This window comes from Streptomyces chromofuscus, assembly GCF_015160875.1.
Classification (GTDB): domain Bacteria; phylum Actinomycetota; class Actinomycetes; order Streptomycetales; family Streptomycetaceae; genus Streptomyces; species Streptomyces chromofuscus.
The window spans coordinates 4,303,057-4,533,742 of sequence record NZ_CP063374.1 but is presented as its reverse complement, the minus strand read 5'-3'; the positions used below and the strand labels follow the sequence as shown (position 1 = coordinate 4,533,742).

Annotated in this window: 192 protein-coding genes, 2 tRNA genes and 9 pseudogenes (1 of these 203 cut by a window edge); 66 read left to right on the top strand and 137 right to left on the bottom strand. The window is 71.8% G+C overall.

Features of this window, described 5'->3' with window-relative positions; all coding sequences use genetic code 11:
- Positions 1-270 precede the first annotated feature (270 nt).
- Entirely contained in the window at positions 271-3,375 is a 3,105-nt protein-coding gene (locus IPT68_RS20435; RefSeq protein WP_189695655.1) for an NACHT domain-containing protein, read from the top strand.
- 127 nt (positions 3,376-3,502) lie between these two features.
- The gene (locus IPT68_RS20430; protein ID WP_189695656.1) at positions 3,503-4,135 is read left to right on the top strand and encodes an HAD family acid phosphatase; all 633 of its coding nucleotides are present in this window, start codon (positions 3,503-3,505) and stop codon (positions 4,133-4,135) included.
- 74 nt (positions 4,136-4,209) lie between these two features.
- On the opposite strand, the gene IPT68_RS20425 is transcribed toward IPT68_RS20430, so the two are convergent.
- On the bottom strand, positions 4,210-6,735 hold the full coding sequence (locus IPT68_RS20425) for an ATP-dependent Clp protease ATP-binding subunit (RefSeq protein WP_189695657.1): 2,526 nt from the start codon (positions 6,733-6,735) through the stop codon (positions 4,210-4,212).
- Positions 6,736-7,177: 442 nt separating this feature from the next.
- Here IPT68_RS20425 and IPT68_RS20420 point away from each other — a divergent pair, with 442 nt between their 5' ends.
- A complete protein-coding gene (locus tag IPT68_RS20420; protein ID WP_189695658.1) occupies positions 7,178-7,792 on the top strand; it encodes an SCO3374 family protein in 615 nt (204 codons plus the stop codon).
- On the opposite strand, the gene IPT68_RS20415 is transcribed toward IPT68_RS20420, so the two are convergent.
- The 10 genes from IPT68_RS20415 to IPT68_RS20370 all read right to left on the bottom strand — a co-directional run bounded on the left by IPT68_RS20415 (position 7,771) and on the right by IPT68_RS20370 (position 16,835).
- On the bottom strand, positions 7,771-8,106 hold the full coding sequence (locus IPT68_RS20415) for a histone-like nucleoid-structuring protein Lsr2 (RefSeq protein ID WP_189695659.1): 336 nt from the start codon (positions 8,104-8,106) through the stop codon (positions 7,771-7,773). The two genes, IPT68_RS20420 and IPT68_RS20415, sit on opposite strands and share 22 nt — an antisense overlap.
- Positions 8,107-8,402: 296 nt before the next feature.
- Complete coding sequence (locus IPT68_RS20410; RefSeq protein ID WP_189695660.1) at positions 8,403-8,951, bottom strand: amino-acid N-acetyltransferase; 549 nt, start codon at positions 8,949-8,951, stop codon at positions 8,403-8,405.
- Between the two features lie 24 nt (positions 8,952-8,975).
- On the bottom strand, positions 8,976-9,467 hold the full coding sequence (locus IPT68_RS20405; protein WP_229818329.1) for a BlaI/MecI/CopY family transcriptional regulator: 492 nt from the start codon (positions 9,465-9,467) through the stop codon (positions 8,976-8,978).
- Between the two features lie 194 nt (positions 9,468-9,661).
- Positions 9,662-9,844, bottom strand: a complete 183-nt coding sequence (locus tag IPT68_RS20400) for a hypothetical protein (RefSeq protein WP_189695662.1) — start codon at positions 9,842-9,844, stop codon at positions 9,662-9,664.
- Positions 9,845-9,923: 79 nt separating this feature from the next.
- Complete coding sequence (locus tag IPT68_RS20395) at positions 9,924-10,598, bottom strand: hypothetical protein (protein WP_189696155.1); 675 nt, start codon at positions 10,596-10,598, stop codon at positions 9,924-9,926.
- Positions 10,599-11,338: 740 nt separating this feature from the next.
- The gene (locus IPT68_RS20390) at positions 11,339-12,136 is read right to left on the bottom strand and encodes a type III pantothenate kinase (protein WP_189695663.1); all 798 of its coding nucleotides are present in this window, start codon (positions 12,134-12,136) and stop codon (positions 11,339-11,341) included.
- Between the two features lie 13 nt (positions 12,137-12,149).
- Positions 12,150-13,121 (bottom strand): carboxylating nicotinate-nucleotide diphosphorylase, encoded by a 972-nt coding sequence (gene nadC, locus IPT68_RS20385; protein WP_189695664.1) that lies wholly within the window; start codon positions 13,119-13,121, stop codon positions 12,150-12,152.
- A gap of 5 nt (positions 13,122-13,126) precedes the next feature.
- Entirely contained in the window at positions 13,127-14,896 is a 1,770-nt protein-coding gene (locus IPT68_RS20380) for an L-aspartate oxidase (protein ID WP_189695665.1), read from the bottom strand.
- The gene (panC, locus tag IPT68_RS20375; protein ID WP_189695666.1) at positions 14,893-15,906 is read right to left on the bottom strand and encodes a pantoate--beta-alanine ligase; all 1,014 of its coding nucleotides are present in this window, start codon (positions 15,904-15,906) and stop codon (positions 14,893-14,895) included. The genes IPT68_RS20380 and panC overlap by 4 nt, the downstream gene beginning before the upstream one ends.
- Positions 15,903-16,835 (bottom strand): Rossmann-like and DUF2520 domain-containing protein, encoded by a 933-nt coding sequence (locus tag IPT68_RS20370; RefSeq protein ID WP_189695667.1) that lies wholly within the window; start codon positions 16,833-16,835, stop codon positions 15,903-15,905. The genes panC and IPT68_RS20370 overlap by 4 nt, the downstream gene beginning before the upstream one ends.
- A 169-nt stretch (positions 16,836-17,004) precedes the next feature.
- Here IPT68_RS20370 and IPT68_RS20365 point away from each other — a divergent pair, with 169 nt between their 5' ends.
- Entirely contained in the window at positions 17,005-18,177 is a 1,173-nt protein-coding gene (locus tag IPT68_RS20365; protein WP_189695668.1) for a threonine aldolase family protein, read from the top strand.
- Positions 18,178-18,336: 159 nt separating this feature from the next.
- Positions 18,337-19,443, top strand: a complete 1,107-nt coding sequence (locus IPT68_RS20360) for a DUF5937 family protein (protein ID WP_189695669.1) — start codon at positions 18,337-18,339, stop codon at positions 19,441-19,443.
- Between the two features lie 3 nt (positions 19,444-19,446).
- Here the strand turns inward: IPT68_RS20360 and IPT68_RS20355 are convergent, their stop codons facing one another.
- The 3 genes from IPT68_RS20355 to IPT68_RS20345 form a co-directional block, all read right to left on the bottom strand.
- Entirely contained in the window at positions 19,447-20,079 is a 633-nt protein-coding gene (locus IPT68_RS20355; protein ID WP_189695670.1) for an AAA family ATPase, read from the bottom strand.
- 49 nt (positions 20,080-20,128) lie between these two features.
- Positions 20,129-20,800 (bottom strand): response regulator transcription factor, encoded by a 672-nt coding sequence (locus IPT68_RS20350; RefSeq protein ID WP_189695671.1) that lies wholly within the window; start codon positions 20,798-20,800, stop codon positions 20,129-20,131.
- A 101-nt stretch (positions 20,801-20,901) separates the two neighbouring features.
- Positions 20,902-22,104 (bottom strand): sensor histidine kinase, encoded by a 1,203-nt coding sequence (locus IPT68_RS20345; RefSeq protein ID WP_189695672.1) that lies wholly within the window; start codon positions 22,102-22,104, stop codon positions 20,902-20,904.
- A 197-nt stretch (positions 22,105-22,301) separates the two neighbouring features.
- Here IPT68_RS20345 and IPT68_RS20340 point away from each other — a divergent pair, with 197 nt between their 5' ends.
- The gene (locus IPT68_RS20340) at positions 22,302-23,264 is read left to right on the top strand and encodes an SAM-dependent methyltransferase (RefSeq protein ID WP_189696156.1); all 963 of its coding nucleotides are present in this window, start codon (positions 22,302-22,304) and stop codon (positions 23,262-23,264) included.
- A gap of 153 nt (positions 23,265-23,417) precedes the next feature.
- On the opposite strand, the gene IPT68_RS20335 is transcribed toward IPT68_RS20340, so the two are convergent.
- Positions 23,418-24,569, bottom strand: a complete 1,152-nt coding sequence (locus IPT68_RS20335; protein WP_189695673.1) for an NADH-quinone oxidoreductase subunit D — start codon at positions 24,567-24,569, stop codon at positions 23,418-23,420.
- A gap of 223 nt (positions 24,570-24,792) precedes the next feature.
- Between IPT68_RS20335 and IPT68_RS20330 the strand changes: the two genes are divergently transcribed.
- Both IPT68_RS20330 and IPT68_RS20325 read left to right on the top strand, forming a co-directional pair.
- Positions 24,793-25,272: a PH domain-containing protein gene (locus IPT68_RS20330; RefSeq protein WP_228039784.1), complete on the top strand. Its 480-nt coding sequence runs from the start codon at positions 24,793-24,795 to the stop codon at positions 25,270-25,272.
- Positions 25,269-26,603 (top strand): PH domain-containing protein, encoded by a 1,335-nt coding sequence (locus tag IPT68_RS20325; protein WP_189695674.1) that lies wholly within the window; start codon positions 25,269-25,271, stop codon positions 26,601-26,603. Before IPT68_RS20330 ends, IPT68_RS20325 begins: the two co-directional genes overlap by 4 nt.
- Before the next feature lie 19 nt (positions 26,604-26,622).
- Here IPT68_RS20325 and IPT68_RS20320 read toward each other — a convergent pair whose 3' ends face one another.
- Positions 26,623-27,813: a hypothetical protein gene (locus tag IPT68_RS20320; RefSeq protein ID WP_189695675.1), complete on the bottom strand. Its 1,191-nt coding sequence runs from the start codon at positions 27,811-27,813 to the stop codon at positions 26,623-26,625.
- Positions 27,814-28,077: 264 nt separating this feature from the next.
- Between IPT68_RS20320 and IPT68_RS20315 the strand changes: the two are divergent.
- The 6 genes and pseudogenes from IPT68_RS20315 to IPT68_RS20290 form a co-directional block, all read left to right on the top strand.
- Positions 28,078-29,319 (top strand): annotated as a pseudogene (locus IPT68_RS20315) (phosphatidylglycerol lysyltransferase domain-containing protein); the annotation flags it as partial.
- 320 nt (positions 29,320-29,639) lie between these two features.
- Positions 29,640-30,524 carry a dihydropteroate synthase gene (gene folP, locus IPT68_RS20310; RefSeq protein ID WP_189695677.1) on the top strand — a complete coding sequence of 295 codons (885 nt, stop codon included), beginning with the start codon at positions 29,640-29,642 and terminating at the stop codon, positions 30,522-30,524.
- Positions 30,521-31,024: a nuclear transport factor 2 family protein gene (locus tag IPT68_RS20305; RefSeq protein ID WP_189695678.1), complete on the top strand. Its 504-nt coding sequence runs from the start codon at positions 30,521-30,523 to the stop codon at positions 31,022-31,024. The genes folP and IPT68_RS20305 overlap by 4 nt, the downstream gene beginning before the upstream one ends.
- A gap of 274 nt (positions 31,025-31,298) precedes the next feature.
- Positions 31,299-31,658, top strand: a complete 360-nt coding sequence (gene folB / locus IPT68_RS20300) for a dihydroneopterin aldolase (protein ID WP_189695679.1) — start codon at positions 31,299-31,301, stop codon at positions 31,656-31,658.
- A complete protein-coding gene (gene folK / locus IPT68_RS20295) occupies positions 31,655-32,266 on the top strand; it encodes a 2-amino-4-hydroxy-6-hydroxymethyldihydropteridine diphosphokinase (protein WP_189695680.1) in 612 nt (203 codons plus the stop codon). The genes folB and folK overlap by 4 nt, the downstream gene beginning before the upstream one ends.
- A 55-nt stretch (positions 32,267-32,321) precedes the next feature.
- Positions 32,322-32,810 carry a DUF3180 domain-containing protein gene (locus IPT68_RS20290; protein WP_189695681.1) on the top strand — a complete coding sequence of 163 codons (489 nt, stop codon included), beginning with the start codon at positions 32,322-32,324 and terminating at the stop codon, positions 32,808-32,810.
- Between the two features lie 58 nt (positions 32,811-32,868).
- On the opposite strand, the gene folE is transcribed toward IPT68_RS20290, so the two are convergent.
- The 6 genes from folE to dacB form a co-directional block, all read right to left on the bottom strand.
- Complete coding sequence (folE, locus tag IPT68_RS20285) at positions 32,869-33,474, bottom strand: GTP cyclohydrolase I FolE (protein ID WP_189695682.1); 606 nt, start codon at positions 33,472-33,474, stop codon at positions 32,869-32,871.
- A gap of 141 nt (positions 33,475-33,615) precedes the next feature.
- Positions 33,616-35,655, bottom strand: a complete 2,040-nt coding sequence (ftsH, locus tag IPT68_RS20280) for an ATP-dependent zinc metalloprotease FtsH (RefSeq protein ID WP_189696158.1) — start codon at positions 35,653-35,655, stop codon at positions 33,616-33,618.
- A gap of 183 nt (positions 35,656-35,838) precedes the next feature.
- Entirely contained in the window at positions 35,839-36,399 is a 561-nt protein-coding gene (hpt, locus tag IPT68_RS20275; protein WP_020270244.1) for a hypoxanthine phosphoribosyltransferase, read from the bottom strand.
- Between the two features lie 97 nt (positions 36,400-36,496).
- Positions 36,497-37,525, bottom strand: coding sequence for a tRNA lysidine(34) synthetase TilS (gene tilS, locus IPT68_RS20270; RefSeq protein WP_189695683.1), 1,029 nt, complete (start codon positions 37,523-37,525; stop codon positions 36,497-36,499).
- 196 nt (positions 37,526-37,721) lie between these two features.
- Positions 37,722-38,849 carry a zinc-dependent metalloprotease gene (locus IPT68_RS20265; RefSeq protein ID WP_189695684.1) on the bottom strand — a complete coding sequence of 376 codons (1,128 nt, stop codon included), beginning with the start codon at positions 38,847-38,849 and terminating at the stop codon, positions 37,722-37,724.
- Between the two features lie 93 nt (positions 38,850-38,942).
- Positions 38,943-40,364: a D-alanyl-D-alanine carboxypeptidase/D-alanyl-D-alanine endopeptidase gene (dacB, locus tag IPT68_RS20260; protein ID WP_228039783.1), complete on the bottom strand. Its 1,422-nt coding sequence runs from the start codon at positions 40,362-40,364 to the stop codon at positions 38,943-38,945.
- A gap of 235 nt (positions 40,365-40,599) precedes the next feature.
- Here dacB and IPT68_RS20255 point away from each other — a divergent pair, with 235 nt between their 5' ends.
- Positions 40,600-41,091, top strand: coding sequence for an inorganic diphosphatase (locus IPT68_RS20255; RefSeq protein ID WP_053756473.1), 492 nt, complete (start codon positions 40,600-40,602; stop codon positions 41,089-41,091).
- A 107-nt stretch (positions 41,092-41,198) separates the two neighbouring features.
- Positions 41,199-42,869, top strand: coding sequence for a threonine/serine exporter family protein (locus IPT68_RS20250; protein WP_189695686.1), 1,671 nt, complete (start codon positions 41,199-41,201; stop codon positions 42,867-42,869).
- A gap of 59 nt (positions 42,870-42,928) precedes the next feature.
- On the opposite strand, the gene IPT68_RS20245 is transcribed toward IPT68_RS20250, so the two are convergent.
- From IPT68_RS20245 to IPT68_RS20205, 9 genes are all read right to left on the bottom strand, one after another.
- Positions 42,929-43,915 (bottom strand): DedA family protein, encoded by a 987-nt coding sequence (locus tag IPT68_RS20245; protein ID WP_189695687.1) that lies wholly within the window; start codon positions 43,913-43,915, stop codon positions 42,929-42,931.
- A gap of 153 nt (positions 43,916-44,068) precedes the next feature.
- Positions 44,069-44,833, bottom strand: coding sequence for a MerR family transcriptional regulator (locus tag IPT68_RS20240; protein WP_189695688.1), 765 nt, complete (start codon positions 44,831-44,833; stop codon positions 44,069-44,071).
- A 74-nt stretch (positions 44,834-44,907) separates the two neighbouring features.
- Complete coding sequence (locus IPT68_RS20235) at positions 44,908-45,684, bottom strand: ABC transporter permease (protein WP_189695689.1); 777 nt, start codon at positions 45,682-45,684, stop codon at positions 44,908-44,910.
- On the bottom strand, positions 45,681-46,643 hold the full coding sequence (locus IPT68_RS20230; RefSeq protein ID WP_189695690.1) for an ATP-binding cassette domain-containing protein: 963 nt from the start codon (positions 46,641-46,643) through the stop codon (positions 45,681-45,683). The genes IPT68_RS20235 and IPT68_RS20230 overlap by 4 nt, the downstream gene beginning before the upstream one ends.
- A gap of 87 nt (positions 46,644-46,730) precedes the next feature.
- Complete coding sequence (locus IPT68_RS20225; protein WP_189695691.1) at positions 46,731-47,372, bottom strand: PadR family transcriptional regulator; 642 nt, start codon at positions 47,370-47,372, stop codon at positions 46,731-46,733.
- 67 nt (positions 47,373-47,439) lie between these two features.
- Positions 47,440-47,691 carry a type II toxin-antitoxin system RelE family toxin gene (locus tag IPT68_RS20220; RefSeq protein WP_189695692.1) on the bottom strand — a complete coding sequence of 84 codons (252 nt, stop codon included), beginning with the start codon at positions 47,689-47,691 and terminating at the stop codon, positions 47,440-47,442.
- Positions 47,688-47,951 (bottom strand): type II toxin-antitoxin system prevent-host-death family antitoxin, encoded by a 264-nt coding sequence (locus IPT68_RS20215; RefSeq protein ID WP_189695693.1) that lies wholly within the window; start codon positions 47,949-47,951, stop codon positions 47,688-47,690. The genes IPT68_RS20220 and IPT68_RS20215 overlap by 4 nt, the downstream gene beginning before the upstream one ends.
- Positions 47,952-48,006: 55 nt before the next feature.
- Complete coding sequence (locus IPT68_RS20210; RefSeq protein ID WP_189695694.1) at positions 48,007-49,467, bottom strand: aldehyde dehydrogenase family protein; 1,461 nt, start codon at positions 49,465-49,467, stop codon at positions 48,007-48,009.
- Between the two features lie 93 nt (positions 49,468-49,560).
- On the bottom strand, positions 49,561-50,385 hold the full coding sequence (locus tag IPT68_RS20205; RefSeq protein ID WP_189696159.1) for a helix-turn-helix domain-containing protein: 825 nt from the start codon (positions 50,383-50,385) through the stop codon (positions 49,561-49,563).
- Positions 50,386-50,750: 365 nt separating this feature from the next.
- On the opposite strand from IPT68_RS20205, the gene IPT68_RS20200 reads away from it, so the two are divergent.
- A complete protein-coding gene (locus tag IPT68_RS20200) occupies positions 50,751-51,239 on the top strand; it encodes an ATP-binding protein (RefSeq protein ID WP_228039782.1) in 489 nt (162 codons plus the stop codon).
- A gap of 94 nt (positions 51,240-51,333) precedes the next feature.
- On the opposite strand, the gene IPT68_RS20195 is transcribed toward IPT68_RS20200, so the two are convergent.
- The 6 genes and pseudogenes from IPT68_RS20195 to IPT68_RS20170 all read right to left on the bottom strand — a co-directional run.
- Entirely contained in the window at positions 51,334-51,633 is a 300-nt protein-coding gene (locus IPT68_RS20195; protein WP_373300471.1) for a DUF397 domain-containing protein, read from the bottom strand.
- Between the two features lie 146 nt (positions 51,634-51,779).
- Positions 51,780-52,256 (bottom strand): SRPBCC family protein, encoded by a 477-nt coding sequence (locus IPT68_RS20190; protein WP_189695696.1) that lies wholly within the window; start codon positions 52,254-52,256, stop codon positions 51,780-51,782.
- On the bottom strand, positions 52,253-52,618 hold the full coding sequence (locus IPT68_RS20185) for an ArsR/SmtB family transcription factor (protein WP_189695697.1): 366 nt from the start codon (positions 52,616-52,618) through the stop codon (positions 52,253-52,255). The genes IPT68_RS20190 and IPT68_RS20185 overlap by 4 nt, the downstream gene beginning before the upstream one ends.
- Positions 52,619-52,625: 7 nt before the next feature.
- Positions 52,626-53,012 (bottom strand): VOC family protein, encoded by a 387-nt coding sequence (locus IPT68_RS20180; RefSeq protein ID WP_228040582.1) that lies wholly within the window; start codon positions 53,010-53,012, stop codon positions 52,626-52,628.
- Positions 53,013-53,177: 165 nt separating this feature from the next.
- Positions 53,178-53,411 carry a 30S ribosomal protein S18 gene (rpsR, locus tag IPT68_RS20175; RefSeq protein WP_189695698.1) on the bottom strand — a complete coding sequence of 78 codons (234 nt, stop codon included), beginning with the start codon at positions 53,409-53,411 and terminating at the stop codon, positions 53,178-53,180.
- A gap of 6 nt (positions 53,412-53,417) precedes the next feature.
- Positions 53,418-54,307: pseudogene (locus IPT68_RS20170) on the bottom strand (GTP-binding protein); the annotation flags it as partial.
- Between IPT68_RS20170 and rpsN the strand changes: the two are divergent.
- The 3 genes and pseudogenes from rpsN to IPT68_RS20155 all read left to right on the top strand — a co-directional run.
- A pseudogene (gene rpsN / locus IPT68_RS20165) lies at positions 54,302-54,514 on the top strand (30S ribosomal protein S14); the annotation flags it as partial. The pseudogenes IPT68_RS20170 and rpsN overlap by 6 nt on opposite strands.
- A 438-nt stretch (positions 54,515-54,952) precedes the next feature.
- Positions 54,953-55,507, top strand: coding sequence for a hypothetical protein (locus IPT68_RS20160; RefSeq protein ID WP_228039781.1), 555 nt, complete (start codon positions 54,953-54,955; stop codon positions 55,505-55,507).
- Between the two features lie 96 nt (positions 55,508-55,603).
- Positions 55,604-56,143, top strand: a complete 540-nt coding sequence (locus IPT68_RS20155) for a DUF4232 domain-containing protein (RefSeq protein ID WP_189695700.1) — start codon at positions 55,604-55,606, stop codon at positions 56,141-56,143.
- 65 nt (positions 56,144-56,208) lie between these two features.
- On the opposite strand, the gene IPT68_RS20150 is transcribed toward IPT68_RS20155, so the two are convergent.
- Positions 56,209-57,408 (bottom strand): DUF2786 domain-containing protein, encoded by a 1,200-nt coding sequence (locus tag IPT68_RS20150; protein ID WP_189695701.1) that lies wholly within the window; start codon positions 57,406-57,408, stop codon positions 56,209-56,211.
- 96 nt (positions 57,409-57,504) lie between these two features.
- On the opposite strand from IPT68_RS20150, the gene IPT68_RS20145 reads away from it, so the two are divergent.
- Positions 57,505-58,245, top strand: coding sequence for a Clp protease N-terminal domain-containing protein (locus IPT68_RS20145; protein ID WP_189695702.1), 741 nt, complete (start codon positions 57,505-57,507; stop codon positions 58,243-58,245).
- Between the two features lie 213 nt (positions 58,246-58,458).
- Positions 58,459-60,150 carry a bifunctional 3'-5' exonuclease/DNA polymerase gene (locus IPT68_RS20140; RefSeq protein ID WP_189695703.1) on the top strand — a complete coding sequence of 564 codons (1,692 nt, stop codon included), beginning with the start codon at positions 58,459-58,461 and terminating at the stop codon, positions 60,148-60,150.
- Here the strand turns inward: IPT68_RS20140 and IPT68_RS20135 are convergent, their stop codons facing one another.
- Complete coding sequence (locus IPT68_RS20135) at positions 60,151-63,732, bottom strand: AfsR/SARP family transcriptional regulator (RefSeq protein ID WP_189695704.1); 3,582 nt, start codon at positions 63,730-63,732, stop codon at positions 60,151-60,153.
- Positions 63,733-64,439: 707 nt separating this feature from the next.
- Here IPT68_RS20135 and IPT68_RS20130 point away from each other — a divergent pair.
- Positions 64,440-65,399, top strand: a complete 960-nt coding sequence (locus IPT68_RS20130) for a D-2-hydroxyacid dehydrogenase family protein (RefSeq protein WP_189695705.1) — start codon at positions 64,440-64,442, stop codon at positions 65,397-65,399.
- 25 nt (positions 65,400-65,424) lie between these two features.
- Here IPT68_RS20130 and IPT68_RS20125 read toward each other — a convergent pair whose 3' ends face one another.
- The 11 genes from IPT68_RS20125 to IPT68_RS20075 all read right to left on the bottom strand — a co-directional run bounded on the left by IPT68_RS20125 (position 65,425) and on the right by IPT68_RS20075 (position 78,240).
- A complete protein-coding gene (locus IPT68_RS20125; protein ID WP_189695706.1) occupies positions 65,425-66,132 on the bottom strand; it encodes a histone deacetylase in 708 nt (235 codons plus the stop codon).
- Between the two features lie 246 nt (positions 66,133-66,378).
- Positions 66,379-67,539, bottom strand: coding sequence for a hypothetical protein (locus IPT68_RS20120; protein ID WP_189695707.1), 1,161 nt, complete (start codon positions 67,537-67,539; stop codon positions 66,379-66,381).
- Between the two features lie 115 nt (positions 67,540-67,654).
- Entirely contained in the window at positions 67,655-69,307 is a 1,653-nt protein-coding gene (locus tag IPT68_RS20115) for an amidohydrolase (RefSeq protein ID WP_189695708.1), read from the bottom strand.
- A gap of 4 nt (positions 69,308-69,311) precedes the next feature.
- Positions 69,312-70,325, bottom strand: coding sequence for an acetylserotonin O-methyltransferase (locus IPT68_RS20110; RefSeq protein WP_228039780.1), 1,014 nt, complete (start codon positions 70,323-70,325; stop codon positions 69,312-69,314).
- Positions 70,322-71,611: a tryptophan 2,3-dioxygenase gene (locus tag IPT68_RS20105; protein ID WP_189695709.1), complete on the bottom strand. Its 1,290-nt coding sequence runs from the start codon at positions 71,609-71,611 to the stop codon at positions 70,322-70,324. The genes IPT68_RS20110 and IPT68_RS20105 overlap by 4 nt, the downstream gene beginning before the upstream one ends.
- Complete coding sequence (gene speD, locus IPT68_RS20100; RefSeq protein WP_189695710.1) at positions 71,608-71,997, bottom strand: adenosylmethionine decarboxylase; 390 nt, start codon at positions 71,995-71,997, stop codon at positions 71,608-71,610. Before speD ends, IPT68_RS20105 begins: the two co-directional genes overlap by 4 nt.
- Positions 71,994-73,208: an ATP-grasp domain-containing protein gene (locus IPT68_RS20095; RefSeq protein ID WP_189695711.1), complete on the bottom strand. Its 1,215-nt coding sequence runs from the start codon at positions 73,206-73,208 to the stop codon at positions 71,994-71,996. Before IPT68_RS20095 ends, speD begins: the two co-directional genes overlap by 4 nt.
- Complete coding sequence (locus IPT68_RS20090; RefSeq protein ID WP_189695712.1) at positions 73,195-74,418, bottom strand: MFS transporter; 1,224 nt, start codon at positions 74,416-74,418, stop codon at positions 73,195-73,197. The genes IPT68_RS20095 and IPT68_RS20090 overlap by 14 nt, the downstream gene beginning before the upstream one ends.
- The gene (locus tag IPT68_RS20085) at positions 74,415-75,848 is read right to left on the bottom strand and encodes a coproporphyrinogen-III oxidase family protein (RefSeq protein WP_189695713.1); all 1,434 of its coding nucleotides are present in this window, start codon (positions 75,846-75,848) and stop codon (positions 74,415-74,417) included. The genes IPT68_RS20090 and IPT68_RS20085 overlap by 4 nt, the downstream gene beginning before the upstream one ends.
- Positions 75,845-77,068 (bottom strand): ATP-grasp domain-containing protein, encoded by a 1,224-nt coding sequence (locus IPT68_RS20080; RefSeq protein ID WP_189695714.1) that lies wholly within the window; start codon positions 77,066-77,068, stop codon positions 75,845-75,847. Before IPT68_RS20080 ends, IPT68_RS20085 begins: the two co-directional genes overlap by 4 nt.
- A complete protein-coding gene (locus tag IPT68_RS20075; RefSeq protein ID WP_189695715.1) occupies positions 77,065-78,240 on the bottom strand; it encodes an ATP-grasp domain-containing protein in 1,176 nt (391 codons plus the stop codon). The genes IPT68_RS20080 and IPT68_RS20075 overlap by 4 nt, the downstream gene beginning before the upstream one ends.
- A 212-nt stretch (positions 78,241-78,452) precedes the next feature.
- Here IPT68_RS20075 and IPT68_RS20070 point away from each other — a divergent pair, with 212 nt between their 5' ends.
- The gene (locus IPT68_RS20070; protein ID WP_189695716.1) at positions 78,453-79,175 is read left to right on the top strand and encodes an AlkZ-related protein; all 723 of its coding nucleotides are present in this window, start codon (positions 78,453-78,455) and stop codon (positions 79,173-79,175) included.
- Between the two features lie 427 nt (positions 79,176-79,602).
- On the opposite strand, the gene IPT68_RS20065 is transcribed toward IPT68_RS20070, so the two are convergent.
- The 11 genes from IPT68_RS20065 to bldG all read right to left on the bottom strand — a co-directional run bounded on the left by IPT68_RS20065 (position 79,603) and on the right by bldG (position 96,212).
- Positions 79,603-79,676: transfer RNA gene (locus tag IPT68_RS20065), tRNA-Thr, on the bottom strand.
- Positions 79,677-79,783: 107 nt separating this feature from the next.
- Positions 79,784-81,394, bottom strand: coding sequence for an alpha/beta hydrolase (locus IPT68_RS20060; RefSeq protein WP_189695717.1), 1,611 nt, complete (start codon positions 81,392-81,394; stop codon positions 79,784-79,786).
- A 317-nt stretch (positions 81,395-81,711) separates the two neighbouring features.
- Positions 81,712-82,917, bottom strand: coding sequence for a DNA polymerase III subunit delta' (locus IPT68_RS20055; RefSeq protein WP_189695718.1), 1,206 nt, complete (start codon positions 82,915-82,917; stop codon positions 81,712-81,714).
- A 266-nt stretch (positions 82,918-83,183) separates the two neighbouring features.
- A complete protein-coding gene (gene tmk / locus IPT68_RS20050) occupies positions 83,184-86,435 on the bottom strand; it encodes a dTMP kinase (protein WP_189695719.1) in 3,252 nt (1,083 codons plus the stop codon).
- A 165-nt stretch (positions 86,436-86,600) separates the two neighbouring features.
- Positions 86,601-89,453 (bottom strand): type I DNA topoisomerase, encoded by a 2,853-nt coding sequence (topA, locus tag IPT68_RS20045; RefSeq protein ID WP_189695720.1) that lies wholly within the window; start codon positions 89,451-89,453, stop codon positions 86,601-86,603.
- 265 nt (positions 89,454-89,718) lie between these two features.
- Positions 89,719-89,916 (bottom strand): hypothetical protein, encoded by a 198-nt coding sequence (locus IPT68_RS20040; RefSeq protein ID WP_189695721.1) that lies wholly within the window; start codon positions 89,914-89,916, stop codon positions 89,719-89,721.
- A 338-nt stretch (positions 89,917-90,254) separates the two neighbouring features.
- Positions 90,255-91,775 (bottom strand): DUF7059 domain-containing protein, encoded by a 1,521-nt coding sequence (locus IPT68_RS20035; RefSeq protein WP_189695722.1) that lies wholly within the window; start codon positions 91,773-91,775, stop codon positions 90,255-90,257.
- Positions 91,776-91,813: 38 nt separating this feature from the next.
- Entirely contained in the window at positions 91,814-92,404 is a 591-nt protein-coding gene (locus IPT68_RS20030; RefSeq protein ID WP_189695723.1) for a small secreted protein, read from the bottom strand.
- Positions 92,405-92,597: 193 nt separating this feature from the next.
- Positions 92,598-95,009 carry a sodium-translocating pyrophosphatase gene (locus IPT68_RS20025; RefSeq protein ID WP_189695724.1) on the bottom strand — a complete coding sequence of 804 codons (2,412 nt, stop codon included), beginning with the start codon at positions 95,007-95,009 and terminating at the stop codon, positions 92,598-92,600.
- Positions 95,010-95,327: 318 nt separating this feature from the next.
- Complete coding sequence (locus IPT68_RS20020; protein WP_189695725.1) at positions 95,328-95,768, bottom strand: ATP-binding protein; 441 nt, start codon at positions 95,766-95,768, stop codon at positions 95,328-95,330.
- 102 nt (positions 95,769-95,870) lie between these two features.
- Complete coding sequence (gene bldG, locus IPT68_RS20015; RefSeq protein ID WP_189695726.1) at positions 95,871-96,212, bottom strand: anti-sigma factor antagonist BldG; 342 nt, start codon at positions 96,210-96,212, stop codon at positions 95,871-95,873.
- Between the two features lie 79 nt (positions 96,213-96,291).
- On the opposite strand from bldG, the gene IPT68_RS20010 reads away from it, so the two are divergent.
- Positions 96,292-98,913 carry a DEAD/DEAH box helicase gene (locus IPT68_RS20010; protein ID WP_228039779.1) on the top strand — a complete coding sequence of 874 codons (2,622 nt, stop codon included), beginning with the start codon at positions 96,292-96,294 and terminating at the stop codon, positions 98,911-98,913.
- A gap of 245 nt (positions 98,914-99,158) precedes the next feature.
- Here IPT68_RS20010 and IPT68_RS20005 read toward each other — a convergent pair whose 3' ends face one another.
- From IPT68_RS20005 to ssd, 7 genes and pseudogenes are all read right to left on the bottom strand, one after another.
- Positions 99,159-99,539 (bottom strand): Rv3654c family TadE-like protein, encoded by a 381-nt coding sequence (locus IPT68_RS20005; protein ID WP_189695727.1) that lies wholly within the window; start codon positions 99,537-99,539, stop codon positions 99,159-99,161.
- 112 nt (positions 99,540-99,651) lie between these two features.
- Positions 99,652-100,017, bottom strand: a pseudogene (locus IPT68_RS20000) (TadE family type IV pilus minor pilin); the annotation flags it as partial.
- Entirely contained in the window at positions 100,004-100,213 is a 210-nt protein-coding gene (locus tag IPT68_RS19995; RefSeq protein WP_189695729.1) for a DUF4244 domain-containing protein, read from the bottom strand. The pseudogene IPT68_RS20000 and the gene IPT68_RS19995, both read right to left, overlap by 14 nt.
- 115 nt (positions 100,214-100,328) lie before the next feature.
- A complete protein-coding gene (locus IPT68_RS19990; RefSeq protein WP_189695730.1) occupies positions 100,329-101,114 on the bottom strand; it encodes a type II secretion system F family protein in 786 nt (261 codons plus the stop codon).
- On the bottom strand, positions 101,111-101,971 hold the full coding sequence (locus IPT68_RS19985; protein ID WP_228039778.1) for a type II secretion system F family protein: 861 nt from the start codon (positions 101,969-101,971) through the stop codon (positions 101,111-101,113). The genes IPT68_RS19990 and IPT68_RS19985 overlap by 4 nt, the downstream gene beginning before the upstream one ends.
- The gene (locus IPT68_RS19980; RefSeq protein WP_228039777.1) at positions 101,964-103,199 is read right to left on the bottom strand and encodes a TadA family conjugal transfer-associated ATPase; all 1,236 of its coding nucleotides are present in this window, start codon (positions 103,197-103,199) and stop codon (positions 101,964-101,966) included. Before IPT68_RS19980 ends, IPT68_RS19985 begins: the two co-directional genes overlap by 8 nt.
- Positions 103,196-104,299 carry a septum site-determining protein Ssd gene (gene ssd, locus IPT68_RS19975; RefSeq protein ID WP_189695731.1) on the bottom strand — a complete coding sequence of 368 codons (1,104 nt, stop codon included), beginning with the start codon at positions 104,297-104,299 and terminating at the stop codon, positions 103,196-103,198. Before ssd ends, IPT68_RS19980 begins: the two co-directional genes overlap by 4 nt.
- A gap of 591 nt (positions 104,300-104,890) precedes the next feature.
- Here ssd and IPT68_RS19970 point away from each other — a divergent pair.
- Positions 104,891-105,724, top strand: a complete 834-nt coding sequence (locus IPT68_RS19970) for an HAD family hydrolase (RefSeq protein WP_189695732.1) — start codon at positions 104,891-104,893, stop codon at positions 105,722-105,724.
- A 391-nt stretch (positions 105,725-106,115) separates the two neighbouring features.
- On the opposite strand, the gene IPT68_RS19965 is transcribed toward IPT68_RS19970, so the two are convergent.
- Positions 106,116-106,940, bottom strand: coding sequence for a Fic family protein (locus tag IPT68_RS19965; protein WP_189695733.1), 825 nt, complete (start codon positions 106,938-106,940; stop codon positions 106,116-106,118).
- Between the two features lie 101 nt (positions 106,941-107,041).
- Here IPT68_RS19965 and IPT68_RS19960 point away from each other — a divergent pair, with 101 nt between their 5' ends.
- Positions 107,042-108,022 carry an ATP-binding protein gene (locus IPT68_RS19960; RefSeq protein WP_189695734.1) on the top strand — a complete coding sequence of 327 codons (981 nt, stop codon included), beginning with the start codon at positions 107,042-107,044 and terminating at the stop codon, positions 108,020-108,022.
- Positions 108,023-108,028: 6 nt separating this feature from the next.
- On the opposite strand, the gene IPT68_RS19955 is transcribed toward IPT68_RS19960, so the two are convergent.
- The gene (locus IPT68_RS19955; protein WP_189695735.1) at positions 108,029-109,291 is read right to left on the bottom strand and encodes a polysaccharide deacetylase family protein; all 1,263 of its coding nucleotides are present in this window, start codon (positions 109,289-109,291) and stop codon (positions 108,029-108,031) included.
- A gap of 293 nt (positions 109,292-109,584) precedes the next feature.
- Between IPT68_RS19955 and IPT68_RS34195 the strand changes: the two genes are divergently transcribed.
- From IPT68_RS34195 to IPT68_RS34190, 6 genes are all read left to right on the top strand, one after another.
- Complete coding sequence (locus tag IPT68_RS34195; protein ID WP_228039776.1) at positions 109,585-112,497, top strand: SulP family inorganic anion transporter; 2,913 nt, start codon at positions 109,585-109,587, stop codon at positions 112,495-112,497.
- 298 nt (positions 112,498-112,795) lie between these two features.
- Positions 112,796-114,751, top strand: a complete 1,956-nt coding sequence (acs, locus tag IPT68_RS19940; protein ID WP_189695736.1) for an acetate--CoA ligase — start codon at positions 112,796-112,798, stop codon at positions 114,749-114,751.
- A 226-nt stretch (positions 114,752-114,977) separates the two neighbouring features.
- On the top strand, positions 114,978-116,399 hold the full coding sequence (gene nhaA, locus IPT68_RS19935) for a Na+/H+ antiporter NhaA (protein WP_189695737.1): 1,422 nt from the start codon (positions 114,978-114,980) through the stop codon (positions 116,397-116,399).
- A gap of 90 nt (positions 116,400-116,489) precedes the next feature.
- The gene (locus IPT68_RS19930; RefSeq protein WP_189695738.1) at positions 116,490-116,996 is read left to right on the top strand and encodes a phage holin family protein; all 507 of its coding nucleotides are present in this window, start codon (positions 116,490-116,492) and stop codon (positions 116,994-116,996) included.
- Positions 116,993-117,931, top strand: coding sequence for an alpha/beta fold hydrolase (locus IPT68_RS19925; protein WP_189695739.1), 939 nt, complete (start codon positions 116,993-116,995; stop codon positions 117,929-117,931). The genes IPT68_RS19930 and IPT68_RS19925 overlap by 4 nt, the downstream gene beginning before the upstream one ends.
- Before the next feature lie 178 nt (positions 117,932-118,109).
- Positions 118,110-118,292 (top strand): hypothetical protein, encoded by a 183-nt coding sequence (locus IPT68_RS34190; RefSeq protein WP_228039775.1) that lies wholly within the window; start codon positions 118,110-118,112, stop codon positions 118,290-118,292.
- A gap of 36 nt (positions 118,293-118,328) precedes the next feature.
- Here IPT68_RS34190 and IPT68_RS19920 read toward each other — a convergent pair whose 3' ends face one another.
- The 3 genes from IPT68_RS19920 to nth all read right to left on the bottom strand — a co-directional run bounded on the left by IPT68_RS19920 (position 118,329) and on the right by nth (position 121,499).
- On the bottom strand, positions 118,329-119,525 hold the full coding sequence (locus IPT68_RS19920) for a MarP family serine protease (RefSeq protein ID WP_189695740.1): 1,197 nt from the start codon (positions 119,523-119,525) through the stop codon (positions 118,329-118,331).
- 77 nt (positions 119,526-119,602) lie between these two features.
- Positions 119,603-120,298 (bottom strand): NUDIX hydrolase, encoded by a 696-nt coding sequence (locus IPT68_RS19915; protein WP_189696166.1) that lies wholly within the window; start codon positions 120,296-120,298, stop codon positions 119,603-119,605.
- Positions 120,299-120,380: 82 nt separating this feature from the next.
- Positions 120,381-121,499, bottom strand: a complete 1,119-nt coding sequence (gene nth, locus IPT68_RS19910; protein ID WP_189695741.1) for an endonuclease III — start codon at positions 121,497-121,499, stop codon at positions 120,381-120,383.
- A gap of 318 nt (positions 121,500-121,817) precedes the next feature.
- Here nth and IPT68_RS19905 point away from each other — a divergent pair, with 318 nt between their 5' ends.
- On the top strand, positions 121,818-122,492 hold the full coding sequence (locus IPT68_RS19905; protein ID WP_029382547.1) for a Crp/Fnr family transcriptional regulator: 675 nt from the start codon (positions 121,818-121,820) through the stop codon (positions 122,490-122,492).
- The gene (locus IPT68_RS19900) at positions 122,489-123,334 is read left to right on the top strand and encodes a nucleotidyltransferase domain-containing protein (RefSeq protein ID WP_228039774.1); all 846 of its coding nucleotides are present in this window, start codon (positions 122,489-122,491) and stop codon (positions 123,332-123,334) included. Before IPT68_RS19905 ends, IPT68_RS19900 begins: the two co-directional genes overlap by 4 nt.
- Here the strand turns inward: IPT68_RS19900 and IPT68_RS19895 are convergent.
- From IPT68_RS19895 to IPT68_RS19875, 5 genes are all read right to left on the bottom strand, one after another.
- Positions 123,312-123,791, bottom strand: coding sequence for an SRPBCC family protein (locus tag IPT68_RS19895; RefSeq protein ID WP_189695742.1), 480 nt, complete (start codon positions 123,789-123,791; stop codon positions 123,312-123,314). The two genes, IPT68_RS19900 and IPT68_RS19895, sit on opposite strands and share 23 nt — an antisense overlap.
- 111 nt (positions 123,792-123,902) lie before the next feature.
- The gene (locus tag IPT68_RS19890; protein WP_189695743.1) at positions 123,903-124,733 is read right to left on the bottom strand and encodes an MBL fold metallo-hydrolase; all 831 of its coding nucleotides are present in this window, start codon (positions 124,731-124,733) and stop codon (positions 123,903-123,905) included.
- Positions 124,730-125,599: an NUDIX hydrolase gene (locus IPT68_RS19885; protein WP_189695744.1), complete on the bottom strand. Its 870-nt coding sequence runs from the start codon at positions 125,597-125,599 to the stop codon at positions 124,730-124,732. Before IPT68_RS19885 ends, IPT68_RS19890 begins: the two co-directional genes overlap by 4 nt.
- 58 nt (positions 125,600-125,657) lie before the next feature.
- Positions 125,658-126,125 (bottom strand): RidA family protein, encoded by a 468-nt coding sequence (locus IPT68_RS19880; RefSeq protein ID WP_189695745.1) that lies wholly within the window; start codon positions 126,123-126,125, stop codon positions 125,658-125,660.
- Complete coding sequence (locus tag IPT68_RS19875; RefSeq protein WP_003975360.1) at positions 126,122-126,283, bottom strand: DUF4177 domain-containing protein; 162 nt, start codon at positions 126,281-126,283, stop codon at positions 126,122-126,124. Before IPT68_RS19875 ends, IPT68_RS19880 begins: the two co-directional genes overlap by 4 nt.
- A 106-nt stretch (positions 126,284-126,389) precedes the next feature.
- Between IPT68_RS19875 and IPT68_RS19870 the strand changes: the two genes are divergently transcribed.
- Both IPT68_RS19870 and IPT68_RS19865 read left to right on the top strand, forming a co-directional pair.
- Complete coding sequence (locus tag IPT68_RS19870; RefSeq protein ID WP_189695746.1) at positions 126,390-127,367, top strand: ArsA family ATPase; 978 nt, start codon at positions 126,390-126,392, stop codon at positions 127,365-127,367.
- Positions 127,364-128,719 (top strand): ArsA family ATPase, encoded by a 1,356-nt coding sequence (locus IPT68_RS19865; protein WP_189695747.1) that lies wholly within the window; start codon positions 127,364-127,366, stop codon positions 128,717-128,719. Before IPT68_RS19870 ends, IPT68_RS19865 begins: the two co-directional genes overlap by 4 nt.
- A gap of 100 nt (positions 128,720-128,819) precedes the next feature.
- Here the strand turns inward: IPT68_RS19865 and wblA are convergent, their stop codons facing one another.
- Positions 128,820-129,158 carry a transcriptional regulator WblA gene (wblA, locus tag IPT68_RS19860; RefSeq protein ID WP_189695748.1) on the bottom strand — a complete coding sequence of 113 codons (339 nt, stop codon included), beginning with the start codon at positions 129,156-129,158 and terminating at the stop codon, positions 128,820-128,822.
- A gap of 418 nt (positions 129,159-129,576) precedes the next feature.
- Between wblA and IPT68_RS19855 the strand changes: the two genes are divergently transcribed.
- On the top strand, positions 129,577-131,862 hold the full coding sequence (locus IPT68_RS19855; RefSeq protein ID WP_189695749.1) for a transglycosylase domain-containing protein: 2,286 nt from the start codon (positions 129,577-129,579) through the stop codon (positions 131,860-131,862).
- Positions 131,863-132,003: 141 nt separating this feature from the next.
- On the opposite strand, the gene IPT68_RS19850 is transcribed toward IPT68_RS19855, so the two are convergent.
- On the bottom strand, positions 132,004-132,468 hold the full coding sequence (locus IPT68_RS19850; protein WP_189695750.1) for a GatB/YqeY domain-containing protein: 465 nt from the start codon (positions 132,466-132,468) through the stop codon (positions 132,004-132,006).
- A 94-nt stretch (positions 132,469-132,562) separates the two neighbouring features.
- Between IPT68_RS19850 and IPT68_RS19845 the strand changes: the two genes are divergently transcribed.
- The 3 genes from IPT68_RS19845 (at position 132,563) to IPT68_RS19835 (ending at position 134,754) form a co-directional block, all read left to right on the top strand.
- Complete coding sequence (locus IPT68_RS19845; protein WP_189695751.1) at positions 132,563-133,489, top strand: metallophosphoesterase; 927 nt, start codon at positions 132,563-132,565, stop codon at positions 133,487-133,489.
- Positions 133,490-133,852: 363 nt separating this feature from the next.
- Positions 133,853-134,647 (top strand): Pr6Pr family membrane protein, encoded by a 795-nt coding sequence (locus IPT68_RS19840; protein WP_189695752.1) that lies wholly within the window; start codon positions 133,853-133,855, stop codon positions 134,645-134,647.
- Between the two features lie 33 nt (positions 134,648-134,680).
- Positions 134,681-134,754: transfer RNA gene (locus tag IPT68_RS19835), tRNA-Pro, on the top strand.
- Here the strand turns inward: IPT68_RS19835 and IPT68_RS19830 are convergent.
- From IPT68_RS19830 to IPT68_RS34185, 3 genes and pseudogenes are all read right to left on the bottom strand, one after another.
- Entirely contained in the window at positions 134,736-135,029 is a 294-nt protein-coding gene (locus IPT68_RS19830; protein WP_194073995.1) for a hypothetical protein, read from the bottom strand. The two genes, IPT68_RS19835 and IPT68_RS19830, sit on opposite strands and share 19 nt — an antisense overlap.
- A gap of 142 nt (positions 135,030-135,171) precedes the next feature.
- The gene (locus IPT68_RS19825; protein WP_189695753.1) at positions 135,172-135,561 is read right to left on the bottom strand and encodes an AAA family ATPase; all 390 of its coding nucleotides are present in this window, start codon (positions 135,559-135,561) and stop codon (positions 135,172-135,174) included.
- Between the two features lie 84 nt (positions 135,562-135,645).
- A pseudogene (locus IPT68_RS34185) lies at positions 135,646-136,022 on the bottom strand (ATP-binding protein); the annotation flags it as partial.
- Between IPT68_RS34185 and IPT68_RS19820 the strand changes: the two are divergent.
- From IPT68_RS19820 to IPT68_RS19790, 7 genes are all read left to right on the top strand, one after another.
- A complete protein-coding gene (locus tag IPT68_RS19820; protein WP_228039773.1) occupies positions 135,912-136,211 on the top strand; it encodes a DUF397 domain-containing protein in 300 nt (99 codons plus the stop codon). The pseudogene IPT68_RS34185 and the gene IPT68_RS19820 overlap by 111 nt on opposite strands.
- 283 nt (positions 136,212-136,494) lie before the next feature.
- Positions 136,495-137,412 carry a hypothetical protein gene (locus tag IPT68_RS19815; protein WP_189695754.1) on the top strand — a complete coding sequence of 306 codons (918 nt, stop codon included), beginning with the start codon at positions 136,495-136,497 and terminating at the stop codon, positions 137,410-137,412.
- A 90-nt stretch (positions 137,413-137,502) separates the two neighbouring features.
- On the top strand, positions 137,503-137,853 hold the full coding sequence (locus IPT68_RS19810; RefSeq protein WP_189695755.1) for a hypothetical protein: 351 nt from the start codon (positions 137,503-137,505) through the stop codon (positions 137,851-137,853).
- Positions 137,847-138,185, top strand: coding sequence for a type II toxin-antitoxin system PemK/MazF family toxin (locus IPT68_RS19805; RefSeq protein WP_189695756.1), 339 nt, complete (start codon positions 137,847-137,849; stop codon positions 138,183-138,185). Before IPT68_RS19810 ends, IPT68_RS19805 begins: the two co-directional genes overlap by 7 nt.
- A gap of 445 nt (positions 138,186-138,630) precedes the next feature.
- The gene (locus IPT68_RS19800; protein WP_189695757.1) at positions 138,631-140,166 is read left to right on the top strand and encodes an alanine/glycine:cation symporter family protein; all 1,536 of its coding nucleotides are present in this window, start codon (positions 138,631-138,633) and stop codon (positions 140,164-140,166) included.
- 296 nt (positions 140,167-140,462) lie between these two features.
- A complete protein-coding gene (gene nhaA, locus IPT68_RS19795; RefSeq protein ID WP_189695758.1) occupies positions 140,463-141,761 on the top strand; it encodes a Na+/H+ antiporter NhaA in 1,299 nt (432 codons plus the stop codon).
- A gap of 18 nt (positions 141,762-141,779) precedes the next feature.
- Positions 141,780-141,983, top strand: coding sequence for a hypothetical protein (locus IPT68_RS19790; RefSeq protein ID WP_189695759.1), 204 nt, complete (start codon positions 141,780-141,782; stop codon positions 141,981-141,983).
- Between the two features lie 304 nt (positions 141,984-142,287).
- On the opposite strand, the gene IPT68_RS19785 is transcribed toward IPT68_RS19790, so the two are convergent.
- From IPT68_RS19785 to IPT68_RS19770, 4 genes are all read right to left on the bottom strand, one after another.
- Positions 142,288-142,593, bottom strand: a complete 306-nt coding sequence (locus IPT68_RS19785) for a hypothetical protein (protein ID WP_189696168.1) — start codon at positions 142,591-142,593, stop codon at positions 142,288-142,290.
- Positions 142,594-143,058: 465 nt separating this feature from the next.
- Complete coding sequence (locus IPT68_RS19780; protein ID WP_189695760.1) at positions 143,059-147,951, bottom strand: DNA repair ATPase; 4,893 nt, start codon at positions 147,949-147,951, stop codon at positions 143,059-143,061.
- An 81-nt stretch (positions 147,952-148,032) separates the two neighbouring features.
- Positions 148,033-150,069, bottom strand: coding sequence for a flotillin family protein (locus IPT68_RS19775; protein ID WP_189695761.1), 2,037 nt, complete (start codon positions 150,067-150,069; stop codon positions 148,033-148,035).
- A 76-nt stretch (positions 150,070-150,145) separates the two neighbouring features.
- The gene (locus tag IPT68_RS19770; protein WP_189695762.1) at positions 150,146-150,586 is read right to left on the bottom strand and encodes a hypothetical protein; all 441 of its coding nucleotides are present in this window, start codon (positions 150,584-150,586) and stop codon (positions 150,146-150,148) included.
- Between the two features lie 250 nt (positions 150,587-150,836).
- On the opposite strand from IPT68_RS19770, the gene IPT68_RS19765 reads away from it, so the two are divergent.
- Positions 150,837-151,895 (top strand): PucR family transcriptional regulator, encoded by a 1,059-nt coding sequence (locus tag IPT68_RS19765; protein ID WP_189695763.1) that lies wholly within the window; start codon positions 150,837-150,839, stop codon positions 151,893-151,895.
- 82 nt (positions 151,896-151,977) lie between these two features.
- On the opposite strand, the gene IPT68_RS19760 is transcribed toward IPT68_RS19765, so the two are convergent.
- Positions 151,978-153,087, bottom strand: coding sequence for an SPFH domain-containing protein (locus tag IPT68_RS19760; protein WP_189695764.1), 1,110 nt, complete (start codon positions 153,085-153,087; stop codon positions 151,978-151,980).
- A 30-nt stretch (positions 153,088-153,117) separates the two neighbouring features.
- Positions 153,118-153,555, bottom strand: coding sequence for an NfeD family protein (locus IPT68_RS19755; protein WP_189695765.1), 438 nt, complete (start codon positions 153,553-153,555; stop codon positions 153,118-153,120).
- A 756-nt stretch (positions 153,556-154,311) separates the two neighbouring features.
- Between IPT68_RS19755 and IPT68_RS19750 the strand changes: the two genes are divergently transcribed.
- Entirely contained in the window at positions 154,312-156,765 is a 2,454-nt protein-coding gene (locus IPT68_RS19750) for a SpoIIE family protein phosphatase (protein ID WP_189695766.1), read from the top strand.
- Between the two features lie 197 nt (positions 156,766-156,962).
- Here IPT68_RS19750 and IPT68_RS19745 read toward each other — a convergent pair whose 3' ends face one another.
- Entirely contained in the window at positions 156,963-158,288 is a 1,326-nt protein-coding gene (locus tag IPT68_RS19745; protein ID WP_228039772.1) for a hypothetical protein, read from the bottom strand.
- Between the two features lie 596 nt (positions 158,289-158,884).
- On the opposite strand from IPT68_RS19745, the gene IPT68_RS19740 reads away from it, so the two are divergent.
- The gene (locus IPT68_RS19740; RefSeq protein ID WP_189695767.1) at positions 158,885-162,856 is read left to right on the top strand and encodes an nSTAND1 domain-containing NTPase; all 3,972 of its coding nucleotides are present in this window, start codon (positions 158,885-158,887) and stop codon (positions 162,854-162,856) included.
- Between the two features lie 145 nt (positions 162,857-163,001).
- On the opposite strand, the gene IPT68_RS19735 is transcribed toward IPT68_RS19740, so the two are convergent.
- The 3 genes from IPT68_RS19735 to IPT68_RS19725 form a co-directional block, all read right to left on the bottom strand.
- Positions 163,002-163,370 (bottom strand): VOC family protein, encoded by a 369-nt coding sequence (locus tag IPT68_RS19735; RefSeq protein WP_189695768.1) that lies wholly within the window; start codon positions 163,368-163,370, stop codon positions 163,002-163,004.
- 404 nt (positions 163,371-163,774) lie between these two features.
- Entirely contained in the window at positions 163,775-164,473 is a 699-nt protein-coding gene (locus IPT68_RS19730) for a TIGR03943 family putative permease subunit (protein ID WP_189695769.1), read from the bottom strand.
- The gene (locus IPT68_RS19725) at positions 164,470-165,528 is read right to left on the bottom strand and encodes a permease (protein WP_189695770.1); all 1,059 of its coding nucleotides are present in this window, start codon (positions 165,526-165,528) and stop codon (positions 164,470-164,472) included. Before IPT68_RS19725 ends, IPT68_RS19730 begins: the two co-directional genes overlap by 4 nt.
- 159 nt (positions 165,529-165,687) lie before the next feature.
- Between IPT68_RS19725 and IPT68_RS19720 the strand changes: the two genes are divergently transcribed.
- Positions 165,688-167,619, top strand: a complete 1,932-nt coding sequence (locus tag IPT68_RS19720) for an NAD(P)-binding protein (protein ID WP_189696170.1) — start codon at positions 165,688-165,690, stop codon at positions 167,617-167,619.
- 71 nt (positions 167,620-167,690) lie between these two features.
- On the opposite strand, the gene IPT68_RS19715 is transcribed toward IPT68_RS19720, so the two are convergent.
- On the bottom strand, positions 167,691-169,520 hold the full coding sequence (locus tag IPT68_RS19715; protein ID WP_189695771.1) for a S9 family peptidase: 1,830 nt from the start codon (positions 169,518-169,520) through the stop codon (positions 167,691-167,693).
- Between the two features lie 112 nt (positions 169,521-169,632).
- Here IPT68_RS19715 and IPT68_RS19710 point away from each other — a divergent pair, with 112 nt between their 5' ends.
- The gene (locus tag IPT68_RS19710) at positions 169,633-170,463 is read left to right on the top strand and encodes an SURF1 family protein (protein WP_228039771.1); all 831 of its coding nucleotides are present in this window, start codon (positions 169,633-169,635) and stop codon (positions 170,461-170,463) included.
- Here IPT68_RS19710 and IPT68_RS19705 read toward each other — a convergent pair.
- From IPT68_RS19705 to IPT68_RS19665, 10 genes and pseudogenes are all read right to left on the bottom strand, one after another.
- Positions 170,433-171,638, bottom strand: a complete 1,206-nt coding sequence (locus tag IPT68_RS19705) for a hypothetical protein (protein ID WP_228039770.1) — start codon at positions 171,636-171,638, stop codon at positions 170,433-170,435. The genes IPT68_RS19710 and IPT68_RS19705 overlap by 31 nt on opposite strands.
- Positions 171,635-172,210: a SigE family RNA polymerase sigma factor gene (locus IPT68_RS19700; RefSeq protein WP_189696171.1), complete on the bottom strand. Its 576-nt coding sequence runs from the start codon at positions 172,208-172,210 to the stop codon at positions 171,635-171,637. The genes IPT68_RS19705 and IPT68_RS19700 overlap by 4 nt, the downstream gene beginning before the upstream one ends.
- 519 nt (positions 172,211-172,729) lie before the next feature.
- A complete protein-coding gene (locus IPT68_RS19695) occupies positions 172,730-173,782 on the bottom strand; it encodes an aspartate-semialdehyde dehydrogenase (protein ID WP_189695773.1) in 1,053 nt (350 codons plus the stop codon).
- Positions 173,779-175,056 carry an aspartate kinase gene (locus IPT68_RS19690; protein ID WP_189695774.1) on the bottom strand — a complete coding sequence of 426 codons (1,278 nt, stop codon included), beginning with the start codon at positions 175,054-175,056 and terminating at the stop codon, positions 173,779-173,781. Before IPT68_RS19690 ends, IPT68_RS19695 begins: the two co-directional genes overlap by 4 nt.
- Before the next feature lie 231 nt (positions 175,057-175,287).
- On the bottom strand, positions 175,288-175,686 hold the full coding sequence (locus IPT68_RS19685) for a hypothetical protein (protein WP_194073994.1): 399 nt from the start codon (positions 175,684-175,686) through the stop codon (positions 175,288-175,290).
- Positions 175,687-175,693: 7 nt separating this feature from the next.
- On the bottom strand, positions 175,694-176,413 hold the full coding sequence (locus IPT68_RS34180) for a hypothetical protein (RefSeq protein ID WP_228040745.1): 720 nt from the start codon (positions 176,411-176,413) through the stop codon (positions 175,694-175,696).
- Positions 176,414-177,302: 889 nt separating this feature from the next.
- A pseudogene (locus IPT68_RS35035) lies at positions 177,303-177,944 on the bottom strand (NB-ARC domain-containing protein); the annotation flags it as partial.
- A gap of 80 nt (positions 177,945-178,024) precedes the next feature.
- Entirely contained in the window at positions 178,025-178,681 is a 657-nt protein-coding gene (locus tag IPT68_RS19675) for a DUF5063 domain-containing protein (RefSeq protein ID WP_189695776.1), read from the bottom strand.
- Complete coding sequence (recR, locus tag IPT68_RS19670; protein ID WP_189695777.1) at positions 178,674-179,273, bottom strand: recombination mediator RecR; 600 nt, start codon at positions 179,271-179,273, stop codon at positions 178,674-178,676. Before recR ends, IPT68_RS19675 begins: the two co-directional genes overlap by 8 nt.
- A gap of 59 nt (positions 179,274-179,332) precedes the next feature.
- Positions 179,333-179,674 carry a YbaB/EbfC family nucleoid-associated protein gene (locus IPT68_RS19665; protein ID WP_189696173.1) on the bottom strand — a complete coding sequence of 114 codons (342 nt, stop codon included), beginning with the start codon at positions 179,672-179,674 and terminating at the stop codon, positions 179,333-179,335.
- 298 nt (positions 179,675-179,972) lie between these two features.
- Between IPT68_RS19665 and IPT68_RS19660 the strand changes: the two genes are divergently transcribed.
- Positions 179,973-180,722 (top strand): SLATT domain-containing protein, encoded by a 750-nt coding sequence (locus IPT68_RS19660; protein ID WP_189695778.1) that lies wholly within the window; start codon positions 179,973-179,975, stop codon positions 180,720-180,722.
- A gap of 178 nt (positions 180,723-180,900) precedes the next feature.
- Here IPT68_RS19660 and IPT68_RS19655 read toward each other — a convergent pair whose 3' ends face one another.
- From IPT68_RS19655 to IPT68_RS19640, 4 genes are all read right to left on the bottom strand, one after another.
- On the bottom strand, positions 180,901-181,545 hold the full coding sequence (locus IPT68_RS19655; protein WP_189695779.1) for a hypothetical protein: 645 nt from the start codon (positions 181,543-181,545) through the stop codon (positions 180,901-180,903).
- 145 nt (positions 181,546-181,690) lie between these two features.
- The gene (locus IPT68_RS19650; RefSeq protein ID WP_189695780.1) at positions 181,691-183,649 is read right to left on the bottom strand and encodes a serine/threonine-protein kinase; all 1,959 of its coding nucleotides are present in this window, start codon (positions 183,647-183,649) and stop codon (positions 181,691-181,693) included.
- A 129-nt stretch (positions 183,650-183,778) separates the two neighbouring features.
- Positions 183,779-184,243 carry a MarR family winged helix-turn-helix transcriptional regulator gene (locus IPT68_RS19645; protein ID WP_189695781.1) on the bottom strand — a complete coding sequence of 155 codons (465 nt, stop codon included), beginning with the start codon at positions 184,241-184,243 and terminating at the stop codon, positions 183,779-183,781.
- Entirely contained in the window at positions 184,240-184,851 is a 612-nt protein-coding gene (locus IPT68_RS19640) for a type 1 glutamine amidotransferase family protein (protein ID WP_189695782.1), read from the bottom strand. Before IPT68_RS19640 ends, IPT68_RS19645 begins: the two co-directional genes overlap by 4 nt.
- 191 nt (positions 184,852-185,042) lie before the next feature.
- Here IPT68_RS19640 and IPT68_RS19635 point away from each other — a divergent pair, with 191 nt between their 5' ends.
- The 3 genes from IPT68_RS19635 to IPT68_RS19625 all read left to right on the top strand — a co-directional run bounded on the left by IPT68_RS19635 (position 185,043) and on the right by IPT68_RS19625 (position 187,945).
- A complete protein-coding gene (locus tag IPT68_RS19635) occupies positions 185,043-186,398 on the top strand; it encodes an aspartate aminotransferase family protein (protein WP_189695783.1) in 1,356 nt (451 codons plus the stop codon).
- Positions 186,399-186,490: 92 nt separating this feature from the next.
- On the top strand, positions 186,491-187,192 hold the full coding sequence (locus IPT68_RS19630) for a GntR family transcriptional regulator (protein ID WP_189695784.1): 702 nt from the start codon (positions 186,491-186,493) through the stop codon (positions 187,190-187,192).
- 102 nt (positions 187,193-187,294) lie between these two features.
- Complete coding sequence (locus tag IPT68_RS19625) at positions 187,295-187,945, top strand: hypothetical protein (protein ID WP_189695785.1); 651 nt, start codon at positions 187,295-187,297, stop codon at positions 187,943-187,945.
- A 215-nt stretch (positions 187,946-188,160) separates the two neighbouring features.
- Here the strand turns inward: IPT68_RS19625 and IPT68_RS19620 are convergent, their stop codons facing one another.
- From IPT68_RS19620 to IPT68_RS19610, 3 genes are all read right to left on the bottom strand, one after another.
- Entirely contained in the window at positions 188,161-192,624 is a 4,464-nt protein-coding gene (locus tag IPT68_RS19620; RefSeq protein ID WP_189695786.1) for an nSTAND1 domain-containing NTPase, read from the bottom strand.
- A gap of 56 nt (positions 192,625-192,680) precedes the next feature.
- A complete protein-coding gene (locus IPT68_RS19615; RefSeq protein ID WP_189695787.1) occupies positions 192,681-193,112 on the bottom strand; it encodes an effector-associated constant component EACC1 in 432 nt (143 codons plus the stop codon).
- A gap of 127 nt (positions 193,113-193,239) precedes the next feature.
- Positions 193,240-194,523 (bottom strand): adenylosuccinate synthase, encoded by a 1,284-nt coding sequence (locus IPT68_RS19610; RefSeq protein ID WP_189695788.1) that lies wholly within the window; start codon positions 194,521-194,523, stop codon positions 193,240-193,242.
- A gap of 186 nt (positions 194,524-194,709) precedes the next feature.
- On the opposite strand from IPT68_RS19610, the gene IPT68_RS19605 reads away from it, so the two are divergent.
- Positions 194,710-195,558 (top strand): diacylglycerol kinase family protein, encoded by an 849-nt coding sequence (locus tag IPT68_RS19605; RefSeq protein WP_189695789.1) that lies wholly within the window; start codon positions 194,710-194,712, stop codon positions 195,556-195,558.
- 146 nt (positions 195,559-195,704) lie between these two features.
- On the opposite strand, the gene IPT68_RS19600 is transcribed toward IPT68_RS19605, so the two are convergent.
- The gene (locus tag IPT68_RS19600) at positions 195,705-196,235 is read right to left on the bottom strand and encodes a GbsR/MarR family transcriptional regulator (protein WP_189695790.1); all 531 of its coding nucleotides are present in this window, start codon (positions 196,233-196,235) and stop codon (positions 195,705-195,707) included.
- Positions 196,236-196,340: 105 nt separating this feature from the next.
- Between IPT68_RS19600 and IPT68_RS19595 the strand changes: the two genes are divergently transcribed.
- Positions 196,341-197,282: an ABC transporter ATP-binding protein gene (locus tag IPT68_RS19595; RefSeq protein WP_189695791.1), complete on the top strand. Its 942-nt coding sequence runs from the start codon at positions 196,341-196,343 to the stop codon at positions 197,280-197,282.
- Positions 197,279-198,886 carry an ABC transporter permease gene (locus tag IPT68_RS19590; protein WP_189695792.1) on the top strand — a complete coding sequence of 536 codons (1,608 nt, stop codon included), beginning with the start codon at positions 197,279-197,281 and terminating at the stop codon, positions 198,884-198,886. Before IPT68_RS19595 ends, IPT68_RS19590 begins: the two co-directional genes overlap by 4 nt.
- Positions 198,887-198,894: 8 nt before the next feature.
- Here IPT68_RS19590 and IPT68_RS19585 read toward each other — a convergent pair whose 3' ends face one another.
- The 6 genes and pseudogenes from IPT68_RS19585 to IPT68_RS19560 all read right to left on the bottom strand — a co-directional run bounded on the left by IPT68_RS19585 (position 198,895) and on the right by IPT68_RS19560 (position 204,400).
- Positions 198,895-199,488, bottom strand: coding sequence for a Uma2 family endonuclease (locus IPT68_RS19585; RefSeq protein ID WP_189696174.1), 594 nt, complete (start codon positions 199,486-199,488; stop codon positions 198,895-198,897).
- A gap of 87 nt (positions 199,489-199,575) precedes the next feature.
- On the bottom strand, positions 199,576-200,796 hold the full coding sequence (locus tag IPT68_RS19580) for a cytochrome P450 (protein WP_189695793.1): 1,221 nt from the start codon (positions 200,794-200,796) through the stop codon (positions 199,576-199,578).
- 63 nt (positions 200,797-200,859) lie between these two features.
- A complete protein-coding gene (locus IPT68_RS19575) occupies positions 200,860-201,525 on the bottom strand; it encodes a response regulator (RefSeq protein ID WP_189695794.1) in 666 nt (221 codons plus the stop codon).
- Positions 201,522-202,868, bottom strand: a complete 1,347-nt coding sequence (locus tag IPT68_RS19570) for a sensor histidine kinase (RefSeq protein WP_189695795.1) — start codon at positions 202,866-202,868, stop codon at positions 201,522-201,524. Before IPT68_RS19570 ends, IPT68_RS19575 begins: the two co-directional genes overlap by 4 nt.
- A 183-nt stretch (positions 202,869-203,051) precedes the next feature.
- A pseudogene (locus IPT68_RS19565) lies at positions 203,052-203,354 on the bottom strand (response regulator transcription factor); the annotation flags it as partial.
- A 146-nt stretch (positions 203,355-203,500) separates the two neighbouring features.
- Complete coding sequence (locus IPT68_RS19560) at positions 203,501-204,400, bottom strand: alpha/beta hydrolase family protein (RefSeq protein ID WP_189695796.1); 900 nt, start codon at positions 204,398-204,400, stop codon at positions 203,501-203,503.
- A 107-nt stretch (positions 204,401-204,507) separates the two neighbouring features.
- Here IPT68_RS19560 and IPT68_RS19555 point away from each other — a divergent pair.
- Positions 204,508-205,103, top strand: a pseudogene (locus tag IPT68_RS19555) (TetR-like C-terminal domain-containing protein).
- On the opposite strand, the gene kynU reads toward IPT68_RS19555, so the two are convergent.
- From kynU to IPT68_RS19500, 11 genes are all read right to left on the bottom strand, one after another.
- A complete protein-coding gene (kynU, locus tag IPT68_RS19550; RefSeq protein WP_189695798.1) occupies positions 205,100-206,284 on the bottom strand; it encodes a kynureninase in 1,185 nt (394 codons plus the stop codon). The pseudogene IPT68_RS19555 and the gene kynU sit on opposite strands and share 4 nt — an antisense overlap.
- 4 nt (positions 206,285-206,288) lie before the next feature.
- Positions 206,289-207,128: a tryptophan 2,3-dioxygenase family protein gene (locus IPT68_RS19545; protein WP_189695799.1), complete on the bottom strand. Its 840-nt coding sequence runs from the start codon at positions 207,126-207,128 to the stop codon at positions 206,289-206,291.
- A gap of 144 nt (positions 207,129-207,272) precedes the next feature.
- Positions 207,273-207,686, bottom strand: coding sequence for a DUF3151 domain-containing protein (locus IPT68_RS19540; RefSeq protein ID WP_189695800.1), 414 nt, complete (start codon positions 207,684-207,686; stop codon positions 207,273-207,275).
- A 107-nt stretch (positions 207,687-207,793) separates the two neighbouring features.
- The gene (locus tag IPT68_RS19535; RefSeq protein WP_189695801.1) at positions 207,794-209,248 is read right to left on the bottom strand and encodes an MFS transporter; all 1,455 of its coding nucleotides are present in this window, start codon (positions 209,246-209,248) and stop codon (positions 207,794-207,796) included.
- 61 nt (positions 209,249-209,309) lie between these two features.
- Entirely contained in the window at positions 209,310-210,341 is a 1,032-nt protein-coding gene (gene fbaA, locus IPT68_RS19530) for a class II fructose-bisphosphate aldolase (RefSeq protein WP_189695802.1), read from the bottom strand.
- Positions 210,342-210,463: 122 nt separating this feature from the next.
- Positions 210,464-211,015 (bottom strand): orotate phosphoribosyltransferase, encoded by a 552-nt coding sequence (gene pyrE / locus IPT68_RS19525; protein ID WP_189695803.1) that lies wholly within the window; start codon positions 211,013-211,015, stop codon positions 210,464-210,466.
- A 10-nt stretch (positions 211,016-211,025) separates the two neighbouring features.
- Positions 211,026-211,814: an aldose epimerase family protein gene (locus IPT68_RS19520; RefSeq protein WP_189695804.1), complete on the bottom strand. Its 789-nt coding sequence runs from the start codon at positions 211,812-211,814 to the stop codon at positions 211,026-211,028.
- Between the two features lie 49 nt (positions 211,815-211,863).
- On the bottom strand, positions 211,864-212,715 hold the full coding sequence (locus IPT68_RS19515) for an SRPBCC domain-containing protein (RefSeq protein WP_189695805.1): 852 nt from the start codon (positions 212,713-212,715) through the stop codon (positions 211,864-211,866).
- 78 nt (positions 212,716-212,793) lie between these two features.
- On the bottom strand, positions 212,794-214,371 hold the full coding sequence (locus IPT68_RS19510; protein WP_189695806.1) for a polyamine aminopropyltransferase: 1,578 nt from the start codon (positions 214,369-214,371) through the stop codon (positions 212,794-212,796).
- Positions 214,372-214,490: 119 nt separating this feature from the next.
- Positions 214,491-215,081 (bottom strand): DUF2617 family protein, encoded by a 591-nt coding sequence (locus tag IPT68_RS19505; protein ID WP_228039769.1) that lies wholly within the window; start codon positions 215,079-215,081, stop codon positions 214,491-214,493.
- 389 nt (positions 215,082-215,470) lie between these two features.
- Positions 215,471-215,707, bottom strand: coding sequence for a hypothetical protein (locus IPT68_RS19500; protein WP_189695807.1), 237 nt, complete (start codon positions 215,705-215,707; stop codon positions 215,471-215,473).
- A 130-nt stretch (positions 215,708-215,837) separates the two neighbouring features.
- Here IPT68_RS19500 and IPT68_RS19495 point away from each other — a divergent pair, with 130 nt between their 5' ends.
- Positions 215,838-217,040, top strand: a complete 1,203-nt coding sequence (locus IPT68_RS19495) for a pyridoxal phosphate-dependent aminotransferase (protein WP_189695808.1) — start codon at positions 215,838-215,840, stop codon at positions 217,038-217,040.
- Between the two features lie 251 nt (positions 217,041-217,291).
- Here the strand turns inward: IPT68_RS19495 and IPT68_RS19490 are convergent, their stop codons facing one another.
- The 3 genes from IPT68_RS19490 to IPT68_RS19480 form a co-directional block, all read right to left on the bottom strand.
- Positions 217,292-217,939: a UPF0158 family protein gene (locus IPT68_RS19490; protein WP_228039768.1), complete on the bottom strand. Its 648-nt coding sequence runs from the start codon at positions 217,937-217,939 to the stop codon at positions 217,292-217,294.
- Between the two features lie 217 nt (positions 217,940-218,156).
- Positions 218,157-220,244, bottom strand: a complete 2,088-nt coding sequence (locus IPT68_RS19485; protein ID WP_189695809.1) for a hypothetical protein — start codon at positions 220,242-220,244, stop codon at positions 218,157-218,159.
- Positions 220,245-220,573: 329 nt separating this feature from the next.
- On the bottom strand, positions 220,574-221,128 hold the full coding sequence (locus tag IPT68_RS19480) for a Uma2 family endonuclease (RefSeq protein ID WP_189695810.1): 555 nt from the start codon (positions 221,126-221,128) through the stop codon (positions 220,574-220,576).
- A 190-nt stretch (positions 221,129-221,318) separates the two neighbouring features.
- On the opposite strand from IPT68_RS19480, the pseudogene IPT68_RS19475 reads away from it, so the two are divergent.
- Positions 221,319-221,738, top strand: a pseudogene (locus IPT68_RS19475) (aminotransferase class I/II-fold pyridoxal phosphate-dependent enzyme); the annotation flags it as partial.
- A 134-nt stretch (positions 221,739-221,872) separates the two neighbouring features.
- Here IPT68_RS19475 and IPT68_RS19470 read toward each other — a convergent pair.
- Positions 221,873-222,400 carry a type III secretion system chaperone family protein gene (locus IPT68_RS19470; RefSeq protein WP_189695811.1) on the bottom strand — a complete coding sequence of 176 codons (528 nt, stop codon included), beginning with the start codon at positions 222,398-222,400 and terminating at the stop codon, positions 221,873-221,875.
- 129 nt (positions 222,401-222,529) lie between these two features.
- Here IPT68_RS19470 and IPT68_RS19465 point away from each other — a divergent pair, with 129 nt between their 5' ends.
- Positions 222,530-223,024: a hypothetical protein gene (locus tag IPT68_RS19465; protein ID WP_189695812.1), complete on the top strand. Its 495-nt coding sequence runs from the start codon at positions 222,530-222,532 to the stop codon at positions 223,022-223,024.
- 24 nt (positions 223,025-223,048) lie between these two features.
- Here the strand turns inward: IPT68_RS19465 and clpB are convergent, their stop codons facing one another.
- Positions 223,049-225,649, bottom strand: a complete 2,601-nt coding sequence (gene clpB / locus IPT68_RS19460; protein ID WP_189695813.1) for an ATP-dependent chaperone ClpB — start codon at positions 225,647-225,649, stop codon at positions 223,049-223,051.
- Between the two features lie 298 nt (positions 225,650-225,947).
- A complete protein-coding gene (locus tag IPT68_RS19455) occupies positions 225,948-226,283 on the bottom strand; it encodes a Rieske (2Fe-2S) protein (protein ID WP_189695814.1) in 336 nt (111 codons plus the stop codon).
- 324 nt (positions 226,284-226,607) lie between these two features.
- Here IPT68_RS19455 and IPT68_RS19450 point away from each other — a divergent pair, with 324 nt between their 5' ends.
- Together IPT68_RS19450 and IPT68_RS19445 are read left to right on the top strand one after the other, a co-directional pair.
- Positions 226,608-227,591 (top strand): helix-turn-helix domain-containing protein, encoded by a 984-nt coding sequence (locus IPT68_RS19450; RefSeq protein WP_189695815.1) that lies wholly within the window; start codon positions 226,608-226,610, stop codon positions 227,589-227,591.
- An 11-nt stretch (positions 227,592-227,602) separates the two neighbouring features.
- Complete coding sequence (locus IPT68_RS19445; RefSeq protein ID WP_189695816.1) at positions 227,603-228,580, top strand: helix-turn-helix domain-containing protein; 978 nt, start codon at positions 227,603-227,605, stop codon at positions 228,578-228,580.
- On the opposite strand, the gene IPT68_RS19440 is transcribed toward IPT68_RS19445, so the two are convergent.
- Together IPT68_RS19440 and IPT68_RS19435 are read right to left on the bottom strand one after the other, a co-directional pair.
- Entirely contained in the window at positions 228,543-229,577 is a 1,035-nt protein-coding gene (locus IPT68_RS19440; RefSeq protein WP_189695817.1) for a helix-turn-helix transcriptional regulator, read from the bottom strand. The two genes, IPT68_RS19445 and IPT68_RS19440, sit on opposite strands and share 38 nt — an antisense overlap.
- A gap of 350 nt (positions 229,578-229,927) precedes the next feature.
- Positions 229,928-230,686 carry the 3' portion of a sugar ABC transporter substrate-binding protein gene (locus tag IPT68_RS19435; protein WP_189695818.1) on the bottom strand. It continues 351 nt past the right edge of the window, so 759 of the gene's 1,110 nt are visible here — the last part of the coding sequence; the start codon falls outside the window, past its right edge; its stop codon occupies positions 229,928-229,930.

Below are 230,686 nucleotides of genomic sequence, written 5' to 3'. Positions count from 1 at the left end.
TGAGCTACGACAGAAAGTAGTACGTCGGGCCATAACCCAGTGACTCTTGACAGAGCTGGCATCAGGGATAAATCCACCCAATTACGCCCACGCAGCACATGGATCCTGAACTAAAAGTCCGTTTTGCCCCAATCGATGATCCTACTAATCCGGCTAGTAAGGGACAAAACACCTGTGCCGCATGTCACCGACGGGCAAGATCCAAGCACCCCGGAATGTGACGGGCGCTACGCTGCTGTCCGCTGCCAACAGGGGTCAGGGGGAGGCCGGGTGGAACCGTCGGTCATCGGCGTACGGCTGGGGTCGGCCGTGGTCGCGCCGCTCGTACGGAAGTTGTTCGTGACCGAGGGCACAGGCGCCGGGCTGGTGGACCGGCCGGTGCGCATCTCGTCGTACGTCTCGTTCCGGGGTGAGAAGCGGCGGCTCGACCGCGGGGATCTGGCGCGGCTGGCAGCGGAACTGGTGCAACAGGCCCTGCAGGGCGCCGGGGAGCGCCCCTTGCCGGCGGACGAGGAGACCGCCGTGGCGCACGCCCTGGCCGACACCCTGTACGCCCTGGGCGAGCTGGACATGACCGACGTACAGGCGGTGGAGCTGGGTCACGAGGCACTGGCCGCACGACTGCGCGCCGCGAGCGGCGACCCGGCCCGCGACCTCTCCTTCGACGCGGCCCAGTTCTACCTGCGCACGCTCACCACCGCCTGCCTGCACATCCTGCACTTCTTCAGCCAGCGCTCGAGCTTCGTCCCGCGCACCCTGGTCGAACAGTCCCGCCGCGGGCGCGAGCTGATCGACAAGGTCGACGCCCTGCTCGCGCGCACCGCACCGCCGTCCGACGCCGCCTTCGAGCAGCGCTACATGACGTACGTCACCACTCGGCACGGCCACCTCACCATCTACGGCATCGACCTGGTCAACTCCCCGGACCGCTGGCCCCTGGACACCGCCTACCTCAGCCTCCGGGCCCTGCACCCGGCCGCCGACGGCGAGGCGGCCGACCCGGACGGCCCCGGCATCGCCTCCGCCGCCACCGCCCTCCCCGCCGAGCAGGCCTTCGCCGACCACGACCGGGTACTGCTGCGCGGGGTGGCCGGCTCCGGCAAGACCACGCTCGTCCAGTGGCTCGCGGTCACCGCGGCCCGGGGCGAGCGCGGCGACCGCGTCCCGTTCGTCCTGCCCCTGCGCACCCTGGTCCGCCGCCCCGACGGCCTCCCCGCACCCGACGCCTTCCTGTCCGCCGTACGCGTCCCCTTCCACGCGAACCAGCCGGACGGCTGGGCGGACCACGTGCTCCGGGCGGGCCGGGGCCTGCTCCTGGTCGACGGCATCGACGAGATCGCCGAACGCGAGCGCGAACGCACCCGCCGCTGGCTGCGCGACCTGCTGGACGTCTATCCGGGCAACCAGTGGCTGGTCACCTCCCGCCCCTCCGCCGTACGGGAGGACTGGCTCGCCTCCGACGGTTTCACGGAGCTGGCGCTCACCCCGATGAGCGGGGGCGACGTGGCCGCCTTCGTCGCGCGCTGGCACTCGGCCGCCCGCGCCGGCGCCCCCGAGGAGCGCGACCGCCTCGACACCTACGAGCGCACCCTCCTCGACGCCGTCCGCACCAAACCCGACCTCGCCCGCCTCGCCACCAACCCCCTGATGTGCGGCCTGATCTGCGCCCTGCACCGGGACCGGCGGGGCTACCTGCCCCACGGCCGACAGGAGTTGTACGACGCCGCCCTGTCGATGCTGCTGGCCCGCCGGGACGAGGAACGGGACATGCCCGGCCCCGACGGCGTCCACCTCACCGGACTCCCGCAGATCCAGCTGCTCCAGCGGCTCGCCCACTGGCTGATCCGCAACAACCAGTCGGAGATGGACCGCGAACGGGCCGAGCGCATCGTCGCCGACGTCCTCCCGTCCCTGCCCGCCGCCGCGTCCCAGGGTGACGCCCCGTCGATCCTGCGGTACCTGCTCGTCCGCAGCGGCCTGCTGCGCGAACCGTCCGTCGGTACCGTGGAGTTCGTCCACCGCACCTTCCAGGACTACCTGGGCGCCAAGGCGGCGGTGGAGGACGGCGACTTCGGGCTGCTGGTGCGGGGCGCGGCGGACGAGCAGTGGGCGGACGTGTTCCGAATGGCGGTGGCCCATGCCCGGCCCAGGGAACGGGCCGACCTACTGCGGCAGTTGATGGCGTCCGCGGACCGGCTGGACGGCGCGGCCCGAGCCCGGGTACGGCTGCTCGCGCTGGCCTCGCTGGAGCACGCGACGGAGCTGGACCCGGCGGTGCGGAAGGAGGTCGAGCGGGGCGCCGACGCGCTGATCCCGCCCCGGACGACGGAATGGGCCCGCGTGCTGGCCTCGGTCGGGCCGCTCGTGCTGGAGCTGCTGCCCGGCCCGGAAGGACTGAGCGACGAGGAGGCCCGCGCGGTCGTCGTGACGGCCTCGCTGATCGGCACGGAGGCCGCGGTGCCCGTCCTCGCCCGCTTCCGCTCGCACCCGGCCCTGGCGGTACGCGCCCAACTCGCCTGGACCTGGTACCGGTTCCCCACCGGGCGGTACGGCAGGGAGGTCGTCGCCCACCTGCCCGAGGACGAGCTGTTCCATGTCGCGCACTCCGGGGAACACCTGCGTTTCCTGCGCGAACTGGGCGGCCGGCGGTCCCTGCACCTGGTCGGCGACGTCGACCCGGCCGGGCTGCCGGGCGACGTGGCCGAGCTGGTCGTCCGGGCCAACGAACGGCTGCGGGACCTGCGGTGCCTGGCCGACCTGAACCAGCTGACGTACCTGGACCTCAGCGGGTGCCCCCGGATCGACGACATCGCCCCGCTGGCCCGCCTGCCGCTGAGCCGGCTGTCGCTGGACACGCTGCCCGGGCTGGAGCGGCCGGACGCGCTGTCCGTGCTCTCCGGTTCACCGACGCTGAGCCGGCTCGACCTCGGGATCGCCCTGGAGGCCGCGTCCCTGGACCGGGCGCTCCCTCACGACCTGCCGCTTCGTCACCTGCGGCTCGGCAAGCGCGCCACCCTCCACACCGGTCTGCGTGGCCTCCACCGCCTGGCGGGTCTGCGGCAACTGAGCCTCGCCGCCCCGGCCGTGCCCCTGACCGACGAGGACTACGAGGAGATGGCCCGCCATCGAGACCTGGAGGAGCTGCGCGTCAGCTGGCAGGACGTCGGCCGGCACGGCCCCACGCTGCCCGGCGTCACAAGCCTGCGTCTGTACAACTTCCGCGGCACGGAGGACCTTTCGGGCGTGCGCACCCTGTTCCCCAACCTGCGCGAGGTCACCATCAACCTCGCCGCCGACATCACCGACGTACCGGACCACGTACGCGAAATGCTCCCGGTGACACCGGCCGTCGTCCGCACGCGCAGCGTTGTGTGATGCACACCCCTGTTCACCTACCGTCCAGTAACCCTACGGTTCCTCTGGCGCCACCCTCACGCACGAACATGCACACGACATGCTGGCCCCCGTACGCACCGCGTACGGACGTGAAGGGACCCCCCATATGACAAGACGACGCCCCTGGACGAGCCGCACCGCCGCCACCGCCCTCGCCGCGGCCGCCCTCGTGGCCATCGCCGCCCCCGCCGAGGCCGCGACCACCACCACGACCACCGCGGCCACCACCACCGCCGCTGCCGCGGACGTTGACTACGCGACCTGGCAGCGGGACTGCCAGGCCGTGATGGACCAGGCACTGCCCTACCTGAAGCAGCGGATCGCCCAGACCCGGCCGGGCGAGAAGCAGGCGATCGTCTTCGACATCGACAACACCACGCTGGAGACCGACTTCGGCTTCAGCTTCCCGCAGCCGGCCAACAAGCCGGTCCTGGAGGTCGCCGAGTACGCCCAGGAGCGCGGCGTCGACATCTTCTTCGTCACCGCCCGCCCGGGCATCATCTACGTGCCCACCGAGTACAACCTGGAGAAGGTGGGCTACGAGGTCGACGGCCTCCACGTCCGCGGCTTCTTCGACCTCTTCAAGAACGTCGCCGCCTACAAGACGGCCCAGCGCGTGGACATCGAGTCCAAGGGCTACACGATCATCGCGAACATCGGCAACAACACCACCGACCTGTCGGGCGGCCACGCCGAGAAGACGTACAAGCTGCCGGACTACGACGGCCGGCTGTCGTAACCCGCGGGACCCGCGGGCGGACATGCGAAAGGGGCCGGTGCCTCGTACGGCACCGGCCCCTCACGGTCTAGGCGTTACGCGTCCTTGCTCAGGTTCGGACCCGCTCCGCCGGCCGCCTGCTCGATCGGCGGGACGTCCGGCAGGGCCGACTTCTCCTCACCGCGGAAGGTGAAGGTCTTGGTCTCGCCCTCGCCCTCGGTGTCCACGACCACGATGTGGCCGGGGCGCAGCTCGCCGAAGAGGATCTTCTCCGACAGGGAGTCCTCGATCTCGCGCTGGATGGTCCGGCGCAGCGGCCGGGCGCCCAGCACGGGGTCGTAGCCCTTCTGCGACAGCAGCTCCTTGGCGGACTGGGAGAGCTCGATGCCCATGTCCCGGTCCTTCAGGCGCTCGTCCACCTTGCTGATCATGAGGTCGACGATCCGCAGGATGTCGGCCTGGGTCAGCTGCGGGAAGACCACCACGTCGTCGACGCGGTTGAGGAACTCGGGCCGGAAGTGCTGCTTCAGCTCGTCCGAGACCTTGTTCTTCATGCGCTCGTAGTTGGTCTTCGTGTCACCCGCGGCGGCGAAGCCGAGGTTGAAGCCCTTGGAGATGTCCCGGGTGCCGAGGTTGGTCGTCATGATGATGACCGTGTTCTTGAAGTCGACGACCCGGCCCTGGGAGTCGGTCAGGCGACCGTCCTCCAGGATCTGCAGCAGCGAGTTGAAGATGTCCGGGTGAGCCTTCTCGACCTCGTCGAAGAGGACCACCGAGAACGGCTTCCTGCGCACCTTCTCCGTCAGCTGGCCGCCCTCTTCGTAGCCCACGTAGCCGGGGGGCGAACCGAACAGACGCGACACCGTGTGCTTCTCGCTGAACTCCGACATGTCGAGGGAGATCAGCGCGTCCTCGTCGCCGAAGAGGAACTCGGCGAGCGCCTTGGACAGCTCGGTCTTACCGACACCGGACGGGCCGGCGAAGATGAACGAGCCACCCGGACGCTTCGGGTCCTTCAGACCGGCACGCGTACGGCGGATCGCCTTCGACAGCGCCTTGACGGCGTCGTCCTGGCCGATGACCCGCTTGTGGAGCTCGTCCTCCATGCGGAGCAGGCGGCTGGACTCCTCCTCGGTCAGCTTGAAGACCGGGATGCCGGTGGCCGTGGCGAGGACCTCGGCGATCAGCTCGCCGTCGACCTCGGCGACGACGTCCATGTCGCCGGCCTTCCACTCCTTCTCCCGCTTGGCCTTCGCGGCGAGGAGCTGCTTCTCCTTGTCGCGCAGGGAGGCGGCCTTCTCGAAGTCCTGCGAGTCGATCGCGGACTCCTTGTCCCGGCGGACGGCGGCGATCTTCTCGTCGAACTCGCGCAGGTCCGGCGGAGCGGTCATCCGGCGGATGCGCATCCGGGAGCCCGCCTCGTCGATCAGGTCGATCGCCTTGTCCGGCAGGAAGCGGTCCGAGATGTACCGGTCGGCCAGGGTGGCGGCCTGGACCAGCGCCTCGTCGGTGATCGAGACGCGGTGGTGCGCCTCGTACCGGTCGCGCAGGCCCTTGAGGATCTCGATCGTGTGCGGCAGGGACGGCTCCGCGACCTGGATCGGCTGGAAGCGGCGCTCCAGGGCCGCGTCCTTCTCCAGGTGCTTGCGGTACTCGTCCAGCGTGGTCGCACCGATGGTCTGCAGCTCACCGCGGGCCAGCATCGGCTTCAGGATGGAAGCCGCGTCGATGGCGCCCTCGGCGGCACCCGCACCGACCAGCGTGTGCAGCTCGTCGATGAACAGGATGATGTCGCCGCGGGTGCGGATCTCCTTGAGCACCTTCTTCAGGCGCTCCTCGAAGTCACCGCGGTAGCGGGAGCCGGCGACCAGCGCGCCGAGGTCCAGGGTGTAGAGGTGCTTGTCCTTGAGGGTCTCGGGCACCTCGCCCTTGACGATGGCCTGGGCGAGGCCCTCGACGACGGCGGTCTTGCCGACACCGGGCTCACCGATCAGGACCGGGTTGTTCTTCGTACGGCGGGACAGCACCTGCATGACCCGCTCGATCTCCTTCTCGCGCCCGATGACCGGGTCGAGCTTGGACTCACGAGCGGCCTGGGTGAGGTTCCGGCCGAACTGGTCGAGGACCAGGGACGTCGAGGGGGTGCCCTCGGCAGGCCCGCCGGCGGTGGCGGTCTCCTTGCCCTGGTAACCGGAGAGCAGCTGGATCACCTGCTGCCGCACGCGGTTCAGATCTGCGCCCAGCTTGACCAGGACCTGGGCGGCGACGCCCTCGCCCTCGCGGATCAGGCCGAGCAGGATGTGCTCCGTGCCGATGTAGTTGTGGCCCAGCTGAAGGGCCTCGCGGAGCGACAGCTCCAGGACCTTCTTGGCACGGGGGGTGAAGGGGATGTGACCCGACGGGGCCTGCTGGCCCTGGCCGATGATCTCCTCCACCTGCTGGCGGACCGCCTCGAGCGAAATCCCGAGGCTCTCAAGGGCCTTGGCGGCGACACCCTCACCCTCGTGGATCAGGCCCAGGAGGATGTGCTCGGTGCCGATGTAGTTGTGGTTGAGCATCCGGGCTTCTTCCTGAGCCAGGACGACAACCCGCCGCGCGCGGTCGGTGAACCTCTCGAACATCGTTAATCGCTCCTCAGAGCGGTCAGGCAGTGGGGGGAACTTCCCCTCCCTGTCCTTCCGCAGCTTAGTCCCGCAAGCGGGGACCGCTCATTCCAACTGCCGACACCGTGGATGGCCTCCTGACCCGTGACGCCGACATCTGCTCCAACCCGATGGTGCGAGACGATGTTCCCGCAGGCCAGGCAGTTACCCCCACCATCAGTACGCCGATGGCGAACGTGAGACGGCCTCGACTGCGTGTCGCCCCCTCCCACTAGGCATGTCTTACCCGCTCGGACTGACAGTCCATGCCGCGCGCACCCGTTCCCTCCGCTACGGGCGAACAACCTTGCACCACCCCGCACCCCCACACGCCCCCCTTTTCACCACCCTGCGCATCATCAGTAACACACAGCGTAACTCGAACGCCGTTTTGACGGTTTCGCTTGGCATGGTTGGCGCGATGCCCTCGGTCCCGCTCCCCCGGCGCCCCCAGGATCAGGACGACCGGGTCCGGCGGTGGTACGAGCACGACCTGGGCTGGGCGACCCTGCCGGGCACCCCGCTGCGCCTGTCGGTGGGGTCCCGCTTCGATGTCCTGGACGTGCCGGCCGAGGCGGGCCTCGCGGGACTGCGGCACCTTGTTCCGGGCTCTCCGGTGGCCGTCCTGGGCGACCGGCTGCGGCTGCTGGTGGCGCCGGGGAGCGCCGAGGAGCTGCCGGGGGTACTGGACTGGCTGGAATGGGGCGGCCTGCCGCTGGATCTGCGGGTCATCGGCGGGGACGGCGGGAGCGGCGCGATGGAGGCTCCGGCGCCGCCGGGGGACGGTGCGGCCGGAGGGACAGGCGACGGCGCCACGGAGGGCGCTCTACAGCGCGAGAACGCTTTTCAGGGGGCCGCCGTCTGGCTGCGACCCCCCGAACCGGGGTGCGAGGTCGAGGCCTCGCTGCCGACGCTGTCGGCCATGGGGGGCGTTGGGGGCGCCCCCGATCTCGTACGGCTGGTGGACACGGTGGCGACTCACTGCCACCGAATCCGGCTGCGGCGCGCGTGCGCTCAGCCGTTGGCCTTCTCGTAGGCCTCGCGAATGGTCGCGGGAACACGGCCACGGTCGTTGACCTCGTAACCGTTCTCCTTCGCCCAGGCACGGATCGCAGCGGTGTCCTGGCTGCCGCCGGACGCGGCACGCGCCTTTCCACGCCCGGTGGAAGCACGGCCACCAGTACGCCGGCCGCCCTTCACATAGGGGTCGAGAAGGCTGCGCAACTTGTCCGCATTGGCGGTCGTGAGATCGATCTCGTACGTCTTGCCGTCCAGCGCGAACGTCACCGTCTCGTCCGCCTCGCCGCCGTCGAGGTCGTCGACAAGAAGGACCTGAACCTTCTGTGCCACCGGATTTCCTTTCATCGATAACGTTGAGGGCCGGGGGTCTGCGGCGTCCGCCGTTTCGCCGCCCCCTGTTATATGCAGTACTGCAGTACGTCGGAAAGCAAACCGCTTTTGCTGGAAAAACACAAACCCCCGGGAGAGCCGAGCGACCGCCCCCGCCCGGAAACATGCGCGTTTCGGACATAGGGAACCCGGGCAGCGGGGCCGGGCTGAATACTCCGGGCATACCCGCGGACATACCTCACGGACATACCTGGCCGACATCCCGCCCGGCATAGTCACCGGCATACCCTTGGTGATCACAGATGCAGAAGCATCCGACTGTTGCCCAAGGTGTTCGGTTTCACTCGTTCGAGGCCCAGGAACTCCGCGACGCCCTCGTCATAGGAACGCAGCAACTCCGCGTACACATCGGTGTCGACGGGGGTCTCACCGATCTCCACGAAGCCGTGGCTGCCGAAGAAGTCGACTTCGAAGGTCAGACAGAAAACCCGGCGAACCCCCAGCCAGCGTGCGGTCTGGAGCAACTTCTCCAGCAACTGATGGCCGACGCCGGCGCCCTTGAGGCCCGGCTTCACGGCGAGAGTGCGGACTTCCGCGAGGTCTTCCCACATCACGTGCAGGGCGCCGCACCCGACCACCTCGGCGTTGTCATCACGTTCCGCGACCCAGAACTCCTGGATGTCCTCGTAAAGCGTGACCGTCGCTTTGTCGAGCAGGATGCCGTCGCGTACGTAGGCGTCAAGGAGTCGGCGGACGGTGGGGACATCGCTGGTCCGGGCCCGGCGGACGGTGATGGCTTTAGCGGTGACTTCGAGGTTGGCGGCGGAGGGGCGCTCTGCGGACATGAGCGGACGCTATCGCCCGGGGGCCTACGATGCGGAGCCGGGGTTCTCGCCGTGAGTATCGGGGCGGCTATTCGCACCTTCGGCGTCGTCACGGCGATCGGCGCGTTCGGCGGGTTCGGCGCGTTCGGCGCTCTTGACGGGCTCGGCGGGCCGGCTGCGGGAGGTCGCTTCGGGTTCCGGTCCGGAGGTTTCCGGGATGCCGACGATGCGGACCGCGTCGCGCAGGGCCTGGCGCTGTTCCTCGCTCATCATGCCGAAGAAGGCGACAAGCGCGGCCGCGGCGTTGTCGCTCTGCGACCAGGCGTCGTTCATCAGGGCCGCGGCGTAGGCGGCGCGGGTGGAGACCGCCTCATATCGATAGGCCCGGCCTTCCGCCTCGCGGCGCACCCAGCCCTTCTGATGGAGATTGTCCATAACGGTCATCACCGTCGTGTAGGCGATGGACCGTTCCTGCTGGAGATCTTCCAGGACTTCTCGAACGGTCACCGGGCGGTTCCACTTCCACACCCGCGTCATGACCGCGTCTTCGAGTTCTCCCAATGGGCGAGGCACAGTTCAGCACAATAGTGGGAGAAGCGGGTTATGGCCTGCTGGACGGGAACTTTTTTAGGAAACAGGAACAAAAGGGGCGTACGACTCCGATGGGAGTCGTACGCCGCGAGGTGCTTGTGGCCCTGGGCGGTGGGGCGTGCCGGGCGCCCCGTGGGGCCTCAGGCCTCAGGGGTCGGGGCCGAGGGACGGCGGGTGCCCTCCGTGCGGGCGAGGGCGGCGTCGACGGCCGCGTCCTCCTTGGCCTTGTTGGCGCCGCCCTGGGTCTTCACGATCAACCGGATCACGCCGATGAAGAACGCGGCCATGACGACCGGGGGGAGAAGCGCGGAGACGTAGTCCATGGGTCCAGGGTAGTGGTGGCGGGTTGGGCGGTTTGTACCGGGGCGCGGCTCGGCGGGGTGAGCTGCGCCGACGGGTGGGTCAGACCGCCGCGAGCTGCTGCGGCCGGCCCGCGGGAGGCTGGGGCGGTTTGCGGCGCGGGAACACTTCGCCCGGGGTGGGGACGGGGCGGCGGGTCGGTGGGGGCGCGGCCGGGGTGGGACTGGGGGTGGGGGAAGGCTGGGCGGGCTTTTCGGCCGGCTTCTTCTCCGGTTTGCGCGCCGGCTTGGCGGCGGGGTCCTCGTCGGCGCCGGTGCGACCGCCGGGAAGGGCCAGGAGGTGGGTGCGGGAGGCCGGGACGAGGGGGGCGAGGGACGCGGTCTCGGGCGACGGCGCGGGGGTGGCGCCGCGGGCGAGGCGGTCGCGCACGTCCTGCTCGGCGAGCATCCGGCAGCGGTCCAGCAGCGCGGCGGCGGTGGCGTCGCCACGGAGGGCGCGGAGCGCGGCCAGGTCGTCGGGGTCGGGGCGGTGGCCGGCGCGCAGCGCCTCCTCCAGGAGCGCGAGGTAGCCGGCCGCGGCGCCGGGGAGGGAGGCGCGGTAGCGGCCCAGGTCGGCCACGAGGAAGGCCCGCAGGCGGGCGCCCTCGCGCATCGCCTCGTCGAGCGACTCGGCCAGGTGATGGCAGTCCTGGACGTCCTCGGCCGAGGCCTGGCCGGGGTGGAGGGCGAGGGCGAGAGCGCGGCGGAGCACACTCAGCTCCGCCGCGCCGAACGCCATGCCGCCGCGGGATCCGTATGGCGTGGGCATGGGGCGACGATACGCGCTAATCAGACAAACCAGGTGGTACGGGGCTGGTGTGGCGTGGGGTGCCACTCGGGTGCGGGGGGCTGCTGGTGCCGGCGGCGGCCTGTGGCTGAGGGTGCGGAGGTGCCGCGACGCCCGCGGGGCCTCCGTGCCGGGGGTGGTGTCCACCGTCGGTCCGCGCCGGGGGTGGTGTCCGTCCTTGGGCCGCGCCCGGAGTGGTGTCCGTCGTCCGACGGCGCCCGGGTGTCCGTCGTCCGACGGCGCCGGGGCGTCCGTCGTCGGGGAGGCGCGGCGGGTGTTCGTCCTCGGAGCGAGCCAGGGCGTACGTCGTCCGGCGGCGCCGGGGCGTCCATCGTCCGGCGGCGCCCGGGTGTCCGTCGTCGGGGAGGCGCGGCAGGTGTTCGTCCTCGGAGCGAGCCGGGGTGTCCGTCGTCCGGCGGCGCCCGGGTGTCCGTCGTCCGGCGGCGCCCGGGTGTCCGTCGTCCGGCGGCGCCCGGGTGTCCGTCGTCGGGGAGGCGCGGCGGGTGTTCGTCCTCGGAGCGAGGCGGGGTGTCCGCCTTCGGGGCCGCGCCACGGATGCCCGCCCTCGGCGCGACGGGCGTGTCCGTCCTCGGGGCGGCGCGGAGTCGGTCTCCTGCCCGCGCGCCCGTGGTGACGCGCCCACCGCTGCGCGTGGACACCCCGGCTCGGCCCCTCCCCGTGCCCCTGGTCGGTCACATGCGGGAGACGTTGCGCTCGTACACCAGGCGGAGGCCGATCAGGGTCAGCCAGGGCTCGTGTTCGTCGATGACCGAGGACTCGCCCAGGACCATGGGGGCCAGGCCGCCCGTCGCGATCACCGTGACGTCGTCGGGGTCGGCCGCCAGCTCGCGGGCCATGCGGTTGACGACTCCGTCGATCTGGCCCGCGAAGCCGTAGATGATGCCCGCCTGCATGGCCTCGACAGTGTTCTTGCCGATCACACTGCGAGGGCGGGCCACCTCGATCTTGCGGAGCTGGGCGCCCTTGACGCCGAGTGCCTCGACGGAAATTTCGATGCCCGGCGCGATGACACCGCCGACGTACTCCCCGCGCGCGCTGACCGCGTCGAACGTCGTCGCCGTGCCGAAGTCGACGACGATCGCCGGACCGCCGAAGAGTTCGACCGCCGCCACCGCGTTGATGATGCGGTCGGCGCCGACCTCCTTGGGGTTGTCGGTGAGGATCGGGACGCCCGTCTTGACGCCCGGCTCGACGAGAACGGCGGGGACGTCGCCGTAGTAGCGGCGGGTCACCTCGCGGAGTTCATGGAGGACGGAGGGGACCGTCGCGCAGATCGCGATGCCGTCGATCCCGTCGCCCAGGTCGTCGCCCAGGAGGGGGTGCATCCCCATCAGGCCCTGGAGGAGCACCGCCAGCTCGTCCGCCGTGCGGCGGGCGTCGGTGGAGATGCGCCAGTGCTCGACGATGTCGTCCCCGTCGAACAGGCCCAGGACCGTGTGCGTGTTGCCTACGTCGATCGTCAGCAGCATGGCCGGTTCCCCCCTACTCCGCCGCTCGCAGATCCAGGCCGATGTCCAGGATCGGGGCGGAGTGCGTCAGGGCGCCCACGGCCAGGTAGTCGACGCCGGTGTCGGCGTACGCCCTGGCGTTGGCCAGGGTCAGGCGGCCGGACGCCTCCAGGGCCGCCCGGCCGTGCACCAGGGAGACCGCCTCCTCGCACTCGCCCGGCGTGAAGTTGTCCAGCAGGATCAGGTCGGCGCCGGCGTCCACCGCCTCGCGGAGCTGGTGCAGGGTGTCGACCTCGACCTCGATCGGGACGTCCGGGAAGGCCTCCCGCACGGCCTTGAAGGCCTGGGCGACGCCACCCGCCGCCACCACGTGGTTGTCCTTGACCAGGGCCGCGTCCGAGAGGGACATGCGGTGGTTGACGCCGCCTCCGCAGCGGACCGCGAACTTCTCGAGCGAGCGCAGGCCCGGCGTGGTCTTGCGGGTGTCCCTGACCTTCGCCGTGGTGCCTTCGAGCACGTCCGCCCACGCACGCGTGGCCGTCGCGATGCCCGAGAGGCGGCACAGGAGGTTGAGCGCGCTGCGCTCGGCGGTGAGAAGGTCCCGGGTGCGGGTGGTGATGGAGAGGAGCGTCTGGCCCTCCGTCACGCGGTCGCCGTCCTCCACGTGCCGTTCGACCTCGAACTCGTCCTCGCAGACGATCGACACCACGGCCTCGGCGACCCTGAGGCCCGCCACGACGCCCGCCTCACGGGCGACGAAGTCGGCCGTCGCCACCGCGTCCTGAGGGATGGTCGCGACCGTCGTCACGTCCACGCCGCCCGCCAGGTCCTCCTGGACGGCCACGTTGGCGATGTCCTCGACCTCGACGGGGTCGAGTCCGGCGTCGGCCAGGAGCTGCGCGAGCGCGGGGTCGAGGCCGCACTCCAGGTACTCCTCGTCGGCGCCGCAGGCGCAGCCGTCACCGCAGCCGTCGGACGGGACGAGGGGAAGGTCGGGGGTGCTCACTGCTCTCACTGCTCCTGGGGACGGCGCGCCGGGTGGTGCGTGGGGGTGCCCCCTGCTCGCGCGGAGCCGGGAGCCTGGGGGAGGGTTGGGGGGAAGTCTGCGGTATCGGTGGTGCGCACGGCGAGTGTGCGGTCCGGATTCAGCCGTACGACGATGTGGCGGCGCCACTCGGTGTCGTCGCGGTCGGCGTGGTCCTCGCGCCAGTGACAGCCGCGGGTCTCCTCGCGCAGCCGTGCCGCGGCCACCAGGACGCGGGCCACGCACAGCAGGTTGGTGGTCTCCCAGGTGTCCACGCCGGGCTCGGACGTCTTGCCGTTCTCGTGCAGGGCGTCGCGGGCGTCGGCGTGCAGCCGGTGAAGGTGTTCGGCGGCCTTGGTGAGGGAGTCGGCGGAGCGCAGGACGCCGGCACCCTCGGTCATGATCCGCTGGATCGCGAAGCGGTCCTCGGGGGCGAGCAGGGGGTGCGCGGGCTGCTCCGGGTGCGGGAGGGGTGCGGGCACGCGCGCGTGCAGGCCGTTCCGGCGGTGGGTCACCGCGATGTCGTGGGCGATGCGCTCGGCGTAGACCAGGCCTTCGAGGAGGCTGTTGGAGGCGAGCCGGTTGGCGCCGTGCACACCGGTGCAGGCGACCTCGCCGCACGCGTACAGGCCGGGGACCGTCGTACGGCCGTGGGAGTCGGTGCGCACGCCCCCGGAGGCGTAGTGGGCGGCCGGGGCGATCGGGATCGGTTCGCGCACCGGGTCGATGCCGTGGGCGCGGCAGGCGGCGAGGATCGTCGGGAAGCGGTGCTCCCACATTTCGGCGCCGAAGTGCCGGGCGTCGAGGAACATGTGCTCGGCGTTCTGCTCCTGCATGCGCCGCATGATGCCCTTGGCGACGATGTCGCGGGGGGCGAGTTCGGCGAGCTCGTGCCGGCCCACCATGAAGCGCACGCCGTCGGCGTCGACCAGATGCGCGCCCTCGCCCCGTACGGCCTCGGAGACGAGGGGCTGCTGGCCCTCCGCGTCGGCGCCGAGGAACAGCACCGTGGGGTGGAACTGGACGAACTCCAGGTCGCTGACCTCCGCGCCCGCGCGCAGGGCGAGGGCCACGCCGTCGCCCGTGGACACCGACGGGTTGGTCGTCGCCGAGAAGACCTGGCCCATGCCGCCGGTCGCGAGGACCACCGCGGGGGCGTGCACCGCGCCCACGCCGTCGTGCTGGCCCTCGCCCATGACGTGCAGGGTGACGCCCGCCGCGCGGCCGTCGGCGTCCGTGAGCAGGTCGAGGACCAGGGCGTTCTCGATCGTGCGCAGGCCACGCGCGCGTACGGCCTCGACGAGCGCCCGGGAGATCTCGGCACCCGTCGCGTCACCGCCGGCATGGGCGATGCGGCGTCGGTGGTGGCCGCCCTCGCGGGTGAGCGCCAGCCGGCCCTCGGCGGACTCGTCGAAGTGGGCGCCGGTCTCGATCAGGCGGCGGACGGCGTCGGGGCCCTCCGTGACCAGGATCCGTACCGCCTCCACGTCGCACAGGCCCGCGCCGGCGACCAGGGTGTCGTCCAGGTGCTGCTCGGGGCTGTCGCCCTCGCCCAGGGCCGCCGCGATGCCGCCCTGCGCCCAGCGGGTGGAGCCGTCGTCGAGGCGCGCCTTGGTGACGACGACCGTGCGCATGCCCGCGGCCTCGCAGCGCAGCGCCGCCGTGAGGCCCGCGACGCCGGAGCCGACGACCACCACGTCGGCGGAGATGGACCAGCCCGGGGCGGGGGCGTGCAGTCGTATGCCTGTGCTGGTCACGAGGCGGCTCCGAAGGTCAGGGGGATGTTGTCGATCAGCCGGGTGGTGCCGACCTTGGCGGCGACGGCGAGGACGGCCTCTCCCGTGAAGTCGTCGTCGATCTCGGTGAAGTCGGCGGGGTCCACCAGGGCCAGGTAGTCCAGCACCAGGGGCGGGTCGAGGCGGGCGGCCTCGTCGAGGACCAGACGGGCGGCGGCGCGTACGGCGGACGGGCCGCCGGGGACCGCCTTGGCGACGGCGTGCGCGTCTGCGGCGGCGCGGGACTCGCCGATGGCGCTCAGCGCCTCGGCACGCGCGCGCGTGGCGGGCACCTCACGCGCCCGCGCGCGCAGTGCCTCCTGCGCCGCGTGCCGGTCCCGGCCCGCGAACAGCGCGCGGGACAGCGCGAGCGCCGTGTGCCGCTCCTGTGGCGAGAGGTACCGGTTGCGGCTGGACAGGGCCAGGCCGTCGTCCTCGCGCACCGTCGGTACGCCGACGACGTCGACGTCGAAGTTCAGATCCCGCACCATGCGGCGGATCACGGCGAGCTGCTGGGCGTCCTTCTGCCCGAAGAACGCCACGTCGGGGCGGGTGAGGTGGAGCAGCTTGGCGACGACGGTGAGCACGCCGTCGAAGTGGCCGGGGCGGGAGGCGCCCTCCAGACGCTCTCCCATGGGGCCGGCGGTGATGCGCACCTGGGGCTCGCCGCCCGGGTAGACCTCGTCGGCGGCGGGGGCGAACACGACGTCCGCGCCCGCCTGCTCGGCGATCTTGAGGTCGGCCTCCAGGGTGCGCGGATAGCGGTCGAGGTCCTCGCCCTTGCCGAACTGGAGCGGGTTGACGAAGACCGTGACGACGACGAAGCCGTCCCGCCCGACGTGCCCGCGCGCGGTGCGGATCAGGGTGGCGTGGCCGTCGTGCAGGGCGCCCATCGTCATCACCACGGCGGTGCGGCCGGGTACGGCGTGGTGTTCGCGCGCGTACGTCAGCTCGTCCAGGGTGGGGACGAGTGCGAAACTGCGGCGGCTCATCGGTCTCCCCCGTTCTCGGGCAGGGTCCTGTCTGCGGCGAGTACCCCCAGCAGGTCCTCGGCGAGTTCCGGCTTCAGCAGCCCGTGGGCCAGGGCGCGGTCGGCGGTCGCGCGCGCCATCGCCAGGTAGCCGGCGACGGCCTGGGGCGCGTGCCGGCGCAGTTCCGTGACGTGCGCGGCGACCGTGCCGGCGTCCCCGCGCGCGACGGGGCCGGTCAGGGCCGCGTCGCCGGAGCGCAGGGCGTTGTCGAGGGCGGCGCCGAGCAGCGGGCCGAGCATCCGGTCGGGGGCCTCGACGCCGGCCGTGCGCAGCAGCTCCATGGACTGGGCGACCAGCGTCACCAGGTGGTTCGCGCCCAGGGCCAGGGCCGCGTGGTACAGCGGTCGGCTCTCCTCGGCGATCCACTCCGGCTCGCCGCCCATCTCGATGACGAGCGCCTCGGCGGCCAGCCGCAGTTCCTCGGGGGCGGTGACCCCGAAGGAGCACCCGGCGAGGCGCTGCACGTCCACCGGCGTCCCGGTGAACGTCATCGCGGGGTGCAGGGCCAGCGGCAGCCCGCCGGCGCGCAGAGCGGGCTCCAGGACGTTCGCGCCGTACCGCCCGGAGGTGTGCACCAGCAGCTGCCCCGGCCGTACGGCCCCGGTGGTGGCGAGGCCGTCCACGAGTCCCGGCAGGGTGTCGTCGGGGACGGTCAGCAGGACCAGGTCGGCGCGCCGCATGACCTCGGCGGGCGGGACGACCGGCACGTCGGGCAGCAGCAGCGCGGCCCGCCTCCTGGAGGCGTCGGAGACCGCGGAGACGGCCACCGGGCGGTGCCCGGCGAGCTGGAGGGAAGCGGCGAGAGCGGGGCCCACACGGCCGGCGCCGACGACGCCGACGGTGAGCCGCGCGGGGCGGTCCCTGGGGTCTGGCTGTTGGCTTGTACTCACGCGACGGTGGCCTTCCCGTTCCAGTCCGCTCCGGGTACCGGACGATTTCTCGTCATGTTAACGCGATTGGTTCGAGGGGTGTCCGGTTGTCCACAGGCTGTGGGTCGTAGCGGGCCGCGGATGCCGAAATCCGGTGTGCGCGCGGGACGCGGCCCGGCATGATCCAGGCATGGCTGAGACGGTGGGGCAGGACTCGCGGGAACCGGCGGTGGCGGAGCTGCGCAAGCGGCGCTTCGAGCGGCGCAAGGCGGCGTATCGGAGCGCACGGCGGGTGCTCGCGCGCTCCAGCGTCCTCGGCACGCTCCGGGAGCGCCTGGCGCTGCTGGAGGCCGCCGGGGAGCTGTACGACCTGGACGAGTCGGCGGACCTGTACGGCAACGGTGTCGTGGAGGTCCTGGAGGCGAGGGTCGCCGGGCTGCTCGGCACGGAGGCCGCCGCGTTCTTCCCGACCGGCACGATGGCCCAGCAGGTGGCTCTGCGCTGCTGGGCCGGCCGCACCGGCGACCCGACCGTCGCGCTGCACCCGCGCGCGCACCCGGAGGTGCATGAGCGCGACGCTTTCCAGCAGGTCAGCGGCTTGCGCACGGTCCGCCTCAGCGATGAGCCGCGGCTGCCGACCGCCGCGGAGATCCGGGACTTCGAGGAGCCGTTCGGTGCGCTGATGCTGGAGCTGCCTCTCCGGGACGCCGGCTTCGTCCTGCCCTCCTGGGAGGAGCTGACCGAGGTGGTGGACGCGGCGCGGGAGCGCGACGCGGTGGTGCACTTCGACGGCGCGCGCCTGTGGGAGACCACCGAGCACTTCGGCCGCCCCCTGCACGAGATCGCGGCCCTCGCGGACAGCGTGTACGTGTCGTTCTACAAGTCCCTGGACGGCTTCGGCGGCGCGGCGCTCGCCGGCCCGAGGACGCTGGTGGAGGAGGCGAAGGCCTGGCGGCACCGGTACGGCGGTCAGGTCTTCCAGCAGTTCCCGACCGTGCTGTCGGCACTCGCCGGGCTGGAGCGGGAGCTGCCCCGGCTCCCCGACTACGTGCGGCACGCGCGCGTGGTGGCCGCCGCGCTGCGCGAGGGGTTCGCGGCGGCCGGCGTGCCCTGGTCGCGCGTGCACCCCGAGGAGCCGCACACCTACGAGTTCCAGGTCTGGCTGCCGTACGACTGCGACGTCGTCGCCGAGGCGTCGGTCCGGCAGGCGGAGGAAACGGGGACCCTGCTGTTCGCCCGCCCCTGGGACGCCCCGGGCCCGGGCCTCGCCGTCACGGAGATCGACGTACGGGCCGCAGGCCTCGAGTGGACGGCGGACGAGGTGGGAGCGGCGGTCGCGGACTTCGTGGCCCGGCTGCCCTGACGGCCGTGCGGTTCGTGCGGGCGCGTGGTGGCACCACGGCTTCTGCCGGTGTGCGACCGCCGTCGCCCCGGCGGTCCTCCCGGGAGCGACGCCTCGGGACAGTTGACGCCCGCCGTCGAACGAGGGGGCGTTGTCAGTGACGGGGTGCACCATGGCGGCATGAGCGTGAGCATCGACATCGCGGGGCTGCGGCCGGAGCGGGTCGCCGTCGTGCCGTCGCCCCTGGCCGAGCTCGGCATGGCGCTGCACGCGCTGTCCGAGCCGGGGCACCACCCCGGCCTGCAGGGCTGGGTGACGGGCGTGACGGCCCGGCTGGACCCTCACCTGGCCGACCGGATGTGCGAGGCCGACTTCCTGTGGCGGACGACGTTCTCGGACCTCTTCCTGCCCTTCGCCGGCATCCCGGGCGGCAGCACACTCCCTGGAGCCACGCTCGCCGAGGACCTGGACCTGCTCGACAAGCTGACCGACGAACAGTTCGTGGACTGCGCACTGGAGTTCACCTGCGCGATCCCTTACGAGACGCAGGCCCCTGACGTGCTGGCCGACGCGGAGCTGCAGCGACGTGCGCTGGAGCTGGCCGCCGCGCGTGGGCCGCAGCAGCTGCGGTTCAGTCAGCGGCTGCTCGAGGACCCGCCGCGCATCCGGGCCTGGCTGCGGCAGTTCCTGGAGGACTGCGACGAGATGTTCTTCGCGGACGCCTGGTCCCGCCTGCGCCATCAGCTCGCGGCGGACGCCCGCCACAAGACCGACCTCTTGCGGCACAAGGGGCTGGCCGGGGCGCTGGGCGCGGTGTCCCCGGCGGTGAGCGTCGACGAGGCCGCCGGAAGGATCACGATCGACAAGCTGCGCCAGGGCACCAGCGTGATCAAGGACAGGAGCCTGCTGCTCGTGCCGACGAGCCTCGGCCGGCCTCATCTGATGATCCTGCACCGGCACGGCTGGCAGCCGGTGCTGCACTACCCGGCCGGCTCCCCCGGCCTCGCCGCGCCGCCCTCGGTCGACCAGCTGACCCTGCGAATGACCGCCCTCGCCCACCCGGTGCGGATGCAGCTGTGCCGCAACCTCGCCCGCAGCACGTACACCACCAGTGAGCTCGTGCAGATCCACGGCATGACCGCGCCCGAGATATCCCGGCACCTGAGCGTCCTCAAGAAGGCGGGCCTGATCACCACCCGCCGCCGGGGGCGGTACGTCCTGCACCAGTTGGACGTCACCGCGCTGGCGCGGCTCGGCAGCGACTTCCTCGAAGCGCTCCTGAGGTGACCGTCAGTCGAGACGGATGTGCCTGACCCCGACCCGGGCCTGCCGCAACCGCGTGCGCAGCGCGCCCTCCTCGTTGGGCCGCAGCCGCAGACCGGCCAGCACGGCGATGCGGTCCGCCGTCTTCGGCACGGTCGAGTGGTCGGTCCACAGGTGCTCGGCGAACTCGGGCTCCCGCAGCCGCTCCAGACAGTGGTCGAGCTGCTGGACGGCCCAGCTCTCCCGGCGCAGACCGGCGTTCCTCCCGGCCACGTACCGCAGCCGGTGCCCGAAGCCGCGTTCGCGCAGCCGCTTCAGGACGGTCTCGCGCTCGGCGAGAAGGGTGAAGTGCCGTACGTCGTGGCCGAGCTCGCCCAGGCGGCCGACCGTTTCGGCGAAGTACACGGGGTTCGTGACCGTCATCGGGGCGATCACCACGCCCTCGTGCCGGTTGAGGGCGAGGTCGAGCACCTCGACGACACCCTGCCGCCAGGACGCCAGGTCCTGGAAGTCACCGCGCAGTTCGGGCGGAAGCATGCGCCGCAGGCCGAAGCCGGCGTGCTCGGGGTCGCAGACGACGCTGCCGGGCAGGCGGCGCTGTATCTCGTGTGCGGTCTGTGTCTTGCCGCCCCCGAAGGGGCCGTTGATCCACAGGAGCATGCGCAGACCCTAGTGCCCGACGGGTGAAGCGCGCGTGACGGCCCCCGAATCAGCCGTGCCCGCCGGCCCGGACCAGCCCCGTCTCGTACGCCAGGACCACCACCTGCACCCGGTCCCGCAGCCCGAGCTTGGTCAGGATGCGGCCCACGTGCGTCTTCACGGTCGCCTCGGACAGCACCAGCCGGGCCGCGATCTCCCCGTTGGACAGCCCCTGGGCGACCAGCACCATGACCTCGCGCTCCCGGTCGGTGAGCCGCTCCAGCTCCTTGTGCTGGGGCTCCTTGCCGGCGCTGGGCAGCATCGGCGCGAACCGGTCGAGCAGGCGCCGGGTCGTCGACGGGGCCACCACGGCGTCGCCGCTGTGCACGGATCGGATGGCCGCGAGGAGTTCGCCGGGCGGCACGTCCTTGAGCATGAAGCCCGAGGCGCCCGCCTTCAGCGCGGAGAAGGCGTACTCGTCGAGATCGAAGGTGGTCAGGATCAGCACCTTCGGCGGGTTCGGGTCCGAGCAGATCCTGCGGGTGGCCTCCACGCCGTCCAGCTTGGGCATGCGCACGTCCATCAGCACCACGTCGACCTCGGTCGAGCGCAGCACCTGGAGGGCCTCGACGCCGTCGCCCGCCTCGGCCACGACCTCCATGTCCGGTTGCGCGGCGAGCACCATCCGGAACCCGGTGCGCAGCAGCACCTGGTCGTCGACGAGCATCACGCGGATCGTCATCGGGTCCTCTTCCGTATCCGTCTCGAAGGTCGTGGGGGCGAAGTCGTGGGGGCGAGATCGTGGGGGGCGTGACAGGTGTCAACGAAAGGCGTGCGTGTGCGTCAGTGCGCTGGTTTGAGCGGCAGCAGCGCGCTGATCCGGAATCCTCCGCCCGGGCGGGGGCCCGCGTCCAGCGTGCCGCCGACCATGCCGACCCGCTCGCGCATGCCGATCAGGCCGTGGCCCTGGCCGTCGAGGCCGCCGTCCTCGTACAGCTCGTGCGGGGCGCCCTTGCCGTCGTCCTCGACGAGCAGGCCCAGGCCGTCGTCGAAGTAGACCAGGCGCACGCTGGCGCCCGCGTTGGGCCCGCCGTGCTTGCGGGTGTTGGTGAGCGCCTCCTGCACGATGCGGTACGCGGTCAGCTCGACGCCGCTGGGCAGTGGGCGGGGCGTGCCCTCGACCTTGAAGTCGACGGGCAGCCCGGAGATACGGCACTGCTCGACCAGGTCGTCGATCTGCCGGACGTCGGGCTGCGGGACGTACTCCCCGCCCTCCTGGTGCTCGCCGGTGCGCAGCACGCCGAGCAGACGGCGCATCTCGGCGAGGGCCTGGCGGCCGGTGGAGGAGATGGTCTCCAGGGCCTTCTTGGCCTGGTCGGGCGCGGCGTCGAGGACGTACGCGGCGCCGTCTGCCTGAACCACCATGACGGACACGTTGTGCGCGACGACGTCGTGCAGCTCGCGCGCGATCCGGGCGCGTTCGGCGGCGACCGCGACCTTGGACTGCGCCTCGCGCTCCTTCTCCAGTCGGGCGGCGCGCTCCTCCAGCTGCGCGAAGTAGGCGCGGCGCGTGCGGATGGAGTCGCCGAGCACCCAGGCCAGGGCGAACGGCACCGTCAGGAAGATCCCCAGCGCGATGTTGCCCGCGACGCTCGTCTGGGGCTCGGGCCAGCGGATCTGCGCCAGCGGCGCCGCGCACAGGCCGCCGGCCAGCGCGAACCGGGACGCCCACCGCGCCCCGATCGCGGCCACGGTGTAGACGATCACCAGCATCGCGAAGTCGGCGGGCAGCCGCCCCACGTCCAGCGCCAGCTGCGCCGCGCCCACCACGGCCGCGAGGACCAGCATCTTTTCCGGCATGCGCCGGCGCAGCGTCAGCACCAGGCAGAGCAGGAGCGTGACCGGCACGACGAGAGCCGGGAGATCGGTCCCCGTGTTCTCCTGCGTGTTCATTCCGCCCGCCAACGAGATCCCGAACAGGACGAAGGCCCAGAAGCCGTCGACCCATGTCGGGTGTCGGCGGAGGAAGTCGTAGAGGCGCTGCACGTAACCCAGAGTAGGGAAGCGTGGTGCGTGCGGGAGTCAACCGGAGGGTCGATCCGGGCGCGATACGTGTACTCCGCAAGGTGGAGGCTCCGTTCTCCTGTACGCCTAGCCTTGCCCCTGTGACGAGGGGTGCGACGGACGAGACGGCGGACGGCGGGCGGCGCGACGCGCCGGGGTGGCACGGGTGGCGCGCGGCCATGGAGGCGGCGCTGTACGGCCCCCGCGGCTTCTACCGCCGGCCCGAGGGGCCCGCCGGGCACTTCCGCACGTCCGTGCACGCGTCACCGTTGTTCGCGGGGGCGGTGGCGCGGCTGCTGCGCCGGGTCGACGAGGCGCTGGACCGGCCGGCGTCCCTCGACTTCGTCGACATGGCGGCGGGACGGGGAGAACTGGTCACCGGTGTGCTGGCCGCGCTGCCCGCCGACCTGGCCGCCCGCACGCGCGCGTACGCCGTCGAGATCGCCGGCCGTCCCGCCGGTCTCGATCACCGCATCGAGTGGCGCGCGGACTGCCCCGAGGGCGTCACCGGGCTGCTGTTCGCCAACGAGTGGCTGGACAACGTGCCTTTGGAGGTCGCCGAGGTGGACTCCGCGGGGGGGTGGCGGCTGGTGCTCGTACGGGAGGACGGGACGGAGCGGCTCGGGGAGCCGGTGGCCGGGGCGGCGGCCGAGTGGATCGCGCGGTGGTGGCCCCGGCCGGCCGAGGAGGGGCTGCGGGCGGAGGTCGGTCTGCCCCGGGACACGGCGTGGGCGTCGGCGGTCGCGCGCGTGGAGCGGGGGCTGGCGGTCGCCGTGGACTACGCGCACACGGCGGAGTCGCGCCCGCCCTTCGGCACGCTCACCGGCTTCCGTGAGGGCCGCGAGACGGCGCCCGTGCCGGACGGGTCCTGCGACATCACGGCCCATGTGGCCCTGGACGCGTGCGCGCTGCCCGGGGGGCGCACGCTGAGCCAGCGCGACGCCCTGCGCACCCTGGGGGTCGCGGGCGCACGCCCCCCGCTCAGCCTCGCCACCACCGATCCCGCCGGCTACGTCCGCGCCCTCACGAGCGCCGGGGAGGCGGCCGAGCTGACGGCGGCGGGCGGGCTGGGCGACTTCGGGTGGCTGGTGCAGCCGGTGGGCATTCCGGACCCGCTGACCGGCCGACGTGCGACCGACTGATCCCCGCCGGGCCGACCGACTGTCCCCGACCGACTGCCCGACTGCCCGGCAACCGACTGGTCCCCGGCCCGGCCCGAGGGGCCGCCGCTCTCGAGGGCCCCGCCGCCCCAAGGGCCCGCCGACCCCGTCGGCCCCGTCGGTCCCGCCCACCGCCTACTTGTCGATGTCCCCCACCACGAAGAACATCGACCCCAGGATCGCCACCATGTCCGCCACCAGCGTCCCCGGCAGCAGCTCGGTCAGGGCCTGGATGTTGTTGTACGAGGCCGAGCGCAGCTTGAGCCGGTACGGCGTCTTGTCGCCCTTGCTGACGAGGTAGTAGCCGTTGATGCCGAGCGGATTCTCGGTCCACGCGTACGTGTGCCCCTCGGGCGCCTTCAGCACCTTGGGGAGCCGCTGGTTGATCGGCCCCGGCGGCAGCTCGGCGATCCGGTCGAGGCAGGCGTCGGCGAGGTCGAGCGCGTTGTGCGTCTGCTCCAGCAGGCACTCGAACCGGGCGAGGCAGTCCCCCTCGGTGCGCGTGACGACCCTGAGGGTGTCCTGGAGCTCCCCGTAGGCCAGGTACGGCTCGTCGCGGCGCAGGTCGAAGTCGACGCCCGAGGCGCGCGCGATCGGCCCGCTCACGCCGTACGCGTGCACGGTCTCCGGCGCGAGGCGTCCCACGTCCCGCGTGCGCCCCCGGAAGATCTCGTTGCCGAGCACCAGGTCGTCGAACCGGTCCATGCGCGAGCGCACTCCCGCGACCGCGGTACGCGCGCGTGCGGTCCAGCCGGCGGGGAGGTCCTCCTTGAGGCCCCCGACGCGGTTGAACATGTAGTGCATGCGTCCGCCGGAGACCTCCTCCATGACGTTCTGCAGCACCTCGCGTTCCCGGAACGCGTAGAAGACCGGCGTGATGCCGCCCAGCTCCAGCGGGTACGAGCCGAGGAACATGAGGTGGTTCAGCACCCGGTTCAGCTCGGCGAGCAGCGTGCGCGTCCACACCGCGCGCTCGGGCACCTCCATGCCGAGCATGCGTTCCACACCGAGGACCACGCCCAGCTCGTTGGAGAAGGCCGACAGCCAGTCGTGCCGGTTGGCGAGCATGATGATCTGGCGGTAGTCGCGCGCCTCGAACAGCTTCTCCGCGCCGCGGTGCATGTAGCCGATCACCGGCTCCGCGCTCGTGATGCGCTCACCGTCCAGGAGCAGCCGCAGGCGCAGCACGCCGTGCGTGGACGGATGCTGAGGGCCGATGTTGAGCACCATGTCGGTGCTCTCCGCGGCGCCACCGATTCCGACCGTGGTCTCCGTCGTAGGAGTCATGGACACAGTCTGGCCTACGTAGGCTGGCCGTATGGAGACGGGGAGCCCCGAGGGCGGCGCGACGACGGGCCGGGCAGGCAGCGGCCCCACGGGACCGGAGGACGACGGGCCGACGAGGCCGGAGACCAACGGCCCGACAGGCGCGGGAAGCGACGGCCCGACGAGCACGGGAGCCAGCAGTCCGACAGGCGCGGGAAGCGACGGCCCGGCAGGTGCGGCGGCCGTGGTGACGACGGAGGCCGAACCCGCGTGGACCGGTCTGCCGCCCACCCTGCTGCGCATGCGTCGGCTGTTGCTGGTGGTGTGGCTGGGGTCGCTCACCCTCGCGACCGGCCTCCTGCTCGGGCTGCTGGCCGGTCCCGCGTGGGCCGCGTTCGCGCTGGTCCCGCTGGCGCTCATGGTGTGGGGCTGGGAGATGATCGGCCGCAACTGGCGCTCCTGGCGGTACGCCGAGCGCGCCGACGACCTGCTGATCAGCCGCGGCGTGCTGTGGCACACCGTGACGGTGGTGCCGTACGGCCGCATGCAGCTGGTCGAGGTGACCTCCGGTCCCGTGGAGCGGCACTTCGGGCTGGCCAGCGTCCAGCTGCACACGGCCGCCGCAGCGACCGACGCGACCATCCCCGGCCTCGACCCGGGCGAGGCCGAACGGCTGCGCGACCGGCTCACCGAGCTGGGCGAGGCACGATCGGCGGGGCTGTGACCGTGCCGGGCACCCACGACGAGGCGCGCCGCGAGGTGACCGTGACCGAACGGCGGCTGCACCCGGTCACGCCGTTCCGGCGGGCCTGGGCGCCGGTCGCCGTACTCATCGGATGGGCGCTGCACGATCCGGACGGGACGCACCGCCAGCTGACCCGGCTGACGACGACCACGATCCTCATAGCCCTCGCGGTGGTCCTCCCGGCCGCCGCGCTGTACGGCTTCCTCAGCTGGTGGTTCACGCACTTCGCGGTGACCGGGACGGAACTGCGCATCCGCACCGGCCTGTTGTTCCGGCGCACCGCGCACATCCGCCTGGAGCGCATCCAGGCCGTCGACGTCACGAGGCCCCTCCTCGCGCGCGTGGCGGGCGTCGCGAAACTCAGACTCGACGTCATAGGGACCGACAGGAAGGACGAACTCGCCTACCTGGGCGAGAGCGACGCACGCGCGCTGCGGGCCGAACTCCTCGCGCGCGCGGCCGGTTTCGCCCCCGAGACCGCGCACGAGGTCGGCGAGGCGCCGCAGCAGCGGCTGCTGAACGTACCGCCGGGCGTGCTCGCCCTCTCCCTGCTGCTGACCGGCGCGACCTGGGCCACGCTGGCCGCCGCGCTCGTCGTACCGGCGGTGCTGTGGTACTTCACCCACAACCTGTGGACGGTGGTCGCGACCGCCGTGCCGCTGTTCGGTGCGGCGGGCGCGAGCAGTGTGGGGCGGTTCGTCGCCGAGTACGACTGGACGGTGGCCGAGTCGCCGGACGGCATCCGGATCGACCGCGGGCTGCTCGACCGCGCGCACGAGACGGTGCCGCCGGGGCGGGTGCAGACCGTGCGCATCGTCGAACCGCTGCTGTGGCGGCGGCGGGGCTGGGTGCGGGTGGAGCTGGACGTGGCCGGGTCGTCGAACTCGGTGCTGCTGCCGGTGGCCCCGCGCGAGATCGCGGAGCCCCTCGTCGCGCGCGTACTGCCCGGCGTGACGCTGCCGCCCGCCTCGGCCCTGTCCCGCCCGCCGCGACGCGCGGGCCGGTGCCTGCCACTGTGGTGGCGGGGCTACGGCCTCATCGTCACGGACACGGTGTTCGCGGCCCGGCACGGGCTGCTCCGGCGCAGCCTCGCGCTCGTGCCGCACGCCAAGGTGCAGAGCGTCCGCCAGGAGCAGGGCCCCTGGATGCGGCTGTGGCGACTCGCGCACGTCCACGTGGACACCGGCGCCAACAGGACCGTGACAGCCCGCCTGAGGGACGCCGAGGAGGCCGCGCACCTGCTGCGCGCCCAGGCCGAGCGGTCACGGACGGGACGCAGGGACGCGCGGCCGGACCGGTGGATGGCGTGACGGCCGGACGCGCGGGCGGTCAGGAGGCCGCGCTGCGCAGCCCCAGGACGTCGATCTGCTCGGTCTCGTCGTGCGCCGTCAGGTCGATCACCTGACCGACCGCGCGCGACTCGGCGGTCACGGGCTTGAACTCCGCCTCCGCCTGGGCCTTGTGCAGATCCAGTGCCTCCTGTCCGACCACGTCGGCGAGGTCCTCGTTCTGCACGGCCTCCAGGGCGACGGACGCCGCACCCTTCGTCTTCGTCCCGAAGAAGTCGAACCCGCCCTCGGCCTGGGGACGCCGCACGGGCGCGGACGCCGGTACGACGGCCACCGCGGTCGGCACGGTGAAGTGACCGGACGGCTTCTGCATCGTGGACCGGGTGGGGGTGGCGGCCGCGCGCTCGTGCCCGTCGGCCGCCTCGGTCTTCCCCCGCGCCTCGTCCTCCTGCGCGGCCTCCGCCCCGGGCCCCCGGCCGGCGTCGGCCGGCACGGGTTCCTCGGCGGAGGGCTCCGTCCGGGCAGCCGCGTCCCGTCCGGCCCCCGGCCTCGCGTCGGCGTCGAAGCGGACCAGCGCGGCCTGCGCCCGCAGGAACAGCCGCGACCCCTCCGGGGAGAACAGCCCGGAAGTCCCCGGCTTCTCCCCGGCGGCGGCCTCGTCGACGGCGGCCTCGTCGACGGGTGTCTCCTCGACGGCGGTGTCCTGGGCAGCCGTCGGGCCGACCTCGTCCGAGTCCCTCGGCACCGGTGCCGGAGGCAGCGCACGCGCGGGAGTGGTGGCCTCGATCTCCAGCAGACGACGGCCTTCCAGGGCGCTCGCGCGCTCGGTCTCGGCGGTGGCGTACCGGCGCAGCAGTGCCGCGTGCTCGTTGCGCAGCCCGGCCAGTTCGGCCCGCTTCGCGCGCAGCCGCTGTTCGAGTTTGCCGCGCAGCTCGCGCGACTCCTCCAGGTCGCTCTCGAGTTCGGCGACGCGCTCCTCGTGCCGCCACTCGTCGCTCGCCCGCGCGCGCGTGAGGTCGGCCACCTGCTTGCCGGCCTGGATGTCCCAGCGGCGCATGACGACCGCGCCGGCGATCGCCGTCACCGCGGCGGCCGCGGCCAGCACACGGAGCAGCGTCGGCTCCGTGAACACCCAGGGGCCGAGGGCGCAGACGAGGGAGACGCCTGCGATCGCCGACGGGGGCAGCAGCCTGTGCAAGGGCGGTGAATGGCGGTGACGTCCACGTGGCATGGCCAGAAACTTACCGCGCGTAGGCGAATCGTGGTGCTCCAGGCGGTAAAAACACAGCCACCATGTGGCCTTGGCACGACAGCCCGCGTGCGGACCTGAAACAGAACGACCACATGCCCCCGTGACAGGGCGACCGCGGCCTTGGGCACGGCTTTGCGCGGCGGAGTGAACCTCGCCCGCCGCCCCACCGTCCTAGAGGGCGCAATGTCGCCGGATGCCCGAATCGGCACCGGATGCCAACTCTCGCGCGAATCACGGAATGCGATGTCTGTCAGGGAAGAGGGGGAAACGAGGCGGCGCCGCGAGTCGCGCGGTCCGCGCCCCGAGCGCGTCCCCGTCCTCGTCGCCCGGGCCTGCGCCCTCGTGGGCCTCGTGCACCTCGCCACGGGCGTCGTCCCACGCGTCCGGCACACGCGTGTGCACGCCTTCGCCGAGCTTCCGCCCGGCGCGCTCGGACCGTTCGCCGCCGCGCTCTCGCTCTGCGTCGGCGTGCTGTTGCTGCTGCTCGCCCCCGGCCTCGCGCGCGGCAGGCGCCTGGCCTGGCGGACCGCCGTCGCACTGCTGCCGGCCGGGGCGGTTGCCCAGTTCACGGACCGGCACTCCCTGATCGGCGTGGTCGTTTCCCTCGGGCTGCTCGCGCCGCTGCTGCGCCACCGCGACCGATTCATGTCCCCGCCCGGCCCGCGCAGCCGGTGGCGGGCGCTCACCAACTTCGTGCTCATGGGCGCCGGTTCGCTCGCCCTGGGCCTGGTCGTCGTCAGCGCGCACCCGCACCGCCTCATCGGCGACCCGTCCCTCGCGGACCGCATCACCCATGTCCTGTACGGCCTGTTCGGCGTCCACGGCCCGGTCGCCCACCAGGGCGCAACCGCGCGGTCGGTCGCCGTCTGCCTCGGCGCGCTCGGCCTGCTCACCGCCGCCACCACCCTCTACCTCGCCCTGCGCCCCGAGCATCCGGCCGCGCGGCTGACCGAGGACGACGAGGTCCGGCTGCGCGCCCTGCAGCGGCGGCACGGCGGCCGCGGCACGCCCGGCCACGTCACGCTGCGCCGCGACCGGGCCGTCGTCTTCTCGCCCAGCGGCAAGGCGGCGGTGACGTACCGCGTGGTGTCCGGGGTGATGCTCGCCGACGGGGATCCGCTCGGCGACGTGGAGGCCTGGCCGGGCGCCATCGAGCGGTTCATGGACGAGGCACGCGCGCGTGCGTGGACGCCCGCCGTCATGGACTGCTCCGAGGCGGGCGGCGAGGTGTGGACCCGTGAGACCGGTCTCGGCGTCCTCGGACCGGGCGACGGGGCGGTGGTGGAGGCCGCGGGCCTCTCCCTCGCCGGCCGCGCGGCGCGCACCGTGCGTCAGCCGGCCGGGCGCACCGAGCGTGCCTACGGCGAAACCCGAGGACGACGCGCCCGTGACCTCGGCGAGGCGGGACCGGACGGAGTCCACCGCGCCTGCGACGACGGTGGCACCACCGACGGCGCACGACGCTCGCTCGCCCTCCTCGCCCGCCGGTTCCGGATCCAGTCCGTCACGCAACGACGAGACACGGGCGCGGCCTGAGCGCGGCGGCCCGAGCCACGCCTGACGCCGGACAGGCCCGAGCGGCGAACCCCGCCCCCCCTCCAGCCCTGGGGCCCCGCCGCTCGGGCCGCACCACCCCGGCCGCCCCACCCCTCGCACCTCACCACCCCGACCGCCCCGCCCATCCAGCCGCACCCCGCCACCGCCCCACCCACCGAACCGCCGCCCCTGCCGAACCGGCCGGCCGTCATCCCGCCCGGCCAACCGCCCGGGGGAAGGCGGCCCCACCCTGGGCCTACGCTGAACGTATGAGCTACCACAGCGGACGCGGGCGGATCGCGGGCCTTCCGGAATGGGACCGCTGCGCGGTCATGGGAGTCGTGAACGTCACTCCCGACTCCTTCTCCGACGGCGGCCGCTGGTTCGACACCACCGCCGCCGTCAAGCACGGCCTCGGCCTCGTCACCGAGGGCGCCGACCTCGTGGACGTCGGCGGCGAGTCCACCCGCCCCGGCGCGACCCGGGTCGACGAGGCCGAGGAACTGCGCCGCGTCATCCCCGTCGTCCGCGGCCTCGCCTCCGAAGGCGTCGTCGTCTCCGTCGACACCATGCGCGCGTCCGTCGCCGAGCAGGCCCTCGCCGCCGGCGCCGCCCTCGTCAACGACGTCAGCGGCGGCCTCGCCGACCCCGCGATGATTCCGGTCGTCGCGCAGACCGGCGCGCCCTTCGTCGTCATGCACTGGCGCGGCTTCCTGGAGGGCGGCAACGTCAGGGGCGTCTACGACGACGTCGTCACCGAGGTCGTCGACGAGCTGCACGCGCGCGTGGAGGCCGTCCTGGAGGGCGGCGTCGCCCCCGACCGGATCGTGATCGACCCCGGCCTCGGCTTCTCCAAGGAGGCCGAGCACGACCTCACGCTCCTCGCCCACCTCGACCGCCTGCGCGCCCTGGGGCACCCCCTGCTCGTCGCCGCCTCCCGCAAGCGCTTCCTCGGCCGCGTACTGGCCGGCCCGGAAGGCGCCCCGCCACCGGCGCGGGAACGCGACGCGGCGACCGCCGCCGTCTCCGCGCTGGCCGCCCACGCCGGCGCATGGGCGGTGCGCGTCCACGAGGTCCGCGCCACCGCGGACGCGGTACGCGTCGCACGCGCCGTGGAAGAAGCGCGCACGTCAGCCCACGAAGGAGCCCGGTGAGCGCCCCCCACACCGACGTCGAGCAGGTCGAACTCGCCAACACGGCCTTCTACGAGGCACTGGAGCGGGGCGACTTCGAGGAGCTGTCCACGCTCTGGCTCACCCCGTCCGACCTGGGCGTCGACGAGACCTACCACGACCCGGCGGACACCGGCGTGGTCTCCTGCGTGCACCCCGGCTGGCCGGTGCTCACCGGCCGCGGCGAGGTGCTCCGGTCGTACGCCCTGATCATGGCGAACACGGACTACATCCAGTTCTTCCTGACCGACGTGCACGTCTCCGTCACCGGCGACACCGCCCTGGTGAGCTGCACGGAGAACATCCTCAGCGGCGGCCCCGCACCCGAGGACGGCGACGGGCCCGGCCCGCTCGTCGGCCAGCTCGTGGTCGCCACCAACGTGTTCCGGCGCACCGATGCCGGCTGGAAACTCTGGTCGCACCACGCCTCCCCGGTCCTGACCGAAAACGCCGAGGGCGAGGACGACGAGTCGACCGGCTGAGTGGGTAGGGGCCCGGGGAGCCGGAACGAACCGGACGGCCCGAAGGGACGAAGAAGTGGCGGGAATCACGAACTCGGGAGTATGGGCGGCTACCAGCCCGTGAGCCGCCGGATTCCCCGGGGGAAACATGCGATGAAACCTCCCGGCTCCCACCCGGGCCCGCGGGCCCGAGACCCGGCACTGTCGGTGTCCGCAGGTAGATTCGTTCGAGGCCGGTGTGCCGCCCGCACACGGTACGGACCGGTCGCACCCGACGATTGCAGGAGTGATTCGCGTGGATCGTGTCGCGCTGCGCGGCCTGAAGGCCCGCGGGCACCACGGTGTGTTCCCCAGGGAGCGCGAGGAGGGCCAGACCTTCATCGTGGACCTGGTCCTCGGCCTGGACACCCGCCCGGCCGCGGCCGACGACGACCTGGCGAAGACCGTGCACTACGGCATCGTGGCGGAAGAGGTCGTGGCCGTCGTCGAGGGCGAGCCCGTCAACCTCATCGAGACACTCGCCGAGCACATCGCCCAGGCCTGTCTGAAGCACGAAGGCGTCCAGGAGGTCGAGGTCACCGTCCACAAGCCGGACGCGCCGATCACGGTCCCCTTCGACGACGTCACCGTCACCATCACCCGGAGCCGAGTATGACTGCCTCGTTCACCGAGGGTCACAGCGACCCGACCGTACAGCCGGTACCCGCCTCCGTCGTCGAGAGGGTCGACGCCGCCGACACCACCCTGCACAACCCCAAACGGGCCGTGATCTCCATCGGCTCCAACCTCGGCAACCGCCTGGAGACCCTGCAGGGCGCCATCGACGCCCTGGAAGACACCCCGGGCGTGCGCATCAAGGCCGTGTCCCCCGTCTACGAGACGGAACCGTGGGGCGTCGAGCCCGGCAGCCAGCCCTCGTACTTCAACGCGGTCGTGGTCCTGAAGACGACCCTGCCCCCGTCCTCCCTGCTGGAGCGGGCGCACGCGGTCGAGGAGGCCTTCCACCGGGTCCGTGACGAGCGCTGGGGCCCGCGCACGCTGGACGTCGACATCGTGTCGTACGCCGACGTCGTCTCCGACGACCCGACGCTCACCCTCCCCCACCCGCGCGCCCACGAACGCGCCTTCGTGCTCGCCCCCTGGCACGACGTCGAGCCCGAGGCCCAGCTGCCCGGCCGCGGCGCCGTGGCCGAACTGCTCGGCGCCGTCACCCGTACCGGTGTCGCCGCCCGAGGGGACCTGGAACTCCGGCTGCCCGAGTAGTCGTTAAGGTCGAGACGGTCACAGTCCGGGGTATCCGGGGAACCGAAGGGACACCGTGAGAGAGCTGCGCATCAGGGTGCTGATCGGCGTCTTCGTCGTCGCCGGGATCCTGTCGTGGGCGGGCGCCCGCCTCTGGAACTCGATCGGCACGCTCCCGAGCGTCCCTCTCGCCGCGCCCATCGTCCTGGCCCTGATCGCCGCGGTGCTGCTCGCCACGGCGCTCTCGATCCGCGCCCGCCTCAAGGCCCAGCGTGAGCGCCGCCCCGAGGCCAAGGGCGTCGACCCGCTGATGGCGGCTCGCGCGGTCGTGTTCGGCCAGGCCAGCGCCCTGGTCGCCGCCCTGGTCGCCGGTGTGTACGGCGGCGTGGGCGTCTTCCTGCTGGAGTCCCTCGACATCCCGGCCCGCCGCGACCAGGCCATCTACGCCGGCTGCTCGGTCGTGGCGGGCATCGCCGTCATCGCGGCGGCCATCTTCCTGGAGCACGTCTGCAAACTCCCGGAAGACGACGAACACAACGGCGCGGGCACGGCTCCGGCGGCGTGAGCACACGGCTCCGGCCGCATCGCGACGCCCGCGCCGGCGCCCGTCGTCGGCCCTGACCTCAGCGAGCCATGATCAGGCTCATCGCCTCGTTCCGCGTCGCCGCGTCCCGCAGCTGGCCCCGCACCGCCGACGTGATGGTCTTGGCGCCGGGCTTGCGGATGCCCCGCATCGACATGCACATGTGCTCGCACTCCACGACCACGATCACGCCGCGCGGCTCCAGTATCTCCATCAGGGAGTCCGCGATCTGCGTGGTGAGTCGTTCCTGCACCTGCGGCCGGCGAGCGTAGACGTCCACGAGCCGGGCCAGCTTCGACAACCCCGTGATCTTCCCGGAGGTGGCAGGGATGTACCCGACGTGGGCGACGCCCCTGAACGGCACCAGATGATGCTCACAGGTCGAGTACACCTCGATGTCCTTCACGAGCACCATCTCGTCGTGCCCGATGTCGAACGTCGTCGTGAGCACGTCCTCGGGCTTCTGCCACAGCCCCGCGAAGATCTCCTTGTACGCCCGCGCCACCCGCGCCGGCGTCTCCCTGAGCCCTTCGCGGTCCGGGTCCTCGCCGACCGCGATCAGGAGTTCGCGTACGGCGTTCTCGGCGCGCTTCTCGTCGAACTCGCCGATCGTGCCCTCGCCGTCCAGCGTCACGGGGTCGGTCATGTGGTGCCTCGTTCCTGTGCTTGACGCGTGGTGAACAGCGTCCTGTCTGTGCGCATACGTCGATGCCGCGCCCCCCAGGCTAGAACCAGGGTGGCGCGGCATCCATTCCGGGCCTGGTGGGGCCGCGGTTGCGGCCCGGGGTCAGACTTCGGGACGGTCCTCCGGGGTGGCCGGTTCGGCTGCCGGGGCGGGCTCCGTCGCGGAGCTCTTCGCGGTGATCGCCGCCGTCGCGCCGTTGGCGCCGTTCGTCAGTGCGAGCTCCTTCGGGGAGAGCACCGGCGGACGCGTGGACGGCGTACGGCGGGAGGAGCCGGTCCACGCGGGACGCGGCGGCCGCTTCACGATCGGGGCGAAGACCTCGGCGATCTCCTCCTTGCCCAGGGTCTCCTTCTCCAGGAGGGCCAGGACCAGGTTGTCGAGGACGTCGCGGTTCTCGACGAGGATCTCCCACGCCTCGTTGTGCGCGGTCTCGATGAGCTTCTTGACCTCTTCGTCGACCAGCGCGGCGACTTCCTCGGAGTAGTCGCGCTGGTGAGCCATCTCACGTCCGAGGAACGGCTCGCTGTTGTCGCCGCCGAACTTGATGGCGCCCAGACGCTCCGTCATGCCGTACTGCGTGACCATCGCGCGGGCCAGGTTGGTGGCCTTCTCGATGTCGTTGGCGGCGCCGGTGGTCGGGTCGTGGAAGACCAGCTCCTCGGCCGCGCGGCCGCCCAGCATGTAGGCCAGCTGGTCGAGCATCTCGTTGCGCGTGGTCGAGTACTTGTCCTCGTCGGGCAGCACCATCGTGTAACCGAGGGCGCGGCCGCGGGACAGGATCGTGATCTTGTGGACCGGGTCGGAGTTGGGCGAGGCCGCCGCGACCAGGGCGTGTCCGCCCTCGTGGTACGCGGTGATCTTCTTCTCCTTGTCCGACATGATCCGGGTCCGCTTCTGCGGGCCCGCCACGACGCGGTCGATGGCCTCGTCGAGCATCTTGTTGTCGACCAGCTTCTTGTCGCTGCGGGCCGTCAGCAGGGCGGCCTCGTTCAGCACGTTCGCCAGGTCGGCGCCGGTCATGCCGGGCGTGCGGCGGGCGACCGCCGACAGGTCGACGTCGGGAGCGACCGGCTTGCCCTTCTGGTGGACCTTGAGGATCTCCAGGCGGCCCTGCATGTCCGGGCGGTCGACGGCGATCTGCCGGTCGAAGCGGCCGGGGCGCAGCAGCGCCGGGTCGAGGATGTCGGGCCGGTTGGTCGCGGCGATGAGGATCACGCCGCCCTTGACGTCGAAGCCGTCCATCTCGACGAGCAGCTGGTTCAGGGTCTGCTCGCGCTCGTCGTGACCGCCGCCGAGGCCGGCGCCGCGGTGGCGGCCGACCGCGTCGATCTCGTCGACGAAGACGATCGCCGGCGCGTTCGCCTTGGCCTGCTCGAACAGGTCACGCACTCGGGAGGCACCGACACCGACGAACATCTCGACGAAGTCGGAACCGGAGATCGAGTAGAAGGGCACGCCCGCCTCGCCGGCGACGGCGCGCGCGAGCAGCGTCTTGCCGGTGCCGGGCGGGCCGTACAGCAGCACGCCCTTGGGGATCTTGGCGCCGACGGCCTGGAACTTGGCCGGTTCCTGCAGGAACTCCTTGATCTCCTGAAGCTCCTCGACGGCCTCGTCGGCACCCGCGACGTCCGAGAACGTCGTCTTGGGGGTGTCTTTGGTGATGAGCTTGGCCTTGGACTTGCCGAAGTTCATCACACGGCTGCCGCCGCCCTGCATCTGGTTCATCAGGAACAGGAAGACGACCACGATGAGGACGAAGGGAAGCAGAGACAGCAGGATGCTGACGAACGCGTTCTGCTTCGTCGGCGAGACCGTGTAACCGTCCGGGATCTGCTTGTTCTGGTACTTGTCCTGCAGCGTGTTGGCGAGGTTGGCGCCCTGGTCGCCGATGTAGCTCGCCTGGATCTTGGAGCTGTCCTCGATCTTTTCGCCGTCCTTGAGCGTGACCTTGATGGTCTGCTCGTCGCCGGTGGTCAGCTTGGCCGCTTCGACCCTGTTGTCGTTGATCGCCTGGACGACCTGGCCGGTGTCCACCGTCTTGTAGCCCCCGGACGAGCCGACGACCTGCATCAACACGACCACGGCAAGGACGGCCAGCACGATCCACATGACCGGCCCACGGAAGTATCGCTTCACGTCCATCCACACGGAGCGGTGCCGCCCCGTCCCTCCTGCCACAGTGAGTTTGATAAGACAGTTCTTCTGACGGTACCCCAGCCATGGTGCCCGAAGCCGCACGGGAAGCCGGTGGAACCGTCTGCATGCTCCAACGGCGCGCAACCCGCCAGGGTTCCCGATCGTCCTACAAGGCTTGGGCCGTCCGGCTCAGCCGCCGTAGACGTGGGGCGCGAGCGTACCGACGAACGGGAGGTTGCGGTACTTCTCGGCGTAGTCGAGGCCGTAGCCCACGACGAACTCGTTGGGGATGTCGAATCCGACCCACTCCACGTCGATGGCGACCTTCGCGGCCTCCGGCTTGCGCAGCAGCGTGCACACCTTCAGCGAGGCGGGCTCACGCGAGCCGAGGTTGGAGATCAGCCAGGACAGGGTCAGGCCGGAGTCGATGATGTCCTCGACGATGAGGACGTGCTTGCCCTTGATGTCGGTGTCGAGGTCCTTGAGGATCCGCACGACACCGGAGGACTGGGTGCCCGCGCCGTAGGAGGACACCGCCATCCAGTCCATGGTGAGCGGGGTGGACAGCGCCCGGGCGAGGTCGGCCATGACCATCACCGCGCCCTTGAGGACGCCGACGATCAGCAGGTCCTTGCCCGCGTACTCCGCGTCGATCTTCGCGGCCAGCTCGGCCAGCTTCGCGTCGATCTCTTCCTTGGTGATGAGCACCTGCTGGAGGTCGGCACCCATGTCTTTCGCGTCCACCCGCATCACTTTCGGTCGTACCACCGGCCGTCTCCGGACGTTCCCGACCGCGTGAGCGGCCCGTTTCGGACCGTGCGCACGGTCCGGTGGGAGGGTCCCGGATTCAGCCTTGCCGAATCACCAGTCTGCCACCCTGCCGCTGGGCGACGACTTTGCCCGGGAGATTGATGGCTCCCTGGCCGCGCCAGCAGGTGATCAGCCGGTCGACTTCCTCGATGTGGCGGGCGAACAGGGAGCCGGGCGGCGCACCGGCCTCGATGGCGGCCCGGCGCAGGATCCGGCGGCGCACCGCGGGCGGCAGGGCGTACAACTTGGCGCACTGCAGGCCGTCGGCGGCGTCGCGGACGGTGGCCTCGGCCTGGGTGGCCCAGGTGTCGAGGGCATCGGCGTCGTCGCGGGAGAGCTGGGCCGTCCGGGCGAGCGCCTCGACGACGCCCTTGCCGAGCGCCTTCTCCAACGCGGGCAGTCCCTCGTGCCGCAGTCGCGATCTGGTGTAGGCCGGATCCGCGTTGTGCGGGTCGTCCCAGACCGGCAGGGACTGGACCATGCAGGCCTTGCGGGCGGTCTGCCGGTCGAGGTGGAGGAACGGACGCCGGTAACGGCCGCCGGCCCCCGAGACCGCGGCCATTCCGGACAGGGAGCGGATGCCGGAGCCGCGGGCGAGGCCGAGCAGGACGGTTTCGGCCTGGTCGTCGCGGGTGTGCCCGAGCAGGACGGCGGCGGCTCCGTGACGTACGGCGGCGGCGTCGAGCGCGGCGTACCGGGCGTCCCGGGCGGCGGCTTCGGGGCCTCCGTCGCGTCCGACGCGCACGGCGGTGGACTCGACCGGGTCGAGGCCGAGTTCGCGCAGCCGCAGCACGACCTCCTCGGCGCGCAGGTCGGAGCCGGGTTGCAGGCCGTGGTCGACGGTGACGCCGCCCGCGCGGATGCCCAGCTTGGGGGCCTCGAAGGCGAGCGCCGAGGCCAGCGCCATGGAGTCGGCGCCGCCGGAGCACGCGACGAGCACGAGCGGGGAGGGGGGACGCTCGTGGGGGTCGGGGGTGCGGGCCGTGGAGGTGTGCTCGTTGAGGATGTCGTGGAGGACGCGGCGGACCGCCAGGCGTATCGCCGCGACCGCAGGATGGGGACCCATTGTCCGGTTCCCTTCATGAAGTTTTTTCGGGGGTGAGCCCGAGCTCGGTCACACAGAGTGTGTAGATGGTGACAGAACCGGGCCGTTCCCCGAGCATTGCACGCCTACCCAGGGCTCACGGTCCCTCGGACGGGTGATTGGAGGGGCGTTCGCCTGCCGTCGGCCGGATTCGGCTCACGACGGTCTCACCCCGTGCTCATGTGTCACTCCTGCGATGCACCCGTGTGATCCAGTCCGCCGGTTTGGCGATCTCCGACTTGGTCGGGAGGGTGTTCGGGGAGGTCCACACGCGGTTGAAGCCGGCCATGCCGACCTCGTCGACCACGGCCCGCACGAAGCGCTCGCCGTCCCGGTACTGCCGGAGCTTGGCGTCCAGGCCGAGCAGCTTGCGCAGGGCGAGGTCCAGACGGGAGGCGCCCTTGGCGCGCCGCTGCTGGAACTTCTCGCGGATCTCCCCGACGGTCCGTACGACGTCCGGGCCGACGCCGTCCATCACGAAGTCGGCGTGGCCCTCCAGCAGCGACATCACGGCGGTGAGCCGGCCGAGGATCTCCCGCTGGGCGGGGGTCTGCACCAGTTCCACCAGGGACCGGCCGCCGTCGTCCTCCTCGCCCTCGGGGCGGCCCCCGGCGAGGGTCTGCGCGGCTTCGCGGACGCGTTCGAGGACGGTCATGGGGTCGACGTCGGTCTCCGCCAGGAACGACTGGATTTCGCCCTCCAGGTGGTCCCTCAGCCACGGCACGGCGGAGAACTGGGTGCGGTGGGTCTCCTCGTGCAGGCACACCCACAGGCGGAAGTCGTGCGGTTCGACGTCGAGTTCGCGTTCGACGTGCACGATGTTCGGGGCGACGAGCAGCAGGCGGCCGCCGCCGTTCTCGCCGGCGGGGAGGTCGCGGGCGGGCGGGGCGAAGGTCTCGTACTGGCCGAGGACGCGGGAGGCGAGGAAGGACAGCAGCATGCCCAGTTCCACGCCGGTGACCTTGCCGCCCACGGCGCCGAGGACCGCGCCCCCGGTGGAGTTGCCGCGCCGTTCCTGCATCTTGTCCAGCAGCGGCCTGAGGAGTTCCCGGAATCCGGCGACGTTGGCCCGGACCCAGCCGGGCCGGTCGACCACGAGGACGGGGGTGTCGTGGGTCTCCTCGGTGCCGAGCCGGGTGAAGCCCCGGACGTGCTCCTCGGAGGCCTTTGCGTGCCGGCGAAGTTCCGCGACGACGGCCCGGGCCTCGTCGCGGGTCACTTCTGGGCCCGGCCGCACGAGCCGGGTCGCGGTCGCCACCGCGAGGTTCCAGTCGACCATCCCGGAGGAAGCACCGATGCTCGTCATGCGTCAACGGTACGTGAGCGGTCGCGCTTCGGGCAGGGCGTGGCGGCCGGTGCCGACCCCTGGGGCGCGGGGGTGCGGCCCCGGGTCCGCGGGTCAGCGGGACGTCGTCAGGGCCGTGGCCGCCCGGTCCAGGGCCGTTCGGGCCGCCGTCACGTCGGCCGTCTCCGACGCCATGAAGGCGAAGCCCAGGACATGGCCGTTACGGGTGACCGCCGTCCCGGCCAGGGTGTTCACCCCCGTGAGGGTGCCGGTCTTGGCGCGCACGATGCCGCCCGCGCCGTCGGCGTACCGGTCGCTGAGCGTGCCGGTGAAGCCGGCCACCGGCAGGCCGGTGAGCGTGGGGCGCAGTTCGGGGTGGGACGGGTCGGCGGCCTTCAGCAGCAGGCGCGTCAGCAGGCCGGCGCTGAGCCTGCCCTCACGGTTCAGGCCGCTGCCGTCCGCGAAGCGGGCGCCCCGCAGCGGCAGGCCGAGCTTGGTCAGCTGGGCGCGGATGGCGCGTCCGGCCCCGGCGAAGTCGGCGCGTTCGCCGGCCGCGAGGGCGGTGTGGCGGGCGAGGGCCTCGGCGATGTCGTTGTCGCTGTTGGTCATCATGCGCTCGACCAGGGCCGACAGGGGCGGCGACTGGACCTGGGCGAGGGGCTGGGCGCGCCGGGTGGCCTTGGAGGGGCCGGGGGACGTCGTCTTGATCCCCTGGTCCTTGAGGAACCGGGCGAACTGCCGGGTGGCGTCCGCCGCCGGGTCCGGCACGCGCGGCACCGGCCCGCTGGTCGAGCCGTCGGTGCGGGCCTCGTCGGCCATCAGGGCGGTGACGGCGGCGAGGTTGTCGTTGACCCCGATGGGGTGAACCTCGGGCCCGGCGTACAGCGTCGTGTCGTACGACAGGGTCACCTCGCGCACCTTGCGCTGCTTCAGGGCGGCCGCGGTCCGGGCGGCCAGGGTGCGCAGGCTCGCCTGGCCCGCGCTGTCCTCGCGGGCCGTGAGGGTGGGGTCGCCGCCGCCGACGAGGACGAGTTCCTTCGTGTCCGGCTCGTAGGCGGTCCGGGTGGTCAGGCGGTGGTCGGCGCCGAGGGCGGACAGGGCGGCGACCGCGGTGGCGATCTTCGTGGTGGAGGCGGGGGTGAGGGCGTCGTCGGTGCCGCTGCCGTAGAGCCGCTTGCCGGTGGTCAGGTCGACGACGACGGCGCTGCGGCGGCCGCCGAGGGCCGGGTCGGCGAGCAGGGGGTCCAGGGCGGCGGCCAGGGCCTTGGCGTTCGGTGCCGACCCGGGGACGTCGGCGACGCCGCCGAGGCCGGTCAGAACCGTGGCCGCGCTGGGCGCGGGCTTCGGCGCGCCGGCCACGCCGGGGGCGCCGTCGTGATCTGCGCCACCCGCGTCGTCCTGGGCGGCGGCCCGGTCCCGCTCCGCCGTACGCTGGCCTGAGGAGTCCCAGGGCCCCGCGGCCGTCACCACACCGGCGGCCAGCACGAGGCCCGCGGTGGCGGCGACCGCGGTGTACGGCCACGGGTTCGTCCCCATCGCCCTTCCGACCTGCGGTTTCGCGGCCGACGCCCACCGGGTGACCCGGGGTGTGGTGGCCGCGCGGGCCCGGACGAGACGGGGACGTACGGCGTTCGCGACCCGCGTCACATGCGGTCTCGCGGCCCGCCAAGGCCTCAGCTCGGGCACGACCACCAGCCCCTTTCGCGATCACACAGCTGCGTGAGGGACACTTAACCACCAGAACTGTGTGCTGATCATGGAGGAGCCACCGGTGGAGTTCGACGTCACGATCGAGATCCCGAAGGGTTCGCGCAACAAGTACGAGGTGGACCACGAGACCGGACGCATCCGCCTGGACCGCCGCCTGTTCACGTCGACCAGCTACCCGGCCGACTACGGCTTCGTCGAGAACACCCTCGGCGAGGACGGCGACCCGCTGGACGCGCTGGTCATCCTGGACGAGCCGACGTTCCCCGGCTGCCTCATCCAGTGCCGTGCGATCGGCATGTTCCGGATGACCGACGAGGCGGGCGGCGACGACAAGCTGCTGTGCGTGCCGGCCCACGACCCGCGCGTGGAGCACCTGCGTGACATCCACCACGTGTCGGAGTTCGACCGCCTGGAGATCCAGCACTTCTTCGAGGTCTACAAGGACCTGGAGCCCGGCAAGTCCGTCGAGGGCGCCAACTGGGTGGGCCGGACCGAGGCCGAGGCGGAGATCGAGCGGTCCTACAAGCGTTTCAAGGAGCAGGGCGGTCACTGACCCCTCGTCCTGGGTAGGCGGGCCGCACGCGTACGCGTGCGGCCCGTCCGCATGTCGGTGCGCATACTGAGGCCTGTTGTGTGTGTCGTACAGGGAGCGCTGCTTACGTGACGGAGGCGCAGGACCGCAAGCCGCAGTCGGACGAGGTCAGGACCACGTTCGACCCCGAGGTCACATCCGAGTTCGCGATCCCGGCGGGGCTGGACGTCGCCAAGGCGGGGGGCGAGTCGGAGACGACGTCCGAGTTCGCCGTGCCGGACGGGCTCGACGTCCCGTCGCCGCCGGCCGCCGAGTCCGAGGGGTCGGCGTTCAGTCCGCCGAGAACCTACAGCTCGGGCAGCGCGCCGGCCGCCTTCACGCCCGCGAGCGGGATCCCCGCGGTCCGGCTCACCAAGGACGTGCCCTGGCAGGACCGGATGCGCACCATGCTGCGGCTGCCGGTCGCCGAGCGGCCCGCGCCGGAGCCGGTGCCGAAGAGCGAGGACGAGGCCGGCCCGGCCGTCCCGCGCGTCCTGGACCTGACCCTGCGCATCGGTGAGCTGCTGCTGGCCGGCGGCGAGGGCGCCGAGGACGTGGAGGCGGCGATGTTCGCGGTGTGCCGCTCCTACGGCCTGGACCGCTGCGAGCCGAACGTCACCTTCACGCTGCTGTCGATCTCGTACCAGCCGTCCCTCGTCGACGACCCCGTGTCGGCGGCCCGGACGGTACGCCGCCGGGGCACCGACTACACCCGCCTCGCGGCCGTCTTCCAGCTCGTCGACGACCTCAGCGACCCCGAGACCCACATCTCCCTCGAGGAGGCCTACCGGCGCCTGGCGGAGATCCGCCGCAACCGGCATCCGTATCCCACCTGGGTGCTCACCTCCGCGAGCGGGCTGCTCGCCGGCGCCGCCTCCGTCCTCGTCGGCGGTGACCTGATCGTGTTCGTCGCCGCCGCGCTGGGCGCGATGCTCGGCGACCGGCTGGCCTGGCTGTGCGCGGGGCGCGGGCTGCCGGAGTTCTACCAGTTCACGGTGGCCGCGATGCCGCCGGCCGCGATGGGGGTCGCGCTCACGCTGCTGCACGTCGACGTGAAGGCGTCCGCCGTCATCACCGGTGGGCTGTTCGCGCTGCTGCCCGGGCGGGCGCTGGTGGCGGGCGTGCAGGACGGGCTGACGGGCTTCTACATCACGGCGGCGGCACGCCTGCTGGAGGTCATGTACTTCTTCGTCGGCATCGTCGCCGGCGTGCTGGTGGTGCTGTACTTCGGCGTCCAGCTCGGCGCCCAGCTCAACCCCGACGCGGCGCTGAACATCGCGGAGCGGCCGGTTCTGCAGATCGTCGCGTCGATGCTGTTGTCGCTGACCTTCGCCGTGCTGCTGCAGCAGGAACGCTCCACCGTCCTCGCGGTGACGCTGAACGGGGGCGTCGCGTGGAGCGTGTACGGGGCGATGCACTACGCCGGGGGCATCTCGCCGGTCGCCTCCACGGCCGTGGCGGCGGGGCTGGTGGGGCTGTTCGGGCAGCTGCTGTCGCGGTACCGGTACGCGTCCGCGCTGCCGTACACGACGGCCGCGATCGGGCCGCTGCTGCCGGGCTCCGCGACCTACTTCGGGCTGCTGTCGATCGCGCAGAACGACGTGGACCCGGGCCTGGGTTCGCTGACCAAGGCCGCGGCGTTGGCGATGGCCATCGCGATCGGGGTGAATCTGGGGTCGGAGATCTCGCGGTTGTTCCTGCGGGTGCCGGGCGCTGCCGCCGGGGGGCGGCGGGCCGCGAAGCGGACGCGAGGATTCTGATACCGGGTGCCCACCGGCTCGGGCCGGGTGCCCGCGCAGTCCCCGGCCCCAGGGGCGTTTCAGCTCTGTCGGTAAGGGTCGTACGGGTACTGCTGCTGCGGGTGCTGCGGGGCGTACGGCTGCTGCTGCGGGGCATAGGGCTGCTGCTGCGGGTACTGCTGCTGGTGGCCCTGGTCGCCGTAACCCTGGTCGTCGTAACCACGGTCGCCGTAGCCCTGGTTGCCGTACGCCTGGTCGTCGTAGCCCTGGTTGCCGTAGGCCTGGTTGCCGTACCCCTGCCGGCCGTAGTCGCCCTCCCGGCCGTAGCCCTGGTTGCCGTACCCCTGGTCGCCCCGGTGGTCCGGCTCTATGCGGCGGAGCCGGGTCGTGGCGTCGTCCATCACGGGCTGCTGCTGGGGCGGGCCGGCCGGGGTCTCGGCCGCCGCGCGCTTCTTCTTGGAGCGTTCGCGGAGGTACTCGACGATGATCGGCACGACCGAGACGAAGACGATCAGGATGAGGATCGCCTCGACGTTGGTCTTGATGAAGCCGATCTGGCCGAGCCAGTAGCCGGCGAGGGTGACGCCCGTGCCCCAGGCGATGCCGCCGATGATGTTGTACACGAGGAACGTGCGGTACTTCATGCGGCCCGCGCCCGCCACGATGGGCGCGAAGGTGCGCACGATCGGAACGAAGCGGGCCAGGACGATCGCCTTGGGGCCGTACTTCTCCATGAACTCGTGAGCCTTCTCCAGGTTCTCCTGTTTGAAGAGCTTGGAGTTCGGACGGTTGAAGAGCTTCGGGCCGAAGAATTTGCCGATCATGTAGCCGACCTGGTCGCCGATGACGGCGGCCAGCACGATCAGGGTGCACACCAGCCACAGCGGCTGGCTGATGTATGTGCCCTCGGCCACGAAGAGGCCCGCCGTGAACAGCAGGGAGTCGCCGGGTAGAAAGGCGAAGAGGCCGGACTCCGCGAAGACGATCAGCAGGATGCCGGGCAGGCTGAAGGTCTCGATCAGGTAGTCCGGGCTGAGCCACTCAGGGCCGAGCGCAAGCGTGGTCACGGGATTGTGGCTCCTGCTGGTGGGGCGGGCGGGGACTGGTGGTCAAACGTACCAACGCAGCACTGGACGCCCAGGTTCCAGGGGCCTGTACAGGATGCCCTGTGGCTCTGCCCGGACCAAGCTGTGCGACCGGTCCGGGCAGAGCACCACCCGTCACCGGGAAGGGTGACGGGCCGCGTTCGCGGTGATCGCGTCCCTCAGGTGCTCGGCGAGCCCGGGGCGCATGGCCTCGTAGAACGCCTTGAAGCGCTCGTCGGAAACGTACATCTCACCCAGGCACTGGTGCAGTTCGTACGGGCACTCGTAGAACCACGTGCAGATGTGCTGCCGGTGCTCCTCGGCCATGGCCATGGCCCGCTCGCCCGTCGGCGGCTCACCGGCCGCCATCAGGGCGTCGTAGCGCTCGCCCCAGTCGGCCACCTCCGCCTGCATGCGCTGCCAGTCCTCCTTGGTGTAGCTCGCGGCGCGGCGCTGCGACTCGGCGTACGCCTCGGTGCCGCCCCAGCGCGCTTCCGCCTCCTCCGCGTACTGCTCGGGGTCCTTGTCCCCGAACACCTCGAACCGCTCCTCGGGTGTGAGGTTGATGCCCATCCTGCGTGCCTCCATGGCGTGCTCCACGGCCGCCGCCATCTTCCGCAGCTTCTCGATCCGGGCGGTCAGCAGTTCGTGCTGGCGGCGCAGGTGTGCGCGCGGGTCCGCTTCCGGGTCGTCGAGCAGGACGGCGACCTCCTCGAGCGGGAAGCCGAGCTCTCGGTAGAACAGGATCTGCTGCAGCCGGTCGAGGTCGGCGTCGCTGTAGCGACGGTGGCCCGCGTGGCTGCGCTCGCTCGGGACGAGCAGGCCGATGTCGTCGTAGTGGTGCAGGGTGCGCACCGTGACCCCGGCGTACCCGGCGACCTGTCCCACGGAGTAGCTCACTTCCGCTCCCTTCTCGGTACGCCCTCCACGCTGAGCCCTCACGCCACGTTAGGTGCAAGTCCCCGTCGGCGGCGTCATCGGCTCAGGCGCGCGAAACGCCGTACCGCCAGCGGGAAGAAGAGCGCGAGCAGCGCCAGCGGCCATACGACCGCCGCCCACACGTGTCCGGTCTCACCGCCGGGGTTGCCGAACAGGTCGCGCACGGCCGTCGCCGTCTGGGACATCGGGTTCCACTGGACGACCGTGCCGAGCCAGCCGGGCATGCCCTCGGGGGCGGCGATGGCGTTGGACAGGAAGCCGACCGGCCAGACGAGGATCTGCACGGCCTGCACCAGTTCCGGTTTCCCGGCGACCATCGCCAGGTGGATGCCGATCCACAGCATGGCGAAACGGAACAGCAGCAGCAGCCCGACGGCCCCGAGGAAGGCCACCGGCCCGCCGTGCGCACGCCAGCCCAGCGCGAGGCCGACCCCGATGAGCACGGTCAGGGCGAGCGCCGACTGGAGCATGTCGGCGGCCGAACGCCCCACCAGAACGGCCCCGTTGGTCATGGGCATGGAGCGGAGGCGGTCGATCACCCCCTTGTTGAGGTCCTCGGTGACGGCGATCATCGTGCCCTCCAGGCCGAAGGCCATGGTGAGCGCGAGCATCCCGGGCAGCAGGTAGTCGATGTAGTCGCCGGTGACGGCCCGGCCGCCGCCGATCAGGTAGCCGAACATCACCAGCAGCATCACGGGGAAGGCGACGCCCACGGCCACCTGGACCGGTTGCCGTGCCCAGTGGGCCAGTTCACGGCGGGTCATGGTCCAGGAGTCGGTGAGTGCGTGGGCGGTCGTGGCGAGCGCGGTCATGCGGTCTCCTTCGCGCGGTCCGCGGTGAGGTGCAGGAACACCTCGTCCAGAGTGGGGCGGCGCAGCGCCACGTCCTCGGCCTCGACACCGGCCTCCGCGAGGGCCCGTACGACCCCGGCGAGCGCCGCCATCCGGTCGGTGACCGGCGCGCTGAGCAGTCGCCGGTCGGCGTCGACGGTGACGTCGTGGGCGGGTACGGGAAGCAGTGCGGCGGCGGTGCCGAGCCGATCCGCGTCGCGCAGGACGACGTCGATCCGGTCGCCGCCGGTCAGCGCCTTCAGTTCGTCCGCCGTGCCCTCGGCGGCGACCCGGCCCCGGTCGACGACGGAGATGCGGTCGGCGAGCTGATCGGCCTCCTCCAGGTACTGCGTGGTGAGCAGCACCGTCGTACCGCCGCCGACCAGGGAGCGCACCGACGCCCACACCTCGGCGCGGCCGCGCGGGTCGAGGCCGGTGGTCGGCTCGTCCAGGAACAGCACCTCCGGGTCGGTGATCAGGGACGCGGCGAGGTCCAGGCGGCGCCGCATGCCGCCGCTGTACTGCTTGACGGCCTTGCGGCCGGTGTCGGCGAGACCGAAGCGCTCCAGGAGCTCACCGGCCCGCACGCGCGCGTGCCGGGAACCCAGGTGGTACAGGCGGCCGAACATCTCCAGGTTCTGCGCGCCGCTCAGCTCCTCGTCGACGGCGGCGTGCTGGCCGAGCAGCCCGATGCGCCGCCGCACCTCGTACGCCTCCCGCACGACGTCGTGCCCCGCCACCTCGACCCGGCCCGCGTCGGGGCGCAGCAGGGTGGACAGGACGCGGACCAGGGTGGTCTTGCCGGCGCCGTTCGGGCCGAGCACCGCGTGGACCGCGCCGCGCCCGACCGTGAGGTCGAGCCCGTCGAGCGCCTGCTTGACGTCATTTCCTCGGCCGTACTTCTTGCCTGCTCCTACGACGGTGATCGCCGTGTCGGCCACTGGGCCACTCCCTCGCCGGTCGGTTCCATAATCAAAATTGACTACCGGGGTCAACGTAATGCCCGGCAAGACATTGGTCAAACTTGATTAGCTGGCGTCCCCAGGATGCCGCTCCCCCGTCGCGTACGGGTTCTCCTCGCCCTCGGCGAGCACGCCGACGAACGGCTCGCCCTCGCCGGCGAAGGTGTAGGCACCGCCCTCGATGCGGCCGATCACGCCTCGGGCCCACTCGGCCTCGGCGTCGGCCGTGTGGATCCAGAGGTTCATGATCTCGCCGATGTGGCCCAGCTGCTCCGGGCCCTCCTCGGGGACGTAGTGGTCGGTGACGGCGCCCCGCCACTCCTCGATGCGCCGGATGCGCTCCTTGAGCAGGGCCACCGCCTCGGCCCTCGGCAGGTCGACCATGAAGCCGATGGCCGCGGACTTGACGTCGACCTTCTGGTCGTACGAGGTCAGCGCGTCGCGCAGGAGGGTGAAGTACTCCCGGTCGCCCGCCTCGGTGATCTCGTACTCGGTGCGCGGCGGGCCGCCCGCGGTGGAGGGCGCGATCTCGTGCGCGTGCAGGAGGCCCTGCTTGGCCATCTGCTTCAGGGCGTGGTAGATCGAGCCGGGCTTGGCGTTGGACCACTCGTGCGCGCCCCAGTACTCCAGGTCGTTGCGCACCTGGTACCCGTGGGCCCGCCCGTGCTGACGGACTGCACCGAGCACGAGGAGACGGATCGCTGACATGGGGTCAAGGTTAGGCCGCCGTGCCGCGGCACCCGAGGTCCACCCCGGTCAGCCCGCCGCGGCTCGGTCACACGACCCTGCGGCCGACGTGCTCGACGTGGATCGCGCGCGAGCCCGGGTCGACGCGGTACGAGATGCGCCAGGGGCCGTGATGGAGGCGGCGATGGTCGGCGCCCCAGGCGCGGGAACCCTCCGGCCGCTCGTTGCGGGCGAGCTGGTCAGTGGCCCGCAAGAGCGAGTCGACACCCTGCGGGTCCTCCTTGAGGTGCCCCGTGGCTGCGTTGAGCGCGGCCGGCTCCCACAGAACCGTCCAGGTCACTCGCCCCTCCCGGCAGCGTCGAGCAGCGCTCGGCGAGCCTCGTCGTGCGGTATCGGGGCCTCGGTACGCCCGGGGGCGCGGTCGCGCTCCAGGCGAGCCAGCGCCAGGGCGTCCTCCAGGTCCTCCAGCTCGGCAGGCGAGATGAGGACGGCCGCGGGAACGCCGCGGTCGGTCAGAGTGATGTGCTCGTGCTGCGCCGCTCGCCGGGCAAGGTCACCGAGCTTGCCTCGCGCCTCAGCGATGGGATAAGTAGCAGACATGCATCTAGTGGACACCTAGATGCATGTCGGCAGGGCCCGCCGCCGGGAGCGACCCTCAGAACGGGAAGGCGCTTCGCCCGTGCTGGACCGAGATCCACTTCAGCGTCGTGAACGCTTCCAGCGTCGTCTCGCCGTTCAGGCGTCCCACGCCGGAGTGCTTCTCGCCGCCGAAGGGGACGAGCGGCTCGTCGTGCACGGTGCCGTCGTTGACGTGGAACATCCCGGTGTCGATGCGCTGGGCGAAGCGCACGCCGCGTTCGACGTCCGCGGTGTGCACGGCGCCGCTCAGGCCGAACGGGGTGTCGTTGACGAGGCGCACGGCCTCCTCCTCGCCGTCGAAGGGCACCAGGAGGGCGACCGGGCCGAAGATCTCCTGGCGGAGCAGCCCCGAGTCCGCCGGTACGTCGGTGAGGACCGACGGCTCGACCAGGTTGCCGCGCGTGGACCCGCGCACCAGCGCGGTGGCGCCCTCGGCCACCGCCTGCTCGACGACGGACGTGATCGCCTCGGACTGCGAGGAGTTGATCAGCGGGCCGATGACCGTCTCCGGGTCGCTCGGGTCACCGGTCCTGAGGCCGCTCACCTTGGCCACGAACTTCTCCGTGAAGGCGTCGGCGACCGAGCGGTCCACGAGGATGCGGTTGGCGGCCATGCAGACCTGGCCCTGGTGGACGTAACGGCTGAAGACGGCCGCGTCGACGGCGTAGTCGAGATCGGCGTCGTCCAGGACCACCAGCGCGCTGTTGCCGCCGAGTTCGAGGACCGCGCGCTTGAAGTGCTGGGCACAGACGGCGGCGACGTGCCGGCCGACCTTGTCGGAGCCGGTGAAGGAGATGACCTTGGGGACCGGGTGCTCCAGGAAGGCGTCGTTGATCTCCGCGATGTCGGTGACCACGACGTTGAGCACACCGGCGGGCAGTCCCGCCTCCTCGAAGAGCCTGGCGATGACGGTGCCGCCCACGACGGGGGTGTCCTGGTGGGGCTTGAGGACGACGGCGTTGCCCAGGGCGATGGCCGGGGCGACCGACTTCAGGGACAGCAGGAACGGGAAGTTGAAGGGGCTGATCACACCGACGACGCCGACCGGAAGGCGGTAGAGGCGGTTCTCCTTGCCCGGGTCCGGGGAGGGGATCAGGCGGTGCTCGGGGCGCATCGCGAGGCTCACGGCCTCACGCAGAAACTCCTTGGCGAGGTGGAGCTCGAAGCCGGCCTTCACGCGCGTGCCGCCCAGCTCGGCGATGATCGCCTCGGTGAGCTCCTGCTCGCGCTCCACGACCAGCCCCAGCACCTTCTCCAGCACCGCGCGGCGGGCGTGGGACCCGGCGTCGGCCCACTGCCGCTGGGCGCGGGCGGCGGCACGGTAGGCCTGATCTATCTCGTCGACCGTCGCTATGGTGATCGCGGCCAGCTTCTCACCGTCGTACGGGTTGAAGTCGATGATGTCCCAGGAACCCGTGCCCGGACGCCACTCGCCGTCGATGTACTGCTGAGCCAGGTCGGTGAAGTAGGACGACATGTGATCCCTCAATCCCTGCCGATGAAGCAGTGCCTGATCACGCGTCATCGTACTGGTGATGCAAGGGAGTTGTGGTGACTCTCAGGCAACCCTTCAGGAGAGCTGGAGCAGCCCCCTGAGCAGGTCCCGGCTCTCGGCCGGCCCGGGGCTGTCCCGCTGGAGTTCCTTCAGCGCCTTCTCGTACTGGGCGACGTCCTCCGCCTTGTCCAGATACAGCGCGCTGGTGAGCTGCTCCAGGTACACCACGTCGGACAGGTCGGACTCCGGGAAGCTGAGGATGGTGAAGGCGCCCGACTCGCCGGAGTGGCCGCCGAAGCTGAACGGCATGATCTGCAGCCGCACGTTGGGCCGCTCCGAGAACTCGATCAGATGCTGGAGCTGGCCGCGCATCACCTCGCGGTCGCCGTAGGGGCGGCGCAGGGCGGCCTCGTCGAGGACGATGTGGAAGTCGGGGGCGTTCTCGGAGACGAGGTGCTTCTGCCGCTCCAGCCGCAGCGCGACGCGCTTCTCCACGTCGGCGTCACTGGCGCCCTGCATGCCGCGCCGGACCACGGCACGCGCGTACGCCTCGGTCTGGAGCAGCCCGTGCACGAACTGCACTTCATACACCCGGATCAGGGACGCCGCGCCCTCCAGGCCCACATAGGTGGGGAACCAGCTCGGCAGGACGTCCGAGTAGCTGTGCCACCAACCCGCGACATTGGCCTCGCGTGCGAGGGACACCAACGACGTCCGCTCCGTCTCGTCCACGATTCCGTACAGCGTCAGCAGGTCCTCGACGTCCCTCGTCTTGAAGCTCACCCGGCCCAGCTCCATCCGGCTGATCTTCGACTCCGAGGCGCGGATGTGATAACCCGCCGCCTCGCGCGTGATGCCGCGCGCCTCTCGCAGCCGCCTGAGTTGCGAGCCGAGCAGCATCCGCCGCACCACCGATCCGGGCTCTCCCGCGCTCACGTTCCAGCCTCCCCAACCGTCTTCAGGGCCCGCAGTCTGCCACTAAAACACTCCGAGCTGTACTCGTCCGATTACACAGATGGAAAGAAGCCAAAGATTCTGGATCAGCCCGGAGACTCGGGGGGCAAGGAGAGGGCATGCCGACGACGTGAAGTTGGCGGAAAAAATGGCCAACAAGTGGCACGGTAGGGTCCATTTCGGTCCCGTGCACGTGCATCTGCCCTTGCATCTGCTGTACGCATCCGAAACCATGGTCCCGCGCCACCGCCGCATCGCCACGACCGCGAACTCCCGGGGGAGTGCCTCGCATGGGGACGAATGGATCGACCATGCTCGAGCCTTTACGGCAGGGCCTTCCGCCGCTGGATCCCACCGCCGTGTCCAACGCAGCCTCCTGCGCCCTGCCCGCCCGCTACGAAGCGGTGCGCGAGGCACGGCAGTTCACCCGCAGAACGCTCGACCAGTGGGAGGTGGGGCACCGTTTCGACGACGTCTGCCTGGTGGTCTCCGAACTGGTCACCAACGCCCTGCGGCACGCCCTGCCGGCCGTGCCCCCGCGCCCGCCGGCCCAGGACGGACACCAACCGCCGCAGGTGCGGCTGCACCTGATGCGCTGGACCGAGCGGCTGGTGTGCGCGGTGCGCGACCCCAGCAACGACAGTCCGGTCGCACGCGAGGCCGACGACTTCTCGGCGGAGTCCGGTCGCGGGCTGTTCCTCGTCGACTCCTTCTGCGACAGCTGGGGCTGGCACCCGCTGGCGGGCACGCTGAGCGGCAAGGTCGTCTGGGCGATGTTCCGGCTGCAACCCGCAGGCTGAACAACCTCGGCACCCTCTGGTGCCGAGGTTCTACGCGCGTCACCGTGTGTCGCCCGTCGACGACGGCGCGCCACCGGGGCGACGCCTCGCGGTCTCAGCCCACTATCAGGTGGTCGAACTCGCCGTCCTTCACGCCCAGAAGCATCGCCTCTATCTCCGCGCGCGTGTAGACGAGCGCCGGCCCGTCCGGGAAGTTCGAGTTGCGCACCGCCACTCTCCCGCCCGGCAGCCGCGCGAACTCCACGCACGAACCCTGCGAGTTGCTGTGCCGGCTCTTCTGCCAGGCCACCCCGCGCAGCTTCGTGGCGGCCATGCCGTTGTACACGCCGGACGCGCCGGCGCCGTGGCGTACGTCACCGTCGTACACGTCACCGTCGTACACGTCGTGATCCACAGGTCGCTCCCCGGTGGTGCACTGGCTGGTGTGGCCATGGATGCAGTAGTCAACTGAGGCGGATCATAGCTCTGTTCATGTGCAAATGCATGGGCAGATGCACGTGCACGAGGGGTGTTCCTGTGGTTACAGCTCTGACGACCGTTTCACCGAAGTCGTTCCAGCGTCTGCCCCAGGGCTCGCATGACATGCGACCGCCAGCCCCCGTCCATGATCTTCCGCGCCATCAACTGTGCCGGATCGTCAGGATCGAATCCTTCGTGCACTAGGAACAGACGCGTTCCGCGCCCTTCCTGTTCCAGCGTCCACGTGATGGTCCAGTCCGCCGCGTTGGCGGGATCGGGGTCCGCCCACCGGACGCGCAGCATCCGCTCTGCGTCGAAGGCGAGCACGCTCACCTCCACGACACCGGAGAAGTTGGTGCCGGGGCGGGGCACGGAGGTCATCCGGTAGCGGTGGCCGACCTCCAGGCGGAAGTCCCGCGAGCCCGGCATCTGCCACTGCGCCAGCAGTTCGGGATCGGTCAGCGCCCGCCAGACCTTGGCCGGCGGGTGCGGGAAGAACTGGTCGACGCGGACGACGGTGAGGTCGTCGTCGTCCGCGGCGTGGGGCGGGATGTTCATGTCGGTTCATCGTCGGGCATGCGGTCGAGCAGATCACCGAGGCCCCTCATCCGCTCGCGCCAGAACCGCTCGTACGGGTGGAGCCAGTCCTGTACGTCGGCGAGCGGGGCCGCCTCCAGGCGGTAGATGCGCTGCCGGCCGCAGCGCTGCTCGGAGACCAGCCCGGCGTCCCGGAGCACCTTCAGATGCTCGGAGAGGCTGGGCCGGCGCATGTCGAAGTGATCGGCCAGGGCCTGGACGGGCTGCGGCCCGCCGTCGCGCAGCAGCCGCAGCACCTCGCGGCGGGTGGCGTTGGCGAGCGCGGCGAAAACACGGTCGGCGGCGTCGGCGGTGGCACCCGTCCCGGCCCTGGTCGTGGTCATGGCGTCGTCAGAGGCCTTCCTTCTCCGTGAGCAGCATCAGACCGTTGCCGTCGGGGTCCCGAAAGGCGGCCATCCGTCCCCAGGGCTGGTCGTCCGGGCCCTCCACCGGGACGCCCGCCTCGGCGAGCCGGGCGCAGTCGGCGTCGACATCGGTCGTGACCAACATGATCCCCCGGGTGGAACCGGGCTCGAAACCGCCCATCCCGGGACCGGACAGTGTGAACACGGTCTGCGCGCCGCGCGGGGCGACCTGGAGCCACCGCCCGGGCGGCATCCGGAGGTCGGCGGTGACCTCGAAGCCGAGGACCTCGGTGTAGAAGCGCAGGGCCCGGTCCTGGTCGGCGACGGGGAGCGTGACGAAGGAGGCGTGGGTGATGTGGGTGCGGGGGCTCAAGGGCTCGCCGACGAAATCACTCGTCGGGGTGCTCGGGGAGTCACTCGTCGGGTCGCTCGCGGGGCTGCTCATCGGGTTGCTCATGGGAACGACAATAGGTAGGAGATTCCCTACACGTCAAACGTAGGGAATCTCCTACCGATGAGCGGGTCCGGCGCCAGGCCCTCAGCGACTGGAGTACGGCAGCAGCGCCATCTCCCGGGCGTTCTTGATCGCGCGGGCCGGCAGGCGCTGCTGCTGGGCGGAGACGCGGGTGACACGGCGGCTGCGGATCTTGCCGCGGTCGGAGACGAACTTCCGCAGCAGGTCGGTGTCCTTGTAGTCGATGTACGTGATCCCGGCCTGGTCCAGCGGGTTGGGGCGGTTCTTCGCGGGCTTGCGGTCGGTCGTGCGGGGCATGCGGGGTCAGACCTCCAGGAGCGTGTCGAAGGCGGACGGCAACCGCTTCCAGGCATCGCGCCCGCCGGCGTACTCGGCGTTGGTGAGCAGGCAGGACTCCAGCAGGTGCGCCAGCCCCTCGCGGTCCAGGGCGGGGGACGTGAACACCAGGTGCTGGCAGCGGTCACCGTGCTCCGGGTGCCAGTCCAGCGCTGCGGCGGCGCGGCGCACCGGCGGCACCATCTCCCACGCCGCGTCGGGCAGCGAGGCGAGCCACGGACCCGCGCTCTCCACGCACAGGGCGCCGCCGGCAGCGTCCCAGTGCAGCAGCGTGTCCGGCCTGTCGGCGAGCCAGAACCGGCCCCGGCTGCGCACGGCGGCGCCGGTCAGGTCCTCCAGCGCCTGGTAGAGCCGCTCGGGATGGAAGGGGCGGCGCCGGTGCCAGACGAGGGTGGAGACGCCGTGCGCGTCGGCCTCGGCGGGCAGCAGCGCGCAGGCGGGTGCTGGGCCGTGGCGGCGGCCTCCACGTCGAAGCAGGCGAGGGCGGCCTCGGCCAGGGGTGACGGCGCGCCGCCCGCCGGGCCGGCGGAGCCGATCGTGACCTGGCGGGCCGTCGGGTGCAACTGGGCCAGCAGTTCGCGGTCCTCGTCGTCGGCCTCCGGGGAGTCCAGGACGGCGAGGACGGGGGCGTACTCCAGCTGCCGCGCGAAGGTGTCGGCGACGGTCCGTCGGTCGGTGGCGGCCGCGGCGAGGCCGCCCTCGGCGAGGTCGTCGCCGTTGCCGAGGTACGGCAGCAGCAGTGCGGGGGCGACGGCGGTGATCACGCCGGTGACCGTGAGCCCGCCGGACGCGACCACCTCGGCCATGGCCTTCGGCTCGACGGAGTCCCACAGCTCGACGACCGCGAGCGGCGTGTCCCGTCGTCGACGGAGCCGGAACGGCTCGCCGCGCAGCGGGAGTTGCGCGCGCAGCCCCGTGACGCCAGTGCCACGCGCGTACGCCATCGGGACCAGCTGGACGGGCGGCCCCGCGGGTACTTCCGGGCGTTCGGCTTGTCGCGGGTGGGTCTGCGGGAGCAGGCGCACGCGGGGCATCTGCCGGGGGTGCGGACGTCGTCCTGGTAGGCGCGGTTACGGGCTGGTAGCTTGCTGCGGTCATAGGGCTGTACGGCAATGCGGTCGTCAGGCTGTGTGGTCGTCAGGCCGTCTGGACTTGAGGCCGGATGATCGTCGGGCTGTGTGGTCGTAGGACGGTGCGGTCGTAAGACCGGATGGTCTTGGGTCTGGATGGTCATAGGGCTGTGTGGTCGTGACAGCGTGTGGTTGTCAGACAGTGCGCTCGTAGGGCCGTGTGCTCGTAAGGCCGTCCGGTCGTAGGGCCTTCTGGTCGTCGTGCCGTCCGGTCGTATGGCAGTCCGGTTGTGGTGTTTTGGGATCGGGTGGCTGTAGGACCTCGTGACTGTGTGGCCGTACGGCTGTACGGCAATCGGCTGTAAGGAATGCGGCTCGGCGGTTCGTGCGTACGGCCGACCGGCTACTGGCTACCGGCTCACCCCTGGGGGCATGCAAGTGACTTCCGCGACGACTTCGGTGGCCCGCGCGCGCGGCGTGCGGCGCGGACGGGTGCGGATCGCGGCCGTGGCCGCGGTTGTGGTGGGGGTGGTCGTGCTGACCGCCTGCAGCGGGGGCGGGGACGGAGGCTCGGGTTCGGATTCGGGCGGGGCTTCCGCGCGTGCCACTCCCAGCCCTGGTGCGTCGTCGGCCGGAGCCGGTGGCGGTGGTGGTTCGCCGTCCGCCGCTGCCGGGGAACTGGAGGGCAGCTGGCTCGCCACCAGCGAGGGTCAGGCGGTGGCGCTGGTGGTCACCGGTGAGAACGCGGGGCTGTTCGCCAGCGGCGGGACCGTGTGCAGCGGGCGCGTGAGCGAGACGTCGGGCACGCAGACGATCCGGCTCACCTGCTCGAACGGCAAGGACGAACGCGGCACGGGCACGGTCGGCTCCGTCAGCGCCACCCGTCTGACGGTCACGTGGGACGGCGGGCTCGGCGAGGAGACGTACACCAAGGCCGAGGGCGGGAAGCTGCCGTCCGGGTTGCCCACGGCGGGACCCGGCTCGTGAGACGAGGTGACGCGTTCGGGGACGGGGCGGGTGAGCGCGTCACGGCGGCATGCGTGATGATCCAGGGGCATCGTCAAGAACCCAGGGGATCCACTCATGCGCGCCACTTCGCTCACTCTCGGCTCCGCCGCCCTCGCCGCCGCCCTGCTGCTGACCGCCTGCGGGGGCGGTGACAGCGGCGGTGAGGGGGATGACAGCGGCGGCGGCCTGAAGAACTCCGCCGCCTGTGCGCTCGACCAGGTCGGCGTGGAGGTCGGCCCGGCCAACGCCGCGCCCGTCGCCGGGGACACCGGCAACGTTCCCGTCACCGTCACCAACCAGGGCGCCGAGTGCGTCCTGGACGGCTTCCCCACCGTCGCTCTGGAAGCGGACGACACGTCCGCGACCGTACCGTCGGACGAGGCCGCCACGGCGCAGCAGCTGACGCTGGCCAAGGACACGCCGACGACGTTCACGATCACGTACGTGCGGGGCGAGGCGGGCGGCGCCGAGAGCCTCGACGTGACGAAGGTGAAGATCGGCCTGCCGGGAGCTTCGGAGACCCAGAGTTTCCCGTGGTCGTACGGTCCTGTCGCGCTGGTCACGGGTGGCGCGCCGAACGCCTCGGTGGGGGCGTTCGCGCAGGCGGGCGACTGAAAGGGGGGCGGATCGCACCCGTCCGACGTTCATGGACACGTCCGTCTGTTGCTGGGGGCGCCTCGTCAGTCGAGGCGGCGGCGGGATCTGACCTCCGCGCGGTCCGCCGCCCGTGAGCCTTCCGTCCAGCCCGCCGCGTCGGTGACTCCGCGCAGCCGGGTCGTGGTCGTGTCCGGGAACATGCTTTCCATGCGTTCGGTGACCGCGACCTCGCGGGAGGCCAGGACCGGGAGCAGGGAGCCGGCCGCGCGGGCCTCGCCGGCGGCCTCTTCGGCGGCCTGTTCGGCGGCCTGTTCGGCGGCCTGTTCGGCGGCGGAGGCGAGGCGGGTGCCGATGCGGTGGGCGTACGCGGCGAGGAAGGACTGCCGGAAGGTCTTCGTACGCCTGCGGCCCCCCGCACGCTGAGCGGCCTCCGCCTTCGTCATCGCGGTCGTGGCCTGCACGAGGAGCGAGGTGTAGAGGAGTTCGACCACCTCGAGGTCGGTCTCGAAGCCGACGACGGTGGAGTGGCCAAGCGGCTCGTTCCACACCGCGCGGCAGTGGTTGGCGGAGGCGACCGCATCCAGCAGCACCGCCTTGGCCTGCTCGTACGGCTGGTCGACGCCGATCCGCCAGGCCGTCGGCCCGCCGCCACCCGGCCCCTGGCCGGCCAGCAGCGCCTCGTCGATGCTGTGCCGCGCCATCAGTTCCTGCGCCTTGGTGCTGAGCGCCTCCGCCTCCTCCGGGAACCCGGTCGCCTCGGCCTTCGCCAGCAGCGCGCGGATGCGGGCCAGCATGCGGGACTCGGACGTCGTACGGGCGTGCGACCTGGAGGTCGGGGGCGCTCCCTGCCCGGTCCCCGTCTCGTCGAGGTCCTCCAGGGTGGGCAGGCGGAGCAGCAGGCGGTACAGCTCCAGGACGGCGGTGGCGTGCGTGAAGCGGTCGGTGCGGGAAGGCGCGGCGGCAGCCCCTTCGGCGAGCCGGGCCAGTTGCGCCGCCCAGCGGTGTCCGCGCGGGCGGTCGTGCGGCGCCTGTTCGAGGATCAGCGCCGATATGAGGCGTTCGTGCACGTCGTCCAGGTCGCGCCGGACGATCCGTACGACGTCGGCGGGCTGCCAGCCCCGCCGCCAGGTCCCGGCGACGAGTTCCACGCCGCGCCGGGCGAGTTCCGCGTCCGCCGTGGGGTCCGAGGCGAGCAGGGACGCGCCGGTGTCGAGGGCGGCGTGGTCGTCGGTGGGGGCGTAGAGGGCGACCTGGAAGGCCCGGTCGACGGTGCTGGTGTCCACCTGAGGATCGTGTCATGCGGCGCGGGAGCCCGCGCCGACGGCCCAAGGTGTCAACTCGGGGTTGACGCTCCGCGACTGTCAACCTACGGTTGACGCATGGCGACGAACCCCGACATCACGTCATCCATCCGTCTCGACGACCTCATCGCGGCCATCAAGAAGGTCCACGACCAGCCCCTCGACCAGCTCCAGGACGCTGTGCTCGCCGGGGAGCACCTGGGCGACGTGGCCGACCACCTGATCGGCCACTTCGTGGACCAGGCCCGCCGTTCCGGCGCGTCCTGGACGGACATCGGCAAAAGCATGGGCGTCACCCGGCAGGCCGCGCAGAAGCGCTTCGTGCCGAAGGAGTCCATGGACCTCGACCCCAGCCAGGGCTTCAGCCGCTACACGCCCCGGGCGCGCGCGGTCGTCGTGGCCTCGCACAGCGAGGCGAAGCAGGCGCGGCACGCCGAGGGGCTGCCCACGCACCTGGTCCTGGGCCTGCTGGCGCAGCCCGAAGGCCTGGCCGTCAAGGCGATCACGGCCCAGGGGGTCACCCTGGAGGCGGTCCGTGAGGCGGCGCGGGCGGTGCTGCCGCCGGCCGCCGAGGAGGCTCCCGAACTCGTCCCCTACGGGTCGGACTCCAAGAAGGTCCTGGAACTCACCTTCCGCGAGGCCCTCCGCCTCGGCCACAACTACATCGGCACCGAGCACATCCTCCTCGCCCTGCTGGAGTTCGAGAACGGCGACGGCGTTCTGTCCGGCCTCGGCGTCACCAAGCAGGACACGGAGGCGTACGTCGCCGAGGCACTCGCCCAGTACGTGCAGCAGGCGCAGGAGGGGGAACAGGGCTGACGCCCGGTCGTATCAGCACCTGCAGGCGGACACGCCCCCGACGACGAACGCCACTGCCGGGCGGTTGCGGAGCCGGGGGCCGCTGTCCGAGGCTGCCGCCGAAGGCCACTGTCAGCCCCTGGCGCCGAAGGCCAGGCCGTGTTCGACGCCGGGGACCGCTGTCGGACTCGACGCCGAAGGCCGTTGTCAGACCCTGCTGCGACACTCGCAGACATGGCCGACCGATGGGCGCTCGCTCCGGCCGAGGACGGTGGCGTGGAGGTCGCCGCCCTCGGTCCGGACGGGCTGCCCGCCGGGCCGGTGCGGCGGGAGGGGGACCTGGCGGAGGCGGTGCGCAGCCGGCCGGACGTCACGCGGTGGGTGTGGCGGTCCACCGCCGAGGTCTATCCGCGGCTCCTCGCCATGGGGGTGCGAGTGGAGCGGTGCTACGACATCGAGGACGCCGAAACCCTTCTCCTCGGCCACGAGGGGCGGTACGGCGAACCCCGATCGGCCGCCGCCGCGCTGGCCCGCCTGCGCGGCGGCCCCGTACCGCCCGACCCGCCGCTGCGCGCCGCCGAGCCCGGCGCGCAGTCCTCGCTGTTCGAGCCCCAGGGCGTGCGCCTGCCCCTGGAGGACCTCCTGGCGGTCTACGCCGAACAGCAGCGGCGGCACGACCGGACCGCGCACCCCGACCGGATGCGGCTGCTGACGGCCGCCGAGTCGGCGGGGATGCTGGTGGCGGCCGAGATGAACCGCGCGGGCGTGCCGTGGAGCGCGGACGTGCACCGCGAGGTCCTGCACGAGCTGCTCGGCGAGCGGTACGCCGGCGGGGGCGAGCCGCGCCGCCTGGCCGAGCTGGCGGACGAGGTGTCCGCCGCGTTCGGACGCCGGGTGCGGCCGGATCTGCCGGCCGACGTCGTCAGGGCGTTCGCGCAGGCCGGAATCAGGATCGGCTCCACGCGCCGCTGGGAGATCGAGTCCATCGACCATCCGGCGGTGAAGCCGCTGGTGGAGTACAAGAAGCTGTACCGCATCTGGGTCGCGCACGGCTGGTCCTGGCTGCAGGACTGGGTGCGCGACGGGCGGTTCCGGCCGGAGTTCCTGGCGGGCGGCACGGTCACCGGCCGCTGGGTGACCAACGGCGGGGGCGCCCTGCAGATCCCGAAGGTGATCCGGCGCGCCGTCGTCGCCGATCCCGGCTGGCGGCTGGTCGTCGCCGACGCCGACCAGATGGAGCCGCGCGTGCTCGCGGCGATCTCCCGCGACCCCGGCCTGATGGAGGTGGCCGGCCGCGAGAGCGACCTGTACCAGTCGGTCTCCGACCGCGCCTTCTCCGGCGACCGTGCCCAGGCCAAGCTGGCCGTGCTCGGCGCGATCTACGGCCAGACCTCCGGCGACGGCCTGAAGAACCTCGCCGCCCTCAGACGCCGCTTCCCCAAGGCGGTGGCGTACGTCGACGACGCGGCCCGCGCGGGCGAGGAGGGGCGACTGGTGCGGACGTGGCTGGGCCGCACCTGCCCGCCGGCCGCCGGGGCGGGCGAGGACGCTGCGGAGGAGGCGGGCATCCCGGTCACCTCGGCGGAGGAGGAGCCCGACACCCAGCAGTGGGTGCCCGGCTACGCCTCCACCAACGCCCGGGCCCGCGGCCGCTTCGCCCGCAACTTCGTCGTCCAGGGCAGCGCGGCCGACTGGACGCTGCTGCTGCTCGCCGCGCTGCGCCGCGCCTGCGCGGACATGGCGGCCGAGCTGGTCTTCTTCCAGCACGACGAGGTGATCGTGCACTGCCCCGAGGACGAGGCCGAGGCCGTCGTGGCGGCGATCCGGGAGGCGGGGGCCCTGGCGGCCCGGCTGACGTTCGGGCAGACGCCGGTGCGGTTCCCGTTCTCGACGGCGGTGGTGGAGTGCTATGCGGACGCGAAGTGATCAGTCGGCGTCGGGAAGGAGGGACCGCAGTTCCGTGACGACGGCCCGTTCGTCGGTCTCCGCCAGGTCGGCGAGCGCGGTGCGCCACGCCAGGTGCGCGTCGTCCTCACGTCCCCGGTCGCGCAGCAGCAGACCGTACTGGTGCCGGCCGAGGCCTCCGGCGTAGCGGTCGGAGCGGGCGTCGGCGCGGCGCAGCAGCTCCGCGCACTCGCGCTCGGCGCGTTCGGCGCGGCCCAGCGCGCGCAGCGCGCGGACCAGGCCGAGCCGGGTCTGGGACTCGCCGTGCCAGTCGCCGTGGCCGCCGAGGATGCGCAGGCTCTCCTCGAAGTGCTCGGCGGCCGCGGCCGGTTCACCGAGGGTCAGGTGGGCGTAGCCGATGTTGCAGTGCGCGGAGTGCTGCACGATGACGGCACCGATCCCGACGCCGAGGGCGAGCGAGCGGCGGTGGTGCTCGATGGCGGCGCGGGGGTCGGTGTGCTCGTACAGGTTGCCGAGGTGGCTGTACGTCACGGCCTCGCCGTAGGGGTCGTTCAGGCGGCGCGAGTACTCGAGGCTCTGCCGCAGCGCCTCCTCCGACTCGGCGTACCGTCCCAGCCCTTCGAGCAGCAGCCCGCGGTTGTTGAGGCAGCGCCGGATCCAGGAGACGGCTCCGAGCCGCCGCCAGATCGCCAGCGCCCGGTCGTTGAGCGTCAGCGCCTCGCTGTGCCGCCCGGTGAGGAAGTGCATCCCGGCGAGGTCGACCAGCGCGTACGCCTCGGCCGCCGCGTCCCCGAGCCGCCGCGCCAGCCCCAGCGCGGCCCGCCCGAGCAGCTCCATCTCGGGGACCCGGCCGCTGCGCTGGAGGTAGGGGGAGAGGAGCCGGAGGAGGGTGGAGAGGTAGGCGGCGCGGCGCTCGCAGGCGTGCTCGGCGTACGCCTCGACCAGCGCGACGATGTTGCACAGCTCGCCGTCACCCCACGCGAACGCCGCCTCGGCCCCGTCGAAGGCGGCGACCGTGGACACGTACGCGGCATGCTCCGGCGGCTGTGCGCCGGTGGGGCGTCGGCGGTCGTCCTGGTCGAGACCGGGTTCGACGATGGCCGTGAGAGCGCGCTCGGCCGTGGCGGCGTACCAGCGGAGCGCGGTGTCGACGAGGGCGTCGACGAGGCGCGGACGGTCCGGAGTAGGGGTGTCCCCGGGAGCGTCGACGGGGTGCGGGCCGGCCGGGGTCGGGGTGTCGCCGGGCGCGTCAGCAGCGTGCGGAAGGGCCGGAGCGGGGGTGCGGCCAGGGGCGTGCGGGCGGCCAGGAGTGGCGGTCTCGCCAGAAGCGTCGACAGCGCGCCGAGAGCCCGGTCCCGGGGTGTCCCCGGGAGCGTCGACGGGGTGCGGGCCGGCCGGGGTCGGGGTGTCGCCGGGCGCGTCAGCAGCGTGCGGAAGGGCCGGAGCGGGGGTGCGGCCAGGGGCGTGCGGGCGGCCAGGAGTGACGGTCTCGCCAGAAGCGTCACCAGCGTGCCGAGGGGCCGGTCCCGGGGTGTCGACGGGCGCCTCAACACCGTGCGGACGGGCCGGGATCGGTGTGTCGACGGCGTTCGTGCGGGCCGGGTCGGAGCTCTCGCCGGAGGCGTCGACACCATGGCTGGGGCCCGTCGCGGCCAGTTCGCGAGCGAAGTCACGGACCAGGTCGTGGGGTGCGTAGCGGGCGTACGCCGTCTCCTCCAGAAGGGCCACGTCGACCAGCCGGTCCAGCGCGGCCCCGGCGCGGCGCTCGTCGGTGCCGGTGAGGCGGGCGACCAGGGGTGCGCCGTAGGAGGGCAGGTCGAGCGCGCCGATGCGCCGCAGCGCGACGGCGGCGTCCCGGTCGGCCTCGCGGTCGGACGCGGCGAGCGCGTCATGGGCGACGGCCAGGGAACTCCGTACGCTCAGGTCGTCGTACTCCAGATGGTGCAACCGCCCCTCGGTGGCGGCCAGTTGGCAGGCGAGTACGTCCGGCGTGAGCGCCCGGCGCGCGGCGAGCCGGGCCGCGACCACCCGCAGGGCGAGCGGGAGCCGGCCGGTGAGTTCGACGAGCGGATGACCGGCGTCGAGCCCGTCCCGCCCGGACACGGCGCGCAGCAGTGCCGCGCTCTCCGCGCCGCTCAGCGGGGTGAGCGGGAAGCGGCGGGCGCCGTCCAGCGCGGTCAGCGGCGAACGGCTGGTGACGATCACCGCGCAGCCGGCGCCGGCCGGCAGCAGCGGCCGTACCTGCGCGGCACTCGCGGCGTCGTCCAGCACCAGGAGCGTGCGCGTCGGCGCGAGCAGCGAGCGCAGCAACGCGGCGGCGGCGTCCGGATGGTCGGGGATGCGGCAGGGCTCGACACCGACGTCGCGGAGGAGCGCGGTGAGCGCCTGGCCGGGGGTGAGGGGGGTCATGCCGGGGGTGGCGCCGTGCAGGTTGACGTAGAGCTGACCGTCGGAGAACCGTTCCGCCAGCGCATGCGCGACATGCAGTGCGAGCGCGCTCTTGCCGACCCCGGCCATGCCGCTGACGACGGCCAGGGCGGTGGGCCGGACGAGCTCCCTCAGGAGGGCCTCGCGTACGGCGGAGCGGCCGGTGAAGTGGGCGGGGGGCGGCGGGAGCTGGGACGGCCGGGGTGCGGACGCCTGCCCACCACGCACGACGACGGGCCCCGCGTCCGCGCCGGACGCCGCCTGGGCGGGAACCTCGTCCCGCTCCTCACCGTCACGCGTTCGTGGCACCCCCCGCAACACCTCCACGTGAGCCTCGCGCACGGCCGCCCCCGGCTCGACCCCCAGCTCCTCCACAAGGCGGGCCCGCAGGTCACGGTGGACGGCGAGGGCCTCGGCACGGCGGCCGGCGCGGTGCAGGGCGAGGATGAGCTGGCGGTGGTACGCCTCGCGCAGCGGATGCTCGGCGGCGAGGGCGGCCAACTCGGGCAGCATTCCGGCGAGTCGGTCACTCCCGGCCCGCCCGGCCTCGGCCAATGCGAGCTCGGCGTCGTACCGCCACTCCAGGACCAGCAGCCGCGCCTCGGCCAGCCGTTGCACGAACGCGTAGCCGCCCACCTCGGCCGGCAGTCCGCTCAAGGGCGCACCCCGCCACAAGGCGAGCGCCCGCGCACACTCGCGCACCGTGCGCTCCCAGTCGCGCCCGGCGTGCGCGGCGCGCGCCGCGGCGACATGCCCCTCGAACACATGGACGTCCAACTCGCCCTGCTCGACCCGCAGCAGATACCCCGGCGGCACGGCGCGAAGCCGTCCGGGGTCGTCGAGCATCCGGCGCAGCCGGGCGACGTGGTTGTGCAGGGAGGCGTGCGCGGAGGCCGGCGGCGCGCCACCCCACAGCGCGTCCTTGAGCGACGCGACGGGCACGACCCGGCCGGCCTCGAGCAGCAACGCGGCCAGCAGGACGCGCGCCTTGGGACTGCCCACGGCCCGCACGACGAGCCCCGGGCGCACGGCGCGGACATCCTTGTCGTCGCACGGCCCAGCGGGCTCGTCGGCGGACTCGCCCGCCTCCGCCTCACACGGCTCGTACAGAACGGGCGGTCCCAGCAGGCCGAACCGCAGCCCGAACCGGGGCCCGCACCGCCTCACACCGCCCACAGCCTTCCCACACCAACGCCCACACCAACGCCCACGCCGAGGCCCGGCCCCAGGCCGACTCCGAAGGCCACGCTCCGCCACACCAGACGCACCACCGCCGGCGCATTCCCGCCCTCCGCCGCGGGCGCTTCCACGCCACGCGTACCGGACGGTCACCACCGGAATCCGCCACCGACACGACGACCGAAGCCACGCGATCCACTGCCGACACGACGACCGAAGCCGTGTCACCCGCCACCGACACGACGACCGAAGCCACGTCGATGCAGCACCGACACGACGACCGTAGCCACGCGATCCACCACCGACAAGGCGACCGAAGTCACGTCACCCGCCACCGACACGGCAACCGAGGCCACGCGGTCGGCAGCCACCACCCCCACTCACGGCAGCCGACGTCACGACCGGCACGGCGGTGTCCCGCAAGCGCCGTCGACTTCACGCCACGCCGTGCCATGGCCGGTGCGACGGCAAACCCTTGCCACATGTTAGCGATCCGTTGGTGCGGCCTGATGTGATCACATCATCGGATCTGGCCCGACGGGGCGCGCGTGACGCGCAACTCGGGGGAGTGTCGCCGCCGCGGCCGGATCCGGGACGCCAGTGGGCCCCGGTCGGCAGAGGTGAACGACGGGGGCCCGCATCGGCACGGCGGCGGCCCACCCGCCACCCTGGGAACGGACACCGACACCCGGGGAGGACGAGACATGCGCTACCGCTGTGCCGTACTGGACGACTACCAAGGCGTCGCCACCACCGTCGCCGACTGGACCCCGCTCGGAGACCGCGTGGAGGTCGTGACCTTCCCCGACCACTTCCCCACCGAGGGCGAACTGGCCGCGGCCCTCGCCGACTTCGACTTCGTGGTGACCCTGCGCGAGCGCGTCCCCTTCCCCGCCTCGCTCCTCGACCGGCTCCCCCGCCTCGCACTCCTCGTCGCGTCCGGCCTGCGCAACTCGGTGATCGACTACGCCGCAGCGCGGGCGAACGGCGTCACCGTGTGCGGCACCGAGAGCTCCCCCACTCCCCCGGTCGAGCTCACCTGGGCCCTGATCCTTGGCCTGGCCCGCGGCCTCGTCCAGGAGAACACCGCCCTGCGCGCCGGCGGTCCCTGGCAGTCCACCGTCGGCGCCGACCTGCGCGGCCGCCGCCTGGGCCTGCTCGGCCTGGGCAAGATCGGCGGCCGGGTCGCCCGCGTCGGCCTGGCCTTCGGCATGAAGGTCACGGCGTGGAGCCAGAACCTCACCGAGGAGCGCACGGACGAGATCGGTGTCCACCTCTCCCCCACGAAGGAGGACCTCCTCGCCACGAGCGACTTCGTCTCGGTCCATCTGGCCCTGAGCGACCGCACACGAGCCCTCCTGGGCCCGGCCGAACTGTCCCTCCTGAAGCCCACCGCCTACCTGATCAACACCTCCCGGGCGGCGATCGTCGACCAGGAGGCCCTGCTCACCGCCCTCCACGAGGGCCGCGTCGCCGGAGCGGCCGTGGACGTCTTCGACACCGAGCCCCTCCCCGCCGACCACCCGATGCGCACGGCCCCCCGCCTGCTGGCCACGCCGCACCTCGGCTACGTCTCCCGCGCGAACTACGAGCGCTACTACGGCCAGGCGATCGAGAACATCGAGGCCTACCTCGCGGGCACCCCGGTCCGTCTCCTCGGCTGACGGCGACGGCTGCCCTGCCGCTCATTCAGTCTTCAGGCGGTGATCCCGGGCGGTAACCATCGCCCTCCAGGCTCAGGAGACCGACGACGGCCTGTTCCGACCAGTGGCCGGACGCACCGGGGCAGGCTGCGACGTACGACGCGATCGCCCGCGCGTCCCACGCGCCCGTCGACAGCAGGCCCGACGACAGGAACCGCAGGTAGGCCGACGCGGGCCGGACCCACCGCACCTCGTCCATCCGCCACGGGGCGGTGAAGGTCAGCACCGGCAGACCGTCGACCTGGCCGGCGCACACCAGGGTCTCGTAGCGGCCCTGCCCCAGGACGGCCCGTCCGTTCGTCAGCACGTCGACCAGGTCGAGACTCATTGCGGGATCGGGATCCCGGTACATCTCCTGCGCGGCGATGTCGACGAACTGGTCGGCCGTCACCAGGTGCGCCCTGGCGAGCACCCGGCCGCTCGCCCGCGGGTCGTAGAGAGCCCTGCCGCCTCCCCACACCGGTGATTCGGTGGCGAAGTACATAGCTCCGGTCAGTTCCACCGGGATCGACCGGGAGGGCATCGCCGGATTGCGGCACCCGGGATACTCCTTCGCGGCACCGGCCGGCCGACCGCCCCTGAGGTAGCAGGCGAGCCGCTCCAGGTGCGTGTTGGAGCCGTAGGAGGTGTACCAGACGTGCTCGGGACACCGGTCCTGCGGCAGTTCCGGATCAATGCTCGCGAGAGCCTCCACACCCACCTGTTCCTGTGCCTGCTCGACGACGGGTGCACCCCCGCACCCACTGAACGAAAAAATCCCAGCTCAGACACTGTCTTAACGGGGATCAGTGGAGCCGCCTACGGGGTTCGAACCCGAGACCTGCGCAGTACGAGGGCCTGCATGATCGTGCCAGTCGCTGACTGGAGCCGCCCGGTGTCCCCGTCGTCTCCGCCCCGCCTGCCGCGGCCGGGCCCCGCCCCGGGGCCCGGCCGCCCGGCTTCACGCCAAGCGCTGGACAGCTCGCAAGGAGTTGTTCTCCACCAGGAACCGGGCGAGAGCCTGGGTGCCCGGGTCGTCGGGCACGTCGCATTCCGCGCCGTACGGCAGGTCGGCGAGACCGACCAGCCAGGGCAGTACGGAGGCAGGAAAGACGCCGCTCCTCCCATGGGCGGCCACCTGCACGGAGCCCCGTGACTCGTGCCACAGGCGGCGCGCATGGCCGGCGATCGCCACCCGGCGCGGAACGGCGGTCTCCTTGTGCTCCGGATCCGCCCCCGCGAGGCCGTAGGCGGAGGCGGCGGCCAGTGCCGAGGCCAGGTCGGCCCCGTCGCCGAGGAAGTCACGGTAGCCCTCGAGCCACTCGGTGCTCACCCGGCCGTCGGACTCCACGACGAAGGGATAGGTCCCCTCGCCGGGAACGAAGGACCTGGTGTAGCGCGCGATGTTGACGGCGAAGGCCGGGCCGACCGTCTCAGCCACATGCCAGGTGCCCGGGTCCCAGGTGAAGAACTCACCGGCCGAAGCCATCAGCGACGTGCCGCGGTCGACCACCTCGGGCACCTGCAGGGAGGGCAGGTACTCCTCCGGGTCGATGGCGTTGTCGCCCTCCGCCGCCCGCCAGTCGGCGGTCTTGGGTATCCAGTCCTCGCCGTGCCAGAAATGCATGTACTTGCGCCCCTGGAGCACGAAGTGGCTGTTGCCGCACTGCTCTCGGTGTATGCCGCCAGGGGTGGCGCGGTACTCGCCCAGAAACACCTCGATGTCAATGTTTCCGCGGACCAGCCCGTGCTCCTCGAAGACCGGGCGGCCGAGGGCGGACACCAGCAGGTCGAACAGACTCCTCTCGTGCGAGGGCAGTTCGCGCGCGTAGAGCAGAATCGGGGTCTCTGCGCCGAACTTCTGCCGCATCCTGGTCAACCACTCGTCCGGCGACTCGCTGCCGTCCGGAGCCGGCATCAGGGCGTGGTCGGAAAGCACGTCGCCACCTACGGTGATCTTGATCAGCTCGCGCTGGTCGTCTCCCGCCATGACGGCGCGCACGGCGCCGATCACTCCCTTCCAGACGGCTTCCGGGGTGACCAGCCCACATTCCCACCCCTCGACCCGGGTACTGACGCTGGACATGGGGGACTGCACGATCTTGAGTTCAGTCGACGTCATGACTGCCTTCCTCTTGAGATGTACGGCCCGGCGGAGCAGCGCTCGGATCGAGCGGTGCCCGGGAGGATGAACTCATCGCGGTCGAGTCATCGATTTCTTGGTGCTGTTCGGCCGCTCAGCGGCCCCGCACGCCCAGGAGCGCTGCTTCCGTCTCGCCCAGCCGGTCGTGGACGAGCCGACCGCTGACGATCGTGAGGTCCACCTGTGCATCGCACAGGGCGTCCGGCCCTTCCCGCAGCACATCGACGTCGAGGACCACGACGTCGGCAGGGGAGCCCGGCGCCAGGGTGGCCGGACGCCGGTGCAGATGGCCCGAGCCGGCCGTGTACGCCCGGAGGATCTCCGGCACGCCGATGCGTTCCTGCGGATTGAACGGGTCGGGCCGGTAGTCCCCTCCCATCCAGGGGGCACTGGCCAGAGCCGGCAGCCGGGTGGCCGCGACGTAGGCGCCCCAGAGCGGATTCGGGCTGCTGACGGGCCAGTCGCTGCCGGCCGCCAGCCGTGCGCCGGCCCGCGTCAGACTGCCGAACGGGTACTGCCGGTCCACTCGGCGCGGGCCGAGCATCGGCTCGTACGTCTCCCGCATGTGCGGGATCTCCGCCGCCCACAGCGGCTGAACGTTCGCCGTCACATCGAGTTCGGCGAACCTGGGCAGGTCGGTGTCATCGACGAGTTGCACGTGGGCGATGTGGTGCCGCTGCCCCGAGGAGGGGCCGGCCGCTTCGACGGCGTCGAGGCACTCGCGCACCGCCCTGTCCCCCACGGCGTGGAAGTGCACGGAGAACTCCGCCCGGACCAGCGCGGTCACGGCCTCGCGCAGGTCCGTGGCGTCCAGCCGGCCGGGCGGGTTGACGGATCTGTCGAGATACGGCGAGAGCAGTGCCGCCCAGCCGTTCTCACAGATGCCGTCCTGCATGATCTTCACATGGTCGGCGGGAAGCCCCACGGCTCCGGCCTGTGCACGTCGTTCACGCAGGTCCTCGATCTGCTCGGGCCCGCGGCGCGGGTCCCACCGCAGGGCCAGCGACACGGCGCCGGTCACCTCGCCCCGGCCTGCCAGCCGCAGGTAGGCGGGGAGCGGGTCGGGCAGACCGAGGTAGGGGCCGACCAGGGCGTCCTGCCATGCGGTGATGCCGAGCGGGTGCAGCAGACGCTGGGCCGTGAGCAGCGCGCCCTCCTGCGCCGCCCGGTCCGGTGGGGGGACGTGCCGCCCCACCAGTTCGGCCGCCGCCTCGTGCAGCAGGCCGGTCGGCCGACCGCCGAGATCCCTGCCGATGGCGCCGAACGGCGGGTCCGGCGTGTGCACGCCGACTCCGGCCCGGGCGAGTGCCGTGCTGTTCACGCACGCGTCGTGCAGGTCCGAGCCCAGGAGGTGGACGGGCCGGTCCGGCACGACCGCGTCGAGCAGTTCGGCCACCGGTGTGCCAGGGGGCAGGAACGCCGAGGTGAGGCCGCCCCCGACGATCCACGGCAGCTCCGGGTGTCGCCGGGCGTACGCGCCCACCCGGAGCAGTGCGTCGTCGAGGCCGACGGAGTCACTGAGGTCGCACCAGGACTCGAGCAGTCCGGCCGCCATCGGATGCACATGGGCGTCCTGGAAGCCGGGCATGACCAACCTGCCCCGGGTACGCACTACTCGGGCGTCCTTCCCGACCACGGTGAGCAGGTCCCGGGCAGAGCCGGTCGCAAGTACGCGGTCCCCGCGCAGGACGATGGTGTCCGCGTGGTCATGCCCCAGCACCCGGCCGCCCGTGAGAACGATGTCCATCACGTCATGCCTGTGCTTCCAGTACCGAGGACCGAGGACCCTCGGTGACGGACACGAGACGGAATCCACCCCGGGCCAGCAGGCTCTCCCACTGGACCCGGGTCCGCTCCTGGCCGCCGAGCAGCACCAGCATGTGCAGATCGAGCAGCCCGGCGGCGCCGGCCCCAGCGTTCTCCGGGAGCACATGTTCGACGATCAGCAGGCGGGAGTCGGCGCCCATGGCCTCGCGGCACCGTTGCAGGATGCGCACGGCGTCACGGTCCGCCCAGTCGTGCAGGATCTGCGACAGGACATAGACGTCGGCACCCGGCGGGATCCGCTCGAAGAAGTCCCCCTCGGCGACGGTGGCCCGGTCGGCGACTCCGGCGTCGGCCAACGCCGGGGCCGCAGCGGCCCCCACATGCGGCAGGTCGAACACCGTTCCCCGGAGATGGGCGTTGCCGGTCAGCAACCGGCTCAGCAGAGCGCCGGTCCCCCCTCCGATGTCCACGACGGTGCCGACACCGGACCAGTCGAGGCCCAGCAGCGGCCGCAGCCGCAGCTCGACGAGTCCGGCCTGTCCCTCGTCGAAACGCTTGGCGGCGTCGGGGTGCTCGGTGAGCCACTCGAAGTAGGGCTTCCCGAAGACACGGGGGAACGCAGCGTCGCCGGTGCGCAGCGAGTGCTCCGCGGCCTCCCAGACCCGGAAGGCCTCGCCGCCCATCAGCTCCACCAACTGCCGCAGCGAGCCCGGGGTGTCTGCGCACAGCAGGGTGCCGAGCGGTGTGAGACCGAAGACGTCCGGCGCCACCTCGTCGAACAGGTCCTCTCCGGCGAGCACCCGGAGGAACCGGCCGAGTGCTCCGGAATCCGCCCCCACCGCCGGCGCCAGTTCGGCCACCGGCAACGGTCCGTCCGCGAGGCGGTCGGGGACGCCGAGTTCGCAGACGGCGGAGACGGACCGGGACACCAGGTGTCCCATGATCTTGCGGCGGAGCAACTCGTCGTGCCGGGCCGCGGTTGCGTCTTCCGTTGTCAACGGTCTCCCTTCCCCGCCAGCGCCGGGAACAGCGGTGTCTCGGAGGTGTTCTTCAGGTAGGAGGCACCGGCGGTACCGCCGGTGCCGGGGACCTCGCCGATGATGCGCAGCGTGATGCCCCAGTGGCTGCGCTTCATCCCGCGCCATGAGGTGTCCAGACGCCTCAGTTGCTCGGTGAGCCGGTCCGCTCCGGGGCGAGTGCGGACGTCGCTCCAGACCTCCTGGAGGGTCGGTCCGGTCCACGAGGTGCCCACGGCATCCGACGGTGGGCGGGGCGCGCACGCCGCTTCGATGCGCCGGTAGGAGCGGGACTGGACGGCACTACGGCCGCTGGTGTACCCGCGGATCACCGCGAACGCCTCGATCGGCATGGTGCCCAGCAAGCGGAACAGGGCCGGGAGCACGGTCATCCGCTCGGTCACTGCGGCCAGGGCGTCGGCCGCCTCGTCGAGCCGCCCGTCGAGGAGGGCGTCACGCGATTCCGTGACGGCAAGCCCGATCTGCTCGTACAGCGCCTCGAAGACCTGGATGGAGCGGATGAACATGATCTCGTCGTGCAGTCGGGTGACCGGAAGCACGGAGCGCACGACGGTCTGCGCCACCGTGGGGGACACCAGCTCCAGGACGGTCTTCGCGGCGCGTTCCGATGCCTCGGCGAGCGGCTCCAGGGAGTCCTGCGTCCGAGCCAGAGCCGCGGCCACGTCGGTGGTGACGGACGGGGCGAGCCGGTAGCGGGGGGCGAGGTCGCCGGACAGGACCAGCAGTCGCGCCGTCGCCCGGAGACGGGCGCGGACCGCGGACGCCGTCGCGTCCAGGCCGGCGGCGGCTGCCTCCGTGCGGAGGAGGTCGCCCAGGACCGCCACGGTGAGTTCGTCGAGGCGGGAACGGAGCCGGTCCCGCCCGCTCCCCTGGCCCTGGCCGGCTCCTGCGGCCAGCAGGTGCGGACGCAGGCCCGCATAGGTGACGTACCCTCCGGTCTCCTGGTCGCAGGTCATCGGGAGCCAGGCCGCCAGGAAGGCGTCCTGCCGGTCCGCGGGGACCGAGGAGAGCCGCCGCACCAAGGCCGGATCCGCCTGGCTGCGTCCCACTGCCTGGAAGTGCCTGACCACTTCCAGGTAGGGGAATAACGAGCAGGATCGATTCTCCCAAGTGTCCATGGCCGCATGCGCGTCGGAGCCGACCCGCTGACGGCTGGTGGCGTCCGAGGCGGCCGCGGAGGCCGCCCGCACACCCGTGCCGCGCCCGACGAGTTCCTCGTGTGCCGCCCGGACCTGCTCGCCGATCATGCGGCGTACCCCGCGGAGGCCAGGACGCGGACCGGTTCTCCGCGACTCAGCACGCTGGTGCGGTGCTCACACGGCCCGAGCGCTTCGAGGACCACGTCCACGATGCGCTGCGGATCACAGCGCGTGCCGCAGGTGAAGGCGTCCAGAAACAGCGACCTCTGCTCGGGATACGTGTGCACCGACACATGCGATTCGGCCAGGACGTACACCGCCGTGACGCCGACCGGTTCGAACTCCTTGGTCTGCACCCCGCACAGTTCCGCCCCACTGGCCTCGATGCCCTTCCTGATGGCCTCGAGAATCAGCTCGTTGTCGTTGATCCGTTCGGCGGCGATGCCCACGATGTCGCACAGCACATGGGTACCGGAGAAGGCGTACACGCTCACACCGACCACCTCAGAGCGTTGGAGGCCCATTGGGCACACTCGTGCAGAGCGGCTTCCACCGCCGCGTTGTCAATGCCGCGTACGACGAACGACACAACCGCGTCCGTCGACGCCGTGGCCGCGGCATAGGCGGCGGGGAGCTCGTCGGGCAGGCGGTGGTGCACCGCCGAATCGGGCAGGCGCATGTCCGTGATCTCCTCCAAAGTGCCACGGTGTGGGGGCACGAGGAGCCAGCCGTAGCACTCGGGACCACGGGAGAAGGGGACGTCGCCGCGGCTCAGTCCAGCCTGGTCCCGGAACCAGAGCTCGACGGGGTTGACTCCTGTGCTGAGGGTGAGCGTCTCGTACACGTGCCCGCCGCCCAGGCGCGCCCCGATCTCGCAGAAGTACAGCTCCTCCGTGTCCTCGTGGAGGAACACCTCGAGGTGGAAGGGGGTGAACCCGGTCGGAGGCAGAGCGGCGACAGCTCTCTCGGCGAAATCGACGAGGCGCTTCCCGAGTGGGTCGTGCTCGTCGAGCTGGGCACTGCCCAGGCTCTCTCCGTCCGCGAAGGACAAACACGAGTTGACATAGCGTGAGGGAAGGGCGAAGAGCACCTCGCCCTCGCGCATGAAGCCGTCGACATGGTGGACGGCACCCGGCAGGTAGGCCTCGATCAGAACGTCGTCCGGATCGCGGCCGGACAGCTGGGCCGTCAGCTCGCCGACGTCGTGGACCACGGCGACGCCACGCGATCCGTAGCCCAGCCGCGGCTTGACGACCACCGGCCAGCCGGCCCGCTCTGCGAACTCCTCGGCATCGGCGCGCCCGGTGGGGACGAGGAACTGTGGCGTCGGCACGGCCGCGGCCACGGCGGCCTTCATGGCGTGTTTGTCCCGAAACACCAGCGCGTCCGCGGCAGGGAGTCCGGCGATCCCGTGCCGGTCGCGGGCCCGGGCGAGCCGCAGGATGTCGTCCTCGGTCCCGTGGACGACAGCGGACACCGTGTGCTCGGCGCACAGCCGGTCGACATGGGCGATCACGGCGTCGGAACCGGAGTAGTCGGCGACCGGGATCACCTCGCCGAACTGGCCGGCGTATCCGGGCCCGGCCTCCTCACTGGTGATGAGCACGACCCGGTCCGCCACCTCGGCCAGCCACTCGCCCACCGGCGTGACCTGCGCTGGGATGCGGTGCGCCACCAGAATCAGGCCGTCGTCATGCGTCCGCACCGACGGTCACCTCCGTTCGTCCGTTGCTCGCCGCGGTCTTGCGCCTGGACATCAGCAGTGGCGCGCACACAAAAATCGACAGGGCCATCACCACGAAGTAGGCGACGTCGCCGCCCAGCAGCAGTCCGCCGACGAAGGGGCCGGCGAAGAACCCGAGGTAGCGAATCTCGGCGATGCCGAAGTAGGTGCCCTTGCGGTCATCGCTCGCGAGCTCGTGGACGGCGATGTCGGGCAACGGCAGCAGCACGCCCTCACCGATGGTCCAGAAGACGATGCCCAGGTAGAGCATGAACAGGCCTTCGGTGGCGGCGGCGTAGAAGCACAGGAACGACAGGGCGAACCCGACACAGCCGATGACGACCATGAGGTTGGGCCGCACCTTCCGAGACAGCCACACGATGGGCACCTGGAGCAGCAGCGCCAGGACGGCGTTGGCGATGAAGAGGCCGGCGAAGTAGCGCACGGCGTCCTCGCCCCACTCGCCCGCCATGTACAGCGGGATCATCGACTCCAGCTGGGAGAACACGAAGAAGATGACCAGCCCGGCCGCCGACGCGGCGAGCAGCAGCCGGTCACGCAGCGCGGCCCGGAGCGGGTAACGAGGACCTCTGTCCTCGGCGCTGCCCTCCAGCGCCGCGAGCCGCGTGCGGCGGGCCAGGATCAGCAGCAGATAGCCCGTGTAGAACACGGCCGGAACGGCGAAGAACGCGACGGCGCTGATGCTGTAGAGGACGCCACCGATCGCCGGACCGACGATGCCGCCGAAGCACAGGACCATGTAGCGCACGCGGAAGATACGTCCGTCCTCGTCCGCCGCCAGCGACATCAGCTTCTTGCCGCCGGGCTCGACGAAGAGTCGGGCCAGGCCCAGTCCCAGGAGCAGGGAGACGATCGCGGGCGCACCCTTCGCGACGGTGAGTCCCGCGTAGATGGCCACGTACGCGCAGAGCCCCAGGACCATCATGGGCACGGTGCCGAAGCGGTCCACGAGTGTCCCGCCCACCACGCCGCCCACCGACGCGATGAGCGCGATCGATCCGACGACCGCTCCGATCGCCACCTCGGACAGCGAGGTGCGGGAGGCCAGATAGATCGACGCGAAGGGCATGGCCGCGAAGAACGCGATGGCGTTGAGCAGCGATCCGGTCGCGAGCAGCGCCTGCAGACCGTCGAGCCGCCACAGTGGCAGAGCCTTCGAGGGCTCGCTCACCGGACCGACGCCATCGGCAGCAACGGAAGCATCCGGTCGTCGCCGTCGGTGAGGCCCTTGGTCCTGCGCTTGAGAGCGGTGAACTCGTCGAGCACCTTCTGGTCCGAGGCCGGCGAGAGGTAGTACATCATGTTGGCGTACCAGATCCAGCCCAGCTCGGTGATCCGGAACTCCTCCCGGTCCTCCTCGAGCATTCCCTCGGCGACCAGCAGGGCGAGCTTGTCGGTGAGTTCGCCGGGAATGTGCTCCCAGGCGATGCGGCTCTTGTCGAGCCAGCCGAAGTAGGGCAGGGCCAGGATGATTCCCCGCTCGTAGGGGATGCCGTCACCGACGGTGATGTTGATCTTCACATCGTCGTTCTCCATCAGGTTCTTGACATAGGTGGCGCGGTTCTCGTCATTCATGACGGTGTGGTTGGCGACCTGCGAGATGGCGCTGTTGCCCAGACCGATCAGTTCGTCGTCGTGGTACGACCAGGTGTGGGTGTTGTACAGGTTGAGGTAGTCGCGCGAGATGAAGGGTGTCGTCGGCCTCTGCCCCTCCGGCAGTCGGAGATAGCCGTGCCCGTTGTGCTGCTGGAACCCCGAGGCGCGCATGTACTGGTTCAGGTAGATGGTCATGGCCATCTTGTCGATGAAGCTCAGCGGCTTGAGGCCGCGCGCCTCGTAGGAGCGGTGGAGCGGTGCCTGGGTGACGACGTTGCTGATGGGATACAGCTCCATCGTCGCGGTGCCCAGACTCGTGGCGTACTCGATGTCCCGGGAGAACTGCTCGAACGTCTGGCCGTGCATCCCGTAGATCATGTCGAAGCTCGTGTACTCGAAGTACTTCTTGAACAGTTCGACCGCGGCGTACTCCTGCTCGATCGTCGCGGTGATGTTGAACAGCTCGCGGTACAGCGGGTCGAAGCTCTGCAGGCCGAACCGGACCTTGTTCACGCCGATGTCCCGCATCGCCGCGCACTTCTCCTCGGTCACGCTCTTGACCTCGGCCTCGAACGTGAACTCCTGGAGCTGAGAGAGGTCGAAGTGCTCGCGCATGGCCCGGCCGATGCGGGTGATCTGGTCGGCGGTCAGCGTGGTCGGCGTGCCGCCGCCGAAGAAGATCGCCCGGATCGGTATCGAAGTGGCCTCGGCGTAACGGCCCTTGAGCGCGATCTCCTTGAGCAGGGCCTGGACATACGTCTCGATCTGCTCGTCCCCGGTACTTCCCAGGCCCCGATTGAGGGTGCAGAAGGTACATATCGTGTCGCAGAACGGTATGTGGAAGTAGAGCGCGCGAGAGCGCACCCCCTCCGTCCGCATCCCGGAGTGGAATTCGTGGTGCGTGACCGTGTCCAGCTCTTGGCCCTTCATCGGGTAGAGCCAGTTGTAGAAGGGGAGTTGGCGGTCAAACTTCATCAGCGTCTTGCCGGGCATGAGGTTGATCATTTGAGTTCCAATCGCATGCTTTGGCGGACAGTGCGCAGCAGTGCGTCGACCTCGGCCGCGTCCTGGCCGTGGACGAGCACGAAAGCGGTGAGGGATCCCAGATCGCGGGTGAGGGGCACGAAGTCGCCGGGAGCGACGCTGGGATAGACGGCGTCCACCCCGGCGGTCAGCCGGATCTCGTCCAGACCCGCCAGCTCAGTGAGCACCCCGGGCCGGTCGTCGTTCCGCAGGCAGCAGATGCCCAGCGCCGCGTCGAACCCGAGGTCGCGGGAAAGCAGCCCCGTGTCCTCTCCCAGGTAGGCGGCAAGGGTGTCGTCGTAGGGTCTGATGGTGCTGTGCAGGCGCCAGTGGTCGGTCATGTGCGCGCCGGGAAGCCGGCTGGCCAGCTCCATCAGGCAGGGTCCCGCGGCATCCGTCTTGATCTCGGTGTGACTGGGACCCAGCCGCACCCGGTAGGCGTCCAGCGCCTTGCGGACGAAGCGCTCCGCGGCCGGCCAGTCGGGGTCGTCGGGGCGAAGTTGGACGAGGTTCCAGTACGGCTGGTCGTAGTCGGCGCCGTCCGGCTGCTGGTACTCCCACATGTCCAGCACCCGGTGGCGGCCGTCCTGGCTGAAGCAGTTGACGGCGATCTCCCGGCCGCGCACGTACTCCTCAACCAGCCACTCCGCGTTCGCGCCGCCGAACAGGTCGCGGGCCGGAAGGTCGCCCACGGCTGCCGGATCGGAGAGGACGGTCACCCCGTGCGAGCCCGCACCGCGCTGCGGCTTGGCGATGGCCGGTAAGCCGATCCGCGCCGCCGCCTCGGCGATACGGTCCCGGGAGACGACCTCGAAGGCCGGAACCCGGATGCCCGACTCCACGGCGTGTCGTCGCATCGCCGCCTTGGAGCGCCGGGCCGACGCGGTGACCGCCGGATTCCCCGGCACCCCGAGCAGCTCGCTCAGCCGGTCCCCGATCTCCACCGACGGCTCGGTGGTCGGGACGACCGCGCGGACCGGCCCCGTCAGCAGCCCGGCGGCCTCGTCCGCGTCGGTGGCGTGCAGCACTTGCTCGTCGTCACGCCGGTAGTCGGGGTCGTAGGACGCGAGCAGCGTCTCGTCCAAGGTGTACAGCGAGATGGTCGGCAGAGCCCGACGGCGACATGCGTCCTTGAACGGGTGCCCGGTCATGGCCGGGTCCACCAGGACGACGCTTCCCCCGTGAGCCGAGGTCCGGCTCACCTCGTCACCGCGATGCGCAGTTCGTCGCGCACGCGGGCCAGCAATGCATCGAGTTCCTGCCGGTCGGGGGCCTGGTAGACCACCATGCCGACCCGGTCCATCGAGGAGCGCAGCTCGTGGACCTCGTCGCCGGGTGCCACGTCGATCTCTATCTTCACCACGCCGGGGAGCTTCTCCACTCGCTCCACGCCCTCGACGGCGCTTACCGTGCCGGCCGGAGGCGTCGGGAACCAGACCGAGGCCATCCGTGGCGGGGGCGCGGCAGCGCCGGGCGGCAGGTTGAGCGGGAGTCCACAGGCCGCCGCGACCGCGGCGTCGTAGAGGTCGACGTCAGTGGCAGCCTGGATGACGTCCATCAGGTAGTCGCCGGGCGTGCGGGTGGCGATCTCCACTATGTGGGGGCCGTCGGAGCGCAGGATGAGCTCGAAATGAACGACGCCGGTACGCATGCCCAGCGCCCCGATCACCTGGCGAAGCAGGGTCGAGATCGCCTGCCGGTCGGGCGCGTCGAGACTGGCGGGGACGTGGTGGGCCAGCTCGACCCGACAGGGCGCCACCGTGGTGGTCTTCGCGGTGACGCTTTCGAAGACCGGTGCGCCGTCGACAATCAGGGCCTCGACGCTGAACTCCGGACCGTCGAGGTACTCCTCAACCAGGAAAGCGGCACTCGCGGCCTGCTCGTTCACCCAGGCCCGCAGTTCGTGAGGGTCGGCGACGACCCGCACGCCCAGACTGCCCATGCTGGACAAAGGTTTCAGCACCACCGGGTAGCGGCCCGCCGCGAAGGACTCGGCCGCCCGTACGTCCCGAGCGTGCAGGTACTCGGGCTGGTTGAGCCCGGCCCGGCCGAACACCTCGCGCTGCATCAGCTTGTTGCGGGAGATGACCGCGGCCCGTACCCCGGGGCCCGGCAGACCCAGCTCCTCGGCCAGCATCGCGGCCGCGACGATGTGCGGCTCCGAGAAGCCCAGCACACCGGCGACCGGCCCGTCGGCCAGGGCGGTGGTCGCCGCCGCCAGCCAGCCCTCGTCGTCCGTCGCCGTCACCGGATACCCCCGGTCACCCGGGCCCAGAGCGGCCTTGGTCTCGTCCCACCCCAGTGCGTCGGCGGTGTCCAGGACCGAGACGTCCAGGCCACGCGCGTGGGCCCGCCCCAGATACGGGCGACCCATCCAGCCGCACCCAACCATTAGTAACTTCCCCATGGAATCCCCCAGTTGTCGGGTCTTGTAGACCGCGGCGGCCCCGATCATTCATCACGTCCCAGCCGCCCGGCAAGGCTTGTTTTGTCTCGGCGTGGCGCGTACGTTGAAGCCGAAAGTGTCCACATGATGGACGCGGATGGTCGGCGGGAAGTCCGGAATCGATCGCACGGGGGTGACGATTGACAGGCGGCACCATCGCCGAGGCGCGCCGGAAACGCTGGTGGCAGGACGGCCCCCCGCTGCGCTCCCTGGAGGAGGCGCAGGAGTACATCGAGGATGTCGGCATCTGTCTGCTCTTCGGCGGAGCTGCCGCTCGCTACCCCTCACTCCGCGAGGTCTCGCGCGACGAATCCCTCCCCCGCCTTCCCTCCGGGTGGGGGCAGGACCTGGAAGCGATGTGGACCTGGAAGGACACACTTCCGGTCAAGGGAGGCGCCTGGCTGGGCCGCTACCTGTCCGGCAAGCAGACCCTGCTCTCCTGCCGGCTGCTCGCGGATCTCTACGAGTTCGAGGGCGAGGAGGACGACGTCCTCTCGGCGGCCGGCCTCTCCGAGGAGGCCGGCCGGCTGGCGGGCCTCCTGCTGGACGAGGGGCCGATGTCGACCCGCGCGCTGCGCGAAGCCGTCGGAGTGACCGGCAAGAGGTTCGACCAGGTGCTGACCGAGTTGGGCCGTCGCCTGCTGATCACCAACTACGGTGTCGAGGAGGGCCCCGGCTGGGCCAGCTGCGTCATCGAACTGACAGCGCGGGCCTTTTCCGTGCCGTCGGGCGGCAGCCGTGCCGAGCGGGACGCGCTGGCGGCGGCTCGTTTCGCGGACACGATGGTCGAGGCGAAGCCCGCCGCTGTGTGTCGCGCCTTCGGGTGGTCGCGGGAGAGGGCCGTCGCGGCCCTGGAGTCCTGAGGCGGGGGACGCCGCCTCACCCACCAGGGCCCGCAACACCGGCCCGGCGCCAGAAACCTATGGTGCCCAGGTCCCGATGCGCTCCCCTCGCACGCCCCAGCGCCAGCCGGAACCGAGAAGAAACCTCAGGTCAGCAGCGCAGCGCGCCTTCGGCGCGCGCCGGGGGCGTGGTAAATCCCCCCGAGACCTCCGCATGACGAGGGCCTGCAAGATCATCCCAAGTGATGGTGGGCGGTCGACACGGCGCACGAACAGGCCCCGCCCGCTGCGCGTCAGCGCTTCGCGCTCACGCCGGCGAAAGAGCAGGCACCGTCGGACTCGATCCCGCCCGGCGCACCAAAGTCACGGCAACCCAGCCGTGCGGCCCGTCATGCTCCGAGCAACAGAAAACCCCAAGTCACGGGCTACGTGACCTGGGGCTCAACAGAGCCGCCTTCGGGATTCGAACCCGAGACCTACGCATTACGAGTGCGTTGCTCTGGCCATCTGAGCTAAGGCGGCGCGCTGTCCGCACTATGGTGCGATCAGCAACGTCGGTAAGTCTACACAGTTTCCGGGGGTGCTCCGTACCGGCCCCGGAGCGCGGCGCTCCGGGGCCGGGCGCGGCGCTAGGAGCAGCGCTTTCCGTCCGTGGGCGGGGTGCCGCGGAGGAGGTACGTGATGATCGTACGGTCGATGCACTCGCTGCCGCGGCCATACGCGGTGTGGCCGTCGCCCTCGTAGGTCAGGAGGCGGCCGGAGGAGAGCTGGCGGGCCAGGGACCGGGCCCAGTGGTACGGGGTCGCCGGGTCGCGGGTGGTGCCGACCACGACGATCGGCGCCGCGCCCTTCGCCTCGATGCGGCGCGGCTCTCCCGTGGGCGCGACCGGCCAGTACGCGCAGTTCAGGGCGGACCAGGCGAGGGCCTCACCGAAGACGGCCGACGCCTTCCGGAAGGTCGGCAGGGCCTTGCGCACCTCTTCCGGGGTGTCGAAGGACGCCGGGAGGTCCAGACAGTTCACGGCGGCGTTGGCGTACATCAGGTTCGAGTAGCGCCCGTTGGCGTCCCGCTCGTAGTAGCTGTCGGACAGGGCGAGCAGGCCCGCGCCGTCGTTCTGCTGCATGGCCGCGTTCAGCGCCTCGCGCAGCTGCTCCCAGGCCGCCTCGTCGTACATCGCCGCGATCACGCCGGTGAGGGCCAGCGACTCGGTGAGCCGGCGACCGCTCGCGTCGCCCGTGGGCAGCGGCTTGGCGTCGAGCCGCTCGAAGAACGCCGTGAGGTTCAGGCCGGCCTGTGCCGGCGTCGTCGCACCCTTGCCCCGCAGCGGGCAGTCCCGCTGCCGCACGCAGTCCTTCGCGAACGCCTTGAACGCCGTCTCGAACCCGGTCGTCTGGTCCAGGTTCAGCCGCCGCGACGGCAGCGTCGGGTCGATCGCGCCGTCCAGCACCAGCCGCCCCACCCGCTGGGGGAAGAGCCCGGCGTACGTCGCGCCGAGGGACGTCCCGTACGACGCCCCCACGTACGTCAGTTTCTGGTCCCCCAGCGCCGCCCGCAGGATGTCCATGTCCCGGGCCACCTCGACCGTCGAGACGTGCCGCAGCAGCTCGGGCGCATCCGCGCCGCACCCCTCGGCGAAGCCCTTGTAGGCCTTGACCAGCCGGTTCACCTCGCGCTGGTCGTCGGGCGTGACGTCCGTCTGCGTGTACCTGTCCATCTCCTGGCCGTCGAGGCACTCGACGGGCTCGCTGCGCGCGACTCCGCGCGGGTCGACCGCGACCATGTCGTACTGGGCGCGCACCTGCTGCGGGTAGCCGATGCCGGCGTACGCCTGCAGGTAGTCGACCGCCGAACCGCCCGGCCCGCCCGGGTTGACCAGCAGCGAGCCCAGCTTCCTGCCCGGTCCCGTGGCCTTCTTGCGGGCCACCGCGAGGCGTACGTCGCCGGCGTCGGCTTTGGCGTAGTCGAGCGGTGCCCGCAGCGTGGCGCACTCGAAGCCGGGGACACCGCAGGAGCGCCAGCCGAGCTTCTGCCCGTAGTAGGGCGCCAGGGCGGACGGCGTCGACTGGGGCAGCGCGGCGAGCGTCGCCGCCCGGGCCGCCGGTGAGCTGGCGGAACTCGTCGAGCTCCCGGAGGAGCAGGCGGAGACGACCAGCGCCGCGAGGGCGAGGATCGCGGCTCCGGTGCGGGACCTGGCACTGAACATGGTCCTGGACCTGCGGTGGGTGCGCCTTGTGTACATCCAGCGAGCGTAACGCTGTGCGATGTGTTGGACGCTCTATGTGCTGATCGTGCCTCGCAGGAGTGCGGTCTGTTACCCGGACGAGGGACGCCGTCAACGGGCCCCGAGCAGGGTGACGGCGGTCGCCGACGACCGCGCCGTCGGGGTCGGCCACCGCTGGGCCATAGAGGTGACGGCAGAGGTGACGGCCATGGGCTCGGCACCCTGAGGGCCAGCCGCCGCTGACGGCCGCCGTCGCGTCGCGAAGCCGGCCGGCCCCCTCGTGGCCGACAGGCCCCCTCGTGGCCGACAGGCCCCCTCGTGGCCGACAGGCCCCCTCAGCCGGCTCTGAGTGCCATCGTCATCGCCTCCACGGCGAGCAAGGGCGCCACGTTCCGGTCGAGCGCGTCGCGGCACGCGGCGATCGCCTCGATGCGGCGCAGGGTGGACTCGGGCGAGCTGCTCCGGGCGAGCCGCTCCAGTGCGTCCTCGGCGTCCGTGTTGGCGAGCGCGATCCGGGAGCCGAGCTGGAGGGCCAGGACGTCACGGTAGAAGGCGGTGAGGTCCGTGAGCGCGAGGTCGAGGCTGTCGCGCTGGGTCCGGGTGCGCCGACGCTTCTGCTTGTCCTCCAGATCCTTGATCACACCGGCCGTGCCCCGCGGCATCCGGCCGCCCTGAGCCGCGCCCAGCGCCGCCTTCAGCTCCTCGGTCTCCTTGGCGTCGATCTCCTCGGCGAGCTGCTTGGCGTCCTCCGCCGCCGCGTCGACCAGTTCCTGCGCGGCCTTCAGGCAGCCGCCGATGTCGTCGACGCGCAGCGGCAGCTTCAGCACGGCCGCCCGGCGTTCCCGCGCCGCCGGGTCGGTGGCGAGGCGGCGCGCCCGGTCGACGTGCCCCTGCGTGGCGCGGGCAGCGGCGACGGCCACGTCGGGCTCGACGCCCTCACGCCGTACGAGCATGTCGGCGACGGCCTCCACCGAGGGCGTGCTCAGGTTCAGGTGGCGGCAACGGGAGCGGATGGTGGGCAGGACGTCCTCGAGGGAGGGCGCGCACAGCAGCCAGACCGTGCGCGGGGCGGGCTCCTCGACCGCCTTCAGGACGGCGTTGGCGGACTTCTCGTTCAGCCGCTCGGCGTCCTCGACGAGGATGATCTGCCAGCGGCCGGTCGCCGGCGAGGTGAACGACTTGCGGACCGTGTCGCGCATGTCGTCGACGAGGATCTGCGAGCCGACCGCGACGACCGTGGTGACATCGGCGTGCGTGCCGACCAGCGCCGTGTGACAGCCGTCGCAGAACCCGCACCCCGGCGCGCCGCCCAGCGCGCGGTCCGGGCTCACGCACTGCAGGGCCGCCGCGAAGGCCCGCGCGGTCTGCGTCCGCCCCGCTCCCGGCGGCCCCGTGAACAGCCACGCGTGCGTCATCCGCGACGCCTCCGGCAGGGGGGCGTCGGCCGCTGCGGCAGTGACCAGGGCGTCGGCGTCCCGGGCAGCGGCGGCGAGCTGCTCGCTCACCCGCTCCTGCCCGACGAGGTCGTCCCACACGCTCATGGGTCACGCCGCCCTTCCGTCACACTCCGCGATACGCCCTCCATTGTGCGGGCGCCCACTGACAACGGACGGCTCCGGACGGCTCCACCCTGGCCCCGCCGGTCCGCGCCGCCCTCCGTCACAGCCCGCGCGGCACGCCTCCACCCACCGTGCGGGCCCCGACTGACGACGAACGGCCCCTCGGGCTTTCCGACCCTCTCAGGCTTCCCAGCCCCCGGTCCCTCCGGCCTTCCGGCCTTTCGAACCATCGGCTGCGCCGACGTGCGTCAGCGCCCACGCCCCTTGCCCCGCCTGCCCTGCTCGTCGCCGTACTCGTCGTCCTCGTGCGGTCCGAGCAGTTCGTCGGCCAGCGACGGCAGGTCGTCCAGCGGGGTCTCCTCGGCCCAGTCCGGCCGCGGCCGCCGCTTCGGCCTGCCGTCGGTGTCGAGCTGTGGCAGCTCCCGCGTACGGTCTTCGGTGCCGTCCGTAGCCGCACCCGACGGCTCCTTCCGGAAGAAGCCCGGCGGCACCCGGTCGGCAGGGTCCTCACCCCGCACGGGAGGCAGCACCGCGGTCTCGTCCGCGGCCCCGGGCACGACCGGCGGCAGTACGGCGGTCTCGTCGGCGGCACCCGACGGCTCCCCCGCCCCCGCACCGGCGGGCCCGACAGCCGGCAGCACGGCCGTCTCGTCCGCCGCGCGCGAAGCAGCACCCGGCTGCGGAAGTTCGGCGGTGACCTCGGCGTCGGACCCACCGGCGCCGGCACCGGCGTCCGGCCCCTCGGTCCCGGGCCGTACCGGCCGCAGTACGGCCGTGTCCTCCACGGGCCCGCCCGAAGCGTTCGTCGGCGTCACCACGGGCGTGGGCACGGTCGCCGCGTCCTGCGGCACCGCGGGCGTCGCCGGAGCCGCCGGCCGGGGGCCCGCCGCCGCTGCCGCCGCGGCCTGTTCAGCCGCCCGGCGTGCCTCCTCGGCCCGCAGCAGCGCCTCCTCGGCCTTGCGCTGCTTCTCCAGGCGGCGCTCCTCGGCCTCGGCGCGCAGCCGGGCCTCCTCCTCGGCCTGGTGCCGGCGCCGCTCCTCCTCCGCCTTGCGGCGGGCTTCCTCCTCGGCCCGCGCCTGCTCCTCGGCGAGAAGCCGGGCCCGCTCCTCCTCTGCGCGGCGGCGTGCTTCCTCGGCCCGCTGCCGGGCCTCCTCCGCCTGCCGCTCGGCCTCGCGCCGCTGCGCCTCCTCCAGCTCGCGCCGCTTGCGCTCCTCCTCCTCGGCGCGCAGCCGGGCGAGCTGCTCCTGGCGCTCCCGCTCCAGGCGCTCCTCCTCGGCCTTGCGGGCGGCCTCTTCCTCGGCCTTGCGGCGGGCCTCCTCCTCGGCCTTGCGGCGCGCTTCCTCCTGGGCCTTCACCTCGGCCTCGGACAGCGGCAGCAGCTGATCGAGCCGGTGCCGGATCACGGTGGTGACGGCCTCGGGTTCCTGCCCGGCGTCCACCACCAGGTACCGCCCGGGGTCGGCCGCGGCCAGCGTCAGGAAGCCGGAGCGCACGCGCGCGTGGAACTCGGCCGGCTCCGACTCGAGCCGGTCCGGAGCCTCCGTGAACCGCTCCCGCGCGGTCTCCGGCGAGACGTCCAGCAGGACCGTCAGATGCGGGACGAGCCCGTGGGTCGCCCAGCGGTTGATGCGGGCGATCTCGGTCGGGGACAGGTCGCGACCCGCCCCTTGGTAGGCCACCGAGGAGTCGATGTACCGGTCGGAGATCACGACCGCGCCGCGCTCCAGCGCCGGCCGCACCACGGTGTCCACGTGCTCGGCGCGGTCCGCCGCGTACAGCAGCGCCTCCGAGCGGTGCGAGAGCCCGGCGCTGGAGACGTCCAGCAGGATGGACCGCAGCCGCTTGCCCACCGGCGTCGCCCCGGGTTCACGGGTCAGCACGACCTCGTGGCCCTTGCCCCTGATCCACTCGGCGAGCGCCTCGGCCTGGGTGGACTTCCCGGCGCCGTCGCCGCCCTCCAGGGCGATGAAGAACCCGGAGGCGACGGGCGTCGGCTCCGGATCGTCGCCGCCGAGCAGCGCGTGGCGCAGGTCCTGCCGCAAGGGCACGCCGGAGCGGTCGTCGAGCTTGGCCAGCACCAGGGCCGCCACCGGCAGCAGCAGCGCGCCGACCAGCATCAGCGTGAACGCCGCGCCGCCGTGCGCGAACACGAACTTGCCGTTTTCCAGCCGGTGCGGCCCGATCAGAGCCGCGACCAGGGGCGCGATCAGCGCGCCCAGCGCCACGAAGACCCGCACCACGGCGTGCAGGTGCTCCGTCGTCCGGGGCCGCCGGAAGTCCTCGGCCTCCTGGTCGAGAAGCGCGTGCCCGGTGTTGGCGGCCACGCCCGCGCCGACACCGGCCAGCGCGACGATCAGCAGCACGGTGGAGACGTCCGGGACGAGCCCGGCGGCCAGCAGCGCGAGCCCGGTGAAGGCGATCGCCAGCGCCAGCATCCGGCGCCGCGACAGCGACACGAGCACCTTCGGTGCCGTGCGGACACCGACGGCGACACCGCCGGTGAGCAGGCACACCAGCAGCCCGTACGTCACCGGGCCGCCGCCCAGGTCCTTGGCGTGCAGCACGGACACCGCGACGGCGGCGGCCACCGCGCCGGCGACGGCCGCGCAGGCGAGCACCAGCAGCGGCATCGCGCCCGTACGGCCCTTGTCGGCGCCTTCTGTCGCCCGGGGGCGGCGCAGGCCCTCCAGCGGGGACCGCGCGCGGGGGGTGCGTGTGCCGGGCACCTCCAGGAAGGTCAGCACGGACAGCGACGCGGCGAACAGACCCGCCGCGACGTAGGAGACGAGGGCCGCCTGGTGCTGGGCGAACCAGTCGATGCCGGCGCCGAGGAGGTTGTTGAACAGCGCGGCGACGACCAGTGCGGCGCCCGCGAGGGGCACGGTGACGAACGTCGTCCGCAGCGACAGGCGGCGCAGCGCGTCCATGTGGTCGGGCAGCGGCCGGACCGTCGCGCCCTCCGGCGGCGGTCCGGGCAGCAGCGCGGGGGCGGCGCTCTCGCGGCACACCGTCCAGAAGCGCTCGGCGACACCGGTGACGAACACGGTCACCAGCAGCACGGTGAGCGCGTCGTCCGGCGTCCAGTCGATCCACAGCGGGGCGACGATCAGCAGCGCGAGCCGCAGACCGTCCGCGCCGACCATGGTCCAGCGGCGGTCGAGCGGGCCGTCCTGCGCGGTGAGGGAGGACAGCGGGCCGAGGAGCACGGCACCGAAGAGCAGGGTCGCGAGGATGCGCCCCCCGAAGACGGCCGCCACCGCGAGCGCCACGCCGCGGTACCCGCCGCCGAACGACCCCTCGGCGATCGCCGCCTGCAGGACGAGGAGGACCAGCACCAGGAGCGCGAGGACGTCGCCGATGCCGCTGACGAGCTGCGCGCTCCACAGCCGCTTCAGCTGTGGTCGGCGCAGCAGCGCGCGCACGGCACGCTCGCGGGAGTCCGCGACCAGGGCGTCGTCGGGGGCCGGGTGATGGGCCGTTGGCTGCTCGGCTCGCGTCATGCTTTCAGCCTATCGGGCCGCACCGACACTCCAGTGCGTCTGCCCGAACGTCCGCGCGCACCGGCACCGATGTGGTGCCGGGGTGCGGGATGCGTGAACGCGCGGTGGAGGCAACGCGGTTGCCGACGAGGACGCGGGAGCGGCCCGGTGCGCCGGCCTCCCGGCTCAGTCCTCCGACGTCACCTGAGAAGCCGTCGCCTTCTTGGCGGCAGTCTTCTTGGCGGCCGTCGTCTTCGCGCTCGTCGTCTTCGCGGCCGTCGCCTTCTTGGCCGTGGTGGTCTTCTTGGCGGCCGTCTTCTTGGCGGCCGTGGTCTTCTTCGCCGGTGCCTTCTTGGCGGCGGTCTTCTTCGCCGTCTTCTTGGCGGGCGCCTTGGCGCGCTTCTCGGCGAGCAGCTCGAAGCCGCGCTCCGGCGTGATCGTCTCGACGCTGTCGCCGGACCGCAGGGTCGCGTTGGTCTCGCCGTCGGTGACGTACGGACCGAAGCGCCCGTCCTTGACGACCACCGGCTTGCCGCTGACCGGGTCCTCGCCCAGCTCCTTCAGCGGCGGCTTGGCGGCCGCGCGGCCACGCTGCTTCGGCTGGGCGTAGATCGCCTGCGCCTCCTCCAGCGTGATCGTGAAGATCTGGTCCTCCGACTGGAGCGAGCGCGAGTCCGTCCCCTTCTTCAGGTACGGCCCGTAGCGCCCGTTCTGCGCGGTGATCTCGACGCCTTCCGCGTCCGTGCCGACGACACGCGGCAGCGACATCAGCCTGAGGGCGTCCTCCAGCGTCACCGTGTCCACCGACATCGTCTTGAACAGCGAAGCCGTGCGCGGCTTCACGGCGTTCTTGCCGGTCTTGGGCGTGCCTTCGGGAAGGATCTCGGTGACGTACGGCCCGTAGCGGCCGTCCTTGGCGACGATGGTGTGGCCGGTCGCCGGGTCCGTGCCCAGCTCGAAGTCGCCGCTCGGCTTGGCGAGCAGCTCTTCCGCGAGCTCGACGGTCAGCTCGTCCGGCGCCAGGTCGGCCGGGATGTCGGCGCGCTGGTGCTGCTCGGTGTCCTTCTCACCGCGCTCGATGTACGGGCCGTAGCGCCCGACGCGGAGCACGATGTCGTTGCCCACCGGGAACGACGACACCTCGCGCGCGTCGATGGCGCCCAGGTCGGTCACGAGCTCCTTGAGGCCGCCGAGGTGGTCCCCGTCGCCGTTGCCGGCGTCGGCGGCCACGCCCGCCACGGTGCCCTCACCGAAGTAGAACCGCTTCAGCCACGGCACCGCCTTCGCCTCACCGCGCGCGATGCGGTCGAGGTCGTCCTCCATCTTGGCGGTGAAGTCGTAGTCGACGAGCCGCCCGAAGTGCTTCTCCAGGAGGTTGACCACGGCGAAGCTCAGGAAGGACGGGACGAGCGCCGTCCCCTTCTTGAACACGTAGCCGCGGTCGAGGATCGTGCCGATGATCGAGGCGTACGTCGACGGGCGGCCGATCTCGCGTTCTTCGAGCTCCTTGACCAGCGACGCCTCGGTGTAGCGGGCCGGCGCCTTGGTCGCGTGCCCGTCGGCGGTGATCTCCTCGGCGGTCAGCGGGTCGCCCTCGCCGACCTGCGGCAGCCGGCGCTCGCGGTCGTCCAGCTCGGCGTTCGGGTCGTCGGCGCCCTCGACGTACGCCTTCAGGAAGCCGTGGAAGGTGATCGTCTTGCCGGACGCGCTGAACTCGACGTCCCGACCGTCGGCCGCGGTGCCGCCGATCTTGACGGTCACGCTGTTGCCGGTCGCGTCCTTCATCTGGGAGGCGACGGTCCGCTTCCAGATCAGCTCGTACAGCTTGAACTGGTCGCCGGTCAGCCCCGTCTCGGCGGGGGTGCGGAAACGATCACCCGACGGTCGGATCGCCTCGTGCGCCTCCTGCGCGTTCTTGACCTTCCCGGCGTACGTCCGCGGCCGGTCCGGCAGGTAGTCGGCGCCGTACAGCTGCGTGACCTGGGCGCGGGCGGCGGCGACCGCCGTGTCGCTCAGGGTCGTGGAGTCCGTACGCATGTAGGTGATGTAGCCGTTCTCGTACAGCTTCTGCGCCACCTGCATGGTGGCCTTCGCGCCGAAGCCGAGCTTGCGGCTGGCCTCCTGCTGGAGCGTCGTCGTACGGAACGGGGCGTACGGCGAGCGGCGGTACGGCTTGGACTCGACCGACCGGACGGAGAACCGGGTGTCCTCCAGGGCGGCGGCGAGGGCGCGGGCGTTCGCCTCGTCGAGGTGGAGGGTGTTCGCGCTCTTGAGTTGTCCCAGGGAGTCGAAGTCGCGGCCCTGCGCGACGCGCCTGCCGTCGACGGTCTGCAGGCGGGCGACCAGCGACGACGGGTCCGAGGGGTCCCCCGCGCGGCCGGTCGCGAAGGTGCCCGTCAGGTCCCAGTACTCAGCCGAACGAAAGGCGATGCGCTCGCGTTCCCGCTCGACCACGAGGCGCGTGGCGACCGACTGGACGCGGCCCGCCGACAGCCGCGGCATGACCTTCTTCCACAGCACCGGCGAGACCTCGTAGCCGTAGAGGCGGTCGAGGATGCGGCGGGTCTCCTGGGCGTCGACGAGCTTCTGGTTGAGCTGGCGCGGGTTGGCGACGGCGGCCTGGATCGCGGCCTTGGTGATCTCGTGGAAGACCATCCGCTTGACCGGGACCTTGGGCTTGAGCACTTCCTGCAGGTGCCAGGCAATGGCCTCGCCCTCGCGGTCCTCATCGGTGGCGAGGTAGAGCTCGTCGGAGTCCTTCAACAGGTCCTTGAGCTTCTTGACCTGGGCCTTCTTATCGGCGTTGACCACGTAGATCGGCTGGAAGTCATGGTCGACGTCCACACCGAGGCGGCGGACTTCGCCGGTGTACTTCTCCGGCACCTCCGCCGCGCCGTTGGGGAGGTCGCGGATGTGCCCGACGCTCGCTTCGACGACGTAGCCGGGGCCGAGGTAGCCCTTGATCGTCTTCGCCTTGGCAGGCGACTCGACGATGACGAGTCGGCGGCCGCCCTGTGCGGTCTCGCTGGTCGGGGACAACTTCGCTCTTCTCTCCGGTCGACGCTGGGGCCTCCCCAGGCCTTGCTCCCGGGGTCACGGCACCTTCGATGGCTCACTCGCTGGTGACGCTGCGGAGTGTGACGGTACATCCCGCCCCCGTGTCAAACGGGAAAAGCCCGCAACGGCCACTCGAACGGTAACCCGACTACCGCCATTCCTGCCGCCCGGCGTGTCCACCGACCCGAGCGGGTCGATCCGGAGCGTGTCCTACCGATTACCCCCAGGTGGAACGCGTCCTCGGTCGTCAGACCTGGGTGAGGCACCACGCCCCGAGGGTCAGCGCGATCACCGCGGCGATGCCCGCGAGGGTCGCCGATGCGACCGGGTTCACACCGACGGCGACCGGCTCACGACGGCGCACCCGGGTCACCGTCCACACCAGCAGGGCGCCTCCGAACAGGGCGAACACCACTCCCGCGAAGATTGCCGGTCCGCTCTCCATGGCTTCGCGTGCCCCTTTTCCCGATCGGCGGGTGTCCACTCCCCGGGAGGTTGACACGCACGGGCTGCCTCCAGGCGAACCTGACGTGAACGCGAGGCCGACAAGGCTGTGCGTCTGCTTTCGGCCATGGTCGAATGCGACCCTGTCGGAGATCTTCGAAAATTTTTTCAGCCACTTCCCGAGGACCGTCCTCAGAGCACGGTCCGGTGTCTTCCGGCCATGATCGACGCCCTGGGGATGATCGACGCCCTCGGGCCGCGCGGGCGCGCAGGGCGGCTGCGGGTGCCCCTTGCCAGTCCTGTTTCCTCAAGTCCCACGACCCCCAGGCGCCCCTGGGCTCACTTCGCCGGCTCGAGGAACCCCTGCTCCACCAGTAGCCGGATCTGCGCCGGAGTCCGGTCCCGCAGCAGCACCGGGTCCTCGCCGACCAGTTGCGCGATGGCGTCCAGAATCCGCCCCGCGGTCAACGACCCGTCGCACACGCCCGCGAATCCCGCGCCCACCGTGTCCACCTTGGTGGCCCGCCGCATTCCCCGGTTCTGGCGCAGCACGACGTGCTCGGGATCCTCGGCCCCGGGCAGCCCGACCTGCTCCTGCACCACCTCGACGGCCAGCCGGAAGCGCTCCTCCAGCAGTGCCGCGTCGTCCCGCGACCGCAGATAGTCCAGCCGCTCGAAGTGCGCCCGGACCGTCTCACCGAGCGGCTGTTCGACCGGATGTGGCCACTCCTCCACGGTGATCGAGGGCACCGCGGCGCCCCGCTTGCGCAGGGTGATCCAGCCGAACCCGACCGCCCGCACCTTGCGCGCCTCGAACTCGTCCAGCCAGGCGTCGTACCGCGCCTGGTACTCGGCCACGTCCCCCCGATGGTCGCCCGCGTCGCGCAGCCACAGTTCGGCGTACTGCGTGATGTCCTGCGCCTCGCGCTGCACGATCCACGCGTCGCAGCCGTGCGGCACCCAGGACCGCAACCGCTCCTGCCAGTCCTCCCCCTCGACGTGCTGCCAGTTGGCGAGGAACTGCGCGAACCCGCCCTCGTTCAGCCGCTCACCCGCCCGTTGAACGAGCGTTCGGCACAGATCGTCCCCGCCCATGCCGCCGTCGCGGTAGGTCAGCCGGGCGTCGGGAGAGATCACGAAGGGCGGGTTCGACACGATCAGGTCGAACTTCTCGTCGGCCGTGAGCGGCTCGAAGAGCGAGCCCTCACGCAGGTCCGCGGCCGGCGCGCCGGACAGCGCCAGGGTGAGCGCGGCGATGTGCAGCGCGCGCGGGTTGACGTCGGTCGCCGTCACGCGCGTGGTGTGCTGCGCGGCGTGCAGCGCCTGGATGCCGGAGCCGGTGCCCAGATCGAGGGCCGAGGAGACGGGCGTACGGACCGTGATCCCGGCGAGCGTCGTCGACGCGCCGCCGACGCCCAGCACCACGCCTTCCTCCCGGCGCCCGATGCCTCCGGCACCGCCGACGGCGCAGCCCAGGTCGGACACGATGAACCAGTCCTCGCCGTCCAGCCCGCCGTACGGCCGTACGTCCACGGTCGCCGCGACCTCGTCGCCGCCGGCGCGCCTGAGCCACCCGCCCTCCAGGCACTCGGCGAGGGGCAGGACGCCCTCCACGCGCACGTGCGGCACGGGCTGCTGCAACAGGAACAGCCGTACGAGCATCTCCAGCGGGGTGTCACCGCGCGTCGCCCGGAGGGCGGGGACGATCTCGCTGCGCGCGAGCGCCGCGTAGGCGGGGGCGCCGAGCAGTTCGAGCAGTCCGTCGGCGGTGAACGAGGCACCGAGGAGGGCGTCCCGCAGCCGCGCGGTGACATCGGGACGATCAGTGGCGGGCAGGGCGGAGAGGCTGGCGTGGCTCACGCCCCCATTGTGACCGGGCGCCACGGTCGCCGCGAACGTCAGCCCTGGGTGGCCGACGGCGCGGACGTCGCGCTCTTGCACGTCTCCTGCCGGGCCATCGCCTGGCCGACCTCGCCCTCCTCCAGGGTGGTCAGCGCGTCGTTGCCGCTCTGGCTGAGCTTGTCCAGCTCGGTGGCGATCTCCTTGAGCCCGTCGGCGAACTTGGCCTGGTCCTTGGTGTCCAGGGCGTCGACCTGCTTCTTCAGCGAGGCGTAGGACGAGGAGATGCCGTTGAGTTCCTTGACCGCGTCCTGCTGCTTCTTCGCGCCGTTCTCGACGTCGGGCGCCCCGGCCTTGTTCACGGCGGCGCCGATCGCCTTGTAGGCGTCGGACATGTCCTGGAAGGCCTGCGCGTCGGTCTTCTGGACCTCTTCCGGCGTGCTGTTGTCCGAGGTCTCCTTCTGGATCGCGGAGTTGGCGGCCGCGATCTTCTTGGCCTGCGGCTGTACGGCGTCGCAGACCTGCTTGGCCCAGGCGTCCAGCTTCTCGTTGCTGTCGTCGCCGGCACATCCCGACAGCGCCAGTACCAGTACCGCACCGCCGGACAGTGCGGCCGCGAGCTTCTTGTTCACCGGTTTGGTCCCTTCCATGGCTCTCGGCCCCGGAACATACACGCCATGCGAACAACAAACGCACGACTAAGGTCCGATATTCACCTTATTGCAGTCATTTGCACCAGGAGAGAGAAGGCTCACGGCACGGGCGTGAACACGACGGAGCGGGCGGGTGACGCGTCAATGCGCGCCTCCCGCCCGCCCTTTGGATCGAGCCGGGTGCGACGAGCTACGAAACCACCGCCGACTCCGCCGACTTGGCGGTCGGCTCCGCTTCGTCGTCTCCCATGGCGATGCCGCGCCGCTTGGAGACGTACACCGCCCCGACGATCACGACCAGGGAGAGGACGGCGATCAGGATCCGTACGCCGAGACTCGCGTCGTCGCCGTAGCTGAACTTGATCACCGCGGGCGCGATGAGCAGCGCGACCAGGTTCATCACCTTCAGCAACGGGTTGATCGCCGGGCCGGCGGTGTCCTTGAAGGGGTCGCCGACCGTGTCGCCGATCACCGTCGCGGAGTGCGCCTCGCTGCCCTTGCCGCCGTGGTGGCCGTCCTCGACGAGCTTCTTGGCGTTGTCCCAGGCGCCACCGGAGTTGGCGAGGAACACCGCCATCAGCGTGCCTGCCCCGATCGCGCCCGCCAGATAGGCGCCGAGCGCGCCGACTCCGAGCGTGAAACCGATGAAGATCGGCGCCATGACCGCGAGCAGACCCGGTGTGGCCAGCTCCCGCAGCGCGTCCCGTGTACAGATGTCGACGACTTTTCCGTACTCCGGTTTCTCGGTGTAGTCCATGATCCCGGGCCGCTCCCGGAACTGCCGCCGCACCTCGAACACGACCGAACCCGCCGACCGCGAGACCGCGTTGATCGCCAGTCCGGAGAAGAGGAAGACGACCGCCGCGCCCGCGATGAGTCCGACGAGGTTGTTGGGCTGGGAGATGTCCATCGCCAGCGTCATCGGCGAGCCCTCACCGCTGAGTTTCTCGCCGACGTCCCGCGCGCCGGTGGTGATCGCGTCGCGGTACGACCCGAAGAGCGCCGAGGCCGCGAGGACGGCGGTGGCGATGGCGATGCCCTTGGTGATGGCCTTGGTGGTGTTGCCGACCGCGTCCAGGTTGGTGAGCACCTGCGCGCCCGCGCCCTCGACGTCACCGGACATCTCGGCGATGCCCTGCGCGTTGTCGGAGACCGGCCCGAAGGTGTCCATGGCGACGATCACCCCGACCGTGGTGAGCAGACCGGTACCGGCCAGCGCGACCGCGAACAGCGCCAGCATGATCGACGTACCGCCGAGCAGGAAGGCCCCGTAGACGCCGAGGCCGATCAGCAGGGCGGTGTAGACGGCCGACTCCAGGCCGACGGAGATGCCGGCGAGGACGACGGTGGCCGGGCCCGTCAGCGAGGTCTTGCCGATGTCCCTCACCGGGCGCCGGTTGGTCTCGGTGAAGTAGCCGGTGAGCTGCTGGATCACGGCGGCGAGCAGGATGCCGATGGCCACCGCGACGAGCGCGAGGATCCGCGGGTCGCCGTCCTTGGCCAGGATCGCGTCATCGGTGACGCCGTCGAGCTCGGCGTACGACGACGGCAGGTAGACGAAGGCGGCCACGGCCACCAGCGCGAGCGAGATCACCGCGGAGATGAAGAAGCCGCGGTTGATCGCGCTCATCCCGCTGCGGTCGGCGCGCCGCGGGGCCACGGCGAAGATGCCGATCATCGCGGTGACCACACCGATCGCGGGCACCAGCAGCGGGAACGCCAGACCCGAGTCGCCGAAGGCCGCCGTGCCCAGGATCAGCGCGGCGACCAGCGTCACGGCGTACGACTCGAACAGGTCGGCCGCCATGCCCGCGCAGTCGCCGACGTTGTCGCCCACGTTGTCGGCGATCGTCGCGGCATTGCGCGGGTCGTCCTCCGGAATGCCCTGCTCGACCTTGCCGACCAGGTCGGCGCCGACGTCGGCGGCCTTGGTGAAGATGCCGCCGCCCACCCTCATGAACATGGCGATGAGGGCCGCCCCGAGGCCGAAGCCCTCCAGCACCTTCGGCGCGTCGGCCGTGTAGACCAGCACCACGCAGGAGGCGCCCAGCAGACCGAGGCCCACCGTGAACATTCCGACGACGCCGCCCGTACGGAAAGCGATCTTCATGGCTTTGTGCGACACGAGGGTGAGATCCTTTTCCGGCTCACCCTCCGCCGGAGTCGCTTCCCGGGCGGCCGCGGCTACCCGCACATTGCTGCGCACGGCGAGCCACATGCCGATATAGCCGGTGGCCGCCGAGAACGCCGCGCCGATCAAGAAGAACACCGATCGTCCGGCGCGCTGATTCCAGTCGTCCGCGGGCAGCAGCATGAGCAGGAAGAACACGACGACGGCGAATACGCCGAGCGTGCGCAACTGCCGGGCCAGGTAGGCGTTGGCGCCTTCCTGGACGGCCGCCGCGATCTTCTTCATGCTGTCGGTGCCCTCGCCTGCCGCGAGCACTTGGCGCAGCAGCACGCCGGCGACCACGAGAGCGGCCAGGGCGACGGCCGCGATGACCATCACCATGACACGGTTGCCGTCGGTCAGCACTGCGGCTGCGAAGGTTGTGGAGTGGTCCAGATGGTCCAACCGATGAGGGGTAGAAAGCCCCGCCATTCGTCCTCCTTGACGCTTGGGCTGAGCTCAAGATGTGGACGGATTGTAGGGAGCCGGTCCTGATCTAAACAGGGCGCGGCAAGCGGAATTCGTCGTCCCTTGCTTCACCGCAAATGATCGCAGGAAGCCACCGAACCCGAAAGTGGTAATGCCCTCGACGCGTGGCAGCTTGATCGAAATACGGGGCCGCTCATCAGCCAATTGATCCACCACTGATCGTGAATTACTTCACGAAACCGGGCCCGCTCCGGGCGAAAAACAACGAGGGCCCTGCTCAGCAGGGCCCTCGGGAAGGATTACTCCAGTGGGGTGACGGCGTCAGGGGAGCACCCCGGTCGGCGGCGGCGTGGTCGGCCAGGTCATACGGATCAGCCCGCCGTGCTCCCCGGCGGTGACCTCGACGTCGTCGACCAGGCCGCTGATGACCGCGAGGCCCATCTCGTCCTCCTCGGCCTCCGCGTCGGGGTCGTCGGCGGCGGCGCCGGACGTCCGGACCCCGGTCGGAGCGTGCCGCGCCTCGTCGCCGACCTCGATGGAGAACAGCTTCTCCTCCTCGATCAGCGACACCTTCACCGGCGCCGTGATGCCGCTGACCTGGTGCAGTCCGACCGCACGGGAGCAGGCCTCGCCGACGGCGAGCCGGACCTCGTCGAGGACGGCCTCGTCCACTCCGGCCCTGCGTGCCACCGCGGCCGCCACCAGTCGGGCGGTCCTGACGTGCTCGGGCAGCGCGCTGAAGCGGAGTTCGACGGTGGCCATGCATCCCCCTCGGAGCTACGGGCGTGCTCGGGGGCCGGGCCGCCGAAAGCCCAGCCCCCGTCTTCACATCTGCCGACCCGGGCTCACGGCCCGGGTCGGTGATCAGTCGGTGGCCGCTACCGCTTCCTCGACCGAGGTGTGAATCGGGAACACCTTGGTGAGGCCGGTGATGCGGAAGATCTTCAGAATGTGCTCCTGGTTGCAGACCAGGCGCAGGGAGCCCTCATGGGCACGCACCCGCTTCAGGCCACCGACCAGCACGCCGAGCCCGGTGGAGTCGAGGAAGTCCACGCCCTCCATGTCGACGACGAGGTGGAAACTGCCGTCGTTCACCAGCTCGACCAGCTGCTCGCGCAGCTTGGGCGCGGTATATACGTCGATTTCGCCACCGACCCTGACGATCGTGCGATCGCCGATGGTCTCGGTCGACAGGGACAGGTCCACGGATCCTCCAGCACCTTGCTATCGAGCGGTCGTCCTCAGGACATCTCGGCAGATCCCCCAGGACGGTTCGCCAGCCGCGATGGCATTCAATCACTTACCGGCAGGCGTGCACGACGCCTTGGACCCATTGTCCGTCACGCCGGTGACACACTCGGTGCCGATGGCCAAGAATCACCGATCCGATCGACACCCGACGGACACCGCATCCCGCCCCACGCCGGGCACGGTCCTGGACCGGCTCGCCTCGGGACCGAACAGGGCTTCGCGCATCACTCATACGGAGCACTTGCCCCCGCGCGCGGGTCGGCATGCAGTCTGGCCGGACCGGATCCGATCCGAGGTGCTCGCCGCGGTGCGCGCCGCGGGCATCGAACACCCGTGGGCCCACCAGGCGCGGGCCGCCGAGCACGCGCTGAACGGCGAATCAGTGGTCGTCGCCACCGGCACGGCGTCCGGCAAGTCCCTGGCGTACCTGGTCCCGGTCTTCTCGACGCTCCTGGACGGCTCCGAGGCCCCGAACGGCCGCGGTGCCACCGCCCTCTACCTCGCCCCCACCAAGGCCCTCGCGGCGGACCAGTGCCGAGCCGTGAAGGACCTTTCGCGTCCTCTGGGCCAGGCGGTACGCCCGGCCGTGTACGACGGCGACACCCCGTTCGAGGAACGCGAGTGGATCCGCCAGTACGCGACCTACGTCCTGACCAACCCCGACATGCTGCACCGGGGCATATTGCCCTCCCATCCCCGCTGGGCCTCCTTCCTGAAGGCGCTGAAGTACGTCGTCATCGACGAGTGCCACACCTACCGCGGCGTCTTCGGCTCGCACGTCGCCCAGGTGCTGCGCCGCCTGCGCCGCCTGTGCGCCCGCTACGGCTCCTCGCCGGTCTTCCTGCTCGCCTCCGCGACCGCCGCCGAACCGGCCGTGGCCGCCCGCCGCCTCACCGGCCTCCCGGTCGTGGAGGTCGCCGACGACGCCTCCCCGCGCGGGGAGCTGGTCTTCGCCCTGTGGGAGCCCCCGCTCACCGAGCTCCAGGGCGAGAAGGGCGCCCCCGTCCGCCGTACCGCCACGGCCGAGACCGCCGACCTGCTCACCGACCTCACGCTCCAGGGCGTCCGTACGGTCGCCTTCGTACGCTCCCGGCGCGGCGCCGAGCTGATCTCCGTGATCGCCCAGGAGCGGCTCATGGAGATCGACCGCTCCCTGTCCCGGCGTGTCGCGGCCTACCGGGGCGGCTACCTCCCCGAGGAGCGCCGCGCCCTGGAACGCGCCCTGCACTCCGGCGAACTGCTCGCCCTGGCCGCCACCACCGCGCTGGAGCTGGGCGTCGACGTCTCCGGCCTGGACGCGGTCGTGATCGCCGGCTACCCGGGCACGCGCGCCTCCCTCTGGCAGCAGGCGGGCCGGGCGGGCCGCTCCGGGCAGGGCGCGCTGGCCGTCCTGGTGGCCCGCGACGACCCGCTGGACACCTTCCTCGTCCACCATCCGGAGGCCCTGTTCGACCGGCCGGTGGAATCGACCGTCCTCGACCCCGACAACCCGTACGTCCTCGCGCCCCACCTGTGCGCGGCGGCCGAGGAGCTTCCCCTGGTCGAGGACGACCTGGAGCTGTTCGGCCCCGCCTGCGCGGAGCTGCTGCCGCAGCTGGAGGCCGCGAAACTGCTGCGCCGCCGGACGAAGGCCTGGCACTGGACGCGCCGGGAGCGGGCCGCCGATCTGGCCGACATCCGGGGCGAGGGCGGCCGGCCCGTCCAGATCGTCGAAGCGGGCACCGGCCGTCTGCTGGGCACGGTCGACGCGGGCGCCGCGCACACGACCGTCCACGAGGGCGCCGTCCACCTCCACCAGGGCCGCACCTACCTCGTGCGCTCCCTCGACCTGGACGACTCGGTCGCCCTGGTCGAGGAGGCGAGCCCGCCGTACTCCACGGTGGCCCGCGACACCACGACGATCTCCGTCCTGGAGACGGACGTCGAGGTGCCATGGGGCCAGGGCCGCCTCTGCTACGGCTCGGTCGAGGTCACCAACCAGGTCGTCTCCTTCCTCCGCCGCCGCCTCATCACCGGCGAGGTGCTGGGCGAGACCAAACTCGACCTCCCTCCGCGCACCCTGCGCACGCGCGCCGTGTGGTGGACGGTCACCGAGGACCAGCTGGACGAGGCCCGCATCGGCCCCGAGATCCTCGGTGGCGCCCTGCACGCCGCCGAGCACGCGTCGATCGGCATGCTGCCCCTCTTCGCGACCTGCGACCGCTGGGACATCGGCGGCGTGTCGATCCCTCTGCACCCCGACACGCTCCTGCCGACGGTCTTCGTCTACGACGGCCACCCGGGCGGCGCGGGCTTCGCGGAACGCGCCTTCCACACTGCCCAGGCCTGGCTCACCGCCACCCGCGAGGCCATCGCGTCCTGCGAGTGCGACAGCGGCTGCCCGTCCTGCATCCAGTCCCCCAAGTGCGGCAACGGCAACGATCCGCTGCACAAGCGGGGTGCCGTGCGACTCCTGACGGTGCTGCTGCGGGGCGCGGCGGAGGGGCGGCCGACGGGGCGGGAGGAGCCGGAGGGGGCGGTAGGGACGCCGCCGACGCTGGAGGAGACGCAGCCGGAGGAGCCTGTGGAGCAGGAGGGGTCAATGGAGGAGCAGGGGCCATTGCCGGAGAGGTCAGTGGAACCGGAGGGGCCGGAAGGGACGCCGACGGGGCGGTAGGTGCCGGAAGGGACGCCGACAGAGCCGAAGGCGTCGACCGCCGGCCTCAGCAGTAGTCGGAGAAGCCTCGGAACAGTCCAGGGCCGAAGGGCAGCGGGGAGGGGCCTTAAGGGACAGCGCGAAGCCGTAAAGGGCGGCCGGCGGAACCTCAAGGACAGCCCGGGGCCCATGGGGGAGCCCGAAGGTCTCAGGGCCGGCCCGAGGGCAACTCGGCACCCGGAGGCCCCCAGGGCCGACCCGTTGGGCTACGGGACAACCGAAGAACCCTCGCCCGGGGTCGGCGTCACCGCCTCCGGAGGACCCGCCCGGGCCCTGACCTCCACGGTGAACGGCCCTGTTCCCGACGCCGCTGTCACGTCCGCGATCTCGCCCACCACCACGCACCGCACCAGCCGCGTGCCCTGCGCCCCCGCCGCCCCTGCCGCCCGGGCGCATGCCGCCTCGGTGCCCTCCGCCCAGTGGTCCGCCGCAGCGAGCGCCGCGAGATCCGCGCCGCCGGCCGCGCGGTGCCGGGTCACCGCGGCCTGCCCCAGCGCGAGGATCACCCCGAACACGACACACAGGACGGCGATCGCACCGACACTCCAGACGGTGGCGGACCCCCGGTCCCCGTCACCTCCTCTCACTTGCCACCTCCACCGTCGTCCCCTGGGCCACCGGCCCCCGCCCGGCCACCGGCCCCCGCCCGGCCGCCGTCCCCTCCGCCACGGCCTCCTCCTCCGCCGCCGCGACGGCTTCCTCCGCCACGGCCTCCTCGGCCACCGCGAAGGCTTCCTCCCGCAGCTCGTACGACAGCCGGCCCAGCACCGGTGCCCTGGCCACGACCACGACCCGGACCCGGTCGCCCTCCCGGCTGATCGTGACCTTCGCCCCGCGTGGCGCCGCCTCGCGGGTCACCTCGACGACCGCGTCGTGCGGGTCCTGCCGGGCCGCCGCGCGGGCGCCCGTCCGGGCCGCGTCCACGCACTGGATCTGCGCGGCCACCACGAGCAGCGCCCAGACCAGCCCCATCGCGAACATCACCAGCACGGGCAGGACCAGCGCCGCCTCCGCCGTCACGAAGCCCCGGTCCGCGCCCCGCCCCCGCCACTCACATCCGCGCATTGAGGGCGTCCTTGACGATGTTCTGCAGTTCCGCACTGACCTGCCCGCTCGTCACGACCTTGTAGAGCAGCACCGCGAAGGCCGCCGCCGCGACGATCCCCACCGCGTACTCGGAGGTGACCATCCCCGCATCCTTCCGGGTGCCCCGCATCCGCCACACCAGAGCACGCACGCGTGCCCGCACCGCCTTGCTCATCTCAACCCCTGTGAGGTTCCGTTTTGTTGATCGCAGCTGTTCGTTGATTCAAGATCCGTCGTCGCTCAAGAGCCGTCCGTCCTGGGCAGACCGCACTCCCGTCCTCACCCACCCCTCATCCGCCGCCCCCTCCCAACACCCCACCCGCCAGCCCGATCACCACGGGCAGCACACCGACCGCGACGAAGGCGGGCAGGAAGCACAACCCGACGGGCGCGGTGACCATCACCGCCGCTCGGCGTGCCCGTGCCGTGGCGCCGCGGGCCCAGTCGGCGCGAGCGTCCGCCGCGATCCGCGCGACCGGTGCCGCCGCGGGGAGTCCCGACACGTCGGCCCGTTCCAGCAGCCGGGCCAGGGCGTCGGCGCCCGGCGTGGCGGCCAACCCGCGCCAGGCCTCGGCCGGTTCACCACCGAGCCGAACCTGCGCCGCCCCGCGCGCCAGCGCCTCCCCGACCGGACCGCCCAGGGCCTCGCCCACGGCCTGCGCGGCGATCACCGGACCGGCACCGGCCGCACTGCAGGCGGCCACGAGATCGGCGGCGAGCGGCAGTTGCCGGGTGGCCTCACGCGGGTCGAGAGACTCGCTCGTGGCTGCCGTCGTCCGCCGTCGGCGCCACCGCCACACCCCGACCGCGGCGACCAGCCCCACGACGACACCGACGCCCCCGCCGACCAGCACCCACCCGGCACCGACCACGGCGGCCGTCGGCCACCAGCGCCGTACGGAGTCCGCCGCCACGAAGCGCCGACCCGGGACGGTGGCCGCACAGTCCAGCAGCTCGGCCAGCCGCCTGCGCACCCGGCGTTCCCGGCGTACGCCCGTCGCCCAGCGCACGACCCACACCACGGCCAGCACCGCCCCCAGGGCCACCCCCAGCCTGTGGACAACTTCCGCGCTCACGCCGCCTCCGCTCCCCGCACGATGCGCAGCGCCCACCACAGACCCACGCCTTCCAGCACCGCGCCCAGCAGCAGGCAGCCCAGCCCCGCGCCGGTGTGCAGCAGCACGTGCAGCGGGTCGGCGCCGAGCGCGGTGCCGAGGAGGATGCCGAGCGCCGGCAGCGCGGCGAGCATCACCGCCGTGGAACGGGATCCCGCCAACTGGGCCCGCACCTCGGCGCGCTGGTCGCGTTCCGCCCGCAGGGCGGCCTCCAGCCGGTCGAGTCCGGCGGCGAGACCCGCGCCACGGTCGACCGCGACCCGCCAGCACGCCGCCAGCCCCAGCAGCCCGTCGGCTCCCGGCTGCAGGGCCGCCACCGCGAGCGCCTCCGGCACGTCCCCGCCGAACCGTGCCGCCGCCAGTACCGCCGCCTGCCCCTCACCGAGCCCACCGGAGTCCCGCGCGGCCCGCAGCAGGGCCTCGCCCGGCTGCCGCCCGGCCCTCACCTCCCCGGCGAGCGCCGAGCACAGCGCGATCACCGCATCGCCCCGCCGCTCCCGCGCCCGCCGTGCCTCGCCGGCGAGCCGCACCCGCCGCAGCACCGGCACCCCGGCCGCCCCGGCGACGACCGGCAGCGCCGACGACCCGAGCACCCCGAGCACCAGCCCGACGACCGGCGCCCACCACTCGACGCGCAGCCGCCCCCGGGCCCGCCGCAGCTCGTCGACCCACCGCCGCCCTGCCGGAGGACCACTGCCCACCACGCCGGGGCCGGCCAGCAGCAGTCGCGCCCGTCGTGCGCCGGAGTGCCGGTCGCTCATCACCCACGCGGCCGCCCCGGCGCACACCAGGGCCGCGCTCATCGCCGTCTCACCCATGCCGCTCACCGCTCCTTCCCGGTCCCTGCCACGCGGGCAGTCCCCCCTCGTCCTCCGCGAGCCCCGGTCCCCAGCCGCCACCACAGAGCAGCTCCCGCAGCCGCCCCCACCCCCGCTCCCGCGCGAAGGCCTCCGCGCCCCACCGCAGGGCGGGCACCGTCCGCACCAACCCGGAGTCGTCCCGCTCCAGCACGTGCACCTCGGCGATCCGCCGTGTCCCGGTCCGGTCCCGCACGAGGTGCAGTACGACCGACAGCGCCGCCGCCAACTGGCTGTGCAGGGCGGCCCGGTCGAGCCCGGCCGCCGTACCGAGGGCCTCCAGGCGGGCGGGGACGTCGGCGGCGGCGTTGGCGTGGACGGTCCCGCAACCGCCCTCGTGGCCGGTGTTCAACGCGGCCAGCAGATGCACCACCTCGGCCCCGCGCACCTCGCCGACCACGAGCCGGTCGGGCCGCATCCGCAGCGCCTGCCGGACCAGGTCCTCCAGCGTCACGAGACCGGCGCCCTCCTGGTTCGCGGGCCGCGTCTCCAGCCGCACGACATGCGGATGGTCCGGCCGCAGTTCCGCCGAGTCCTCCGCGAGCACGATCCGCTCGTCCGGCCTCACCAGCCCGAGCAGCGCACTGAGCAGGGTCGTCTTCCCGGTGCCCGTGCCGCCGCTGATCAGGAAGGACAACCGCGCCCGAAGCAACGCCCGCAGCACCCGGTCCCCGCCCGGCGGCACCGTGCCCGCCGCCACCAGTTCGTCGAGGGTGAACGCGCGCGGGCGGACGACTCGCAGCGACAGGCACGTGCTGCCGACGGCGACCGGCGGCAGCACCGCGTGCAGTCGCGTGCCGTCCGGCAGGCGGGCGTCGACCCACGGCCGGGCGTCGTCCAGGCGCCGCCCGGCCACCGCGGCCAGCCGCTGCGCGAGGCGCCGGACGGCCGCCGCGTCCGCGAAGGACACGGACGTCAATTCAAGGCCGCCGCCCCGATCGACCCACACCCGGTCCGGCGCGGAGACCAGCACGTCCGTGACCGAGGGATCGGCGAGCAGCGGCTCCAGTGGACCGCTGCCGACCAGCTCCGACCGCAACTGCTCGGCCGCGCCCAGGACTTCCGCGTCGCCGAGCACCCGGCCCTGCTCGCGCAGGGCCTGCGCCACGCGCGCGGGTGTGGGCTCGGCGCCGCTCTCGGCCAGCCACTGCCGCACCCCGTCCAGCAGGGGCCTCGCCACGGCGCTCATGCCGCACCCGCCTCGACCAGCGCCCGCTCCCAGAACTCGAGGCAGAACCGGGCCAGTAGGCCGCGCCCGTCCGCGCCGGGCGGTGTCCTGCCCTCGGCCGGGCGCAGCAGCCCGGCCTCGACGGGCACCTCGCCGGCCAGCGGCAGGCCGAGCAGCCGGGCCACCTCACGGTCGTCGAGGCCGGGCGCGTACGGCCCGCGCACCGCCACGCGCAGATCGCGCAGCAGCATGCCGGCCACTGACGCCACTCGGGCCGCCGCCGCGACCGCGCGCAGTTCGGCGGGGACCACGAGGAGCCCGATGTCGAGCTGGGCCAGGGCCTCGGCCGTTCCGTCGTCGATCCGCCGCGGCAGGTCGACGACGACCGTGCCGCCCCGGCGCCGGGCCGCGGCCAGCACCGCCCTTACGGCCTGCGGCGGGATGGCGACGCAGTCGCCGCGGTCCCAGCTGAGCACCCGCAGCGAGTGCAGCTGGGGCAGGGACTCCTCCAGGGCACCGCTGCCGACCCGGCCGCGCGAGGCGGCGAAGGCGGGCCAGCGCAGACCTTCGGCGGTCTCGCCGCCGAGGAGTACGTCGAGTCCGCCACCCAGCGGGTCGGCGTCCACGAGCAGGGTGCGCAGTCCCTCACGCGCGGAGGTGACGGCGAGCGCGCAGGCGAGCGTGGACGCTCCGGATCCGCCCCGGCCGCCGATCACGCCGACGGTGAGCGCGGGCCTGCCGACGCCCTCGGTGACGTCGGCGATCCGGTCGACCAGCCACTGCTCGCCGTCGGGCAGCATCAGAACGTGGTCGGCGCCGATCTGGACCGCGCGTTTCCACACGCCGGGGTCGTCCTGGTCGCGGCCGACCAGCACCACCCCTCGTCTGCGCGCGGCTCCGCGGACGCGTCGCGCGGCGTCGTCCCCGACCAGGACCAGCGGCGCTGTGTCCCAGCCGCCGGCGCGGTCGGGCACGGTGTGATGGACCTCCGGTGTGGCTCCGGCCGCCGCGCACAGGCGCAGCAGGTCGTCGAGCAGGTCGGCGTCCTCGGTGACGATCAGCGGTCGGCCCGGCCGCCCTCCGGCGGCGGACGGCGGATCGTGTGTGACGGTTCCGGCCACGGTTTCCTTCCCCCTTCGCTGCTTGTCCGCTTCACTCGCGCAGCCCCTGCGGCCCCGCGATTCGCATACGTGTGAAGAACCGGCAAGCGGCCTCCATATGAACGGCCGACGCAATCCGGCCATGCGCACCCGGCAATCGGAACCGGCCAGGAACTCGCCGCGAGCGGGTCGCGCAGGAATCACGGTGCAGCGATCCCGGAAATCGTGTGGATCTTGGTCGATAACTGTGGACAACTCGGTGGTTGTGAATATCGCCGTCCCCCATACCGGTGAGCCCGGCGCCATCTCCTGTGCGACTTCCGCAGAGCAGTCCACCCGCTACGCAAAGTAACGAATCATGGACATGCAAAAGAGGCGGCCGCGGCCGCCTCGATGCGGCACCGGGGCCGCGAGAGGAAGGGAAAAACCCACCCGGACATGCGACGACCCCCGCCGGGGGGGAGAGCGGGGGTCGTCCCCACGGCCGACTCGGGGGGGGAGGAGTCGGACCGGGTTAGCACGGTCGCGAACGATCCGTGACTTCCATGGTGTACCCGAGAGCCTTCTCAGGCAAACCCACACGCCCCACCTTACGCCGAATGGGCTGCCCCTATGCTCTGGGTCGTGGAAAACCACTCGATGCCCCGCACAGCCGCCTTCTTTGACCTGGACAAGACGGTCATTGCGAAGTCGAGCACCCTCACCTTCAGCAAGTCCTTCTACCAGGGCGGCCTGATCAACCGCCGCGCCGTCCTGCGCACCGCGTACGCCCAGTTCGTCTTCCTCGCGGGCGGCGCCGACCACGAGCAGATCGAGCGCATGCGCGCGTACCTGTCCGCGCTGTGCCGCGGCTGGAACGTCCAGCAGGTCAAGGAGATCGTCGCCGAGACGCTGCACGACATCATCGACCCGATCATCTACGACGAGGCCGCCTCGCTCATCGAGGAGCACCACACCGCCGGACGGGACGTCGTGATCGTGTCCACGTCGGGTTCCGAGGTGGTCGAGCCGATCGGCGAGCTGCTCGGCGCCGACCGCGTGGTCGCCACCCGCATGGTCGTGGGCGACGACGGCTGCTACACGGGCGAGGTGGAGTACTACGCCTACGGGCCCACGAAGGCCGAGGCGATCCGGGAGCTGGCCGAGTCCGAGGGATACGACCTTTCACGCTGCTACGCCTACAGCGACTCGGCGACCGATGTTCCGATGCTGGAGTCGGTGGGAAATCCGCACGCGGTGAATCCGGACCGCGCACTGCGTCGTGAGGCCATCGCGCGCGGGTGGCCGATTCTTGATTTCCACCGTCCGGTCAGACTCAAGCAGCGTCTGCCCGCGTTCTCCGTACCGCCGCGTCCGGCTCTGGTCGCGGCGGCTGCCATAGGCGCCGCGGCGGCCACCGCCGGCCTTGTCTGGTACACCAGCCGGCGCCGGACGCCCTCGCTCTGACCTGCCGCAACACCCAGTGGGTCGGCACACTGACGCCTCTCCTCACCCTGTGGACCCAGAGTAAAGAAGCAGGCCGCCACTTCCGCTTGCCCTTCACCTGGAGTACAAAGGAGACAACGGCCCGCGAGACCAAGGACATCCGAGAGGATCACCCTTCAACCGCATTGGCCCCACGGACCGCGCATGAACACCGGGCACCCACGCGACGTCGACCCGTCGATTACGGGCCAGCCGCACCAGGTGACGGGCAAAGATCCCGGCCTGATGGGCGCATATCGAGGACGCTTGGTAACTCGGTGGGCATGCCAGCGGCGGTACGAGAAATTCGTACCGCCGCAACCCTTTTCCGGACAAGAATCCGCCCAGGCGCGCGTGCGCCCTTCCCGTCGGTCTACGCCGCCCCGCGCTGGAGCGCCTCGCACACCGCCGTCGATTCGCGCGCGCCCAGCTCGACCGCCCGGCCGCAGTGCGCGATCCACGCCGCCATGCCCTCGGCGGTGCCGGAGAGGTAGCCCTCGAACGCCGCCAGGTAGGCCGTGCGGCCCAGCTCGGCGTGTCCAGCCTCGGCCGGGCAGACCGACTTCGGGTCCAGACCGCTGCCGACCAGGACGATCCGCTCGGCCGTGCGCGCGACCAGGCCGTTGTGCGAGACGAAGGGGCGCAGCGCGAGCAGCTCGCCGTGCACGACGGCGGCCGTCACCAGCGCCGGCGCCGAACTCCCCGCGATGATCAGCTCGGACAGCCCCTCCAGGCGCCCGGACACCTCGGCCGCGCTCGGCAGCGGCTGTTCGATCAGCGGCTCGTCGACCGGCTCGCCCTCCTGCCGGGGCCGCCCCACCTGGTCGGCCTTGTCCGCGGCCGCCACCAGGTGCAGCCGGGCCAGCACCCGAAGCGGCGACTGCCGCCAGATGGACAGCAGCTGACCGGCCTCGGCGGTCAGCCGGAGCGCCGCGCCCATCACCCGGGCCTCGCCGTCGCCGCTGAAGTCGGTGCGGCGGCGTACCTCTTCGAGGGCCCAGTCCGCGCCGGACAGCGCGCCGGAGCCGCGGGACCCGCGCAGCGCGGCCTCGGAGGTGATCTCGTTGCTGCGCCGGCGCATGATGCGGTGCCCGTAGACCCGGTCCACGGCCTTGCGCACGGACTCCACGGACTCGGCCACGCCGGGCAGTGATCCCAGGGCGGCTAGCGGATCGGCGGTCGCGCCTGTCGTACTCATGAGTACGACCCTACGCACCCGGCGCGGATACCCCACGAAGGAGTGGTCTTCTTCACGCGTGGCCGGGTCCCGGGGCCGGCACCCCACTACGCTTGATGAACATGAAAATTGCTTTCGTTGGCAAGGGTGGCAGCGGAAAGACCACCTTGTCCTCCCTGTTCATCCGTCACCTGGCGGCCGTCGGCGCCCATGTCGTCGCGATCGACGCCGACATCAACCAGCACCTCGGGGCAGCGCTCGGGCTCGACGAGGCGGAAGCCGCCCGGCTGCCCGCGATGGGCGACCGACTGGCGCTGATCAAGGACTACCTGCGCGGCACCAATCCGCGCATCGGCTCCGCCGAGTCGATGATCAAGACCACGCCGCCCGGCGAGGGGTCGCGCCTGCTGCGGGTGCGCGAGGACAACCCGGTCTACGACGCCTGCGCCCGGCCGGTGGAACTCGACGGCGGAGCCGTCCGTTTGATGGTCACCGGCCCCTTCACGGACGCCGACCTCGGGGTCGCCTGCTACCACTCCAAGACGGGAGCGGTGGAGCTGTGCCTGAACCACCTGGTGGACGGGCCCGACGAGTACGTCGTGGTGGACATGACGGCGGGCTCGGACTCCTTCGCCTCCGGCATGTTCACCCGCTTCGACATCACGTTCCTCGTAGCCGAGCCGACCCGGAAGGGGGTCTCCGTCTACCGCCAGTACAAGGAGTACGCCCGCGACTTCGGCGTCGAGCTGAAAGTCGTCGGCAACAAGGTGCAGGGCCAGGACGACCTCGACTTCCTGCGCGCCGAGGTCGGGGACGACCTGCTCGTGACGGTGGGGCACTCCGACTGGGTGCGTGCCATGGAGAAGGGCCGGCCGCCCCGCTTCGAGCAGTTGGAGGATGTCAACCGCCGCGCCCTGGACACGCTGCGGACGACCGCCGACGGGACGTACGAACGCCGCGACTGGGAGCGCTACACCCGTCAGATGGTGCACTTCCACCTGAAGAACGCGCAGTCCTGGGCGAACGAGCGGCACGGGGCCGACCTGGCGGCCCAGGTCGACCCCGACTTCGTGCTCAGCGAGGGTGTCGTCGAGCCCGCCTGACGCGGCCTACAGTCCGTCCGCCGGCGCGCCGGGCGCACCCTTCGGGGCCGGGGCGGGGCGGGCGGACAGGAAGGACTCCCAGCCCTGCTTCGGGGCCTCGCCGACCTTCAGCGTGCGCAGCTTCTGGAGGGTCTTCGGCTCCTGGGCGTCCAGCCAGTCGACGAGCTGGCGGAAGGACGCGCAGCGCACCTCGGGCTTGGTGCACACCTGCTCGATGACGTCCTCGACTGCACGCATGTAGGTGCCGCCGTTCCAGGACTCGAAGTGGTTGCCGATGATCAGGGGCGCGCGGTTGCCGTCGTAGGCCCGCTGGAAGCCCCGGAGCAGGCCGTCACGCATCTGGTTGCCCCAGAACTGGTACTTGTTCGGGTCGCCCTGGGTGGTGGTGCCGGACTGGTTGATCATGAAGTTGTAGTCCATGGTCAGCTGCTCGTAGCTGTGCCCGGGGAAGGGCACCAGCTGCATGGACACATCCCACAGGCCCTCCTTCTTGCCGGGCCAGACCTGGTTGTTGACGCCGCTGGTGTCGTAGCGGAAGCCCAGATCCCTGGCCGCCTTGCGGAAGTTGGCCTGACCCTCCAGGCAGGGGGTGCGGGCCCCGATCAGTTCCCGGTCGTAGTCGAAGGGCAGCGGAGAGGCGTCCTTCAGGTCGCTGTTGGTCTTCCAGGACTTCACGAACTGCTTGGCCTGGGCGATCTCGTCCTTCCACTCCTCGACCGACCACTGCCCGACACCACCCTCGGGGCCGCAGAAGTGGCCGTTGAAGTGGGTGCCGATCTCGTTGCCCTCCAGCCATGCCAGCCGCAACTGCTTCACGGTGTCGGCGATGCCCTGCCGGTCGTTGAATCCGATGTCGGAGCGGCCCGGTGAGTGCTGCGGCGGCTTGTAGAGGTCGCGCTTCTCCTCGGGCAGCAGGTACACGCCGCTGAGGAAGTACGTCATGGTGGCGTTGTTGGCCTTGGCCACCTCACGGAAGTGGGAGAACAGCCGCTGGCTGTCCTCTCCCGCGCCGTCCCAGGAGAACACCACGAACTGCGGCGGCTTCTGACCGGGCTTCAGCCTTTCGGGACGGGGCAGACGGGGCTGCGCACCGGTGAAGGCGGTCGAGCCGTCCCCGATCAGCCGGACGGCGCTCTTGGGCGCCGGCGCGCCCTCACGAGCCGCGGCCCCTCCCCCCGAACTGTCGGAACCGGCCCCGCAGCCGGCGAGTGATGCGGCACAGACCGCGGCGCCCACGGCGCCCACGGCGATCCTCTGGGTGGCGGCCATCCCGCCCACCTTCCTTCTCCAGTCGATGAGTCGGCAGCGCCGCCAAGGTCGCACGGAGCCCAGAGGGAATTAGTACGACAAGCCGATGAAATGTCCACTTCACTCTCAGAGGTGATTGGTTAACCCATTTGCCCGGAAAATCCATGCTTTACCTTTACTCTGGATTACGATTCGTTTACTGAAAGTTGCTGATCCCGCCACTGCACGCCGTGACCCACGGCCGCGACCCGCCCCCGCCCCGAGCGGGGAACCCCCCGTTCCGCGACCGCGCTGCCCCGGAGGAGACGGGAAATATGTCAGCCTGCGTCCCCACACGAGCCACCGACCCGCACGGGTCCCAGCGAGTCCATCCACCCCACAGCCCGCCGCACCGGCGCCGCCGGTTCCGTATCGCCGGCGCCGACGTCTCGGCCTCGATCGCTGTCTTCCTGATCGCGCTTCCGTTGTCCCTGGGCATCGCCCTGGCCACCGGCGCTCCGCTCCAGGCCGGGCTCGTCGCCGCGGCCGTGGGCGGTCTGGTCGCCGGGCGGCTCGGCGGCTCGCCCCTCCAGGTGAGCGGCCCCGCGGCCGGCCTCACCGTCGTCACCGCCGACCTCATCCACCGCTACGGATGGCGTACGACATGCGCCATCACCGTCCTCGCCGGGCTCGCCCAGCTCGGTCTGGGCTGCCTGCGCGTGGCCCGCTCCGCGCTCGCCGTCAGCCCCGCGATCGTGCACGGCATGCTGGCCGGCATCGGCGTCACCATCGCCGTCGCCCAGCTGCACATCGTGCTCGGCGGCACCCCGCAGAGCGTCGTCCTGGACAATCTGCGCGCACTGCCCGCCCAACTCGCCCATCTGCATCCGGCCGCCGTCATGACGAGCGCGCTCACGCTCGCCCTGCTGCTGGCCTGGCCCCGGCTCCCCGGCCGGGCGGGCCGCATGCTGCGCAAGGCACCGGCCGCGCTCGTCGCCGTCGCCGGGGCCACCGCGGCGGCCTCGCTGGCCGGCCTCACCCTGCCCAAGGTCGAGCTGCCCAACTGGAGCAGCCACGCCCTGGCCGGACTGCCGGAGGGCCCGGTGCTCGGCCTGGTCGCCGCCGTGCTCAGCACCACGTTGGTGTGCAGCGTGCAGTCACTGCTCGGGGCGGTCGCCGTCGACAAGCTCGCCGCGAACCGGCCCGGCCTCGCGGCTCGCGCCCCGCGCTCCGACCTGGACCGTGAGCTGCTGGGTCAGGGCGCCGCCAACATCGTCTCCGGCGGACTCGGCGGACTGCCGGTCGCGGGCGTGGCCGTGCGCAGCACCGCCAACGTGCACGCGGGCGCCGTCAGCCGGAACTCCACGATGCTGCACGGCGTTCTCGTAGTGATCGCCACGCTGCTGATGGTCCCGGTCCTGGAGCTCATCCCGCTCGCCTCGCTCGCCGCCCTGGTGATGGCCGTCGGCATCCAGATGGTGTCGCTCAACCACATCCGCACGGTGACCCGCCACCGTGAGGTGCTGGTGTACGTGGTCACCACCCTCGGCGTGGTGCTCCTGGGCGTCCTGGAGGGCGTGGCGCTGGGCATCGCCGTGGCGGTCGGCGTCGCCCTGCACCGCCTCACCCGCACGCGCATCACCCACGAAGTGACGGAAGGAGTCCATCACGTACAGGTACGGGGACAGCTGACGTTCCTCGCGGTGCCACGGCTCAGCCGGGCCCTGCATCTCGTGCCTCAAGGCGCCGACGTCGTCGTCGAGTTGGACGGCTCGTTCATGGACCACGCGGCGTACGAGACCTTGCAGGACTGGCAGAACACGCACACCGCGACGGGCGGCACCGTGGAGCTGACCGGCCGCCGCGCCGGTGTCCGCATCGCCGAGCCCATGAGCTTCCCCGACCACCGGGGGGAGACCGGTGCCGACGAGCCGGACCCCTCCGCCGCTTGCCGTTGCAGCCCGTGGACGCCATGGCGCAACCACCAGTGCGAGGTGCAGCGACCGCTGCTGCAGGCGCCGGTGGGTGCGGGGCGGCAGGGAGCGGCGGACGGTTCCGGCGAACATGCGGACCATGCGGGCTCTGCGAGCTCTGAGGGTTCCACGAACTCCGAGGGCTCCGATGGCTGGAGGGCCACTGAGGCCGAGGGCTCCGAGGGCCAGGAGGATTCTGGTGGCTCGAAGGGCTCTGACGGCTTGGACGGCTCCGGCTGCTTGGGCGGCTTCGAGGGCTTGGAGAGCTCGACAGGCGCACGCTCGGCAGGTCCGACGAGCTCGGCAGTCGCAATGAGCGCGTCGGGCGCGCAGGGCTCACCACTCGCCGACAGCCGTGCGGACTCCACCGGCTCCTGCAGTCCCCAGGGCTCTGCCGGTTCCGCCCTGCCCTACACCACCGTCGGCGGCTCCGCCCAGTCCGGCACCCCACTGACCCCGTTCAGCCCAGGAAGCACCACCCCCGCTGATACAACTGACCCCTTCAGCATCAGCGCCCCCATCGGTGACCTCTCTCTCCCCGTCACCTCCAACAACAGCAACGGCATCCCCACCACCAACAACTCCCCCTCCGTCAACGACACCCGCGGCAGCCTCCAACTGGCCCGAGGCATCAGCGCCTTCCAGAGCAACACGGCGCCCCTGGTCCGAGGCGAGCTCGCACGGTTGGCCCGGGAGGGACAGCGCCCCGCGCAGCTGTTCCTGACCTGCGCCGACTCCCGTCTGGTCACCTCGATGATCACTTCCAGTGGTCCGGGCGACCTGTTCGTGGTGCGCAACGTCGGCAACCTGGTGCCGCGGCCCGGCGAGGAGAGCGGCGACGACTCGGTGGCGGCGGCGATCGAGTACGCCGTGGACGTGCTGCAGGTGCGGTCCATCACGGTGTGCGGCCACTCCGGATGCGGAGCCATGCAGGCGCTGCTGAACTCCGAGCCGGGCAGCACGCGCACGCCGCTCAGGCGGTGGCTGCGGCACGGGCAGCCCAGCCTGGAGCGCATGGCCGACGCCAGTCGGGCCTGGCCCCGGCTGGCCGGGCGGCCGCCCGCCGACGTGGCCGAGCAGCTGTGCCTGACCAACGTCGTGCAGCAACTGGAGCACCTGCGCGCTCACGAGTCGGTGTCGCGGGCACTGCGCGAGGGAGCGCTGGAGCTGCACGGCATGTACTTCCACGTGGGGGAGGCGCAGTCGTACCTCCTGACCGAGACGGACGAGGAGCAGGTGTTCGACACCGTCCGTGCGGCGGACCTGTCCGCATGACCGGCGGCCGGGCGCCCAGCGTGGGCGGCGCCCGGCCGCCCGCCCATGCCTCCCGCAGCCCACGCCGTCCGCGGTGTGAGCCGTGCAACTCGGCTGAACCGGCTCAGGGTGCCGTCCGTGGGAAGGGATGACCAGGCGTCGGGCGAGGTCCGGGACCGGCCTGGCCGTGCCAGGGGCGTGCCGGGACCACGCCCTCGACAGGTCTAAACCAATATCCCGTCGACCCTTGTCATCGGGCCACCAGGTCTGATGAGCTGTGGCCTGGGACACAACGGACACCCTTCGAGAGGGAGATGTCGTGAGCAACGAGAGCCTGGCCAACCTGCTCAAAGAAGAGCGCAGGTTCGCGCCCCCCGCCGACCTGGCCGCCAACGCCAACGTCACGGCGGAGGCGTACGAACAGGCCAAGGCTGACAGGCTCGGCTTCTGGGCCGAGCAGGCCCGCCGACTGGCCTGGGCCAAGGAGCCGACGCAGACGCTGGACTGGTCGAACCCGCCGTTCGCCAAGTGGTTCGCGGACGGCGAGCTCAACGTCGCGTACAACTGTGTGGACCGGCATGTCGAGGCCGGGCACGGCGACCGCGTGGCCATCCACTTCGAGGGCGAGCCCGGCGACAGCCGCGCCATCACCTACGCCGAGCTCAAGGACGAGGTCTCCAAGGCCGCCAACGCCCTGCTGGAGCTGGGCGTCCAGAAGGGCGACCGGGTCGCCGTCTACATGCCGATGATCCCCGAGACCGCGGTCGCGATGCTGGCCTGCGCCCGGATCGGCGCCGCGCACTCCGTGGTCTTCGGCGGCTTCTCGGCGGACGCGCTCGCGACGCGCATCCAGGACGCGGACGCCAAGGTCGTCATCACCGCCGACGGCGGCTACCGGCGCGGCAAGCCGTCCGCGCTGAAGCCGTCCGTGGACGAGGCCGCCGAGAAGGCGGGCAACGTCGAGCACGTCCTCGTCGTCCGCCGGACCGGCCAGGAGGTCGCCTGGACCGAGGGCCGGGACGTGTGGTGGCACGACCTGGTCGAGCGGCAGGCGGCCGAGCACACGCCGGAGGCGTTCGCGGCGGAGCACCCGCTGTTCATCCTCTACACGTCCGGTACGACGGGTAAGCCGAAGGGCATCCTGCACACTTCCGGCGGCTACCTCACCCAGACGTCGTACACCCACCACGCGGTCTTCGACCTCAAGCCGGAGACCGACGTGTACTGGTGCACGGCCGACGTCGGCTGGGTGACCGGGCACTCGTACATCGTCTACGGGCCGCTCGCCAACGGCGCCACCCAGGTCATGTACGAGGGCACGCCCGACACCCCGCACCAGGGCCGGTTCTGGGAGATCGTGCAGAAGTACGGGGTCACGATCCTCTACACGGCACCGACCGCGATCCGTACGTTCATGAAGTGGGGCGACGACATCCCCGCGAAGTTCGACCTGTCCAGCCTGCGGATCCTCGGCTCGGTCGGTGAGCCGATCAACCCGGAGGCCTGGATCTGGTACCGCAAGCACATCGGCGCGGACCGCACCCCGATCGTGGACACCTGGTGGCAGACCGAGACCGGCGCGATGATGATCTCACCGCTGCCCGGCGTCACCGAGACCAAGCCCGGTTCGGCGCAGACGCCGCTGCCCGGCATCTCCGCGACGGTCGTCGACGACGAGGCGAACGAGGTGCCGAACGGCGGCGGCGGCTACCTGGTGCTCACCGAGCCGTGGCCGTCGATGCTGCGCACCATCTGGGGTGACGACCAGCGGTTCCTCGACACGTACTGGTCGCGCTTCGAGGGCAAGTACTTCGCCGGTGACGGGGCGAAGAAGGACGACGACGGCGACATCTGGCTGCTGGGCCGCGTCGACGACGTCATGCTGGTCTCCGGGCACAACATCTCCACCACGGAGGTCGAGTCCGCTCTCGTCTCCCACCCCTCCGTCGCCGAGGCGGCCGTGGTGGGCGCGGCGGACGAGACGACCGGGCAGGCGATCGTCGCGTTCGTGATCCTGCGCGGTACGGCGGCCGAGACCGAGGACCTGGTCGCCCGGCTCCGCGACCACGTCGGCACCACGCTCGGCCCGATCGCCAAGCCGAAGCGGATCCTGCCGGTGGCGGAGCTGCCCAAGACCCGCTCCGGCAAGATCATGCGCCGCCTGCTGCGGGACGTCGCCGAGAACCGCCAGCTCGGTGACGTGACCACGCTGACCGACTCGACGGTCATGGACCTCATCCAGGCGAAGCTCCCGGCCGCTCCCGGCGAGGACTGAACCCGGCGCAGACGGGGCACCCGGCGAAGGACGCGACAGGCGCGCCGGGTGCCCCATTTGCACGTAAGGTGTAGATCACCTGCCCGGCCCGCCGTATCCAGGTAGGCTGAGGAACGCGTCAACAACGCGACACCGCGCGGGACAACGCTCAGGACAAGCTGCAAAGGTGCGCCGGGAAGTCTGGTCGGCACGTCGTTCGTGCTGCCCATCGACCGGAGGTCTTCCCGTGACCGCGCCCAGCACCGCCCGCAAGGCCTTCGCCCGTCTGTCCCTGCCCGAGCGGACCTACCTCGCGGACGCGCTGCGCACCGAGACGGTCGGCGGTGTCCTGCTGCTGATCGCCGCGGTCCTCGCGCTCGCCTGGGCGAACATACCGGCGCTCGGACACAGCTACGAGACGGTCGCCCACTTCCACATCGGTCCCGCCGCTCTCGGTCTCGACCTCTCGATCGCGCACTGGGCCGCCGACGGTCTGCTCGCGATCTTCTTCTTCGTCGCCGGCATCGAGCTCAAGCGCGAGCTGGTCGCCGGTGATCTCCGCGACCCGAGGGCGGCGGTCCTGCCGGTGGTCGCCGCGCTGTGCGGCATGGCCGTACCGGCGCTGGTCTACAGCCTCACCAACGGACTCGGCGGTGGCTCCCTTGCGGGCTGGGCGGTGCCCACCGCCACCGACATCGCCTTCGCGCTCGCCGTGCTCGCGGTCATCGGTACGTCGCTGCCGAGCGCCCTGCGCGCCTTCCTGCTGACGCTCGCCGTCGTGGACGACCTGTTCGCCATCCTGATCATCGCGGTCTTCTTCACCGACTCGCTCGACTTCGCCGCGCTGGGCGGCGCCGTCGCCGGCCTCGGCGTCTTCTGGCTGCTGCTGCGCAAGGGCGTGCGCGGCTGGTACGTCTACGTTCCGCTGGCCCTGGTGATCTGGGCGCTGATGTACAACAGCGGTGTCCACGCCACCATCGCGGGCGTCGCCATGGGCCTGATGCTGCGCTGCACCACGCGCGACGGCGAGGAGCACTCCCCCGGCGAGCACATCGAGCACCTGGTGCGCCCTGTGTCGGCGGGCCTCGCCGTACCGCTGTTCGCCTTGTTCAGCGCGGGCGTCTCGGTCTCCGGTGACGTCCTGGCGGACGTGTTCGGCAGGCCGGAGACGCTGGGCGTGGTCCTCGGCCTGGTCGTCGGCAAGACGGTCGGCATCTTCGGCGGCACCTGGCTGACCGCCCGCTTCACCCGCGCCTCGCTCAGCGAGGACCTGGCCTGGGCGGACGTCTTCGCCGTCGCCTCGCTCGCCGGCATCGGGTTCACCGTCTCGCTGCTCATCGGCGAACTGGCCTTCGAGGGCGACGCGGTGCTGACCGACGAGATCAAGGCCGCCGTACTCACCGGCTCGCTGATCGCGGCGCTCATCGCGACGGTTCTGCTGAAGGTACGGAACGCCAAGTACCGCTCGCTGTGCGAGGCCGAGGAGCGCGACGACGACCTCGACGGCATCCCGGACATCTACGAGGAGCACGACCCGGCGTACCACCTGCGGATGGCGGAGATCTACGACCGGAAGGCCGCCGAACACCGCCGGCTCGCCGAAGTGAGGGCGGCCGAGCTTGCCGAAGTGGGCGGCGGGGCAGGCGATGAGGGCGACGGTCCGGCATGATCTGACGAGACGGTACAAAAGACGGGACCGTGCACAGTCAGACAGCAGACGGACCCCGTACGCAGAAGTACGCAGAAGAGGGAGACCGCGATGAGCGCACCCGACGGCAGCCCGGTCGGCGCCGAACGCAGCATCGGCCAGCTGTTCGCCTCCGCGACGGCCGAGATGTCGGCGCTGGTGCACGACGAGATCGCGCTGGCCAAGGCCCAGCTGAGGCAGGACGTCAAGCGCGGTGCGACGAGCGGCGGCGCGTTCACGGCGGCCGGCGCGGTGCTGCTGTTCTCCCTGCCGATGCTCAACTTCGCACTGGCGTACGGCATCCACACCTGGACCGACTGGAACCTGGCACTCTGCTTCCTGTTGTCCTTCGCGGCGAACGTCCTGATCGCCCTCGTCCTCGCGCTGATCGGCCTGGTGTTCGCGAAGAAGGCCAAGAAGGGCAAGGGCCCGCAGAGGGTGGCCGCGTCGGTGAAGGAGTCGGCGGGCGTGCTGCAGAAGGCCAAGCCGCACCCACGCCCCGCACGGCCGGAGCTGACCGAGCTTCCGCGGGACCGCGCGCCGGAGGCCATCGAGGCTGTGGCACGCTCGACGTCATGACGGAATCCGGCACCCCCTCGGCGCAGCCCGCATCGGTCGTCCGGCCCGAAGGCCCCTGGACGCACCGGGACGTGGCGGCGAACGGCGCCCGCTTCCACATCGCGGAGCTGGGCGACGGACCGCTGGTGATGCTCGTGCACGGCTTCCCGCAGTTCTGGTGGGCCTGGCGGCACCAGCTGGTCGCGCTCGCCGACGCCGGGTTCCGGGCCGTCGCCATGGACCTCAGGGGCGTCGGCGGCAGCGACCGCACGCCCCGGGGTTACGACCCGGCCAACCTCGCCCTCGACATCACCGGCGTGGTCCGCTCGCTCGGTGAACCGGACGCGGCGCTGGTCGGGCACGACCTCGGCGGCTATCTCGCGTGGACGGCGGCCGTGATGCGGCCGAAACTGGTACGCCGCCTGGTGGTGGCGTCGATGCCGCATCCCCGGCGCTGGCGCTCGGCGATGCTCGCCGACGTGCGGCAGACGGCGGCGAGTTCGCACATCTGGGGGTTCCAGCGGCCGTGGATCCCGGAGCGGCAGCTCGTCGCGGACGACGGGGCGCTGGTGGGCCGGCTGATCCGGGACTGGTCCGGGCCGCGGCTGCCGGAGGACGAGGCGGTGGCGACGTACCGGCGTGCGATGTGCATTCCGTCGACGGCACACTGCTCCGTCGAGCCGTACCGCTGGCTGGTCCGCTCCCTGGCCCGGCCCGACGGCATCCAGTTCAACCGCAGGATGAAGCGCCCCGTGCGAGTGCCGACGCTGCATCTGCACGGCTCCCTCGACCCGGTGATGCGCACCCGCAGCGCGGCCGGCTCCGGCGAGTACGTCGAAGCCCCGTACCGCTGGCGCCTGTTCGACGGACTCGGCCACTTCCCCCATGAGGAGGACCCGGTGGCGTTCTCCAACGAGCTGATCAGCTGGCTGAAGGACCCCGAGCCGGACCGCTGAGATTGGCCCGGGTCTCGCTCATCCGGACGGCGGGCTAAGAGCCCGGGCAGTCGCGCGTCGACGCGTTCGGCATGCGGAGCGGTACGTCTGTACGACGAACTGCCACATGCCTGGCGCATAAGCCAATTGGGCGCCCGGGACGCGGTTATCGACCTTGGGACGGGGCAGACGTCGGGGTATGGGCTGGACGCACGACTACAGTGACGCAGCACGCACTCGCCGCTCGGGCAACGGCTCGAGCTCCCACCGCCGGGGCGCCCCGCAACTGGCGGGCACGGACGATCCGAGGGTGGGCATCCCGCGCATTCTGCGCCGCCGGGCCCGCTGGGTCTCGGTACGGCTGCGTCACCCGCGCGGCTGACCCCCGTACGGCCGGCGGGCCGGCCGTACGCACACCTCACAGGGCGCAGCTGTCGCTGTCCACCTGCTGGTTCGCCGTACGACCCTCGGTGATGTCCTCGCGGATCTCGTCGACGGTCAACGCGTACCCCGTCTCGGCGTCGTCGAGCGACTTCGCGAACACGACGCCGTAGACCTCGCCCTCGGGCGTGAGCAGGGGACCGCCGGAGTTGCCCTGGCGGACGGTCGCGTACAGCGAGTAGACGTCGCGGCGGACCGTGCCCCGGTGGTAGATGTCGGGGCCGTTGGCGGTGATGCGCCCGCGCACGCGCGCGGACCGCACGTCGTACGCGCCGTTCTCCGGGAAGCCGGCGACGATCGCGCTGTCCCCGCTGACCGCGTCCTCGGTGGAGAACTTCAAGGCGGGCGCGTCCAGATCGGGTACGTCGAGTACGGCGATGTCGCGCTCCCAGTCGTACAGGACGACCGTCGCGTCGTACCGCCGGCCCTCGCCCCCGATCTGGACGGTGGGTTCGTCGACGCCGCCCACGACGTGCGCGTTGGTCATCACGCGGCGCTCGCCGAAGACGAAGCCGGTGCCCTCCAGGACCTTGCCGCAACTCTCGGCCGTGCCCATCACCTTGACGATGGAGCGCTGGGCGCGGGCGGCGACCGGGCTGCCCGCGAGGGCCGGGTCGGGCGGCTGGACGTCGGTGATGGGCTCGTTGGCGAACGGGCTGAAGACCTGCGGGAAACCGTTCTGCTTCAGTACCGAGGCGAAGTCGGTGAACCAGGTGTCGGCCTGCCCGGGCAGCGCCTGGTCGACGCCGTGCAGCACCCTGGAGTTGCGCACCTCCTTGCCGATGGTCGGCAGGGTGGTCTGGGCCAGGAGGGAACCGAGCAGCCACGCCACCAACAGCATGGCGGCGACGTTGACGAGGGCGCCGCCGGTGGCGTCCAGGGCGCGGGCCGGCGACCAGGTGATGTACCGGCGCAGCTTGCTGCCGAGGTGGGTGGTCAGCGCCTGGCCGACCGAGGCGCAGACGATCACGACCACGACGGCGACCACGGCGGCCGTGGTGCTCACCTCGGAGTCGGTGAGCGCGTCCCAGACGAGGGGCAGTGCGTAGACCGCGACGAGGCCGCCGCCGAGGAAGCCGATCACCGACAGGATGCCGACGACGAAGCCCTGGCGATAGCCCACGATCGCGAACCACACGGCGGCGACCAGCAACAGGATGTCCAGCACGTTCACCGCTTCTAGCCTCGCCTCATCACTTCGCGATCACTCCTGGTCGGCCGGGGCCCGGCAACAGCACGAAGGTCACCCTGTCATGACCGCCAGTCGAGCGGGACCTGCTTGCCGCGGTCCCACGGTCTCTCCCAGCCCGCGAAGTGCAGCAGGCGGTCGATGATTCCGGCCGTGAAGCCCCAGACAAGGGCCGATTCGACCAGGAATGCCGGACCTCGGTGGCCGCTGGGGTGGGTGGCGGTGGCACGGTTGGCGGGGTCCGTGAGATCAGCCACGGGGACCGTGAAGACGCGCGCCGTCTCGTTCGGGTCGACGACGCCCACCGGGCTCGGCTCCCGCCACCAGCCCAGCACCGGCGTCACGACGAAGGCGCTGACCGGGATGTAGAGCTTGGGGAGCACGCCGAACAGCTGCACACCGGAGGGGTCGAGACCGGTCTCCTCCTCCGCCTCGCGCAGCGCGGCCCGCAGCGGCCCGTCGCCCTGCGGGTCGCCGTCCTCGGGGTCGAGGGCGCCACCGGGGAAGGAGGGCTGCCCGGCGTGCGAGCGCAGCGAGCTCGCCCGCTCCATCAGCAGCAGCTCGGGGCCGCGCTCACCCTCGCCGAACAGGATGAGGACCGCGGACTGCCGGCCCGCGCCGTCCTTCGGCGGCAGGAACCGGCTCAACTGGCGCGGCTCGACCGTCTCCACGGCGCGCACCACGGGGTCCAGCCAGCCGGGCAGCCCCTCCTTGCTGAGCACCACCGGGCCGCCCTGTGTCTCGCTCGCACGTGTCATCGCCACCCCCGTCGTCCTGATGCTTCCAACGCGGCACGGCACCGAGATCGTTCCGGGCAGGGCGGAGGCGTCGCTGCTTCCGTCATCCGGCCCCCAGGGGCGGGGCCGGCCTGCCGCCCGCGTCCAGATACGCCTGCGGGGGCTTCAGACGCTGGCCGGGGAAGCCGCCCTTCTCGTACTTGAGCAGCTTCTTCGCCTTCTCCGGGTCCGTCTCGCCCTCGCCGTACGCCGGGCAGAGCGGGGCGATGGGGCAGGCCCCGCAGGCGGGCTTGCGGGCGTGGCAGATGCGGCGGCCGTGCCAGATCACGTGGTGTGAGAGGTCCGTCCAGTCGCTCTTCGGGAACAGCGCGCCGACGGCGGCCTCGATCTTGTCGGGGTCGGTCTCGTCCGTCCAGCGCCAGCGGCGCACCAGGCGCTGGAAGTGCGTGTCCACGGTGATGCCGGGGCGGCCGAAGGCGTTGCCGAGGACGACGAACGCGGTCTTGCGGCCCACGCCGGGCAACGTGACGAGGTCTTCGAGCCGGCCCGGGACCTCGCCGCCGAAGTCCTCCGTGAGGGCCTTGGACAGCCCTATGACCGACCTGGTCTTGGCCCGGAAGAAGCCGCACGGCCGCAGGATCTCCTCCACCTCCTCGGGGTTGGCGACGGCCAGCTCCTCGGGGGTGGGGTACTTGGCGAACAGCGCCGGCGTGGTCTGGTTCACGCGCAGGTCGGTGGTCTGGGCGGACAGGACCGTCGCGACCAGGAGCTGGAAGGGGTTGTCGAAGTCGAGCTCCGGGTGCGCGTACGGGTAGACCTCGGCGAGTTCGCGGTTGATGCGGCGGGCCCGGCGGACCAAGGCGGTACGGGACTCGTCGCTCGGCGCCTTCGGGGTGACCGTCTTCGCGGGCGCGGCCTTGGTCACGTGGGCGGAGGCCTTCTTGGGAGCTACGGTGGGCTTCTTGCGCCCGAGGGCGGCTTTCTTGACGGGTCCCGCGCTCTTGGCGGTCGCCTTCTTGACGGGTCCCGCGCTCTTGGCGGTCGCCTTCTTGACGGGTCCCGCGCTCCTGGCGGTCGTCTTCTTGGCCGGAGGCTTCTTGGCCGCTGCCGGTTTCGCGGCGCCGGCCTTCCTCGCCGGGGCGGCTTCTCCGGCCGGGGCGGCCTTCTCGGCGGTGGTCCTCCCGGCGGCCGCCGACTTCCTGGCGGTAGCCCGATTTGTCACCTTTGCCGCTTTTCCTCCGCCGCCGGAATCCTGTTCGCCCACAGCGGAATCTCGACGTACAACCACCCGTCAGCCCCCTAGGCCTGTGCTCTCACCGGCGTTTTGGACACCCGGCCAGCCTAAGCCCCGGCACCGACATCCGCCCCGGACCCCGAAGATCAGCGCCCAATTGGACCCCTGCCACCTCCCACGGGTCAGCGGTGCGGCATCCTTGTGACAGATCACACTGTTCGGACGGTCCGGCAAAATGGGCACCAGGGTGCCTTGGTACACCCGGGGAAACCAGATCCCCTGAGCAGGTCGACAAGGAGAGAACTCGTGGACGACGTTCTGCGGCGCAATCCGCTCTTCGCGGCGCTCGACGACGAGCAGGCCGCGGAGCTGCGCGCCTCCATGAGTGAGGTGACCCTCGCGCGGGGTGACTCCCTGTTCCACGAGGGCGACCCGGGTGACCGGCTCTACGTGGTCACCGAGGGCAAGGTGAAGCTGCACCGCACCTCGCCCGACGGCCGCGAGAACATGCTGGCCGTGGTCGGCCCCGGCGAGCTCATCGGTGAACTGTCACTCTTCGACCCGGGCCCGCGTACGGCGACCGCCACCGCGCTGACCGAGGTCAAGCTGCTCGGTCTCGGTCACGGAGACCTCCAGCCCTGGCTGAACGCCCGTCCCGAGGTCGCCGCCGCGCTGCTGCGTGCCGTCGCCCGGCGCCTGCGCAAGACCAACGACGCGATGTCCGACCTCGTCTTCTCGGACGTCCCCGGCCGTGTCGCGCGCGCCCTGCTGGACCTGTCCCGCCGGTTCGGCGTGCAGTCCGAGGAGGGCATCCACGTCGTCCATGACCTCACGCAGGAGGAGCTGGCCCAGCTGGTCGGCGCGTCCCGCGAGACGGTCAACAAGGCGCTGGCCGACTTCGCGCAGCGCGGCTGGCTGCGGCTGGAGGCACGCGCGGTGATCCTGCTGGACGTGGAGCGCCTGGCGAAGCGCTCGCGGTGACGCCCGGCCCCGTCGGGGCGGTGTGGACACCACCGCCCCCCAAGGGCCTCGACGCCGACGGCTGCCTCGCGCGTGAGGGCTCCCTCGCGCGCGTCCAGACCCGTTTCCGACCCGTCGTCGCCGCCGCCCGTGACCGGCTGCCGGAGGTCTTCGGCGCACGGCTGCACAGTGCGTACCTCTACGGGTCGATCCCGCGCGGCACCGCGCGCGTGGGGCGCAGTGACCTGGACCTGCTGGTCGCGCTGCGGGAGGAGCCCGGTGACGCGGACCGGGCCGACGCCCGTGCCCTGGGGCAGGCGCTGGACGGCGAGTTCCCCGAGATCGACGGCGTCGGGACGCTGCTGTACAGCCGCGCGCGGCTGCTGAGCGAGCTGGAGACGCACGACCTGGGGTGGTTCGTCGCCTGCCTGAGCACCCGGCTGGTGGGGGAGGACCTCGCCCGGCTGCTGCCGCGCTACCGGCCGGACAGCCTCCTCGCGCGCGAGACCAACGGCGACCTCGCCCTGCTGCTGCCCCGCTGGCGTGAACGCATCGCGGGCACCGAGGACTCGGACGTGGCCCGGCGTCCACTGGTGCGGTTCATGTCCCGGCACCTCGTACGCACGGGGTTCACCCTCGTGATGCCCCGCTGGGGCGGCTGGACCAGCGACCTGGCGGAGATGGCCGCGATCTTCGGCGCGTACTATCCCACGCGCGCGGAGCGGATGCGCGCGGCGGCCGCCCTCGGACACGAGCCCACGGGTGACCGTGCCGTCCTCAGGGCGTACGTCGACGACCTCGGTCCCTGGCTCGCCGAGGAGTACGCGCGCGTGCACGGCGTCAAGGCGCCGAGGCCCGACTGAACGGGGCCCGCCCGGTGGCCTGCGCCCGTTCGCGCACCGCGATGCGGGCCGGCTTCGTCAGCATCATGCCGTTGCGGACCTTGACCAGGTAGTCCACGGGAAGGCCGTGCATCCGGATGCCGGGGCCCCTCAACGCGTGCCGGTCGAGGGTGAAGTGGGTGCCCTCGCCCCAGGGGAGCAGGGTCATGGCGATGCGGGCCGCGCCGAACGGGTCCGCCGCCGCCTCCAGTTCGAGGCGGCGCCGCGGTTCGCAGATGCGGACGACGCAGATGTCGTCGAGGGTCAGGCGGCCGACGCCGACCCGGACCCGCAGGCGGGCGCCGGCGTTGGGCCAGTGCGGGTCCACGGCGAGGACCTGCTGCGTTCCCGTCACCCATTCCCCGTAGCGGCGGCCGTCGGAGAGCAGGGCCCAGACCTCTGACGGAGGGGTGGGAATCAGACGGCGGTTCCGGGCCACGCCGACCACGCTCCTTCGAGGACACGGACGTCTCCTCAAGGGTGAGGGCGCCACGACGGGGCCCCACCTCGGCACTCCGGCCGCGCACCTCCACCCCGCCGCCGCGCAGCGCTAGATGAGCCCGTGCTCCTCCAGGTAGTCCAGCTGGGCCCGCACCGACAGCTCCGCCGCCGGCCACAGGGAGCGGTCCACGTCGGCGTACACGTGGGCGACGATCCGGGACGGGGTGCGGTAGCCGTCCTCGACGGCCGTCTCGACCTGGGCCAGACGGTGGGCGCGATGGGCGAGGTAGTACTCCACGGCGCCCTGGGCGTCCTCCAGGACGGGCCCGTGGCCCGGCAGGACGGTGTGGACGCCGTCGTCGACCGTGAGGGACCTCAGCCGCCGCAGGGAGTCCAGATAGTCGCCCAGGCGGCCGTCCGGGTGCGCCACGACGGTCGTGCCGCGTCCCAGGACGGTGTCCCCCGTCAGAATCGCCTGGTCGGCCGGGATGTGGAAGCTGAGCGAGTCCGCGGTGTGGCCGGGCGTCGCTACGACCCGCAGCTCCAGGCCGCCGACTTCGACGACCTTCCCGGCCGCCAGCCCCTCGTCGCCGAGCCGCAGCCGCGGGTCCAGGGCCCGTACCTTGGTGCCGGTCAGCTCGGCGAAGCGGGCCGCGCCGGCCGCGTGGTCCGGGTGGCCGTGGGTCAGCAGGGTGAGGGCGACCCGCGTGCCGGCCCGCTCGGCGGTGTCGACGACGTGACGGAGGTGCCCCTCGTCCAGCGGGCCCGGGTCGACCACCACGGCCACCGAGGAGCCGGGCTCGGACAGGATCCAGGTGTTCGTGCCGTCCAGCGTCATCGCGGAGGGGTTGGGCGCGAGGACGTTGACCGCGCGCGGGGTGGCCGGTCCGGTGAGGACCGCACCCCGGGGCCGGCCGGGAAGGGCGCTTGCGTCCGTCATGCGGGGGCTCCACCGTTCGGGATGTGCTTGGTGAACTCGTCGTGGCCCGGCCACGAGAGCACGATCTCGTCGCCCTCCATACGGGCCTGTGCCAGGACGGGCGTCAGATCGCGGCCCGGGGCCGCCGTGAGCGCCTCGGCGGCCGTCCCGTACGCCGTCAGCTGCCGCAGCGTCGCGATCGTGGGCGGCATCATCAGCAGCTCGCCCTTGTCGTACGACGCCGCCGCCTCGGCCGGCCGGATCCACACCGTGCGGTCGGCCTCTGTGGAAGCGTTGCGGGTGCGCTGGCCGCCGGGCAGGGCGGCGACGAAGAACCAGGTGTCGTAGCGGCGGGCCTCGAACTGCGGGGTGATCCACCGCGCCCAGGCGCCCAGGAGGTCCGAGCGCAGCACCAGGCCGCGCCGGTCCAGGAACTCCGCGAAGGACACGTCGCGCGCGACCAGGGCGGCGCGGTCGGCCTCCCAGTCGGGCCCGGTCGTGTCGCCGACGACGGAGTCGGGGGTCGGTCCGGCCAGGAGGACGCCGGCCTCCTCGTACGTCTCCCGTACGGCCGCGCAGACGATCGCCTGGGCGGCCGTCTCGTCGACGCCGAGCCGGTCCGCCCACCACGCGCGCGTGGGGCCCGTCCAGCGCACGTGACGTTCGTCGTCGCGCGGGTCGACGCCGCCGCCCGGGTACGCGTAGGCGCCCGCCGCGAAGGACATGGAGGCGCGGCGGCGCAGCATGTGCACGACGGGGCCGGAACGGGTGTCCTGGAGCAGCATGACCGTGGCCGCGCGCTTGGGGGTCACCGGCGTGAGCGAGCCCGCCGCCAGCGCGCGGATCCGGTCCGGCCACTCCGGGGGGTACCACTGACCGTTCGCCATGGGCGCGAGGCTATCCCGTGGTGAGCGGATGTTCGAGAGGCAGTGATCACCTCGGCTACTACGGCTGGACGAGCTCCACCTGGATCTCGACCTCCACCGGCGCGTCCAGCGGCAGCACCGCCACGCCCACGGCGCTGCGCGCGTGCACGCCCTTGTCGCCGAGGACCTCGCCGAGCAGTTCGCTCGCGCCGTTCAGCACCGCGGGCTGGCCCGTGAAGTCCGCGGCGGAGGCGACGAACCCCACGACCTTCACCACACGCGCGACGCGGTCCAGATCACCGGCGACGGACTTCACGGCCGCCAGGGCGTTCAGGGCGCAGGTGCGGGCGAGGTCCTTGGCCTCCTCCGGCGTGACCTCCGCGCCGACCTTGCCGGTGACCGGGAGCTTGCCCTCCACCATGGGGAGCTGGCCGGCGGTGTAGACGTAGGGGCCGCTCTGCACGGCCGGTTGGTACGCGGCCAGCGGCGGGACGACCTCCGGCAGCGTCAGGCCCAGCTCCGCGAGCCTCGCCTCGACCGCGCTCACGCCTGCTTCTCCCGCTTCAGGTAGGCCACCAGCTGCTCGGGGTTGTTCGGCCCGGGCACGACCTGGACGAGCTCCCAGCCGTCCTCGCCCCAGGTGTCCAGAATCTGCTTCGTGGCGTGGACGAGCAGCGGCACGGTTGCGTATTCCCACTTGGTCATGGGGCGACTGTATCCGCTGCTGACGGCGGTCCTCGCGGCCGACCGGAGTGACGGTTGTCCACAGGGCGCCGATTGGTTCCCGCCCGAACTGGTTACGCTCGAAGACGTGAGCAGGCTCCAGGTCGTCAGCGGCAAGGGCGGGACCGGCAAGACGACGGTCGCCGCGGCCCTCGCGTTGGCTCTGGCCACGGAAGGGAAGCGGACGCTTCTCGTCGAGGTCGAGGGCCGACAGGGCATCGCACAGCTCTTCGAAACGGAGGCGCTGCCGTATGAGGAACGCAAGATCGCCGTCGCCCCGGGAGGCGGAGAGGTGTTCGCCCTCGCCATAGATCCCGAACTGGCCCTCCTGGAATACCTCCAGATGTTCTACAAGCTGGGGAGCGCCGGACGGGCCCTGAAGAAGCTCGGCGCGATCGACTTCGCCACCACCATCGCCCCCGGCCTGCGGGACGTGCTCCTGACGGGCAAGGCGTGCGAGGCGGTCCGGCGCAAGGACAGGTCCGGGCGGTTCGTGTACGACTACGTCGTCATGGACGCCCCGCCCACGGGCCGGATCACGCGCTTTCTGAACGTCAACGACGAGGTCGCCGGGCTGGCGAAGATCGGTCCGATACACCATCAGGCGCAGGCCGTGATGCGGGTGCTGAAGTCCCCGGAGACGGCCGTCCACCTGGTGACCCTCCTGGAGGAGATGCCCGTCCAGGAGACCGCGGACGGGATCGCCGAGCTGAGGGCGGCGAAGCTGCCGGTCGGGCGGGTCATCGTGAACATGGTGCGGCCCGAGGTGCTGGACACGTCCGGTCTGGAACTCGTACGGACCGTGCCGCGCGCCGATCTCGCCCGGTCGCTGTCGGCCGCGGGACTCGGCGGGGCGCGCCGCGGACAGAACGCCGAGCGGCTGGTGGACCCGCTGCTCGCGCAGGCCGAGGAGTACGCCGAGCGGTATCTGCTGGAGCACGAACAGCGGGCCGTGCTGGCCGAGCTGGGCCTGCCGCTGCACGAACTGCCGCTGCTCGCCGAGGGTATGGACCTGGCGGGCCTGTACGAACTCGCCACCGAACTGCGGAAGCAGGACGTCTCATGAGTCCGGACCCCACATCGACGCACCACCGTCTCGCGCCCACGCGCGTGCTCGACATCGACCCCCTGCTCGACGACCCGGAGACCCGCATCGTGGTGTGCTGCGGCTCGGGCGGGGTCGGCAAGACCACCACGGCGGCGGCGCTGGGCCTCAGGGCCGCCGAGCGCGGCCGCAAGGTCGTCGTGCTCACCATCGACCCGGCCCGCCGGCTGGCGCAGTCCATGGGCATCGACTCGCTGGACAACACCCCGCGCCGGGTGAAGGGCGTCGAGGGCGACGGCGAACTGCACGCCATGATGCTCGACATGAAGCGCACCTTCGACGAGATCGTCGAGGTGCACGCCGATCCGCAGCGGGCCGCCGCGATCCTGTCGAACCCCTTCTACCAGTCGCTCTCGGCGGGCTTCGCGGGCACGCAGGAGTACATGGCGATGGAGAAGCTGGGCCAGCTGCGGGCCCGGGACGAGTGGGACCTGATCGTCGTCGACACCCCGCCCTCGCGCTCCGCGCTGGACTTCCTCGACGCACCCAAGCGGCTCGGGTCGTTCCTGGACGGTCGGCTGATCCGGCTGCTGACGGCCCCGGCGAAACTGGGCGGCCGGGCGGGGATGAAGTTCCTCAACGTCGGCATGTCGATGATGACCGGCACGCTCGGCAAGCTGCTCGGCGGTCAGCTGCTGAAGGACGTCCAGACGTTCGTGTCCGCGATGGACACCACCTTCGGCGGGTTCCGCACGCGCGCGGACGCGACGTACAAGCTGCTCCAGGCGCCCGGGACGGCGTTCCTGGTGGTGGCGGCCCCCGAGCGGGACGCGCTGCGCGAGGCGGCGTACTTCGTGGAGCGGCTGGCCGCCGAGGACATGCCGCTGGCCGGGCTGGTGCTCAACCGGGTCCACGGCAGCGGCGCCGACCGGCTGTCGGCCGAGCGGGCGCTCGCCGCCGCGGAAAATCTTGAGGAGCCCCGCATTGTGGATCAGGGGGGAGGGAAAGCTGGACTTCGTAACTCTCCCGACACGTACGGCAGTTCAGATGCGCATGCTTCCCGGACACCGGCTCCCGACGAGGACTCCCCCGCCGCCACGGACGAGGACGACTCCCCCGTCGTCACGGACGAGAACACCTCGCAGAGCCCTGCCGAACAGCTCACCGCGGGCCTGCTGAGGCTGCACGCGGAACGTATGCAACTCATCGCCCGCGAGCAGCGCACGCGTGACCGCTTCACCGCACTGCACCCCGAGGTGGCGGTGGTGGAAGTGGCCGCGCTGCCCGGTGATGTGCACGACCTCACAGGGCTGCGGAACATCGGCGACCGGCTCGCGGCCCACCGGCCGGAGCTGCCCGTCGACGACGTCTGAAGGCGGGCTCCCTCAGGGGGCGCCCGCAGCCTTCAGCTCACCGCAGCCTTCGGTCCGCCACGCGCGATCGGTTCACCGCGCCAACGGTTCACCGCGGCCTTCAGCTCACCGCCGCGTAGTTCTCGTACACCTCGTCGTCGTCGAGGGGCACCAGGCCGGCCCCCCGCTCGTACTCCAGCCGCGCGGTCTCCAGCAGCCGGCGCCAGGAGGTGACGGTCGGGCGCCTGCGCAGCAGTGCGCGGCGTTCCCGCTCGGTCATTCCTCCCCACACGCCGAACTCGACGCGGTTGTCCAGCGCGTCGGCCAGACATTCCGTGCGTACCGGACATCCGGTGCACACCGCCTTGGCCCTGTTCTGCGCTGCTCCCTGAACGAACAGTTCATCCGGATCGGTAGTGCGGCAGGCCGCCTGCGCACTCCAGTCGGTTACCCAGCCCATACCGGCGCCGTCCTCTCCCGAATCGAGGCTCCCCCACGGCGGCAGCGGCATATTCACCGCCGCCAGTTGAGGACGTTACGGAAGGTGGGCACAGCGCAACACCCCCAGCGGGCCCAATCTTGAATGGTCCGAACGGACTATGCGTAGGCGGCAGATCACCCGGGGGAGTGAGCCCGCGACATGCGCGACCAACCCGACATTTCGGGATGGTTCAGTTGCGTCACAACGGACGCCCGGTGACACACAAGGCCGATTCGGACACGCACCCAACACACCTCGGAGAAAAAGGCCGAGGGGATCCGGAACGATTCGGGGTCGCCGGACGTATTGATACGTGGTCCTACTGCTGTGACAGTTGAGAGCAGCTTAGGCCAAGGCATATACGCGTGTCCGGCGAATGAGAACGTAGGCTGCCCTCATGCCAAAGAAGCGCTCGGGCGGTGGTCTGTCGCCAACGCAGCAGGCCGCCAAGTTCCTCGGTGTCAGTGTGCTCGCGGGAGCCGTCATGGCCGGCATCGCGCTGCCCGCCGTCGGCGCGCTGGGCCTGGCGGCGAAGGGTTCGGTGGAGAGCTTCGACGAGCTCCCCGCCAACATGAAGACCCCGCCGCTCAGCCAGCGGACCACCATCCTCGACTCCCGCGGCGACCACATCGCCACGGTCTACTCGCGCGACCGCACGGTGGTCGACCTCAAGGACATCTCGCCGTACATGCAGAAGGCGATCGTCGCGATCGAGGACTCGCGCTTCTACCAGCACGGCGCGGTCGACCTCAAGGGCGTCCTACGCGCCCTGAACCGCAACGCGCAGAGCGGCGGCGTCGCCGAGGGCGCGTCCACGCTCACCCAGCAGTACGTGAAGAACGTCTTCGTGGAGGAGGCAGGCGACGACCCGACGAAGGTCGCGCAGGCCACCCAGCAGACCCTCGGCCGCAAGATCCGCGAACTGAAGTACGCGATCCAGGTCGAGGAGGAGCTGGGCAAGAAGAAGATCCTCGAGAACTACCTGAACATCACCTTCTTCGGCCAGCAGGCGTACGGCGTCGAGGCCGCCTCCCAGCGCTACTTCTCCAAGTCCGCCAAGGACCTCGAACTGCAGGAGGCGGCGCTCCTCGCGGGCATCGTCCAGTCGCCCAGCCGGTACGACCCGGTCAACGACGAGGCCGAGGCCACCAAGCGGCGCAACATCGTCCTGCAGCGGATGGCCGAGACCGGCGACATCTCCCAGGCGGACGCCGACAAGGCCATGCGGCAGCCGCTGGAGCTGAAGGTCAGCCGGCCGCAGAACGGCTGCATCACGGCCGTCAAGGGCGCCAGCTTCTTCTGCAAGTACGTCGAGAAGGTCTTCCTCAACGACCCGGTCTTCGGCAAGACCAAGGAGGAGCGGGCGAAGATCTGGAACCAGGGCGGTCTGACCATCAAGACCACCCTCGACCCGCAGGCCCAGGAGTCGGTCCAGGCCTCGCTCGCCGACCACGTCAACAAGGACGACCAGGTGGCCGCCGCGACCACCCTGGTCGAGCCCGGCACCGGCAAGATCCTCGGCATGGGCCAGTCGAAGCCGTACGGCTACAACAAGAACGAGACGGAGTACAACTACTCCGTCGACTCCGCCTGGGGCGGCTCCAACTACGGCTTCCCGACCGGTTCGACCTTCAAGCCCTTCGTCGCCGCGGCGGCGCTGGAGGAGGGGCGGCCGGCCACGCAGGAGTACTCGTCGCCGTACGACATGGAGTATCCGAGCCCGGTCCAGACGTGCTCCGGCAAACAGTGGCTCAACAACGACAGGGCGACCGTCGAGAACGAGGACGAGTCCGAGGTCGGGCCGTACCGGCTGAAGGAGGCGATGGCCAAGTCGGTCAACACCTACTTCGTGCAGATGATCTCCGACATCGGCCTCTGCCCGGTCGCGAAGATGACCGACAACCTGCACGTCGTGCAGGGCAACGGCGACAAGCTCCCCGAGGTGCCCGCCATCGCCCTCGGCTCCAAGGGCATCTCCCCGCTGACCATGGCGAGCGCGTACGCCGCCTTCGCCGCGCGCGGCATGTACTGCACGCCGGTCGCCATCGAGTCGATCACCCAGAAGATCGGCGACCAGCAGAAGTCGCTGGAGGTGCCGAAGTCGACCTGCTCGCGGGCCATGTCCGAGCAGACCGCCGACACCGTCAACACCCTGCTGCGCGGTGTGGTCGACTCCGGTACGGGCCAGGAGGCCGGCCTCACCGACCGTGACAGCGCCGGCAAGACGGGTACGACGGACGAGCGCCGCAACGCCTGGTTCGTCGGCTACACGCCCAACCTGGCGGGCGCGGTCTGGGTCGGCAGCGCCACCCAGCAGGTCAAGATGGAGAACATCAGCATCGGCGGCGTCTGGCACGACAAGGTCTACGGCGGCCGCGTGCCCGGCCCGATCTGGCGCGACGCCATGACCGGCGCCCTCTCCGGCAAGGAGGCGTCGTCCTTCACCCTCGTCGACATCCCGGACGGCGACGACCGCGAGGACGAGGACGGTGACGGGAACGGCCGTGGCAACGGCAACGACAACGGCAACGGGGACGACAACGGCGGCCTGATCGAGGGGCTGACCAACGGCGGGGACGGCGGGACGTTCCCGGAGCCCACGTTCTCCCTTCCCGAGGGCTGGATCCAGGGCAGCGACAACGGCGGGAACAACGGCAACGGCAACGGCGGGAACTGGCCGTGAGCGGCTGGTGCCCGGCATGCCGTAGGTAGGACCGACGGCACGCCATAGGTGGTGGTACGCCGATGGGGGCGCCCCCGTGAGGAGGGGCGCCCCCATCGGCGTACGGACGTCTGACGCGGTGATCGCCGGTGGCGGGCGGCCTCAGCCCGCGAGGAGCTTCTTCACCGCCGCGGCGACGCGGCCGCCCTCCGCCTGGCCGGCGACCTTCGGGTTCACGATCTTCATGACCGCGCCCATGGCGCGCGGCCCCTCCGCGCCGGCCGCCTTCGCCTCCTCGACGGCCTGGGCGACGATCGCGTTCAGCTCGTCGTCGGACAGCTGCTTGGGCAGGTACGCGGCGAGCACCTCGCCCTCCGCCTTCTCCCGCTCGGCCGACTCGGCGCGACCACCCTGCGCGAAGGCGTCCGCGGCCTCACGCCGCTTCTTCGCCTCCTTGGTGATCACCTTCAGCACCTCGTCGTCGGAGAGCTCGCGCTTCTCCTTGCCCGCGACCTCCTCCTTGGTGATCGCGGCGAGCGTCAGCCGGAGCGTCGAGGAGCGGAGCTCGTCGCGCTCCTTGATCGCGGCGTTGAGGTCTTCCTGCAGCTTCGACTTGAGCGTGGTCATGACGTCGATTGTCGCAGGTGTGCACGGCCGGACGCCCGTTGATTTGGGGGACGGCCGGGCGCGGGGGCACCACGGGGTCTGACACGATGGTCGTATGCGCGCGCGATACGGAGTACCCCTCGGCATCACGGCGGTCGCGGCCGCCGGTCTTCTCTACTCGGCCGGGTTCGAGGCCCGTTCCTTCCGTCTGCGACGGGTGACCGTCCCCGTACTGCTGGCGGGCATGCGCCCGCTGCGCGTGCTGCACGTCTCCGACATCCACATGGTCAGCGGCCAGCGCAAGAAGCAGCGCTGGCTGCGCTCACTGGCCGGCCTGCGCCCCGACTTCGTGATCAACACCGGCGACAACCTCTCCGACCCGGAGGGCGTGCCGGAGGTCCTGGACGCGCTCGGCCCCCTGATGGACTTCCCGGGCGCGTACGTCTTCGGCTCCAACGACTACTACGGCCCCAAGCTGCGCAATCCCGCCCGGTACCTGCTCGAGAAGGCCCAGGGCCGCCACGGCCTGAACGGCAACGCGCCCGCGGTCGGCGTCGTCCACAACCCGTGGGAGGACCTGCGGGACGCCTTCGACGCGGCGGGCTGGCTGAACCTCACGAACACGCGGGGGATGCTGAAGGTCGACGGCGTCTCGGTGGAGATGACGGGAGTGGACGACCCGCACATCAAGCGGGACCGCTACGCGCAGGTGGCGGGCGGCCCGTCGGCCGACGCGGACTTCTCGATGGGCGTGGTGCACGCGCCGTACCTGCGCAGCCTGGACGCCTTCACGGCCGACGGCTACCCCCTGATCCTCGCCGGCCACACCCACGGCGGCCAGCTGTGCATCCCCTTCTACGGCGCGCTGGTCACCAACTGCGACCTGGACACGGAGCGGGTGAAGGGCCTGTCGACGCACACGTCCGAGGGCCGTACGTCCTTCATGCACGTGTCGGCTGGGTGCGGGACGAACCGGTACACACCGGTGCGATTCGCGTGCCCGCCGGAGGCAACGTTGTTGACGTTGGTGGGGCGGGAGTAGGGCGGGGCTGGGGCCTCGGAAGTCGGGGCTGGGTGTCGCGCTCGGGTCTGAGGGCTCGGGTCTCGGGGCTCGGCTTCTGGATCTCGGGGCTCGGCTTCTAGATCTCGGGTCTTGGGGCCGGGGTCTTGGGGCCGGGGTCTTGGGGCCGGGGTCTTGGGGCCGGGGTCTTGGGGCCGGGGTCTTGGGGCCGGGGTCTCGAAGACGGGGTCTCGGAGACGGGGTCTCGGGAGGCGCGGAGGGGTGGCGGCGGAGTCGGCATCGACGTGTCCGCGGCGCGGCACGGGAACCACCCGCACCGCCTCCGAGTCACCCGCACAGCCCACCCGCAATGCCCCATTTGCCCGATCTGCTTAGCGTGAGGGCATGACCGCCCCGATACCCAGGGACATCCCGGATCTCCCCGCGATCCCGGGCATCCCCGCGCCGCTGCCCTCGCCGGTTCCCGCCGCGGCGGTGGTGCCCCCCGTACGCCGCCCCCTGACCGCCGCCTTCCGACTCCTCACCGCGCTGACGGCGGCGGCAGCCGTGACGGTCTTCCTCCTCCTCGGCAGCCCTCTACGGGTCCTGAGCTACTTCACGATCCAGAGCAGCATCCTGCTGGCCCTGGTCCTCACCGCATCGGCCCGCCGGGCCTGGACGGCCCGCCGGCCGGTGCGACCCGCACTGACGGGCGCGGCACTCCTCTACGTCGTGACCACGGCCCTGGTCCATCACCTCCTGCTGGCCAACACGTCCAGCGCTTTCGCGATGACCAGCACCGTGACGGGTGACGCGACGCCGCCGCTGCTGCAATCGATCGCCGACCACGTCCTGCACACGGCCGTCCCGATCGCTGCCGTCCTGGACTGGCTGCTCCTCACGACCCCGGGCAGCCTGCACCTCCGCCAGGCCACCACATGGCTCCTGTACCCCCTGGTCTACCTGGCCTTCTCCCTCGCCCGGGGCGAGTACCTGCCCCTCGACACGCCGGGCCGGTACCTCTACCCCTTCCTCGACGTCGACCAGCACGGCTACAAGAGCGTCCTCGGCAACGCCCTCCTCCTGGGCCTGTCCATCTACGCCGTGGCGGTCCTCCTGGTCGCCCTCGACCACGCCCGCCCGAACCCGGTCCGCCACCGCGGCAAAACCGGATTTCGTCTCCAGCCACCAGTGGGCTAAAGTAAACGACGTCGCCGCGACGAGCAGCGACATCGGGGTGTAGCGCAGCTTGGCAGCGCGCTTCGTTCGGGACGAAGAGGTCGTGGGTTCAAATCCCGCCACCCCGACAGTGAAGTACCAGGTCAGGGGCCTGATCCGCAGTGCGGGTCGGGCCCCTGAGTGGTTCCTCCATCAGCGTGACGGCACCAGCGACGGTCTTCTCCGCCTCGTGCTCGGCCAGCCCCGCCCGGTGCAGCCGCAGCCAGGCGGCCTTGGAGAAGGCGCGTTCCAGGACGGTACGGCAGAGGCACTCAGGCGGCGGCCCTCGGCATCGCAGCGCGGACAACGCCTCGACGAGTGCGGACCGTTCCGCCTCGGCCTGCTTCAGCGCGGAGTCGAGCACCTTCTCGATAACTGTAGCCGCTCGTCCACGTCGGTCAGCTCACCGAGTCCGAAGGTGGCGTCGACCGAGTCGTACGGCTCGCTGGGCCTGCCGTTGAGGACCTTGTCGAGATCCGCGTACGACAGGAAAGGGCTGTAGTCGTTCAGGGCCCGCTCCCACCCGATGTCCGCGCAGGTCCGCCGGCCGTGGCCCGGCCGCCTGAACTCGACCTCGGGGCGGTGACGTCGTCGCCGGGCCAGGTGCACGTCAGGGTGGACAGCCGGGGGGCGCCCGCGACGGCGAGGCGGACCTCGACCTTCGGGTCGGCCCCGTCGTGCAGGTTGCGCCAGTGCCGGCGCCACGCCTCGCCCCGCTGCTTGTCCAGGCGGGCGGTCCGGCCCGTGAGCGCCGTCTCGGCGCCCTCGGCGAAGCTGGCCTTCCCCGAGCCGTTGCGCCCCACGACGGGGGTGACGCCGCGCTTCGCGGTCAGCGGCAGACGCGCCTTGCGGCCGATGCCGCGAAAGCCGCCGACGCTGATGGAGTCGAGGAACACCCGCTGGTCCGGGTGCGGAACGGCGGGCGCGCCGGACTCCGTCGCCGTGGCGCCCAGTGCCTCGTGCCGGAGTTCCCTGGGTGCCTATGCTTCCTCAGCGCCAGTTGGCGGCACGATGGGCAGTTCCGCCCACACCGTTTTGCCCAGTGGGTGACGCGGCGCCGAACCCTGGCGCACAGCCAGGGCATCCACCACGAGCAGGCCTCGACCCGACTCGCCCTCAGGAGCCGACGAAGGCGGGTCGCGGCGGGCCTTTTCGCGGAGGCCGCGTCCGCGACCTCGACGCGGACCAGGCCCGCCGCCGTGTCGAGAGCGAGTCGGAGGCCGAAGTCACGTCCGGGCACACGTCCGTGCCGCGCGGCGTTCGCGGCGAGTTCGGCGACGACGAGGGCGACCGCGCACGACGCGTCCGACGCCGGCGGATACCCCCACTCCTCCATGTGCCGTACGGCGAACCGCCGCCATGGTGGACCGGATCATGCCGAGCGACATCAAGCGGGGGGCGACTGCGTGGAGGTGGCCGACGGATTCCAGGAGGCCGTCGTCCCGTCCATGACAGCACGGTCCCGCACGGTCCGGCGCTGTGCTTCGAAGCCACCGCCTGGGCCGCCTTCATAGGCGAGTTGAAGGCCGGGCACCACCGTCCCTGAGGCGTCCGGGCCCTGGCCGCCGTCCGTCTTCCGGGCTCACCGGACCCTTGTCCGCGAGGGCCCGGCAGGCCGCTGTCCTCCCCAAAGAACCGGGGGAAAGAACCACCCGCCCACCCACCCTCCCCGGCCGCACGGCCCGCGTCACCCGTCCGAGTGACCGGCTTGCAGGCGCGGGACACGGGCGGTTACGTTCGCCGCGACAACCGCACACAGACATCGGCCCTCGGCCGGGACGGGCATCCCGAACGAGGGCCTGACCGATCTGGAAGTGAACCCCTTCCCGATGGCTGACCCGCAGTCTAACGCGCCCCTGCGCGCCGACGCCGGAGTACCGACCTCCGGCGTGATCCACGTCCGCACCCGGCTCACCGCCGACTTCACCGTGATCGCCAACGCCCTCGCGCAACGACGCGGCAGCGCGGTCACGGTCGGCGTCGCGGCGTACATCCTCTCCCTGCCCGACGGCGCTCCTGTGACCATCACCGCCCTGTGCGAGCACTTCACCGAGGGCGAGATCCTGATCTCCCGGGCCCTCAGGGAGTGGGAAGAGGCCGGGTACCTGGAGCGCCGCCGCGAGCGCCTGCCCTCCGGGCAGATCCGTACCCGGACGTACTTCTACGACGTCCCCGGCAGCGACGGAACCGATGGCCCGGACGAACCGGACGGCCCGCCCGAGCCGCCGAAGCCACCCCGGCCGCGCAGGCGGCCCGCCGCCGGGGAGGCCCCGTCGCTTTCGGCGCCCACCACGGAGGCGGCGCCCGCTCCCGCTCCGGACGCCCGGGAGCGGGCCGAGGAACCGACACCACTCGCCGACGCCGACCCGCAGGCAGTCGCCGTACTGTCCGCGCTGCGCCGCGTCGATCCCCGCCTCGTCCTGTCCGCGCGCGAGGCCGCCCGGCTGGCACCCGCCGTCTCCGAGTGGCTGGCGGCCGGAGTCGGAGCGCGCGAGATCACCGAACTGCTCACCACACGACTGCCCGACCGCTTCCGGGCCCGCCCGGCAAGCGTCCTCGCCTTCCGCCTGCGGGAGACGCCGCTGCCCGCGCCTCACCCACCACCCCTCCCGGAGACCATCGAGCGCCCGATCGTGCTGCCCTTCCAGACCTGCGACGGCTGCGAGCGCGCCTTCCGCGCACCGGAACCCGGACGACACTGCCGGGACTGCCGGCGGTCCGAGGAGCGCCTGCCGGCCACCGCCTGAGTCGTCGATTCTGAGCGCTTGACCAGCCGGGACACGAGCATGACACTGGATGTACGACATTTGTCATACACGAGAGGAAGGGAGGTAGGAATGGCTTCGAAGACCGACCCGAAGAGCCGCGCCTCAGGTACCACAGCCAGGAGGCGCACCGCGACCGCGACCCGTCCGAAGCAGGGCGACAGCGGTGCGACGAGCGTGGCCCAGGTGCGGCTGCGCCCCGACGAGCTTGAGGACCTGCAACAGGTGATGCAAACCCTCAAGCTGCACTCGCTGTCCGATGCCTTGCGCGAGGGGCTTCGGTTGCTCTCTCGCGAGGCAACCGAGGTCGCCGCCTCTCAGGAGATCCGCGACTTCTATCAGGGCGCCCAGGCTCCGACTCCCGAAGGCGTTCTTCCCGCGACCGCGGACGAGCTGGCGGCAGCGGACGAGACCGAATGGTGAACATCGGCCCGGCGCTGCGGGGCGAGGTCTGGGGCTGTGCCCTGCCCAACCCCATCGGCCCGCATCCGGTGGTCGTTCTCACGGTCAATCGCGTTGCCGAACCGCTGTCGGCGGTGACTGTTGCGGTGATCACCGGGACACCCGGGCCCGCCTCCACCCATGTCCCGGTCGGCCCCGACTGCGGGGTGACCAAGTACGACGAGTCATACGTGAACTGCACCGACCTGCACACCGTGGACAAACCAAGGCTCCGGCGGCGTCTCGGCCTGCTGGATCCGAGCGAGATGCGGCGCGTGGAAGAGCGCCTTCGAGTGATCCTGGGGCTGGCGTAGTCGCCGCCCGTCCCAGAGCCCTCCATGGTCCGGGCGTTTGCTCCGGCGCGCCGTGTCGGCCGAGACGAGCGACGACCGGTAGGCCGGTGTACCGCGTCACGGGCCCGCCACACAGAGATACGTGTCCGATGAACGGACTTCTCTGTCCGCATAACGGTCCGATGTCGCCACCTCGCACTTTTGCGATGACCACCGGATTCGTGAGCTGCATCACTAAAGATCTGGCAAAGGCCGTGGTAGAACGTCCCAACTCCGCAGGCGGCATGACCCCTCGCTGCTGCGCGGAGCGTCGGCGTGCGCGCCGGCGACAGACCAGGGGCCGTGACGTTCCGAGTCCTCGGACGCGTCATGCCAGGTCACCGATCGGACAACGGCGTTCGCTCAAAGACCGCACTTCCTCCGGCGCAGGTTTCTGCGCCGGTCCCGCGCCACCGAGGTAGCCACAGTGTCACTCGACTCCATCACCACGTCCGTCGACGAGGCAGTCAGCGGATTCTTCGAGCCCATAGCCACATGGCTCGGGGAAGTCGTCTTCTACACAGTCCCCGTAGGAGGGACCGACCTACCCCTGATCGTCGCCTGGCTCGTGGTCGCGGGTCTCGTCTTCACCGGCTGGTTCGGGTTCGTCCAATTCCGCAAGTTCAGACTCGCCGTCGACGTGGTGCGCGGGAAGTACGACGAGAAGGGGTCGACCGGCGAGGTCAACCACTTCCAGGCCCTGACCGCGGCCGTCTCCGGCACCGTCGGCCTCGGCAACATCGCCGGCGTGGCCGTCGCCGTGTCCATCGGTGGCCCCGGTGCCACGTTCTGGATGATCTTGTGCGGCCTGCTCGGCATGGCCACCAAGTTCGTCGAGGTCACCCTCGGCGTGAAGTACCGCGAGGTGCACGCCGACGGCACCGTCTCCGGCGGCCCGATGCACTACCTGCCCAAGGGCCTCAAGGAGCGTTTCGGCAGCGGCGGCGCCACGTTCGGCAAGGTGCTCGCCGTCCTCGCCTCGATCATGGTCCTCTTCTTCGGCCTGTTCGGCGGCAACCTGTTCCAGACCAACCAGAGCTACGCGCAGGTCGTCTCCACCTTCGGCGGCGAGGGCGGCTTCCTGGCCTCCTCGGCCGGTGCCGTCCTCTTCGGCCTGATCGTCTCCGCGCTGGTCGGTCTCGTGCTGCTCGGCGGCATCCGCTCCATCGCCTCGGTCACCAGCCGGCTGGTGCCCGCGATGGCCGGCATCTACATCGTGGCCTGCCTGATCGTCATCCTGGTCAACGTCACCCACGTGCCGGACGCCTTCCAGACCATCCTGCAGGGCGCCTTCGAGGCCGATGGCGTCGCGGGCGGTGTGATCGGTGCCCTGATCATCGGTTTCCAGCGGGCCGCGTTCTCCAACGAGGCCGGTCTCGGCTCCGCCCCGATCGCCCACTCCGCGGTCAAGACCAACCACCCCGCGAGCGAGGGTCTGGTCGCCCTGCTGGAGCCGTTCATCGACACGGTCGTCATCTGCACCATGACCGCGCTGACCATCGTCATCGCCAACCCGGCCAGTTGGGGCGAGGCCCGCGCCGGCGAGAGCATCGGCGGCGTCACCATCACCTCCGACGCCTTCGAGACCGTACTGCCCTGGTTCCCGGTCGTGCTCACCGTCGCGGTGCTGCTGTTCGCCTTCTCCACGATCCTGACCTGGGGCTACTACGGCCTCAAGGCGTGGTCCCACCTGTTCGGCAAGAGCAGGACCAGCGAGACCGTCTTCAAGGCCGTCTGGAGCCTGTTCGTGATCGTGGGCGCCCTGATGTCGCTCGATTCGCTGATCAGCCTCGCCGACTCCGCGCTCTTCCTGCTGTCGGTCTTCAACATCATCGGCCTCTACCTCCTCGCGCCGATCGTCAAGCGCGAACTCGACTCCTTCCTGGAGTTCGTCCGCGCCCGCAAGTCCGGCGAGATCGCCGACGGCAACGGTGACCAGGAGTCGGTGAAGACCACCGTCTGACCGCCCTCGCGGCCCGGCTCCCGAGCGAAGCGAGACGGGGGTACCCCCGGCCGAAGGCTGGGGGAGGGCCCGTGCTCACCTGGCACCTGGGTGAACACGGGCCCGCTCGTCATGCCTTCCACTGCATTTCCGCAGGTGAAATGGCACCTGGCGGAACGGAACGGCGCTGGTTAGGGTGTGAGGAACGCGTCAACACGCAGCCCGCAAGGGCTTGTGACCGACGCGCGGTGTGCCGGGAAGTCTGGTCGGCGTCAGGGGCTCGTGTGCCCGCAAGACGATCCCCGGAGGACTCCTTCATGGCTGCCGCGCCGCGCGAACGTTCACCCTTCCTCGGCCTCCTGCCGCTGCCCGAGCGCACGGCCATCGCCCAGGCCCTGAGGACGGAGACCGTCGGCGGGCTGGTCCTGCTGGGGGCGGCCGTGGTGGCGCTGGTGTGGGCGAACACTCCGTGGGCCGACACCTACGAGCGCATACGCGACTTCCACTTCGGCATACCGGCGCTCGGCCTGGACCTCTCCGTCGGGCACTGGACCGCCGACGGCCTGCTCACCCTCTTCTTCCTCGTGGCCGGCATCGAACTCAAGCGCGAACTGGTCGTGGGTGAGCTCCGCACCCCCGCCACCGCCGCACTCCCGGTCATCGCCGCCATCTCGGGCATGATCGTCCCCGCCACGTTCTACACGATCACCGCGTCCGCGGGAGGCGGCAGCCTGGACGGCTGGGCCGTACCCATGGCCACCGACATCGCCTTCGCGCTGGCCGTGCTCGCGGTGCTCAGCACACACCTGCCCGCCGCGCTCCGTGCCTTCCTGCTCACCCTCGCCGTCGTCGACGACCTCGGCGGCATCCTCGTCATCGCCGTCTTCTTCACCAGCGACCTCAACTTCGCGGCCCTCGGTGGAGCGCTCGCCGGCCTCGTCGTCTTCTACCTGCTCCAGCGCTTCCGCGTCCGCGGATGGTGGTGGTACGCCCCGCTCGGACTCACGATCTGGGCGCTGATGTACAACGGCGGCGTCCACGCCACCGTCGCGGGCGTGGCGATGGGTCTCATCCTGCGCACCACCCGCGACGCGGACGAGGACCGCTCTCCCGGCGAGCGAACCTCCCACCTCCTGCACCCGGTCTCCGCAGGGGTCGCGGTCCCCCTCTTCGCGCTCTTCGCCACCGGCGTCAGCGTCTCGGTCGCGTCACTGAGCGACGTGTTCACCAAGCCCGAACCGCTCGGTGTGGTACTCGGACTCGTCCTCGGCAAGACGGTTGGGATATTCGCCGGAACCTACTTGGCCGCACGCTTCACCCGCGCCCGCCTCAACCCGGAACTGGCCTGGGCCGACGTCTTCGCCCTCTCGGCACTGGCCGGGATCGGCTTCACCGTCGCCCTGCTGATCGGCGAACTCGCCTTCCCCGACCCAGCGGCCACCGGACCCGTCAAGGCCGCGGTCCTCGTCGGCTCGCTGACCGCAGCCGCGCTGGCGGCCATGCTGATCAAGCGCCGCAACGGTGTCTACCGGCGCCTGTACGAGGAGGAGAACCGCGACGACGACCACGACGGCATCCCCGACGTCTACCAAGTCGACGCCACCACCGAACGCTGACGTGCGGAGGGGTGGGGTGTGGAACCTTCGCTCGCCACAGCGCTGATTCTCCTTGCGGTCCTGGTCATCAAGACCGCGGTGATGCAGCTGCGCGACCCCGGCAGCGCGCAACGGGAGTGGGCCTTTGTCACGGACGGGGTCGCATGGGCCGGCGGTGCACTGACAGCTCTCGTCGTCGGCGCCCTGGGCTGGCCGTACGGCGGGAACGGCGTGGTGGCATGAGCTCTGCTCGCCGGTCTCCTGGTCGCCGCCAGGTCATGGGCCGACGCTCGGCACGCGCGGCCCTCGCCGCCCGCCGGCTCAACCCCCGACTGCGCCTGGTGATCAAGCTCTACAACCGCAAACCGGCCGGCACCTGGAAGAACGCCTCGACCAGGCCGCCGCCCTCGCCGCACCCGGTCTGGACCCCGAAGTCCTGGGCACCTCCACCACCGTGTCTTGTTGCTACGTCTTCCTTGGGCCCACCCCAGCCACTGCCCTTGTCATCCGGCTCCGAACATGACCGCTCGGACAGGGTTCACGGTGTTCAGCCGCCCTTCTGGTCACCACCGCCGAGCTGACCCACCATCATGACGATGAGGCCGGCTAGGAGAATTCCGGCGCCGATCAGCGTTCCCGACGGCCGAGCACCGGAATCGCCGATCATCAACCCGAAAACCAGCTGCCAGCACAGCGCAAAGGCCACCACCAGCTGACCCCATCCATACATCCGCGGCGCGCGAACATGGCGCCGGTTCATGGGAAGCACCCAGCCGCTGGTCACCGCCGCAACGCCGGAGGCGGCGATGAGCAGCGCCACCAGGACAAGGGGCACGGCGAGGTACAGCTTCACGGTTTCTCCCCTGCGTACCGGGCCGACGCCCGACGACGTCGTGATCATGACACCCGCTGCATCGCACGTCCATGAAGTGATCGTCCCTGGACCCGGACGGCGCGCACCTCCCGCCGCGCGTCAGGTGGCTCCGTGGCTCGATCCGGACGATCTCGTCCCACCGGATCGATGTGTGGCCGACGAAGGCGGGGCTCCATGCCGCTGGAGGTCAGAAGCGTTCGGCCATATCCGCGGTTGATCATGCAGTAGAGCGAGCCGAGCCAGCAGGCGCCTACCCCGCCGGTCCACCGCGATCGTTCCGTCGGCTCGGTCGGCGCCACCGCCACCGCGAGGCCGGCGAAGACGAGCGTCAAGACGCCGGTCCACCACCAGTTTCTGCGCCGGGCAGCGGCGTCGAGGCCGATCCATCGGTTGGGCAGTCCGTGATGCCCGGCCTGCCCCGACGTACCGCCGAAAGCACCCATGTCAGTGGTCCTGCCTCCCCGCCGCATGACGGGCCTGGGAGTTCGCCGACACATGGCGTGGGTCGGCAGCCCGGTCGATCGCCGTCTCGATCGCGGCGATCCGGTCGGCGAGCAGGCCGAGCGCAGCGACCGCGCGGGACAGGGGCGCGTCCTCAGGACCACCGAGGGCTTGGGAGCGGACGTAGGCAGCCTTCACCTCCGCCCACCTCGACGCCTGGTGCGCCGTCAACGTGCCGCGCAGTTCGCCGAGCTTCAGCAGGTTGGCCTCGGCGCCGCTGGTCAGGGTCTGCGCCTCGGCGGTGTAGTGGTCGTCGATCAGCGCGGCGAGCTCGGTGTCGTTCATGACGGGCTGGATGCGCTGGGCGATCTTGTTCATGTTGCGGTAGGAGCCCTGCAGTTGGATGGGCGGTTCGGTTCGGGTCGCGTCCGACTGGGCCGCCGAGGCGATGTAGGCCGCGTTCACCGCCAGGACCGTCTGCCGGGCGGTGAGCAGGTGGCGCAGAACGGCCAGGATCCGCTCCAGCTCGGCGGGGGCGTACGGGTGGGTGAGGCGGTCGGCACGGGACGACCCGTCGCCTTCAGCCAGGCGGAGGAGGAGGTCCAGGTCGGTACGCTCGCGGCCGGCCAGTGGAGCGAGCACCGGGTTCGACGTCAGGGCGTTCTCGATGAAGCTGAGCGCGAAGGCGTCCTCCCTACCCGTCAGGACGTCGCCGAGGTTCCAGACATCGGCCCGGTTGGCGAGCATGTCGGGCACGCGGAAGTGGCTGCCGGACTCGGTGTAGGGGTTGCCTGCCATGCATACGGCGAACCGCTTGCCGCGCAGATCGTAGGTGCGCGGCTCGCCGTCCCGCACGCCTTCCATCCGGCGGGTGGTGTCGCACAGCGGGATGAACTTCTGCAGCAGCTCCGGGGAGGTGTGCTGGATGTCGTCCAGGTACAGGAGGGTGTTGTTGCCCGCCTCCAGCGCGAAGTTGATCTTCTCGACCTCCTGACGGGCAGTGGCGTTCGGCGCCTCGGCGGGGTCGAGTGAGGTGACGGCGTGGCCCAGTGCCGGACCATCGACCTTCACCAGGAGCAGGCCGAGCCGGTCGGCGACGTACTCCATGAGGGTCGTCTTGCCGTAGCCGGGCGGGGAGATCAGCAGGAGCAGGCCGCCGGTGTCGGTGCGCCTGCTCTCGCCCGTGGTGCCGAGCTGCTTGGCGAGGTTGTCGCCGATGAGGGGGAGGTAGACCTCGTCGATGACCTTGCTCCGCACGAACGCGGACATCACGCGCGGGCGGTACTCGTCCAGGCGGATCCGCGTGCGCTCGGCGGCCACCAGGGCTGTCCGGTGACGCTGGTACGCGCGGTGGGCGGGGAGCTCGTGCAGGTGGAAGTGCCGTGTGCGGGCGAGGAGTTCGTCCACGCGGACGGTGAGCGTGCCACCCGTGATGCGTGGGTGCGTGCCCAGCAATCCCTCGACGGTCTCGGTCAGTGCGGCGTCGGACTCGTACCGGACCAGATCCGGGCAGAGCTCGGCGGCCACCGCCTCGGCCAGGTCGCCGGGCGGGACGTCCAGGCCGGTGGAGGAGGTGTACGAGGAGAGCCATGCCTCGACGAGCTGCTTGCGGGCAGCCAGGTCGTCGAGCGCCATGAGGTCGTCGTCGTAGGCGGACGTGCCCACGGTGCGGCGGAACTTGTCGAGCAACGTGCGGGTGCCGGCGCTGATGACGAAGCCGCCGGGTCCGGTGGTCAGCTCCTCGAACAGGTAGGCGGCGGCGCTGCCCGCGTGCTCGCCTCCGATCGCTTCCGCCAGCTCCGCCCGCAGGTCGGCGATGGCGGGCGCAAGGCCGAAGGTGTCCCTCGCCCGCGCCAGCGACACCGCACGCCTCGTCCAGCTGTCGCGCGCCGCGGCCGTCGTCCCGTGCGCCCAGAACAGCTGGGCACCGGCCCGGGCGACGGGCTCGTGGCGGAGCAGTCCCGCCTCGTCGTGCAGGCGCAGGAGCGCGGTGAGGATCGTTGTCGCGTCGTGGTCGTGGACCCCGCGTTCGTAGCCCTCGTCGTACGCCGTCTCTGCCGCCTGGCGCACGAGGGTGGGCAGGTCGGTCTCCGCCAGGACCTCAGGACCGTGTTCATCCAGCAGGCGGGCGGCGAGATGCTCGGCGCGGTAGACCTCGGGCGACTCCGAGGGCAGGGGGCGGTCCCAGTACCGGCGGGTGGTGGTGAAGTCGGCGTCGGTGACCGGGGAGCGGTAGTCGGTGCCGGTCACCGCGAAGGCCAGGCCGTCGCCGTGGGGGACCAGGGTGAGCTCGAGTGGCTGGGTGTTCACGGCGAAGCGGTGGTGGCCCAGGTGTAGGGCGCGGCCGTCGTCGGAGTACAGCTCGGTGCGGTCGCGCAGGGTGCGAAGTGCCTCTTGCCGGGCGGCCTTGAGGCGGCCGTCCAGTTCCTCGGCCCGCACCTGGTCGCCGAGGTCGCGCAGTTCGTCGGCGATGCGGCGGACCTTGGCGGGCATCGGATCGGAGGTGAAGTAGGCGGTGACCGCGTCCGCGTCCGTCTGGGTGGCGGCCCGGCGGGCCACGGTGGCGAGGACGCGGGCCGCGGAGTCGGCCAGGCGTTCGGCTTGACGGGCGCGGGTGTCGGCCAGGGTCTGCTTGCGCGTGGAGAACGCCTCGTGGATCCCGTCGCGTTTGTCCGCGAGGACGTCGAGGAAGTCGTCGAACTCGGCGAACCTGGATTGGAGGCTCTCCACCTGGGCCAATAGGCGGGCGAGCTGCTCGTCGCACGCGTCGGGGCTGCCGGCCGCGGCGAGGGCCCCGGCGACGGCCTGGCCCAGCACCGCGAGCTCGGCGGCGAACCCCGCCCGGCTCTCCTGGTCGAGGAGAGAGCGTCGGCGGGTTTCGAGGATGGCGCGCGCCCGGTTGACTCCGCCGAGGACCTCGGCGATGCGCTCCAGTACGGCCGTACGGACCGTGGCGTCACCGATGTCGAGACCGGCGACCACCTCGGTCACCGCGCTCATCCCTTCGGCCAGCTCGTCGAGGCGGGCCATCATGGACCCGGTCTCTGCGACGGTGGCGACGGCCTCGGTGTCCTCGATGAGCCGCTCGACGTCCGTGTGGTGGTCGGCGAAGGCGTCCTCGCGTGCCAGGTGGGCGACGGCCCGCTGCCCGAAGACGGTCAGATCGGCCTCGGTGTCGGAGGCGAGTGCGTCGATGCGTGCGGTGTCCGCGTACCGCATCTCCTTGAGGGTCAGTAGGTGACCCTGCGCCTGGCGGAGCTCCGTCAGCCCGGTCACCCAGGCGGCGGCTCCACGCGGCGCCTGACCCCGCAACCCGCGTACGACTGCGGCGACCCGCGCGGCGGCCTCGTCGAGCGCGTCGGCGGCCTGCCGGGTCAGGGCCTGGACGGTCTCGAACTCGGCCAGGACCTGCTCCGCCGTGGCGCGCACCTGTGCCAGCGGGGTCTGGAGGTCGCCGAGTTGGGGGTCGGTCAGCCAGTGGTGAGTGTCCGCCGTCCGGACGCAGGCGGCCACCAGCGCCTCGTACATCTCGCGGGTGGGGGTCGTGTCGGCGACGGCCCCGGTGATGGACAGGCAGTCGGAGATGCCGCGCACCAGGTCGGCGTTGCCGACGCGGCCCAGTGGGCCGGTGCCGACGGGCTGGGCGGCGGCATGGGTGTCGGAGACGTACGGGGAGTGCCACAGCTGCGCGGGGTGGACCCGCTGTGGTTCGCCACCGTCGGCGCGCAGGACCACGAGCGCGCCGTCGTCGAGGAGTGCCCAGCCGTGGCAGGACAGCGGGGCGGCCATCTCCTTGCGGATCGTGTTGTACGGCAGGAGGAGGCTGCGGCCCTCCGCGCGTGCATGGAAGGCGTAGAGCACGTCCTCGCCGTTCGGTGAGCGGATCTCCCGCTCGAACTCCAGCTCCGCCGTGTCACGTTCGTACGTCTTGTAGGTACCGGTGGCCAGGCAGTAGCCGCCGGGGAAGACGATGCCCTGATCGTCCGGCAGGCGGCGGCAGCCCCTGCCGATGTCGTCGAGACGTACGACGGCTCCGGTGCGGGTGTTGTACACCAGATGGCGGTCGGTGTCCTCCTTGTAGGGGCGGATGCGCAGCAGGATCAGGGCGCCCACGCGCGCGTGGGCGATGTCCGCGTCCGCGAGGGACTGGAGCGGCTCGTCGACCGGCTCGCTGTACATGCCCTCAGCGGTCTCGGTGTCGTCATCGGTCTTGACGGTGAGCGTGCCGCCGACCGTGGAGACGAACACCTCGCCGTCGACGGAGACATGGGGATGGCGGCCGAGGACGTGGTCGTCGCGGGTGGCCGGCGTCCAGTCGACGTCGTGGGAGGGCGGCAGGACGTGGTCACGGTCGCCCCGTGCGTCCAGGAACGTGGCCCGGCCGTCGCCGGACAGGGACCACCGCAGGACGCGGATGTCGTCCGTCTTCTCGCCGGTCTGGAAGACGGCGAGCACCTTGCCTTCGACGAGACGCAGTTGCAGGAGACGGGCCTGACGGTAGTAGCGGTGCAGGGCCGCGAACTCCCGGACGAAGGACGGGTCGTCGAGCAGGCCGGGCACGGCGTCGTCGGGCAGTCGCACAAGGGTGCGGTCGTGCAGGGCCAGGGCCTCGCCCACGCCGGTGTCCGCCCCGCGGCTCGGGACGGCGTTGTAGCCGAAGAGCAGCACGTCCCCCACGGCGACGATGTCCCGGGGCACCACGGCGTCATCGGTACGCAGCCGCTCCGTGCGGGCCAGTTCCAGCCGCATCGAGCCGAACTCCTCGCCGCGGCGGGCGTTGAGCGCCTCGGTGCGGCGGGCGAGCTCGGCGGCCTGCGCGGTGAGTCGGTCGCGCAGTACCTCGTACGTACCCGTGTCCAGTGGCTCGTGCGTGCCGGTGTCCAGGCCGGTGGTCATGGATTCCCTCTCAGGAAGTCGCAGGAACACGGTCCGGAGCCGCCGTCCCCTGTGCGGCGGCTCCGGACCGGGGCGGGCGGGTCAGGCGTGGACGGCCTTGCCGTTGCGGGCGGTGAGCGGCTTGTCCGCCAGACCCAGCTCGCCGGCCTTGTCGAGCAGCTGCTGGAGCTGCCCGGAGTCGGCCCCGCCGGTCCGCATCAGCTTCATCAGCAATGCCGAGACGGTCATGTTCTGCACGTCGGCCGTGGAGACAGAGCCGAGGATGCGACTCAGGTCGTCGGTGAAGCTGGAGGCGCCGTCCAGCCAGGGCGCGGCCAGTGCCTGCGCGGTCTCGGAGTGCTGGACGAAGCCGTCGATGCCCTTGCCGAGCGCGATCGATCCGACCAGCCGGTCGAGGAAGACCGACTCGCCGCCGACGATGTTGATGTCGGCGTTTTCCAGCCCGGTGGCGAGCACCGTGGCCTGCGCCTCGGCGACCTGGCGCTGTACGTCCAGGCCCGCGAGCCGGATGTCCTTCTCGGCTTCCAGGCGCAGCCGGTACTCCTCGTGGCCACGGGACGCGTCGTCGAGGGCAGCCATCGCCGCCGCCTTCTCGGTCAGCCCGGCCGCCTCGACCTTGAGCTTCTCGCCGATGCCTTCGGCCTCGGCGAGGGCCCGCGCCTTGGTGCCCTCTGCCTCGGCCCGCATCCGGGCCTGGGTCGCCTCGGCCTCCGCGCGGCCGGCCTTCTCGATGACCTCGGCCTCCTTGTCGCGGACCTGGACCGCCGCGAGCCCTTCCGCAGCCGCCTCGGCCTGGACGCCCTCGGCGAGGCGGAGCTTGGCGCGGGCGTCGAGGTCGGCCGTCTTCAACCGGGCCTCGGCCAGGGTCAGTTCCTCGGCGGCGCGGTGAGTGGCCGACTGCTCGGCAGCTTCAGCGGCCTTGATGTCCTTGACCAGCCTCTCCTGTGCCTCCGCCTCGGCGGCGATGATCACGGCCTGCCGCTGCCGCTCCGCCTCCTCGACGGCGCGCAGCTTCTTGATGGACTCCTCCTGCTCGGCGACCGTACGGTCCACCGCGACCCGCTCGCGGATGACCTCGGCGATGTCCCTCTTCTCCGCCTCGACCTCCTTCTCGGCGGCGATCCGAGTCAGTTGCGTCTCGCGCTCCCTCGCGATGACTTCGAGGAGGCGGTCCTTCTCGATGCGCTCGTTCTCCACGGCGATGACCCGCTCGCGGTTCTTCGCGGCGACCGCGACCTCACGCGCCTGGTTCTCGCGCTGCACGCCGAGCTTCTCCTCGGTGGCCAGGAACGCGCCCTGCGCCCGCAGCCGCTCCTCCTCCACCACCCGCGCCGTCTCGGCCTCCTCCCGGGCCCGTACGGTCGCGATCTCCCGCCGCTGCTTGATCTCCGCGTCGGCCTGCCGGCGCTCCATCTCCAGGATCGCCTCGCGGGCGTCGACGTTCTGCCGGGTGATCTCCTTCTCCTCGGTGCGCTGCGCCTCGTTGGTGCGCACGTGCTCCACGGCCGTCAGCTCCGTGATCTTGCGGATGCCCTGGGCGTCGAGGACGTTGGCCGGGTCGAGCTGGGTCAGCGGCGTCTGCTCCAGGTAGTCGATCGCCGCGTCTTCGAGGTGGTAGCCGTTCAGGTCGACGCCGATGACCTCGATGATCCGGTACCGAAGCTCGTCGCGCTTGGTGTACAGGTCGGTGAAGTCCAGCTGCTTGCCCACAGTCTTCAGTGCTTCGGAGAACTTCGCGTGGAACAGCTCCTGGAGCGTGTCCCGGTCACTGGCGCGTGCGGTGCCGACCGCCTGAGCGACCTTGATGACGTCCTCGACCGTCTTGTTGACCTTGACGAAGAAGGTGATACGGATATCGGCGCGTATGTTGTCCCGGCAGATCAGCCCGTCCTTGCCGGTCCGCGTGATCTCGATGGCCTTCACCGAGATGTCCATCACCTCGGCCTTGTGCAGCACCGGCAACACGACCTGCCCAGTGAAGGTCACATCGACCTTGCGCAGCTTGGAGACGATCAGCGCCTTGCCCTGCTCCACCTTGCGGAAGAGCTGGGAGACGACGAGGACGGCGAGCGCGGCGCCGACGATGAGCACGCCGGCGCCCACAGTGATGGCATTCATGTCATACGTCCTTGTGGCGTGAGGGAGTTGAGGCGTGAGGAAGGAGGGCGGGGCCGCTCTCTGGTGGCGCCGTGCGTCAGGCCGCGTGGTCCATGTGGTCCCGGACTCGGTCCCGGTGCCTGTCCTCTGTCCGGCCGAGGTCGGACAGACGGGGTTCATCGGGGAAGGGACGGTGCAGGGGCCGTACGAACAGGCGGGTCATCCGCCATGCGGCGAGCAGCGCAAGGACCGGCACGACCATGCGCAGCAGTCCGGTGGCGGGGCCGGGCGAGGTGAACACGACCAGGACGAGAGTCCCGCCGACACTGAGGGACCAGGCCAGAACGGTCAGCGAGGAGAGGGCGATCGCCACCGGTACGCCGCCCATGCCCCACGCGCGGAGATCGAGGTCCGCATCGAAGCTGCAGGTGCTGGTGAGGCGCGCGGCAACCAGGACCCAGAAACACAGCACCACGACGAGGGCGGCGGTCAGCAGGATCGTGGGCAGGCCAGTGGCGACCGCCAGCAACGTCCGCATGAGCTCGTCCCCCTTTCCGGCCGCAGTGCTCGTCCGCCGTGTTTCGGTGGCGCATCGCATGCTCCGGGCTCCGGTGCCGGACGCCTGCCGGTGTCCGGCACCGGAATCCCCCGCAGTGCTCCCCGCAGGTCATAGTGCACGGCACTCACCGGCACGCGCATTGCCGATTTCCGGAAGCGTTCATTAGGGTCTGCATGCCGGTGCGCCGCCAAGAAACCGTCATCGGCGCGTCAAAAAAACCGGGGGCGACGTGACGGAACGGGAGATTCCCGAGCAGTATCTGGAGGGCTGTGCCCGGATTCTGGCCGATGTCTCGGCCACGGGGCGGCGCCTCACCCGGGAGGAACTCACCTCCCGTCGGGAGCTCGGTGAGCGGGCCGCGGACGCCGGCCACGGACTGCGCGCCCTGGTCAGCGCCCATCTGACCGCCGCCCGCGCGGCGTGGCCGACCACCCCGGGCACGACCGACTCGGCCCTGGCCGCCCTGCACCAGGTCATAGACGCCTTCTCGGAGGGCTACGAACGCGCCCAACGCCACGCCGTACGTCAGGAGGAGGCCGCCCGCCGGGAGTTCATCGACGACCTTCTCTACGGCCGCAGCGACCTGGGCCGTCTCGCCGAACGCGCCGAGCGCTTCGGTCTGCGCCTGTCACACGCCCACGCCGTGGCCGTCGCCGAAGGTCCCACCGCCTACGACGAGGGCGACCCGGTCCCCCGGCAGGTGGAACGGGCCCTCATCTCCCGCTTCGGCGACCGCAGCATCCTGCTCACCACCAAGGACGGTCGGCTTCTCTGCATCGCACCCGGCCACCAGGACGACGTACTCGCGTACTTCGCCAAGCAGGCCCACGCGGCCACGGAAGGCGGCCGGGTCGCCATCGGCCGTGCGCAGCCCGGACCCGGCGGAGTCGTCCACTCGTACGAAGAGGCGCTCAACGCCTTGGAACTGGCCGAGCGCCTGGAACTGGAGGACCCGGTCCTGCACGCCGCCGATCTGCTCGTCTACCCCGTCCTGACCCGGGATCGGCAGGCCATGGCCGATCTCGTGCTGAACAGCCTCGGCCCGCTCACCACGGCTCGCGGGGGCGCCGAACCCCTCCTCGACACTCTCACCGCATACTTCGACTCGGGCTGCGTGGCCGCCGAAGCGGCCCGACGTCTCTCCCTCAGCGTGCGGGCCCTGACCTACCGGCTGGAGCGCATCCACAAGCTCACCGGCGCGAACCCCGCAGATCCGGCCCACCGTTACATGCTCCAGACCGCAGTGATCGGTGCCCGTCTGCTGGACTGGCCGGCCAAGGACCTCTGATGCACCGAGCCGGCCTCACACAGCACTCGGCAGCGATGGGCAGAAGTCTCACAACGATCCTTGGCGACAAGCGACTTGGGGTTCAACCGCCGGACGTCTGCCCCCGGCGCGGCAGCTGCGGCGACTTCGCAGCCTCGGCCTCCGCCTTGGCGTCGCTCACCGCGGCGGCGGCCTGCTTCCCGGCCTCGTCAGCAGCCGCGGCGGCGTCCAACGACGCAGTCCAGCCCGCATCCAGCTCAGGGGTGCGGCCTTCGTCCGACGTGTCGTCGGCAGCGGCTGTGCCCGCCTCCTCAGGTTGCGCAGTTGTGTGTGGACCCGCCGTCGACTGATCACCGAACGCGCGGGTGACGGTCCGAACAGCCTCGGTCAGCTCCCCTGGGATCACCCAGAACGTGTTGTTGTCGCTGCTCGCCAAGTGCGGCAGCGTCTCGAGGTACTTGTACGCCAGGATCTTCGGGTCGGCGTTGTTGCGATGGACGGCCTGGAAGACCAGCTCCACCGCCTTCGCCTCACCGTCCGCTCGCAAGATCATGGCCTGCTGCGCACCCTGCGCCTCCAGGATGTCCTTCTGCTTCGTGCCCTCCGCGGTAAGGATCTTCGCCTGCCGCTCCCCCTCGGCGTGCAGGATGGCCGCGCGCTTGTCACGCTCGGCCCGCATCTGCTTCTCCATCGCTTCCTTGATCGTGTGCGGCGGATCGATGGCCTTGATCTCGACACGGTTGACCCGGATGCCCCACTTGCCGGTGGCATCGTCGAGGACAGCGCGGAGCCGGGAGTTGATCTCCTCACGCGAGGTGAGCGTCTCCTCCAGGTCCATACTGCCGATGACGTTGCGGAGTGTGGTCACCGTGAGCTGATCGATCGCCTGCAGGTAGTCGGCGACCTCATAGGCCGCCGCCCGCGGGTCGGTGATCTGGTAGTAGAGCACGGTGTCGATGTTCACCACGAGGTTGTCCTCGGTGATCACCGGCCGGGGGTCGGACGAATAGACCTGCTCGCGCACGTCGAGTTTGGTGTTGATGCGGTCCGCCACCGGCACGACCAGGTTCAGGCCGGGTTGCAGCGTCCGGCGGTACCGGCCGAACCGCTCGACGTTGTAGCGGCGCGCCTGAGGGACGATCCGCACACTGGCGGCCAGGAGGAAGACGACGACGATGGCCGCCACAAGAGTGAGGATGACAACTGGATCCACAGTGCCTCCGTTGCTGCGTAATCAGCCGCTTCATGGAAGGAGTTCGCGGGGGTAGACGATGGCCGTGGCGCCTTGGATCTCCATGACATCCACCAGCGCTCCCACCGGGATCACCAGGCTCTCGTCGAAGGCGCGGGCGGACCACTCCTCGCCGGAGAGTTTGATCAGGCCGCGGGTAGCGGTGACCTCCTGCATGACCTCGGCCCGCTTGCCGATCAGCGCGTCACTGCCCTCGTATGTGAGGGGTTGCTGTGCCATGTGCCGCAGCGCCACAGGACGGACGATGAGGAAGCCCGCTGCGGCTGCCGCGCCCAGGGCCAGGAGCTGGCCGAGAAGGCCGACACCCAGACCGGCGACCACGGCGGCAACCAGCGCGGCGCCCGCCAGCAACCCGAAGACGAGCGTCAGAGTGAAGAACTCCGCGGCCCCCAGTACCCCGGCTGCGAGCAGCCATACGAACCACGGCATCGAACCGCCCTCCTTAAGGGGCCTTGTCCACCAAGCTACTCCCGGGTCGCCGGGCCGGAAGGGATACGGCAGCGGTGGTCCTTGATCGTTGGGTGCCTGCCCGGCGGACGGACGCATCAGCGGTCGTCCAGGGGTGCCAACCCGCTCTCGCGAGACCACCTCGACATCACATGAGGGGGCCTGGTGTGCAAGTTGCACCAGGCCCTCTGACGTGCTCGGGGGCCGAACAGAGGGCCGAAGGATGTTGATCAGGCCCCGTCTCGCCGTACTCTTCCTGCCCCTTCCTGGTCATCGGCGAAGCCGACGTCCGTCGCTTCGGCACCCTTCGTCGTCACGGGCCGGAGCTGCTTCCGGCAGAGCAGCGACACGAAGCTGCCGGAGCTCCCGCTGGTCCGCTCCGGCTTCCGTCCGGTCTTCCCGTTCGCAGCGTCGAGCGGTTCGCCGCTCCGGGTCGTGAAAGCGCCACGTCCTCGATGCCGGCCCGTCGATGCGGCGGCCGTCACGTCGGTACGCGTAGGGATGTCAGCCGCCCTTCACGGCCACACCCCCACGCCCCACCGCGGCCGCCGCCTTGTCACAAAGCGGGGCATCGCTCTGTCACTCACTCGGACGCGGAGAAATTGCCATCCGCGCTTATAGCACCCATACCACCCATGACGCTTCTGCCGCCTACATCGCCTCCATTGCCTCCATTGCCTCCATTGCTCACAGCTGCCACACCATCCGTCCCCCATCCGTCCGAGGAACGACATCCCGATGATCAACGCCACGCTCAGCACCGATTACGTGACACTCGGCAGGCAGATCAACGCGTCGGAGATATCCGACACGGCGTTCGCGCTGTTCGACGAGCGGGGGACGGTGATCGCCTGGACGCAGGCCGCCGAGCACCTCGTCGGATACTCCGCCGACGAGGCGGTGGGCCGGTCCGCCGGACTCGTGCTGCCGTCCTTCGGGAAGGCGCCGGGGATGTCGGTGTTCGTCGAGCGGTGCCGTGCCCGCAACGGCTGGTCGGGCGCGACGGCGGTGCGCCACCGGGACGGCCGCGTGCTCGACGTCAACATGCGGCTCTCGCCGGTGCGGGGGCACGAGGGAGCAGCGGGGTGGCTCGCGTCCGCGACCGACATCGGCGGGACGTCCGGGGACGTGCCGAACGCACTGGTGCGGGGGGCGATCCTCGACCGCGCGCCGATCGGCGTCGTCGTCCGTGACCTGGAACTTCGTTGCACCTGGGTGAACGACGCCATGGAGCACCACGACGGCACTTCCCGAGAGCGTCGGCTCGGACGCCGGTTCGACGAAGCGTGGCCCAGTGGCGAGGCCGAGGCGACCGGGGCGGTGATGCGGCAGGTGCTCCAGAGCGGTAGCACCAAGGTCCACGAGTACCGGACGTGGCTGCCGACGAGTCTGGGTGAGGAGCGGCCGTTCGCGGTGTCGTTCACCTGTCTCCAGGGTGCCGACGGCCGAGCCCTGGGGATGTGCACCATCAGCGTCGATCTCATCGAGAGCCGGCGGGAGCGCGAGCGCCTCGCCGTGCTCGGCGAGGCGGGCACCCGTCTCGGCAGGACCCTGGGCGTGATGCAGACCGGTCAGGAACTGGCCGATCTCGCCGTGCCCCTGTTCGCCGACTTCGTGGCCGTGGACCTGGAGCAGTCGGTGCCGTTCTGCGAGGGGCCCCCGGTCCGCGTCGGCCAGGTGGGCGAGCGTCTCCCCGTCTTCCTGCGCGCCGGTCTGGCCTCGATCCACGAGGGGGTCCCGGAATCCCCGTGGATGCGCGGTGAGCCGGTGCCCACGGCCCCGGCCTCACCCGTCGCCGAGGTCCTGCGCACCGGCAGGTCCCGCCTGGAGCCGGTCCTGGACACCGCTCCGGGCTCGTGGATCTCCCAGGACCCGGTGCGGGCGCGAGTGGTCCATGAGAACGGCATGCACTCCCTGATGGTCGTGCCCATCCGCGCGCGGCGCACCCTGCTGGGCGTGGCGGTGTTCGTCCGCAGCGAGGACCCGGTGCCGTTCGGGGAGGCCGATCTGATGCTGGCCGAGGAGTTCGCCAGGCGCGCCGCGATGTCGTTGGACCAGGCCCGTCAGTACTGCCGCGAGCAGACCGCGGCACTCGCGCTCCAGCGCAATCTCCTGCCGCGGCGTCTGCGGGGCGGTGCGGCGGTCGAGACGGCCTCGCGCTACCAGCCCGCCGACATCGACAGGGGCGTCGGGGGGGACTGGTTCGATGTGATCCCGCTGTCCGGCGCCCGGGTGGCCCTCGTGGTCGGCGACGTGGTCGGACACGGCGTCCACGCCGCCGCGACCATGGGCAGGCTGCGCACCGCCGTCCACACGCTCGCCGACATGGAGCTGTCCCCCGAGGAAGTGCTGTCCCACCTCGACGACACGGTCCAGCGCCTGGCGGAAGCGGACGCCGACGCTCCGGACGGGTGCACCACCGTGGTGGGCGCCACCTGCCTGTACGCGGTCTACGACCCGGCCACCCGCCGGTGCACCATGGCGGCGGCCGGACACCCCCCTCCCGCGATCATCGACCCGCAGGGCCGGGTGACCTTCCCCGATCTTCCCACCGGGGCCCCGCTCGGCATCGGGCTGGGGGGCTTCTTCGAGTCCGTGGAGCTGGAGCTGCCCGAGGGCACTCTCCTCGCCCTGTACACCGACGGCCTGGTCGAGACGCGCGAGCACGACATCGAGCAGGGGATGCAGCGCCTGGGCGAGGCCCTCGCGCAACCGGGGCGACCCCTGGAAGAGCTCTGCACCCGCGCGATGGAGCCCTTCAGGGATCAGGCGGCGCACGACGACGTCACCCTGCTCCTCGTGCGCACCCGCTCGCTCAGCCCGGCCCAGGTCGCCTCGTGGTCGCTGCCCAGTGACCGGAGCGCCGTCCGCCGCGCCCGGAACCTGGCCGCCCGTCAACTGGCCGAATGGGGCCTGGACGGTCTGCAGGACTCCGCGATGGTGATCGTCAGCGAACTGGTCACCAACTCCGTCCGCCACAGCGCCGGTCCGATCGGTCTGCGCCTGATCCGGCACCAGGTCCTGACCATCGAGGTGTCCGATGCCAACGACTGCTCCCCGCGCCTGCGCAACGCGCAGACCGCCGACGAGAACGGCCGCGGCCTCGCCCTGGTCGCCCAGCTGTCCCGCAGATGGGGCTCCCGCCCGGTGCGGGGCGGGAAGGTCGTCTGGGCCGAGGCCGACCTTGGGTGAGCGTCCGGGCACGGTGATCACCGAGCGGGAGACGACGGCGCGCCGCAGACCGGAGTCCCGGGCCGCCCGTACGAGTTGCGGCCGGGCGTCTCGCCCGGGGCGAGGGTCGCGAGCACCGTCTCCGAACAGAGGGCCCGGGTCGTCGACCCGGGCCTTCCGCCGTGGCCGGCGATCAGGTCGCCCGCGCCTCGGTCACCTCACGGACCGGCCACCGACTTGATCGTGTACGGGTGGCTCTCCTGCTGCCAGACGACCGTGAACCGCGAGCTCGGGCGGGCGCCGACCTGGGGGACCCGGCCGTCCGAGGTGATCGTCCGGGCGGTGCCGAACGCGCCGGAGGTGGTGATCAGGCGGGCGCTGGTCCGGGTGAAGCTGTACGGCGGCGTCGACTTGGGCAGGACGGTGTGGTGGACCAGCATGCCGTCGCCGTCGTCGTCCAGGGCGATGTCGGGGCGGTCGCCCGCGCCGAGGGCGGTGACGGTGCCGCGGGCACCGCTCGCTGAGAGCCGACGGCCGAGCAACTCGAGCTTGCCGTTGGTGTAGCGGGTCCACACGATCATCGAGTCGCCGTCCAGGTCGGTCGCGAGGGCGTGGTGGAAGCCCACGTTGTCCGTGGAGGCCGAGATGCGCAGCGGTGCCGCCAGGGTGCCGGTGCGGCTCCAGCGCGAGGCCCAGACCTGGGGGCGGTCGCCGCCGCCCGAACGGTAGCTGATGACCGCGTCGCCGTCCCGGTCGACGCCGATCCGCACCATGCCGAAGCCGCCGTACGAGGCGATCGACGAGGTGAGCACCTTCGTCGCGGAGACGGACGTCGACGTGATCCGCTTGGCCACGACGTCCGAGCCGCGGGCCCACGCGACGACGAACCTGCCGCTGCGGTCGACGCCGATGGCCGGCTTCTCGGCCGAGCCGGAGCCGAGGGTGATGGCGGCGCCGATCGTTCCGTCGAGGTTGAGGCGGCGGGCCACCGCGTACCAGCTTCCGTCGCGAATCTCGGTCCACGCCGCCATCGCGGATCCGGACGGCGTCACGGCGACCACCGGGGTGGACGCGGGCGCCGACGTGGAGAGCTTCTGCAGCGGTCCGACGAGGCCGCCGGAGGCCGCGACCCGGCGGCCGACGACCTGACTGTCCTGCTCCCAGACCACCGCTGAGTCACCGGTGTCGTCGGAGTCGATCTCCGGCCAGGCCACCGCGGCGCCGTCCGGCGACAGCGTGCGGATCGCGCCCGTGGTGCCGTTCGCGAACTTCACCCGGGTCTGCACCCGCTGGTAGGAGTACGTCGTCGACAGGTCGCCGGCCGTCCAGGCCAGCAGGGCGTCGCCCTGGCGGTCGACGGAGACCTGGGGCGAGTCGGCGGCGAACCAGCCGGAGGCCGACACGCTCCACGCCGACGTCCACGCGGCCTCGGCGTTCAGGGCCATCGTCGTGGTGACCCCGATCCCGGCCGCCGCGGCGACGGACACCCCCGCGAGCAGGCGGCGCTTCACGGAACGCCGGTGACGTGCTGCACGCGCAGCCATCGTCATCCCCCCTAGTCATAGCTGTCATGGTCGGGACACAGCCGTCACAGGAGTGCCCCACAGAATTCAGCGCAACTCGAGGCTCAAACGTCACAGAGGCGATCCGGAGGTGTGCGTGGGCGTTGCGTGGAATGAAGCGTTCCGGGACGCGACGGTCGACGGCCCGTGAAGGAATGGTGCCGTTAGGGCGACGCGAGCCGCCCCGGGGGCGTTCCACCGGAGCGGCTTGGGTATCAGCCCGGCATGATCTTGAGCGGCCTTGAGCAACGTCGTTCGGCACCGGTCCCTCCCCACGTGGAGACCGGTGCCGAACGACGCGCGCAGGGGGGCTCGGGCTCACGTGTCGGCACCGTCGCGCCCGTCCGGTGACTTCGGCGGAAGTCGACCCGGAACCTACGGCGACATGTGGTGCACGTGGAGCGCTGAGCTGGGGACCTGCCCGGGCGGCGATCGGGTGGTGCCTCGACTGGTCGCGATCCTGCCATCCGGGGTTCCCGGGCGAGGAGATTCCGGCGTCCGGACCACGGCTGAGCCGCAGGTCAGCCGTATACAGTGAGTTTTCCGGTCCGGATGATCGAGGCGCGGCGACGTAAGGGGTGGAGACCTTGGGTTCGGACTCAGGGGCACGCACGGCCTTCGCGGAACGTCTCGCGCTGCTGTACAAGGAGGCCGGCAACCCTCCCCTGAGGAGCGTGTCCGAGGCCGTCGTACGACTGAAGCGGGTGGACGAACGGGGGCGGCCCGTGCAGGTCTCCGCACAGCGGATCAGCGACTGGCGCCGTGCGAAGAACGTTCCGGCTCACTTCACCGCGCTCGCGGCCGTGCTGCACGTACTGATACCGCAGGCACGGCGGGAGCGGCCGGTGCCGGTGTCCGGCGGCCTGTACGACCTGGGGCAGTGGCAGCACCTGTGGGAGCGTGCCGTCGCCGACCCGATCGGTGAACGGGTCCCGGCGGACACCGAAGAGGAGGAGGGGCCCGCGGCCCAGGACGCCCCGGCCGTTCCCGGCGGGGTGTGCCCGTACCGGGGGCTGGCCTCCTACCGCCAGGAGGACGCGCGGTGGTTCTTCGGGCGGGAGCGCACTACGGACGCCCTGGTCGCCCAGTTGCGCGCGGCGGAGCGGACGGGCGGGCCGGTCATGCTCGTCGGCGCCTCCGGGGCGGGGAAGTCCTCGCTGCTGAACGCCGGTCTGGTGCCCGCCCTGCGCGGCGGTCGGGGCCGTGAGGTGGCACAGCTGGTGCCGGGGGCCGATCCGCTCGCGGAACTGACCCGCCGTATACCCGGCCTCACGCCGGTTGTCACCGAACAGGAGCCCGGGAGCGACGGGTTCGCCGACGGCGTGCGGGCGGCCGTCGCGGCGTGGGCGCACGGACACGACGCCCGGCCGGTCCTCATCGTCGACCAGTTCGAGGAAACCTTCACCCTCTGCTCCGACGAGGCCGACCGGCGCACCTTCATCCGGCTCCTGCACGCCGCCGCCTCTCCGGCCGTCCCCGGCGAACCGGCCCCCGCGCTCGTCGTGCTCGGCGTCCGCGCCGACTTCTACGAACAGTGCCTGGGCCATCCGGAACTTGCCGACGCCCTGCAGCACCGGCACATGGTGCTCGGGCCGCTCACCACGGCCGAACTGCGCGAGGCGGTGACGGGCCCCGCCAAGGCCGTGGGCCTGGAGCTGGAACCGGGACTGGCGGAGCTGATTATCCGTGAGGTGAGCTCCGACGGGCCGCGCGGGGCGCACGACGCGGGCGCGCTGCCGCTGCTGTCGCACGCCCTGCTCGCCACCTGGCAGCGCCGCAAGGCGGGCCGGCTGACGCTGGCCGGGTACCGCGCGGCGGGCGGCATCCACGGAGCGGTCGCGGCGACCGCCGAACGGGCCTGGTCCCGGCTGGACCCCGCGGCGCGGACGGCCGCGCGGCTGCTGCTGCTCCGCCTGGTCCGGCTGGGCGAGGACACCCAGGCGACCCGGCGGCGCGGGACGCGGCGGCAACTGGCGCAGGAGTCGAACGACCCCGGCAAGACGGAGGAGTCGCTCGAAGCGCTCGCGCGCGCCCGGCTGGTGACGCTCGACGCGGAGACCGTGGAGATCACCCACGAGGCGCTGCTGCACGCCTGGCCCCGGCTGCGCGACTGGATCGACGAGGACCGCGGCGGCAACCTGCTGCGCCAGCGGCTGGAGGAGGACAGCCGGGCCTGGGAGGCGACCCACCGCGACACGTCCCTGCTCTACCGGGGGTCCCGGCTGGAACACGCCCGCGACTGGGCGCAGTCCGCCGGTGACACCTTCCTGACCCGCAGCGCCGTCGACTTCCTGGCCGCGTCGGTCCGGCTGCGCCGGCGCACGGTGTGGATCAGCCGGGGCGCGGTCGCGGCGCTGGTCGCGCTGGCGATGCTGGCGGCCGGGTCGGCGGTGGTCGCGTGGCAGCAGCGGGACGACGCGGTGTTCGAGCAGGTCCTCGCCGAGGCGGACCGGGTGCAGTACACCGACCCGTCGCTGTCCGCCCAGCTCGACCTGGTCGCCCACCGCCTGCGCCCCGACGACGAGGGCACGCACAACCGGCTGATGTCGATCGTCAACGCCCCGCTGGCCACCCCGCTGCTCGGCCACACCGGTGCCGTCTACCTCACCACGTTCAGCCCGGACGGCCACCTGCTGGCCACCGCGAGCTACGACCGTACGGTCCGTCTGTGGAACGTGGCGGACCCACGGCGCCCCGAGCCCCTCGGCAAGCCCCTGGCCGCCCACACGAGCTGGGTGAGCACCGCCGTCTTCAGCCCGGACGGCCGGACCCTGGCCAGCGCCTCCGACGACGGCACGGTCCGGCTGTGGGACGTCCGCGACCCCCGTCGCCCACGCCCGCTGGGCCCGCCGTCGACCGGCCACGACGGCACGGTCTACCTGCTGGCCTTCAGCCCGGACGGCCGTACCCTCGCCGCCGCGACCGAGGACCGCGTCGTACGGCTGTGGGACGTGGCCGACCCGGCCCGGCCGAGCCCGCTCGGCGCGCTCACCGGCCACACGGCCGCCGTGCGCTCGGTCGCCTTCAGCCCCGACGGGCGGACCCTGGCCGGCGGAGGCGACGACAACACGGTCCGGTTGTGGGACATGGCCGACCGGCGCCACCCCCGGCCGGCCGGGGGTGCGCTGACCGGCCACCGGGCCCTCGTCCACTCCGTCGCCTTCAGTCCGGACGGCCGCACCCTCGCCAGCGGCAGCGCCGACGACACCGTCCAGCTCTGGGACGTCGCCGACGTGCGGGACGCGGCCCCGCTGGGCGTGCCGCTCACCGGGCACACCGGGCCGGTCTGGTCGGTGGCGTTCAGCCCGGGCGGCTCGCTGCTCGCCGTCGCCAGCGCCGACAGCACGGCAAGCCTGTGGAACGTCGGCAATCCGGCGTTCCCCTCCCAGGTGGGCGAGCCGCTCGCGGGCAGCAGTGGCGAGATGTACGCGCTCGGCTTCAGCCCCGACGGCCGTACGCTCGCCACCGGCACCGGCGACAACAAGGTCCGGCTGTGGTCGATACCGACCTCGGACATGGTCGGCCGGATCGGGGCGTTCCGCCCGGACGGGCGGGTGCTCGCCACGGCCGCGCGGGACCAGCGCATCCGGCTGTGGGACGTGCGCAGGCCCAAGCGGCCGGTGCTGCTGGGCACGCCGCTGCCGCCGTCCGAGGGTGACGTCAAGTCGGTGGTGTTCTCCCCCGACGGGCGCACCCTCGCGGTGCTCGCCGGCAGCCGCTCGGTGCGGCTGTGGAACGTCACCGACCCGGCCCGGCCGGTCGCCCACGGCCCGCCCATGGAGCTGCGCACCCGGTACGCCGGCCCCGACGCGCTGGCCTACGGCCCGGACGGGCGCACCCTCGCCACCGCCTACGACGACCGCACCGTCCAGCTGTGGAACATCGCCGACCCGGCGCAGCCCCGGCGGCTGGGCGAACCGCTGACCGGCCACACGGGCTACGTCAACACCCTCGTCTTCAGCCCCGACGGCCGGGTCCTCGCCAGCGGCAGCGCCGACACCACCATCCGCCTGTGGGACGTCTCCGACCCGGGCCGCGCCACGCGGCTCGGCACCCCCCTGCGCGGCCACCTCGGCCCGGTCAACGCCCTCGCCTACAGCCCCGACGGGCAGACCCTGGCGAGCGGCAGCGACGACAACACGGTGGCGCTGTGGAGCGTCGGCGACCCGCTGAAGGCCGCCCGGCTGGGTTCCGGCCTCAGCGGGCACACCGAGGCGGTGATGTCCCTGACGTTCCGCCGGGACGGGCGCACGCTGGCCAGCGGCGGCAACGACGACACGGTTCGCCTGTGGGACGTCGGCCGCCCGTCCACCGCCTCGCCCATCGGGCAGTCGCTCAGTCCCAACGCCAAGACCGGCAACTTCCTCTCCTTCAGCCCCAACAGCCGCCTGCTCGGGGTGTCGAGCGGCGCGGGCACCGTACGGCTGTGGGATCTGGACGTCAACGAGGCAGTGCAGTACATCTGTTCGACCACCAGGGGCGTGCTGACGCCGGAGAGGTGGCACGAATACCTGCCGCGCTTGTCCTACGAGCCGCCCTGCCGACAGTGATCCGCGTCACAGCGCCTCGACGCACCACATCAGTCGGGTCCCGCGTCGCCATCCACCTTGTTAGTCTTGGCCACAGCCCGATCGCTGGTGCATCCCCCGTCGCCAGCGGTCGGGCGTCGTCGTTCCGGCACTCCGGATGCGGGCCTCACCGCGGCCCGATCTCCTCCGCCAAGGTGATGACGTTCCCGGCCGGGTCGGTGACGGCGGCGGTGCGGAAGCCCCCCGGGGTGTCCTGGACGGTCCCCAGGTCCAGGCCCCGTTCGGCCGCGAGCCGGACCTCGGCCGCCACGTCGTCGACGGCCAGCGTCAGCATGGCGGCTCCCGCGCGGTCGGGTTCGTGGAGCAGCTGGATCGCGCCGCCCTCGTTGATCTGCCATTCCGCGAGGCCGCCCACAGGATCCCGGTCGGCGGGGCGCCCCCAGAGGCGTTCGTACCAGGCGCGCGCCGATTCGAAGTCGGCGACGGGCATGACGGCGTAGACGATGTTGACGGCCACGATGGGTACCCCTTTCATCCGCTTTCGCACCCTACTGAGGTGCCGACCGGATGTCATGGGACGTCAGGGGAGCGCCTCGGCGTCCGTGCGCGAATGGCCGCCGAGGACGACCGGGCGATCCGCCGTGTCCGTGCGGGGACGGCTCGTCAGGTGGGCCGTGCCGCGTTACTCGGTGAACGTGATGGCCTGGGACGGACAGCCTTCGGCCGCCTCCCGGCCGTTGAGGAGGATCACGCCGGGGACGGTGAGGCCAACCACCGGGCCTCCGTGACGGTGCGGCCTCGTTCCGCCGGCGCCCGGCGGGCGGGACGCCGAGCCCCGTCCGGTCGGGCCTGGTCGGCCAGCACGTCGGTCATCGTGCAGTGTCTGCTCCCCCGCACGGCCCGATATGCGCCGCGCGCGCCCGGATCGCCCCGCTCCGCTCAGCCGTTCCAGGTCTCGTCGTACGGGTCGCCGGGCGCCGGCACCGGCCGCGCGGCCGTGACCTCGATGAACGGGATCGGGCCGCCGCCCACCGGGTCCCGCGTCCGCCGCGGGGTGTAGGTGCCGGTGACCTCCAGCCAGCCGTCCGGTTGCAGCACCGGCGGGACCCGGCCGGTCAGCCCGACCTTCACCGGCCGGGCGTCGGCGGCGCAGCAGCTGAGGGTCATCCGCACCAGGTACGGGGTGCCGCTACGGTCCAGCGCGACGAACCCCGTGATGCTGACCCGCCGGTCGCGCAGGGTGCGGCCGGCGTCGTACGCCGCCCGGCTCGCGTAGTCGGCGACGCCGAGGCGGACGGGGTCACCGGCGGGCAGCGGGGCGTAGGCCGGGGGCCGCTGCAGGGCCGTACCGGTGCGCATCGCGCTGTAGGAGCCGAGGGCGGGCGGGGCGATGAGGACCAGCGCGAGGACCGGCAGGAGCAGCAGCCAGGAGACACGGGGTTCGTGACGCCCGGACGTCTCGCCCCGGCGCTCGTACCAGACGGTCGCCACCGCCGCCGCGATCAGTACCACCCCGGCCAGCAGCAGCAACGGCCGCAGCCCGGACTTGACGTAGCGCAGCGACAGATCGGTCGCCCCCGCATGCGTGAGTGACGCCCCCAGCAGGCACAGCACCGCCGCCTGCGCATGCCGGTTCACAGCAGCACCGCCCCGGTCAGGGCGGAGACGCCGACGGCGACGGCGAAGGTCGCCGGCGCGAAGCGCAGGGCGAAGCCCCGGCCGAACGTGCCCGCCTGCATCGCGAACAGCTTCAGGTCGACCATCGGCCCCACCACCAGGAACGCCAGCAGGGCCGTCGGCGAGAACTGGGTCAGCGACGCCGCCACGAAGGCGTCCGCCTCCGAACAGATCGACAGCAGCACGGCGAGCACGGCCAGCGCCAGGACCGCCACCACCGGGTCGGCGGCCGCCGCGCGCAGCCACTGCTCGGGCACGACCGCCTTCAGCGTCGCGGCCGCCATCGCGCCGATCACCAGGAACCCGCCCGCGTGCAGCACGTCGTGCCGCACCGACCCCCAGAACGCCGCTCCCCTGCCCCGCCCCTCGTACGACGGACGCGCCGGCGGACGCAGCCAGTCGGTGCGGCCGAGCCGCTGCCACAGCCAGCCCATCGCACACGCCACGGCCAGGCTCGCGACGAAACGAGCCACAACCAACTCCGGCCGCCCGGGGAAGGCGACCGCCGTCGCCGTCAGCACGATGGGGTTGATCGCGGGCGCGGCCAGCAGGAACGCCAGGGCCGCCGCCGGGGTGACTCCCCGGCGCATCAGCGCCCCCGCCACCGGCACCGAGGCGCACTCGCAGCCGGGAACCACCGCTCCCGCCAGCCCCGCCACGGGTACGGCAGCGGCGGGCCGGGCCGGCAGCGCACGGGCGAAGACGGACGCCGGTACGAACACGGCGACGGCCGCCGACAGCAGCACCCCGAGCACCAGGAAGGGCAGCGCCTGCACGACCACCGCGACGAACACCGTCGTCCAGCCCTGCATCACCGGCGCGGACAGCGCACGGCGGATCGGGGCCTGGGCGAGCAGCAGGAGGAGCAGGGTGACGGTGAGGACGAGAGGCGAGCTGAGGTGCCAGCCGTCGTCCCCACCGGAGGGCGAGGGGGGCGAGGAAGGCGCGGAGGGCGCGGGGGCGGTGGTGGCCGGGGGCGGCTTCGGGGGCGGTGACTCGGGGACGGCGACGGCCACGGTGGGGTCCTTCGGTGCGCGGGGTGCGGCTCCCTTCGATACGGCCGACAGGCAACGGACGTTCAATCAGTTGCTGGAACCATCCGTCTCGTTGGGGCAGTCTTTCCCCTCGTGGCGAGCGTTCCGAATCAGAGCCGGCCGGGCGGCGCGCCCGCGCCCATGGTGGTGTGCGGCGACGACGGGCTCGCGCACCGGCTCGCGGCCGAACTCAGGGGTGTGTACGAGGAGCAGGTGACCCTCGTCGTGCCGCCCTCCGAGCGCCGGGTGCCCCAGCCGGTCGTCGGCCGGGCCCGGGCCGCGTCGGCGGCGCTGCTGGACCGCATGGTGACCGCGGCCGGCCGGGCCGCGGGCAACGGCACCCCGGTGAACGGCGAGAGCACCGGCCCCGTGCGGCTCGTGGAGGCCGCCGAGCCGTCCGAGCCCGTGCTCGCCGACGCCGGCGTGGAGCGGGCGACCGCGCTGGCGCTCGTGTACGACGACGACGAGACCAACATCCGCGCCGCCCTCACCGCCCGCCGCCTCAACCCCCGGCTGCGGATCGTCCTGCGCCTGTACAACCGGCGGCTGGGCCAGCACATCGAGGAACTCCTGGACCAGGCGGCCGCGTTGGCGACGGGCGACCCGCACGGCACGGGCGGCGGCTTCGACGCGTCCACGACCGTGCTGTCCGACGCCGACACCGCCGCGCCCGCGCTGGCCGCGACCGCCCTCGTCGGCACCAGCAAGGTCGTGCAGACCGACGGGCTGCTGCTGCGCGCGGTGGAGCGGACGCCGCCGGCGCCGGGTGAGGTCGCCGATCCGGGGCTGTGCACGCTGGCGCTGCTGTCGGCGACGAGCAGCGATCCCGCAGGCGCCGACGGGTCGGAGGGCAGCGGGGAGCGCGGCCCGCGCCTGCTGCCGGACGAGGAGGAGGTCGCGGCGGCCACCGGGCGCGGCACGGTCGTACTGGAACAGGTGTCGTACGCCGGCTCCTCCCGGTCCACCGGACGCGCGACCGGTGTCGTACCGCCGATCGCCTCGCTGTTCTCCCGGCGGCTGCGCTGGTCGCTCGCCGGTCTGGTGGCGGCCGTGGTCGCGCTCGCGATCGCGCTGACCGTCGTCACCGGCGACCACCCGCTGCACGCGACCTACCTGACGCTGCTCGACATCCTCGGCATCGACGACCCGGCCACCGGCGCGTCCCTCGGCCGGCAGATCCTCCAACTGCTCTCCGCCGTCGTCGGATTACTGCTGCTGCCGGTGCTGCTGGCCGCCGTGCTGGAGGCCCTCGGCACCTTCCGCAGCGCCTCCGCGCTGCGCAGGCCGCCGCGCGGGCTCGGCGGGCACGTCGTCCTGCTGGGCCTGGGCAAGATCGGCACGCGCGTGCTGACCCGGCTGCGGGAACTGCACATCCCGGTGGTCTGCGTCGAGGCCGATCCCGACGCCCGCGGCCTGGCGACGGCCCGGCGGCTGCGCGTGCCGGTGGTCCTCGGGGACGTCACCCAGGAGGGCGTCCTGGAAGCCGCCAAGATCCACCGCGCGCACACACTGCTCGCGCTGACCAGCGTCGACACCACCAACCTGGAAGCCGTCCTCTACGCCCGCTCCGTCCGGCCCGACCTGCGCGTCGTCCTGCGGCTCTACGACGACGACTTCGCCGCCGCCGTCTACCGCACCCTGCGCGCCGCGCACCCACTGGCGCACACCCGCAGCCGCAGCGTCACCCATCTCGCGGCGCCCTCGTTCGCCGGGGCGATGATGGGGCGGCAGGTGCTGGGGGCGATCCCCGTGGAGCGGCGGGTGCTGCTGTTCGCGGCCGTGGAGGTGCGGGGGATACGGCAGCTGGAGGGCAAGACGGTGGCCGACGCCTTCCGTGCCGGCTCCTGGCGGGTGCTGGCCCTGGACACGGCGGCCCCGGGGGAACGCCGGCCGGACCTGGCGACGAGTCCGGCGCCCGCGGGACGAGGCGCGACCGCGCCGGCCTCGGACCTCGTGTGGGACCTCCCGCCCACGTACGTGCTGCGCGCCGAGGACCGGGTGGTGCTGGCGGCCACCCGGCGCGGCCTCGCGGAACTGCTCGGCCGCAGGCGGCGGGAGCGGACCGGGAGCTGATCACCGAGTCCCCGTCGGGGCCCGGCAGCCCGCGGCGCGGGAACTGCCGGACCCCGGCGACGGGAAAGCCGTCAGCTCTGGCTGCCGCCCTTGAGGTGTCTCGCCGCGAAGTCCAGCTCCAGCCGTACCTGCTTGATCCGCTCGTCGACGACCAGGGAGCCGTGCCCCGCGTCGTAGCGGTAGACCTCGTGGACCGCGCCGCGCTCCTCGAGGCGCCCGACGTAGTTCTCGATCTGGCGGATGGGACAGCGCGGGTCGTTGACGCCGGCGGAGATGTAGACCGGGGCCTTGACCCGGTCGACGTACGTCAGCGGCGACGACGCCGCGAAGCGCTCCGGGACCTCCTCCGGGGTGCCGCCGAGAAGCGTGCGGTCCATGGCCTTCAGGGCTTCCATCTCGTCGTGGTACGCGGTGACGTAGTCGGCCACCGGGACCGCGGCGATGCCCAGCGTCCACGCGTCGGGCTGGGTGCCGAGGCCGAGGAGGGTGAGATAGCCGCCCCAGGAACCGCCGGTGAGGATCAGCCGCTCCGGGTCCGCCAGCCCCGAGCCGACGGCCCACTCGCGGACCGCCGCGATGTCCTCCAGCTCGATCAGGCCGACCCGGTGCTTCAGCGCGTCCGTCCAGGCCCGTCCGTAGCCCGTCGAACCGCGGTAGTTGACCCGGACGACCGCGTACCCGTGGTCGACCCAGGCCGCCGGGCCCGCCGCGAAGGAGTCGCTGTCGTGCCAGGTGGGTCCGCCGTGGATGTCGAAGACGGTCGGCAGCGGGCCGCTCGCCCCCACCGGCTTCTGGACCAGCGCGTGGATCCGGCCCCCGGGCCCCTCCACCCACACGTCCTCCACCGGGACCGAACCCGGCGACTTCATGCCCGGAGGGTCGAGCACCACGCCACCGGCCGTCGAGCGCACGGACGACGGCTCGGCGGCCGACGACCACAGGTACTCCACGGTGCCGTCCGGGCGGGCCGTCGCCCCCGACACCGTGCCGGTCGGCGTCGGGACCTTCACCAGCTCGCGCGTGCGCAGGTCGTAGCGGAACAGCTCGCCGCGCGCCTCGTGGCTGTGCCCGATCAGCAGTCCCGAGCCGTCCGGATACCACTCGGCGCTCACGTCGCCCGGCAGGTCCAGCGCCAGGTCGCTCTCCTCGCCCGTGGCGACGTCCCACACCAGCGGCTCCCAGCGGCCGCGCCGCTGGTGCCCGATGAGCAGCCGCGTGTCCCTCTCGACCGGCGCGAAGCCCAGCACCTCCAGGCCGAGCTCGACCGTGCCGCCCTTGGTGTCGTCCAGCTCGGCGACCGGCGTGCCGTCGGGGCGCAGCACGCGCAGCGCGGAGTGCATGGCGTCCCCGTGCTCGGTGTGCTCGACGGCGATCAGCGACCCGTCGTGGGAGAGGTCGCCCACGCCCGCCGACTCACGGTGCCGGTAGATCTCCACCGGCGCCTCGCCGACGCGCGCGAGATGGATGGTCGTACCGTCCTCGTCGGTGGAGCGCCCCACCACCGCCGTGCGCCCGTCCCGCCCCAGCGCGAGCCCGGCCGGGTAGGACGGGTCGAGCCCCGGTACGGCGAGCTCGTCCTCGCCGCCCGCGAAGGCCTGCCGACGCCACACGCCGAACTCGTCGCCGTCCTTGTCGTCGAACCACCAGATCCACTCGCCGTCCGGGGAGAGCACACCGTCCGTGGTGCCGTTCGGCCGGTTCGTCGCCTGGCGCTGCTCACCGGTCGCGCGGTCCCACGCGTACAGCTCGTACGTCCCCGTCGCGTTCGAGACGAACAAGGAGCGGTCGGGGGCGTCCTCCGCCCAGTCGGGCAGCGACACGCGCGGCGCCCGGAAGCGCTTCTCCCAGTCCGGCATGTCCTCGCGCCGCTCGGGCGAGGCGGACCCGTTGCTCTCAGTCATGACCCCATACTGCCTGCCCTCGCCCGCATTCCGCTGCCGAGGTCCCCAGCCTGTGGATAACTTCGGGACCCCGCGCCCCGCCCCTGCCCCCGCCCCCCGTACCTTTGGAGGCGTGTACCGGTTTCTGCTGACGCCCCGATGGTGGGGGATCAACCTCTTCGTGCTGCTCGCCATCCCCTTCTGCGTCTTCATGGGGTCCTGGCAGCTGAGCCGGTTCGAGGCGCGCGTCGAGGATCACCGCAGCGCCGAGGAGCGGGCCGCCGCGGACGAGAGGACGGTGGCCCGGCCGCTGTCCGAGCTGTTGCCGGTGGACAAGGAGACCTCCGGCGACCAGACGACGGTCAGCGGGCGCTACGGGGAGCAGTTGCTCGTGCCCGACCGGGAGCTGGACGGCGAGCGGGGCTCCTACGTGCTGACCCTGCTGCACACCGACGGCGGCAAGGCCCTGCCCGTCGTACGGGGCTGGCTGCCCGGGGCGCCCGGCGCCGTGAAGGTGCCCGAGCCGCCCCGCGGCGAGGTGACCGTCACCGGTGCGCTCCAGGCCTCCGAGAACCCCGGCGAGAACGGCGTCAGCGCGCGCGGCGGACTGCCCGCGGGCCAGACCGCGGCGATCAGCGCGGCCTCGCTGGTGAACCTCGTGCCGTACGAGGTCTACGACGCCTGGGTCACCCTGAACGAGGGCGACTCCGGGATGCGGGCCGTGCCGGTGAGCGCGGCGCCGGACACCGGGCTCGACCTGAAGGCCTTCCAGAACCTGGGGTACACCGGCGAGTGGTTCGTCTTCGCCGGGTTCGTGGTGTTCATGTGGTTCCGGCTGTTCCGCCGCGAGGTGGAGTTCCTGCGGGACGCGGAGATGGGGCTCGCCCCGGCACAGACGTCACCGGTCCCGGCGCAGGCCCCGTCGGACGCCGCTCACGACACCGACAGCACGCCCGTCCGGTAGACCGTCCCCGCGCACGCGTCCGGCACGGTCGCCGACACCGTCGGCGCCCCCGCCTCCGCCGTGTAGGACACGACGACGCTTCCGTCCACCGTGCCGTCCTCGGTCATCAGCTGCGCCGACGTCCCCGTGTCGCCGCCCGTGGAGCTGCCTTCCGTCGTGGCGCCGGGGTTACCCGTGGGGGACGGATCGGGCGTCGGACCGCCGTTGTCACCGCCGTCGTCCCCACCGGGGTCCGTCGGGCAGGTCTCCGAGGGCACCCAGGCGAACCGGACCTCGTAGGCCGCGCCCGGCTGGAGCACCAGCTGCGGGACCTCCTGGCCCGGGTCGGGCAGACCGGCCGCCGCGTCGCCCGCCGCGTGCGCAGCCACGCTGATCTTGGTGGCGTCCGCCGCGCCCTGCGCGAGCGGGGTCACCGTACCGGCGCCGCCGACGGTGCAGCCGGCGGTGGAGACGTTGGTGACCCGGAACGTGCCGTACACCGTGCCGGCGGAGTCGGGGACGGCCGCGGTCGCGGTGGCGGAGCCGAGCTGGTCCGCCGTGCAGACCGGGGCGGCGACCGCACTGGTCGCCGACGGGTAGACGCCGTCGGTGCTGTCGTCGACGACACCGCTGCTCGGGGTGGAGCCGGCGCCCTCCTCGTCCTTCGTCGGGCTGCCCTCGCCCGGGCCCTGGGCCGTGCCCGGGGACCCGCCCGAGGTGCCGCCGGTGCCCTCGGTGCTCCCGCCCTCACTCGCGCCGCCCTGCGCCTGCGAGCCGTGGCCGGCGATGGAGGGGTTGGCGTCGGGGCCGGTGGAGTTGGAGACGTGCACCAGAGCGGGTACGGCGGTGCAGACGAAGAGTGCCGCGGCCGCCATGCCGACGGCGGCCTGCCGCTTGCGCGCCCGACGGGCGGGCACCGCCCGCCGCAGGTGCTCCAGCGTGCCGTCGCGCGGCTCGATCTCCTGCACCGCCTGGTGCAGCATCCTGCGCAGTGCCAGCTCGTCCGAGTCGAGCCCCTCGGAGCCCTGGTCGTCGAGGCCGTGGTTCACAGTTCCGTTCCCAGCGTGCGGTTGCTTCGGTTCCTGGTCGTGCGCCTCGGCCGGCTCACGCGAGGCGTCGGGCGAGGAGTCGCCGGACACCCCCCGCGCCGGGTCCACCCGCGCGGGCTCGTCCCGCTCACGAGGCTCTCCCGTCATGCCGGCGCCTCCATGGCGAGCCGGAGCGCGGCGATGCCGCGGGAGCCGTACGCCTTCACCGAACCCAGCGATATGCCGAGCGTCTCGGCGACCTGCGCCTCCGTCATGTCCGCGAAGTAGCGCAGGACCAGGACCTCGCGCTGCCGGCGCTGCAGTCCCTTCATCGCCTTGATCAGGGAGTCCCGCTCCAGCTGGTCGTACGCCCCCTCCTCGGCGCTCGCCATGTCGGGCATCGGCTTGGACAGCAGCTTCAGGCCGAGGATGCGCCGGCGCAAGGCGGAGCGGGAGAGGTTGACGACCGTCTGGCGCAGGTAGGCGAGGGTCTTCTCGGGGTCACGGACGCGTTTGCGGGCCGAGTGGACGCGGATGAAGGCCTCCTGGACGACGTCCTCGCACGAGGCGGTGTCGTCGAGGAGGAGCGCGGCGAGACCGAGCAGCGAACGGTAGTGCGTGCGGTAGGTCTCGGTGAGGTGGTCGACGGTGGTCCCGGCCGCCACGACGTCGTCGGCGCCGTCACGCTGATTGGGTAGGCGGGCGGGCCGCGCTGCGGGCATGGGCGCGATCACCGGCATGCCGCCGGGCGCCCCGGGCATGCGGGTGCGGACGGGCCGCCGGGGCGGCCGCAGGGCCGTGCCGCCGGCCACCACGGGGAAGTCGAGTACCTCTGCCACGCCAGTTGGACACGTCTCCCCCCGCCAGGGTTGTACGTGCCGGACGTCACTCTCGTTCTCGCGTCAGGCAGCACCACCGACGGTGCCCCATGTGCCCTCATGCGTCCCGCTCTTCCCTATGTCCACATGAACGGGCGTCCCCACGCTCGCTCATCGGCGTCCCCACGCCTTGGATCTACGCGTCCCACAGCCCGGAAGGGCGACCGCAAAGACGCTCCCCGCCCTCCGCGCGGTTGCGGAGGGCGGGGAGGAAATTCTCGAACGCCGGTGGGGCCCGGAACAAGTGGTCCGGACCACGTGTCCGGCTCACCTGGTTTGCACAGCTTCCATGGATCCTACAAACAGATCCGGCCAGCGCCATGATTTTTTCGGTGTCCGTGCACCCCCGACCGAAAATCGTGCGCCCGCTGTCCGGACACGTCACGACATCTCGGCCGCCACCAGTTCCGCGATCTGAGCGGTGTTCAGGGCGGCGCCCTTACGGAGGTTGTCCCCGCACACGAAGAGCTCGAGCGCGGTCGGGTCGTCCAGCGCCCGCCGCAGCCGCCCGACCCACGTGGGATCGGTGCCCACCACGTCGGCGGGCGTGGGGAACTCCCCGGCGGCCGGATCGTCGCACAGCACGACACCCGGCGCCGTGGCGAGGATCTCCCGCGCCCGGTCCACCGTCACCTCGCCCTCGAAGCGGGCGTGCACGGTCAACGAGTGCGCGGTCACCACCGGCACCCGGACACAGGTCACGGCGACGGGCAGCCTGGGCAGGCCGAGGATCTTGCGGGACTCGTCCCGCACCTTCATCTCCTCCGACGACCAGCCGTCCTCCCGCAGGGACCCGGCCCACGGCACGACGTTCAGCGCGACCGGCTCCGGAAACGGTCCGGTGTTGTCCCCCACGGCCCGCCGCACGTCCCCGGGGCTGGTCCCCAGCTCGGTGCCGGCCACCAGGGACAGCTGCTCCCGCAGCGTCCGCACGCCCGCCCGCCCGGCGCCGCTCACCGCCTGGTACGACGAGACCACAAGCTCCCGCAGCCCGAACTCGGCGTGCAGCGCACCCAGGGCGACGATCATCGACAGGGTGGTGCAGTTCGGGTTGGCGATGATGCCGCGCGGCCGGACCCGCGCCGTGTGCGGATTGACCTCCGGCACGACCAGCGGCACGTCGGGGTCCATCCGGAAGGCGGCGGAGTTGTCCACGACCACCGTGCCCTTGGCGGCGGCGATCGGCGCCCAGTGCGCGGCGACGTCGTCGGGCACGTCGAACATGGCGACGTCGACCCCGTCGAAGACCTCCTCGGACAGGGCCACCACCTCGACCTCCTCGCCGCGCACGGCCAGCTTGCGGCCGGCCGAGCGCGGCGAGGCGACGAGACGGATCTCGCCCCAGATGTCCGCGTGCTGGGACAGGATCTGGAGCATGACCGTGCCGACGGCTCCGGTCGCCCCCACGACCGCGAGCGTCGGTCGTCCGGTCATCGGCCGGTGCCTCCATAGACGACGGCCTCGTCGCTGTCCGAGTCGAGCCCGAAGGCGGTGTGCACGGCGCGCACGGCCTCGGCCACGTCGTCGGCGCGGGTGACGACCGAGATGCGGATCTCGGAGGTCGAGATCAGCTCGATGTTCACCCCCGCGTCGCTGAGCGCCTCGAAGAAGGCGGCCGTGACGCCCGGGTTGGTCTTCATCCCGGCGCCGACGAGCGAGATCTTGCCGATCTGGTCGTCGTAGCGCAGCGAGTCGAAGCCGATGCCCGGCTTGTTCTTCTCCAGCGCGTCGATGGCCTTGCGGCCCTCGGTCTTCGGCAGCGTGAAGGAGATGTCCGTCAGCCCCGTGGAGGCGGCGGACACGTTCTGCACGACCATGTCGATGTTGATCTCGGCGTCGGCGATCGCGCGGAAGATCGCGGCGGCCTCGCCCGGCTTGTCCGGCACGCCGACGACCGTGACCTTGGCCTCGGAGGTGTCGTGCGCGACACCGGAGATGATGGCCTGCTCCACCTGCTGTTCCCCTTGCTCGATCGGCTCGCTGCTGACCCATGTGCCCTTGAGTCCGCTGAAGGACGACCGGACGTGGATCGGGATGTTGTAGCGGCGGGCGTACTCCACACAGCGGTGGAGCAGCACCTTCGACCCGGACGAGGCCAGCTCCAGCATGTCCTCGAACGAGATCCAGTCGATCTTCCGGGCCTTCTTCACCACGCGCGGGTCGGCGGTGAACACGCCGTCGACGTCGGTGTAGATCTCACAGACCTCGGCGTCGAGGGCGGCCGCCAGCGCGACCGCCGTGGTGTCCGAGCCGCCGCGGCCCAGCGTGGTGATGTCCTTGGTGTCCTGGCTGACGCCCTGGAAACCGGCCACGATGGCGATGTTGCCCTCGTTCAGCGAGTCCCGGATACGGCCGGGCGTGACGTCGATGATCCGGGCTTTGTTGTGGACCGAGTCGGTGATGACACCTGCCTGGCTGCCGGTGAAGGACTGGGCCGAGTGGCCCAGGTTTTTGATCGCCATGGCCAGCAGGGCCATGGAGATCCGCTCTCCGGCGGTCAGCAGCATGTCGAGCTCGCGCCCGGCAGGGATCGGGGAAACCTGCTCGGCGAGATCGATCAGCTCGTCCGTCGTGTCGCCCATCGCGGAAACCACGGCGACCACCTGGTGGCCGTTCTTCTTGGCTTCCACGATCCGCTTGGCGACGCGCTTGATGCCTTCGGCATCGGCTACGGAGGAGCCTCCGTACTTCTGCACGACAAGGCCCACGTGCGCTCCTCGCTCAGTCCGTCGTATGTTCCGCAGTCCACAGGTACGCATATGCACCGCGGTCGGCTCAGTCTAACGAGCGGCCGAAAATCACCTTCGCGATATCGCATGGTGAGATGTCCCGCCGCCCGCTCCGGAGGGGCACATGCCCGCACGGACCCGGGGCCACTCGGAAAGTGCCCCGCATCACAAAGCTGCACTCGCTCGGACGCGTCGCATCGATGGTCGAGCTCAGGGCGTGGGCCCACTGCCCGTCGAGGCCGACCCGATGTCACCGCCCGCAGCGACGGATCCCCTGCCTGAGGCGTTCACCTGCCCGGGTGGCGGGGTGCCGGGGCGGGGTGCGGGCTGCGGAACCGGGCCCGCCGCAGGCGTACCCCCACCGGTCGACGCGAATCCGATGCTCCCACCTGCCGCGACCGCCCCGTCACCGGAAGCGTCGACCCCCGACCGTGCGCCGCCGAACTGCCCGAGCAACGCGAGCGCGACTCCGACGAGCCCGACGGCCGCGCCCGTCACGCTGGCGATCTGATCGGCTCTGCCGAGATCGACCGCGGCCACCACCACAAGCGTGATCACACCGACCCCGCACAGCCCGATTCCACTCAACAGCAACGGCTTCGAGTTCATCGGGCCATCATGGCGCGTCCGGCAAGCCCGTGACACGGGATTCGCCGCCTGGCGGGGGCAGCGGAGGCGGAAGGTCGTCCTGCATCCGGCGGGTGAGCGACTGGATCTGGGCGTTCAGGGCGCGTACCCCGTCGGCGGAGACGTCGTCGTCCATGACGGAGACGATGAGGAGCAACGCCTGGGCCATGAACAGCATGGGTGCTCCCGGGCCGAGGTGCCGGGTGGCCGTCGCGACCGCCTCTCTCGCATGCATGACAGCCCCGGCGGAGTCCTGCTTCATACCGTGCAAGGCGACAAGGTGCAGTCTCGCGGCGATGGTGTCGGTGTGCCCAGGGCCCAGCACCTGCTCGCATTCGGCGAAATGTGCCTCGGCCGGCACAAGTTGTTCCTCGGCCCATGCGCGCGCCTCCTCCAGGGACACCTCGTCGGCCATCCGGTCGAACAGCTCCTTGAAGCCCTCGCCGGATCGCTCCTGAAGGACGGTCACCATCTCCGACCCCATGGTCGTCATGAGGTCGCCGGGGCCGGCCATGCCGCCGATACGGCCTCGTACCTCGAGGGTCAGCGGATGCCGAGCACCCAGCGCGCGGACGCAGTCGGCATGTACGTGGCTCAGGCCGTCGAGCGCTCCCTTGATGTCTCCCAGGACCACCTGGATCGAGGCGAGATCGGCCCGTGCCCGCAGAGTGTGCGGATCGGGCGCTGATCGTTTCGGGATGGCGGTCACCCAGCACGCTGTGGCACAGGTCGGCGTGCCGGGTGGCCTCCTCGACGGACGCCGGGCCGAGATCTATCAGCCGGCTGCGCACGGTCAGTGCAGAGAGGTGCTCGGGCCCGACGAGGCGTACCAGGCCGGTCTCGGCACGCAGGAGGAGTTCCCTGGCGCGGGTCGGCATGCCTTGGCCGGCGGCGAACCAACCCGCGCGGCTGAGCGCCCGTGCCAGGTCCTCGGAGTCCGCCTCCGGAGGGCGGAGCACCGCCATGGCCTCGACGTGCGGCAGCAGGGCACGCCAGGTGGGCCAATCGGCCGGGTCGTCAACGTCGTCGGGCAGCGCGGCCACCAAAGCGCTCGCCGCCCGGTCCCGCGCCCGGTCCACCTCCTCCGGCGAGCGGTGCGGTTCACCGGCCTTGCGCGAGACGGCCTGGACCAGACCGTGCACGGACAGCGTGCCGGTGTCCCGGTGCACCTTGATCATGCTGTGCGCGGCCAGTCGGCCCACGGCACTGCGCACGGTCAGTTTGTCGCCGAAGCCGTCGAGCAGGGAGCGGGGGATGCCGTCCGGGGCGTACCAGGCGAGGAGGAGCAGGATCGCCACGGCCGTCGGGTCGGGGGCGAGGCGGTCGAGAGTGATGTGCCAGACGCGGGCGACGGTGCGCTCCGGATCGCGCCCTTCGGCCGTCGTGGCGTACACCTGGCCGGGGACTTCGGCCAGCAGTTCGAGGTACTCCTGGGCGCTCGTGCCACTTGCCTCGCAGTACGCCGCCGCCTGGTGGACGGCCAGCGGCAGACAGCCAAGCTCCGCGCAGATCTCGGCGACGCCTTCCCCGGCATCGGGGCAGATTTCCAGGAACAGATCGACGGCGTCCTCGTGGTCGAGTACGTCGACCGGCAGGGGCTCGGCGACGCCCCGCCAGCCAGTAGCCCTTCTCGTGGTGATCAGAAAACGGCCGTGTGCACCCGCGCGAGCCATCAGAGGAGAGATGTCGGCCGGCTCGGAGACGTCGTCGAGGACGAGCAGCCAGTTGTCGTGGGAGGCCAGCCATTGCAGGGCCCAGGTGCTCAGCTGCTCCTGCGAGAAGACCGTCGCCAGGGCGGGGTGCAGCTCCGCGGCGAGCGATGCCAGTCCCGCGTCGATGGCGGCCGGGCTGTCGGCGGTGATCCACCACACCAGGTCGCACGTCACGCACTCGGCCACCCAGTGGGCGGCCAGCGTCGACTTGCCGATGCCCCCCAGTCCGTGCAGCGCCTGCGCGAAAGGACCTTCGCCGGATGCGAACGCGTCGCTGAGGAGACGGAGTTCGCGCCCACGTCCCTTGAACAACACACCCGGGCGCTCGAAGACGTTCGTCAGGCGGGGCGGGCAGTCCACCGAGGCCGCCTGTGGGTGGATGGGCGGCGCCAGGAAGTTGGCGGTCCCGATGTACTGCGTACCGATCGCGCCCGGCGCGGTGACGGCGGTGCCTATGTCACCGCCCGCCGCGACCGACCCGTCCCCCGAAGCGGTCACCGCGGGCCGCCGCTCGAACACGCCACTCATACGTCACATGATGGCGCCCGACGGGCACGACCGTCAGGCAAGTGCGCACATTTGAGGCGTCCGCCGCCCGTGTCGCCCGGCTACTTCACCCGCAGGCCCAGCGGCCCCGCGATCTCCTGCTGCATCACCTTGCCGGCCTCGATCTCGAGCGTGTCGTCGCCCATGCCGTGGTCGGTGTCCAGGCCGTCCAGCTCCTCCAGGGGCTGGTTCAGCCGGACGTGGATGAGGACCGACTGCAGGGCGCGCAGGACGGCGGAGGCGGTGGGGCCCCAGTTGGAGAAGTAGGAGAACTGCCACCACCACAGGGCCTCCGTGACGCGGCCGGCGCGGTAGTGGGCCATGCCGTGGCGGAGGTCGGTGATGATGTCGGCGAGGTCGTCGGAGATGCGGGCGGGAACGGGGGCCTTGCGGGGCTCGTAGGGGTCGAAGACCTCGGAGTAGACGTCGATCGGCTCCAGCAGCCGCGCGAAGTTCTCCCGGAGTCCGTCGACGTCGGGCTCGGGGCCGAGGTCGGGTTCGTAGCGCTCCTCGGGGACGATGTCCTCGTGGGCGCCCAGGCGGCCGCCGGCCAGGAGGAGTTGGGACACCTCCAGCAGCAGGAAGGGGACGGCCGAGGCCGGCTCGTCTCCCCTGGCCACCTCGGTGACGGCCACCAGAAAACTCTCGACCTGGTCCGCGATCTGGACCGCGAAGTCGCCCGGGTCCCGTGTCGTGGAGTGCAGCGTGGCGTCAGACATCTAGGAGTCGTCTCCCCTCGAAGGCGCGACCGAGGGTCACCTCGTCCGCGTATTCCAGGTCCCCACCCACCGGGAGGCCGCTGGCCAGGCGGGTGACCTTCAGGCCCATGGGCTTGATCATGCGGGCGAGGTACGTCGCCGTGGCCTCGCCTTCGAGATTGGGGTCGGTGGCCAGGATCAGCTCGGTGACCGTCCCGTCGGCCAGCCGGGCCAGCAGCTCCCGTATCCGCAGATCGTCGGGGCCGACGCCCTCGATCGGACTGATGGCGCCGCCGAGCACGTGGTAACGGCCGCGGAACTCACGCGTGCGCTCGATCGCCACGACGTCCTTGGGTTCCTCGACCACGCAGATCACCGCCGGGTCGCGGCGGCTGTCGCGGCAGATGCCGCACAGCTCCTCCTGGGCGACGTTGCCGCAGGTGGCGCAGAAGCGGACCTTCGCCTTGACCTCCAGGAGGGCGTGCGCGAGCCGGCGGACGTCCGTCGGTTCCGCCTGCAGCACGTGGAAAGCGATCCGCTGGGCGCTCTTGGGACCGACGCCGGGCAGCCGCCCCAGCTCGTCGATGAGGTCCTGGACCACGCCTTCGTACAACGGACTGCCGCCCTTCCTGGGTCTCGTTCAGTACGTACGGTAGTTTCCCGCAGTCCGGCTCAGAAGGGCAGACCGGGGATCCCACCGCCGCCCAGGCCCTGCGCCAGCGGGCCCAGCTTCTGCTGCTGGAGGGTCTGCGCGTTCTCGTTGGCCGCGTGCACCGCCGCCACGATCAGGTCGGCGAGGGTCTCGGTGTCCTCCGGGTCCACCGCCTTCGGGTCGATCCGCAGCGCGCGGAGCTCACCGGCGCCGGTGACCGTGGCCTTCACCAGGCCGCCGCCCGCCTGGCCGTCGACCTCCGTCTGCGCCAGTTCCTCCTGCGCCTTCGCCAGGTCCTGCTGCATCTTCTGGGCCTGCTGCAGCAGCTGCTGCATGTTGGGCTGGCCACCACCGGGGATCACGATCAGCTCCTCTTCGGCGCTCACGAGGCACGGGGTTTCCCGCTCAGCACGAGCCTACGTGGTCCACGCGGCCGTCGCCCCAGCACTCTTTCGAGTGAGAGGACTCCGTTTCCTATACCTGATCAAGGCCCACTTCCGGGCGGAAAACAGGGGAAAGCAGGCCTTCGCCACCCATTGGGCGGTAGGAAGGGTTCCGGCGCATCGGCGTCACCATCGGGCGGGACGTCGTGGCGACGCGGGCTCCGCCCGTACGACGTGTCACGCACCGTGATCAGCTGTGGTCGATAGGGAGTGCCGGGTGGGTCAGCCGGAGATGCAGCCCGAGGGGCCGCCTCAGGACGGGCGGGGCGAGGGCGCGGCCGGACTGCGGCCGGGCGATCTGACCGGGCGGGCGTTCCCGCCCGGGGACTGGGCGGAGCCCGCGGTCCGGCTCGACGAGCTCTACCGGTGGGTGGAGCGCGGGGCGCTGGAGACGGCGGCCTGGTACCTCGCCGACCGGGTGTGGAAGCGGCGCAGTGCCCGGGTGCTGCGGGGCGGGGCGGCGGTGGGAGCGGTGACCGGGGCCGCGCTGCCCTTCCTCGACCTGACCGGTGTGGTGGGAGGCGTGGCGCCCTGGGGGTACCTGGCGCTGCTGCTCGGGGTGTCGTGTGTCGCGGTGGACCGGTACTTCGGCGTGACGTCCGGGTGGATAAGGGACGTGGCGACCGCGCAGGCCGTCCAGCGCAGGTTGCAGGCGTTGCAGTTCGACTGGGCGTCGGAGAGCGTGCGGGAGGTCCTGGGGCCCACCGAGGGGACGGCCGGGGAGGCGGCCGAGCGGTGCCTGGGGGTGCTGCGCAGGTTCTCGGAGGACGTGACGGAGCTGGTGCGCACGGAGACGGCGGACTGGATGGTGGAGTTCCGGACCGGGTCGGCGCCGCTCGGCATCCAGTCGGCGCTGGCCTCGGGAGGGCGGCCGGAGGGGGCGGGCGGGCAGGGGAGGTTTCCGTTGCCGCCGGGGGCCGGGGCGCGGCCGAACATGCCTCGGCAGCGGCCGCCGGAGCCGAGGTGAGGTGACGGCGGGGGGAGGGCGTGCGGTGACCCGGGGTGCCTGCCCACCCGGCGTCGGGGTGTCGGGGGTGGGGTGCGCAGCCCGGCGCCACGGGGTGCCGCCCGTGTGGGACGCATGTGTCCTCCTGGGCCGAGACGCCGCTTGCGCGGTCCATGGGCGCACTATTGCCGTGACCACATCAACAGCCCCGCATGGGGGCCCGGAGGGTCGCCCGCGTCACCCACGCGGCGCTCAGCAGCCGGGCCATGGGCGAGAACATCCGCTGCTTCTCGTCCGGCTTGGGGGCGCTGTTGCGGTGGACCTTGCCGTCCCGCAGGCCGCCGATCAGCTTCACCTCGCCCTCCGCCGGACCGCCGGAGAGCAGCACGAGCAGCTTGAAGTGGTCGCCGGGGTTGAGCGGGACGCGCGGGATGGTCACCGTGCTGCCGATGTGCTCGAAGCCGTTGGCGCCCGTGAAGTGGCTGTTGAGGTGCTCGATGCCGGAGGGCTGGGTGACCGAGACGGCCTGGACCGTGCGGCCCGTGAACTCGGCGGTCAGGCCGTGGACCTCGGAGGAGGTGTAGTCGTTGTCGGCCACGCTCTGCGATCCGTCGTTCTCGATGCGCAGCAGGACGAGCGAGGCGTCGGCCATGTTCGGCACGTCGAAGTCCCCGAGCCGGGGGTTGGACGACCCGTCGCCTATCGGGCTGTCCATCTGCACGCGGTAGCCGATCAGCTTGCGGCGCGGCACCCGGCGGTCGTACAGGAACATCGCGATGGGCACGAGGAGACCGAGGACGGACGTGCCGATGGCGATGACGCTCTCGATGTTCAGCCACTCCACTGGTGGTCCCCCGCCACTCCCAGAGCCCGGATGGTGGGGTCACCGTACGTCTGACCGAAAGGCCGGTCAGGGCGCCGGCATCAATGTTCGCTGTCCGTTCAACTTCCTCACGGGAAAGGGGAATTCGGCCGTGACCCGGCACGCGTCACTGGTGCCGGTAGGTCAGTTTCTCCCCCGTGGTCCCGTTCACGCGCTGGAGACCGCCGTCCGGCAGCAGGGTGATCTCGGTGGCCGCGCCCGGCGTGCAGGCGGTGGGCGGTTCGCCGACCGTCACCGTGGACGGGCCGACCCGCACCGGACCGTCCGCGCCGGGCTCCTCGGTCAGCTCCGCCTGGAAGACGCAGTGGTAGCTGCCGCCGCCCTCGGCGGGTCCGTCCGCGACGAGGGACAGGACCGTGTCGCCGACCTCGCCCTGCTGGAGGATCAGCCGCCGGGTGTGCAGGCCGCTCGCGTTGTCGATGGTCGTCGTCCAGGTGCCGAGGTAGTCGCCGGGTATCGCCCCGTCGGCGGCCGCGGACGAGGCCGACGGGGAGGGCTCCGGCGCCGGCGTGGACGCCTCGGGGGTGACCGGGGCGGAGGATTCGGCGGACGCGGAGGTCGTGGGGCCGGGCTGCGGACCCTCGCCGCCGTCCATCAGCGCGTACACCGACCCGCCGGCGGCGAGCGCGACGACCACCGCGATGGCGACGAGCGCGGCGGTGGCGCGCCCGCTTCGGCGGCCCGGCTCCTCGGAGGTGACGACGGCGGGCGGGCCGTAGGGCGGGGTGGGGCCGAGACCCCCGTAGGCGCCGCCGGCGTACGGGGCGGTGCCGTAAGGGCCGTGGGCGTGGGGGCCGGACGGGTAGGGGGTGCCCGCGTACGGGCCGTGGCCGCCCGGGTACCCGCCGCCGGTCGGCGCGCCCCCGTTGGGGGGTCCGTACGCGGGGGCGTACGGCGGTGCGGGCGCCGGGGCCGGCGCGGAAGCAGCTCCCTGCGGCTGCTGGGGATGGCCGTGCCCCTGCTGCAGGGAGCCGTACGCCGGATGCGGCGGGGCCGCCGGGGCGGCACCCCCGGGCGCGGCCACCGTGGGCATCCGGTTCAGCGGCTGCGGCCCCGGCTGTCCGGCGGCCGGCGGTGCCGCCTCGTCGGCGGCCGACGCGTGCTCGGGTGAGGCCCCCCGGTCCGTGTCCTCGCCCCCGGCCCCCTCCGGGTCCTCCGTCTCCAGCAACTGCACCGCGTGCCGGCCGAGCTGCGCCACCAGCGCGCCCGGCAGCCAGGGTTCCCGGGACCGGCCGCCGGTGACGGTGTCCTGCGCGCCCGTGCGCTCCAGGATGTCGTCCAGCGTCGGCCGGGCGGCCGGGTCCTTGCGCAGGCAGTGGCGTACGAGGTCGGCGATGCCCTCGGGGACGCCGTCCAGGTCGGGTTCCTCCTGGGCGATGCGGAACATCAGGGCGTGCACCCCGCTGTCGGCGCCGCCGAAGGGGAGGGTGCCGGTGGCGGCGTAGGCGAGGACGGAGCCGAGGCAGAACACGTCGCAGGCGGGCGTGATGCGGTCGCCGCGCACCTGCTCGGGCGCCATGAAGCCGGGCGAGCCGACGAGCGCGCCGGTCCGGGTCAGGCCCCCGTCGGTCACGGTCTCCATCGCCCGCGCGATCCCGAAGTCGATGACCCGGGGTCCGTCGATGGTGACGAGCACATTGGACGGCTTGAGGTCGCGGTGCACGATTCCGGCGGCGTGGATGTCCTTCAGCGCGTGCGCCAGCCCGGCCCCCAGGATCCGCACCGAACGCTCGGGCAGCGCCCCGTGGTCCCGCCCGACGACCTGCTGCAGACTCGGGCCGGCGACGTACCCGGTGGCCACCCACGGCACGGCCGCCTCGGTGTCGGCGTCGAGCACGGGAGCCGTCCAGTGACCGCCGACCTGCCGCGCGGCCCGCACCTCCTGCCGGAACCGCGCGCGGAACTCCTCCAGCGCCGCCAGCTCGCTGCGCACCAGCTTGACCGCGACGGTCCGCCCCCGGTCCGACCGCGCCAGATACACGTGCCCCATCCCGCCGGCGCCGAGCCGCGCCAGCAGCCGGTAGGCACCGATCCGCGGTGGATCCCCAGGCCCCAGTCTCTCCACGGCGAATCCGCCTCCCCCATCCGCCCCTGTGCGTTGACCGAAGAATAATGCGGCGGTACGGGGAGACGGCCGGCCCGCTTTCCACGGTTCCGTAACGGAATCCGAGGCTCTGGTGACGGTCCGCGCCCGCTACGGCTCCACGGCGGCCGTCGGCATCCCCACCTCGTCGAGCACCCGCGACAGCCGCTCCAGCGCGCGCACCGCCTCCTCGAACTCCTCCTCCCCCAGCGCCCGCGCCAGCCGGTCCGCGAACTCGGCGTGCCCGGGGTCGATGCGGCGCACCGCCGCCAGGCCCGCCTCGGTGGGGGCCAGCAGTTTGGCGCGGCGGTGGGCGGGGTTGGGCCGGTATTCGGCCAGGCCCCGCTGCACCAGCAGGTCGGCGACGCGCTGGACGCTCTGCCGGGTGATGCCCATCGCGCGGGCGATCCCGGCGACGGGCAGCGGCTCGGGCAGCACCGCGCCGAGGACCTGCCACCAGGCCGCCGTGAGCCCGGCCGGGCGGGCCAGTTCCTCCGCGACCGCGAGGAACTGGCCGTTGAGCCGGAACACGCCGAGCGCGCCCCGGCTGAGCAGGTCCTGCCGCCGGCGGCTCACCGTGCACCCGCCTGTTCGAGGACGGCGTACGCCTCGGCGTCGGAGTCGTGGAACAGCCGGTACCAGGCGTCGAGCACCTCGCCCTCGTACACCCCGAGCAGCCGGAGGACCTCCCGGGCGAAGGCGACCGGCTCGGTCGGCCCGGCGGTGATCAGGAGTCCGTCGGTGACCGCGTCGGCGTCGACGTACCGTGCGCCGCCCCGGTAGCCGGTCGCGGCGAGGTAGAAGGAGACCGCGCTGGTGTGGGCCCGGTCGTCGAGCAGGCCCTCGCGGGCGAGCCCGGCGGTGGCCCCGCAGATCGCGGCGACGGGGACCCCGGCGGCCAGGAACTCCCGCGCCTTGCGGGCCATCGGCGCCAGTTCGTCGCCCGCGTCCCAGAGGTCGGCGCCCGGGAGGATCAGCAGCGCGCTGTCCTCGGGCCGTACGTCGTCCAGGGCCACATCGGGCTGGACGCGCAGGCCGCCGATGCTGGTGACCGGGTCGGTGGTGCGGCCGACGGTGCGGATCGGGTGGCCGGCGCGGGCGAGGAACGCGGTCGCGTGCCCGGTCTCCCAGTCGGCGAGGGTGTCGTAGACGGCCAGGTGGACGGGCTTGCGGCTGCTGTTCATGACTCCTCCTCGGGCCATGCGGCGAGGCGAGGACCGCCTCATGACAGGATGCTGTCATTTTCGACAGCATCCTGTCAATGACTGGCCCGGGCGATCCGGCCGAGGCCGTCGACAATCTGTCGCGGAATGCGCCAGAGCCCATACAGGACGCCGATGTCGCGTCCGCATCCCGGACACCTACGCTCGGCCGCATGACCCCTCAGCCCCGTCCCGCCGCCGGCGCAGCCGTGAAGGCCGCGGACCGCGCGCACGTGTTCCACTCCTGGTCCGCGCAGGAGCTCATCGACCCGCTCGCCGTCGCCGGTGCGGAGGGGTCGTACTTCTGGGACTACGACGGCAACCGCTACCTCGACTTCACCAGCGGGCTCGTCTACACGAACATCGGCTACCAGCACCCCAAGGTCGTCGCCGCGATCCAGGAACAGGCCGCGACCCTGTCCACGTTCGCGCCCGCCTTCGCCGTCGAGGCCCGCTCCGAGGCCGCCCGGCTGATCGCCGAGCGCACGCCCGGCGACCTCGACAAGATCTTCTTCACCAACGGCGGCGCCGACGCCGTGGAGCACGCGGTGCGGATGGCGCGGCTGCACACCGGCCGCCCCAAGGTGCTGTCGGCGTACCGCTCGTACCACGGCGGCACCCAGCAGGCCGTGAACATCACCGGCGACCCGCGCCGCTGGGCCAACGACAGCGGCGCGGCCGGTGTCGTGCACTTCTGGGCACCCTTCCTGTACCGCTCGCGCTTCTACGCCGAGACGCAGGAGCAGGAGTGCGCCCGGGCGCTGGAGCACCTGGAGACGACGATCGCCTTCGAGGGCCCGGCGACCATCGCCGCGATCATCCTGGAGACGATCCCGGGGACCGCGGGAATCATGGTGCCGCCGCCGGGGTATCTGGCGGGCGTCCGCGAGATCTGCGACAAGTACGGGATCGTCTTCGTCCTGGACGAGGTGATGGCGGGGTTCGGGCGGACCGGCGAGTGGTTCGCGGCGGACCTGTTCGGCGTCGTTCCGGACCTGATGACCTTCGCCAAGGGCGTGAACTCCGGTTACGTGCCGCTCGGCGGCGTCGCCATCTCCGGGGAGATCGCCGCGACCTTCGGCAAGCGGCCCTACCCGGGCGGGCTGACGTACTCCGGCCACCCCCTGGCCTGCGCCGCCGCCGTCGCGACGATCAACGTGATGGCCGAGGAGGGCGTCGTCGAGAACGCGGCCCGGCTGGGCGCCGAGGTCGTCGAGCCGGCGCTGCGGGAGCTGGCCGAGCGGCACCCGTGCGTGGGCGAGGTGCGCGGCACCGGCATGTTCTGGGCGCTGGAGCTGGTGAAGAACGAGGAGACCCGCGAGCCACTGGTGCCGTACAACGCGGCCGGTGCCGCGAACGCCCCGATGGCGGCCTTCGCGGCGGCGGCCAGGGCGGGCGGCATCTGGCCGTTCGTGAACATGAACCGGACGCACGTCGTACCGCCCTGCAACGTGACCGAGGCCGAGCTGAAGGAGGGCCTGGCGGCGCTGGACGCGGCCCTGTCCGTGGCCGACGAGCACACCGAGTAATCACGGCCCGGCATCCGAACGCGTAAGGTGGCGTGCTCGTGGACCCGTACCACGAACACGCCACCCGCACGTGACGAGGAGACCCCCCGCCCATGCCCGGCAACGGCGCTGTGACCCGCAGCACCCTGCGGCAGCAGATCGCGGACGCGCTGCGCGACGAGGTGCTGGCCGGACGGCTCCAGCCGGGGCAGGAGTTCACGGTCAAGGAGATCGCCGACCAGTACGGGGTCTCCGCGACGCCGGTGCGCGAGGCGCTGGTCGACCTGTCCGCGCAGGGCCTGCTCGACGCGCTCCAGCACCGCGGCTTCCGGGTGCGCGAGTACTCCCGCGCCGACTTCCGCGGGCTCGTCGAGGCGCGCAGCCTGGTCGTCGACGGCATGTTCCACGCCCTGGAGGGGGGCCGGGGCGGGCCCGCGCACTACCGGGACACGGCCGATGCGCACGCGCTCGCCGCACTCGCGGGCGTGCGGCGGCGCGGCGAGGAGGCGCAGCGCGCCGCCTGCGCCGGGGACCTCACCGTGCTGATCGGCTACGACCTGCGTTTCTGGCGGGAGCTGAGCGGCCTGTTCGGCAACCCCTACCTGGGGGACTTCCTGCACCGGTTGCGCGTGCAGTCCTGGGTGTGCACGGTGCAGCACCTGCGCCGGGCCGGTGATCTGCGCGGCCAGCTGTGGGCCGAGCACACCGAACTGATCGACGCGCTCGCCCGGCGCGACACCACCGCCGCGCGCTCCATCGTCGCCGCGCACAACGCGCACGCGCTGGCTCTGATCGAGCGGCTGGCCACCCGCTGACGTGGGTATGGGACCTGCACGCGGGGCCCCGCCCCGCAGCACACGGATTACCCTTCTTCGACCAACGCGCTGTGCGCCGCCTGTGTGGTGAGGAGCCCTCTTTTGGCCTGTGACCTGTGGCTGGTACCGCTCGTCGACGTGTTGTGCCACACCCCCGACAACCCGTTCGCCGAGGAACTCGCGCAATACAACAAGGTGCTCGCCGAGGCCGGGCTGCCACCGGTGCCGGTGTACCAGTACATGCCGGGCCTGTCCGGCGAGGTCGCCCCGGTGGCCGGCTTCGACTACGACGCGCTGCACTTCCTGCGCCGCGCGTACCTGCTGCAGGTGTGCGGCCTGCCGGTGACACCGGTCGACGAACTGGGCGGCGACTACGAACAGCTGCTGGAGATGTTCGAGACGACGGCCCAGCAGTCCCACCTGGTCTGGCACTACGACCACGCGGGGGCGTACGTCCCCGTCGACTTCCCGCACCCGTTGTCCGACGAAGAACTCCTGGCCGGCGGCGGCCCGTTGGGCTCCGCGCAGGCGCTGCTGCGCGAGCTGGAGTTCGTGGCCCCCTCCATCGGCATCGACCCGGCCAACCCTCCGGCGGCACCGCAACCTCCCCCCGGTCCCACGGAGTTGGAGGAGCCCGCCGTACCCGCCCCGTACGACCCGAGCCCGTTCGCCCGCGAACGTCACGTCTGGCTGGGCCTGCACGCGGCGGCGACCCGGAGCCTGGCGCAGGGGTCGATGATCGTGTTCAGCTGAGACTTTCGGGCGGAGAGGGAGCCAGGGGCTCCGGCCCCCTCCCCGACCGGGGTCACCGCTGGTGCGGCAACCTGATCGTGCGAACGAGGGGCATGTCCGCGTACCGCTCGGGCTCGACGGTCAGCACGTGCCGGCCGTCCGGCCAGTCCGGGCATTTCACTCGGCGGAGTGAAGGACGGCGAGCGGCAGCCGCGGGTGCGCCGGGCGGTCTGCGGTCAAGCGCAGGAGTCGCGGTGGGACAGGTGCGGGAAGAGGCTTTCCCACTGGCCCTCCGGGACGCTCAAGGGGTACGCCTCGCACATCTCCTGGTAGAGGTGATCGGTGTCGAATTCCAGGAGGTGGGTGTTCCGGTCGTCGAGAGAGCTGCCGAAGGTGCGTTCCACGGTGACCGCCAGCCAGTCGGGGCCCTCGGGCGAGTCGGAGCGGGGCACGTGGACGTCCTCGGCGTTCGCCAACTCCACGAACTCCGGGAAGTCCCACCTGCCGTCCGGGCCGACGGTCCAGATGCGGTACGGGGTGCCCGTCACCACATGGCGGCCGTCCGGGGTCATGGAGATGGAGGAGACGGCGCGGTCGAGCCGTAGGTCCCGCTTCTTCTTCGGACGGGCGGGATCGGTGACGTCCCAGAACTGGACGGTGCCGTCGCTGAGTGCTGTCGCCAATTCCCCGTCGACGGTGGGGAAGTAGTTGCCGGGAGCAGCCGGGACGCGGGCGCCGCCGTCCGGCTGCGTGGGGTGGGAAAGGTCCCACACCCGGATCACGTGTGCGACGTCCTCGGTGACGAGTTGCCGGGACCCGGCGTCGTACATCGAGCTCTTCATCAGCGCCACGCCCTTCACGCGCCCGCCCTTGTGGGGCCGGGCCGGGTCGGAGAGGTCCCACAGGACGAGATCCTCACGGTTCTCGACGGTCGCCAGGGCGCGGTCCCCGGCGAACCACAGCTCTCCTGTGGCGAAGAGATCCCCGTTGATCGGTGCGTCGACCGTGCCGACGCGCACCGGCTTCGCCGGGTCCTCGATGTCGTACAGGGCGATGCCCTGCTCCTCCGCCGAGCCCGCGGCCAGCAGCCGGCCGTCCGGGCTCACCACGACGCGCGGGACGTCGGCGGTGAGGCGGATGCTGCGGCCCCTGGTCGGCTCGCCGTCGGCGTCGAACGTCCAGAACTGGAAGGTGTGCTCCAGTCCCTCGGTCCAGTAGTGGGCGAGGAGTACGGGCTTCTTGTGGCTGTTGAGGAAGTAGTTGGCCTCCCAGCCCCTCGGCAGCGTGTAGCGGACCCTCGGGGCGCGGGTGTCGCCGATGTCCCACACCCGGGTCCGGGTCGTGGAGTCGGCGTTGTAGGTCTGCGCGAGGACCAGCCTGCCGTCGCCGCTGAAGGCACTGGTGCCCGCCTCGACGAAGGACGGCACGGTGCCTTCGATCGCGGGGGCCGAACTCCGGCCGGGCCACAGCCGAATCTCGCCCGCCACGTCACCGGCCGCCAGATACCGGCTGTCCGGGCTGAAGACGACCGACTGTGCGGGCTCGCCCGACGGCAGTGGGGAGAGATCCTCCCAGTTCGCGACGTCCGAGATCTTTCCGGTCACATCGCCGCGGTGCACGCCGTTGTCCCGGTCCGCTCCCGCGAGGAGCCTGCCGTCCCCGCTGAAACTGAGCGAGGGGATGCCGTCCGGGTGGCTGCCCCAGTAGTCGCGGTAGTCCTCCACCTCGACGCGCCGCAGTTCCCGGCCGTCCACCAGCTCCCACCAGGCGACCTTCCCACTGGCCCCCGTCGCGACCACCAGGTCGCGCTTCGGGTGCGCCGCGACCGCCATGACCGTCTCGGCCCGCTCGGTGTCCCGCAGCGCGGGCCGGTCCGGGTGGGTCAGGTCCCACAGCCGCACCTGAGCGGGCTGCTCGCTGTCCCCCTGCCCGTTGCCGTTGCCGGTGATCAGATGACGTCCGTCGCGGGTGAACGCCAGCGAGATCACCTCCGCGTCCGCGATCGCCCGCTCCACGCGCAGCGCGGGGTGCGACGGGTCGCTCACGTCCCACAGCCGGAGCCGGCCCGCCTCGCTGCCCGCCGCGAGCGTCCTGCCGTCCGGGCTGAACGCCAGGGTGAAGGTGGTGCCCTCGGCGATGGGCATCCGGGCCACCCGCCGGGGTGCGCGCGGGTCGGTGGCGTCCCACAGCGTCAGCGACTTCGCCGTCTGCGCGGCCAGCAGCCGCTTGCGCGGGTGGTGGGCGATGGCCCCGCTGCCGACCAGCTCGAACTGCCCCGCCTCCACCGGGACCGAAGGCTTTGTGACGTCCCACAGCCGCACCCTGCCGCCTCGGTGAGCGGCGGCCAGCACCTTCCCGTCCGGGCTGTAGGCGAGGTTGAGCACCGGCTCACGCTTGTGACCGCCGGGCGAGAGATGGGTGGGTGCGACCGTCGTCGCCGCCGAGTAAAGGCTCGACCGGGTCTCCGGTGTCGGCGCCGTGCGGTACGCGGCGAGGCTGAGCCGCAGGGCGGTCTGCGGGTCGCGCTCGCGCATGATGTCGGCCTGGGTGGCCAACTCCCGGGCGATCAGGCTGCGTTCCCGGTCGGCCGCCTGACCGTTCTCGTACAGCGCCCAGCCCGCCAGCACCCCGGCCACCAGGGCGAGGGCCGACAGCCCGGCGATCCAGGCCCGGGTGACCGACCGTCTGCGCCGCTGCGCCCGGTCGGCGGCCGTGACGAAGTCCCGTACCACCTGGCGGATGGGCAGTCTGGCCGACCGTTCGGGTCCCACCAGCGCCCTCGCCTCGTCCAGGCTCGTGCCCGTCCACAGTCCGCTGCCGTGCTCCGACCAGGACTCCGCCGCGTCCGTCAGCCGCCGCAGCCGGAGCAGATCGTCGCGCACCTCGTCGATCCAGTCGTGCAGCCGCTGCCAGGCGTACAGCAGCGAGTCGTGGCCGAGCTGTGCTCCGCCCTGCTCGTCGACGACGACGAGGCGGGCGTCGGCGAGGCGGCGCATCAGGTCCTCGGCGCCGGCCAGCTCCTCCCGGGGCACCCGGCGGCGCACCAGCCGTCCCTCGCCGTCGGCCACGTTGACCATGGCCAGCGTCAGCTCCCGCAGTCGGCTGCGGCCATCGTCGTCGAGGTCGGCGTGGATCCGCTCGGCGGTGCGGGCGACGGCGTCGCGGATGCCGCCGGCCTCCTGGTAGGCGGCGTAGGTGAGGGTCGCACCGCGGCGCCGGAGCCAGATCTCGCGCAGGACGTGCGCCAAAAACGGCAGCGCGGCCGCGTCCCCAGGGCCGCCGCCCGCCCGTTCCTCGCTCACCTCGCGCCGGAGGATCTGCGGGACGCCCGGTTCCCACTCCAGACCCTCGTACCGCGCCGGTCCGACGATGGCCGCCTCGATCTCGGCGTCGTCGAGCGCGGGCACGGTGAAGTGCTCGCGCGCCACGAGGGGGCCCAGATGACGGTCGCGCAGGGCGTCGTCGTGGTAGTCGGCGCGCAGCGCCAGTACGATCCGGGGACCGTGGTCGGCCGTGAGCGCGGCCGCGAAACGCCGCTGCTCATCAAGGTCGGCGGCGTGGGTGAAGTACTGCTCCAGCTGATCCATGACAAGGACGCCGGGCGACGGTACGTCATCGGCACCGAACACCCCTCGTTCCAGATCCCGTACCACCTCCGGGACCGGCCGTCCCACCGCCGCCGCCCAGGCCTCCGCGAGGGCACGGAACGGATGTGCCCCTGGTGCCGCCACGATCCGTACCGGACCCAGCTCCGCCTCCTCGGCCGCCACGGTCAGACCGGCCCGCAGCAGCGAGGACTTGCCGACGCCCGAGGTCCCGATCACCACCAGTGGCTCACCTGGCCGGGTTCGCTCCACGCGCCGCAGCAACTCGCGAGTCACCTCGTCCCGGCCGAAGAAGAGGTGATGCTGCTCGGGCAGAAAGGGCACGATGCCCGGGTAAGGGCTGACCGCGTCCGGGTCCGCGGCGGTGACGGCGGCCTCGGGGCCGGGCGCGTAGCGGCGGTTGACGGTGAGGACCAGTTCCGCCATCCGCGCGGTGCCGCCGCCGTACGGCCGGGCGGGGCCGCCCTGGAGGCGCTGGTCGAGGAGCCGGTAGAGGCTGCCCGGCGTCAGCAGGCGGGGCCCGCCCGCGTCGCCCTCCCGCAGCAGGCTCAGCAGATGGCCCGTGAACAGGGTGAACTCGGCGCCCTCGGGGGCGTAGGCGAGGGTGTCGCGCAGCGCGGAGGCCAGCAGATAGCTGCCCTGGGGCCGGCTGCCGCCGAACGGGTCCGAGGTCGTCGGACGGCTCGGCTCCCGCGCGTTCCCGGCGAAACAGCAGTCGAGCACGATGAGCGGATCGGCGGACCCGTCGCTCAGATAGCGCTCGATCTCGGAGTACGGCACCGAGTGTGCGGTGTCGGTGAGGGAACTCGTCGCGGCCGTCGCGAGATACAGTCGCCCGCCCGGGCCGCGCAGTCCGTGGCCGACGTGGCAGAAGACGACGACTCCGCTCTCGTACCGCCCCTCGACGGGCCCGGCGCGGTCCACCGCCTCGGCGAGCGCCGCGAGCACCTCGCTCGGCGACTGCGGGTCGCACAGCAGCCGTACCCGGTCGCCCATGCCGCACTCCGTGGCCAGCACCTCGGCCAGGGCCCACGCCGACGGCACTGCGGAGGGCAGCGGGTGCAGCAGGTCCCCGGGGTGATTTCCGGTGCCCACGACCACCGCGTGGCAGCCGGGCCCGGTCAGGTCCGGTCTCCCCCGTAACGGCACGGTCAGTCCTCCTGCCCGGCCGGGCGGCCGGTGCCTTCCTCCCCGGAGTCGGGGGCCGGCGGCTGCCGAAGTGCTTCCGCCACCCGCTGGGCCAGGTCACTGGTGCCTTCGGCGGTCAGACCGCGCACCTTCTCGGAGGTGACGACGATCTGGGTGCCGTCGGGCTGGTTGATGGTGACCGTCTGGTTCCCCCGGCGGTTCTGCAACCACATCACGACCGCCGCCCCGACGGCCGCCGTCGGTCCGCCCGGGGCCAGCAGCAGGCTGAGCACCTCGCTCCACGCGCCGCCCATCGCTCCCGCCGGAGCGCCGACCGGGGACTCCCGCCGGACCAGCCCCTGCAACTCGGGGTCCTGACGCAGCCAGTCGTACAGGTCGTCCGTGGCGCCCGCGCTGTCTCCGGTCCCCGTCTCGACAGCCAGTGTGATGCGCACCTTGCTCCCTCCGGAGAACACCAGTACCCAACAGCAACTGCCGCTACGAAACTAACATCCCCAACTGCCCGCGCGAACCGAACAGTTGGGGATGAGTGGTGAATGACCGGAGGTCAAGGGGCCGAGGTCAGAGGAACGAGTTGATCTCGATCGTCTCGTCCCGGCCCGGGCCGACGCCGATCGCGGAGATCGGGGCGCCGGACATCTCCTCCAGCGCCTTGACGTAGTTCTGGGCGTTCTTCGGCAGGTCGGAGAAGGACTTGGCCTTGCTGATGTCCTCCGACCAGCCCGGCAGCATCTCGTAGACCGGCTTCGCGTGGTGGAAGTCCGTCTGCGAGTACGGCAGCTCCTCGACCCGCCGGCCGTCGATCTCGTACGCCACGCAGACCGGAATCTGCTCCCAGCCGGTGAGGACGTCGAGCTTGGTGAGGAAGAAGTCCGTCAGGCCGTTCACGCGGGTCGCGTACCGGGCGATCACCGCGTCGAACCAGCCGCAGCGGCGGTCACGGCCCGTGGTCACGCCCCGCTCGCCGCCGATGCGGCGCAGCGCCTCGCCGTCCTCGTCGAACAGCTCGGTCGGGAAGGGGCCCGCGCCGACGCGGGTCGTGTAGGCCTTGAGGATGCCGATGACCCGGCTGATCTTCGTGGGGCCGACACCGGCGCCCGTGCAGGCACCGCCCGCGGTCGGGTTCGACGACGTCACGAAGGGGTACGTGCCGTGGTCGATGTCGAGCAGCGTGCCCTGGCCGCCCTCGAACAGGACGACCTTGTCCTCCTCCAGCGCCTGGTTGAGGACCAGGACGGTGTCGGCGACGTACGGGGCGAGCTTCCCGGCGTAGCCCAGCAGCTCCTCGACGACCTGCTCGACGGCGATCGCGCGGCGGTTGTAGAGCTTGGTGAGGATCTGGTTCTTGACGTCGAGCGCCGCCTCGACCTTCTGGGTCAGGATCGACTCGTCGTACAGGTCCTGCACCCGGATGCCGACGCGGTTGATCTTGTCCGCGTAGGTCGGGCCGATGCCGCGGCCGGTGGTGCCGATCTTGCGCTTTCCGAGGAAGCGTTCCGTCACCTTGTCCACCGTCACGTTGTACGGCGTGATGATGTGCGCGTTGCCGCTGATCAGGAGCTTGGACGTGTCGACGCCACGCTCGTTCAGCCCGCTCAGCTCGGAGAGCAGGACAGACGGGTCGACGACGACGCCGTTGCCGATGACCGGCGTGCAGCCGGGGGACAGGATTCCGGAAGGGAGCAGGTGCAGTGCGTACTTCTGGTCGCCGACGACGACGGTGTGGCCGGCGTTGTTGCCGCCCTGATAGCGCACTACGTAGTCGACCGACCCGCCTAGCAGGTCCGTCGCCTTTCCCTTGCCTTCGTCACCCCACTGAGCACCGAGCAGCACAAGTGCGGGCACGCGCGTACACCCCTTCCGGGCGGGGCATGTCCAGGGTCAGGGGCATACGCGGTGGGTCGTGCCGCCGCGTGCCCCGCGGCCGTCGTTGGCCGCGACCGTCGGACCGGGTGCCCCGGAATAGACGAAGCCCCTGGCGCAATAGCGCAAGGGGCTCTTGCACAAAGATGCTACCCGAGGAAGCGAGGCATGACCGAGGTGGCGACTTCCGCGATGTCCGATCCGCTGCTGGTGATCATCGATCCGGTCGCTCGGAGGACGGACGGGGAGTCCGTCCGCATCGCGAAAGACGTGCTCAGCGCGGGTGCGGCCACCAAGGTGTGCCTGCCGGACGGACCGGAGGAGTTCGCCCGGGCACTGCGGCGCAGGGGGTCGCGGCGGCCGGTGGTGATCGGCGACGACCGGACTCTGGTGCGCACGGTGTCCCAGTTGCACCGGCAGCGGGAGCTGGCCGGAAGTGTGCTGTCGGTCGTGCCCGTGGGGCCCTCCCTCGGGCTCGCGGCGGCACTGGGGGTGCCGACGAGCGCGGTGCCGGCGGCGCGGGCGGTGCTGGAGGGGGTCGAACGGCGGCTGGACCTGCTCGTCGACGACAGCGACGGGGTGGTGCTGGGCGCGCTGCGCATCCCGGCGGTCCCGCCGGGCGAGGGCGGCGCCGCATCGGCGCGGGGGCCCTGGCTGCGGACGTGCCAGTCCCTCGTACGCACCCTGGCGGCGGCCCGTCCGGTGCGGGTGGCGTCGGTGTCCGCGCCCGGCCCCGCCCGGCTGCGGATCGAGGTCGACGGGACGACCCTGGTGGATCTGGACCAGCCGGTCGAGGCCGTGTCCGTCGCTCCCGACGGCTCCGGCGCGGCGGAGATCGAGGTGCGCCCGCTGTCGGTGGGCGCGGAGGCCACGCCGCTGCGGGCGGAGGGGCGGACGGTGACCGTCTCGGGAGCGGACTTCCGCTACCGCTCGGACGCCGGGGTGAGCGGACCGGTGCGGACCCGGACGTGGCGGGTGCGGCAGGACGCCTGGGGCCTGATGCTGCCGCACCCCTGAGCATTGCGCTTCGTCGGCGGGACGGCGTTGTCGGCGCGGTACGCCGGCCCCCGGTCGGTCGGGTCGGTGCCGACCCGGGGCCGGCGGTGGGGCGGGGTGGGCGGGCGGTGTCGACCGGGGTCGCGTGACGGTGGCCGGGCGCGGGGTCAGTCGCGGCCGAAGAGTCGCTCCCGGTGCGCGTGCCAGCGTTCCATCAGCGCCGCCAGCTCCCCCTCGAGGTACTCGAAGAAGGCGAGGGTCTCGGCGAGCCGGCGGCCCGCCGGGGTGTCGGGGCCGAGGCTGTCGACGCCGTCGCGCAGGGCGTCCTCCCAGCGCTTCAGCACGGCCTCGCGATTGGTGAGCGCCTCGTACCACTGATCCCCGCGCACCCGGTAGCGCTCCCGGCGCGAGCCGGGCTCCCGCTCGCGCGAGACCATGTGCACCTGCGCGAGGTAGCGCACCGCGCCGGAGACCGCGGCGGGCGAGATCCGCAGCTGTTCGCCCAGCTCGGCGGAGGTGAGGGCACCGGCGTCGGAGGCGAGCAGCGCGGCGAAGACGCGGGAGGGCATCCGCGGCATCCCGGCCTCGACCATCTGCGCCGCGAAGTGCTCGACGAAACGGGAGATGGACTCGGGACTGCGCCGGTTCGCCCCGTTGGCGTCCGCCCACTCGCCCGCGCTCCCGCTCGGTTCCGTCATCCCCGCATCGTCTCCCCTGCTCAGCGCCCGCTCCCCGAGTGTACCGACGATTTATACGCTTCCTTAACTTCACAAATTTCTGAAGTACGCGTACGTTCGTGGGTCATGACGAAGGCAATCACCGTCTCCGGCCTGTACAAGTCCTTCGGCCGGACCCGAGCGCTCGACGGCCTCGACCTGGACGTCGAGTCCGGTGAGGTACACGGCTTCCTCGGCCCGAACGGCTCCGGGAAGTCCACCACCATCCGCGTCCTGCTCGGCCTGCTGCGCGCCGACTCCGGCGCCGCCCAGGTCCTGGGGGGCGACCCCTGGGCGGACGCCGTCGCGCTCCATCGCCGGATCGCGTACGTCCCCGGCGACGTGACCCTGTGGCGCAACCTCTCCGGCGGGGAGGTCATCGACCTGTACGGCAGACTGCGCGGCGGCCTCGACGAGCGGCGGCGGACGGAGCTGGTCGAGCGGTTCGAGCTGGACCCGACCAAGAAGGGCCGCACGTACTCCAAGGGCAACCGGCAGAAGGTCGCCCTCGTCGCCGCGTTCGCCTCGGACGTCGACCTGCTGATCCTGGACGAGCCGACGTCGGGCCTCGACCCGTTGATGGAGGAGGTCTTCCAGCGGTGCGTGGCCGAGGAGCGCGAGCGCGGGCGGACGATCCTGCTCTCGTCCCACATCCTCAGCGAGGTCGAGGAGCTGTGCGACCGGGTGAGCATCATCCGCAAGGGCCGGACGGTGGAGACCGGTTCCCTCGCCGACCTGCGCCACCTGACCCGCACCAGCGTGACCGCCGAGCTGGCCGGGCCGCCCAACGGGCTGTCGCACCTGCCCGGCGTGCACGGCCTCGACGTACAGGGCCGCCGCGTCCGGCTCCAGGTCGACACCGACAAGCTGAACGACGTGCTGAAGTCCCTCAGCGACTCCGGCGTGCGGTCCCTGACCTCGACGCCGCCCACGCTGGAGGAGCTGTTCCTGCGGCACTACCAGGACGAGAGCGACGGGACCGCCGGGGCCGGCGACCCCGGCGACAGGAGCGGGGTGGCCGCGCGATGACCGCCACGGCCTTCGCCGTACGGGGCACGGGGTCCCGTCAACTGGCCGGTACCGGCACGCTGCTGCGCTTCGCGCTGCGCCGCGACCGGGCCCTGATCCCGATCTGGGCCGGCGTGACCGCCCTGATGGTGCTGTCCATGCCGAACACCCTCCAGGGCCTGTACGGCACCGCCGCCGAACGCGCCGACCTGGTCCGCCAGATGGAGACCAACGCCTCCCTGCGCGCCATGATCGGCCCGGTCTTCGACGACTCCCTCGGCGCGCTGACCGCGTGGCGCGTCGGCGTCTACGCCGGTGCGCTCGCCGCGGTGATGAGCCTGCTCGTCGTCGTACGGCACACGCGGGACGAGGAGGAGAGCGGCCGGCAGGAGATGATCTCGGCCGGGACGGTGGGCCGCCGCGCCCCGCTGACGGCCGCGCTGCTGGCGGCGGCGGTCGCCAACGCCGTGCTCGCGCTGCTGGTCATCGGCGGCCTGGCCGGTCAGGGCGCCGGCGGGGCAGTGGCCTTCGGCCTCGGGATCGCCGGCGTCGGCATGGTCTTCGCGACGATGGCGGCGATCGTCGCCCAGTTCACCGAGAGCGCGCGCCTGGCCCGGGGACTGACGGCCGGGCTGCTCGGCGCGGCCTTCGTGCTGCGTGCGGCGGGCGACTCGGCGACGGACGACGGTTCGTCGGTGCTGACCTGGGTGTCGCCGCTCGGCTGGCTGGAGAACCTGCGGTCGTTCGCGGACGAACGATGGTGGGTACTGCTGCTGTTCGCCGGGGCGGCGGTGGCGCAGGGGGCGGTGGCGTACGGGCTCGCCGGGCGGCGGGACGTCGGCATGAGCTTCCTGCCCGGCCGGCCGGGACCGGCCGAGGGGCGGCTGGGCACGGCCGGGGCGCTGGCCTGGCGCCTGCAGCGGGGCGGTGTGCTCGGCTGGAGCATCGGCTTCCTCCTCGCCGGTGTGGTGTACGGCGGGATGACGGAGGGCGCGGCCGACCTCGTCGGCGCCAACGACAGCGCCCGGGAGATCTTCCAGCGCATGGGCGGCCAGTCCGGCCTGACGGACGCGTTCCTCGCGGCGATGGTGGGGATGCTCGGCCTGGTCGCCGCGCTGTACGTCGTGGCGTCGGTGCTGCGGCTGCACGGCGAGGAGACGTCGGGGCGGGCGGAACCGGTGCTGGCGGGCGCGGTGAGCCGGCTGCGCTGGGCGGCCGGGCACCTGGTCGTGGCCTTCGGCGGGTCCGTGCTGCTGATGCTGCTCGCCGGGGTGGGCCTGGGACTCGGATACGGCCAGAAGTTCGGGCCGATCCTGGGCGCCTGCCTGGTGCAGCTGCCGGCGATCTGGGTGGTCGGCGGGGTCGCGGTGCTGCTGCACGGGATGTCGCCGCGGGTGGCGATGGGGGCGTGGGGAGTCGCCGGGGCGGTGCTGCTGATCGGCTGGGTCGGGCCCGCGCTGGACGTACCGCAGGCGGTGCTGGACGTGTCGCCGTTCGGCCATCTGCCGAAGCTGCCGGGCGGGGAGATGGAGTGGGGGCCGGTGCTGGTGCTGACCGGGCTGGCCGTGGTGTTGGTCGCCGGGGGGCTGGCGGGGTTGCGGAGGCGGGATGTGATCAGCAGCTGACGGTCGGCTCAGTCGAGGTACTTCTTGAGTCCCTCGGTGTCGAGACCGATGTTGACGGGGGCCGGGAGGGTGACCTTGGCGCCGATCGTCACCGTATGGATGTCCCGGTACCTGCCCTCCGGAGCGGGGTCACTGTGCACGAGCACCGCGAAGTTCTCCCGGTCGATCAGCATGTAGACGGGGATTCCTGCCTGAGCGTAGGCGCGAGGCTTCTCCACACGATCCCGGCGGTGCGTGTCCGAGTCGTACGACGTGATCTCGACCACCATGAGTGCGCCCTGAGGATCGGCCCAATCGCCCTGACCGACGAAGTGATCGACAGGAGCAAGCACGGCGTCGGGCAGGGCGCGCCCTATTCGGTAGGCCTCCGCCTTCAGCCCCTGCGTGGGGTTCAGGTCGAGTTCGGGCCGGGCCTGCATGCACTGGCGGATCAGCCACATGATGATCGCGCCGTGGTTGCTGTCAGTCACCTTTTTGAGTCCGATCCGTCCCTCCATGAACTCGAACCTGACGGTCTCGTCCTCACGGGCGGCGAATGCGGCGATCCGCTCGAACATGTCCACCGACAACTGGGACGACGCGCGCTCTGCCATAACCGTCATGGTGCCTCCCTCCGCAGGCACGCACCAGCTTGACGAGCCGCCGACGACCATCGATCGGAATGACTCGGTGATCATCCAAACGAGTGATCAAGGGGTTTCGACGCTCAGCCCTTCCAGCCCGCGGATCACAAAGTTCGGCTTCCGCTGCGGTTCCGCCGCCAGCCGCAGGGTCGGTGCCTTCTCCAGCAGCGCCCGCATCGACGCCGCCAGCTCGATCCGGGCCAGCGGTGCGCCGATGCAGTAGTGGATGCCGGCGCTGAAGGAAATGTGCGGGTTGTCCCCGCGGGTGAGGTCCAGGCGGGCGGGCCGGGCGAAGACCTCCTCGTCGTGGTTCGCGGAGCCGAAGAGCATCGCGATCTCCGCGCCCCGGGGGATCGTCGTGCCGTCGATCTCGATCTCGTCCAGCACCCACCGTTCGAAGAGCTGGAGCGGGGTGTCGTAGCGCATCAGCTCCTCGACGGCGGCGGGGACGAGGGAGTGGTCGGCGCGGAGGGCCGCCAGCTGGTCCGGGTTTCGGAACAGCGCCCACCAGCCGTTGACGGTGGCGTTCACCGTCGCCTCGTGACCCGCGTTCAGCAGCAGCACCGCCGTCGAGATCATCTCCTGCTCGGTCAGCCGGTCGCCCTCGTCGTGCGCCGCGATCAGACCGGAGACGAGGTCGTCGCCGGGCTCCTTGCGGCGCTCGGCGATCAGCTCCCGCAGGTAGTCGGAGAATTCGACGGAGGCCCGCACCGCCTTCTGTGCCGTCTCCTGCGACGGGTTCAGCTCGTACATCCCGCAGATGTCCGCCGACCAGGGGCGCAGCGGGGCCCGGTCCGCCTCGGGGATGCCGAGCATCTCGGCGATCACCGCGACCGGGAGGGGTTCCGCCACGTCCGTCAGCAGGTCCCCGCCGCCCGCCTCGACCAGCGCCGTGACGAGATCGCCGGCCAGCGCTTCGACGTAGGGCTTCAGCCGCTCCACCGTGCGCGGGGTGAACGCCTTCGACACCAGGCGCCGGATCCGCGTGTGGTCCGGCGGCTCCAGATCCAGCATCCCGTGGTCGTTCAGCGTGTGGAACGGCTCGTGCTCCGGCGGGGGCGGGGTCCGGCCGAAGTCCTCGTGCGTGAACCGGTGCTGGTAGGTCCGGCCCAGGCGCCGGTCGCGCAGCAGCGCCGAGACGTCCGCGTGGTGGGGGACCAGCCACTGGTCCGTGGGCGCGAAGTACAGCACACGGCCCCGGGAGCGCAGCTCCGCGTAGGCGGGGTACGGGTCGGCCAGGAACGCCGGGTCCCACGGGTCGAAGGCGAGGTCGCAAGCAGGTGCCATGACCGGACGCTAGCTCGGGACCCCGCCGTCCGACCAGGGGTGTCCCGTAGGCGGGCCGGCCGCTCAGCCCGGCGTGACCAACCGCGCCTCGTACGCGAACACCGCCGCCTGCGTGCGGTCCCTCAGCCCCAGCTTGACCAGGATGCGGCTGACGTGGGTCTTGATCGTCGACTCGGCGACCACCAGCCGCCCGGCGATCTCCGAGTTCGACAGGCCCTGGGCGATCAGCACCAGTACCTCCGTCTCCCGCTCGGTCAGGTCCCCGTACGCCGCCTGCGCGGTGGCCGGTATGCCCGGTGCCTCGGACAGCTTCGAGAACTCCGTGATCAGCCGTCTGGTGACGGACGGGGCCAGCAGGGCCTCGCCGGACGCCACCACCCGCACCCCGTCGGCGAGCTGCCGCGCCGAGGCGTCCTTCAGGAGGAAGCCGGAGGCTCCCGCCCGCAGCGCCTGGTACACGTACTCGTCCAGGTCGAAGGTGGTCAGCACCAGCACCTTCGCGGTGCCGTCCGCCGCGATGATCTCCCGGGTCGCCTCGATGCCGTTCAGCTCGGGCATCCGGATGTCCATCAGCACGACGTCCGGGGCCAGTTCGCGGACCTTCTCGAGCGCCTCCCGGCCGTTGACCGCCTCACCGACGACCTCGATGTCCGGCATCGCGTTCAGCAGCACCGAGAAGCCCTCGCGGACCATCATCTGGTCGTCGGCGACCAGGACGCGGATGGTCATGCCTCACCTTCGCTCACCGTGGCCGCCGGCAGGAACACCGTCACCTCGTAGCCGCCCTCGTCCGTGGGGCCCGCCGTCATCTCGCCGTTCAGCATGGTGACGCGCTCGCGCATCCCCGTGATGCCGTGGCCGGCGCCGGGCGAGGGCTTGACCAGGGCCGGGTGCGGGGGCGGGCCGTTGACTATGCGCAGGCCCAGACCGCCGAGGACGTAGCCGATCTCGACGCGGGCGGTCGCGCCGGGCGCGTGCCGCAGGGTGTTGCTCAGCGCTTCCTGGACTATCCGGTAGGCAGACAGCTCCACGCCCTGCGTGAGCTCCCGCACGGCTCCGGTCACCGTCTTGTCGACGGTCAGGCCCGCGTCGCGCACGTTGGCGAGCAGCGCGTCCAGGTCGACGAGCGTGGGCTGCGGGGCCTCGGGCGCCTCGTAGTCCTCGGCGCGCACGACGCCCAGGACGCGGCGCAGCTCGGTCAGGGCCGCCACCGCGTTCTCCCGGATGGTGGCGAAGGCGCGCTCCAGCTCCGGCGGCGGGTTCTCCACCCGGTAGGGCGCCGCCTCCGCCTGGATCGCGACGACCGACATGTGGTGGGCGACGACGTCGTGCAGTTCGCGGGCGATCGTCGTGCGCTCCTCCAGCAGCGTGCGGCGGGAACGCTCGTGTTCGGTCACCGTCTGCTGGGCGGTCACCTCCTGCCTCGCCTCCCGGCGCACGTGCAGCACCGCGACGAACAGCAGGATGATCGCCGACAGGATCAGCATCGGGCCGGTGTTGGTGTCGTAGTAGCCCGCGCTCAGGACGGCGTCCGCGAAGAGCCCGTAGACCAGGGTCAGCACCCACATCCACGCGGCCGTACGGGGCCGGGTGCGCACGGCGACGACCGTCAGCACCGTCAGGTGCGCCACGAAGCTGCCGGGCGGCCACGGCCACTCGTACCACCCGCCGTAGAACATGCCGGAGACCGGGGTCGCGACCAGGGAGGCCCAGAAGGCGCCGACCGGTCGGACGAGGGTCAGCAGGACCGGGGCCAGCGCGAGGAGGCCGACGAACAGGCTGAGGTTCTCGCCGCGGCTCGACTCGTACCCGACGAGCATCGCCAGCAGTCCCGCCGACACCACCACCGCGTGCGGCGTCCACGCCGCGTACTGCCGCGCCCGGCCCCCGAGCCGGCGGCTCACGGGGCCGTCGACGCTTCGGCGGGGCAGCGGCCGGTAGGCGAAGGCGTCGTGGAACAGGTCCTGGCGCAGCCCGCGCAGGGCGTCCAGGGCCAGCCGGAACTCGGGGCTGCGCGCCGTGGCACCGCCCGGCGGCGTCGGCGGCCTGTGCGTCTGGGTCGTCTCGGTCACGTTCGACACGGTACGGCCGGGCCGGGGTCGCGGTCGTCACCAGTGAGAGGGGTCGTTCGGGGTCCCTCTCAAGTACTACGGGTCCCGTCAGGGCGGTCTCAGGTGCCACCCGGTGCTTCCCGGTGCTTCCCGGTACCCCCGGTGCTCCCCCGCGCCTCTGCGGCGCCGTTCCTTTCACATTCCTCAGTAGCCGGAGGGCCGGACCAGGCCCGACTCGTACGCGAAGACCGCCGCCTGCGTACGGTCACGGAGGCCCAGTTTGACCAGGATGCGGCCGACGTGAGTCTTGACCGTCTGTTCGGCCACCACCAGGCGCTGGGCGATCTCCGCGTTCGACAGGCCCCGGGCGATGAGCGCGAGCACCTCCGTCTCCCGTTCGGTCAGATCACCGACGCGCTCCTTCAGCGGCGCACGGGGCGACCCGTCCAGCCGGGAGAACTCGGCGATCAGCCGCCGTGTGATGCCCGGCGCGAGCAGCGCGTCACCGACGCCCCCGTGAGCAGCAGCGCGGCCGCCGCCACCCGCGTCCCGCCAGGGAGCTCTTCCGGCAGATGGCTCTCAGGTATTACGGGTATGAGAGGGGCTCGCCCCTAGGACATCAGAGGGCTCACCATTGCCGGCATGAGGGGCACTCACCAGGCCAACTGCGCGATCTCCTCCGCCACGACCGCGCAGGCGTCCGCCGCCGGATCGATCAACGGGAAGTGACCGACGTCCTCCAGCAGCGTCAGCCCCACCACCTCCCCGGCCTTCGCCGCCGCGTCCGCGTACGACTCGGCGACGGCCTGCGGGACGTCCCTGTCCGTACGCCCCTGGACCAGCGTCGTCGCGATGCCGGTCGGCAGCAGGAGCGCCGGGTCGGCGTACGGCCGGCGCTCCGCGAAGTGCTCCTCGCCACCGAGGAGTTGACGTGCCGCTCCGCCGCACACGTCGAGCTTCTCGGCGACCGCGAAGTCGGCGATCGGGGCCAGGGCCACCACGCCCCGCAGCGGCGCGGGCCGGTCCGTGCGCCAGGGCGCGTCCGCCGGGAGAACGTGCCGGGCGGCCGCCCACAACGCCAGCTGCGCGCCCGCCGAGTGACCGGTGATCACCATGCGGCGGGAGTCGGCCTGCGGCAGGACCTCCCGTACGAGCGCGGGAAGCGCGTCCAACGCGGCGGCGACGTCGTCGAAGGTCTCCGGCCAGCGACCAGCTACCGAACGCGCGGCCGACCCGGCGTCCCCGCCCGGTATCCCGGCTCCCCGCCGGTACTCGACACTCGCCACGGCGAACCCCCGGCGGGCCAGGAAGTCCGCGAACGGGCTGACGTGCCGGCGGTCGTACGGCGCGCGCCACGCGCCACCGTGCAGCACGACGACCAGCGGGGCGGGGAAGGCGGGTCCCGCGGGCTCGGTACCGCGCGGGGCGTAGAAGTCGATCACCTGGTCGGGGTGGTCGCCGTACGCGGCCGTGGCGTCGGGGGCCACGGCCGGATGCGAGAAGGCGGACTCCTCCTCGGCGGCGGCCCGGGCTGCTGCGGCGTCGTCCGGCATGCTCCAACCTCTCAGCGACGAAACGGGTTTGGCGGACCAGGGAGGAAATCGGCCGTTGGCGGGGACGGTATCAGGCCGGTGACGTGCGGCTGCACGGGGATGTCACGCTGGGTGAGGGGGTCCAGCCCGGCGGGCGCACCGCACGCGCGTGCGTGCAGCCGTCCTGCGGGTGGCTGGGGACGTCCTGACCGAACAGGGATTCGCTCATCTCGACCTCGCGGACATCGCCCGCCGCGCGGAAGTGGGCAAGACGACCGTCCACCGCCGGTGGGGCCCGGTGGCGGGTCCGGTCGCCGACCTGCTCGCCGACATGGCCGAGCAGTCGCTCCCGAGGGAGGAGACCGGATCCGCGCTGGGCGACCTGCGGGCCAACGCGGCACTGGTCCGGCGAACGTTGGCGGACCCCCGGCAGGGTGCGCTGTTCTGCGCCGTCATCGCCGCCGCGACCTGCGACGAACGTACGGCGCAGGCGTTGCAGCGGTTCTACGAGGTGCGGGTCGCGGAGTGGGCGCCGTGCGTGGAAGAGGCCGTCGCCAGGGGCGAGTTGCCGAAGGGCACGGACGCGGAGACGGTCGTACGGGCGGTGTCGGCACCCCTCCACCACCAGTTGCTGACGACCGGGGTGGTCCCCGACGCCCCCGACGCCGAGCGCGCCGCGCGGGCCGCGCATGCGGCTGCCGCGGCGGGGGTGTACACCGGTTAGCGCAGCTCCTCCGCCAGCACCCGCGCCGCCCGCTCGACGTCCACGAACCCCACGTACAGCGGCGTGAAGCCGAAGCGCAGGACGTCCGGGGCGCGGAAGTCGCCGACGACGCCCCGTTCGATCAGCCGCTTCATGACGTCCCCGGCGTCCGGGCACCGCAGCGCGACCTGGCTGCCTCGCTCCTCGTGGGCGACCGGGGTCACCGACTCCACCCGCCCGCGCGGCACGTACTCCGCCACGCACTCCAGGAAGAAGTCCGTCAGAGCGAGGGACTTCTCGCGCACGGCCTCGATGGAGACGCCGTCCCACACCTCCAGCGCCGCCTCCAGGGCCAGCATCGAGAGGATGTCCGGCGTACCGACCCGCCCGCGCAGCGCACCCGACGCCGGCTCGTACGCACCGCGCATCCCGAAGGGCTCCACGTGCGAGTTCCAGCCCGGCAGCGGCGAGTCGAAGCGGTCCTGCAGACCGGCGCGCACATACAGGTAGGCCGGTGAACCCGGCCCGCCGTTGAGGTACTTGTACGTGCACCCGACCGCCAGGTCCACCCCGTGCTCGTCCAGCCCCACGGGCAGCGCGCCCGCGCTGTGGCACAGGTCCCACACGGCCACCGCGCCCGCCGCGCGCACCGTGGCGGTCAGTCCGGGCAGGTCGTACAACCGGCCCGTCCGGTAGTCGACGTGGTTCAGCAGCACCGCGGCCGTCCGCCCGGACAGCGCGCCCGGCACCTCGGCCGGCGTCACCGCCCGCAGCGAGCACCCCGTCATCCGTGCCGCCGACTCGGCGATGTACCCGTCCGTGGGGAAGGTGGTGGCGTCCACGAGGATCTCGTCCCGGCCGTCACCGGCGATCCGCACCGCCGCCACCAGCGCCTTGAAGACGTTCACGCTGGTCGAGTCGCCGACGACGATCTGCCCGGGAGCCGCGCCGACCAGCGGGGCGATCCGGTCGCCGATCCGCTCGGGCGCGGTCCACCAGCCGCTCTCCTCCCAGCTACGGATCCGCAGCTCACCCCACTGACGGCGGACGACGTCCTCGACGCGGCCGGGCACACCGGCCGGCAGCGCGCCGAGCGAGTTCCCGTCCAGATAGACCACGTCGTCGAGGACGAACGCCGACCGCTTCCCGGCCAACGGGTCGTCGGCGTCCGAGGTGACCGCCCGCGCGGAGAGTCCGGACATCGGCTCAGACATACGACCGCGCCGTCCACAGCTCGGGGAACACGCTCTTGCGAGCCCGCTTCTCCAGCCAGGCCACCCCGGCCGAGCCGCCCGTGCCGGGCTTGGCGCCCATCGCGCGGCGGGTGGCGACCAGGTGGTCGTTGCGCCAGCGCCACACCAGCTCCGCCACATCGGTCAACGCCTCGCCGAGCCGGACGAGTTCGGCGTCCTGGTCACCGGAGTAGAGGGCGGCCCACACCTTCTCGACCTCGTCCGACGCCTCGTACCGCTGCGACACGTCCCGTCGCAGCACGGACTCCGGGACGGCATGCCCGCGCCGCGCGAGCAGCCGCAGCACCTCGTCGTACACGCTCGGCTCGTACAGCGCCTTCTCCAGCTCGGCGTGCACCCGGGGCGCGCCCCGGTGCGGCACCAGCATCGACGCCGACTTCTCCCCGAGCAGGAACTCCATCCGCCGGTACATCGCCGACTGGAATCCGGAGCCCTCGCCGAGGGCGGAGCGGTACGAGTTGAACTGGGCCGGCGTCAGCTGCCCGAGCGGCTTCCAGGAGGCGTTCAGCGCCTCCAGCTCGCGGACGGATCGTTTCAGCGCCGCCACCGCCACCGGCACGTCGTCCTCGCGCAGCGCCTTCGCCGCGGTCTCCCACTCGTGCACGACGACCGTGAACCACAGCTCCATGACCTGGGTGGTGACCAGGAAGACCATCTCCGCGGGATCGTCGGAGAGGGTGTGCTGGAGATGGGTGAGCACGTCCGCCCTGACGTAGTCCTCGTACGGCGTCGTGCCCTCGAAATCGAGATGCGGGGTCTCGGGCTCCTGCTTTTCGTGAGCCTCATGGGACATCGCTGTCTCCTGTTGTAACTCCGGGTAGCGGTCCGCCCCTGCCGTTATCGACACGGGGGCCCCGGTCCCCACCAGGCATATTCAGGGATGCCCCGGAACATCGCAAGGCCCGCCTGATCACAGGCGGGCCCGCGGGACGCACGGCTAACCGAGGGTCTGCGCCGCCGTCGGCGACGAGTCCTTCAGGAACTGGGTGCAGCGCTCGTACTCCTCCTGCTCGCCGATCGCGCCCGCAGCGCGGGCAAGGGCGTGCAGCGCGCGCAGGAAGCCGCGGTTCGGCTCGTGCTCCCAAGGCACGGGCCCGTGGCCCTTCCAGCCGTTGCGGCGCAGGGCGTCCAGACCGCGGTGGTAGCCCGTACGGGCATAGGCGTACGACTCCACGACGCTGCCCCGTTCGAACGCCTCGTCGGCCAGCTGGGCCCAGGCCAGCGAGGACGTCGGGTGCTTCGCCGCGACCTCGGTGGGCGCGGTCCCGTTCGCGAGCAGCTCACGCGGCTCCGGGTCGTCGGGGAGGTGGGTCGGGGGCGGCCCCCCGAGGAGGTTCTCGTGAATCGTCATGGCTCCCAGTCTGGTGCATCGCGGCGCAACGGGAGCAACGCCGGTCGCCCAGCCGCACCCCGGCCGCCCCGGCCACCACGCGCCACCGCAGGAGCGGTCGCCGTTGCCTACCCGTGCCGCGGGCGCTCCAGTGGCGGTGCGATCACGTTTCCGTGCCTGCGGCACTCGGGCCGCTCGCAGCCCGGAGCAGGCCGGCGTACGAACGCGAAGGCCAGCGCCGACCCGGCCACCAGGACGACCGCGCACACCACCATCGCCCGCCCGAACGCCGCGTCGAAGGCGACCGGCGAGCGGTACGCCTCCGGACCCATGCCCGCCAGCAGGGGCAGCGCGGCGACCGCCAGCAGGCCCGCCGCCCGCGCCGCCGCGTTGTTGATGCCGCTCGCCAGGCCGGCCCGCGTCGCGTCGACGGAGGCCAGGACCGTGGCGGTGAGCGGGGCCACCAGGGTGACCATGCCCAGGCCCAGCACCAGCAGGGCCGGCAGGACGTCCGTCAGGTACGAGGCGTCCGGCCCCACCCGCAGCATCAGCAGCACGCCCGCCGCGCACAGCAGCGGACCGACGGTGAGCGGAATGCGGGGGCCGATGCGTTCGCCCAGTTCGCCGGAGCGGGCGGAGAACAGCAGCATCAGCGCCGTGGTCGGCAGCAGGGCCGTGCCGGCGGCCAGGGCCGAGTAGCCGGACACCACCTGGAGCTGGAGCGCGGCGAGGAAGAAGAAGCCCGCGAAGGCCGCGTACACGCACACGGTGACCGCGTTGACCGCCGTGAACTGGCGCGAGGCGAAGACGTCCGGCGGCATCATCGGGTCCGGGCGGTGCCTCTCGACGTACACGAAGGCGACGCCCGCCGCCACGCCCGCGATCGCCGTCACGGCGACCACGAGGGTGCCTTGCGTGGCCTCGATCAGGGCGTACGTCACCAGGGCCAGCGCCAGCGCGCCCAGGGTCGCGCCGAGCACGTCGAAGCGGCCATGGGCCCGGCCGTCGGCCGATTCCGGCACGTGCCGCAGGGCCACCGGCACGCACACGAGGGCGAGCGGGACGTTGAGCAGGAAGACCCAGCGCCAGCCGGGGCCGTCCACCAGCCAGCCGCCGACGAAGGGGCCGACGGCCGCGCCGATGCCGCCGAAGCCCGACCACAGGCCGACCCCCCGTCCCCGGTCGTCGGGATGGAAGGACGCCTGGATGAGGGCCAGCGAACCCGGTGTGAGCAGGGCTCCGCCGACGCCCTGGAGGGCCCGCGCCGCGATCAGCACCCCGGAGCTCGGGGCGAGCCCGCACAGCAGCGAGGCCGCCGCGAACCACACCACCCCGATGACGAACACCTTCCGGCGGCCGTAGGTGTCGCCCAGCGAGCCGCCCAGCAGGATCAGCCCGGCCAGCGTGAGCATGTACGCGTTGACCGTCCACTGGAGCGCCCCGAGGTCGGCGTCCAGGTCTTGGCCGATGCGCGGCAGGGCGACGTTGACGACGGTCGAGTCCAGCATGGCCATGCTGGAGCCGAGCACGGTGGTGAACAGGATCCACTTGCCCTGGGACGAGCCCAGCCGGACATCGGGCATGTCACCAGGTATACAGCGGGCCCGGCGCTGTCGCGCCGGGCCCGCTGGTGAAATCGGGGTGCTACTTCAGCTTCGTACCGGCCGACCGCAGGTGCCGGCAGGCCTCGGTGACGCGCGCCGCCATCGACGCCTCGGCCAGCTTGCCCCAGGTCCGCGGGTCGTAGGTCTTCTTCGAACCGACCTCGCCGTCGACCTTCAGGACGCCGTCGTAGTTCTTGAACATGTGGTCGGCGACCGGACGCGTGAAGGCGTACTGCGTGTCCGTGTCGATGTTCATCTTGACGACGCCGTTCTCCAGCGCGGTCAGGATCTCCTCCTCGGTGGAGCCGGAGCCGCCGTGGAAGACGAAGTCGAAGACCTTGGCGTCGGCGGGGCGGCCGTACTTGGCGGCGACGCCCTCGTTGAGCTCCTTCAGCAGCTCGGGACGCAGCACGACGTTGCCCGGCTTGTACACGCCGTGCACGTTGCCGAAGGACGCGGCCAGCAGGTAGCGGCCCTTCTCGCCCAGGCCCAGCGCCTCGGCGGTGCGGATCGCGTCGTCGACCGTGGTGTACAGCTCGTCGTTGATCTCGTGCGTGACGCCGTCCTCCTCGCCGCCGGTCGGCGTGATCTCCACCTCGAGGATGATCTTCGCGGCGGCGGCGCGGGCGAGCAGCTCCTGGCCGATGGCCAGGTTGTCGGCGAGGGTCTCGGCGGAACCGTCCCACATGTGGGACTGGAAGAGCGGGTTCTCGCCGCGGGCGACGCGCTCCTCGGAGACCGCGATCAGCGGACGGACGTACCCGTCGAGCTTGTCCTTCGGGCAGTGGTCGGTGTGCAGAGCCACCGTCACGTCGTACTTGGCGGCGACGACGTGCGCGAACTCGGCCAGGGCGACGGCGCCGGTGACCATGTCCTTGTTGTGCTGGCCGCCCAGGAACTCGGCGCCGCCGGTCGAGATCTGGACGATGCCGTCGCTCTCGGCCTCGGCGAAGCCGCGCAGAGCCGCGTGCAGGGTCTGGGACGAGGTGACGTTGATGGCCGGGTAGGCGAACTTGCCTGCCTTCGCCCGGTCGAGCATCTCGTTGTAGACCTCGGGGGTTGCGATGGGCATCTGTCCGCTCCTTGTATGTGCGGGTTGGCGTTCTGCGTACTTACGGCCCTGACCTAGACCTTGGGTGCGACGTCATCGTCGGCCCCATCTTTCCAGACGGGACGGGATGCTCTAAGAGGCGCTCAGTCCAGATCGAGCTCGTCCTTCGAGTACGCGTACAGGTACGGCACCCCCGCGCCCTCCTGGATCTTCTCCGCGGCGCCGGTCGCCCGGTCGACGATCGTCGCGACGGCCACCACCTCGGCGCCCGCCTCGCGCACCGCCTCGACGGCGGTGAGCGGGGAGCCGCCGGTGGTGGAGGTGTCCTCGACGACCAGTACGCGGCGGCCGGCGATGTCCGGGCCCTCGACCCGCCGCTGCAGGCCGTGCGCCTTCGCGGTCTTGCGCACGACGAACGCGTCCAGCCTGCGGCCCCGAGCGGAGGCGGCGTGCAGCATCGCGGCGGCGACCGGGTCGGCGCCCATGGTGAGGCCGCCGACGGCGTCGAAGTCCAGCTCGGCGGTCAGGTCCAGCAGCACCTGGCCGACCAGCGGGGCGGCCTCGCCGTCGAGCGTGATGCGGCGCAGGTCGACGTAGTAGTCCGCCTCCAGGCCCGAGGAGAGGGTCACCTTGCCGTGCACCACGGCCTTGTCCTTGATCTGCTGCAGCAGCGCGCCGCGCACGTCCGTCGTCATACCGGCCAGCTTAGAGCCGCCTCCAGCGCCAGGTCGTCGTGGCCTCCAGCGGCTCCAGGGGCGTGACCAGGCGCGGCAGGGTGTTCAGCCCGTTCGGCGGCCCGGTCTGCGGCTCCACGCAGACGGCGGCCTCCTGCTCGTCGTAGACCACGACCCACTCCTCGGGGCTGGTGACCTTCAGCTCCAGCCGCCCCGGCCAGGTGAGGGTGACGTCGACCCCGCCGGGCATGCCGAAGCAGTCGTCCCAGGGGCCGGGCTTGGGCTCGAGCCGGTTGCCGGTGGGCAGGTGGTCGTCCCCGCGCTCCTCCTGCCAGGCGGGGCTGAAGTCGAGCTGCGCGTCGGCCCCGCCGAGGTTCCGGTTGAACCACGGGTGCCAGCCGATCTGCGCCGGGAAGGAGTCGTCGTACGTCTCGACGGCCATGGTCAGCGTCAGGGACTCCGGCGTGAGGGCGATCGCCTGGGTGACCCGGCCGGTGTAGGGCCAGGGCTCCACCAGGTCGTACGTCAGGACCACCTCGTCGGCGGTGACGCGGGCGGGGTGCCAGGCGCCGTCGCGGGTGGTGCCGTGGATGGCGTGCGGCGGGGCGTTGAGCGGCATCTGGTGCGAGACGGCGCCGTTGCGGAACCGGCCCTCACGGATCCGGCCGCACCAGGGGACCATCGGGAAACAGCCGAAACGGTCGCCCTGGCGGAGGAGTTCGGTGCCGCCGACGCGCAGGCCCGCGACACGGCCGCCGTTGTCCGGCCGCACGGTCACTTCCGCGTCGCCCGCGGACAGCGTGATGGGTTCGTTACTCACGGGACGACCCTACTGGGAGGATCAAGGGGGCCTGTCCGGTCGCGGTGGGTCACTGGCGGCGGCGCAGGGCGCGGCCCAGGACGATGGCGCCCGCCACGACCAGCGCGGCGGCGGGGGCCGCCCAGCGGAGGGTGGGGTTCTGCGCGATCGTCTGCGGGGCCGGGACGGGGGCGTAACGGCCACGGGGCGGGGCGTGGTCGACCTCCTCCGCGCTGCGGCCGATCATCGTGCGGCGCGCGTGCGCGGCTTCGGCGGGAGGCTCGGCTGCCTCGGGGAAGTCCCGGGCGGGGGCCGCCTCTTCCGCGCCGTCCTCGGCGAGGCCGGGTTCGTCGGCCACCGGCTCCGGGGAGGCGGGCGGTACCTCGGTGTCGGACTCGGGCGAGGACTCCTCGGCGACGGCCGACGCGCCCTGCTGCCGCTCCTCGCCGGGCTCCGGCGCCCTTTCCGCCCGCTCCTCGCCGGCCTCGGGCGTTCCCCGGCCGGGCTCGGTGGCCAGGTTCTCCGCCGTGCGGTTGAGCAGGCGGGTCACGGCGGAGTGGACCGTTTCCCCGGGCAACTCGGTGATACGGCCGTCGGCCGCCGCGGTGCCCTGGACGGTGACGGTGGTGCCGCCGTCGGTCTCGCGTAGGCGGACGGTGAGCGCGAGTTTGACCGAGCCGGTGCCGCGCGTCTCGGTGGCGTCGCCCTCGACGGCGTACGACCCGTCGTCCTGCGCGGTGACCCGTACGGTGCCGCGATAGGTGATGGAGTGGCTGCCCACCCGCACCTTCAGCCGACCGGCGACGGGTTCGGCCCCCGCCTCCTGCTGGAGCCCGGGAACCGCCCGGGCGACCCGCGCGGGGTCGGCCAGCGCCTCGCCCAGCCGAGCGGGGGAAACCGGAACGAACACCTCATGCTCCATGCCGACGGAGCCTACCCGGGGGTGACCGGAACTACTCTCCCCTCGACGGCAACTCGCCCGGCCGAGGCGTCCACACCCTCAGTACCTCGGATGCACCAACGTCGACGCGGGCAGCCCCGTCACCCGTGTCGTCAGCGCCTGCTCCGCGGCGGCCAGGGGCGGCGTGCCCCGCGGGGCGGCCAGGACGAAGCCCCAGTCCTGCGGGGTGCGGGACGGGCCGGGGGCGCGGTCGGCGGTGGACGCGGAGTCGCGGCCGAAGACCCGGTGCGGGGCGGTGTGCAGGCCCGCCGCGCGGATCGTCGTCTCGACCGTCCAGAACACCCGCGGGCGTGTGTGGACCGGTCCCGCGTGCACGGACAGACGGCCGCCGTCCGCCAGGACCCGCCGGACCAGGCCGTAGAACTCCAGGGAGTACAGCTTGGTGCTGGCCGTGATGCCCGGGTCGGGCAGATCCGCGATCACCACGTCGTACGCCGCCCGCGGCGCGCCCCGCAGCCAGCGGAAGGCGTCGACCGTGGTGACGTGGACGCGGGGGTCGTCGTACGCGTGGTGGTTGAGTTCGGACAGCGCGTCGTCCCGGCCCGCCAGCTCCACCACCGCCGGGTCGATCTCCACGATGTCGACGTGCCGCACCCCCGGGTGCCGCAGCACCTCGCGCGCGGCCAGGCCGTCCCCGCCGCCCAGGATCAGCACGCGCGCGTGCGTGCCGTTCATCGCGGGGTGCACCAGCGCCTCGTGGTACCGGCGCTCGTCGCGTCCGCCGGCGCGCAGCCGGCCGTCGATGAAGAGGTCGAGGGGGCGGCCCTCGGTGCCGCCGGTCAGGACGATCTCCTGCACGTCCGACTGGAGGGCCACGCGGACGTCCCCGCCGTAGACGGCGGTGCGGGCCGCGCGTTCGAAGTCGTCGACGAGGACGGCGCCCGTGGCGAGGAGGCCGAGGACGGCGACGTTGGCGACGACCAGCAGCCGGCGGGCGCGACGCGTCAGGTCGCGGTGGAACAGGCCGAGGACTAGGCAGCCGCCGGCGACGACGTTGACCGCGCCGGTGAGCAGGGCGCCGGTCAACTGGCCCAGGAACGGCAGCAGGAGGAAGGGAAAGGCGAGACCGCCGACCAGGGCGCCGACGTAGTCCGCGGCGAAGAGGTCGGCCACCGCGCCGCCCGCGTCCTGGCGGCGGACGCGCTGGATCAGCTCCATCAGCAGGGGGATCTCCGCGCCGATCAGCAGGCCGATGGCGAGGGAGAACGCGACCAGCAGCCAGCGGGGGCCGTCGGCCCACGGGCCGCCCCAGTCGCCGGTCCAGGCGAAGACGGCGTAGAGGGCCATCGCGCTGCAGCCGCCGACCAGGGCGAGGGTCGCCTCGACGGCGCCGAAGCCGGCGGCGGCGTGGCGGCGCAGCCGCTTGGCGGCGAGGGAGCCGACGCCCATCGCGAAGACCATGACGGACAGCACGACGGACGCCTGGGTGACCGAGTCGCCGATCAAGTAGGAGGCAAGGGCGACGAGCTCCAGTTCGTACACCAGTCCGCAGGCCGCGCAGACGAACACGCCCGCGAGGACCAGGAACCGTCCGGTCGACTGCCGTACGGGGATCCGGGCGGGGGCGCGCCAGGGAGGCGGGGTGCCGGGTGGGGCTGGCGCGTGCGGGTCGATCACGACTGCGACGTTACGTCACGGGTGCGGTGCGCTTCGTCACCCACACGTGTGGAACCGCGTGTTGCGAGGCTCGCGGCGTTTGGATCGACGTCGCCGGGGTCGCACCCGCCGGACCCCGCTTACGGCCTGAAGGCCTCGTCCTCAATCTTCCCAGCGGGGCCCCCGGACGGGCTTGTGGAAGACGCCCGGCGTTTACGGCTCACCGCCGCTCTCACCCCCACCCGCGTCCGCGTCGCGACCAACTGGCCGTCCTGCGGGTAGGCGTGCCAGGTCCGCCAGTGGACCTGGCCCTCGTGGTGCTGGGCGAGCAGGGCCGTGAAGGCGTGCGGGCTGCCGGGGAAGACGCCGACCAGGCCGTTGGGGTGGTCGGAGACGAGGGCCAGCAACTCCTGCGCGCGGCCCGCGAAGGAGCCGGGCGACAGTGCCTCGACCCGTGCGGCGAACTCGTACTCCCAGTCCCCCACTCGTTTGGCGACGCCGAGCGGCAGGGGCGTGCTGCTGCCGGGGATGCACGCCACGGTCTCCGAGCAGTTGCTCCGCTCCTCCTCCAGGAGCACCTGGTGGGACGCGCCGAGCAGGCGCAACTGGAGCTTGGCACCGGCAAGTTCGAGGTCGAGGGTGGCGAGCGCGGGCAGTGGTTCACGGCCCAGCGCCCAGGCGAGGTCGGCCGCGCGCGTGTCGGTGTAGGAGGTGTTCAGGGTCGTGAGCATGGATCGGCTCCGCTAGCACGCAAAGAAAGGCGGTGTGGGTCCGGCGCGCCCCGGTCGGCACCGGGGGATCGGCCCGGCGGCCTGTCAGGAGTCCGGTCGGTGGCGGGGTCCGCAGGACGTCAGAGGGCCGCGTCGGTGTTGTAGAGCGAATCATGAACTGGGTCTGTGGCACAGCGTTTTTACCCAACTTCGCTGGGTTTCCATCCCTCAGTGGGTTCTTCAGCTCAACTGTTCAACCAGGGCGTACGCCTGAGCGAGGTCGGCGCACGCCGGAGCGAGCGCGAACGGCGGGAGACGGGCGCGCGAACGGCGCCCGCCCGGACCGGAGTCCCGGCGGGCGCCGCGCGGCAGGGATGCGGTTCCCCCTTCACGAGCTCAGCTGCCCCGTGTCAGCTGCCTCCCCCGCATCCACCGCCGCCGCCTCCGCACGACGAGCCGCCCCCGCAGGACGAGCCGCCGCCGGAGTCACCCCCGCCGGCCCACGAGCTGTCGCCGCCGCCTCCGCCGTACGAACGGCTGCGCCGGCGCGACCGGCTGCCTCCGGTGCTCCGGCCGCTGCGTGCCGCGGCCACGATGCCGACGAGCACGAAGGCGATGAACAGCGCCAGGATGATGCCGAAGACCATGGCGTCACCCTCCTTCCGTTTCCCCCGAAGCGGCCCCCCGTGGGCGCCTCGTTCGCTTGCGTGCGGAGGGGATGCCCGGCGGCGAACGGGCCCAAAGCAGAGTTGAGGAACTCCAGAGCTTGCGCGCAGGATGGCCGGCATGACCTCCACCGCGCGCCCCTTCCTCAACCGCCGCCTCGCCGGGTTCGGCACGACGATCTTCGCGGAGATGTCCGCGCTGGCCTTGAGCACGGGGTCGATCAATCTGGGTCAGGGCTTCCCCGACACCGACGGCCCCCAGGAGGTCCGGGACGCGGCCGTGCGGGCCCTGCGCGAAGGGCGCGGCAACCAGTACCCGCCCGGCCCGGGCATCCCCGAGCTGCGCACCGCCGTCGCCGCGCACCAGCAGCGCCGCTACGGGCTGTCCTACGACCCCGACACCGAGGTCCTGGTCACCGCGGGTGCCACGGAGGCGATCGCCGCCGCACTGCTGGCGCTGGTCGAGCCGGGTGACGAGGTGATCGCCCTGGAGCCGTACTACGACTCCTACGCGGCCTGCATCGCCATGGCGGGCGGCGCCCGGGTGCCGGTCACGCTGCGCCCGCACGTCGAGGGCGGCGCCTCGTTCCGCCTCGACCTCGACGAACTGCGCGCCGCCGTCACCGACCGCACCCGTCTGCTGCTGATCAACACCCCGCACAACCCGACCGGCACCGTGCTGACGCGCGCCGAGCTGGCCGTGATCGCCGAGCTGGCCGTCGAGCGGGATCTGCTCGTCGTGACCGACGAGGTGTACGAGCACCTGGTCTTCGACGACGCCGAACACGTGCCGCTGGCCACCTTCCCCGGCATGCGGGAGCGCACCGTATCCATCTCCTCCGCCGGCAAGACGTATTCGTTCACCGGCTGGAAGGTCGGGTGGGTCACGTCCTCACCGGGCCTGGTCACGGCGGTGCGTTCGGCGAAGCAGTTCCTGACGTACGTCGCCTCCGGGCCCTTCCAGTACGCGGTCGCCGAGGCCCTGCGCCTGCCCGACGCCTACTTCACGGCCTTCCGTGACGACCTGCGCGCCAAGCGGGACCTGCTCAGCGCGGGCCTCACCGACGCCGGCTTCACCGTCTTCCGGCCGACCGGCACCTACTTCGTCACCACCGACATCCGCCCCCTCGGCGAGAGCGACGGCCTCGCCTTCTGCCGCACCCTGCCTGAGCGGGCGGGTGTCGTCGCCATCCCCAACGCCGTCTTCTACGACCACAAAGAGGCCGGCGCACCATACGTCCGGTTCGCGTTCTGCAAACGCGTCGAGGTACTGGCGGACGCGGCGGAACGGCTCCGCAAGACGTTCGCGCACTGACCGCCGCTCCATGGGGCCAGTCGTCCTTGGCGCGGCCGTCCTCCGACTCCGGTCGGCCCGCCACCGTTCGCCCGTGCGGAAGGCAAGGTGAACCGGGCCGCGGCTCTGATTTCTATCGCGCGACGTGGAGAGCAGCCGAAAGCCCCACTCCTGTGACAGGACCACGCCCCGCGACGCCGCTGCTGCGCCGGCAACGAGTTCACCGGGGGAACCGACCTGGCCCGACGCGGAACCAGGAAACAGATGGAGAGTCATACCGGCCCCGGAAAATACGAACCCGAGCTGGGCTCTACACGGAAGCTGATGGGCGGGCAGTAGCCCTCCTTGGCCAGCCGGGCCCGGGCCCGGCCGCGCCGGCGCTCATCGCGGAACCGGTGGTACCGGCTCCAGGAGCACTCGTCACCGGCAAGGACGTCCTTGAAGCGCCGGAAGGCGCCCCGCCCACCGATGGCGATCCGCAGCCTGTCGGCAAGCGCGGCGTCCTCGACCTCTTCGATGAACAGCTCCATGTCCCGGTAACCGGCCCGGGACCCCAGAGCCGGCACGTACAGCCATCGCTCGGGATCGTCGTCGTCCTCGGCCTCGGGCCCAGGCCCCAGCTCATCGGTGAACGCAGGCCGGCACTCACCGGTGGACAGATCGATCCGGCCACCGGACTCGGCCGGGTCGCCCTCCAGCAGCATGGCGAGCATCTCCGGATCGACCGCGAGCGGGCGCAGGAGGGGGATCGCCGCGTCTCCCGTGGCCGCGCGCAACCGGTCCACCAGCTCCTCATCACCCCGGAAGCCTCGCTCCTGGAGCGCGCCGAGAAACAAGGCCGCCATCTCCGCGGCCCCCGGCAGGCCCTGCGCCGCGGCACCAACCACACCATCGCCGGCCAGCTGCAGCACCTCACGCACGGGTCCACGACACAACGCCGCAAGCAACGCCACTCCGTCCTGCGCGTGGAGCGCGCCACGCAGGGCCCGTAGCCCGTCCTCGTCCCATCCCTCGACCACGACTCCGACGGTGACGCGCCACCGAGGACGTACGACGCCGGGACCCATCAGTTTCCTCCGCCCGGCTCCGTGTCAGTGCCGACGCACCCGGCGCCTGGGGGCAGACGGTGTTGCCCAGTCAGCGGCGCCGCTTGCGGCCGCTCCTGCCTGAAGAGCGCCGCGCCTTCCGGGCACGGCCGACGCGGGCGCCGTGGGTACCCAGTGCCCGGGCCGCAAGCTGCCTGAGCTCGTCGAGTCCGGCCCGGTCCGGGTGCGCGGAGTCCAACGCGGCGGCAACCGCGTCCCTGGCCTGGGAGCCCTGGGCGCGCAGCGTCTCCTCGGCGCCGTCCCCGCCGCCCGCCAACTCCACGAGCTGAAGCAGGCTCTCGGCGAGCACCAGCAGCGACTCTGCATCGGTCATGTCCTCTGGGGACAGCAACTCACGGTGCGCCAGCGCGTTCAGCGCCAGCGGCGCCAGCTCTGTGTCTCGCCGCAGCGTGCGCAACAGCCGCTCGCCCTCACCGTCCGGCAACGCCGCAAGGAGCACGTCGAGCATCGCCTGCGCGCGTGTGCGGAAGGTCATGGCCCTCACGGCGTCGGTCAGTTGCCGCAGAGCACCTTCCCGCTCGCCGCGGGCCGTGATCCAGCCGGCCAGCTCCGTGCGGGCGGCGTCCGGGTCGTAGTCCTCGGCCAGCACCCCCAGCAGGCCGGCCGCCGACGCCTGGGCCAGTTCACCGACCAACGGTGCGTCCCTGCCGGCCGCCAGCAACCGCTGTCGTACGGCCCGGGTACCGAGTTCGGTGAGACGGATGAGCTCGACCGGCCCGGTGGTCAGCTCCTCTCGCCGGGCATCGGCACGCTCCCGCGCCGCCGGGTCCGTGGCCGCCCCCGCGACGCCCAGCAGCTCCGCGAACTCCGGCGGCATGTCCGCGAGCCGCTCGGGACCGGCATCGGAAATGTCGATGTCGAGGAACACCGGATCGGCCATCCCACGGTCACGCTCGATCGCGCCCAGGTCGTCCAGCAGGTCGAGCACCGCGCGCAGGTCCCGGTCGGCGTGCTCGAACCACATCCGGTGCTGAAGGTCCAGCCCGGCGTCGAGCTGGAAGGAGCTCCGATAGGCCAGGTGTACCGTGTCGCGCAGCCGCGGCCAGGGCATCGGGTACGGCAGGCTGTACAGCGTGTTCAGCACGTCGTCCAGGACGTCCTCGTAGACGTCGAAGAGCATCGACTCGACGTGCCAGCCGCTGCGTGCCCCGATCAGGGCCTGCCGCAGCTCGAAGCACGCGTCGAATACGCGCAGCCACAGCCGGAGCGTGTCGGCCAGCACCGGCCGGGCCTTGGCCACCGCGTACAGACGCCCCTTGACCACCCGGACCAGCCGCGCCTTCTTCGCCCACTCCACCAGCAGTCCCAGCCGCGGCAGGTCGGCCGAAGAGCGCACGCCCTCGATCTTGTCGCCGGTGCCGAGTGCGTCCACCAGCTCGCGGGCCTCCGCCATCCGCAACCGTCCCGTCGCCGTCACCGGGCGGCCGCCCTGCCCCGCCCATTCGGCGAGTCCGCGCAACTGCGCCACAGTCGTCGACGCCTCGGCCCGGCGGCGCAGTTCACCATCCGGGGGAAGCACCACGGGCAGTTGCGGCTCGGCCCGGGCCGAGCCGGACAGCGCGCGGTCGGCCAGCCGCCGTTCCATAATCGCGTCGAGGGTCCGCTGATCGTAGGCGACCTCCCCGAGCCGCGCCCGCTCCGCAAAGCGCTGCAACGCCGCCCCATCAAGGACGTCCACGCCCTGCTCGGCGGCCGTCATCGCCCAGAACTTCGCCAATCCCCAGCGAGTGCGGTCCGTCATCGCCGCCAGATGCTGTTCCGCGACCCTGTCGACCGCGGCAAGCGAATCCTGGAGTGAGGGGCCGCGCGGGTCCGCCAACTGTGCGGCGTGCAGATAGCGCAGCAGCGTGCGCAGTGTGCCCGGGGCGTCGGCGCGTTCCTCCCCGGGAAGCTCAGTGACCTGCTGGGGAAGCCAGGAGAGCAGTAGCTCCTCCACATGGCGCGACTCCCACAGCCCCAGGCGGCCGTCGGCAGTCGCCCGGTGTCGGTAGTCCAGGGCCGCCTCGGCAGTGAATTCGTCCACCGGCAGCCTCTGCTCCCCGGCCCACCGGACCAGCCGGTCGACCAGCAGCACACACGCCGTCTCGAACTCCTCCTCGGCCTCGGGTTCGAACCGCATCCGCATGAAATTCGTCCAACCTGTCAGCAGCAGTCCTTGCCGTGCCACGCTATCGCCGAACCGGGGTCGGCACCTCGGCCGAGGACGAGCGGGCCCGCTACCTCAACGGCAGTACGTGGTGGTTGTCACCCGCAGCAAAACGCGGCCTTGAACTTCCTTGCGCCGAACCGGACTTCGTCGTACGGACTCACGACGCAGAACGCCACGCTCCGTGGCCGATCCGATCGACGAACGGCCAGGCCGTCCCAGTCGGCTGCCCCGGCCAGGAACGGCCAGGTCCGGCGACGGCGGTGCCGACGGCACGGGCCTGACCAGCGGGGAGTCCCTCGTCAGCGGGTGTCCGCCTCGGGCTCCGGGCGCGGGAGTTCGTCGAGGTCGAGGGTGAAGGTGCGGCCGTCGGCCAGGGGAATGGGGAGCTTGCCCGTGCCGTACTTGTGGGTGTGCGCCGCGATGTAACCGGTGGCGGTCGGCTGGGTGTGGAGGACGACTTCCTGGGCGTAGGGGTCCACGACCAGGTAGATCGGGACGCCGTAGCGGCCGTACTTCGCGGTGCAGTCGTCGTAGTCCTTGCGCGCGGAGGAGGTCGAGACGACCTCGGAGATCAGCAGGACGTCCTCGAAGCTGTAGCGCTTGCCTTCCTTGCGTGCGTCCTCGCGCAGGATCGCGAGGTCGGGGGCGGAGTTCTCGTCGGCGGGGAAGTCGATGTAAACGTCGGAGGTGACCTTCGCGTGACGGCCGAGGGCAAGAGCGGAGTCGATCTGCATCGACCTGATGGTGCTGGAGTGCTCTTCGCTCTGCGGGGTCATGATCACCTTTCCGTCGGCCCCGAACAGGACCGTGTACCCCTTGGGGAACTCGGTGTGCACGATCGCGTCGACGCTCATGGACGGCTCCTTCCCGTGTGTGGTCAGGATACGACGGACAGTGCCGCGTCACCGAGCCCGTCGGTACGGCCGGCAGAGCGGTCCGGACAGGCTGTGCGGCCCGCTCACCGCCGGTGCCGGAGATCCGCAGCGGGGCCTGTCGCACGACATGGGAATAGGCAGGCCAACGACGTGTGGGCTGGTCTCCTCCGCGCCGGGGCCGGTGACGGCGGCGCGGTCGGCGAAGCAGTACCTGACGTACGTGGCGTCCGGGCCGTTCCCGTACGCGGTCGCGGAGGCCCTCGCGCTGCCGGACTCGTACTTCACCGCGTTCCGCTACGACATGCCGGCCAAGCGGGACCTGCCGGCGGCGGGCCTCGAGGAGGCGGGCTTCGCGGTCTTCGAACCGGCCTGCACCCCCTTCGTCACCACCGACATCCGTCCCCTCGGGGAGAGCGACGGCTTCGCCCTCTGCCGCGCCCTGCCGGAGCGCGCGGGCGTCGTCGCCATCCCGGACGCCGTCTTCTACGACCACCGGAAGGCGGGCGCACCCTGCGTCCGCTTCGCGTTCGGCAAGCGGCCGGCGGTGCTTCGGAAGGCCGTGCAGCGGCCGAGGACGCCGACGGTGTGAGGCCGCGAGTCCCGCACACGGCAAGAGCCCGGCCGGGACGCGGGACCGGGGCGGTCCGCGCCCTCGCCGGGCTCTGCGTCACTCACGGGGCGTGTCCGGTCGTACCCGGGGCACGCCGCCGCGGCCGGAGGACTCTACTCTTCGTCCTCGGGCTTGTCCGCGTCGTTGATCTCCTTCTCCAGGCCGAGCTGCTCGACCAGCCAGCGGTCGAACTCGATGGCCGCGCGTACCCAGCTGACCGTCGACGAGACGAAGAATTCCAGGTTCACGCCGGTGCCGATCAGCATCTGTGCCTCACCGATGAGGCGGACGGTGCCGTCGTCGTGGGTGTGGCTGTACACCTTCGGCCACAGGGTCCGCCGGTTCCAGTCGTCGACGGACTCCAGCAGCTGCGGCTTGTCGTCGATCGGGTGGGGGCGGTCGTAGAACGTCCGCACCGAGAAGACCTGCTGGTCACCCTCGCCGCGGAACATGAAGTACGTACGGAACTGCTCCCACGGCGCCGCGAGGTCACCCTCTTCGTCGACGACGTACTTCAGCTCCATCTGGTCGAGGAGCTGCTTCACAAGGTCCTGATCCGGGACGACGGGGCCCGCCGGTCCTTGGGGCTGCGGCTGGGGCTTGCCCCCGAAGTTCGGAATCGAGGACGGGTCGATGGTCACCGTGAATTTCCCTTCGTACGGATTCCGCCATCCTCCCCCATGCGGGGAGGGGGGTGGCAAGCCCCGGCCTGGCCTGTCGGCCGCGTATGACAGGATCCGGCCGGTGGGAGACGGACCGTGGGGGTGCACATGCCGGAGGGACGGAACGAGGCGCGGGTGCCGCGGGGCGGGACGAGGTGGCGGGTGTTCGCCGCGGTCATGCTGCTGCCGGGACTGGCCCTGGCCGGTGTGGTCGTCCTGACGGCCCTGTTCGCGCTGAGCGACGACCCGCTGGGCGGCGGTCCGGCGGAGGTGCCCTGCTCCGACGTGCTGCACTTCGGCGGGGCCGAGCTGCCGGACGGCGCGCGGGTCGTCGGGGTGTGCGAGGCACAGGGCTTCCAGGACGTCCATTACAGCGCCACCTTCCGGATGCCGCGCGCGGACTTCCGCGAGTGGCTCGACCGGACGTTCCCGGGCGCTCCGGCACCGGAGACGGAGTTCTGCGGCGCCCCGGACGTGGATCTCTGTTTCGCCACGGACCAGGTCGGACCTCATCCCGGCGCGGGCGCGCACAGCGTGCGCATGACCGTCTGGTACGAGGGGGCCGACGCCGTCCGGGTGTACTTCTCGGCGTTCACGCTGTGACGCCGAGAAGCACACCCTCGGCGACTACAGCGTCTTGCCGGTCGTCGCCGGGCCCACGATCAGCCCGTCGCCGAACGTGTCCACCCGGACCGTGTCGCCGTCCTTGATCTCGCCGGAGAGGATCTCCTTGGCGAGCCGGTCGCCGATGGCGCTCTGGACCAGGCGGCGCAGCGGGCGGGCGCCGTACGCCGGGTCCATGCCCTCGTCGGCCAGCCAGGCCAGGGCCTCGTCGGTGATCTCCAGGATGAGCCGGCGTTCGGCGAGCCGCCGGGCCAGCCGGTCGATCTGGAGCCGGGCGATCCGGCCGAGCTCCTCCTTGTTCAGCGCGGAGAAGACGACCAGGTCGTCGAGCCGGTTGAGGAACTCGGGCTTGAACGACGCCCGGACCACCTCCAGCACCTGCTCCCTCTTCTCCTCCTCGCTGCTGATCGGGTCGACCAGGAACTGGCTGCCCAGGTTGGAGGTGAGCACCAGGATGGTGTTGCGGAAGTCGACCGTCCGGCCCTGACCGTCCGTCAGCCGACCGTCGTCCAGCACCTGGAGCAGAATGTCGAAGACCTCCGGGTGCGCCTTCTCCACCTCGTCCAGGAGCACGACGCTGTACGGCCGGCGCCGCACCGTCTCCGTCAGCTGGCCGCCCTCCTCGTAGCCGATGTACCCGGGCGGGGCGCCGACGAGCCGGGCGACGCTGTGCTTCTCGCCGTACTCGCTCATGTCGATGCGGACCATGGCCCGCTCGTCGTCGAAGAGGAACTCCGCGAGCGCCTTGGCGAGCTCGGTCTTGCCGACACCGGTGGGGCCGAGGAAGAGGAAGGAGCCGGTGGGCCGGTCCGGGTCGGCGATACCGGCGCGGGAGCGCCGTACCGCGTCGGACACCGCCCGCACGGCCTCGGTCTGCCCGATGAGCCGCTTGCCGATCTCGTCCTCCATGCGCAGCAGCTTCTGCGTCTCGCCCTCCAGCAGCCGGCCGGCCGGGATGCCGGTCCAGGAGGCGACGACGTCCGCGATGTCGTCGGAGCCGACCTCCTCCTTGACCATGGTGTCCTTGGCGACCTCCTCCTCGGCGGCGGACGCGGCCTCCAGGTCGCGCTCGACGGCCGGGATCTCGCCGTACAGCAGCTTGGAGGCGGTGTCGAAGTCGCCGTCGCGCTGGGCGCGTTCGGCCTGCCCGCGCAGTTCGTCGAGCTTCTCCTTCAGCTCACCGACCCGGTTGAGGGACTGCTTCTCCTTCTCCCAGCGGGCGTTCAGGCCGCGCAGCTCCTCCTCCTTGTCGGCGAGGTCGCGGCGCAGCTTGTCCAGGCGTTCGCGGGAGGCCGCGTCGGTCTCCTTGTCGAGGGCCAGCTCCTCCATCTTCAGCCGGTCGACGGCGCGCTGGAGTTCGTCGATCTCGACGGGCGAGGAGTCGATCTCCATGCGCAGCCGGGAGGCGGCCTCGTCGACGAGGTCGATGGCCTTGTCGGGCAGGAAGCGGGAGGTGATGTACCGGTCGGACAGGGTCGCGGCGGCGACCAGCGCGCTGTCCGCGATCTGCACCTTGTGGTGGGCCTCGTAGCGGCCCTTGAGCCCGCGAAGGATGGCGATGGTGTCCTCGACGCTCGGCTCGGCGACCAGCACCTGCTGGAAGCGCCGCTCCAGCGCGGGGTCCTTCTCGATCCGCTCGCGGTACTCGTCGAGGGTGGTGGCGCCGACCATGCGCAGCTCACCGCGGGCCAGCATCGGCTTGAGCATGTTGCCGGCGTCCATGGCCGAGTCGCCGCCGGCCCCGGCGCCCACGACGGTGTGCAGCTCGTCGATGAAGGTGATGATCTGCCCGTCGGAGTCCTTGATCTCGGCGAGCACGGTCTTCAGCCGCTCCTCGAACTCGCCGCGGTACTTCGCCCCGGCGACCATGGCGCCGAGGTCGAGCGCGACGAGCCGCTTGTTGCGCAGCGACTCGGGCACGTCGCCCTTGACGATCCGCTGGGCGAGCCCCTCGACGACGGCGGTCTTGCCGACGCCGGGCTCACCGATCAGCACCGGGTTGTTCTTCGTCCGCCGGGAGAGCACCTGCACCACCCGCCGGATCTCCTGGTCCCGCCCGATGACCGGGTCGAGCTTGCCCTCCCGGGCGGCGGCGGTGAAGTCGGTGCCGAACTTCTCCAGGGCCTTGTACGACCCCTCGGGGTCGGCGGTCGTCACGCGGCGTCCGCCCCGCGCCGCCCGGAAGGCCTCCAGCAGCTTCTTCGCGTCGGCGCCCTGCCGGGTCAGCACCTCGCCGGCGGGGCCGCCCTTCGCGGCGACGCCGATCAGCAGGTGCTCGGTGGAGACGTACTCGTCCCCGAGGTCCTGGGCCCTGGCCTGGGCGTCGGCGATCACGGCGAGCAGGTCGCGGTTGGGCTGCGGGGGCGCGACGGTGGAGCCGGTCACGCTGGGCAGCTGGGCGAGGACCTTCTCCGCGCCGGCGCGCACGGCGGCCTGGTCGGCGTCGACCGCGGCCAGCAGGTCGGTGATGTTCTCGTTGTCCTGCCCCTGGAGCAGAGCGAGGAGCAGGTGCGCGGGGGTGAGGTCGGGGTGCCCCTCGGTCACGGCCCGGTTGCCGGCCGCGTTGATCGCATCCCGGCTCCGGTTGGTCAGCTCGGCGTCCACGTTCGCGTTCTCCTCCTTGCGTGAGCCTCTGACTCAGGCAACGTCCACAAAGTTGAGTCTATTCCACTCAAGGAGCACAGTGGGAGTCACCCTGGACTCGTAGGGAGTACCCGCAGGAAGCCTGGAACGCGCCATCGACGGCGAGCGGCTCTTTTCGGCCACACTCGAACGGCATCCGAAAGGCAGTGATAGAGGGAAATATCCCCGCAAAACTGCAGCGGCGTCACCGTGTTCAGGTCACGGTGACGCCGCTGCGGGGGGAAGCACCTGAGCGATCTTTTACGACGGGGGAATCGCGTCAGGCACTGCGGGGGGTGGCAGAGAAGGTCAGGGGATCGGCGGTCTCCGGCTCCGCCAACCGGTGATCCCGCTGGTCCAGGTTCACAAAGATCATGCCGTACCGGATGGCGCACCGGACCGGCTGCGGCGCCCCCCGAGGCCGCCGCAGGCACCGGTACGCCCGTACGTCTCCGTCCTCGTCCCGGGTCACCACCACGGGCTCGCCGAAGACGGTCACCATCAGCGAGTCGCCGTCGTGAGGGATGGCGGTGGCCAGGTCGATGAAGTGCCAGCCGGAGCGGTAGGCGGTGGCCATCTCGCGACGGAAGGAGCGGTCGTCAGGAGGAGTCGTCATATCAAGACCAGATGCTGTCGTCCGTGCCGAGACGAGTGTCCTCGCCGACGGGCTCCGCAGACACTGCCCCCTGTGACCAAATACTGTCGGCTGGCGCGGCATCCTTCGCCGGGGAGAGGCCGCTCAGCGTTCCGACGGCCACAACGGCGGAGAAGGCGGCGACAAGCACCGAGCGAAGCATTCTCTTACGCATAGTCGGCTTCGTCCTCACTTGAAGGTCCCCTCTTCCCCCGTCGGATAAGACGATGGCTCATTCAGGCACGTCATGGCCACACAATCAGTGCATCATGTTCCTGCACGTTCAGGACCCTGGGGGGTGGAGACTTGACAACAAATCAGACCAAAGCGACACATCCCCACCCCATCACTGAACTGTGCGATGAGGGCGGACTCCTCTATGCGAACGCCCTGCGCACAGGACGTATCGCCCGAGCGGACGTGGAGTCGGCTCCCTGCCTCATGGAGTTCGCCCTGCTGCACCCGGATCCTGACGACGCCAACTGGCTTCGCCCGGTGCCTCCCTCGGTCGCCTTGGCGCAGAGGCTCAATCCGATCGAGCGCGAGATCTCCGAACGCAGGCGCACATCGATCGAGCTGGCCGACGTCTTCGAACCGTTCATGGCGCTCAGCGCCCAGGCCGCGGCTCCCACGCACTCGATCACGGTGCTGGAGGGTCTCGACCGCATCAACGCAGCCCTGGACCTGGCCACCGCCCAGTGCCGGCACGAGATGCTCACGGTCCAGCCGAGCGCCCGCCACCCCGAGCGCAGGGTCATCGAAGGCCTGGAGCGCGACAAGACGCTGATCGAGCGGGGCGTGCGGATCCGGACCCTCTACCAGCACACGGCGAGGTACAGCCCCGAGCGGCTGGCCTACGTGGACCGCTTCGCCAGCGGGAGGGCGGAGTACCGCACCATCGACGAACTGGTCGAGCGTCTCATCATCTGCGACGAGACCGTCGCCTTCATCCCCATACGCGACGACCGGCAGGTCGCGCTGGAACTGCGCCACCCCGGCCTCGTCGGCTACTTGGTCAAGGTCTTCGAATTCATGTGGGGCCGCGCGGTCCCACTGAGCGCCGGCGCCCCCTACGAAACCGCCCCCGACGGCATCACCGACATCCAGCACTCCATCGCCAAGCTCCTCGTGGAGGGCCACGTCGACGAGGCCATAGCCCGCCGCCTGGGCATGAACGTGCGCACCTGCCGGGCCCACATAGCCAAGCTGGCCACCGCCCTGGGCAGCGGCAGCCGTGCGCAGCTCGGCTATCTGATCGCGCAGTCGGGAATCCTGGAGCGGGACCACTGAGTGCCGAACCGATGACCCCGTGGCCGCATCCGGAGCACGGCGTGGCAGACCTGTGCGACGCGGGCACGCGCCTGTACGAACGGGCCCTGCGCGAGGGGCACCTGGACGGCCCGGAGGCCGACGCGACGCCCTGTCTCGCCGAGTTGGGCCTGCTGCAGCCGGCCGTCACGGACCCGCGCCGGCTGGAACCCGTCCCGCCCGCCGTCGCCCTTCACCGGCTGCTGCGGACCTCGGAGGAGCGGATCGCCGCCGAACGGCGCCACGAGGCCGCGCTGGCCGAGATGTTCGAGCCGCTGATGCGGATCGACGGCCGCCGCACCGCGTCGGCCGGCACCCCGGCCATCAGCCTGCTGAGCGGGATGGAACGGATCAACCGGGCGATCGAGGAGGCCATGGCCGCGGCCTCCGGGGAGCTGCTCGCCATCCAGCCCTCGGCCGGCCACGGCACCGCGACGCTGGGCCCGGCCCTGGACCGCGACCAGGCCCTGCTCGACCGGGGCGGCCGTATCCGGACCCTGTACCAGCACCCCTACCGCCACTCCCCCGTGATCCGCACCCGCTACGAGCGGCTGAACGGCGACGTCGAGGCCCGCACCCTGGACGAGGTCACCGAGCGCCTCATCGTCGTCGACCGCGCGGTGGCCTTCATCCCCGCCAGCGAGGACCGCACCCTCGCCCTGGAGGTCCGCCACCCCGCGCTGATCGGCTACTTCGTCACCACCTTCGACCGCCTGTGGTCCCTGGCCACCCCCATGCATCCCCAGTCGGTGCAGCCACCCGCGCTGAACGGCGTCACCGCGCGCCAGCGGGCCATCGCCGCCCTCCTGGTCGAAGGCCACACCGACACCGTCATCGCCGGCCGCCTCGGCATGAACGTCCGTACCGCGCGCGTGCACATCGCCAAGCTCGCCGCCACCCTCGGCAGCGAGAGCAGGGCCCAGCTCGGCTACCTCATCGGGCAGTCGGGGATCCTCGGTCAGGAAGGGTGAGGTCGGCGGCGGACAGGGGACGGGCCGGGCCGTCCAGGCCGACCTGCGCTATCCGCACGCCCAGCTGCGTACGGCTCGCCGCCCCCAGCGTCTCGGAGAGGCGGGCGATGTGGGCCCGGCAGGTGCGCACGCTGATGCCGAGCCGCTCCGCGATCACCGCGTCCTGGTGCCCCTCCGCCAGCAGGGCCGCGATCGACTGCTCCCGGTGGGAGATGCCCTCGATGCCCGTGTCGGGCAGCGGCGCGGTGAGCGGGATCGCCAGGCGCCACAGGCGTTCGAAGACCGTCACCAGGTACTCCACCAGAGCCGGGTGACGCAGTTGCAGGGCCATGGAGCGGTCGGCGTTCGCGGGAATGAAGGCGACCGTGCGGTCGAAGAGGATCAAGCGGTCGATCACCTCGTCCAGCGTCCGGGCCTCGACGGCGTCGCCCATCAACTCCAGGTAGTTCAGCAGGCCCTGGCCGTGCCGGGCCACGTGGTTGTACAGGTCCCGCATCCGCACGCCCCGCCCGCGCAGCGCCAGCGCCCGGTGCAGGCCCTCCGACAGTTCGTGCTCGCGCCGGATGCCGCCGGGCTGCACGGTGAGCACCTCGGTCGTGCACGCCGCCGTCGCCTCGTCCAGCGCCGCCTGGATGCGTGAGGGACCGTCCAGCACCCGGATGGCCATGCCCTCCGAGGAGGCGGACGCCGGGCCGCCGAGACCGGCGTACCACTCGAAGGCCGCCACCGCCGAGCCCACCCGGCGCTGGCTGGTGCTGATCTCGTCGTACACCCCGCGCAGCAGCCGGGTCATGACCTCCTGCGGGGAGGTCGGCACCAGCCAGTCCATGTCGTCGGGGTCGGGGTGCAGCAGGGCGAGTTCCAGCAGACAGGGCACCGGTTCCGCGTCGCGGCGCGGCACACGGCCCCGCCGTACGGCCCGGGAATACACACGATCCCCGGCCTCGCACAGTCGGTCAGCACCATGCGGATGCTCGTCCGTCCCGTGCCCGGCCATGGCCCATTCCACCCCCGGTTCCCGCCTCTTCCGCAGCGCAACTATGCGCGGACCGGACCTGCTCCGCAACACGGCTCCCTCCCGGGCGACCGTGGGAAACCACCGGTCTGAGCGGATTTCTCCCCACCCTCGTCCGTCACCTTGCACCAAGCTGACGGCGGTCGTGTTCCGGCCCCGACAGGGCCTCCGTCCGCCCGGTGGGGGCGCCCGCGCGCCCGGACGGCGCTCCGCGGCACGCGCGGAAGAATGACCGGAAGAATGACCGAAGGGGCGGCGCGCCGCGAGCGCGCACCGCCCCTGCACCCGTGCGCCGAACCGGTTCGCCCGGACGTCGAACCGGCCCGCCGCCGCTACTGGAGCCCGAGCTCCGCGCAGGCGTCCTTGTACTCGGCCGTGCAGATCTCGGACACCTTGTGGATGCCGTCCGCGACCACCGTGTCCTTGATGTTCTCCCGGGTCAGCGCGACCACCGACACCAGCTGGGCCGGGATGTCCTTGTCGGTGGGGCTGTCGACCCGGTCGCGGGCCAGGGCGTCGAACTGGATGTCCTTGCCCTGCACCTTGGCCACGGCCATCTGGGCGGCGGCCTCGGCCTCCTGCGGGTAGGACTTGTACACGCTCATGTACTGCTCACCGGCGACGATCCGCTGCACCGCCGCGAGTTCGGCGTCCTGCCCGGTGATCGGGGGCAGGTCGCTCACGCCGGCCGCCTTCAGGGCCTTGATGACGCCACCGGCCATGCCGTCGTTGGCGGCGTACACGGCGGCGATGTTGTCCTTACCGATCTGCTGGATCGCCTGGGCCATGTTGGCCTCGGCGTTCTCCGGCTTCCAGTCCTTGGTGTCGAAGGACTGGGCGATCGTCACCTTGCCGGTCAGCTCGGACAGCGCGCCCTGCTTGAACTGCTTGGCGTTCGGGTCGGTGGGCGAGCCGTTCATCATGACGATCTTGTCGGCGCTGTCGAGGCCTTCGCCCAGCTCGTCGATGAGGGAACGGCCCTGCACCTCGCCGACGAGTTCGTTGTCGAAGGAGATGTAGGCGTCGATCGGCCCCTCGGCGAGCCGGTCGTAGGCGATGACCGGGATGCCCGCGTCCTTGGCCTTCTTCAC

Bases quoted from the DNA above. Each gene is read 5' to 3' on its own strand.
- tilS (WP_189695683.1), bottom strand. From the start codon at position 37,525: ATGGGTCCCCATCCTGCGGTCGCGGCGATACGCCTGGCGGTCCGCCGC.
- IPT68_RS19755 (WP_189695765.1), bottom strand. From the start codon at position 153,555: ATGCCGTGGTTCGTATGGCTGCTCGCAGCCGGGGTACTGGGGGCCGCG.
- IPT68_RS20055 (WP_189695718.1), bottom strand. From the start codon at position 82,917: ATGAGCGTGTGGGACGACCTCGTCGGGCAGGAGCGGGTGAGCGAGCAG.
- IPT68_RS20395 (WP_189696155.1), bottom strand. From the start codon at position 10,598: ATGGCGTTCGGCGCGGCGGAGCTGAGTGTGCTCCGCCGCGCTCTCGCC.
- IPT68_RS20105 (WP_189695709.1), bottom strand. From the start codon at position 71,611: ATGATCGGCGAGCAGGTCCGGGCGGCACACGAGGAACTCGTCGGGCGC.
- IPT68_RS19685 (WP_194073994.1), bottom strand. From the start codon at position 175,686: ATGAACTCGAAGCCGTTGCTGTTGAGTGGAATCGGGCTGTGCGGGGTC.
- IPT68_RS20420 (WP_189695658.1), top strand. From the start codon at position 7,178: ATGCCCTCGGTCCCGCTCCCCCGGCGCCCCCAGGATCAGGACGACCGG.
- IPT68_RS19925 (WP_189695739.1), top strand. From the start codon at position 116,993: ATGACGGAATCCGGCACCCCCTCGGCGCAGCCCGCATCGGTCGTCCGG.
- IPT68_RS19485 (WP_189695809.1), bottom strand. From the start codon at position 220,244: ATGCGGTTCGAACCCGAGGCCGAGGAGGAGTTCGAGACGGCGTGTGTG.
- IPT68_RS20365 (WP_189695668.1), top strand. From the start codon at position 17,005: ATGGCTGAGACGGTGGGGCAGGACTCGCGGGAACCGGCGGTGGCGGAG.
- IPT68_RS20155 (WP_189695700.1), top strand. From the start codon at position 55,604: ATGCGCGCCACTTCGCTCACTCTCGGCTCCGCCGCCCTCGCCGCCGCC.
- IPT68_RS19700 (WP_189696171.1), bottom strand. From the start codon at position 172,210: ATGCCGGTGATCGCGCCCATGCCCGCAGCGCGGCCCGCCCGCCTACCC.
- IPT68_RS19865 (WP_189695747.1), top strand. From the start codon at position 127,364: ATGAGTCCGGACCCCACATCGACGCACCACCGTCTCGCGCCCACGCGC.
- IPT68_RS20360 (WP_189695669.1), top strand. From the start codon at position 18,337: ATGAGCGTGAGCATCGACATCGCGGGGCTGCGGCCGGAGCGGGTCGCC.
- IPT68_RS20335 (WP_189695673.1), bottom strand. From the start codon at position 24,569: ATGACTCCTACGACGGAGACCACGGTCGGAATCGGTGGCGCCGCGGAG.
- IPT68_RS19885 (WP_189695744.1), bottom strand. From the start codon at position 125,599: ATGGCGAACGGTCAGTGGTACCCCCCGGAGTGGCCGGACCGGATCCGC.
- IPT68_RS20140 (WP_189695703.1), top strand. From the start codon at position 58,459: ATGGCCGACCGATGGGCGCTCGCTCCGGCCGAGGACGGTGGCGTGGAG.
- IPT68_RS19995 (WP_189695729.1), bottom strand. From the start codon at position 100,213: ATGAGCAAGGCGGTGCGGGCACGCGTGCGTGCTCTGGTGTGGCGGATG.
- nhaA (WP_189695758.1), top strand. From the start codon at position 140,463: ATGGCTGCCGCGCCGCGCGAACGTTCACCCTTCCTCGGCCTCCTGCCG.
- IPT68_RS19930 (WP_189695738.1), top strand. From the start codon at position 116,490: ATGAGCGCACCCGACGGCAGCCCGGTCGGCGCCGAACGCAGCATCGGC.
- IPT68_RS19955 (WP_189695735.1), bottom strand. From the start codon at position 109,291: ATGGCCGCCACCCAGAGGATCGCCGTGGGCGCCGTGGGCGCCGCGGTC.
- IPT68_RS34190 (WP_228039775.1), top strand. From the start codon at position 118,110: ATGGGCTGGACGCACGACTACAGTGACGCAGCACGCACTCGCCGCTCG.
- IPT68_RS19720 (WP_189696170.1), top strand. From the start codon at position 165,688: ATGGTGGTGTGCGGCGACGACGGGCTCGCGCACCGGCTCGCGGCCGAA.
- IPT68_RS20320 (WP_189695675.1), bottom strand. From the start codon at position 27,813: ATGCCACGTGGACGTCACCGCCATTCACCGCCCTTGCACAGGCTGCTG.
- IPT68_RS19750 (WP_189695766.1), top strand. From the start codon at position 154,312: ATGATCAACGCCACGCTCAGCACCGATTACGTGACACTCGGCAGGCAG.
- IPT68_RS19840 (WP_189695752.1), top strand. From the start codon at position 133,853: ATGACCGCCCCGATACCCAGGGACATCCCGGATCTCCCCGCGATCCCG.
- IPT68_RS19810 (WP_189695755.1), top strand. From the start codon at position 137,503: ATGGCTTCGAAGACCGACCCGAAGAGCCGCGCCTCAGGTACCACAGCC.
- IPT68_RS20075 (WP_189695715.1), bottom strand. From the start codon at position 78,240: ATGGGTCGCCCGTATCTGGGGCGGGCCCACGCGCGTGGCCTGGACGTC.
- IPT68_RS20060 (WP_189695717.1), bottom strand. From the start codon at position 81,394: ATGTACACAAGGCGCACCCACCGCAGGTCCAGGACCATGTTCAGTGCC.
- IPT68_RS19970 (WP_189695732.1), top strand. From the start codon at position 104,891: ATGCTCTGGGTCGTGGAAAACCACTCGATGCCCCGCACAGCCGCCTTC.
- fbaA (WP_189695802.1), bottom strand. From the start codon at position 210,341: ATGCCCATCGCAACCCCCGAGGTCTACAACGAGATGCTCGACCGGGCG.
- IPT68_RS19540 (WP_189695800.1), bottom strand. From the start codon at position 207,686: ATGACGATTCACGAGAACCTCCTCGGGGGGCCGCCCCCGACCCACCTC.
- IPT68_RS20340 (WP_189696156.1), top strand. From the start codon at position 22,302: ATGGAGGCGGCGCTGTACGGCCCCCGCGGCTTCTACCGCCGGCCCGAG.
- IPT68_RS20200 (WP_228039782.1), top strand. From the start codon at position 50,751: ATGCTCGAGCCTTTACGGCAGGGCCTTCCGCCGCTGGATCCCACCGCC.
- IPT68_RS20185 (WP_189695697.1), bottom strand. From the start codon at position 52,618: ATGACCACGACCAGGGCCGGGACGGGTGCCACCGCCGACGCCGCCGAC.
- IPT68_RS20410 (WP_189695660.1), bottom strand. From the start codon at position 8,951: ATGTCCGCAGAGCGCCCCTCCGCCGCCAACCTCGAAGTCACCGCTAAA.
- IPT68_RS20405 (WP_229818329.1), bottom strand. From the start codon at position 9,467: ATGACGCGGGTGTGGAAGTGGAACCGCCCGGTGACCGTTCGAGAAGTC.
- IPT68_RS19715 (WP_189695771.1), bottom strand. From the start codon at position 169,520: ATGACTGAGAGCAACGGGTCCGCCTCGCCCGAGCGGCGCGAGGACATG.
- IPT68_RS20210 (WP_189695694.1), bottom strand. From the start codon at position 49,467: ATGTCGTCCTACTTCACCGACCTGGCTCAGCAGTACATCGACGGCGAG.
- IPT68_RS19445 (WP_189695816.1), top strand. From the start codon at position 227,603: ATGACCCCGTGGCCGCATCCGGAGCACGGCGTGGCAGACCTGTGCGAC.
- IPT68_RS19600 (WP_189695790.1), bottom strand. From the start codon at position 196,235: ATGACGGAACCGAGCGGGAGCGCGGGCGAGTGGGCGGACGCCAACGGG.
- IPT68_RS20115 (WP_189695708.1), bottom strand. From the start codon at position 69,307: ATGGACATCGTTCTCACGGGCGGCCGGGTGCTGGGGCATGACCACGCG.
- IPT68_RS19495 (WP_189695808.1), top strand. From the start codon at position 215,838: ATGGCCGGCATGACCTCCACCGCGCGCCCCTTCCTCAACCGCCGCCTC.
- IPT68_RS20145 (WP_189695702.1), top strand. From the start codon at position 57,505: ATGGCGACGAACCCCGACATCACGTCATCCATCCGTCTCGACGACCTC.
- rpsR (WP_189695698.1), bottom strand. From the start codon at position 53,411: ATGCCCCGCACGACCGACCGCAAGCCCGCGAAGAACCGCCCCAACCCG.
- IPT68_RS19780 (WP_189695760.1), bottom strand. From the start codon at position 147,951: ATGACCACCGGCCTGGACACCGGCACGCACGAGCCACTGGACACGGGT.
- tmk (WP_189695719.1), bottom strand. From the start codon at position 86,435: ATGACGCGAGCCGAGCAGCCAACGGCCCATCACCCGGCCCCCGACGAC.
- IPT68_RS19500 (WP_189695807.1), bottom strand. From the start codon at position 215,707: ATGGTCTTCGGCATCATCCTGGCGCTGTTCATCGCCTTCGTGCTCGTC.
- wblA (WP_189695748.1), bottom strand. From the start codon at position 129,158: ATGGGCTGGGTAACCGACTGGAGTGCGCAGGCGGCCTGCCGCACTACC.
- panC (WP_189695666.1), bottom strand. From the start codon at position 15,906: ATGAGCCGCCGCAGTTTCGCACTCGTCCCCACCCTGGACGAGCTGACG.
- IPT68_RS19805 (WP_189695756.1), top strand. From the start codon at position 137,847: ATGGTGAACATCGGCCCGGCGCTGCGGGGCGAGGTCTGGGGCTGTGCC.
- IPT68_RS19875 (WP_003975360.1), bottom strand. From the start codon at position 126,283: ATGACCAAGTGGGAATACGCAACCGTGCCGCTGCTCGTCCACGCCACG.
- folE (WP_189695682.1), bottom strand. From the start codon at position 33,474: ATGACCGACCCCGTGACGCTGGACGGCGAGGGCACGATCGGCGAGTTC.
- IPT68_RS20390 (WP_189695663.1), bottom strand. From the start codon at position 12,136: ATGCTGCTGACGATCGACGTAGGCAACACGCACACGGTCCTGGGCCTG.
- IPT68_RS19735 (WP_189695768.1), bottom strand. From the start codon at position 163,370: ATGAAAGGGGTACCCATCGTGGCCGTCAACATCGTCTACGCCGTCATG.
- IPT68_RS20225 (WP_189695691.1), bottom strand. From the start codon at position 47,372: ATGTCAGCGATCCGTCTCCTCGTGCTCGGTGCAGTCCGTCAGCACGGG.
- IPT68_RS20400 (WP_189695662.1), bottom strand. From the start codon at position 9,844: ATGGACTACGTCTCCGCGCTTCTCCCCCCGGTCGTCATGGCCGCGTTC.
- dacB (WP_228039783.1), bottom strand. From the start codon at position 40,364: ATGGGGACGAACCCGTGGCCGTACACCGCGGTCGCCGCCACCGCGGGC.
- IPT68_RS20190 (WP_189695696.1), bottom strand. From the start codon at position 52,256: ATGAACATCCCGCCCCACGCCGCGGACGACGACGACCTCACCGTCGTC.
- IPT68_RS19505 (WP_228039769.1), bottom strand. From the start codon at position 215,081: ATGCTCACGACCCTGAACACCTCCTACACCGACACGCGCGCGGCCGAC.
- IPT68_RS34195 (WP_228039776.1), top strand. From the start codon at position 109,585: ATGTCAGCCTGCGTCCCCACACGAGCCACCGACCCGCACGGGTCCCAG.
- IPT68_RS20355 (WP_189695670.1), bottom strand. From the start codon at position 20,079: ATGCTCCTGTGGATCAACGGCCCCTTCGGGGGCGGCAAGACACAGACC.
- IPT68_RS19985 (WP_228039778.1), bottom strand. From the start codon at position 101,971: ATGGGTGAGACGGCGATGAGCGCGGCCCTGGTGTGCGCCGGGGCGGCC.
- IPT68_RS19630 (WP_189695784.1), top strand. From the start codon at position 186,491: ATGCCCGGCAACGGCGCTGTGACCCGCAGCACCCTGCGGCAGCAGATC.
- IPT68_RS19770 (WP_189695762.1), bottom strand. From the start codon at position 150,586: ATGCGGACGTTGCTGGCGGTCGCCACTGGCCTGCCCACGATCCTGCTG.
- IPT68_RS19850 (WP_189695750.1), bottom strand. From the start codon at position 132,468: ATGACCACGCTCAAGTCGAAGCTGCAGGAAGACCTCAACGCCGCGATC.
- IPT68_RS19440 (WP_189695817.1), bottom strand. From the start codon at position 229,577: ATGGCCGGGCACGGGACGGACGAGCATCCGCATGGTGCTGACCGACTG.
- IPT68_RS19960 (WP_189695734.1), top strand. From the start codon at position 107,042: ATGAAAATTGCTTTCGTTGGCAAGGGTGGCAGCGGAAAGACCACCTTG.
- IPT68_RS19560 (WP_189695796.1), bottom strand. From the start codon at position 204,400: ATGCCGGACGACGCCGCAGCAGCCCGGGCCGCCGCCGAGGAGGAGTCC.
- kynU (WP_189695798.1), bottom strand. From the start codon at position 206,284: ATGTCCGGACTCTCCGCGCGGGCGGTCACCTCGGACGCCGACGACCCG.
- IPT68_RS20130 (WP_189695705.1), top strand. From the start codon at position 64,440: ATGCGCTACCGCTGTGCCGTACTGGACGACTACCAAGGCGTCGCCACC.
- folK (WP_189695680.1), top strand. From the start codon at position 31,655: ATGACTGCCTCGTTCACCGAGGGTCACAGCGACCCGACCGTACAGCCG.
- folP (WP_189695677.1), top strand. From the start codon at position 29,640: ATGAGCTACCACAGCGGACGCGGGCGGATCGCGGGCCTTCCGGAATGG.
- IPT68_RS19705 (WP_228039770.1), bottom strand. From the start codon at position 171,638: ATGACGGGAGAGCCTCGTGAGCGGGACGAGCCCGCGCGGGTGGACCCG.
- IPT68_RS19915 (WP_189696166.1), bottom strand. From the start codon at position 120,298: ATGACACGTGCGAGCGAGACACAGGGCGGCCCGGTGGTGCTCAGCAAG.
- IPT68_RS19775 (WP_189695761.1), bottom strand. From the start codon at position 150,069: ATGAATGCCATCACTGTGGGCGCCGGCGTGCTCATCGTCGGCGCCGCG.
- ftsH (WP_189696158.1), bottom strand. From the start codon at position 35,655: ATGGACGTGAAGCGATACTTCCGTGGGCCGGTCATGTGGATCGTGCTG.
- IPT68_RS20010 (WP_228039779.1), top strand. From the start codon at position 96,292: ATGGCATTCAATCACTTACCGGCAGGCGTGCACGACGCCTTGGACCCA.
- IPT68_RS19465 (WP_189695812.1), top strand. From the start codon at position 222,530: ATGCCGGAGGGACGGAACGAGGCGCGGGTGCCGCGGGGCGGGACGAGG.
- IPT68_RS20030 (WP_189695723.1), bottom strand. From the start codon at position 92,404: ATGGAAGGGACCAAACCGGTGAACAAGAAGCTCGCGGCCGCACTGTCC.
- IPT68_RS20025 (WP_189695724.1), bottom strand. From the start codon at position 95,009: ATGGCGGGGCTTTCTACCCCTCATCGGTTGGACCATCTGGACCACTCC.
- IPT68_RS19635 (WP_189695783.1), top strand. From the start codon at position 185,043: ATGACCCCTCAGCCCCGTCCCGCCGCCGGCGCAGCCGTGAAGGCCGCG.
- IPT68_RS19640 (WP_189695782.1), bottom strand. From the start codon at position 184,851: ATGAACAGCAGCCGCAAGCCCGTCCACCTGGCCGTCTACGACACCCTC.
- IPT68_RS19605 (WP_189695789.1), top strand. From the start codon at position 194,710: ATGACCGAGGTGGCGACTTCCGCGATGTCCGATCCGCTGCTGGTGATC.
- IPT68_RS19965 (WP_189695733.1), bottom strand. From the start codon at position 106,940: ATGAGTACGACAGGCGCGACCGCCGATCCGCTAGCCGCCCTGGGATCA.
- IPT68_RS19590 (WP_189695792.1), top strand. From the start codon at position 197,279: ATGACCGCCACGGCCTTCGCCGTACGGGGCACGGGGTCCCGTCAACTG.
- IPT68_RS19675 (WP_189695776.1), bottom strand. From the start codon at position 178,681: ATGTCTGACGCCACGCTGCACTCCACGACACGGGACCCGGGCGACTTC.
- IPT68_RS19595 (WP_189695791.1), top strand. From the start codon at position 196,341: ATGACGAAGGCAATCACCGTCTCCGGCCTGTACAAGTCCTTCGGCCGG.
- IPT68_RS20040 (WP_189695721.1), bottom strand. From the start codon at position 89,916: ATGGAGAGCGGACCGGCAATCTTCGCGGGAGTGGTGTTCGCCCTGTTC.
- IPT68_RS19855 (WP_189695749.1), top strand. From the start codon at position 129,577: ATGCCAAAGAAGCGCTCGGGCGGTGGTCTGTCGCCAACGCAGCAGGCC.
- IPT68_RS20350 (WP_189695671.1), bottom strand. From the start codon at position 20,800: ATGACGATCCGCGTGATGCTCGTCGACGACCAGGTGCTGCTGCGCACC.
- pyrE (WP_189695803.1), bottom strand. From the start codon at position 211,015: ATGACGACGGACGTGCGCGGCGCGCTGCTGCAGCAGATCAAGGACAAG.
- IPT68_RS19745 (WP_228039772.1), bottom strand. From the start codon at position 158,288: ATGGCTGCGCGTGCAGCACGTCACCGGCGTTCCGTGAAGCGCCGCCTG.
- IPT68_RS20160 (WP_228039781.1), top strand. From the start codon at position 54,953: ATGCAAGTGACTTCCGCGACGACTTCGGTGGCCCGCGCGCGCGGCGTG.
- IPT68_RS19545 (WP_189695799.1), bottom strand. From the start codon at position 207,128: ATGTCCCATGAGGCTCACGAAAAGCAGGAGCCCGAGACCCCGCATCTC.
- IPT68_RS19980 (WP_228039777.1), bottom strand. From the start codon at position 103,199: ATGAGCGCCGTGGCGAGGCCCCTGCTGGACGGGGTGCGGCAGTGGCTG.
- IPT68_RS19815 (WP_189695754.1), top strand. From the start codon at position 136,495: ATGGCTGACCCGCAGTCTAACGCGCCCCTGCGCGCCGACGCCGGAGTA.
- IPT68_RS19580 (WP_189695793.1), bottom strand. From the start codon at position 200,796: ATGGCACCTGCTTGCGACCTCGCCTTCGACCCGTGGGACCCGGCGTTC.
- IPT68_RS20205 (WP_189696159.1), bottom strand. From the start codon at position 50,385: ATGCTGCTCGGCTCGCAACTCAGGCGGCTGCGAGAGGCGCGCGGCATC.
- IPT68_RS19695 (WP_189695773.1), bottom strand. From the start codon at position 173,782: ATGACCGGACGACCGACGCTCGCGGTCGTGGGGGCGACCGGAGCCGTC.
- IPT68_RS20120 (WP_189695707.1), bottom strand. From the start codon at position 67,539: ATGACGTCGACTGAACTCAAGATCGTGCAGTCCCCCATGTCCAGCGTC.
- IPT68_RS19585 (WP_189696174.1), bottom strand. From the start codon at position 199,488: ATGACGGTTATGGCAGAGCGCGCGTCGTCCCAGTTGTCGGTGGACATG.
- IPT68_RS19890 (WP_189695743.1), bottom strand. From the start codon at position 124,733: ATGACGGACGCAAGCGCCCTTCCCGGCCGGCCCCGGGGTGCGGTCCTC.
- IPT68_RS19515 (WP_189695805.1), bottom strand. From the start codon at position 212,715: ATGGAGCATGAGGTGTTCGTTCCGGTTTCCCCCGCTCGGCTGGGCGAG.
- IPT68_RS20235 (WP_189695689.1), bottom strand. From the start codon at position 45,684: ATGACCGCGCTCGCCACGACCGCCCACGCACTCACCGACTCCTGGACC.
- IPT68_RS20020 (WP_189695725.1), bottom strand. From the start codon at position 95,768: ATGGCCACCGTCGAACTCCGCTTCAGCGCGCTGCCCGAGCACGTCAGG.
- IPT68_RS20265 (WP_189695684.1), bottom strand. From the start codon at position 38,849: ATGACGAGCATCGGTGCTTCCTCCGGGATGGTCGACTGGAACCTCGCG.
- hpt (WP_020270244.1), bottom strand. From the start codon at position 36,399: ATGCGGGTGGACGCGAAAGACATGGGTGCCGACCTCCAGCAGGTGCTC.
- IPT68_RS20425 (WP_189695657.1), bottom strand. From the start codon at position 6,735: ATGTTCGAGAGGTTCACCGACCGCGCGCGGCGGGTTGTCGTCCTGGCT.
- IPT68_RS19480 (WP_189695810.1), bottom strand. From the start codon at position 221,128: ATGAGCGTCGACGCGATCGTGCACACCGAGTTCCCCAAGGGGTACACG.
- IPT68_RS20085 (WP_189695713.1), bottom strand. From the start codon at position 75,848: ATGATCAACCTCATGCCCGGCAAGACGCTGATGAAGTTTGACCGCCAA.
- IPT68_RS19455 (WP_189695814.1), bottom strand. From the start codon at position 226,283: ATGACGACTCCTCCTGACGACCGCTCCTTCCGTCGCGAGATGGCCACC.
- IPT68_RS20430 (WP_189695656.1), top strand. From the start codon at position 3,503: ATGACAAGACGACGCCCCTGGACGAGCCGCACCGCCGCCACCGCCCTC.
- IPT68_RS20215 (WP_189695693.1), bottom strand. From the start codon at position 47,951: ATGTCTGCTACTTATCCCATCGCTGAGGCGCGAGGCAAGCTCGGTGAC.
- IPT68_RS19575 (WP_189695794.1), bottom strand. From the start codon at position 201,525: ATGACCATCCGCGTCCTGGTCGCCGACGACCAGATGATGGTCCGCGAG.
- IPT68_RS19845 (WP_189695751.1), top strand. From the start codon at position 132,563: ATGCGCGCGCGATACGGAGTACCCCTCGGCATCACGGCGGTCGCGGCC.
- IPT68_RS19535 (WP_189695801.1), bottom strand. From the start codon at position 209,248: ATGCCCGATGTCCGGCTGGGCTCGTCCCAGGGCAAGTGGATCCTGTTC.